This window comes from Shewanella sp. MR-4 (assembly GCF_000014685.1).
In the GTDB taxonomy this organism is placed as follows: Bacteria; Pseudomonadota; Gammaproteobacteria; order Enterobacterales; family Shewanellaceae; genus Shewanella.
On the sequence record NC_008321.1, the window covers coordinates 2,948,432 to 3,179,117 of the forward strand.

The window sequence follows — 230,686 nt, forward strand, 5'->3', positions numbered from 1 at the left end:
TCATCGGCCGCCTCGGTTAAATTGAGCGCACTTAACGAAGTTTGAAACTCTGCATACAAAGGCGAGCTTTTTAGCACAGCGACACGTTGTTGCTGCGCGCTGCACCACTCGATAAAGCTTTGACGCAGCATAGGTAAATCTAATAGCCACTCGCCGGGATAATCGACAATATCTAAATACAGCGTTGCGGTATCGGCAAACTTGGCTAGCAGCCCCTTCTGCGGCTGGTATTTGATGGCTAAGCGCAGCTCCGAAATCGTGCGGGTCGATGCTGGCCAAGTCGGAGGCGTCGAAGTAAGCGCTAACATTGCGCCCTGATAATCGAAGCTGGCAATTTCAAGATCCGGCTGCATTGCTCGCTTCACCCCGAGCAAACGTTGCTCACGGCTCACTTGCCACAGAGGTAAAGCATTCCCATGGCGGGAATGGGATACCTGAGAAGCCGCGCCACTATTGAGTAGTTGGTTGACTAATCCGGTAATAAATGCGGTTTTGCCCGCCCCCGATAACCCTGTTACCGCGAGTCGTAAATGCCTGTCAGCCGTTCTATGGAGCAGGGATTGGCTCTTCTGAGTTAATTTATGGAGCGAAAAGTCAAGCATTCCCATAAGGATGTCCCTAAATGTTGAATGAGGTTAACTATACACTGGAATTGACGGGAGATTAAGCAACAAGGGCGGACATGGCCGCCCTTTAGAGGGATTACAAGCTATTGATTTGTCTTTTTAAATCAAAGTTATCAGATGTAACATGGCGTTCAAGGTTTTGCAGTCTCACCTCTAGGCTTCTAAATTGCCTGCTCACATCGCTCAGCGCTTGTTTAGCAGGCTCTCCCGATTGCCAAGGTTTCTTCTTCACCTCGATGTCATCCCTAACAGTGCTATTTTGGGGTTTGATGTCGAGTATCACCCATAACGCAACATAGATGATAAACACGACGCCCGAACCACCTAATAGGAAGATAGAAACCGCAAGTACCCGCACTAACCATGTTTCAATTGCAAAGTATTCGGCTATCCCCGCACACACACCTGCGACTTTACCTGACTGGGGAATGCGATACAAAGTACGGCCACTAGTTCCTCTCATGTTTGCCCCTCCATTCAGGCGATTCTGAATCCAGAATGGCCTCTAAGGTTTCGATGCGTGCAGCCATCTTATCGGCTTTGGCAATCAAATCATTGAGCTGTGAAAACTCTTCCTCAGTGAGTCCCTGGCTCACTTGTCGCTTACTGCGATAATGAAGAACTAACCATATTGGCGCCACCACTATCATAAAGATGATAATCGGTGCCATGAGTATGTCCATATCCATAACTCACCTCTGAAATTGTTATTCTTTTGACTTAGTTGTAGCTTTGCCTTTCACTTTAGCCTTCAATGCTTCCAGTTCGGCATTCACTGAATCTTCGGCTTCCAGCGCGGCAAACTCATCGGCTAAGGTCTTTTTATTACCCAGATCGTAAGATTCAACCTGCGCTTCTAGCCCTTCGACACGGCGCTCATATTGTTCAAACTTGAGCATAGCGTTGTCGATTTTGCTTGAGTCTAACTGCTTCTTCACTTCTAAACGTGATGAGGCGGTTTGAGTGCGCAAAATAATGGTTTTTTGGCGCGCTTTTGCGTCTAACAGTTTTTCCTGCAGCAAACCCACTTCGTCTTTTAAACGTGCGATATGCTCATCCAGCACCGCCAACTCTTGGTTTAAGGTATCCACCAAACCTGCTGCTTTTTGTTTTTCAACTAAAGCCGCTTTGGCTAAATCTTCGCGGTCCTTTGAAAGGGCCAGTTCAGCTTTGTCTTGCCAATCCTGAACTTGTTCTTCAACACGGTTGATACGACGGATTAATTCTTTCTTTTCAGCTAATACTTTTGCTGAAGTAGAACGAACTTCTACCAGTGTATCTTCCATCTCTTGGATGATCAGACGAACCATTTTTTCAGGGTCTTCTGCTTTATCGAGTAATGCGCTGATATTAGAGTTAATGATATCGGCGAAACGAGAGAAAATTCCCATAATGCTATCCTCAAATTGATGTTGGTCTCGGTTAGAGTAATACACTTACTGTGCCAACTTTAATTTTATGTTTAAATTCATAAAGATAAACACATTATTAACTTTTTCTTTATTTTACGGCTCAAGCCACTTATTATCATTTTCACCAAAATTTAGCGCGAAAGACTAAAAAATATCGTGGATAATAAATTTCAGCAAGACAACCTCATCGGCCAATCAAACGCCCTACTCGAAGTCTTAGAGCATGTCTCACAGATAGCGCCGCTCTCAAAACCTGTGCTCATTATTGGCGAACGGGGAACGGGTAAGGAGCTCATTGCTGAACGTTTACATTATCTGTCTAAACGCTGGGATCAAAGTTTTATTAAGCTAAATTGTTCATCTTTGAGTGAAAACTTACTCGAGAGTGAGTTATTCGGTCATGAATCGGGCGCCTTTACTGGCGCAAAAGGCAAACACGAAGGCCGCTTTGAGCGAGCCGACGGTGGCACTCTCTTCCTCGATGAATTAGCTAACACCTCGGGGTTAATCCAAGAAAAACTGTTGCGGGTCATCGAATACGGTGAGTTTGAACGGGTCGGCGGCAGTAAAACCATTCAAGCGGATGTGCGCCTTATCTGCGCGGCCAACGAGGATTTACCCTCACTGGCCGACGCTGGTGAATTTAGGGCCGACTTGCTCGACCGTTTAGCATTCGATGTGATCACCTTACCGCCGCTGCGTTGCCGCCCCGAAGATATCATGACCTTAGCCGAATATTTTGCCGTAGGTATGGCGCGGCAACTTAAGCTGGAACTCTTCAGTGGCTTCAGTGCCAGCGCAGTCGTTCAGCTGATGAGTCATGACTGGCCGGGGAATATTCGTGAACTTAAAAACGTGGTCGAGCGCAGTGTGTATCGCAGCAGCGGTGAAAATCGTCCCATTGAGCAGATTATTCTCGATCCCTTTGCCTCACCCTATCGCCCCACCACTCGAGTGCGTACCCGCGAGCGTCAAGTCACAACACCTCAAGCGCAGCTTGTAAGTACATCCGTCGCGGCCCCGACAATCGACACCGAGGTTGCAGTTAATACTGAGGTTATGACAAATAATTTTAGTTTTCCCTTGGACTTTAAAGAGCAAACCGAACGTTATGAGATGGAGCTTATTCAACAAGCCTTATCGGCCAGTCAGTACAATCAAAAGAAAACCGCCGAAATCCTTGGTTTAAGCTATCACCAGCTGCGTGGCATCTTGAAAAAGTACAATTTGCTCGATAAAGCATAAGCAGATTGCCCACGGGCGAGATGCACTGCTAAAATAGCCGTTCATAGTCGATAAAATAATGATTTATAAATGAGTGTGCTAATAAGACGCCTGTGCCTATCAACTGCAGTTTTCTGCATGAGTGGGTTGTTGGTTGCATGTGGCCCCCAACGACTCCCTTCCGGTTTGGTCTATTGTTCCGAAGGGAATCCCGAGTCTTTTAATCCGCAGTTGGTGACCTCTGGCACCACCATCGACGCCACCTCACACCAAATTTATAGCCGCTTAGTGGACTATGATGCGATTTCAGGCCAGCTCGTGCCTGCGCTGGCCACCCGTTGGGCCGAGAGTGACGATGGTTTAAGCTATCGTTTCACTCTAAGGGAAAATGTTAAGTTTCAACATTCATCCCGTTTTACACCAAGCCGCGACTTTAACGCCGACGATGTGCTGTTTTCCTTCAATCGGATTATCGATAAGCATCACCCTTACCATGGCGTATCACGTACCGGTTATCCTTTTTTCCAAAGTATTGGATTTTCAGAACAAGTCAAAAGTGTCGAAAAAATCAATGACCATGAGGTCATCTTTCGTTTAGCACGCAAAGATGCGTCGTTTTTATCAAATCTAGCGACAGACTTTGCCGTCATCCTCTCTAGCGAATATGCCGATCAGCTACTTGCGCAGGGGCACCCTGAAAATCTTGATCATTTCGCCATAGGTACAGGGCCTTTTACCTTAGTGCATTACGCCAAAAACGAATATGTTCGCTATCGCCGCAATCCCGACTTTTGGGGCGAGCCCGCCAAAGTCGATATGCTGGTGTACGATATCACCCCAAAAAGCACTGTCAGACTGGCCAAACTTATCGCTGGTGATTGCAGCGTATCGGCCCTGCCCAAAGCGGGTGAGTTGCCCGTTATCAAGCAACATGAACAGCTGAGCATTGAGTCTCAACCCGGTCTTAACGTAGCCTTTTGGGCCTTTAACACACAAAAGCCCCCTTTAGATGATGTACGCGTGCGCCGCGCCCTCGCCTATGCCGTAGATAAGCAAAATATCTTACGGGCCGTGTATCAAAATACCGCCATAGAAGCCATAGGGGTGTTGCCGCCAGCGTCTTGGGCCTACGACAGCAATAAAAAACTGTTAGATTACAATCCACAAAAAGCGCGTGATTTGTTAAAAGAAGCGGGAATAAAACATCTCAGCATCGATATTTGGGCCATGCCCGTTGCCCGCGCTTACAACCCTAATGCGTTGAAAACCGCCGAGTTAATTCAATCTGACTTGGCCAATATCGGTGTTAAGGTCAATATCATCAGTTACGATTGGAGCGTCTTTAGCCAAAGATTGAGCCGGGATGAATATGACTCAGTCCTCATCGGCTGGAACGCCGATAACAGCGACCCCGATAACTTCTTCACGCCATTGCTGAGTTGCTCGGCGATGCAATCAAACAACAACCGCTCTCGCTGGTGCAATAAAGAGTTTGATGCCATTCTAGACAGAGCGAGGGAAGTCTCGACGCAGGCCGAGCGCAAGGAAATTTACCAAGAGGCCGAGGCCTTCTTAGCCGAGCAAGTGCCAATGTTGAGTCTGGCCCACGCCAAGCGAGTCGCACTCACTCGCAGCAATATCCATGATATGCAGTTAACCCCCTTTGGCGGCATCTCATTTGCCCGAACCAGCCAAGCTGAGCAGGAGACACACTGATGTTCAGATACCTGTTACGGCGCCTCAATCTGTTTCTTGCCACTTCGCTAGTGATGGTCGGCGTGTTGTTTTATGCAACTGGCTTGTTTCCGGTTGAACGCACCTTCGCCCTCACAGGGATCCATGCACCATCAGAGAGCCAACTGGTGCAAATTGAGCAGGACTATAAGTTAGATAGCAATAAAGCCATGCAGTTCATTGCTTATTTACAGCAAAGACTGAGCGGCAATTTGGGCGTCTCCGTCACCTCGCACCAAAGCGTGGCCGAAGAGTTAAGCTCTGTGCTACCGGCCTCCTTCGAACTAGCGGTGATGGCGGCCGTGATAGCCATTGGTTTAGGTGTGCCGCTTGGCGTGTTGGCCTCCCAGAGTCAACATAAACTCACCCAAAATACCATTATGGCGATTACCCTGACGGGCTATTCTGTTCCTGTATTCTGGTTAGGTTTGTATTTGTCACTCTGGTTTGGTGTCGACTTAGGCTGGCTGCCCATTTCAGGGCAACTCAATCTTTTATATGAGATAAAACCCGTTACAGGATTTATGTTGGTCGACATTTTACTGTCTGATTCGGAATATCGCATATCTGCCTTTAAAGATGCCTTATTGCATATCGTTCTGCCCGCCACCACACTTGCAGTGCTACCTTTTACCGTGGTCGTACGCAGCACTCGCTCGGCAATGATGAATGTGATGAACCAAACCTTTATCCGCGCCGCCGAAGCCAGAGGCATGCACACCAATACCATTATTTTGCGCCACGCCTTACCCAACGCGCTGATCCCAGTATTAAAGCACTTAGGGTTAATGCTCGGAGCATTTGCGAGCTATGCGATTGTTGTTGAAATGATTTTCTCTTGGCCGGGTGTGGGTTCTTGGTTGGTGTCGGGTATTTATCAGCGGGATTATACGGTTATCCAGGGCGGGATTTTAGCCGTAGCCTTGTTGATCATCTTTTTAAGTATTTTGATTGAAGTGCTGCATACCGTCTTCAATCCCTTGAGCAGAAAAGATCTTTATGCCTCCAATTAAAATTTATCAGGAAGATCAAATTGCCTCGCCGATGATGCGGGTCTGGCAGAATTTTTCGGCAAACCCCTTTGCCTTAGCGGGTCTGTGGACCATTGCTTTTCTGCTGCTGCTCACCCTGTTCGGACCAATGATTGCCCCCTTCTCCCCTGAGGCGCAGGATCCACGGGCATTACTGTTACCGCCCTCTTGGGACCCTTCGGGCACAGTGGCGCACTTTTTGGGGACCGACGATCTGGGTCGTGACATTTTTAGCCGCTTGCTGCATGGGGCACATTTAACCTTCGGCATGGCGCTGATGATTGTCGGTACTGCATTGTTTATGGGGTTCATCATCGGCTCGCTCTCCGGCATGATGCGTGGCTTAAAATCCAGTATTTTGGGGCACTTGCTCGATGCATTACTGTCTATCCCTTCACTATTAATGGCGATTTTAGTGGTTGCCGTCATGGGGCCAGGGCTTGAAAACGTCTTCTGGGCCGTGGGCATTGCCTTAACGCCACAGTTTGTACGCTCCATTCATCAATCGGTACATGAAGAGTTACAGAAAGAATATGTGACTGCGGCCCGTTTAGACGGTGCCAATTCGCTGCAGATTTTTTGGTATGTGATCATGCCAAACGTCTGGGAAGTGGTGATTATTCAAACCACGTTAGCTATTTCTGCCGCGATTTTAGATATTGCCGCCCTTGGCTTTTTAAGCCTTGGCGCCCAAGCTCCTAGTCCTGAATGGGGTGCAATGGTTGCCCAAGGTATGGATAATTTGTTGACCGCACCTTGGACTGTGACCATTCCAGGGCTGGCGATTCTTTTTAGTGTGCTCGCCATTAACTTGGTGGGCGATGGCTTGAGATCGGCGCTTGCGCCCATCAGAAACTAACCTATGCCATTACTCGACGTTAGAAACCTGACCATTGAGCTCGACACGCCCCACGGCAGAGTCCGCGCCCTTGAGAAAGTGAGTTTGACCCTGAACGCGGGGGAAATCCACGGTCTCGTGGGTGAATCAGGCTCAGGCCGCAGTCTGCTCGCTAGAGCCATTCTTGGGATCCCAGGCCCCAATTGGACCATTACCGCCGACCGCATGATGTGGGATGGTAATAATCTGATGGCCATGACCTCGAAGGAGCGCCGTAATCTGATGGGTTCAGATATGGCGATGATCTTCCAAGATCCGTCTGGTAGCCTTGACCCTTCGCAAACCGTGGGTAGTCAGCTGATGCAGGCCATGCCTAAGAATCCTAAGGCTTACTTTTGGCAAAAGCACAAACATGCCAAACAGACAGCGCAAAAATGGCTGCATAAGGTCGGGATTAAGAATCCGCAAAAGGTCATGTCCAGCTATGCTTGGGAGCTTTCGGAAGGCGAATGCCAAAAAGTGATGATCGCGATGGCAATTGCCAACCAACCGCGATTATTGATCGCCGACGAACCGACAAACTCGATGGAGCTGAGCACTCAGGCACAGATTTTCCGCCTACTATCACAGCTTAACCAGCTACAAAACGTGTCGATTTTAATCATCAGCCACGAGCTTGAAACGCTAGCACAATGGTGCGATCACCTATCCGTGCTCTATTGCGGCCAAGTGATGGAGTCAGGCCCAACGGAAGAACTGATCAATCAGCCCTATCATCCTTACACTAAGGCACTCTTGGATAATATGCCGGATTACTCGGGGATAGAGGCGCACAAGGCCATTATGCCGACCCTACCAGGCTCGGCCCCCGCCCTGCAGCATCTGCCCATTGGTTGTCGCCTAGGGCCAAGATGCCCTGAGGCACAAAAGAAATGCGTTAATCAGCCAAGTTTGAGTCATTTACGCGACCGCTACTTTGCCTGCCATTTCCCTTACCACGGTGAAACGACAAATGACGACCCCACTGCTTAAAGTTAACGATCTCTTTAAGAGGTACGATACCGGCTATAAAGGCTTTACTCGCCAATATAACGATGCCTTAGCACCGGTTTCATTTGAATTAAACCGCGGCGAAACCTTAGCTATCGTGGGTGAAGCGGGTTCAGGTAAGAGTACTTTAGCGCGTATTTTGGTAGGCGCAGAACCCCGCAGCGGCGGTGAAATTTACTTTGAGGGCGAGGCGCTGGACAGCCGCAATATTAAGCAGCGCTGCCGCCTTATTCGGATGATTTTCCAAGATCCCAATACCTCACTCAACCCAAGGCTCACCATTGGTCAATTACTGGATGAACCGCTGCGCTTTAACACTGAGTTATCCGCCAAGGAGCGTAATGGCCAAGTGATTGATACCTTGAGGAAGGTCGGTTTATTACCCGAGCATGCGGATTTTTATCCCCATATGATTTCCGAGGGGCAAAAACAGCGGGTTGCGGTGGCACGGGCACTGATGCTCAATCCGAAAATCATCATCGCCGACGAGGCTTTAACCGCCTTGGATCTCTCGGTACGCTCACAGATCCTTAATCTGCTGCTTAAACTGCAGAAGGACTTAGGCTTGTCCTATATCTTCGTGTCCCATAACCTGAATATTATTCGCCATGTCAGCGATAAAATTATGGTGTTACACAAAGGCGTGATGGTTGAGAAAGCCCCAACAGAACAGATATTTAATTCGCCTCAGCACGAATATACCCAAAGGCTGATTCAGGAGCAGAGCCTGTTTGTTCATAAGCGTTAAACTGCTCCAACCACTTAAATATTCAGGCGAATTGGCTAAAAATAGATGCCATTTAGCCGCCGAAGTATTTATCCTATTGGTCATTTTGATAGAAGAAGCTTAAACATGATTATCAAACCCAAAATTCGTGGATTCATTTGTACCACTACTCATCCCGTTGGTTGTGAAGCTAACGTTCAAGAACAAATTGCCTTAACCAAAGCGAAAGGCAAGATCGCCAACGGGCCGAAGAAAGTCCTCGTCGTTGGTTCATCCAGTGGTTATGGCCTGTCTTCACGCATTGCCGCCGCCTTTGGTAGCGATGCTGCAACCATTGGTGTGTTCTTCGAAAAGCCGGGTACTGAATCTAAACCCGGAACAGCAGGCTGGTATAACTCAGCTGCTTTCGACAAGTTTGCCAAAGCTGAAGGTTTGTACTCTAAGAGCATCAACTGTGATGCCTTCAGCCATGAAGCTAAGCAAAAAGTTATCGAGCTTATCAAGCAAGACTTAGGTCAAGTGGACATGGTGGTCTATTCATTAGCATCACCCGTGCGCAAACTGCCTGACTCTGGTGAGCTAGTGCGTTCTGCGCTAAAGCCAATCGGTGAAGTGTATACCGCGACCGCCGTAGATACGAACAAAGACTGCATTATCGAAGCCACCGTTGAGCCTGCCACTGAGCAAGAAATTGCCGATACTGTCACAGTGATGGGCGGTCAAGATTGGGAACTGTGGATTAACGCACTCGCCGAGGCTGGTGTATTAAGCGACAATTGCAAAACCGTTGCCTACAGCTATATCGGCACTGAGCTAACCTGGCCAATCTACTGGCACGGCGCATTAGGTCAAGCCAAGATGGACTTAGATCGCGCGGCTAAAGCCTTAAATGATAAGCTTGCAACCAAAGGTGGCAGCGCTAACGTCGCAGTGCTGAAGAGCGTTGTGACTCAAGCCAGCTCTGCCATCCCGGTGATGCCACTGTATATTGCGATGGTATTTAAGAAGATGCGCCAAGAAGGCCTGCACGAAGGCTGTATGGAGCAAATCTATCGCATGTTCAGTGAGCGTCTGTTCCGTGCCGATGGTGCAAAACCAGAGACTGACAGCAACAACCGTCTGCGTTTAGATGATTGGGAACTACGTGAAGATATCCAGCAGCACTGCCGTGATCTGTGGCCGCAAGTGACCACCGAAAACCTGTCAGAACTGACCGATTATCAAGAATATAAAGCCGAGTTTATCAAGCTATTTGGCTTTGGCATCGAAGGCATAGACTACGATGCCGATGTGAACCCATACGTTGAGTTCGATGTGATCGAGCTCTAATCAAGTAGTTGAATAATTTATGTAAAACGCCACCCTTGGGTGGCGTTTTTATTTGCTGCAAATCTAGCGCGATAGGCTAAACTAGCATGACTTCAACACTAACTAAGGATAAAGAATGAAGATCAGTGCACGTAATACCCTAAGTGGCAAAATTACCGCTATCGAAATTGGCTCAGTAAACAACGAAGTCACTATCGAACTGGCACCAGGCGTAGTGTTAACCTCAGTCGTCACAAAAGCTTCCTGTGAGCGTTTAAACTTAAAAGTGGGTGATTCAGCTTATGCACTCATTAAAGCCAGCAGTGTGATGATTGGTGTGGATGATTAAGCTGTTGAGCATGCCCTCACACCGCCGAGCAGATATGTAACCAGACAAACAAAAAGGCCAAGTGAACACTTGGCCTTTTCTATTAGATTCGCTAAACCTTTCTATTGCTTCGTAAAATAAGGGATAAGCAAGTTATCCCTTATCGCAATTAACCTTCAACAGGGTAATCGATTTTCGCATTCGCTTTGAGTGACTCAATCAGGCCGCGGTAATCTGCTTCGCTGTATTGTGCATTTAAGCGTTGTTTCAGTGCATTAACTAACTCATCGCTAACAGACTCAGCCGCGTTGACTTTATCCAGTGCGATTACAGCATAACCATTAGCTAACCCAACAGTGTCAACCACAGGCGTTGCACTTGGTGTTGGCATTTGGAAAGCTTTACCCACAATAGCAGCGTCAACGTCTTGTGCGCCACGGCCCAGTTTAGCCTTAGCGGTTAAGGTCACATCGGCAGCGCCCGCTTTGACTTGCGTCATCAGCTCTTGTGCTTTAGCACGAGCCGCTTCGTTTGCTTGGTCTTGCTTCAAGCGATCGCTAATGTCGGCCTTCACTTCTGCTAATGGCATAGTGCCTGCATCGTGATGTTCCTTCATACGGATAACCACTACATGGTTTGGCTCAAGTTCAAGCACTTCACTGTTTAGGCCTTGGCGCAGAACAGTGTCAGAGAATGCCGCTTTAACTACATCAGGCTTGTTCAATGCAGCAGGCACATCATCACGTGAGAACAGTGGCGTCGTCTTAATCTCAACGCCAACGACTTTAGCGGTTTCGGCTAAGGTATCAGGTACTTCGTAGCTAGTATCAGCCAGTTTGCTCTGCAAGCTATAGAATTGATCGACCGCTTTCTTCTCTTGTAGTTGAGCCACAATCTTCGCTTTCACATCTGCAAATGGCACTGTTGTTCCAGGTTGAACGTCTAACAGTTTGATGATGTGGAAACCAAAATCAGTTTTCACTACAGCAGAATGCTCGCCTTTTTTCAGGGCAAACAGCGCGGTGTCAAAACTTGGGTCCATTACACCAGGTTCAAACCAGTCTAATTTACCGCCCTGCTCCGCACTTAAGGTGTCTTCAGAATTGGCTTTGGCTAACTCAGCAAAATCAGCGCCGTTATCTAACTGCTTGGCTAAATCTTCGGCCTTGGCCTTAGCCGCCGCTTCATCGCTGCCTGGGCCAATCAGAATGTGCGCCGCTAAACGTTTCTCGTTAGACACATATTGGGTCTTGTGTTCATCGTAGTAAGCCTGAGCTTCTTCATCGGTCACTTTGCTATCTTTCGCAAAATCAGCCGAATTTAACTCTACATACTCTAAGCTCACCTTCTCAGGGCTCATAAATTGGCCTTGGTTGGTGTCATAGTAGTTTTTAACTTGCTCGTCAGTCACAGAGGCATTCGCGAGGAATGGTGCAGAATCCACCACTAAATAACGAATGTCACGAGTCTGACCTTGCAGCTCAGCTAATTGTTTAGCTTCACCAGGTAAAACAAATTCAGTGCCCACTAACGCCGCAGTTAACTGACGACGAGTCATATCAACTCGCATCATGCTTCTGAAGGTTTGTGGCTGATAGCCTAACTGACGCAAAATTGCCTGATAACGATCGTTATCGAATTTGCCATCGGTTTGGAAAGCGGGTTCAGATTTAATCGCCGCAATAATTTGCTCGTCAGACACTCGCAGCCCCATAGCGGCGGCAGCTTGGTCGATCAGCTTATCGGCGACTAAACGTTCGAGTACGCTCTGCTTTATGCTTTCTAGGTATCTTTCGTCGGCAGATAACGCAGCAAACATTTCGCCCAGTTGCTGTTCCATACGAGCGCGTTCGCTCTGATAGGCCTGCTCTAACTCGGCTTTAGTGATCTTGTCACCGTTGACTTCTGCGGCAGGGACGTCCGATTGTGAGCCTAAATAGCTACTAACGCCTGCAAATGCAAAAGATAAAATCACAAGTACGAGAATGCCTTTAGCAATCACGCCTTGCGAACCGTCGCGGATCTTTTCTAACATCAGATTTCTCGCTCGTTGCGATTAACAAAATAAAAAGGCGCATCAATTTGAGATGCGCCTTTCTGTAATTTATGGGGATTATTCAGACGCTACCACTGGTAAGTACTAAAACCCCGAGTAATGGTAGAAATAAACCTTCAAAATCCATTACTTTCAATTCGTAAAAAGCACTGTTTGAACAGTGCTTATCATTACGAACGCCTTACAAAGGCTACGATATCAAAAATTAATTGACAGCGTCTTTCAGAGCTTTACCAGCTTTGAATGCTGGAATTTTTGCTGCTGCGATTTTGATTTCTTCACCCGTTTGTGGGTTGCGACCAGTACGCTCAGCACGTTCACGCACTTCAAAAGTACCAAAACCAACAAGAGAAATTTTATCGCCTTCTTTCAGACCTTCGGTCACAGCTGCGATAAAAGAATCCAGTGCACGGCCAGCAGCGGCTTTAGAAATGTCAGCACCAGAAGCGATTTTCTCGATTAGTTCAGATTTGTTCATGTCATCCCCTTGAATGTAATTTTTTTGCGCCGCAACCAAATCCGTCTCTAGAGCGGTCTGCGGAGGCTTTTATAACAAGCTTGAATTCAAAGTTCAAGCTGAGTTCGAAAACCAAAGAAATAAAACTGGATACAGCTCAAAGCCAGTTGCGCCAAGGGCTTGGAGCAACTGGCTCTCCACAGACCTAGGCTACCACAGGTCTGCGCTTTGTTAAGCCCCTTTTTTCATTTTTTTTAGCGTGATAGCGCATTTTCTTGCGTTATGCCAAGTTTTTAACCACTTCGAAGCCTTCAACCGGTCTTTCCAGCGCCAGTTTTAACACTTCATCGATCCAACGCACGGGACGAATTTCCAAATCTGCAATCACATTGGCAGGAATTTCTTCCAGATCACGTTCGTTTTCTTTTGGAATTAATACCAATTTAATGCCACCACGGTGTGCCGCGAGCAGTTTTTCTTTTAAACCACCAATTGGTAACACTTCTCCGCGTAAGGTAATTTCCCCCGTCATCGCCACATCGGCGCGCACAGGGTTCCCCGTTAGGCTAGACACTAAAGCAGTGCACATTGCCGCGCCAGCAGATGGACCATCTTTTGGCGTCGCCCCTTCTGGCACGTGAACATGGATATCACGCTTCTCATAAAAGTCGCCGTTGATACCTAATTGTTCCGCACGGGCACGTACGACCGTCATCGCCGCTTGAATCGACTCTTGCATCACATCGCCAAGTGAGCCTGTATAGGTCAACTTGCCTTTGCCGGGTACTGATGTCGCTTCAATGGTGAGCAGATCGCCGCCCACTTCGGTCCACGCCAAACCAGTAACTTGACCGATTTGGTTGTTCGATTCCGCTTTGCCATAGTCAAAACGCTGCACACCGAGGAAAGACTTGAGATTGTCCGCGGTCACTGTGACTGACTTGATGGATTTATCCAGCAGGATCATTTTCACGACCTTGCGGCAAATCTTCGACAATTCGCGCTCGAGTGCACGCACACCGGCTTCACGGGTGTAGTAGCGAATAATGCCGACTATCGCACTATCTTCGATATGAATTTCGTTCGCTTTAAGACCGTTACGCTCGATTTGCTTGGTCAGTAAATGCTGCTTAGCAATATTGAGCTTCTCATCTTCGGTGTAACCCGACAGACGAATCACTTCCATGCGGTCCAGAAGCGGACCTGGAATATTCATCGAGTTCGAGGTCGCCACGAACATCACATCGGATAAGTCGTAGTCGACTTCGAGGTAATGGTCGTTAAAGGTCGCGTTTTGCTCAGGGTCAAGCACCTCTAACAGTGCTGACGCTGGGTCGCCACGCATATCCGAGCTCATTTTGTCGATTTCATCGAGCAGGAATAAGGGGTTTTTCACGCCCACTTTCGCCATCTTTTGAATGACTTTACCCGGCATTGAGCCAATGTAAGTACGGCGATGACCACGGATCTCCGCTTCATCACGCACACCGCCTAAGGCAACACGCACATACTTACGACCAGTTGCTTTCGCAATCGATTGACCTAATGAGGTTTTACCCACACCTGGTGGGCCGACTAAGCACAGGATAGGGCCCTTAAGTTGACGCACACGGCTCTGCACTGCCAAGTATTCCAGAATGCGGTCTTTGACCTTTTCCAGACCGTAGTGATCGGTATCCAGCACTTCTTGGGCTTTGGCTAAATCGCGTTTGATTTTAGAGCGTTGGCTCCAAGGCACTGAGGTCATCCAATCAACATAGCTGCGAACCACGGTCGCTTCTGCAGACATAGGTGACATCATGCGTAATTTATTCAGCTCGGCGACGGCTTTCTCTTTGGCATCGCTCGGCATGTTAGCTTCTTCAATCTTACGATTTAAGACTTCAAACTCGTCGTGGCCTTCGTCTAAGTCACCCAATTCTTTTTGGATGGCTTTCATCTGTTCGTTCAGATAATACTCACGCTGGCTCTTTTCCATCTGCTTTTTAACGCGGGTACGGATACGTTTCTCGACCTGTAGCAGGTCAATTTCCGACTCCATCATCGCCATTAAATATTCCAGACGCTCACCGATGTTAGTCATCTCAAGCACAGACTGTTTGTCTTCAAGCTTGAGTGGCATATGAGCCGCCATGGTATCGGCGAGGCGCGCCGCTTCATCGATGCCAGAAAGCGAGGTAAGCACTTCTGGTGGGATCTTCTTATTGAGCTTGATATAGCCTTCGAATTGGCCAATCGCGCTGCGAACCAAGACTTCCTCTTCTTTGTCTTCTAAAGGCTCAGACTCAAGGTACTCTGCCTTAGCCACAAAGAAATCTGCTTCCTGAGTGTAACGCGTAATACGGGCGCGGCGACCACCTTCGACCAGCACTTTGACCGTACCGTCAGGCAGTTTAAGGAGTTGCAGAATAGACGCTACAGTGCCCACTTCAAAGATATCGTCTTTGGTCGGCTCGTCTAACTCAGCGTCACGCTGAGCGACTAAAATAATTTGTTTATCCTGGGCCATTGCCGTTTCGAGACAACGAATCGATTTTTCTCGGCCAACGAACAACGGAATTACCATATGGGGATAGACCACCACATCTCTCAGTGGTAGCACGGGGAGTTCGATATGCGCTTCACGCTCTAAGGTCATAGTTCGATTCCGTTTAGATGAAAGGGATTAGTTATGGAGTATATTGGGGCGCTTTATTGGGTTTCAATGGTCAAAATAAAAAAAGGAGCCCGATGGACTCCTTGATTTTCAGATTATGAATAATCAGTACAATTATTGCTCGCCAGAGGCCGCTTGCGCGTCGTTACGCTCGTAAATCAGGATAGGTGCAGATTCACCATTCACCACAGATTCATCAACAACCGCCTTCACAACGCCCTCAATTGAAGGAATGTCGTACATAGTATCGAGTAAGATACCTTCTACGATTGAACGTAGACCACGGGCACCGGTTTTGCGCGACATGGCTTTATGTGCAATCGCTTTGAGCGCATCTTCGCGGAACTCTAGCTCAACCCCTTCCATCTCAAACAGCGCGTTGTATTGCTTAGTCAGCGCGTTTTTGGGCTCAGACAGAATTTGCACTAGGGCCTCTTCGTCCAGCTCGGTCAGCGTCGCTACAACGGGCAGACGACCGATAAACTCAGGGATCAAGCCATATTTGACTAAATCTTCGGGTTCGACTTGAGATAAGGTTTGCGAAATCGTTGCCTTATCTTTCTCGCCCTTAACCTGCGCACCGAAACCGATACCTGAACCTACGTGAGCACGCTGTTCAATCACCTTTTCAAGGCCAGCAAAAGCACCACCACAGATAAACAGGATCTTAGAGGTATCTACCTGTAAGAACTCTTGCTGTGGATGCTTACGACCGCCTTGAGGCGGAACCGCGGCAACCGTACCTTCGATAAGTTTCAGCAGCGCTTGCTGCACGCCTTCACCCGATACGTCACGGGTAATCGATGGGTTATCCGATTTACGGCTGATCTTGTCGATTTCGTCGATATAGACGATACCGCGCTGTGCCTTTTCAACATCGTAATCGCACTTTTGCAGCAGCTTTTGAATGATGTTTTCAACGTCTTCACCCACATAACCCGCTTCGGTTAAGGTAGTGGCGTCAGCCATAGTAAATGGGACATTCAATGAGCGCGCGAGTGTTTCAGCCAGCAGCGTCTTACCACTGCCCGTTGGACCAATCAGCAGAATGTTACTCTTGCCTAATTCCACGCCATCTTTAGGAGAAGAATTTCTCAGACGTTTATAGTGATTGTATACAGCGACAGACAGCACTTTCTTGGCTCTGTCCTGACCAATCACATAATCGTCTAAATGCGCACGCAACTCATGTGGCGTTGGCAATTTATCATTATCACGCTTAGGGGAGATTTCTTTAATCTCTTCACGAATGATGTCGTTGCATAATTCAACACATTCGTCGCATACGTATACTGATGGGCCTGCAATCAGTTTTCTGACTTCATGCTGGCTCTTACCGCAAAAAGAGCAGTACAGCAATTTACCGCTGTCACCATTATTTTTGTTGTCGCCCATTAATTACCTCATTTGCAGTCTGCTCTACTGCTTGTCTTAAACTTGCTAACCCTTTACTGGGCTTTGCTTAATAGAGCATAGCCCAGTCAAAAGTAAAAATCAGCCGCGTTTAGTCATCACTGCGTCAACTAAACCATATTCAACCGCTTGAGTCGCACTCATGAAGTTGTCGCGATCGGTATCACGTTCAATCAATTCGAGTGGCTGGCCAGTGTGCTCTGACAACATCAGGTTCAGTTTATGCTTGATGCCTAAAATCTCTTGGGCATGAATAGCGATATCAGAAGCCTGACCTTGGAATCCACCCAGTGGTTGGTGGATCATCACGCGTGAGTTAGGTAAGCAGAAACGCTTGCCCTTTTCACCACCGGCTAATAAAAACGCGCCCATGCTGGCCGCTTGACCAATACACACAGTGCTGACGTTTGGCTTAATAAATTGCATGGTATCGTAAATCGCCATACCTGCAGTGACTGAGCCACCGGGTGAGTTGATATATAAGAAGATATCTTTATCTGGGCTTTCTGATTCGAGGAATAGCAACTGCGCCACAATCAGATTCGCCATATGCTCTTCAACTTGACCCACTAAAAAGATAATCCGCTCTTTTAACAGACGAGAATAAATATCGAATGAGCGTTCACCCTTAGCCGTCTGTTCGATCACCATAGGCACTAAAGCACTTTGTATGTCTGACGCATTATGCATTATTCGTTTCCCTAAATAAAAATGGCTCGCATGAGGAGCCTCATACGAGCCATTATAAATGGCGAACTGCCAATCAAGTCAAGCTTAGCTTATGCGCGACCTGTAGCCTTGTTCATAAATTCTTCAAAAGCGACTTCTTTTTCGGTCACTTTAGCAGATTTAAGCAGTGCTTCAACAGCTTGCTCTTCAAGCGCAACGTTGCGCATGTTTTGCATCAGCTCTTTGTTGCTGTTGTAATACGCAACAACTTCACTTGGATCTTCGTATGCAGAAGCCATAGAAGCGATCAGAGCTTGTACTCGTTCATCTTCAGCTTTTAGCTCGTTAGTCTTGATGACTTCGCCTAATAACAGACCGATTTTCACGCGACGAGCCGCTTGCTCAGTGAATAATTCCGCTGGCAGTTCTGGCATGTTAGCCGTTTGACCGCCGAAACGTTGCATCGCTTGTTGACGCAGTACGTTAACTTCGCCATCGATCAGTGCTTTTGGCAGTTCGATGTCGTTGTTAGCTAACAGACCGTTGATCACTTGCTCTTTCACGTTAGCTTTTAACGCTTGCTCTAGTTCACGGTTCATGTTCTTACGGATTTCAGTTTTCAGCGCTTCTAAGCCGCCTTCGCTGATACCGAATAATGCAGCAAACTCATCGTTTACTTCTGGTAAGTTAGCCGCTAACACTTCAGTTAAAGTGATAGCAAACTTAGCCGCTTTACCTTTTAAGTTTTCAGCGTGATATTCTTCTGGGAAAGTCACGTCGATAACGAATTCTTCACCGGCTTTGTGACCTAAGATACCCGCTTCAAAACCTGGGATCATACGGCCGCTGCCTAATTGCAGTTCGAAATCGTCAGCTTTACCGCCTTCGAATTCAACACCGTCAACTGAACCAACAAAGTTCATTTTCACTTTGTCGCCGTCAGCCGCTTCACGCTCAACAGCTGCGAAAGTCGCGTGTTGCTTACGTAAGGTTTCGATCATGCTGTCTACGTCAGCATCGGTTACAGACGCTTTTGGTTGTTCTACTTCGATTGCATCTAAACCTTTCAGCTCAACTTCTGGGTAGATTTCGAAAGTCGCTACGAATTCGAATTTTTCACCGTCAGTCGCACCAGGTACGAAAGTGGGTGCGCCAGCTGGGTTTAATTTCTCAGCGATGATCGCTTCGATAAAATTACGTTGCATCACTTCACCAGTGATGTCTTGACGAATAGCTGCGCCATAACGCTTGTTGATTACAGTAACAGGCACTTTGCCAGGACGGAAACCTGGGATACGAGCACGCTTAGCTTCACGTTGTAAACTGTCTTTAACCAGTTTTTCAATTTGTTCAGCAGGAACAGAAATGGTCAGGCGACGCTCTAGGCCTTGGGTTGCTTCAACAGAAACTTGCATTGTTTTACCTCGAAATTTGTCTAACGTCCTTTGTAATAGTCGAGTCTTCAACTATTCAGGTATTCGTTTCTTGATCATTAAATTTGACTACAATGCCCACCACTATTGGCTTTCGGCACAGGTCGCTGTTAGTTGATATCTATCAAGACGCGACATTATAGCCACCGTTTTGTGCAGAGTCGAGCCTCTACGGCCGAATCTAGGGTATAAAAAAAGCGACCAGAGGTCGCTTTTTTTATTTTGTACTCAAAGTACTTAAAAATGGGGTGACTGATGGGGCTCGAACCCACGACAACCGGAATCACAATCCGGGACTCTACCAACTGAGCTACAATCACCACTGAAACTGGTACGCCCGGCAGGATTCGAACCTGCGACCATCCGCTTAGAAGGCGGATGCTCTATCCAACTGAGCTACGGGCGCATGGTTTACAGACTCTGCTGTATCCTAACCTAGGCGGGATAACTTTTCTTAATGAAGTCATCCGCTATTACCCGCTCAAACTACCTGAGTAATTTATGAGCCAATAATATTAATTTGGTCGGTGATAGAGGATTCGAACCTCTGACCCTCTGGTCCCAAACCAGATGCGCTACCGGACTGCGCTAATCACCGAGAATCATTGTTTTCAGAGCAAATGAGCACATCTGCTTGAGAACGGAGCGCATCTTAGCCCCTCACTTTGCACCCGTCAACGATTTTTTTAAGCATTCAAACTAGATGCTGAATTATCAGGCGAATACGCCTGTTTTTATCCATTTCGCCGCGGCTTTCACCATGACACACCCGCAACGCCCTGTTAAAATAGCCGCGATTGCCACTCTCTGTGTTAACGACAGTTTTCACCATCGCCCATATAAAGGATATCCTACACCCATGACAGCCCAAATAATCGACGGCAAGGCGATTGCTCAATCCATCCGCACACAACTTCGCGAAAAAGTAACCGCCCGCAAAGAGGCAGGACAACGCGTACCAGGTTTAGCCGTCATTCTCGTGGGAGCCGACCCCGCTTCTCAGGTTTATGTTGGTAGTAAACGTAAAGCCTGTGAAGAAGTGGGATTTATTTCTCGCTCTTACGATCTCGATACCAGTTATACCGAAGAAGCATTATTAGCCCTTATCGACGAACTCAATGATGATCCGACGATCGACGGTATCTTAGTGCAGCTCCCTCTACCTGCGCATATCGAAGACTCTAAAGTCATTGAGCGTATTCGCCCCGATAAAGATGTCGACGGTTTTCACCCTTATAACGTTGGCCGTTTAGCCCAGCGCATTCCCGTATTACGTTCATGTACCCCCATGGGGATCATGACCTTAATCAAATCAACGGGTGTTGATACCTATGGATTAGATGCCGTTGTGGTAGGCGCATCAAACATTGTCGGCCGCCCAATGACACTGGAGCTATTGCTTGCGGGCTGTACCACAACCACATGCCATCGCTTTACAAAAAATCTAGAACAAAAAATCCGTCAGGCAGATTTAGTGGTGGTTGCCGTGGGTAAACCTGGCTTTATCCCAGGTGAATGGATTAAACCGGGCGCCATTGTTATCGATGTGGGTATTAACCGCTTAGAAAACGGTACCTTAGTGGGCGACGTGCAATATGATGTTGCTGCGCAAAACGCCAGCTTTATCACCCCAGTCCCTGGTGGTGTTGGCCCTATGACGATTGCCAGCCTACTTGAAAATACCCTGTATGCGGCAGAGCAATATCACGACTAATGTGCTTCGCCATCTCGTAGATAATGGCTTAAGTTATGGCGTAAGTTATGGCGCAAATCGCAGCATTTAAACCTGCGATTTAGCCATCTCAGCTCAGTAGCCGGTAACGCAATAACATGAGCTTAATCAAACGCGTGAGACCAATAAAAAAACCTGCCATTGGCAGGTTTTTTATTATCGATACGAATCAAACTTAAGCGATGGGATTATTTATTACGCCAACCTATTTCTTACGCCAAGTAGTACCGCTTGGGCCATCTTCTAACACCACACCAAGCTCATTTAAACGATTACGCGCAACATCAGCCGCAGGCCAATCTTTTTCGACGCGGGCACGATTACGCTCAACGATCAGCGCTTCAATCTCTGCCACTTCATCATCGCTACCCTCGCCTTTAAAGAAGGCATCGGGCGCTTGGTGCAATAATCCCAATACATCGGCCAGTTGCTTCATGGCAACAGCCATAGCTGAAGCCTGCGCCATATCGGTGGTTTTCAAACGGTTGATCTCACGTACCATATCAAACAGCACTGAGTAGGCTTCTGGCGTATTAAAGTCATCGTCCATTGCCGCTTTAAACTTAGCGACAAACTCTTCGGCAGGTGCCGGCGCTACAGTCAGGTCAACATCTTTAATCGCAGTGTATAAACGCTCTAAGGCGGCACGCGCCTGCTTGAGGTTTTCTTCTGAATAGTTGATTTGGCTACGGTAGTGACCCGATAGCAGGAAGTAACGCACGGTTTCAGGATCGTAATGGCCTAATACATCACGAATAGTGAAGAAGTTACCTAAAGACTTTGACATCTTCTCGCGGTCAACCATCACCATGCCAGTGTGCATCCAGTAATTCACGTACGGCGTATCATGGGCGCAGCAAGACTGAGCAATTTCGTTCTCATGGTGAGGAAATTGTAAATCTGAACCGCCACCGTGAATATCGAAATGCAGGCCTAAGTGCTTGCTGTTCATTGCCGAACATTCGATATGCCAGCCTGGACGGCCCGGCCCCCATGGCGACTCCCATGTTGGCTCGCCCGGTTTAGACATTTTCCACAGCACGAAATCCATTGGATTTTGCTTGTTATCGTCAACCTCAACCCGTGCCCCCGCCTGTAATTGCTCCAGGTTCTGACCTGATAGACGGCCGTACTCAGGGAAAGAGGCCACACTGAACAGCACATCGCCATCGGCTGCCACATAGGCATGACCACGGGCCAGTAAACGCTCAACCATATCGATGATTTCGGTAATGTGCAGAGTGGCACGGGGCTCGAAATCGGGACGGATCATATTCAGCGCATCGAAATCCTTGTGCATTTCACCAATCAAGCGATCGGTTAATGTATTGCAATCTTCTTGGTTTTCGTTGGCGCGTTTGATGATTTTGTCATCAATATCGGTGATGTTACGTTGAAAATTCACTTCATAACCCGCGTAACGCAGGTAGCGAACGATCATATCGAAGGAAACAAAAGTACGCCCATGGCCAATATGACACAGATCGTATACGGTCACCCCGCATACATACATCCCAACTTTTCCGGGAGTAATTGGCTTAAATTCCTGTTTTTGGCGGGTAATACTATTGTAAATCTTCAACATCGGCATTCTCTTCAATGATAGATTCGAGTGTAAAATCAAGGAGTCAGTCTACCACGCTGACGAGGGTTTTGAATACTGCACTTTGCGTGCAATCCGAGATAAGTTAGAATCGCGCCACTATTTACTGAGAGTATGAAAACATGATCACATTACACACTAATTTTGGCGACATTAAACTGCAACTGAACGCCGAAAAAGCACCGCTGACCGTGGCAAACTTTATGAAATATGTTGACGAAGGTTTCTTCGACGGCACCATTTTCCACCGTGTAATTGACGGCTTTATGATCCAAGGCGGTGGCTTTACCGCTGAAATGAGCCAAAAACGTTGCCATGAGCCAGTGAAAAACGAAGCCAACAACGGTTTATCAAACCGTACTGGTACTATCGCGATGGCACGTACTTCTGATCCACACTCAGCGACGGCTCAGTTCTTCATCAACGTAAACGATAACACCTTCCTCGATTTCAAATCTGAAAGCATGCAAGGTTGGGGTTACTGCGTATTTGGTGAAGTCGTTGAAGGCATGGACATCGTTGAAAAAATCAAAGCTGTCAGCACTGGTAACCGTGGCATGCACCAAGATGTGCCATTAGAAGCGGTTGTGATTGAAAAAGTAAGTGCGGCCTAATTCCCTAGGATGCGGACCTTATTTATTGGCGATCTGCACTTAAGTGCCGATCGCCTCGATATCACCAAAGCCTTTAATCGTTTCCTCGATACAGAACTTGATGATGCCGATGCCCTCTACATTCTTGGGGATTTATTTGAGGTATGGGTCGGCGACGATTTGGCCGCGCCTTTTGCCCTCGAATTAGCACGCAGGCTCAAGCAAATCTCCCAAAGATTGCCCATCTACTTTATTCACGGTAATCGTGACTTTATGTTAGGCAAACAATTTACCGATGCTGCGGGTATGCAAATGTTGCCCGAAGTCACCTGCTTAGATCTCTATGGTGTTAGTACGGTTATCTTGCACGGCGATAGCTTGTGCACCTTAGATAAAGCCTACCAACGCTTTCGCAAACTACGCAGTTTTGCCTTCGCCCGTTGGCTTTATAGCTGTTTGCCGAAGAGAAAACGTCAAGCGATTGCCAATAAGATCCGCAGCAATAGTCAGAGCAGCAATCAACAAAAAAGCTATGTCATCATGGATGTGGAACCAAGTGCGGTGGATGCGTTATTTGCCCAGACCCACTGCAAACAGATGATCCACGGTCATACCCACAGACCCGCCATCCACAACTTCACTAATGGCTGCAAACGTATTGTGGTTGGTGATTGGTACGAGCAAGGCAGTGTGTTGGTGGTCAGCGCCGATGGCGTGGATTTAAAAAGCCTGCCCTTCGACGCCAGCTAAGCACCTATAGCGCCCTCACCATTAACACATCACGAACCGCTTAGGCCTCATACCTGAATATGATTGAGGCCGCTATTTGCATTGCCGCTAGGCAACTAAGGGTTGGCCACTGTGGAAATGAAACTCGTCATCGGGCGCCATAATTAATTCGGCCTCCCTCTCGCCAAAATAAGCGACTCTATCAGTTATATCTTCCGTTGAAACGAGCTGCGCCAGCTTAAGATAATCCTCAAAATGACGCGCCTCAGAGCGCAGTAAGGACACATAAAACTTACTTAACTCCGCATCCAAGTAAGGCGCTAATTTGGCAAAGCGCTCACAGGAGCGCGCCTCAATGTACGCACCCACAATCAACTTATCCCGCAGAATATCCTTCTCATGGGTGGTCACGTGGCTCATCATGCCCTTTGCGTAACGCCCCGCACGAATATTGCGATACGGAATGTGCCGTGCATGCATCAACTCCAACACTTGCTCAAAATGATGGAATTCTTCTTTTATCAAACGAATTAGTGGCGGAATAAGATCCCGAGCAAAAGCAAAATGCTGATTCGGCTGTAGATTGGCAACCAGCTCGTTCTTTTTAACATCGCGAGCCAAAAACTGCTCGATATCGCGATCCTTGTGATAAACAAATTCCTCATAGGGTTTTGCCCACGCCAATAGCGATTGCCCGCTGTCTTTATCTAATGCGTATCGCCTCAATAAGAACATCGCTGTCTGCGCCGCTTTTAGCTCACAATTACAATGGTCGATTAAGAGTTCATCTAACGAGATTGAGGCTCTTGCCAGATCAATCCAAGTTTGCGGCGTCTCACAACGAAGAAACGCATGAACAGGTGCCAATAATTGCTGCATGGGATCACTCAAAAATCATTAAAAAAATATCGTCATATTTTACGCGTAATTATCGACAAGCTATAGCTTTACACCGAGGGAAACTTGACGAGATGAACTTTTTGTTCAATAAATAATCTACACTTTAAGAACTGAGATCCTGATCACACCGTGTCTCAATTCGGAGTGTACGCAGTCGGGCGTTAAGGGATAGGAGAGCGTTTAACCCTGATTGTAGAGCTGTTATCAGCTCGTCTGACGTTTGGCGAGCCATCATCAATGCTGAACAAGGATAATTATAATGATATTGAATCACTTAATGGGGTTATACACTCATCCAAAACAAGAGTGGCACGCGATTGAGAAGAATCACGAGGCACTCAAAAGTAGCTTAAGTCACGTTATTCTCATTGCACTGATTCCAGCTGTCTGTAGCTTTATCGCCACTGCATATATTGGTTGGAATCCGGGAGCGGGGGATCCTATTTATCTCACTCCACAAAGCGCCATGTTTATGTCCGTCGGAATGTACTTCGGTCTGATTGCAGGTGTCTTTGCCCTAGCCTATTTAGCCTACTGGATGGCAAAAACCTTCGATGCCCAACCCACCTTCACGCAAGCCTTAGAGCTCGCATCCTACACCGCAACGCCTCTATTTATGGTCGGTTTAGCCGCACTCTATCCAGTACTCTGGTTCATTATGATTGTTGGACTCGTTGGCTTAGCCTACTCGGTCTATTTGCTATACGCAGGTGTGCCCATCATTATGAATATCCCTGAAGAGAAAGGCTTTATTTACGCCAGCTCTATGGTCACAGCCGGTTTAGTGCTCTTGGTCGGTTTAATGGCCACTAGCGTTATTCTCTGGAGTATTGGCTTTGGCCCTATGTATCAATAAGGTATTAATCCGCACTCAGGCGCAAATGACTTGAAATACTCATAGTGGTAAATAAATAGTGGCAAATAGACGTGTTGAAAACGAAAAGTTGTAAAAACAAAAGGCCCTTAGCTTGAAAACACTAAGGGCCTTTTTATTCTTTACTGCAGTTGACTGTTAGTCGCGACAGAGATTATCGCGGCTAGCGACCTGCTATTCAAACGAGTCACGCAGTGCAACCGTTAGGTTAAAGACTAAATGCTCGGCTGATGAGTCTTTATTGTCAGCACAGAAATAACCTTCACGCTCAAACTGATATGCTTTTTCCGCTGGCGCATTCACAAGACTGGCTTCAACTAAACCATTCACCACTTCAAGTGAGTTAGGGTTAAGCACTTCATCCACGGTCTCTGCTGCAGCAGGATTTGGATCCGTGAACAAGCGTTGGTATAAACGGAATTCAGCAGGTTTAGCCGTAGTCGCTTCAACCCAATGGATTACGCCTTTCACCTTGCGACCATCGGCAGGGTTTTTACCCAAGGTATCTGCATCGTAGCTACAGTAAACCGTGGTGATATTGCCGTCGCTGTCTTTGTCACAACGCTCAGCCTTAATCACATAAGCGTTACGCAGACGCACTTCTTTACCCATCACCAGACGTTTGTATTGCTTATTGGCTTCTTCTCTGAAGTCCGCCACATCGATATACAGTTCACGGCCAAAGGCGAGTTCACGTGTGCCCATGCTTTCATCACTTGGGTGAGAAGCCGCTTGAATCGTCTCGATTTGACCTTCTGGGTAGTTCTCAATCACGACTTTTAATGGCCGCAGTACGGCCATCGCACGTGGCGCATGTTCGTTGAGTTCTTCACGGATGCAGGCATCGAGCATCGCGGCTTCAATCATGTTTTCTTGCTTAGTGATACCAATACGTTGGCAAAACTCGCGGATAGATGCTGGGGTATAACCACGACGACGCAGGCCAGCAATCGTTGGCATACGTGGGTCATCCCATCCAGAAACTAACTTACGCGTCACTAAGTCATTTAATTTACGCTTAGACATCAGCGTATATTCAAGATTTAAGCGAGAAAACTCGTACTGACGAGTACGGTTCGGCGCTTGGAAATCATCTAAATTGTCGAGAACCCAATCGTAAAGACGGCGGTTGTCTTGGAACTCAAGCGTACATAACGAGTGAGTAATGTGCTCCAGCGCATCCGAAATACAGTGAGTGAAGTCGTACATTGGGTAAATGCACCACTTGTCACCCGTTTGATGATGGTGAGCGAAACGAATACGGTAAATCACCGGATCGCGCATACACATGAAAGGCGATGCCATATCGATTTTGGCACGCAATGCACACTCACCTTCTTTGAATTCACCCTTACGCATTTTTTCGAATAATTGCAGGTTTTCTTCAACAGGAGTATCGCGATACGGGCTGTTTTTGCCCGGCTCTTTTAAGGTGCCACGGTATTCACGGGTTTCATCGGCATTGAGGAAACACACATAGGCTAAGCCTTTGTTGATTAACTCAACCGCATATTGATGTAATTGGTCGAAATAGTTAGAGGAATAACGGACTTCACCATCCCATTGGAACCCCAACCAACGCACATCCGCCTGAATCGAATTCACATAATCGATGTCTTCTTTTTCAGGATTGGTATCATCAAAACGTAAATTACATAGGCCTTGGTAATCGCGCGCAATGCCGAAGTTCAAACAGATGGACTTAGCATGACCTATATGCAGATAACCATTTGGCTCGGGAGGAAAACGCGTCTGCACACGAGTGTGCTTACCGCTTTTCAGGTCCTCATCAATGATATTACGGATAAAGTTACTCGGACGTACTTCAGTGTCCACATGACTCATGGAATTCCTCTTTGCGAACAATGGCAATTTTAACAAAACCCGCATGATCCTACAGATCTCGGCCAGTTACAATGCCCAGTATAAAAAACTATGGTTTATGGCATGGATAGTAAAACAATAAAAGCAGCCATGAAAGCTGCTTTTACCTTTGTCATCACTAAGCTGACATTTATTACTCTACGATTACTCGGTAATAATCCTAATGCCAGGGATGATCTGTTGGGTTCTGCGCCCTTTACGTTTAAGCCACAGATAGAACACCACAAGAGCAACGAGGAAGAAACCAATCCACAGACTCGATTGCACCGGATGCGCGCTAAAGGTCGCCGCTTGGTAAGCAATGGTCGCACTGCCGTAGGCCAGTGAGAATGTCCAAGTTGCCGCAAAGGTTGCCCAGCGGCTGCCAAACTCATGTACCAAGGCACCCATAGCAGCAACACACGGCGTATAGAGTAAGATAAACAGCAGATAAGAGAACGCAGCCACCGTAGTGGTAAAGCCTGACTGTAACGCACTAAAGGTTGACGTTGCTACACCTTGCGCCTCTGCGGCAACGTCGGTGCTGGACACATCACCCACAGATAGCTTAAGCGGATCTTCCAAATCTAAACCGAACAAGTTTGCAGGGATAGTCGCTAGTGCTTCGCTGAAACTATCCGCTAATGGCGTTAATTCTGCATCTTCATGGGCAACATTGGTATATAAGCTATTCAGCGTACCGACGACCGCTTCTTTAGCGAAAATACCCGTGATAATACCCACAGTCGCTGGCCAGTTATCTTGCTCAATCCCCATTGGTGCAAAGATGGGTGTCACTTTTTGGCTTGCCACACTCAAAAGTGAGGCTTGGCTATCTTCATGGCCAAAAGTACCGTCGACCCCAATCGCATTGATAAAGTTAAGCAGAGTTACCACAAGGACGATGGTTTTACCCGCACCAAGAATAAAGCTCTTCGTCCGCTTACCAGTACGCACCATCACGGCTTTAAATTTAGGCATTTCATAGCTTGGCAGCTCCATCACCACCGCACTGCTTGTGCCTGGTAATAAGGTGCTACGCAGTAATAACCCTGTACCAATCGCCGCAAAAATCCCAATCACGTACAGTAAAAACACCAGGTTTTGACCAGAGTCAGGGAAGAACGCCGCCGCAAATAACGCATACACAGGTAAACGTGCACCGCAGGACATAAAAGGCGCCATCATACCTGTCACGATACGCTCACGCTCACTGCCTAAAGTACGTGTTGCCATAATCGCTGGCACCGAACAACCAAAGCCAACAATCATAGGCACGAACGCTTTACCCGGTAGGCCTATACGGCGCATTAAGCCATCCACCACGAAGGCCGCGCGGGCCATATAGCCTGAGCTTTCAAGGATAGATAAACCGAGAAATAGCGCTGCGATAACCGGAATAAAAGTAGAAACGGTTTGAATACCTTGACCGACACCACCCGCGAGAATCGTCACCAACCATGCTGGCGCGCCCATATTGCCAAGGAATGCACCAAAATGATCGACCAGTAATGCCCCGACAAACACGTCGAAGAAATCGATAAACGCACTACCGATGTTAATGCTGAACATAAACATCAGATACATGACAAATAAGAACACCGGAATGCCAAGCACGGGATGTAAGACTAATTTATCGAGTTTATCGCTCAGCGTGAGGAAACCATCGGTCTTAACGGAACCTTGGAACACACGCTCAACAAAGTTAAAACGCGTCGTAGCGACCATCACTTCGATGTCATGCCCTTGCTGTGCAATTTGCTCGGTGCAAGTGCTGACTTCATCCTGTAGCTCGGCATTTTTGCAGCTGCCACAACCAGAACCGTTACCCAGCATCGCTAAAGCGCGGCCACGGCTTAAGTTGGGGTCTTTACTGCAAAGGAGTTGCACGCCCGCTTCAATTTGCTCGTCGTAATCGAGTAGCAGAGGCGCTTCGGATACGCGGCCTTGGAGTAAGTCCAAAACCTGCGCTTGCACTTTAGCCACATCGGCGGGATCGCGAGAGCACACGCCAATGACAGGGCAACCTAACTCTTGGCTCATTTTCTTTAAATCGACACGGATCCCACGCTTAATCGCCGCATCGATTTTATTCAATACCACCACCATAGGGATCGACAGCTCACGTAGTTGTGCCGTCAGATAGAGGTGGCGCTCGATATTGGTCGCATCGACTAAGTTGATGATGCCATCGACACGTTGTTCGGCGAGGTATTGCTGAGCAATCTGCTCATCGAGGGAACAATCACAACTATTACCCGCGGGGAGTAAATCGTAAATACCGGGTAAGTCGGTTAAGTAAACGTCGGCGCCATTAAGGGTAAAATGACCGGTTTTTTTCTCAACGGTCACACCGGACCAGTTGCCCACTTGCTGATTCGCGCCGGTTAGCGCGTTAAAGAGTGTTGATTTTCCCGCGTTTGGGTTACCAACAGTGACGCAATGAAACTGCTTAGTCATTCGCCTTTTCCACCTCTATGATGTCTGCCAGGTCTCTGCGCATACAAAGCTTACTGCCACGAATATCCAACTCTAAACCAGAGCCCATTGGCGCTCTGCGGATCAACGAAAATCGTGTATTTGGGGTGATGCCCATGGATAATAATTTACGCTTCACTGTCTGCGGCAGATCTAAACGCCCGATTTCAGAAATAATGCCACGGTCACCGGGACTGAGTTCGCTTAACTTCATTACCTATTTCACCTTGTAACAGCTTCAGCTTGAAAAACTGCGCCCATTGTAACTGAGCGATGGCTCTAATAACTTTACCTAGATCAAGCTTTATGACTGGTAACGATAATAGTTTTCAATTGTGTTGAGTATTATGTGACAAAAATCTCAATGAATAAACGCCTGACCAAAAATAAAAATCCCCATAAAGGCTCATCACTCTTCGCAAGTTAGAGTAAAAGTCAATGAGCTGTAAACGAGTGCCCCACAAACCAAAGTGAGAACAAGATCACACTTTGTTATTTATCACTAACAAAATCATCCTTCTTTACTGTCAATGACCATAAAAATGTTACGCGATTGTCGCAAATTTGTTCTAGTATTAATCAGCTAAATTAGTGATGTCGAAAGCTTGAAAAATAACAAATAAAACGCACTCGGGAATAGATGAACATGGATATTGGGTTAAAGTTCAAAAGCATAACTCAGGTTATGCTTGTTGTGATGTTATCGATACTCAGCCTTTCAACGTTAGCGACACCTTGGGATGACAAGCCGCCCGAGGAGGTCGTCGCGACTTTGGACAAAAAATTTGCCGAAGGTAAGTACTCGGCCAAAGGGGCTGACACTTGCCTGATGTGCCATAAGAAAAGTGCCACTGTGATGGCCATTTTTGATGGTGTACATGGTAATCCTAATGTCAACGATTCCCCCATGGCCGACTTACAGTGTGAGGCTTGCCACGGCCCACTCGGTAATCATAACAAGGGTGGCAAAGAGCCGATGATCACCTTCGGCCAGAATTCCCCCGTTCCCGCGCAAAAACAAAACAGTGTCTGCATGAGTTGCCATAACGACGATCAACGCATCGCGTGGAAAGGCAATCACCATGACAATGCAGATATCCCCTGTAGTAGCTGCCACCAAGTACACGTAGCAAAAGACCCTATCAGCGACAAAGCCAACGAAGTGGCGATTTGTACCCAATGCCATACCCAGCAAAAAGCGGATATGCACAAACGCTCATCCCATCCATTGCAATGGCAACAAATGGTCTGTAGCGATTGCCACAATCCCCATGGCAGTTTAAATGATGCCAGTCTGAAGCAAATGAGCGTCAACGAAAACTGTTACAGCTGCCACGCCGAAAAACGCGGCCCCAAATTGTGGGAACATGCGCCAGTCACCGATAATTGCGCGAACTGCCATAACCCCCACGGCAGCGTCAACGAATCCATGCTTATCAGCAAACCGCCACAGTTATGCCAACAGTGCCACGCCTCCGATGGCCACAGCAGTAATGCTTACTTTGGTAATCAAACCAATGCCTTCACCTCGGGTAATTCCTGTATGAATTGCCATGGACAAGTGCATGGTTCAAACCATCCATCCGGCAAGTTGCTCCAGAGATAACAAGGGAATGATCATGCAAATAATGAACATATCGACTCCTAAAGCTTGTTTCTCACTCACATTACTGGCTTGGGCGATTAGTGGCGTACTCAGCACAGCCCATGCTGAAGGGTATGAAATCCAAAAAGCAAATCGCAGTGGCGTAAAAAGTGAGGCATGGAGCTGTAAGCAATGCCAGCCCAAAACAGGGCGCCAAGGCAACGTCAGCGCCACCCTCGCCTACAATGACGGTGAAGATAGCCGTTTTGGTAATCGCACTGGCACGGATAAAGATGGCATGGTCGGTGCCGTGGGCGCCGATATGCAATATCAGGCAGAGAGTGGTTACCAAACCCGGCTAGAAGCCGATAAATTGGGATTTGACACAGGTTCAGCCAAGCTCACCACAGGCCAACCCGGACACTATCAAATCCAATTGGGTTATAAAGGTCTCGCCAATTATCAATACAATCAGCTAAAGAGCCCTTATCTCACCGATAACGATAAGATGCTATTGCCTGATAATTGGGTAGAGGGAGCAACGACCCAATCCATGCCATTACTGCAATCGAGTTTAATCGAACAGGACTTAAGCATTACGCGGGATAGATTCAACCTCGGCGGTTACTATGCAGGCCATATCTCATCGAGCAGCCGCTACAAAGCCTCGGTAAACTATCAGCATGAAAACCGCAGTGGCACGAAAAAAACCAGCGCAAATATTCTCACTAACAGTGTGATGTTGGCGCAGCCAATCGATGACAGCACAGATGAAATCGATGCCAGAGTCTATTTTGGCGGCGCAGGCTGGCAAGCGGGCATAAACAGCCAGATAAGCCAATACAAGAATGATCATCAGGCACTACTATGGCAATCGGCCTATACGCCCACATTTGGTGCGGCCTACTTTGGACAAAATGCTGTCGACCCAGATAACAAGGCCTATCGGATCGCAGCCGAGGCCAGTGGTGGCCAAAATGGCCATAACATCCTTATGCACGCGGGTATCAGCAAAATGTCGCAGGATGAGGCTTTTCTTCCCGCGACCATTAATGGCCCCTCCCCTGTACTGCCAACTGATAATCTGGATGCCCAAGTGGACATCCTAGATATGGTGCTTAAGTATTCAGGACGCATCACACAGGATTTGAGTGTTCAAGCCAGTTATAACTATCAAGACAGGGAAAACAAAACAGCTCAACTGGATTTCCCACAGGTCGTGACCGACAGCTTTCATCAAGGCACAGAACAAAATCGCCTCTACGATAAACGCAGCAAACAATTCGACCTTAAAGGTAAATACCGTCTAACGCCTTCAGCCTATGCTGAGGCGGGATATAGTCGTGATGAAGTTATCTATTCTGAACTAGACAGGCAATCCGTTGACGAATCGGGACTGTTTGCCAAACTCAGCTACCGTTATTCGCCCGCTTGGTCAGCTTGGTTAAAAGGAGAAGCATTAGACCGCAATGGCAGTGAATACAATCCTGTGACCAGCACCCAAAGTCCGAGTAATCCTTGGTTGCGTAAATCCTACCTCGCGGACAGAAAACGTCAAAAAGTCACCCTACACACGGATTATCAAAGTGATATAGGTCTGTCTGTAGGGGCGAGTTTACACAGCATCGACGATGACTATGACCACACATTAGTCGGACTCACCCAAGTGTCTTACCTCGGCTACGACGTATCAGCACAGTATCTGATTAGCGACAACCTAAGTTTTAATGCTTATCTCAACCAAGACTGGCGCGATTCAGACCAAGCGGGAAGCAATCGTTTCTCAACGCCGGATTGGTATAGCACATCGGAAGAAAAATCGACCCTGATTGGTGCAGGCCTCGCATATCAAAATCTGCTGGATAATCGCTTAGATCTTGGTTTGGACTACAGCTACTCCGATGGTCAAAGTGATACCGAAGTCACCTACGGTATTAACAGTCCCTACGGTGACTATTACAGTCGCAAGCACAATATTAACGCCTACGCCAAATATAAGCTGGCCGACAGTATGTCGTTACGCTTCGATTGGTTGTTCGAGAAATATCAAGATGCAAACTGGCAAAACCAAAACACCACTTGGGACACTGTCCCCAACGTGCTCAGTTTTGGCGATATCAGCCACGACTACAATGCTCATTACTTAGGTTTGACCTTAAGCTACCAAATGTAACTTAGGCACTGACAGCGTATTCCAAGGATAGAAATATGAACAAGTTTGCAAGATTTAGCACACAACTCAGTCTGTTGCTGGCCTTAACCACCCTTCTGACCGCCTGCGGTGGTAGCGATGGTAACGATGGCGATCCTGGCGAGCCTGGTAAACCACCGGCGATGACGATCACTAGCCTAAACATCATGGTCGATAAAGTCGCCGTGACCGACGGCATCGCCCAAGTCGATTATCAGGTGAGTAACCAAGACGATGAAGCCGTAGTCGGTATTCCCTCGGCCACCTTCATTGCGGCGCAATTACTGCCTCAGGGCGCGACAGGTGCGGGCAATAGCAGTGAGTGGCAACATTTCACCTCTGAAACGTGCGCCGCTTCTTGCCCAGGCACATTTGTCGACTATAAAAACGGCCATTACAGCTATCGTTTCAGTGCCACATTTAACGGCATGAATGGTGTGAGCTTCCTTAACGATGCGACCCAACGAGTCGTCATTAAACTCGGCGGAGATGCATTAGCCGATGGCACTGCGCTCCCCATTACCAATCAACACTACGATTGGCAAACCTCGGGTAATACCCTAGCCTACAGCCGTAACTTAATCACTATTGAAACCTGTAATAGCTGTCACAGTAATTTGGCGTTCCATGGTGGCCGTTACAACCAAGTTGAAACCTGCGTAACTTGTCATAACAGTAAAAAAGTCAGTGATCCTGCGGATATTTTCCCGCAAATGATCCACAGCAAGCACTTAGCGGGTTTCCCTCAATCCATCAGTAATTGCCAGACTTGCCACGTTGATAATCCTGATTTAGCCGAAGCTCAAAACTGGCATAGAGTCCCCACCATGGAAGCCTGTGGTGCCTGCCATACCCAAATTAACTTCCCTGCGGGCCAAGGCCATCCTGCGCAAGCAGATAACAGCAATTGCGTTGCCTGCCATAATGCCGATTGGACCGCCAGCGTACACGGTAATGAAGGTCAAACAGCCGCGTTAGCCCAGTTTAGTCCTAGCATCAGTAGCGCAAGTATGGATGCCAATGGCACAGTGACAGTTGCCGTGACGCTGAGCAATCCATCCACCGGTACTGTATACAGTGATAGCGCAGATAAGCTCAAATTTATCAGCGATCTAAGGGTCTATGCTAACTGGGGAACTAGTTTCGATTACAGTACCCGCTCCGCGCGCTCTATTCGTCTCCCCGAGTCCACACCAGTCTCTGGCAACAACGGCACTTACACTTATACCATTTCGGGTCTCACGGTTCCGGCAGGAACTGAAGCGGACCATGGCGGCTTAGCGATTCAAGGCCGAGTTTGCGCCAAAGATAAAGTATTAGTGGATTGCAGCACTGAACTTGCCGAAGTTCTGGTTATCAAGGCAAGCCATAGTTACTTTGATATGTCAGCCTTAAGTACCACCGGCAGACGCGAAGTCATTAGCAATGCCAACTGTGCTAGCTGCCACGGCGATCAACAACTGAATATTCATGGCGCCCGTAATGATTTAGCGGGCCAATGCCAGCTTTGCCACAACCCGAATATGCAGGCCGATGCCACAGCGGTAAATCCCTCCATTACCTCCTTTGACTTTAAGCAGTTAATCCATGGGATCCATACCAGCCAATTTGCCGGTTTTGAAGACCTCAACTACCCAGGCAAAATCGGTAATTGTGCTCAATGCCATATCAAAGATGCTGCAGGAGTTTCAACGGTTGCCCTCCCCTTAAACGCGGCGGTTCAACCACTTGCACTGAACAACGGTACCTTTACCAGCCCAATAGCTGCGGTGTGCAGTAACTGTCACTCAAGTGATGCCACACACAACCATATGATGCAGCAAGGTGCAGTATTTGCGGGAACAAAAGCAGATGCCACCGCGGGCACTGAAACCTGTGCTTTCTGCCACGGACAAGGCGCTGTCGCCGACGTTTTAAAAGTGCACCCTATTAAATAACCCTATGATGCAGGCCGAAAAGGCCTGCAACTGCAAATATAAAAGGAACTCATACTATGCAGTCATCTACCCCTAAAGAAATAGTCAGATCTCAATCACATTACCCGCTTAAAGTGACTGATAAATACCAATGACTTAGTTAGCCTTACAGGTGGGATCTAATTCCACACATTAAATGCGGTTAATGAGATTTATTCTTATTTGCTAAGCGCTTAATGATGATTAAAACTATTGCAGGGAAATATCATGATGAAACGGTTCAATTTCAATACCGCAACAAAAGCGATGTTGGGTGCCGGTTTACTTTCACTTCTTCTCACTGGTTGTGGTGGCAGTGATGGTAAAGATGGTGAAGACGGTAAACCAGGCGTTGTTGGTGTTAATATCGACTCAACCTCAACGTTAAAAGCGAAATTCACAAATGCCACTGTTGATGCTGGTAAAGTCACCGTTGATTTTACATTGGAAAATGCCAATGGTGTGGCCGTACTCGGCTTAACGAAAGATCACGATTTACGATTCGGTATTGCTCAGCTCACCCATGTGACTGAAGCAACGGACGATCCAGCTAAACCAGCGGATCGCGGCTATCAATGGCAAGCCTATATCAATGCCAAAACTGAACCTGGTGCTATTCCATCGGGCGTCGATAACCTTAAACCTTCTACTCAATATAAAGCTAACGTTGAAGCGGCAAGTAAATGCGACACATGCTTAGTTGACCACGGTGACGGTAGCTATAGCTACACCTATCAGGCCAACATTGCCAATGTAACTGAGCCACTCACAGTCACTTACAGTGCCGACGCGACTCAACGCGCCACAATGGAGCTTAAGCTACCACAACTTGCAGCAAATGCGCATTTTGATTGGCAACCTTCGACTGGTAAAACTGAAGGCATCCAAACTCGCAATGTCGTTTCTATTCAAGCCTGTTACACCTGTCACCAACCAGAAAGCTTAAAGCTGCATGGTGGTCGTCGTATTGATCTTGAAAACTGTGCCTCTTGCCATACTGCAACTTCTGGCGACTCAGAATCAGGCAATAGCATAGAATTTAGTTATATGATCCATGCTATCCACAAAGGAGCTGAGCGTCATACCTTCGATGAGACAGGCGCTGAAGTTCCAGCACCTTACAAGATTATTGATTACCGTGGTGCATTACACGACTACGGCAAAGTAACTTTCCCATTAAAACCTGCCGCGGACTGTTCAGCATGTCACGTTGAAGGTGCGGGAGCGCCTGCGAATGCCGACCTATTCAAAGCCGATTTAAGCAATCAAGCTTGTATTGGTTGTCACACCGAAAAACCATCTTCTCACCACAGCAGCACTAATTGTATGTCTTGCCACAATGCCACCGAGCCTTACGGCGGTACTGGCAGCGCGGCTAAGCGCCATGGTGACGTACTGAAAGCCTATTCTGATACTCAAGCAATGGGCATCAAGTTCAGCAATGTGGGTGTGAATGACACAGGTAAGATTACCTTTGATGTTCAAGTCGTTGATAAAGATGGCAACGCTATCGATAAAACATTTGTAAACCAAAGTTCACGTGTAGTTGTGGCATGGGATTCTGATAAAGATTACCCAAGCTATGCAGATGCCTCCTACAGCAACCGTCGTATCGCGCTGAGCGAAGGCACCTACAATGAAGCAACCAAAACCTATTCCATAACTGGCACTAAGTTCAATCTGCCAGCGGATGTTAACGGTAAAACCTTTGAACTCTGGTCAGCATTAGAAGTGTGTTTCAATAATGGTGGTTACGGTGTTGCCGAGGTAATTCTAACTAATTGTGCAGACGATACCGTACGTAAAGTGCCAGTGAAAGAAGCCCCTTACCACTTTGTCTGGAAAGACAATGGTGTAGATAGCGCAGCGTCTCCAGCTAGCCGTCGTCCTATTGTTGACACTTCAAATTGTCAAGGCTGTCACAATCAGCAAGTTCTGCATTACGATAACGGCGTGAACTGCCAGACTTGTCATACCCCAGACAAGGCGCTTAAAGAGACGGTTCGAAATTCAGGTAAGTTTGATCAAGCAACCAGCTTTGCTTGGAAAGCCCATGAAGCAGAAGGTCACTACCTGAAATATGCTGGCGTTCAATCAGGCACTGTTCTTAAGAGCGATTGTGCAACTTGCCACGTCGAAAAAAGCGGTGTCGTCACAGGTATTGAACTTGGCCGCGCTCCTGAGCGCACATGGATTTATCCAAACTCAACAACCTATGATAAAGCGGGTGTTTGGGTATCTTCAGATGCGGGAGCATGTTTAAGCTGTCACCAGAAGTATCTGTCTGATGCGGCTAAGTCTCACATTGAAGCTAACGGCGGTATCTTAGATGGTACCAGTTCAGCTGATGTTCAAACCCGTGCCTCTGAAAGCTGCGCAACTTGCCATACTCCAGCGCAATTAATGAAAGCACACGGTAACTAAATAAACCACCTCTTTAGCGATTAAAGAGACAGGACAAAAAGAGAGAGGTAACCCCTCTCTCTTTTTTATTTTTTATCTCACAATCCGCCGTTTTTTTGATCTAAATTTGTTTTTCCCCTGTGGTTTAACTACCTCTTTAGAAATAGAAAGATCCAAGTCACACATTAGCAAAGGCCTTGAAGATTTTAGGGGCATGTTAGGTTAGCCTTTCCTTGGGGAATTCTATTTCCAGCATCCACTTAAGTCGCCTTCGAGACCAAAGCACAGACAAAGAATCTGTCGGGCGAAGAAGACAAGCGCTTAAGTAATGCCAAACCTATGCAGGGAAAAAAATGATGAACGCACAAAAATCAAAAATCGCACTACTGCTCGCAGCAAGTGTTGTCACTGTGGCCTTAACCGGCTGTGGTGGAAGTGATGGTAACGATGGTAAACCCGGTGAACCCGGTGGAGAACCCGCTGGTTCCATCCACAAGTTAAACCTTGATATTACTAAAGTAAACTATGAAAATGGCTCACCTGTGGTCACTGTTTTCGCCACAAACGAAGACGACCTTCCAATTGTTGGTCTTACTAATTTAGAAATCAAAAAAGCACTGCAATTAATACCTCAAGGGGCGACTGGCCCTGGTAATAGTGCTAACTGGCAAGGGCTAGGCTCATCGAAAAACTATGTTGATAATAAAAACGGTAGTTATACCTTTAAATTCGACACATTCGATAGCAATAAGGTCTTTAATGCGCAATTAACGCAACGTTTTAACGTCGTGTCTGCAGCCGGAAAATTACCAGACGGAACTTCGGTCCCCGTAGCCGAAATGGTTGAAGATTTCGACGGCCAAGGTAATGCTCCTCTATACACTAAAAATATTGTCAGCCATGAAGTCTGTACAACTTGCCACGTGGAAGGCGAAAAGATTTATCACCAAGCGACTGAAGTCGAAACGTGTATTTCTTGCCATACGCAAGAATTTGCGGATGGTCGCGGTAAACCCCATGTCGCCTTTAGTCACTTAATTCATAATGTGCACAACGCCAACAAAGCGTGGGGCAAAAATAATAAAGTTCCAGAAGTTGCACAACATATAGTCCAAGATAATTGCCAAGTCTGTCACGTAGAATCTGACATGCTCACCGAGGCAAAAAACTGGTCACGTATTCCAACAATGGAAGTTTGCTCTAGCTGTCACGTAGACATCGATTTTGCTGCAGGCAAAGGCCACTCTCAGCAGTTAGATAACTCTAACTGTATCGCTTGTCACAACAGCAATTGGACTGCCGAGTTACACACAGGCAAAACCGCTGAGAAGAAAGCTGTTATGGCTCAGTTAGGTATGTCTGCAACGCTTGCGGGTCAAGAAGACAATACTGCGGTATTAACTGTGACTGTCTTTGACAAAGACGGTAATGCCATCGATGCAGCAAGCGTACAAGATAAGATCAAACGTTTAGAAACGATCACTAACGTCGGTCCTAACTTCCCGATCATGGGCTATAACCCAAGCCCAGTAACTGGCTACAAGAAAGTGGCTAAAGATCTGGTGAAAGATGGTGCACTGCAAGATGGTGTGACCTTAGTTGACGGTAAACTGGTATTTACTACTCCTGCACTGCCATTTGGTGCTGGCGATACTGATACCGCCTTTACCTTTATCGGTCTGGAAATGTGTAACACTGGCACCACGCTGACGGCTTGTACTGCAGATAGCACAACCACCAGCATGAAAGCCGACTTAGTCTTCGGTACTAAATCAAGTAATGCACCCAGCATGCGCCATGTGAACTCAGTGAACTTCAGCGCTTGTCAAAACTGTCACAGCGAAACCTTTGAAATCCATAAAGGTTACCATGCGGGCTTTGTGATGACTGAGCAGGTTTCACACTCGAAAGATGCCAGCGATAAACCTATTGTGGGTGTTGATGCCTGTGTGACTTGCCATACACCTGAGGGTGCTGGTTATTCAGGCACTGGTATGGCATTAGAAATCCGTGCGCATAAAACACATGCTGAAAAAGCCAATGGTCTTATTGGTGACAACTGTACCCAATGTCACAACGACTTCAACTTAGATGCATTTAAAGTCAAAGGTGCCATGGAGTTTAACAAAGGCAGCTACACCACCCCAATCACGGCAACTTGTACTTCATGCCACGCGCCAGAATCTATTGGCCACGGCTTAGAAAATATGGGCGCGATTGTGAACGGTGATTATACTCAAGCCAACCAAGCGGCACAGTCAGAAACCTGTTTCTACTGCCATACCCCAACAGTTGCAGATCACACTCAAGTGAAAATGTAATTTGCCCAAGCAGGGGGAGTTCGCTCCCCCTTTCTTGAATTTTGTTGGGACAAATTGGGAAGCCTATTATGAAGAACAGCCACAAAATGAAAAACCTACTGCCGGCATTGATGATGTCTGCAGTCATGGCATTTGCCATCGCACCGAGTGCTCACGCCTCCAAGTGGGATGAAAAAATGACGCCAGAGCAAGTCGAAGCGACCTTAGATAAGAAGTTTGCCGAAGGCAACTACTCACCTAAAGGTGCCGACTCTTGCTTGATGTGCCACAAGAAATCCGAAAAAGTGATGGACCTTTTCAAAGGCGTCCACGGCGCTATTGACTCCACTAAGAGCCCAATGGCTGGCCTACAATGTGAGGCTTGCCACGGACCTATGGGTCAACACAACAAGGGCGGCAACGAGCCGATGATCACTTTTGGTAAGCAATCGACCTTAAGTGCCGACAAGCAAAACAGCGTATGTATGAGCTGTCACCAAGACGATAAGCGTATGTCTTGGAATGGCGGTCACCATGACAATGCCGATGTTGCTTGTGCCTCGTGCCACCAAGTACACGTCGCGAAAGACCCAGTGTTATCTAAAAACACTGAGATGGACGTCTGTACAAGCTGCCACACTAAGCAAAAAGCGGATATGAATAAACGCTCAAGTCACCCACTCAAATGGGCACAAATGACCTGTAGCGACTGTCACAATCCCCATGGGAGCATGACAGATTCTGACCTGAACAAGCCAAGCATTAACGAAACTTGTTATTCCTGTCACGCCGAGAAGCGCGGCCCAAAACTCTGGGAGCATGCACCCGTCACTGAAAACTGTGTCACTTGTCATAATCCCCATGGCAGCGTGAACGATGCCATGCTGAAAACCCGTGCGCCGCAGCTGTGTCAGCAATGTCACGCCAGCGATGGCCACGCCAGCAATGCCTACTTAGGTAACACTGGTTTAGGTTCAAATGTCGGTGACAATGCCTTTACGGGTGGAAGAAGCTGCTTAAATTGCCATAGTCAGGTCCATGGTTCTAACCATCCATCTGGCAAGCTATTACAGCGCTAAGGAGACGAGAAGATGAAATTCAAACTCAATTTGATCACTCTAGCGTTATTAGCCAACACCAGCTTAGCCGTAGCTGCCGATGGTTATGGCCTCGCCAATGCCAATACCGACAAAGTGAAACTCTCAGCATGGAGCTGTAAAGGCTGCGTGGTTGAAACGGGCGTATCTGGCACTGTCGGTGTCGGCGTAGGTTACAATGGCGAAGAGGACATTCGCTCTGCCAATGCCTTTGGTTCTAAAAACGAAGTTGCGGGCAAGTTCGATGCAGACCTTGCTTACCGTGGTGAAAAAGGTTACCGCGCCAGTGTTGAAGCCTATCAACTGGGAATGGACGGCGGACGTTTAGATGTGAATGCGGGCAAACAAGGCCAGTACAATATCAATCTGAACTACCGCCAAATTGCCACCTACGATAGCAATAGTGCCCTCTCGCCCTATTCTGGTATCGGCGGCAATAACTTAACCTTGCCCGATAACTGGGTCACCGCAGGTTCGAGCAGCCAAATGCCACTGTTGATGGACAGCCTCAACAGCCTCGAGTTATCACTGAAACGTGAACGCGCAGGCCTTGGGTTCGAATATCAGGGTGAATCGCTGTGGAGCACCTATGTGAACTACATGCGTGAAGAAAAAACCGGTTTAAAACAAACCTCTGGTAGCTTCTTCAACCAATCTATGATGTTGGCAGAACCCGTGGATTACACCACTGACACCATAGAAGCGGGCGTGAAACTTAAAGGCGATCGTTGGTTCACAGCGCTCAGTTACAATGGTTCAATTTTCAAAAATGAATACAACCAGCTGAACTTTGACAGTGCCTTCAACCCCACCTTTGGTGCGCAAACGACTGGTGCCATTGCACTCGATCCCGATAACCAGTCACACACTGTGTCGCTGATGGGTCAGTATAACGACGGCAGTAACTCACTGTCTGGCCGTATTTTAACCGGACAAATGAGCCAAGATCAGTCACTGGTGACCTCTGGCTACGGTTATCAACTGCCAACGGATGCGGTAGACGCCAAAGTCGATCTGCTGGGCATGAACCTCAAAGTCGTGAGCAAGGTCAGCAACTCCCTTCGCTTGACGGGTAGTTACGATTATTACGATCGTGACAACAATACCCCAATCGAAGAGTGGACTCAGATCAGCATCAACAATGTCAGTGGTAAAGTGGCCTATAACACCCCTTACGATAACCGCACACAGCGCTTTAAAGTGGCGGCGGATTATCGTATTACCCACGGCATTAAGCTCGATGGTGGTTATGACTTCAAGCGTGACGAACGTGAGTATCAAGACCGTGAAAGCACAGATGAGAACACCGTTTGGGCCCGTTTGCGCGTCAATAGCTTCGACATGTGGGACATGTGGGTAAAAGGCAGTTACGGCAACCGTGACGGCTCACAATACCAAGCGTCTGAATGGACGTCTTCTGAAACCAACAGCCTGTTACGTAAGTACAACCTGGCTGACCGTGACAGAACCCAAATCGAAGCACGCATCACCCATACGCCACTCGAAAGCCTGACCATAGACTTCGGTGCCCGTTATGCGCTGGATGATTATACCGATACTGTGATTGGCTTAACTGAGTCAAAAGACACCAGTTACGATGCCAATATCAGCTATATGATCACCGCTGACTTACTGGCAACGGCCTTCTACAACCACCAAACCATAGAATCAGAACAAGCGGGTAGCAGCAATTACAGCACCCCAACCTGGACTGGCTTTATTGAAGACAAAGTGGATGTGGTTGGCGCAGGCATCAGCTACAACAATCTGCTGGAGAACAAGTTACGCCTAGGTCTGGATTACACTTACTCAGACTCCGACAGTAACACTCAAGTCAGACAAGGTATCACCGGCGACTATGGCGACTATTTTGCCAAAGTCCATAACATTAACTTATACGCTCAATATCAAGCGACCGAGAAACTCGCGCTACGCTTCGATTACAAAATTGAGAACTATAAGGACAATGACGCCGCTAACGATATCGCCGTTGATGGCATTTGGAACGTCGTAGGCTTTGGCAGCAACAGCCATGACTACACCGCACAAATGCTGATGCTGAGCATGAGTTACAAGCTCTAATCTGCGTTTATTGATAATCAAAAGCCCGCTCTGCGGGCTTTTTTATTACCAACTAACACTCACCGCGCTTTAGATACGGGTCCAGTCTATTCCAGCTACCAAAATCTTGAATAAGATCAGACTCTGAGGCAAAACTTACGCCGAAGGTGAGGTATTCCTTGAGTTTACTGGCACTTTAGCGGATGTTAATTCGGTGCGTTTACTATCATTGGATCTTAGATGTCGTCCTTCACTTGTTGCTTGTGGCGTTTGTGGCGTTTATCGCCTCTGCCCGCCTCGATAGGCTTAAGTTTGCTCGCTACCCCTGCCATGGCATTCGATTCCAGCGGTGGCACGGCGAGTTTATTTATCATCGTCGGACTGGGTGGATTTACCCTTATCAACGCATTGATGCAGGGGCTGTTCTTTTTTGCGGGTCAGTATCGTAATCCTCTCTTTGCCAAACGCCACGTGCTGACCGCACTGATAGTGCCTCTGCTCGCCTTTGCCTTAACCCTTTATGATCACCGTGCTTGGAGTGACTTTGCACTCAATCTCGGCATGATCATTGTCGGCGTTGGACTGGTTTTATTACCGCTGCAGTTACGCCAACTTAATCAGCCCAGCAACCAACACGCGAACTGGCTGCTCAGTCTTGGTGCCCTATTCGTCTTAGGCATCAGTTATCTACTGCCGCCCTGCGCCCTGTTTGCGATTATCTTGGGCCATATTGCATTAGCTTCCCATGCCGAGGCTCCGACTAAAGCCTTGGGCGCCAAGTTATTGAGTTACCTTGTATTAGTCGCCTCCTATGCGCTCTTTGGGTATTGGCTCTACCATCTATTGAGCAAACTTGGGGCTTGATGATGACAGACATGTCGCACCCAGCTATCGAGCCAAACGGCTCAGCCGAGCTCAGTATATTGCTCAAACAAATCCGCGCTTGCCAACTGTGTCAGGGCGAATTGCCCCTACCAGCAAAACCCATCTTACAAGCCAGTAGCCAAGCACGGATCTTAATCGCTGGCCAAGCCCCCGGCGTAAAAACCCACCATAAGGGCATCCCCTTCGACGATGCCAGTGGCGAGCGGCTGCGCGCTTGGCTTAATGTCAGTCGGGAACAATTTTATGACCCCGCACTGTTTGCCATAGTGCCGATGGGATTTTGTTTTCCGGGAACCATTGAACGCAATGGAAAAAAGCAGGGTGATAAACCGCCACGCCCCGAGTGCGCCGCAACTTGGCATGCGAAGTTATTGGCCTTGATGCCACAGATAGAATTAGTGCTGGTTCTTGGCCAATATGCCATTGATTACCATCTACCGCGCACACGGGCCATAGATACCACAGACGAAGCGTTAAGCTCTCAAGCGATAGTGGTATCCACTCCTCAAACGAACAAGAAGATCACAGTGACCCAAGCCATTGAGCAATGGTCGTTATATTGGCCTAGGCTGATGGTCATGCCCCACCCTAGCCCGCGCAACAATCTTTGGCTAAAACAGCATCCCGAGTTTGAGCGCGAACAGCTCCCCACACTTCAAGCGCGTATCGCAGGCCTGCTGGCAAGTTCTAAGCCTATGTAAACCCTAATCAAATCCCAATAAAAAGCCCCATTAAGGGGCTTTCGGAAACTAGAACTCAAAAACTGGAGCTTAGAAAGGTTTAGTCGAGCGACCTAAGCGTCCCTCAAAACACTGCACGGCTCTCAATATCATTGGCAACTCACGCCCACCACGGCAAATGCCGCAGCCACATCCGCCACAGGATAGGCAGAACCATTGGCACTCGCCGCCTGCTGCACGCCACAGGCCGCTTGGTTAAAGGTCGAGGTTGGTGTCCAATACAGCTGGTTCGCTAACACAAACACATCGAACGCCTTGCGAGTATTCCAACCATTCTTGGTAGCCAGAGTGTAAAAAGCTTTGTTAAACACCCCTGAGGAATAATGCACATCCATGGAACTAGTGTAATTGGCAGCATTGTCGATTGAGCGGCCATCCTTAGGCGGATTATCCATATAACGCAGTGCACCACTGCCTTTAACTATGTCGTAGCCCACTTTCCAGTCGTTACTGCCACGCATGTAGAACTCGGCCGCCTCACCGGCAATATCCGAAAACGCTTCATTGATACCGCCGGACTGGCCGCTGTAATTTAAGCCCGAGTTCTGCTCGGTAAAGCCGTGGCTCACTTCATGGGCGGAAACGTCCAAACTCACGAGGGGATAGAAGTAACTCGCACCATCACCGAAGGACATAGCCGAGCCGTCCCAGAAGGCATTTTCATAGTTACGGCCATAATGCACCCGCATCTCCAACTGGAAACTTAATGGTTTGGTGTTATACCATTCCTTATACATATTAAAAATAACACCACCGAAATAGTGGGCATCATTTAAAGGCGAATAAGCACCATTGACCATCTGATAAGTATTCTCGGGACAAGTAAAGGTGAACACAGAACCTCGACGAGTCGAGTTCGCCATGTTCACGGTTTTCACATTGGCGTTGGTCATAGTACATGTACCATTAGACTCACTCACCTTAAGTTTACCGTAAGCATCGCCGTAGTAGTAACCACCGATTTTGGTATTGCCGCCAGGACCCGTTGCATCAAAAGGAGTGCTGCTACCACCTGAACCGCCTCCACCACCGCCGGGTTTACCCACGTTATTCTTGGCGGTCATGATCTCATTCCAGTGCTCAAGCACCTCGCCGGTTTGCGCATCGACAAAACCTGTCGGCCGAGATAACGCATCGGTTTGATCGCTTAAGTAAGACACCCGATACACTAACCTCGGGTTATCCTCGGTCATCAAGATCACCAGTTGCACATCCTTTTTACCGGTTGCCGCCGAACCTGGATATAACCGATTCAACGCCGCAATCGCCTGCCCTTGAGAAATCCCTGCCGCTACCGAAAAATCATCCGCAATTTGTGCCACATCCCCCATGGCACTTTGTTCTGTATCATCCGTGCTCACAACCAGATGATGGCCATACACCAGCACACCATCGAAATACTGCAACGCTTTCGTTTTGCTTTGACCTTTATTGAGCGTTACCGTTTTGACCTCTTTAAAGCTGTGTTTTTGGCTCAACCCTGCCGCTGCCGAGAGGGATTGCCCGTGATTAACGTTGAACTCAGCGGCCTGCGCCTGAAGGCTTGCCGCAACGCACATACTGAGTACAGAAGGTAAGAGATAGACTTTCATCGTGATATCCTTCGCCCTGTCCACAAAGGGACAAATGACACTTAAGGGAACAAAATACCGCCATAACCTTTCCCCAACTCAATTGTTAAAAATAGGTTAACAAGAGTTAGGTTCAATTCTCAGTATAGAAGATAAAAAAACACCTGCCCTTTTCTGTCGTTTGCCTTTACCCTTATGGCGTCGCCGTTTAGGCGAACCTCTGTATCAATCCTTTGAAAATTAAGGTGAGTTATGTACGTTTTGGATCAACACATCGCTAAACAAATTGTGAGTCGCACCATGAAAATCATTGGGCACAATATCAATGTGATGAATGGTCAGGGCGTGATCTTAGGTTCCGGCGATCCCAAACGTATTGGCTCGACCCACGAGGGTGCGCTGCTCGCTATCGCCCAAAACCGCAATGTGGAACTGAGTGAAGAAGTGGCCTCTGGTTTACATGGTGTCAAACCCGGCATCAACTTACCCTTGCATTATCAAGGGCAAATTATTGGTGTGATTGGTATTACTGGCGATCCAGCCGAGTTAACCCACTACGGTGAGCTGCTAAAAATGACCGCCGAAATGATTGTCGAACAAGCCAACCAGCAGGATCAGCTGCAGTGGGAAAATCGTCAGCGTGAAGAATTTATTTTGCAGTTGATTAAGGCGCAAACCGATGACGATGAGCAATTGCATCGCTGGGCCAAGCAACTCGACATCGATATCAATTTGCCGCGAGTGGCCGCCATAATTGAAGTCAGTGAAAAACAATCCACGCCAACCCAGCAAAAATCCGCTGCGTTTACTTCATTAGCTCAGAGCGAGCAAAGCGCGGACGAGCGTAATCCCAGAGTCAGCGAAATCCTCAAGCAAGTGCTGCATTTACTGCAAAATCCCGATCGCGGCAACTTAATTGCCATGACCTCGATGTCGCAACTGGTGATCTTAAAACCGGCCTTTTTGGATGGTAAACAGTGGGATCCTGAGCTTGAAAACCAGCGTATCGATAAACTGCTGCAGCGTTTACCGGCGCAGATGGATTTAAATTTTAAAATCGCTCTTGGACATTTTTTCCCTGAAAAAGGCGGCATTGCACGCTCCTACCAAACCGCGCAGGAAACCTTGAACTTAGGCAAGCAGCTTAACCCCGAGGGCACTAAATACCTGTTTGAAGACTACTCCTTGCAAGTGCTGTTATCTGGGCTCAAGCATGATTGGCGTGGTCAAGCGCTGGCCAGCCCCTACCAACAATTAGCCAAGGCCGATAAAAATGGTCAGCTACGCAAAACCCTAGCCGCCTATATCACTCACTTTGGTGATGCACAGCAATGCGCCAATGCGCTGTTTATTCACCGAAATACCCTAAGATATCGGTTAGATAAAATTCAGCAACTCACCAAGAGTGACATCCATTCCCTCCACGGATTGTTAAGCCTTTATCTTGGCCAGTTGATAGATACCTCAAATTACCGACTCGAGTAGTGCCCCATATCACCGCTAGCCTAAAACTCAACATCAGCAAGCGTTAACTCAATGAATAAATTGAAATTAGCCAAGATATTTCATTCATACAAGCTCAGGCATAATCCAGCAGTCTTGGCTTAGTTTTGCCGTCCTCTGGCCAGATATTCACAAAATGAGTGAAAGATAATTTCGCCTCGTCCTTTCCTATCAATGCACAAGACACCCATACGGTTAAATTGTTAAGGAAGGAAATCCATGCAGCTATATCATGCCAAACTCAGCTCACTCGCCACTGCGTGCCTAATGGTCGGCTCAGTGTTTGTCGCCCCACTTGCCAGCGCGGCGGAGCGTACCATTCCAGAGTTAGTGGATGCAGTAAACGGTACGCCAGATGCGGCGAGTCGCGAGGCGGGTAAAAAAGTTAAACTGCGTAATCATACAAAAGGGTTTTGTACCTCGGGTTACTTTGCCCCCAATCCCCAATTGCACGATTCACTCAACATTCCCTTTTTTAATCAAAATCCCATCAAAGTGACCGCTCGTTTTTCCCTCGGCGGCACTAACCCTAAGTTGTCCGATAAAACCCCGGGGCGCTTTATGTCATTAAAAATCGATGGCGAGCGGGAAAACCTCAACTTTGTGACCACCAATGTGCCGATGTTTTTTGCCAGTAACCTAGAGGACTTTTATCTGTTCCAAACCAAGAGCAAGCAAGGCGCCGAAGGTAAGCAATGGCTTATCGATAATAAGCCCGACGCCAAAGCCTTTTTCGACTATCTCAAACAATTGCCGCCGAGTCCGAGTTTTGCCAATAGCCAGTACTTTGGGGTGAACAGTTTTCTGTTTACCGACAAGCAAAATAACAGCATTGCGGGTAAATGGATTTTTGAACCCGTAGCGGGCACGCAAGCCCTTACCCAGCAAGCGTTGGCACAGCTCAATGATGACTTTCTCAAGCCTGAGTTGCTCAATAGAATTCAGTCTCAACCTGCCAAGTGGGATCTGTATATTCAGTTAGCGGAACAAGGCGATGAGATTAATAACCCGACAGTGCTTTGGCCCGAAAACCGTCCGCGCATTCTCGTCGGGCAAGTGGTGATTGATGGCAAGCGCGACAGCGATCCTCAAGTGCAACAATGTGATAGAAGCATCTTTAACCCTCTGCTCCTGCCCAAAGGCATAGCAGCGTCGGACGACCCCATCCTCAATGCCCGCACCGCGGCATATGTCGAGTCCTTTATCCGTCGTCAATAAGCGCTACTCGCGGCTCGCGTTGCTTCAACAATATTCTTAGCATTACATTCGAATTCACGGCCCTTATTTTGTGCACACGCACAAAATAAGGGCCAGTTCTGCCCGTAATTCCGTCGATTTACCCAAAGCTATTCAATTGACAGTGTTCAATAATAGGCTGACCTTAAAGCAGCTTTTATTTGGACTTGGGATCAAATAAAGGCTGCGCCCTACAAAAACAGCCAAAACCACTTAAGAACTTCAGCCAAGACTGAACGGGAAAACATATGAACTTAGTGCTCATCCTCATTGGCGTGATTGCATTTATTGTTATCGCGACCTCAAAATTTAAGCTCCATCCGTTTTTAACCTTAATTCTGGCCGCCTTTATCGCCGCCTTCGCCTACGGTTTACCGAGTGGCGATATTGCCAAAACCATCACCACAGGCTTTGGTAATATCCTCGGCTATATCGGTCTGGTGATCGTGTTAGGTACCATTATCGGTATCATCCTCGAAAAGAGCGGCGCCGCCATTACCATGGCGGACGTGGTGATCAAAGTCTTGGGTAAACGCTTCCCAACACTCACTATGTCCATCATCGGTTATTTAGTGTCGATTCCGGTGTTTTGTGACTCGGGTTTCGTCATTTTAAACTCGCTTAAACAATCCATGGCCAACCGCATGAAGGTCTCGAGCGTGTCCATGAGCGTGGCGTTAGCCACAGGTCTGTATGCCACTCACACCTTTGTACCGCCAACACCAGGCCCTATCGCCGCGGCAGGTAACTTAGGGCTAGAGTCCAACTTAGGCCTAGTGATTGGTGTCGGCTTATTTGTTGCTGCCGTTGCCGCACTTGCGGGGATGTTATGGGCGAACCGTTTTGCCAGTGTTGAACCCGATGGCGAAGGCGCAGAAGAACTAAAAGCTCAGGCAGCTGATTTTGAAGCCTTAAAACAAAGCTATGGCACACTCCCTAGCCCATTAAAGGCCTTTGCACCGATTTTTGTGCCTATCCTGTTAATTTGCTTAGGCTCTATCGCCAACTTCCCGTCTGCACCACTGGGCAAAGAAGGCCTATTCAGCCTGTTAGTCTTCCTTGGCCAACCCGTTAACGCCCTGCTTATCGGTCTGTTCCTGTCACTGCTGCTATTGAAAAGCGATAACAAGATTGCCGAATTTAGCGAACGTATCAGCCAAGGTTTAGTTGCAGCTGCACCGATTATTTTGATCACCGGTGCCGGTGGTGCCTTCGGTGCAGTGTTAAAAGCCACACCTATCGGCGACTACCTAGGTAGCTCACTGTCGGCGCTAGGGGTGGGTATTTTTATGCCCTTTATCGTCGCCGCCGCACTGAAATCGGCGCAAGGTTCATCCACCGTCGCCCTAGTGGCAACCTCGGCCTTAGTCGCGCCTATGCTGGGCGATATTGGTCTTGGCAGTGATATGGGCCGAGTGTTAACCGTAATGGCGATTGGTGCCGGCGCCATGACAGTCTCCCACGCCAACGACAGCTTCTTCTGGGTCGTGACTCAATTTAGCCGCATGAGCGTTAAACAAGCCTATAAAGCACAAACCATGGCGACCCTTATCCAAGGCGTTACCGCAATGCTGACCGTGTATGTACTAAGCTTAGTGCTGCTCTAAGCCGCACTTTTCTCATCCTTGGGCGCATCCGTGCGCCCAAAAAGCTGTAGGATTTTGAATGAAGATAGTTATCGCCCCCGATTCCTTTAAAGAGAGCTTAAGCGCACTTGATGTGGCTAATGCGATCGAACAAGGCTTAACACAAGTGATCCCAGACTGTGAGATTGTCAAAATCCCCGTCGCCGATGGCGGCGAAGGCACTGTGCAATCTATGGTCGATGCCACTGGCGGCAGCATTGTCAATTTAGAGGTCATGGGGCCACTCGGCCATAAAGTCAAAGCCCATTACGGCATTTTAGGCCAGCAAGCCAAAGGCACGATTGCGGTGATTGAAATGGCCTCCGCCTCGGGTTTACACCATGTACCAAGGGATCAGCGTAACCCGCTGCTCACCACCAGTTATGGTACGGGCGAGCTGATTTGTGATGCGCTCAATCGCGGGATAAAACACATTATTTTAGGCTTGGGCGGCAGTGCAACCAACGATGGCGGCGCAGGTATGGCCCAAGCGCTGGATATTTTACTGCTAGATAAACAAGGTAAAACCTTAAGTGCAGGTGGCGCTGCGCTCTCTCAACTTGCCAGTATCGATATAAGCCACGCCCATCCACTACTGAAAGAATGTACCTTTGAAGTGGCCTGCGATGTCGATAATCCGCTGTGTGGCGAGCGTGGCGCTTCTGCCATATTCGGCCCGCAAAAAGGCGCAACACCCGAGATGGTGAGTACCTTAGACGCAGCACTAAGTCACTATGCCGATGTGATTGCCCAAAGCGGCGTCACCGATCACCGTAACCAAGCTGGCGCGGGCGCAGCAGGCGGAATGGGACTTGGCGTGATGGCCTTTTTAGGCGCCGAGCTTAAACCCGGTGTTGAGATTGTGATGCAAACAGTGGGACTGGCAGACAAAATTCGCGGCGCGGATCTTGTCATCACCGGCGAAGGCCGAATCGATGGCCAGACCATATTTGGCAAAACCCCGATGGGCGTATTAAAGCAAGCGCAGCTGCAAAATATTCCGACTATCGGGATTGCGGGTTGCCTTGGCGACAATGCTAATGCCGTACTCGAGCAAGGTATGGCGGCGATTTTTCCCATCATTCCACACTTAAGTCCACTGGACGATGTGCTGGCGAACGCCAAAACGAATCTGACCAATACCGCCCGTAATATTGGCGCCGTCTTGATGCTGGGCAAGCGCTAACTTTACCTTAGCGTACTGATAGCGTTTAGATAGCCTAACAACACACACCCAAGGCGCTATTCATAGCGCCTTTGTTTATTCTATGACCCAAGCACAGACTTAGGCGGTGTTTTAGTGCTTGATGCCTAAAAGGCCTTGCAGTAAAGTGAGCTCCCTTTTTGGTAATCCGTAAACGGGTTTAAGCGCCATGTATTTGGTTATACTCTTAATCACCTTTGCGGTTTCACTATAAGAATTAATAGACGGCAAGCCCCATGACCCAAAAACTCCCTCGCCAAGCCACCGCGTCTGAAGACAGTTTGATGCGAATTTTCACTGTGCCCGAAGATGCGGAATCCACCTTAAGCATTATCGAGCAGAAGCTTTCCGAGGACTTAGCGGGCTTTTTGGGTGACAGCATTGCCGCGCTAGAAAAGCCGCTTTCCGAAATCGAAACCGATTTTCAAGCCTTTGAAATTCCAAGCCAGCCGCGTTTTGTCTCCGACTACACCGACGAAATCATGCAAAACCTCGTGGCGCATTCGGTGCATACGGCGGCCCCCAGTTTTATCGGCCATATGACCTCGGCACTGCCCTATTTCGTGTTGCCACTGTCGAAAATGATGGTGGGGCTGAATCAAAACTTGGTCAAAATCGAAACCTCCAAAGCCTTTACGCCGCTTGAGCGCCAAGTGCTCGGCATGATGCACCATTTGATTTACGCTCAAAACGATGATTTTTATCGTAATTGGATGCACAGCGCCAACCATTCCCTCGGCGCATTTTGCTCCGGCGGCACTGTGGCTAACATCACCGCCCTGTGGATTGCCCGCAACCAATTACTCAAGGCCGATGGCGACTTTAAAGGCGTGACCCGCGAAGGCTTAATCAAGGCGCTGCGCCACTATGGCTTCGATGATTTAGCGATTCTGGTCTCCGAGCGCGGCCACTACTCCTTAGGTAAGGCCGTCGATCTGCTCGGTATCGGTCGCGACAATATCATCAGCATCCCTACCGATGGCAATAACAAAGTCGACGTTGCCAAAATGCGCGAAGTCGCCGCCGAACTGGCAAATAAACGCATTAAAGTCATGGCGATTGTTGGGGTGGCTGGCACCACCGAGACGGGCAATATCGACCCTCTGCGCGAACTTGCCGCCTTAGCAAGTGAGCTAAACTGCCACTTCCATGTGGATGCGGCTTGGGGCGGCGCAAGCTTATTATCCAATAAATACCGTCACTTACTCGATGGTATTGAACTCGCTGATTCAGTCACCATCGATGCCCATAAGCAAATGTATGTCCCCATGGGCGCGGGCATGGTGTTATTTAAAAATCCTGAGTTTGCCCATGCGATTGCCCACCACGCCGAATATATTCTGCGCCGAGGTTCCAAGGATTTAGGCAGCCAAACGCTCGAAGGCTCACGCCCCGGCATGGCGATGTTAGTGCACGCCTGTTTGCAGATTATCGGCCGCGATGGTTACGAAATCCTGATCAATAACAGCCTTGAAAAAGCGCGTTATTTTGCCGAGCAAATCGACGCACACCCGGACTTTGAACTAGTCACCGCACCAGAGCTGTGCCTGCTCACCTATCGTTATGTGCCTTCGAATGTGCAGGCGGCCATGCAACTGGCGATTGAACAAGGCGATAAGACCAAACTCGCTCGCTATAATGAGCTGCTCGATGGTCTAACCCAATTTATTCAAAAACACCAACGCGAACAGGGTAAATCCTTTGTCTCGCGCACCCGAATTCAACCCGCGCGCTACTTTAGACAACCCACAGTGGTGTTTCGCGTGGTATTAGCTAATCCGTTGACTAGCCATGAGATCCTTAATCAAGTGCTTATCGAGCAAGGTGAAATTGCCGCATTAGATAAAGAGTTTTTACCTGCGCTATTAGCCATGGTCAATGAATAGCGAGTGATTTAGCGTAAGCTTTAAATCTCATTTAAATACAGAGTGTTAATCAAAAACAGCCGCAAATATTTGCGGCTGTTTTGGTTTGCAGAGCTGGGATGAAGGAAGGTTAAGTTAAAACCAAGCAATTCTGATCTCGTTGCGGATACGCCGAATTCCATTGCTTCCGTGACACGCCGTAAAGCCATCCATGGCGGCTCTGCGATGATATCCATATCATCGAAGGTCACGTCCACAATCGAATTCGGCTTAGCAAATCTCGGTGTAATCTGCGGCATTAAGAAGACAAATAGCGCTATTAAACAGCTGCGATGTTGAGCACATTAGGGATCTGGAAACCAAGGGGTGGAATCCAGATTTTGCTCAAAAAAACAAACCTACCTATATAAATCAATACATTAAGGAAGTATGCTGAGTTGTCAGGACATAAGGTCGCTAAATCTGCTTCATTTTTATCGAGTTCTAAGTAGTCGGCACTTGTGCTCTAGTTCTGGCTCTTTCTTGTTCTCGAATTTGTTCCTCGATTACTTCTTGAATCTCTTGGTACAACTGTATATCAACACCTTCAGCAACCTCTAGAGTAATTGCCAAGCTATACTGAACAGGCTCTATAATCTTAGCCGCGTTTTCCTTGCAGTTAACTTTTATCTCAAGCATTCGGTCTTCAGTGATAACCGCTAGCTCCTCACCTTCAAAAACCTCATGCTGTAATGTCCCCCGACGAACCTGCATCCAATCAGCGGAGCATGAGCTCCTAGAAGTAAGATGCTTGTTGTCTCCTTCCACCGTGAACCATAATGCACTATCTCTGTACTTCATGTGAGTTGGACAAGGTTTAGCAAACCAAGATAATGTAACTGTCAGGCGACGCCAAATATCTGCACCACCGAGACCTTCAGGGATAGGTAGTTTGTATACATGAGCTTCATCATTATCTAAGCTGCCATAACCAAGAATAGTAGCTCTAGTATCTAGGCAGAACTTAGCCCTATTTACATCAGGTTTTCCATAACCAATGTTTCTTGTAATAACATTTTTTAGTGACGTAGCATCAGGGTTCCCTAAGCAGTTTGAGATTCGATCATACATTGCTCCCCATGACGCTCCGTGGGTGATAAGAGATTTAAGAAGGAGCGGCGAATACTGTTCGAACTCACCAACTTTATTGCTCTCTTCAAACAAGTTTTCAAGAACATCGCAAACTTCTGCGCAACCTCTTGATATCAGAGCTGCAGAGTTACTTGTTCCCCGAATATAAACTCGATGATTAAATGCTGATGCATGTGGATGAGCGACTTTTTGCCCTGGGGCAGCATAGTTGCTTACAGCAGTTAAATTTGAGTGGCCGATAGCTTCATTGTAAAGCATTCGACCACCTGGCATAGAGATATCAGGCTTAACAGATCTTGCATAACCGTTACCTTGACCAGAATAGGCTGCAGGCATTTCTTCACTATATATATTGTAAAGCCCTACACGCAGCACAGGGGATGACTCATCAGAGTGAAGAGAGCCGACTGTTATTGCATTTACACTCTCTGCAGGCGATAAGAGCTTTCTAGCCCAAGTGTCATTCTGTACTGCTTTAAAGAACTCAACAGCTTTTACATCTTCAGTGAACTGATGGAATGTACTTCCCAATTGTTGAACAGTCACTGCTTTCGGATGGTTCCCTGCGCTTACTACGAACAACACATTATATTTAGAGCTCAACCAATCAAGCAGTCGAGCAAAAGGACTCATTTTGCCATCAAAGTGGATATTGGGATCGCCGATTGAAAGATTAATAACTTTTATGGATGGTGCCACAGGCAATTCAGCTCCATCACCTTCAAAAATACGCTTAACAGCTCTATGAATTATATCCAGTGGAAGCTCATCGTCCGGCAAAGCTTCTGCATTATTAAAGGTATGTGGATCAGGCTTCATCACTGGCCTTACATATAAAGGAGTAGATAGCTTACTTCCACCATCAGTAAGGTCTCCATTAACTATAAGGGAAGCCATTGCGGTACCATGCACCCGATTTTGAGCAGGATAGCCCGCCTCAAAATTGTCTGGGTCATCAATTATTAAGCTACCACGCAGATCAGAATGGTTAGAAAGAGGTAATCCATCAAACAGAGCTACTCGAGGAGCTCTTTCAAACTCTGGAGGAGTTAAGTCATGAGCACTATCCGTTTCTTCCCCGACTGCAACTGACTCATCATTATTCCATAGAGGCTCCACAGACATTTGTCCCAGCGGTCGGAACAGCATGATTTGATCGCAGCGCACAAGTGAAACTTCGTCTTGATTTAGAATTAGGTCTACTTGACGTGCTGGCAACTCTATCAGCAGAGATTGATAGTGGATATCGGGAAGACAGCAAGCCGAAATAATTTGCCCGCCCAACGCTTGAGTTAATTGAGATATCCTCTCTTCTGCAATATTTCGCTTGCTTTCATTCGTTCTAAACCATAATTCTGCTTCAAATCGAACTGGCTGGTCGGGTTCGAACTCTAAGCGTTCTTGCCAATATTCAAGAATACCTGTATTTCTGAGTCTATCTTGAGTATCCCAATAACGAATGTCTTTTAGTAGACGGAATAAATCTCTGAACTTTGCCCAACCTCGCATGAACTGCATGTTCGGGTTTTGACCGTAGTTACGCCAAAGAGACAAAAGCTCATTAATCGCTCGTCTATCTGATAGCATCAGTATGACTTGACCATTCAGAGGTTTAGCTCTGTCGCTCCCTGCACTGTAAAAATCATCGTCAGGTTCTAGTCCTCTCAGCTCATGCTCACCGAGCCACTCCAGACCTTCGATCTTTTTTATAGCTTTAAAAAAATCAGACACACTACCATATGTTTCAATAACTACGGAGTATTCAGGATCGACTCCGGGGGAATCTCGTTGAACTTCAACTCGGCGATTTTCTAATGCTAATTCTAAGCGTGAAAACTTAGGACCTAACCTTTGAGCTTGGCGAGTAACGGATGGATGATTTGGAGTCCCTCCTCCACCATTTCGACTTGATGGGCTAGACGTATCAGGAGCAGGAAATAGAAGTAAGGGACGGCGGCTCATTAATTAATCCTCTTTAGTTGGAGGACAGAGTCCTCTCAGACCATGTTTTTAAAGCCGATGATATGATAGAACGCATTTGTGAACTAGGTTGAGTAAGCACATACTTGCGAAGTATCACTCTGCCAAACTCTTCTATTTCAGCAAAGTTAGAGCCATAAAGCCTTTTAGATAAAGTCTCATAAGCATATTCCAAAGAGATATCATGTCTTTTCTCAAACGCTTTAAACCATGACTCTATTTGAGACCGAGTTGGTTGAGGAACTTCTAATCTCAATTGAAAACGACGCCATACAGCTCTATCAAGTAACTCAGAGTGGTTTGTTGCAGCCATAACAATAACATGGCTAGGAAGGGAATCAACCTGCATCAACAAAGAGCTAACTACACGTTTGATTTCACCTGTTTCATGCGTATCCCCACGCTCTTTACCTAAAGTTTCAAATTCATCAAACAACAATACACAACGCCGTGTAGCTGCGTAGTCGATTACTTTTTTAAGCCTAGAAGCGGTCTCACCAAGGTAAGAGCCAATGATCCCCTCATAACGAACAACCAGTAAAGGAACCATCATTGACTCTGCAAGAGCCTCAGCAAGAGATGTTTTACCATTACCAGGAGGGCCGACTAAAAGAACTCGGTTTCTAGGCTCTAAGCTGTAGGAACGTAATAAATCAACTCTAGACTGCTCTTCAACCAATTCATTTAAAGATTCCTTGACCGAGTCTGGCAGTATAAGGTCTTCGAATCGAAGTTTAGGTGAAATCTCATCAACGAGAGATGATACACGATTATCTTTAGCGGTAGGCGTATCTACTGTAGAGTTAGATGTGCTGAGCTTTACCAACTCTTGTTCTAACCTATCCGCTATAACGTGATGTCTTTTTTGCCTTTCATCAGCTATCAGAGACTCTACAACTCTCTTAAATTGTATCTTATCTCCCATAGCCCCAGCTCTTACTAAGCTGATGATTTTATCTGACTTTGCCATTTACAGCTCACTCCACACAATCATTTTATACACAAACTCCAACTAAATACTTGATTATGAATGGAGCAGCTAGGAGTGTATGGCGTACATATTCAACCTCAAAAATTTTCATGAATGAATTAAAAACACATGGCGATATTAACACACAAAAAACCTAAATAGTGATGAATCTAATTGACTATATTCGTAGTTATTGTTTAACAAGACACCCATTGTTAACTTCTTGAAATGCCTTAATTGTTGATAACAAACCATCTGCCATACCAACGGCTTAGCGGGATTCGGGTGCAGGGGTGAAACCCCATGACCTCGCTGTTGGTTTTTACACCACGACAGAGTAATCTAGCAAAAATCAACAATGGGGTGTTCTATGGACAGAAAATCATTATTGCTAGTGACACTTATCCTGCCTTTTTCGGCCAATGCCGCCGTATACCAATGTGCCGATGGGAAATATCAGGCCGATCCCTGTGATGAAAATAGCCAACCCGTAGATCTCAGCGGCGTCGGTAGCGTGGTTAAAGGCCCTGATATTGCCCATGCAAACGCTGTTACTCACTCGGATAAAAAACAAGAAATAACCGATTTTATTGATAAACAACGCATTAGCCGTGAAATCACTAAACTAGAGAACGACCGAAAACTCATTATCGACCAAAGGGATAAACGTATTGTCGAGCTGAGAAACGATAGAAGTTACGCCAATAACAATCTTGCCGGAGCAACTTGGGAGCAAAGCTTAGCGCAAGAAATGTCGGCTGTGGCGCAGCAAGCAGATACACAGGTTGCGTCTATCGATAGGCAGATAGAACAATTACGACTCAAGTTAAAGTAGAACAAACACAACCACTCACACTTTCCCATTCGTAAATACACAAGAACAAATACAAAATAACCAATGCAAAGGAGTTGCGATGAAATACTATTTATCGATGTTGCTCACCCTCTGTTGTCTGCTGAGTTCCTCCGCAAATGCGAGCCAAACTTGTGATGCTGAGTGCCAATTACCGCAAATTCACGCCTACTTTAAAGCCTTAGATAAGGTCAGCCAATCGGGTTCTAGCGAACAAGATGTCGATGATTTTCTGGGATTACTGCATCCGAAGGTGAATTATATCCACCTAGAATACGGTGCTAATTTTGATAGGGGCAGTTGGCGTAGCGCCTTTATCCGCAATATTGCTCGCGGCGCCTATCAACAACCAAAGGAGCAGCGGGTATTAAATTACATTGTGGGTAAGAACCATGTCGCCGTCGAATACGCCCACGGCAGCATTCAACCCGATGGACAATGGCAACAAGAGCAGCCCCTACTTGTCTTATTTGGCTTTACCGATGGCAAAATATCCCTTGTAAAAGAGCTCTGGTAAGGCTTGTGCGATAAAAAGGGGAAACCGATACAGGCTTAGGGTTGAAAGTATCGATTAAACCATTGGATAAATGTTTTAAGACACCTCACATGACAAGGAATGGCGATGTATTTTATTGCGGCTTTTGGCCTATTGATGCTGTTATTCAGCCTTGTTATGGTCGTCAGGCCTGCGGCGTTCGCTAACGGTATCATTGCATTTAGCGAGCAGCCCTACTTCCATATTGTTGAAGTCGTCAGCCGAATTATTGCGGGTGTGATTTTTATCCAATATTACGCCGACACCCGATTTCCACAGCTCATTCTTGCGATAGGCATTGTCTTACTCTGTGTGGGAATAGGCTTGGCATGCACACCGCCAAGTCAGCATCGTAAATTTGCCCTATGGTCAGCCCAAGCGTTTAAAAATCAATTCCGCTTAATCGGTGTTGTTTCCGTCCCGCTGTCTTTGCTACTGATTTATGCTGCTGGCGTTGCCTAAAACTCATTGATAATCCAACTCTTAGCCATTAAATAATCAGGGAGACAAACATGCCGACGCATTCTCCATCCCAACTGGGACCTAACCCGAATGACAAATCCCCCTTAAAAGGATTTCCTCAGGTGGGGTTTCATTAGCCGTGACACTATTATCGTCGGCGATTACACCTATTACGATGACCCTGCAGGGCCCGAAAGATTTTAGTCAAATGTGCTTTATCACTTTGACTTTATTGGCGATAAGCTGATTATTGGTAAATTTTGTGCCATTGCACGGGACGTTAAGTTCATTATGAATGGCGCCAATCATCAGGTATCGGGCTTTTCCACTTATCCCTTTTATATCTTCGGCAATGGCTGGGAGAAGGCAACACCTAAGCCCGAGGATTTACCCTTTAAGGGCGACACCCGCATTGGCCATGATGTGTGGATAGGCTATAACGCCACCATTATGCCCGGCGTCAACGTCGGCCACGGCGCCATTATCGCCAGCCAATCCGTGGTCACTAAGGATGTGCCGCCCTATGCCATCGTCGGCGGTAACCCTGCGACTGTGATTAAGTTGCGATTCGAGCCCGAGGTAATACACAAGCTACTCACCATTGCGTGGTGGGATTGGCCGATTGAGAAAATCAGCGAGCATCTACCTGCCATTGTGGGCGCCGATCTTAGCCAATTAGCCCGCTTAGCGGATGAAATACACACGCAGCCGTAACCGTTGACGGCAGAAAGCGGTGCCCAAAACTTCCCCGAAAACACGGCAAAGCGCAATTTTGTACAAAAGTGTCGAGGCGTTCTGGGTTACTATCTGGCAAAACAAGCATTAAACGCCTTGGTCTTGATAAACGCACTCACCCATTCATCCAGTCGATAAAGGAGGCCGAATGAACACTGAACATGCGGCCTACCACATCGCCAATGAACTTGGGGGGCTTGAGCTACTTAACGCCCACTACCATAAGCAAAATTTTAGTCGCCATACCCACGAAGGTTACACGGTTGGCGTGATTGAAACGGGCGCTCAGCGTTTTTATCGCACCGGTGGCAACCATGTGGCGCCAAAGCACAGCATTATTCTTGTCAATGCCGACGAAGTACATAATGGCTGTAGCGCCACCGAGGACGGCTGGTCCTATCGTGCTATGTACCCCGTCCCCGCCCAATTTGCCAATATCACCCAAGAGTTCACTTCAGCTCGCGGCGCGCCCTATTTCCCACAACCCGTAGTACAGGATCCCGAGCTTGCCGAATTGCTGCGCCTCACCTTTAGCACCTTAGATACCTCGGACAATCGCCTACTGCGCGAAAGTCTGGTCTATTCGAGCCTGACGCAACTTATGGCGCGCCATGGCCGTAATTATCCCAGTGAAAACTTGGGGGCAAACGCTAAGCCTGCATTAGCCTTGGTGAAATCCTTTATTGACGATCATCCCGCGGCCGATATCTCCCTCGAAGAGTTGGCCACACTCGCGGGATTAAGCCCCTATTATTTGCTCAGACAATTCCAACGTTGTTATGGTCTGCCGCCCCACGCCTATCAAACTCAGGCCAGAGTCAGACTGGCAAAACAGAAAATCGGCCAAGGGATCAAGCTGCTAGATGTCGCCATGGAGTGCGGTTTTCATGATCAGAGCCATTTAAACCGCCATTTTAAAAAGACTGTCGGGCTCACCCCAGGGCAATTTGCCAAGGGGATCGGCCGCAATATTATCCAAGCTTAAGCCCTGATTTTACGTTAGCCTTAACCCCTTATATTCTTTTTATCCCAGCGTTGTGAGGAGCCAGAGTGTCAGAGCCGTATATTGTCCACACCCATTCATCCAGTAAGACCAAGGCCTTTTTCAAGGGCACACTCGCCATGTTGCCACTCACCATTGCCGTTGTACCTTGGGGGATCCTCGCAGGCTCATTCGCGATTGAGGTCGGACTAACACCAATAGAAAGTCAGGCCATGTCAGCGATTATTTTTGCAGGTGCCGCGCAATTGGTCGCGCTCGGCATGGTTAAGGCGGGGATTGGTCTGTGGAGCATTTTAATCACTACCTTGCTGATCACCTCGCGTCACTTGCTGTACGCCATGGCGATGCGCAGCCAAATCAGCCCCTTACCACTCAAATGGCGCCTCACTCTGGGCTTTTTATTGACCGATGAACTCTTTGCCATCGCCAACCAAGGCAAGCTGCATAAATTCGATCCTTGGTACGCCTTGGGCGGCGGCCTAAGTTTTTACCTCGGTTGGAACCTCGCCACCCTCCTCGGCATTATCGCGGGCAATGCTATCGATAACTTAGGCAAATTAGGGCTCGACTTTGCCATTGCCGCGACCTTTATTGCGCTTGTAGTCCCGACGGTGAAAAAACCATCAATCCTAGTCTGTGTACTGGTATCGCTCACCTTAGCTGTGGTGTGCGCCGTGCTGGATATTCAGGCGGGACTGTTAATTGCCGCCCTATCGGGGATGAGTGCTGGCGTGCTCTATGCCAAACTCACGGGCGAGGATAAGCCAGCCCCCCAAAATGACACGACTGCCACCCAAGCTGAGGAAACACTATGATCTGGTTAATGATTTTTTCAATGGCGGCGGTGGTATTTATCAGTCGGCATTTACTGCTCGAGCCAAAACTGCCGCTAAGGCTGAGTAAAAATACCCAGACCTTTTTGAGTTATTCGGCGCCCGCCGTACTCACGGCCATCTTTGCACCTATCGTATTTGTGCAGGAGGGAAAACTCGATTTAAGCTTAGATAACAGCTACTTGATATGCGCTGTGGTCGCAACAGTATTAGCATTTGTCACGCGTAATACCCTATTGACCACAGTGCTGAGCATGGGACTTTTCTTTGCTATTCATTAACCATAGCAGTGCTAGAGGCCACTTTGGCCGTTAACTTATGGCCCCAAATGGCGTAGTAAAAAATTAAGCCGTAGCAAGGTAACAGTAAGAAATACGCCATTTGGCTGTCACCTTGGCTATGGGCGATGTAACCATAGAGCAGTGGCAGAATCGCACCGCCCGCAATCCCCATGATCAGTAGCGCCGATGCCGTGGCCGTTAAGCGCCCGAGTCCTTCAAGGGCTAATGGCCACACCGCAGGCCATACCAAGGCGTTTGCCAACCCAAGCAGGGCTAAGTAAAGCACGGGATCGGGCACGGGTAAGACGCCTAACCAACCGAGTAACAGCTCAGATAAACCTTGGCTTTGACTGTCGCTGAGCAAGACCCCAAGGGTAAATAACAAGCCCGCGACGGCCGAACCCACTAATGCCGTTTGCTGGCTGATCCATCTTGGGATCAGCACGATTCCGAGCACATAGCCAAGTACCATAAATCCCATGGTGTAGGAGGTCATCATGCCAAAGTGGGCAACCCCGAGTCCTTGACTAAATAGTCCTATGCTATCACCGGCAATCACCTCGGCACCCACATAACAGAAGAGTGTTAGTGCCCCTAAGATCACCTGCGGAAACTGTAAAATAGCCTTCCAATCGGCTTGAGTACGCTCGACTCGCTCACCTAATTCGGGCTCTGGCAGCGGTGAAAACCACACAAAGGCCATCAATCCCAGTAGTACAAACATCATCATTAAATAGGGTTGTACTAAACGATTGGCTAATTCCGTTAACGCCAATTCGCGCTGCGCTTCGGACAGGCTGGCCAATGCCGTTTCACTGTAAGGTTCCATGCCCGTTAAAATCCAGGCAGTAAAGATAATTGGCACAATAAAGCCCGCGCCCTTATTCACAATCCCCATTAAACTTATCCGCATTGCCGCACTTTCCCGTGGGCCAATACAGACAATGTAAGGATTGGCGGCCGTTTGCAGCAAGGTTAAGCCCGTGCCCAACACAAATAACGCCAAGAGGAAGGTCGCAAAATGGCCGACCAAAGCCGCCACAATAAACAAGCCCGCGCCTGCCGCCATGATCCCTAAACCTAAGGTCATGCCCATCTTATAGCCAAGACGCGTGAGGATGGATGAGGTCGGTAGCGCCATCACAAAATAAGCAATGTAAAACACAAAGGTGACTAAATAGGCTTCAAACTCATTCAACTGACAGGCAATTTTTAAAAATGGGATCAAGGCACCATTGAGCCAAGTCACAAAGCCAAAGACAAAAAATAAAATCCCTATCAATAACATAGGAATAAAACTGCCCTGCGGTGAGGCCGTGGCTTGGGTACTGTCGGACGTGAATTTCATCGTTTCACCTTATTGTTATTTTGCTTGTTGAATGGGCAATGAGTTGAGTACTTATCTCCCCAACTAATGCCACTTTAATTATTGTTTTAATTGATATATCGATAACTTACGCAAACCGAGCCTACTCGGCTTGATACAGCAACTCACCCGCAATCCAGACCGCTAAGACCCTGTGCTCGTCATCGAGCCAGACCCAATCTGCCTGCTTACCTTCGGCTATATCCCCCAATTGCGGCCGCTGAATAAAGTCGGCGGGCGTGCGCGTCGCCATCTGCACTGCGTTGCTAAGGCCAAGATTGAGTTCGGTGGCGGCATAACGCACCGCGCTTGCCATATCCAGCACTGAGCCCGCTAAGGAGCCATGCAGATCCCTCAGCGTCATTCCTTCACGAACCACTTTACCATCGAAGAATTGAAATTCCGTTTGCTCGCTCCCTAAGGGCGACATGGCATCGGTAACCAACATCAGGTGCTCAGTTCCCTTTGCTCGCCAGGCCGCCAGCGCCGAGATGGGATGCACATGTTGACCATCGAGAATAATCCCGCAGTAAGTGCTTTCACTGGCCAATGCCGCGCCCACCATTCCCGGTTCGCGGGAAGTCAATGCCGACATGCCGTTGTAGAGGTGGGTAAAACCCGATGCACCAGCCTCAATGGCCTTAAGGACGGTATCGCCTTGGGCATTCGAATGCCCAAGGCTGACAATGGCGCCGGAGGCAACGAGGCGTTTGATTTGTTCAGGGGTGACTGATTCTGGCGCTAGGGTGATGAGCCTAACACCGAGATCTTGCCTTAAGTAAAGCTGCCACTCGCGCTCAGTGATGCTGCGTAAATGTGCGGGAGGGTGGCAACCGCGTTTTGCGACCGACAGATGCGGGCCTTCAAAATGGATACCGATAATCCCAGGAACTTGGCAAACCATAGCTTCGGCCACCGCATCGGCCGCCGCCTGCATCACCTCAATATCGTCGGTGATCACCGTAGGTAACATGGCCGTAGTGCCAAACTGGCGATGGGCCTGCATCATCAGCCTTAAGGTTTCCAGCGTCGGTGCATGATTGAACATCACGCCTCCGCCACCATTGACTTGAGTGTCGATAAATCCCGCCACTAGCGTGCCAGAGGTCAATCGGTAATGTGGTTTATCCGCTGTCCACTCTGCCGATATTGAGGTTTTAAGGCCGCGAATAATGCCATCCGACACTTCAATCGTGCAGTGCTCAGCAAGTTTGCCTTGAGTTAGCACCTTAGCACCGTCGACTATCAGCTTAAAATCCGTATTAGGCTTCATAGCTTATCCCCGCATCGAGCCCGTGGCCGAGCAAGGCCGCGCCGCGCACGCCACTGGCCGAACCAAAGTCGGCCAATTTAAATTGCGGCAATGTCACACCATCAAAAAGATGCGCCTTGGTCGCTTGGGGTAAGGCAGCGAGAATTTCTTCCACCTCGGATAACCCGCCGCCCAACACGATAATATCCGGGTCCATCGCCAGCACTAATGAAGCCATTAAGCTTCCGAGAATATCCATATAAGTCTCAAAGGTTTTGATGGCGAGCGGGTCGTTTTGCCGCAGTGCACTCAGCCATGCAAAGGTATCGGCCGTTTGCCCCGCGATATCTTGGTAGAGTCTGCCAAGCCCAGTGCCTGACACATAGGTCTCGGCGCAGCCCTCAAGCCCACAGCCACAGGTATAGAGCGGCAGTTGATGTCGACGGGCAACATAGGCGCTCACGGCTTGATGGCCAAACTCTCCGGCGAGTCGATTTGCACCGAGATACAATTTGCCATCAATACATAAACCACCGCCAGTGCCCGTGCCGAGAATCATCCCCAGTACGCGGGAGTGTCCCCTGCCCACCCCAAGTACCGCTTCTGAGAGGGCAAAACAGCGGCAATCATTACCGATAGCCACGGTTCGATTGAGCAACTTAGCAAGATCATGGGCAACACGGCGTTGATTAAGGCAAGGCACATTACTCGAAATCACAGTCCCGTCGGCTTTCACCACCCCGGGCAGCGCAATCCCAACAGTACCGCGCTCACCACATTGCTGATCCGCCTTTTCGATTTGCTCGGCAAGCGTTGCCATAAAGGCACTGTAATCCTGCCTAGGAGTACTTAAACGCCACTTATCCTGTAGCGCTAATTGAGTATCAAAAATCGCTAACTCAATCTTTGTTCCACCTATATCTAAACCGTAATACATGCCCTTGCCCTTATTTATATTTATTTTACAAAGGGATATACATTGACACCCTGCACAACTCGATTGACTTGCCCCGTAGGACAAGGATTATCCGGCGATACTTTAAGTTGAATCGCTTTATAGATGGCTAGGATTTGACACCACAAAATAAAAGGTAATCCCAACCAGACTTCGTTAAGCCCGCGGCTGCCAGTTAACAATTCTTCGGAGAGCGTCAACACTGATAATGCTTGATTATCTCGCTTAAGCTCTTGAATTAAATCGTTATCATATTGGCGAGTATAGGGAGCCGATGACACCATCACTAGCACTTGCGTATAACTATCGACTAAAGATTTTGGCCCGTGGCGAAACCCGAGCGGACTCTCATAGGCACTTACCACTTGCCCTGCGGTGAGTTCAAGGTACTTAAGCGCCGCCTCTTGGGCGATGGCTTTAAGTGGCCCGCCTCCGAGGAACACGACCCGCTTGCTAGGCTGCTCGGATTGCAGACGAATTTCAGCTAAGCGCTCAGTTAAGATGTGCTCGGCCATCTCGATGCATTGCGCTAGCGCCTGAGGGTTTGGCGCAAAAATCAACAAGGTTGCCAAGTACATACAGGTAAAGCTGCTGGTCATGGCAAAACTCACGTCGTGGGTTTCATCGGGCAACTTATACAAGTAACAATGGGATTTGTCGGCGCAATAGTTGGCGAGCTTTCCCTGACCATTACAGGTGATCGCCAGATGGTAACAATCATCGACCAATTGCTCCGCCAGTTCGACCGCCGCCATACTCTCGGGGCTGTTTCCCGAGCGGCCATAGGAAATCAGCAGTGTGGGAATATTGCCTCGCAGATACAGCTCTGGGTGACTCACGATATCCGTGGTGCTGATGGCTTCCACTTGTTGGGTTGCCAAAGGTAAATGCTGCTGAATATGGGCCGCGAGCACATCACCTATATAGGCCGACGTCCCTGCCCCAGTGAGGATAATCCTTAACTGCGGCTTTGCCAGAATCGGCGTTAACCAAGCTGCAATTGTGCGATTATCACTGTGCTGCTCGCTCACTTTGCGCCACATTTTCGGCTGCTGGCTGATTTCCTTCGCCGTCCAAAAGGCGCCATATTGGGTTAATTGCTCTGCACTCAATAACAGGTTGCTATCTTCATGTTCGAATGGAGAAAGAGGACTGGTTAACATCAAAATATCATCCCTTTAAAGGTGATTGCATCACAGGAAGCTGGCAGGCATTGGCGTAATCGGCCAATACTTCGGTAATTTTATGCAGTACGAGTTCACGGGCCGTGGGCTTAAGTTCCCCTGCCAAGACCGCCGTATACTGGTTCGGTAAATACTGGCTGATCAGCGGCAGAGGAATGCTCTGGGCTAAGTTGCTCAATAGCTGCTCGACCTTGTTTTGCAGGCTCGGCCAGTAGTAACGCACTCGATCACTAAAGCTAAAGCCCAGTTGCCACTTCAATGCCTCGTTGTCGGCATAAAACCCTTGCCAATACTTAGGGTTATCTCGCATCAACTCAAAACAGCTTTGGCGTAAATCCGAGCATTGCTCGGGCTGGCACAGCACATTTTCGATATGGGACAGGGCAAACAAGGCCTCCCGCAGAGCAAAGGTAAGCTGTGGGCCCACTTTTAAAATCGCGAAATGCTGCTGCACTAAGGCCTGATATCCCATGCTGAGCTGATAATCGGTCGAATGCGCCTCAAACACTAATCTGGGATAACTGCGAATGAACTCACTTTGGGCATGGGTTGCCTCGGGTTCGAACAAATGCACTTGGCTGTTATCAAACTCCACCCCAGGCTGAACCACAACCGCAATCACCTTTTGCCACACCTCCTCTCCCAGCCCTGCCGCAGTAAAGGCATCGCGGTGGCAATTTAAGGTATGTTCAATGGCACTGACAGGCGTGACCGCAAGTTCGGCCTCCATCTCACTCACACCGCCGGGCGCGGGCACTTCGGTGCCTATCACATAACAGAGCGCTTGCTCGGGCGCACGATGGGCTTCGGCCACCGCACAGAGCCGCGCCGCACGCGCCGCGATAAGTTCATCCGCTAAGGGAAGCACATCACCGCCACAAGCCATGCTGGTGTCGAGGTGGATTTTGGTAAATCCCGCCTTAACATATTCGGCGATAAGGTTTTCCGCCAATTGCATCGCCTCTTCGGCGGCTTGCTGGCACCAAACGACGGGGCCTAAGTGGTCGCCGCCAAAGAGTAATTGTGAAGGTTCAAGGCCAAGTTCAATGGCCATTTGAGTGACGAAGTCGATGAAATCCTGTGGTTTCATCCCGGTATAACCGCCAAACTGATTCACTTGGTTGGCGGTCGCCTCGATAAGTAAGGGCGTGCCATTCGCCTTTGCCTGCAATAGCGCCGCCTGTAACACCAAGGGCTGGGCCGAGCAGACGGCAAAAATGCCCGCCTGCTGACCTGCTTTATTGGCGTCAATGATAGTTTGAATCACTGACATAGCGCTTACCCCACAATGCCGAGGGGTTTCGCGGTTTGCCAGACACCACGGGTAAAGTCTGGGAAGTCCTTGGAGTTACCCCGGTCACCGACTGAGGCCACCGACAAGGGGAATACCGCCGACCATGCCGCGCCGTCGTACACATCCTGATCCAGTGCCTCGCCATTGCGTAGGCAGTAAATCATCCGCCAGCACATCAAGAAGTCCATGCCACCGTGGCCGCCATTCTCCTCCGCCTCTTTGCCCATACGGGTCCACAGAGGATGGTCATATTTGGCGTACCATGAATCCATGTTTTCATCCCACTCGTGATAACTGCCAGAGCCACCGTTTTCCAGCGCGATACGATTAGGGAAGCCACCAAACACGCCGTTTGTCCCTTGGATCAGGTTATGGCGGCTATAAGGACGAGGCGTGGTCGTATCATGCTGCACCATGATGCTGCGGCCCTTCACAGTCTTGATCAGACTGGTATTCATATCGCCACCGATATATTTCAACTGGTTACGCTGATGATCCGCTGGGAACTCACGTTTGGCATAGGCGGCGCGGCCTAAGGAAGGAGAGCTCACAGAGGTTAAATAGTCTAAACGGTCGCCACGGTTGATATTCATATACTGGGCGACAGGGCCTAAACCATGGGTTGGATAGAGGTTGCCGTTGTATTTAGCATGGTAAGCCGTACGCCAAGAGCCTGTTTTACGGTCGATTTCCTTCATCTGCCAGCGCAGTTCGTGGATGTAGGCCGCTTCACCGTGGAGCAGTTCACCAAACAGGCCTTGGCGCACCATGTTGAGCACCATCAACTCATCACGGCCGTAACAGACGTTTTCCATCATCATGCAGTTACGCTGGGTCAGTTCGGCGGTATCCACCAGATCCCACAGCTCTTCAATCGTGCCCGCCATCGGGACTTCGACGAAGGCATGCTTGCCCGCTAACATGGCTTCTTTCGCCATGGGGTGATGCCAGGCCCATGGTGTGGCAATCACGACGATATCCACATCATCACGGTTTAACAGATCGCGGTACGCATGGTCTCCCTTGCTAAAATAGGCAGGTTTATCACGCCCATATTCGTTAATAGCTTTTTCAGCGCGGGCCAGCACTAAGGTATCGGTATCACAGATGGCGGTAATGCGGGCACCTTCAATACGGCTGAAATGATGCACAAACCCAATGCCGCGCTCACCCACCCCGATTAACCCTACTCTAACCTCATCCATCTTGGGCACGACCAGCCCCATCACAGATTTACCCGCAGCCTTAGGTGTTGTGCCTGTAGCACGTTCACTGCTGGCACAGGCCGCAAGGGCCGTTGCCGCAGCGGTTACCATAGAAGCCTTTAAAAACGAACGACGATCAAAACCCGACATAGTAATTCCCCGTTATAAATTAGCTTTCTCAATGAGGTGTAATTGCACACCTTGTTTAGTTAATTCATCAACATAGCGCTCTGGGATCCCGGTATCTGTCACTAGGCGCGTAATACGGCGACTGCTGCAAATAACGTGGAATGCTTGTTGATCAAACTTTGATGAGTCAGTCACAACGATAATTTCACTCGCTATCTCACACATCATTCGGTTGAGGCTGGCCTCTTTTTCAAAGTGAGTGGTTAATCCCACCCGCAAATCGAAACCATCTACCCCTAAAATCAACTTGTTAAAGTTGTAATCCCGCAGGCTGTTCTCGGCGATATTGCCGTAGAACGACAGGGATTTTTTACGTAACAGCCCGCCGGTTAACATCACCTCCACTTCGTCAGCCTTAGCCAATTCGGTGGCGATATTCAGGCCATTGGTCATCACGATCAGATCCTTATGCTCCATCAGGTTCGCCGCCACCTGTTGGGTGGTCGTCCCCGAGTCGAGCAATAAGCGATCGCCGTTTTGCACCAAGGCCGCCGCGGCCTTACCTAACTCTTGCTTTAAGGCCGAATGGCAACTGCCCTTCTCCTTCAGTGATAACTCCCGGATCAACTCGCTGTTGACCATAGCGCCGCCCCGGGAGCGCACCAGTAACTGCTTTTGATCCAACATGGCTAAATCGCTGCGGATCGTGACTTCAGATACCCCAAAGTGTTCTGCGAGTTCGGCAACAGAGACCTTTCCCTGTAACTGTGTCATTCGCACAATTTCCTGCTGCCTTTCTATCGTGTTCAAAGTACTCACAAGCTTCTCCATTCTTTCGATTAACTATCGATTGAAAGGTAACACGTCGAGAACAACTTTCAAACACTTTCGAAACCACTTTTCGCCATCACAAAAACAAATAACAAAATTAACAATAACTTACGAAGTTTTAGCTCAAGTTTTTACCATAAGTTGATTTTCATCATGCATGAATGTGAAACTTTTTGAAAGTATTTTTACATTTTTTTATTGATCGATTACAGAATTTAACGCTATAAATAAGACTTCGAAAGGTTTGCGCAGTTTCTTTCGCTTTCGAAATTGTATTAAAAGACACGGCAACGACCGTGCATCACACTCATGCGGGGATACTATGAAACTCTTAACCACCAAGCCTGCCGCGATTGCCCTAGCCATCGCAGCGGCTCTGACAGCAACTCACAGCGCTGCCAATGAAATACCAGCAGAGCAACAAACCGAAACGAAAGAGCAAGTTCAACCGAAGGACACTGCGCAAACCCAGGATGCTGAAGTCGAACGCATTCAGGTAACAGGGATCAGAAACAGTATTAAGGAAGGGATGTTCCTAAAGCAGAATGCCGTGAGCGTAGTCGACCTTGTGGTCGCCGATGACATTGGTAAATTTCCAGATGAAAACTTAGCCGAGGCGCTACAGCGCATTCCTGGGGTGACCATTACCCGTAACGGCGGCGAAGGACAAAATATTCTGGTTCGCGGCCTTGGCGATGGTTATAACGTCACCACCCTCAATGGCCGTAAATTGGCCTCAGAAAATGCAGGCCGAGACTTTAACTTCGACACCATCGCCTCGGAGCTGGTAAACGTGCTGGCGGTGTATAAATCACCCGAAGCCAGACTGACCGAAGGTGGCATTGGCGCTATCGTCGATATCCAAACCCGTAAACCGCTGGATTTAGAAGGCCGTACCATTCAAGCCTCCGCCAAGGGGATTTACGAGTCCCGTACCGAGGATATTCACCCCCACGCCTCACTGATCATCGGTGATAAGACGGATGACGATAGTTTTGGTGCGCTGGTCTCGGCGGTATATTCCCGTAAAACCCTGCGGGCAGACACCTATTCGGCCGAAGGCTTCTTCGATGAAGATGAAGGCTGGGGCGTCGACAGCGCCGGGGTGCCGGTCGATACCAACAATAACGGCGTGATCGACCCAGGTGAGATTTATGCCTCTAAGATCCCAAGCTATATGTATTTTGCGAACGCCCAAGACGTGCGTGAACGCGTAGGTGGCACGCTCGCTCTGCAATGGCGCCCATTGGATAATCTCGACATTAACTTCGACGGTCTCTATTCACGCTACAACACCGATGGCCATAAATACCAAATCGGCTTCGTGAACTACGACGAAGAATGGACGCCGGGCACACCGCTATTTACCGACGCCATATTTGACGATCAGGGCCGTGTGGTGAGCATGAACCAAACGGGTGACAACACTATGGTTGAATTGCTCAACCTCAGTACCCCAAGAAAAACCGATACCTACCAAATGGGTCTGAAGGCCGACTGGTATGTTATGCCCAATTGGTCGATTACCGCCGATGTCGCCTACTCCGCCGCGCAAAATGCCAATAATGGCGATAACCGCTTCGTGGTTGCCCGTGGCTTTGTCGATGGCATCGACATCGATTACACCCGTGGCAATATGCTGCCCGATGTGGTGATTAGCCCAGGTCTGAGTGCCGATCAAAAATACGGCGCCCACTACAGCCGTAACAGTGGCGTCGATGTGGACGATAAAATTACCGACATCAAACTGAACAGCCAATACATTCCCGATGAAGGCATCATCAGCAAGGTCGATTTTGGCGTCAATTATGTCAAGCAAGTGAAAAAGCAGACCGAATTTGCCTCATCCAATTCCAGCCAATTTAGCCGTGGTGGTTATTACCTGACACGCGATGGTTATACCTTCGATAACAGCACTGTCTTTACTCAGGGCGAATTTGAACTGTTCCAAATTCCTTCGAGCGTATTTGTGCCCGCCAACTTCGATAACTTCCTCGATGGTGAAAACAGCATCTCCCCAGAGCCTTGGCCAAGCTTCGACTATGACAAACTGCTTGAATACTACCGCAGCATTAACCAAGAAGCGGCGGATAAGAGCATTGTCGCTAGCCTCAATAAGGCTGGCAGCTATGAAGTCACAGAAGCAGTGACCTCCGCCTATGTGCAGGTGAATATTGAAGAGGAAATTTTCGATCTGCCGTATATGTTGAACTTAGGCCTCAGAGCGAGCCAGACTAAAGTCACCTCCGACGGTTATGCCTACGATTTGGCTAAGGTTGAGTTAGACAGTGCCGGCCAACCCACCAACAATGATTGGAAAAACGTTGTTCAAACCAGTTACGACGATAGCTATACCAATGTGTTACCGAGCATGAACTTTAAGCTCAATCTGCAGGATGATTTGCTGCTACGAGTCTCCGCCGCTGAAGTGTTAAGCCGCCCATCACTCTATGCGCTGCGAGTGTGGGCTGCACCGAGTTTCACGACCCGTGAGAATGGCTTACCGACATTGACACGCGGTAACCCAAGCGTCGCCCCCGAAAAGGCGCGCCAAGGAGATATCTCCCTCGAATGGTATTTCCACGAGAGTAGCTCACTGAGCGGTGCCATTTTTATCAAAGACATTGAATCCTTTATCACCGACGACAAAGGGCCTCAAATGGTTGAGGGGACAGAATATTATGTTACTCAGCCCGTATCGGGTAAGTACGGCGCCAAAGTGCAAGGGGTGGAAGCCGCATGGCAGCAATCCCTCGACGAATACCTGCCAGAACCCTTTAATGGTTTAGGTTTCCAGCTGAACTACACCTATGTGGACAGCAGCTATGATGATCCCGAAATCGATGCGAAAGGCTTACCCTTTAAGGGCATGTCGAAAAACTCTTACAACGCCGTCCTTTACTATGAGCAATACGGTCTGCAGGCCAGGGTTGCCTATAACTGGCGCAGTAAGTTCCTGGTCGATCCCGAAGCTTGGGGTGGTCCAGCTTGGATCCAAGATTACGGTCAGCTCGATGCTAGCGCGAGTTATGACATTTTTGAAAATGTGTCGATTTTCGCCGAGGCTTCTAACCTGACCAATAACCGCTATTCGGGTTATGTGAAGTATGAGGACCAAGTGAATTACCTAGAACGTTTTGGCACCCAAATCGCCCTCGGGATCCGCGGCAGTTTCTAATAAAAATTCATAAAGTTAATCACCATAAAGCCACTCTATAAGTGGCTTTATTTTTCGGCTTCACGCTCGCGCATCTGGGCGTCCATCAGACAAATATAATCCTCTAACTCCTGCCCCGGCGTCGGTTCAAAATGTCGGTTAAGCCTTAACAATCCGGTGATACGATCGACCCGAAAGTTGCGAAAATCTTGGCGTAATTCACACCAAGTCAGCAAGGTCCAAGTGCCGCGCCAAAAATAGATGGCGAGCGGCCGCACTTCGCGCTCGGTCAGGGCTTTATTAACATCTTGATAGAAGAGTTTGACGTACTCACGGCGTTGGGCCGCATTACGCAGCGGGTCGAGAAACTGAAACTCGTTGGAATCTAAATAAAAATCCGGTGAAAACATCAAGGATTGATAAGCTTGCAAACGCTTAGGTAGCACGGCTTCCACTTTTATCATCGCCTGACGCGCCGCACTGCCAAGCTCTTTGCCACCCCATGTTTGCACCATACGCATGCCAACTTGAATCGCTTCTAATTCGGCCTCGTTAAACATCAGTGGCGGCACATTCACTTCGTGGCGCAACAGATAGCCCACACCCGCCTCCCCTTCAATGGGAATTCCGCTCAAACATAAATCCTGCACATCGCGGTACACGGTGCGGGTCGAGACTTCTAAACGATCCGCCAGTTCTTGGGCGGTCGTTAATCGTCGATGTTTAAGAATTTGCACTATTTGAAATAGGCGGTCGGCACGGCGCATGGACAGTAATCACACCTCAAATTGGCTTTGCTGCGAAAGTTTAGGGATCTTAACCGCTAAAGCTTACCCGCCCAAGCGATACTGTATTGGCAAAGTGTTATGGATCCGGCCTACACGATCCCGATATAAATCTCGACCTTATCGGCGCTTCGATAGACCTCAAAGTCCGTTTGATAATCACGCTGATGCGGACAATCAGGTGCACTAAAGTAGCGCCAAATCTGTCCCCAAAGATCAACCACACAGTGGGGCATTTCCCCTTGTGCACTGAACTTAAGGTAGTTTCCTTCTCGTAGCTGTAATGCCGTAAAAGGGCCGGTCTCGCTGACAGACTCAACGCTTTTCCCCACTAAAACCGAATAATCTCCCGTCATATCCGATTCATAGTCGTAGTAAACCCCATACATGGGAGAATCGAGCATCGCCGTGAGTTGTGATGATTCAAAGAATGTCTGCCAAAGCGCTGCAATCTTGCCGCCCTCACCCGCCATTTCGCTGCTATTGTTGGTGCGCGTACTCAGTCCAAGCATAGGTTGAGCCGCCATAAAAACCTGTTCCATTATCCTTTACCTTCATCACTGAAATTTGCTGTTACTTGTTTAAGGCTATCGCGGGACGTTATTGCATATCGCTCTTATCCGCAGAACTGACTGTATCCACTCGAATTAAAGATCGGCGTAAACATCAGTACCAAGAGCCGTGCCAAGGCACGACTCTGCAGCGGTTACATTACTGATTTTGCGACCAGAGGCCGACCTTGTTGCCTTCGCTATCCACGAACAGGGCGATGTAGCCACAACCGCCGTCTTTGATAGGCGTCACAGGCAATAGCATAGTCACATTGGCGGCCACGAGTTTATCCACTAAAGGTTGCAATTGTGCACTGAAATGCAGGTATACAGTGCTACCTTCCATCGACGGTTTGCTCATGCTGCATTTAACGAGGCCAATGCTGGCTGCACCTTCCTCCTCTGTTACGAGCGTCGCGTATTGCATGTCTTCCATATCGTCACGTTTAAATTCAACGCCGAAATGTTGTTGATAAAAAGCGATGGCACGATCCATATCACTGACAGGAATTTCACCCCAGACTAACGGTGCAATTGATAACATTTTCACTTTCTCCTTGTTGAAAAATGCCGATGATTCATCATGTTATAAATGTGATTCACCAGCGGACGACAACAAGAATAAAACAAGGCTACTGACAACATCATGTCAGTAGCCTTTGAGTGAAGCTGATTTTATTGAGTGCGCTAAAAGCGCTTATTTAGGTAGGCTCGCCTGATGGGCTGAAATAAACGCCTCCATCGCCTGAGTTGCCCGAGCTTGGGCGCTGGCCAAGGTGTCTTGCGCCGTCATAGGCTCGACCACCTCGTAATAGCACTTGATTTTTGGCTCAGTGCCCGATGGCCGTACTATCACCCGCGCGCCATTGGCTAAGCGATAGGTTAATACGTCACTGGCGGGCAGATTGATTTTCTCGACCTTGCCATCGGCAAAACGGCGCTCTAACGCCTTGAGATCATCGGTCGACACCACGGCATGTTCACCAATTGCCAGCGGCGGATGTTCACGCAGATAGGCGCCGATATTAGGCGTGTCGGGTTTTAAGGCAATGCTAACTTGAGCATTGAGATGGAAACCCTGCTCGCGGTATATCTGTTCGAGTCTATCCCAAATGCTTTGCCCTTTGGCGGCAAGCTCGGCGGTTAATTGGGCGAAGGCGACTAATGCCGATAGGCCGTCCTTATCCCACACCATGTTACCGACGGTGTAACCCAGCGCCTCTTCGTAGGCAAACAGGAATTGATTATCAGGCTGAGTCTGCGCAATCCCCACATTCATCAGCCATTTAAAACCGGTGAGCGTGGTATAACTTTCAACGCCAAAGCCTTTGGCGATTTTAGATAATAGACTGGAGGACACAATGGTGGTGCCCACCAGACGTTGGTCTTTCGCGGCATGGCTTAACAGATAATGGCCAAAGAGCACGCCCACTTGGTCGCCCGTTAGCATTTGATACTCGCCATCATCCTTACGTACAGCAACCGCGAATCTGTCGGCATCGGGGTCATTGGCGCAGGCAAGCATAGCACCATGCTTTTTCGCTTCGGCGATGACTAAGTCCATCGCACCTTTTTCTTCCGGATTCGGGAAATTAACCGTTGGGAAATCGCCATCAGGTTCGCGCTGCGCCGCCACCGAATACACTTGGGTAAAACCCGCATCCTTGAGCACGGTTTCAGCCATTTCTGCGCCCACTCCGTGCATCGCGGTATAGGCAAGACTGACTTTTTCAGGCGCGGTGTTATTTTGCAGCACATTGGCGTGCATCACGCCGCGGCGATAGGTTTCGTAATAATCGTCCTGCAACCAGATAAGCTTGCCCTGTTTGGTCGCCTCCACCTGATCCATAAACGGAATTGCTTGGGTTGCCGCCAGCTCAATTTGAGCGGCGATACCTGAGTCATGGGGCGGGATAATCTGCGCGCCGTTTTCCCAATACACTTTGTAGCCATTGTATTGTGGCGGGTTATGGCTGGCGGTCACCACAATACCGGCGGCGGCATTAAAATGCTTAACCCCAAAGGCCACCAGCGGCGTTGGTGCCACTTTGGCGGTGAGGCGCACTTTAATCCCCATCGCGGTGAGCACACTGGCGGTATCATGGGCGAAAGTGCGTGAATCGTGACGGCCATCGTATCCAATCACGACTCCGCGCTCGGCAGCATCTTTAATTTGTTCAAGTAGATAGGTACCAAGCCCTGCAGACGTTTGGCGGATAACCAAGCGATTCATGCCCATAGGACCTGCGCCCACTACACCGCGTAATCCGGCGGTTCCAAATTCTAAACGTCCCGCAAAACGTGCCTCGAGTTCGGTGTCATTTCCGGCGTCGATTAAGGCTTGCAGTTGTGCCTGAGTGCGGGGATCTGGGTCATTTTCGAGCCAATGCTTAACCTGTAATTGCAAATGGGTATTCATAGGGGGCCTCAGTGAAAATCATTTTCAATCACCTTAGGAAAATCCATGCCGAAGAACAAGCGAATTTGCACTTTTCGCGGCGGATTTAAGTGTAAAGAGGGAGAGTGTAACTAACTTAGGAGAGATGAAGTAACGCAAAAAAGCGGATTTGTTAACCCTGTTAATCCCCATGCAACAGCCTGCGCAACAGGATTCTGTGGCGCGTTGAAATGACTCACCAATTCAGGCCCAATTGCACTGATACAAGCCAAGGATTGCCGTCTTAACGTAGCAAATTAATCGACACTACGTTAGAAAACAGCTCCTTTTCAGAGTCCTGCTCCAATTGATTGCGCCAAGGTTTGTCACATACCCGTACAAGATAATAAGTATCCCGCCCAGTGTCAGTCACAAAAGCAATGCCAAAACGCATCAACTCGTAATGAATATCATGGACAAATACCAATGAAAAATTTTGGCGCCCGGTCAGCTGATTGATATCTTCTCGGGTTAAACTCACGCCCTTTTCCACACCCTCGAAGCGTTTCATTAACCAATGAGCGAATTCCTTCGCACTCACCATAGACATGATCTTTCTCCTCGTAGTACGAACCTCGGCGACAACGGCCTGGCTCGCTATCAGCTATTCGCTTATTTGTATTGATGGCGTGGCGCAATGGCCAAGATCTCTGAATGAGCCCAACAGTTACTCCATTCAGGGAGATAATGAGCTAAGCCACAAAGTTGATGATGCTAATAATTTATTGTTATTAGTACAATTTGATGAAAACAGACGTTTTATTTCTGACTCGATGCAGTGCAAGGCAAAGCATTACTCAGGTAGAAAAAAGCCCGAGCCAAACATCTGTCTATACGAAAAATAGAACAGTTTGCACACTTTTACCAAACCGAAAAACCGTAAATGGAAATTATTTCATCGGCAGATGACGCAGAGAAGGCGCCACACAGATAAGGGATAACCAAAGGAAAACTGGCGCCCTAGGCGCCAGTTTTATCTATAAAAACATTAATCTGCTTTCTGCTCGCGCGTCTTCCACAGGGAGAATAGAACTCCCGCCAGCAAGAGGCCGAAGGTGACGCCAAGGGATAAGGCCGTAGGGATCTTAAAGTCCACAATACCTTCATGATTAAAGTACACCAGTCCGACTTTCACGCCGATAAACACCAACACGACCGACAGTGCGTACTTGAGATACTCGAAACGGTGCACCATAGCAGCTAGGGCAAAATACAATGCCCTCAGGCCTAAAATCGCAAAGATGTTAGAGGTATAGACGATAAAGGGATCTTGAGTGATCGCAAAAATCGCAGGGATACTGTCCACCGCAAACACCAGATCCGCGGTTTCGACTAAGATCAACGCCAAGAACAGAGGTGTTGCCCACCAACCTTTACTGAGCTGATGCTCCTCTCCCCTTACCCAAAACTTCTCTTTATGTAGGCTTGGGGTAAAGCGCATTTTAGAGCGTAACCACTTGTAAAACTTATTATCTTGGATATCACCATGCTCATCATCGGAGAAGAGCATCTTAATACCCGTGAAAATCAAAAACAGGCCGAATAACACCAACACGCCTTGGTATTGCGCCACCAGCGCCGCGCCTAAGCCAATCATAATCGCCCGTAGCACGATAACGCCCATGATCCCCCAGAATAACACCCGGTGTTGATACAACCGGGGAATGCCTAAGCTACTGAAAATAAGCGCGATAACGAAGACGTTATCCATAGATAAGGATTTTTCGATAAGGTAACCCGTGAGGTATTCCATCCCCGCGGTCGAGCCCTTGTACCACCATAACCAAGCGCCGAACAACAGCCCCATACAGATATAAAAGGCCGATAATTTAAGGCTCTCTGCCACGGTAATTTCATGTTGCTCTTTGTGTAGCACACCTAAGTCGAAGGCTAACAATGCCAGCACAAAGCCAAAAAACATTAACCAAACCCATATCGGGTAACCCACAAATAGCGTGGTTAAAAACTCCATAACACTCCCTAAAATCTAAAAATACCGAGTTTTCTCGGCCTCATCGCCACGTTCGATCTTAGTACTTGGCGATACCAAAAACAGTGAAACAGGGTAAAAACCTTAAAATGTCAGATTAAAATTTGTTTAAACCCATACTCATCAGCCAAAACAACTCGTTACACTAGACTCTACCATCAGAGCATTTGTCGTACTCACATCAGATTTAAGCCTAGTACTAACACTCACGGGTTCACGGAGTAAAATAATCGCGTGAGCTCATCACTATTCACGCCTTAACTAGCACCAATCGACAGTATTTTTCGCTAAGACGATAAAAAGCGAGCTGTTTCAGCGCACTGTGTAACACTTGAGCATTAAGCGAAAATGAAAAAGTTCGCGGGCAAGAATGGCCGTTTGAAATAGCGTAAATGACGAGTGTGACCGCTCACCACCAAGGATAAAAAGGAGATTCGATGAGAAGTGAAAAACTATTCGCGACCGAGCAGACGACGCGCGACTAATACCACAAAATGTAGTAACAACAGGCCACTAAAGGCTAAGCAGAAAAACAGTAAGGCGATGGAGTTGACCTCTCGAGGAGTGTCACTGTAGAGATACCACCACAAAGGCCAACCGATAAGCGACAGCAGCGTCAACTGCCACATGCAGCGTTTGCAGCGGCCAATCTTTTGCCGAAATATTGAAGTATTACAATCGTCGCACGCCATTAACGCTCTAACCCATTAGATTACCGTGACGGCATAAGATAACACGAAGCAGACTCAACCCCCGCTAAATAAAGCACTAGAGCGATGCCTTAAGACGCTTCATCCCCTCTTCTATCGACACTAGGGCGTGATAGCCAAAGTCCCGTTTTGCTGCACTGATATCGAAATAATGGCTACAGGAAAGCTGTTTAGCGACAAAGCGCGTCATTATCGGCTCTTCTTGCTTTTTCAGCAGCCGATACGCCGTTTCTAACACTGTGCCCACCACATAGGCCAGCGTCTGTGGCACTCGCTTAGTTACAGGCGCAAGTCCATCGCAGGCTAAGATGAGGTTCAGCATCTTGGCCATAGTCACAGGCTCGTCGTTACTGACAAAATAGGCTTTTCCTTGGCACTTTGGCGAGACTTGGCAAAGCTCCACGGCAGCCAGAATATGGGCATAGGCGGCGTTATCGATATAAATGGTATCGACCAGTTTATCCTCGCGCCCCACCAGCTTGAGTTTACCCAAACGACCACGGGCGAGCACCCGTGGCACCAAATGCGGATCATTCGGCCCCCAGATTAAATGCGGCCGCAGGGCGACTGTCTTTAACGCAAACGCCGACGTTGTTGTCGATGCTTGATTAGCATCGAGCATCATTTTCTCGGCGATGGCCTTGGAATGGGCATAATAATTTAAAAAGCGGCTGGCGTAGGGCGTTGACTCATCGATACCCGATTCATCCTCGCCCGCAAAGGTCACGCTTGGAGTGCTGGTATAGACTAATTTACCAATTTTAAGCGCCTTACAAGCGGCAATCACATTGGCGGCGCCCTTCACATTGGGGCAAAAATAGCTGTCTCTATCGCCCCAGACACCCGCCTTTGACGCCACATGAAATACGATATCACAGCCCTGCATCGCCTGTTTAACTTGCTCTGGATTGACTAAATCCCCCTGCACCATAGTCACGCCAAGGGCTTCAAGCTCAGGGTAATGGCAGCGGGCAAAGCCTGTGACCTTAATACCGGCTGCGATTAAACGCTGACAAATCGCCTTCCCCAAAAATCCGCCCGCGCCAGTGACAAAGGCATGGCTGATCTTAGTCGCTAAGGCATTAAGCGCGACTTGCTCACGCGGCTCAAAGCCTGCTTGGACGAGATTATCGCAGCGGCCAGTTTGCGTCGCATCGGTTTGGAGAAGAGAAAAATTGTCGGTCATATCGCGATTCCGTGACAGTGAGTGTCATCTTAGTATTAAATTCAATGATTGAGTGCAACAACGCACAACTCGCGGCAAAGCATACCGCGAAAGAACGGCCTAAATATCGACCCTATTTAAGTTAAAAATTGGCTAAATTGAAATCAGCCTTTGGTTTGCGATTGCGCCCAAACGGCTAATTTTTCTCTAAATATTTTGGCATTATGGCGCACATCCACGGGGAAATCGGGATGAATAAGAAAACGCCTTATCCCCTGAGTTTGGCTATACTGCTCGGCAATCGCCAGCAAATCCTGATAGAGCTGCGCGCTCTTATTGCACACCAAGGATTGATCAAGCTCGATGCAGATGAGTGGTTCAATCTCACTCGCGCCATCTTTTCCCTTCACTTTGATCCCCACTAACGCCGAGCGCTTCACATTCGGATGGGTATTAAAAATACGCTCACAGGGAATGGAATAATAACGTTTAATACACTGCCCGCCTTGGGTGGCATCGACTCTATGGGCTTTGCGACCACACATCCACAACCGGCCACTGTCGTCCAGATAGCCAAGATCGCCCATTCTGTGCCTAAAGGTTTGCTGCTCGCGGTCCCAGATTTTGGCCGCCGTCGTTGCCGTTTCGCGGCGATAATAGGACTGGCTCACCATAGGGCCTGTGACCACTATTTCGCCAATTCCCCCCGCGTTAAGGCGCAGGCCATTATCCCACTCAGGAATATCAGCTTCAGTGATGGCGATAATCTCGATACTGACGCCATCGATGGCGCGGCCGACACAAATCCCACCGCCATTGTCCGTGGTTTGAGTCGTGGTAAATAGCTCATCGCTGGCGATCATGCTGATAGGTAAGGATTCGGTGGCGCCGTAGGAATTGAGTACAGGCACGCCGTCACTGAGCATTTTGCTAAAACGGGCAATCGAGGCAATGGTCGCGGGCGCCCCTGCGGAAATCACGCGTTTCACACTGCTGAGTTTGTGCTGCTTTTTCGACTCTGTTTGCTCACCGGCGCGGCCTAAACGCTCAAGCAAGGCTGGATTAACAAAGATATTGCTGCATTGGTATTTCTCAATGGCGGCAAATAAAAATTCAGGATTGGCCGTGATCGGTTTGCTGGCATCCATCTCAGGTACAATCGATGCCATACCGAGCGCCGGACCAAAGAGGGAAAATAGCGGGAATGTTGCTAAATCACGCTCGCCGTGTGCAATGCCATAATCCTGCTTTAGCGCCTGAATTTGCGCCTCAAACATGCCGTGACTATAGACAACGCCCTTTGGCGTTCCCGTGCTGCCGCTGGTAAAAAGAATCGCCGCCATCTCGTCATGCCTAAGCAGCGCCATCGGGTACTCGGCCTGTTCCGGCAATTTAGCCACAGATGTCTTAGCTGTAGATGACTTAGCTGCTGATGACTTTTTTGAAAACGAGAGTATCGTCGCTAAACTTGGCGCGCCCGTGAGTAAGCGCGATAGCGTGCCAGCAAGCCCGCTGGGATTGCCATCCACATTGATAAGATGCTGCACGCTGCCCTTACCCCAGCCTAATAAGCGTCTGGCGATATGGGCTTTAGGGATACCGATAAACGCATCGGGCGCAGCTTCAATAAAACATTGCTTAAGGTTTTTAATCCCCATGCCCGGGTCAACCAGCACGGGAATAATCCCCGCCTTGAACAAGGCGAAAGTTAACGCAAAAAAATCCAGACTCGGGGTGACCATCAGCACCGCCTTCATCCCCCGCCTCAGCCCATGGGCACTGAGCGCGAAGGCGATGGCATCGCTTTGTTTATCGAGGCTAATAAAGTCGAGTTCTTGGTAAGTCAGATTGGCAAGGGATTTACCCTTGCCCTGTTGCACCGCAACCGCGAGATGATGGGGAATGTGATGGGCGGCCTGCTTTAAATGCCGACAAATATTGGCATCGCTTGCTCGCTCGACGCTAGATGTCCCATGGCCAAGCTGCGCATCCTCCACCCTAACCATTAATGTGCGGCCTGTGGCGCTTGAGTTTCTACCTCAGGCTCTGTGACCGACTCCGTTTCAACCTGCTGCACTTCAGGCTCTGGCGTTTGCGCCTCAGCCATAAAGTGTTTGATATGGGTAATCACCTCATCGCTCGCATCTTCGAGGATATAGTGACCACAATCGGCAAATTCATGCACCTGTGCATGGGGCATATGTTCGCGCCATTTGGCTAAAAAGTGCTTATCGAACACAAAGTCCTGTAAACCCCAGCAAATCAGTGTCGGCACCTTGGCAAACTTTGGCAGACTGGCGGCAATATCCGACACCAGTTGATAGTTTCTGTCACCCGGTTTTAACGGAATATCCTGCACAAAGCGCAGGGTCGAAATCCGATTTGCCCATGAGTTAAACGGCGCGACATAGGCCTCACGGATGTACTTGGACATCGGCTGGCGCTTCACCCCAACGTAGGAGGCAATCGATGAAAAGGCATTAAAACCACGCACTAACACTGTGCCGAGTAGCGTATTGCGACAGATCCACAGCGCCAGCGGTAAAGGCTTAGTATCGGGTAAATGGAAGGCGCCAGTATTTAAAATCACCAGACGTTTAATTCGCTCAGGATAACGCGCCGCGTAGCCCATACCGATCATGCCGCCCCAGTCGTGAACGACTAAGGTAATGTTTTCGTTTACCTTTAGACTGTCGAGCAACGCCTCTAAATCATCGATGCGATTCTTAAGGGTGTAATCGTAACCGCTATCATCCGGCTTATCCGACAGGCCACAACCAATATGATCGGGCACGATGCACTGGTGAGTATCCTTAAGGGCACTCACTAAATTCCGGTAATAAAAACTCCAGCTTGGATTACCGTGCACCATGACCACAGGCTCACCTTGGCCTTCATTGATGTAATGCAGCTTGTTGCCATTACGGCTAAGAAAATGACGTTTAAACGGCAACAGAGTGTCTAACATGACGCTTCCTATCTTTTGTTCTAATTGTTTTTGTATTGGCGGAAGGTTGCGGCTCATTTGCCTTAACCTAAGCTCATCGCTAAACCAATAAGCATAAAAAATGCCCTAGCAAACCTTGCTATCAAGCGTCGGCTAAGGCAGATAACAATCTTGGAAAACTACCACTTAATACCCAGCATCATGCAGTTTAAGCCACTGCCGATGCCTAAAAAGCTCACCTGATCCCCTGGCCGTAAAAAGCCTTGATCGTGTGCCATGGCCGCAGTGACGGGTAAAGAGACTGTGCCCATATTGCCAAGCAGTTGATATGTTGGAAATTCTTTTTCAGGCGGGATATTTAACGCACTCAAGACCTGTTTACGGTTTGAGGCACCAACCTGATGGCAGATCACTTTATCGACCTGCTCGACCAGCCAATTACGCTGGGTCAGGAAATGCTCCCACGTATGTTTCGCCAGCTCGACCCCTTCTTTGAGCAAGGTCACCGCATCGGTACGCATAAACTCACGGTAAATATTGTGCCCCACTTCCTGCAAGCCCCACTGACACAGTTGATGGTGCTGCGGCGCAGATAAATGGGAGGCGCCAAGTAGCTGATGCTTACGCACATTCGTCAGCGGCAAACTGCCATCGGTCAGGATCACCGCCACCGCGCCAGAGCCGCCGGTTAAGGTCGCCAGCGACTGAGCAAAATTCTGCATGGTCGGATCGGCCAGCATATTATCAATGGTCACATCGACAATATCCCGCGCCGATTCGCAGGACACCACCATGCCCGCCTTAATTTGGCCAAGCTCGATACGGTTGGCAATGTCTAAAATGCCCGATAACACCCCAAGACAGGCATTGCTGATATCGTAAATCGCCGTGTCCTTCGACACACCTAATGCCGCCGCAATCCGGCAGGCGGTGGCGGGTTCGTGCTGGTCGCGACAAACGCCGGTATACACCACAGCGCCCAGTTCGGCGACTTCTATTCCCGTTTCTGCAATCGCCTTTTGCGCCGCTTTAATCGCTCCATCGGATAATTGATGCCCTTTAGGCCACCAACGGCGTTCGGTAATGCCCGTTAATGCCGCAAGTTGCCCCATAGGAATGCGAAACTTTTGATATAGAGGCGCGAGGCGAGATTCTAGCTCGCTACTGGAAACCACCACAGGTGCCAGTTCATAGGCAAGGCTATTAATAAATACGCGGGAATATTTCATGAAACTGTTTTATTCGCTCACTAAGATCACTGATCTTTTAGGTCAGTTTTTAGTTGTTATTTGTCATTAAGGCGACATTTGAACAAGAAAAGCCCGATGATTCAATAAAAAACCATCTTTCGTCTTAGACTTGTCTCACAGGGTTTATAAACCCTTGTGACGATCATGCCGCCTATCCGTTAATTCAAAATGAACTAATAAAGAAATACTTCATAAAAAACAGGCAAGTATGACCTCATCATTCAGATTATTTTTCAATCGCTCAATTTTTGCGCCAAAATCAGCGCATTTCGCGGCGTCACGCTGGTTGCACAAAATTCCCTCAGGCTTGCCCGATAACCGTTTTCCTGCAAAAAACAGCAACGATCGAGAATTAACCACAGCTCCAGCGCACGGCGGAACAAATGCGCGGCCAAATCGATGCGCCGGGTTAATCTTTGTCGCTGTTTACCAATCTCAAGCCAAGCAGCAAAATCACAATCTGCGGCTAAGGTAACCGTCTTTTGCGCCGCCGCCCAGTCACAAAACTCGGCAAACTCGCCGCTCAGCTGGCTTTGCTTTATGGCGGGCAAAGGTAAATAAGCATCTATGCCACGGCAATTTCGTTGCAGCGCATCAAAACCCAGCCGCCAGGCGATTTCCTGATGTCGCAGCGCCTGTTGTTTCGGATTTGCGATCACGCTCTGTTGTAAGGGCAACTGCAAGTCATGGCGACTTAAACGCAGCGCGCTGTGTTTGGCGAGTGTCGATAAGCCTTGATATTGATTAGCCTGAATTAAATGGTAGCAGCAAGGTGAAATCGCCAGTGCCTGTGTGCCCGCCGCTGCGGCCAATTGCAGTAAACGCACATGCAAATCGCCACAGGCATGCAGCGCCACCGCCTGTTGCGGAGCGCAAAAAGGATTAGTTTGATGAGCGGAATTGTCGCTAGTTTTATCGTTGATAGCGAAGGCGTCGGCGCAGATAAACCGCTGCGATAACTGCCATTTATCGGCAAAGGCTTGGCCCTCTTCACAGAGCATCGCCTGCCACTCGAGGCTTAACACATCCACACCACGTGCTTTGGCAATCAAACGGCCCAAGTGCCCTTTGCCCGCACACCACTCGAGCACGGGTAATCCCGCATCGGGCAAATGCTGCACAAAGGCAGTGATCTGCTCCCACTTACGGCCTTTTATATGGGCGCTAAAGTGAGCCAGCTCGGTAAGATCAATACAAGGTGAAGTAGCTGTTTCAATATCGTCAGAGCTAATGTCAGAGCTAATATCAAAGCCTATATCTGAATCAATATCTGAGCTATGCGAAAGTTCGGCAAAGGACAATGTGAGTAAAGACAGATCCCAGTCGTATCCTAACGCGGCAAGATCCTGCAGGAGTGCGGGAGATAAGGCATCGACTAACGCCGATTGCTCGGCATCCAAAGTATCGAGCACGGCATCATCGAGTTCCCACAAGACTTTTGCTAGGGTCGGGAATTGTTGCTGCCACGGCAGTGTTTTTGCCTCAAAAGCGAGTACTTGCCATAGGGCGCGGCTCTGCTCAAGTAACTTATCCAATTGGATAAAGTGCGCCTTGAGCGGCTGCTGACTCTCGAGCATATGATTGTCGTGCTTAATTACCATGCTGAATTTGCTTTACTCTGATGTTTTCCATTTGCCTATCTTATTGCAAAGGCCTCTTTACAGAGCCTTAAAAACAGCGCCGTTATGAAGCTACTGTTTTGAAGTGCTCTGTCGTAATTAAGCCTTTACGAATATCAAGGCGCATTTCATCGTATTATCGCTGCCCAAGGCGCTTAAAGCTGCTACTATCGCCGCTGCTTTTGTCAGCTTGCTGATACCTGCTAGCAATCCATAAGTGTGTATACGCTAAACAAGCCATCTAAAGAGAAGAGTTTTAGAGGAAAAATATGCTCTCCCCCTGCGTCGCCCGCTGCGGCTTAAATGATGAAGATTATTGCATGGGCTGTTTTCGCCATATCGATGAGATTGTCGCTTGGCGCGATAGCAGCGATGCAGAACACGCCGCGATTATCGCGCAACTTCCCGCCCGCAAAGCCCATTTCGAAGGCGACGAAAATCAACAAGTGTTAAGCCGCGCTAAATGGCTGGAAGCCGAGGCGCGACTTGCGAAAAAAGCCTGAAAATTTCAGGCCTTTTACTTTTATCGTTACTTTTTCATCATCGCCTTTAAATCGGCAAAGGGATTATAGGTCGCCGCCGCTTGCTTGGTTTCGGTAGTGTTGCCGTAACGGATCAATTCTTCGAAACGTGAATGTTCATTATCGTGGCAATAAAGGCACAATAATTCCCAATTCGAGCCGTCTGATGGGTTGTTGTCGTGGTTGTGGTCTCTATGGTGAACCGTCAACTCGCTTAAGTTTTTTGAGGTAAATTCACGAGTACAGCGGCCACAGATCCAAGGATACAATTTAAGCGCCTGTTCGCGGTAACCACCCTCACGTTTAGCGCGGTATTCCCGCTCTTGGGCTAAGACTTGATCTAACTTACTCTGGCCTGGATTTGCTGACATGCTCACACCTAACTCATTACCCCTAAAAAAGTGCCCCAAGGATAATCCGAGTTATTCCTTGGGGCAATATTTCTGAACGCAAAGCGTTTAGGTTACATGTCCTTGGTCGGCATTGGACAAGTGCAAATAGTGCAGGTATTTCTCGTATTGGGTAACCACGTCAGCCAATAGCTGCTCTTCGGTATAGCCCATCACATCATAGTGTTGGCCGCCCTGCTCTAAGTACACTTCGGCGCGATAGTACCAATTGTTGCCCTGCTCTAACTCTTCACCAACCGGATTGACGATTTCAAAACAGCGCATCCGCACACCGTATACGAAGGGTTGATAGGCTTCGTTGCTGATCACCAATCGCACTTTGCCGTCGAGATACTCGAGATCCGCCGTCAGGCCCTTGGTCATAAATTGCTGACACACCTTAGATAACGCCGGTGTCGCGACATTATTGAGGAAAATTCGCGCCTCATCTTCGGTAGGATGGGACACTAAGACTTCGATACGCTCCTCCCAACTGATATTGGTCTTAGCGTATTGCACACTGGTGGTATGCATCTGCACACTGTTGATCTTAAGCCAATCGTCTTTCAGCGCCTTATACAGCCCCAAACACATCAGCAGCATCACACATAAAAATGGCATGGCACTGGCAATGGCCGCAGTTTGTAAGGCCTGTAAGCCGCCGGCAAGCAGCAGCACCGAGGCCACTACCCCTTGTAATAGTGCCCAAAACACCCGTTGCCAGACGGGCGCATTGTTATCGCCTCCCGAGGTTAGGTTGTCGATTACAAGCGATCCAGAATCCGATGAGGTAACAAAAAAGGTGACCACTAAACAAATCCCAATCCCCGACAGGAGATGCGGGAACGGCATATGTTCAAAAAACACAAACAAGGCCACGGGCACATTGGTATTCACTGCATCGCTCAGGTAGGTCGCGCCTTGATTCATAATGGCGTCGATAGCCGAGTTACCAAATACCGTCATCCACAAAAAGGTCAGCGCCGAGGGCACAAATAAAATGCCGACTAAAAACTCCCGTATGGTGCGGCCACGACTCACCCGCGCAATAAAGGTGCCGACAAAAGGTGACCAGGAGATCCACCAACCCCAGTAGAGTAGCGTCCAACCGCCCAGCCAGTCTTCCTTATGCTGATAGGCGTACAGATTAAAGGTTTTATTAACAATATCACTCAGATAACTACCGGTATTTTGTACGAAGGCTTGCAGCAACATCACGGTTGGGCCAAGAATTAACACAATCAGCAGCAGAATAAGAGCTAAACCTAAGTTAAGCTCACTTAAGCGCTTCACCCCTTTATCTAGGCCCGAAAATACTGACAGAGTCGCGAGTAGGGTAATGCCAATAATCAGCGATACTTGCACTGTGGTGTTATTCGGCAGTTGCTCGAATAAATAGCTTAAGCCCGAGTTAACCTGCAACACCCCAAACCCTAGGGAGGTCGCCACCCCGAACATAGTCCCCAATACCGCAAAGGTATCGACGCAGTGGCCAATCGGGCCATGGATGCGCTCACCGATTAAGGGATAGAGTGCGCTGCGGGGCAAGAGCGGCAACTTATGCCGATAGGCAAAATAGGCCAAACTCAGGGCAACCACCCCGTAAATCGCCCACGCATGTATGCCCCAATGGAAGAAAGTGATCTTCATGGCCTCTTTGGCGGCGGCCAAGGTCTCAGGCGTTGCATCGGGCGGCGCCAAGTAATGCATCACGGGTTCGGCGACGCCAAAGAACATCAACCCAATCCCCATCCCCGCCGAAAACAGCATGGAAATCCAGCTCTTATAGCTATAGTCGGGTACCGCATGGTCGGGGCCGAGCTTAATATCACCAAAGCGGCTGACCATGACAAAGATGATAAAAATTAGAAAAATCGCCACGCCAAGGATATATAACCAACCCGCCTTTGCTTCTAACCACGACTGCATGGATTTAAAAAAGTGATTGGCCTCTGTCGGCCAAATGGCGCAGATCATCACCATTAATGTGATAAAAAAGACCGACGAATAAAAAACCGGTGGATTTATACTCGACTTAATAGACATAAAACTCCCTAGTATTAGGCAATTCCTATTGAAATCCCTTCAATTTTGAAGAGATAGCTCAATAATAGATAACTCTTGCCTCAGCAGTATGTGATCAGGATGAAATATGCACAAATAATCCATGACAAGGGCTCGCGTCCGGCAATTCCTTGTGATGTCATACTCGTGTTAATAACGACGCCCACCTTACCCTGTTTACTCGACAGCAACATCGGCAAACAATTGACTCGATAAAAGGCTAAACCGCTGTTGTGCAATATCATTTCGAAACCCGTTGCCATCTCAAAGACAGCGAGCATCGACACCATGCGATGAGATCGCAGTGGTTCAACCTCAATGGCGCATAATGCATGTAAACGGTTCGATATCCGCGTGTTACCGAGTGTGAGGAATGCAAGGCCGATTGATTAGTAACAGATAGCGAGTTAGGCAGATAACGAATCGCTACTAAAAGATAGCGACTGTTGATAGCAATATTAGCTATGTACCGACGCAACCTTGCTTAAGCCCTACTGAAGCGCGTTCGAACAGAGACCACAAACTGTCGAAATAACGCTCAATATAGACACAGATAATGCTAAATAGCTCGCGCTAAATCAGCATAAAAAATGGCGACTTGTTAAGTCGCCACAAAATTGTATCACAAAAATGCTTGTATTTGATGCAAAAAACCAAAACCAACTTATTCGGCTTTGGTTTTTACCGTTGCCGCACTCGGCGTTTGCGAGATCCCCGCCGTTAAATTGAAGCGCATCGCCTCTTCAAAAGACCAATCCACTAAAATCAAATCTTCACGTTTGACTAGGCTAGTCACCCCCGCCATTTGGTAACTGAGTTGGAATAACACAGGCACCCAATCCCCTTCGGGTAAGGCATCGAGCAATGGTTGCGGCGGTGTATCCGTCATAATAAAGCCCACCACAAACCCGCCATTGGCCTGTTTAACCAACACGGTTTGCTGAGTATTGGGTTTACCCTCACGATTCATTAAGGAAGCAATATCACGAATACTGCCATAGACGGATTTAAACAGCGGAAAACGCATCAGCTGACGTTCAATCCAGCCATAGAGCCACACAATAGGACTTACCGAAAACAACAAGCCCACCGCAAACACTATGGCCACGACTAAGATAAAGCCCGCGCCGACGAAATGTTGGTTAATCCCTACCAACTCTAAAATAAAAATCCCTAAACCATCTAACGATACAAACAATGACCAAAATAACCACAGGCTTAAAGCCATCGGCAGCAGGTTCATCAAGCCACGGGCTAAGGTTTTCTTCATTACAATCTCATCAAATCCAATGGGATAAAAAAAGGCATAAATTATTTACGCTAAAAAGCGCGTTAAATGCTACCACAGAGTCACTTTTGCACCAGCACTTGATGTAAGGTAAGGCGCAGAGAACACCAAACCGCTACGACATCGAGGGAAAGAATATGCGCGTGACCCGCCTAGACCATTTAGTGTTAACCGTGAAAGATATCGAGGCCAGCGTCGACTTTTATCAACGCGTGTTAGGGATGAAAAAGTCCGTATTTGGTCAGGGCCGTATCGCCTTAAGCTTTGGCGATCAAAAAATCAATCTTCACCAAGCAGGTGCCGAATTTGAACCTAAGGCAAACCTTGCCACTCCCGGCAGCGCCGATCTCTGCTTTGTGGTCAGCCACAATATCGAAGAAGTAATCAACCACTTAAACACCCTTGAAGTTGAGATTATTGAAGGCCCAGTACTGCGCACCGGCGCGACAGGCCGCATCAACTCAGTCTATATCCGCGACCCCGATTTGAATCTATTGGAATTATCCGAATATCTACCCGCCTGCGCGCTATAACCCCAACGCGCTCAAATGTCGGTGTACCTTGGCAGGCGGACGAACAAAACTGGACACCCATCTTTAATGGCGAGGTAGTTAAGCTCAGGCTATGCTTGGCTAAGCATTGAACAAGGAGGTTTGTATGCCGCGCCCTCGCAGAATCCAAATCAGTCTTGAAGACACTCCCTATTATCACTGTTGTAGCCGCGTGGTGCGCCGTGCATTTTTATGTGGCGATGATGCCTATTCGGGGAAAAACTATGACCATCGCAGAGCTTGGGTTGAGTCATTATTGTTTGAACTTGAAGCGGTTTTTGCTATTGATGTAGCTGCTTATGCTGTGATGCCCAATCATCTGCATCTAGTGTTACGGGTCGATATTGACAGTGCCAATCGCTGGAGTGACCGCGAAGTGCTTGAACAATGGCATAAGTTGTTTAAAGGCGATGAACTAACGCAAAAGTTCGCTAAAGGAGCATTGGTCGAGGCCCATGAGGTCAACAGGTTAAAGCATTCAATCGCCATTTACCGCAGTCGATTATGTGATATTTCATGGTTTATGCGCTGCCTTAATGAACCGATAGCTAGGCAAGCAAATCAAGAAGATAACTGTACAGGTCGTTTCTGGGAAGGTCGGTTTAAATCCCAGGCCTTACTGGATGAAGCTGCGGTATTAGCCTGTATGACTTATGTGGATTTAAATCCTATCAGAGCCCAACTGGCTGATACGCCAGAACAATCCGACCATACCAGCATTCAGCTACGTATTCGGGCTGCATTAAAAGGTGAGCAGCCTAGCAATCTCCTGCCTTTTATTGGCAACGAGCACGATAACCAACCCAATGGCATTGCGTTTTCCTTAACAGATTACCTCGAATTGGTGGATGATACGGGCCGAATTATTCGTAATGATAAACGTGGAAGCATCAGTGAGAATAGCACCAAGTTACTGACTAGATTAAATATCCCACATGACAATTGGCTCAAACTGACCACCGAATTTGGCAAGCTATTTCATGGTCCAGTGGGCACATTGCAAGCACTGACCGATTACTGCGAACATCTCGAAAAGCGACGACGGCACTTTGCGGCAAGCTGCCAGCACTTTCACAGCAACTAACAACATAAATTATCACTTCGAAAGCAATCCTTACCTAGCACTCCCCAAACACTATGGGACGATATCGCTCGACTGAAATACACCATTTTTGAAGGAATTAGCGCAATTTATTCTCTTAAATGTAGTCCCTGTGACTATTAATGGTCCTTATTTAAGCCATTTTAACTCGGGAAAGTTGTAGACAAACCGAAAGTGCATTATGTTGTTGATTTAAAATGGGTGGCCGGATTTATTTTTTAGGTAGGCATTCAGAACCTGAGGTATTTGAAGTTTCATTTACAAGCTTTATAAATGGTCTACATAATGGTTCAATTTCTTGTAAAGCAATTCCGCAAGAATGGGCCGGTGGCAATATTAGCTTTGTGCCGTATACCCCCTAAAAGCCATCGCACTACTCTACCTGACGCCATTCCATGGACAGAGAACTAGACTGTACTTAAAATAAACACCTCAAGCTTTAATAGCGCGCTAGTTTTAAGCTCCTACTATGCTTTATTTAAGCATTAAACAAGGAGGTTTATATGCCGCGCGCTCACCGCCCTCTGATAAGTTTTGAACAGCTCACTTTATATCCGATGATTAGCCTAGCGATGAGGCTCAAGTAATGACTAGCATTGCGCTGGCGAATCTTCTGTCCAATGACTCAAATAATCATCGGCGTGATAAAGAAACAATGATTGCTGTTTCATCCTCTGTATAAAACTATGCGAATAGATAACCGCTCAGCACACTATTATCGTTAACTCGCTAATGTCTCCATCCTCGCATGCATTTTTTGTGCTGCCACATTTTGTGCCGCGAGATAATCCAGTTTTAGCTGCTTGATAATGCTAGTGATGAGGACCAGCTCCTGCTGTAACAATGGGATCTTTGACATATCCTGTGTGGGCAAGTTGATGTCCACATTATCAAATAAATTACCAAAATAGCTCGCCATAATAAGCACTGTATTATTTTTAAACTCGATGCTTATCCCTGAACCTCGTGCGGTTTTCCGGAATAATTGCTCCAACTCAACCAATCGTTCCATCACTGCGGGTGACAATAAATAACGCGCATAATGTTGATCGTGTGAATACACTTCAAACATGGCCTCAAAGGTGACACTTTCTAGTTTAACTCTGGGTTGCTTGATGCCTGAAATGGCATTCCCCAGGGAACCATAGTCTTGGCTAACAATGGTGTGAGATTCAAAATGAAAGGGCATAGTGATAATCACCACCCCACCCTTAAATTGAATTTTATCCGACTTGCTTCCACGGGATTTTAAGGTTAACTCGCAAAACTCGAAGCTAACATCTTCTACCTTGCCGCGAATATGGTCTTCAGCTTCTTTCTTGCTAAAACTGGGCATAAGTTCAAAATCAGCCACGGCATCCAGATTGACACAGGAATCGGGGCTATATTGGTAATCCCCTAATTTATCGAGTAAAACAGGTAAAATTTTATTCTTATAATGGCGCTTAAATTGTATTTCAGGCAACTGAACCCACATCAAGATGCCTGCGAGAACAATCAAGCTCAGAATGCTTGGGTCACTATTTGAGGCTAACGACATCAAATCAACAACCAGCGCAGGCAAGCACAGGAGCCAGCCTAACCGCTTGGCCCATTTCTTCCGAGAAAGTTTCGTTTCAAGTTTTTCAATTCGATAAGCTTCTAGCGGCTCGAGTAGTTGCAACAGTGCCGCTTTCGCCTCTTCTGATATCGGCGGTAATTCGGGTCGAGGGAAATCTGCGGGTAAATTCGCTTCCACTATATGATTGCGAATACTTTTCAGGGCTTCGAACCCCTGCTTTAAAGAATACAACAATTGGCTCATCTACTTATCCCTGTAATCGCCGATACAGCGCCCATTCCATTGTGCTGTTTCTACTCTCGAGTGTCGGTTAACGCCGAGATTAACCTATAGCGAGTGTCAGATTAAACAAAGGGTTATTTATTGTAAATAACAAATTTCAAACAACGATTTTATGCAAAAAGATAAACTTGCTAATTGGTAACCCCTCTTATAGGTCAGAGGCGTAAACCAAACTTATTGTCTGACTTACAGTTCACTTTATCCCCCCAAAGAAACACAAAAAAACGCTCTGCGGTTAGGCAGAGCGTTTGTGGATAAAGCCCTGTGATAAAAGGCGTTTAGTCCTTTAAATCCTTTTCCATATCTTCGTAGGAAGTATGGCGAACGTCTTTACCTTTCACGTAGTAAATAATGTATTCGCAGATATTTTTACAACGATCGCCTACACGTTCAACCGCACGGGCTGCCCAGAGTACGTCTAATACATCGGGGATTGAGCGTGGATCTTCCATCATGTAGGTCATTAATTGACGGATAATGCCTTCATATTCACGGTCGAGCTTGGCATCTTCTTTATGAAGTTCCAGCGCCGAATCGGCATCCATACGGGCTAAGGCATCGAGCGTTGCGTGCAGCATACGAATCGCATGGCGGCCCATATTTTCAATGCTGACTAATAACGGTTGCTGATTATTCAAACGCTTATCTAATGCAGCCTTGGCAATACGCACACAGGCGTCACCGATACGCTCAAGATCGGCAATCGATTTTGAAATCGCGATGATCAGACGTAAGTCGCTCGCCGCCGGTTGGCGTTTAGCGATAATGCGGGTGCATTCTTCGTCAATCGAGACTTCCATGCCATTCACTTTGTGATCGCCGGTGATCACCTTTTGCGCTAATTCGGCATCTAAGGTGCTTAAGGCGTCGATGGCTTGCTCTAACTGACGCTCAACCAAGCCACCCATGGCGAGTACACGGTTACGGATATCATCTAACTCGGCGTTAAATTGCCCAGAGATATGTTTGTTTAAATTCATATTTTCCATTTGGCCAACCTTTTACTCAACTGTATCAACGCCTAGATGGAGTTTGCAATGTTTAACTCTGTTCTAGGCGGTGGCTTATTTCGTTTATCGCTTATCACTCACATCACCACTGCCAAAGGCAAGGTGATTAACCGTAACGGCCGGTAATGTAATCTTCGGTCTTACGTTTTTTCGGTGTGGTGAAAATGGTGTTGGTATCGGCGTATTCCACCAATTCGCCCATATACATAAAGGCTGTTTGATCCGACACCCGCGCCGCCTGTTGCATGTTGTGGGTAACGATAACCACTGTGTACTTAGTCTTAAGCTCAGTGATCAGCTCTTCGATGGTTAAGGTTGAAATCGGGTCGAGGGCCGAAGTGGGTTCGTCGAGCAGTAATACCTCTGGCTCGATGGCAATCGCACGGGCAATCACCAGACGTTGCTGCTGACCACCGGATAAGCCAAAGGCGTTATCGTGCAGACGGTCTTTCACTTCATCCCAAATCGCCGCGCCGCGTAGCGAACGCTCGGCCGCTTCGTCGAGTTCACGACGGTTGTTAATGCCCTGCAGACGCAGACCATAAACCACGTTTTCGTAAATCGACTTAGGGAATGGGTTAGGACGCTGGAACACCATACCTACGTTGCGGCGCAGGGCGGCAACGTCGATTTTTTTGTCATAAATATTTTGACCGTGCAGCAAAATCTCGCCGTCGATATGGCAGTTATCGACCAGATCGTTCATGCGGTTAATGCAGCGCAATAAGGTGGATTTACCACAACCGCTGGGGCCGATAAACGCCGTAACTTGCTTCTTCGGGATCTTCATCGACACATTAAACAGCGCTTGCTTGTCGCCATAGCGCAGGTCTAAGTTGCGGATCTCCAGTGCGGTATCGTTCTGGCTCAAGTTTGCTAAGTCAAAGTTGTTGGTTTTCATGGCTGTCGAATCTATAGAAATCATATTCAGTCCTAATACTTTCAGGATAATCGCTGATTAATGCTCAAGCGAACGATATTTTTCACGTAAGTGGTTACGCACACTAATCGCGGTTAAGTTCAGTGCCACAATCACTGTTACCAGCAAGAAGGAGGTGGCGTATACCAGAGGACGTGCCGCTTCAACGTTAGGACTCTGGAAGCCCACATCATAAATATGGAACCCTAAGTGCATGAATTTACGTTCTAAATGCACGAACGGGAAGTTTAAGTCCAGTGGCAATGTCGGTGCTAATTTCACTACACCCACCAGCATTAACGGTGCAACCTCACCCGCAGCGCGAGCCACGGCTAAAATCAGACCCGTCATGATCGCAGGGCTTGCCATGGGGATCACAATCCGCCATAGGGTTTCGGCCTTGGTTGCGCCCAGTGCCAAACTGCCTTGACGCACCGCGCTAGGAATACGGCTTAAGCCTTCTTCGGTCGATACAATCACCACTGGCAAGGTCAGAATCGCTAATGTCAGCGCCGACCAAATCACCCCTGGTGAACCAAAGGTTGGTGACGGTAAGGCTTCGGCGTAAAACAGTTGGTCAATCGAGCCACCCATCATGTATACGAAGAACCCTAAACCAAACACCCCGTACACAATCGATGGCACACCCGCTAAGTTGATCACCGCAATGCGGATCATCTTAGTGATTGGGCCTTTTTTGGCATATTCATGTAAGTAGATCGCAGCAATCACCCCGAATGGCGTCACGATAATCGCCATCAACAGCACCATAAACACGGTACCGAAAATTGCAGGGAACACGCCGCCCTCGGTGTTGGCTTCGCGTGGGTCGTCGCTGACAAAGCGGCCAAGCCCGACAAACCATTTGCCGATTTTACCCATCAAGCCTAAGTGGTTGACGTAGGTGACATCGAGAACCGAATCCAGCTTAAGTTCAACCTCAACACCACGCATATCGCGAACGATAACAGAGTCGCGAGCCGCTTCATCACGCAGGGCAAACAGCTCTTTTTCAAGCACATGGTATTCTTTTTGGAGCGCTTCCTTCGCGGCCGCTAACTCCAGCTTACGGCTATCGGTCAGCTCACCATCTAACTCGTAACGACGCTCTTTTAAACGCAGTTTCTCGATGTTGTAGTTAATCGCACCAATATCTTGTTTTTGCAGTGATAACGCTTTGTCAGACAAAGCAACGGCACGGTCGATATGCTCCATTAAAGAGGATTCAAGCGCATCGTTTTTCAGCTCTAAGCGTTTACCGTTTTCAATCACGGCCACTGGGTAGCCATAAAAGTTACCGTTTTTAGCACGCTCAAGCATGGCCACATCGGCAGGCTCGCTACGGCTGATAATGTCTGTTGCTAAAATCCAGCGGAAATCTAAGCCCACAAACTCACGGTTACCGGTTTTCACTAAGTAACGTGTCACAAACTCACCGGGTGGCTGTTTAAACACATGGCCCGCGGCGGTTAAGCGTTCGGTCGGCACTTCTTCCCTATCGTAAATCTCACCGATTAAGGTTGAACGTGCACCAGTGTTATCTTCGAGTTCCCATTGATAAATCGTTGCAGGCCAAAAGTAGCTTAATCCGCGCCATGCAATGAGCAGTAACAGGCCTAATACTGCAATCAAACTGATGCTCACCGCGCCACCTGTCATCCAAATCCATGGCGAGCCTGATTTTACCCACTTACCCATTGCACAAACCTCTCAAGGTCATTGGCGAAATAGTATTTAGTATCATTATCTTATTTCCATTACAGCGAGCTATAGCGGTCACGTAGACGCTGTCTTACCACTTCGGCAATCGTGTTAAAGAAGAAGGTAAATACGAACAGAACGAAGGCCGCGAGGAACAGCACTCGATAGTGCGAGCTGCCAATTGCCGACTCTGGCATTTCCACCGCGATGTTAGCCGCCAGCGTACGCATACCTTCAAATACGCTCCATTCCATGATGGCGGTGTTACCCGTTGCCATCAGTACGATCATGGTTTCACCCACAGCGCGGCCAAGACCCATCATGACCGCAGAGAAAATCCCTGGACTTGCGGTCAACAGCACGACACGTGTCAGGGTTTGCCAAGGCGTCGCGCCCAGCGCCAAACTGCCGTTAGATAAATGGCGTGGCACAGAGAAAATCGCGTCTTCGGCAATCGAGAAAATCGTTGGAATAACCGCAAAGCCCATGGCGATACCCACTACCAGCGCGTTACGTTGGTCGAAGGTGATGCCTAATTCGTTAGTGATAAATTGACGAGTGTTACCATCAAACAGCGCCACTTCGATCATCGGGCTGATGGCAAAGGAGAACCAACCCACAAAGCAGATAACCGGAATGAGCATCAGCTCTTGATAGACTTCAGGCAGACGTTGTTTCCAAGTACCGGGTAATTTGCTCCAAGAGTACGCCGACACCAGAATCGCCGTTGGCAGCAGGATCAGCAGTATTAGGATGCCCGGTAGATGTTCTTCAATCAGCGGTGCTAACCAAAGTCCGGCGAGGAAACCTAAGATAACCGTCGGTAAGGCTTCCATGATTTCAATCGTTGGCTTAACGATGCCGCGCACCTTTGGCGACATAAAGTAAGCAGTATAGATGGCGCCCGCAATCGCTAATGGTACGGCAAACAGCATGGCGTAGAATGCCGCCTTCATGGTGCCGTAGGCCAATGGCATTAAGCTGAGTTTGGCTTCAAAGTCATCGCTACCCGAGGTGGATTGCCACACAAACTTAGGCTCAGGGTAACCTTCGTACCACACCTTATTCCACAGCGCGCTCCAAGACACTTCTGGGTGCGAGTTTTCTACGTGGAAGATATTCAGTTGCTTGTTCGCTTCAACCACTAAGCCGTTAGAACGTGGGCTAAAGCCCATCACGCCTGGGTTTTTAAGGTCAAACTTTTCATCAAACAGTTCGCGCTCACTGGTGGTATACAGGAGTGATAACTCACCCTCTGGGCTCACCACGGCAAAACTTTTACGGTAGAACTCAGAGGCAATCGAGGCCACTGGCGCTAAGTCGGTAAACTCACGGATCTCTTTGTATAAACGGCCTTTTGGACCATTCACTTGGAAGTACTGGGTTACCACACCTGAGTCGTAGCTCACCAGAATCGAGCTGGCACCGGCAAGTAAGGCAATGTTGTTAACCTTAGACTTTTCCTTTTCCGCATCAATCACCTGCATTAAATCCAGGCTCTCAACATCACGGATATTGTAGATAAACACCTTGTTGCCCATTTGCAGCATCAATTGGCGTTGATCCGGCGTCATCAATTGGTGTGCAACTTTTTTAGGTGCATCGGGCAGTAGTGCGCCCGTGGTCGTCCATTCCACCTCTTCGGTCATCATGTTTTCTTGACCTTCGAGACGGCTTAAACGCCAAGCACCATTGTCATCTTGGTAGGCGAAGCTGATTTTATCGTTGCTGTAGCTAAAGGCTAAATGATGGATAGCGCTGCCCGATTCATCGATAGTGATCGGCGCTTCACCCGCGCTGTAACGCAGTTTTGGGGTAATAAGGCGCTTGTTGTTAGGGTAACTTAAGCCAAACTCAATCCCTACGATTAAGGCTTGACCGTTACTTAACCCCAGTGCGAAGCGTTGCTCACTCGGCGCGGCAATCGCGGCGCTGGTTACGCTCACACCCGCAGGTAATGGCGGTGTAAAACTGGAGAGTAAACTGCCATCGGCAACAGTGTAGAAATCCACTTGGCCATCGGCGGCCACGCGATACATAACCTCATTTTGCTCGTCGGCACCGACCATCAGAGTCGCGACTTCAGCATGTTGATAACTCACGCTTTTTACGGGAGTCACATCCGCGCTGTCGAAAATGGGTTTAATCACGTACAGCAAATAGAAGAAGATCAACAATAAGGCGACAAACACCATAGTGCCGCCAATCGTGACCCCAATTTGAGCCGCTTTATCCTTAAATGCCCTGCGACTTGAACGTCCGCCTTTCAGCATACTTTGCGGCGCAGAACCAGGTTGAATGACCTGACTTTCCATTAAGAACCTCTATTATTAAAGCCTGTGAGTTTTTTCGCTAGGAATTGCGAAATGCTATGCTTACACTGTTTGAGCATAAACTGAGCAATAACAACACCCTTCATTCTAAGTGCGTTGAATTATATGACGCAAAGATGACAGTTGTGTTACACCCGATTTTAAAACAGGTGCCTTTTACAAAAAATAGGAGTCAGTCGCCATGCTACGATATTTAATCACGCTTCAAGCACCTGATAGAAAAGGATTAGTCGAGCAAATCGCCCATGCCGTGAGTCGCCATGGCGGCAACTGGTTAGACTCAGAGTTGCGCCATATCGACGGGATCTTTGCCGCCATATTGTTACTCGAGGTGCCTTCCCTGAAAATGGATGAGCTGATTGAAGCCTTGGAATGTATCGACGGCCTCACCCTCACCTATTCAAAAACCTCGGTCGCCCTCAAACCCGTTAAGCGGCTCACCTACAGCCTAGTGTCCTACGACAGACCCGGATTAGTGCTGGATATTTCCAATCGCATCACCGCCCTAGGTATCAATATCGAACAGTTTAGCAGCCAGTTTGAGACCGCTGGCCATACTGGTATCGCCTTGTTTCGCGCCACCATTGGCTTAGGTTTAACTGACCTAGCCCAAGAGGAACAACTGGTGCAGTCCCTCTACTCCCTCGGTGATGACTTAGTGCTGGATAAACTCAGCCGTTAACCCTCAACCCCTTCAATAAAAAACGCCGCGGGCACTCCCAGCGGCGTTTTTTATGGTGAGTTAACTGACTTTCTGGTGCCGAGACTTAATCAAATAGCGCAGCGGCACTTGGGAAATCAACATCCCCAGCAGCATCAAGCCGCACCCAAACAAGGCGCGCAGTCCTAAGCTTTCACCAAGGAACAGAATACCGCCGATGGCCGCAAACACGGTTTCTAAACTCAAAATAATCGCCGCGTGCGCAGGATGAGCATGCTTTTGCGCCAGCACCTGTAAAGTGTAGGCAATACCCACTGAAATCAGCCCCGCGTAGGCCAGTGAGCCCCAAGCTGCAATCACCTTATCGACTGTCGTGACCTCAATGGCCGCCGACACAAGTAGGCTTAACACGCCGCACACCAAAAACTGCATCATGGCGAGTAACACAGGCGAAATTCGCTTGGCAAAATGATCCACCGCCAAAATATGCATCGCCCAAAACAGTGCGCCAATCAATTGCAGCGTATCACCATAACCGAGGTGAAAGCCGTCTTTAATGCTTAAAAAATACAGCCCCACCACGGCGATACCACAGCCCACCCAGGTATTGGCGCCGGTAGCATGTTTCAGGGCTAAGCCCAATATCGGCACTAACACGATATAAAGCCCAGTGATAAAGCCCGCGTTAGCGGCCGTGGTATAAAGCAGTCCCACCTGTTGTAGCGATGCGCCAGCAAATAACAGTCCGCCCACCGCAACACAGCCAATGGCAAAATCTTTGGGTGTACCGAGATGAATTTTGCCTTGCCGAGCCAAGTACCACACCAGAGGAACGAGTGACACAGTACCAATTAAGAAACGTAGCCCGTTGAATGCAAACGGCGATAAATGCTCCATCCCTAAGGTTTGGGCGACAAAACCAAAGCCCCAGATAGCGGCGGCGAGCAGGAGTAAAAAATTGGCAGGCAAGATACAGTCTCTATGATTCAAAAGGATGACAAGATTACCCAGATGCTGGGCGCTTGTCCAAATATGTTGCGATACTGTTAGCTTTTACGCCACGCCCTACTGGCGAGTCTTGCCTTGTAGGCTGTTGGCCTGACTCAAGATTTCATTTAAAACACTGAGTCGGATTGCTTTGCCAACTGCACTGCTTTGTTGGAAGCATCAATCGCCAGAGCGGTTTGACCATCAAGATCGTAGGCAGTTGCTAAGCTATCCCAGAGCACCTCAGACATAGGAAACACCTTTGTCCCCTCCTGTAAAATCTCCACTCCCCACGCCGTTTTTTGCTCATAGCTGGCCTTGAGACCATAGACATTGTACTGCTGTGCAGAAAGCGGAAACTCATAGCCAAAGACCGCCGTTTGCTGGTGATATAACTGCTTTAACGCCTTTAGCGGCATCACCGCGACTTCGGGCACCGCATTCCAGCCTGCAAACAGCGTCTTTAATGCCTCTACATTGCCGATAAGCGGGGTACTGTCATGGGTTTCTTCAGGGAATCGTTTATCAAACCATCGCAACATTTGGGCTGAAGGAGGCTTCACTGACGGGCTGCTACCCAAGGTATTTTGCAATTGGGTGATTTGGGCAGCAAAGGCGCTGGCCATCTCGTTGGGTTCACTGGCGATACTCAAAAACCAACGCATGGGTTTTGTCCGTTTGGCAACAGCTAACTTAGCGGACTCGTGTACGAGCCAATTATTGTCCCACCAAAGGCTTGGGCTAATTGATATCGCCGCATTAAACCGACTATCGGGCGTCAGAGCCACATAACTGCTGAATAGCCCAGCCAAAGAGTGCCCGGACAGAATGTGGTAATCGGCCATGCGATATTTCTGGCTCAAGCTGCTGAGTAGTTCTGTTTCTAAAAACTGCCTGTAATTCTCTGCTCCGCCACTTCGGTCTTTGAACTGTTCTAATGGGGTCGGCGTAAACGACTTTAAGCGATTATTCGAGCTGACACCCACCACGATCAGTTCGGGGACGATGGCATAACCACTTAAAAAACCGACATTCGCGGCAATATGCTCAAATTGTGTCGAGCCATCCAAGACAACTAAAACGGGATAACGAAAATCGCTGGAATGACCATAGGTTTCGGGGAGTCTGATTTGTAAGTTAATGTCATCATTCAATATTTCAGAATGGATCTGCATTTTGTCTGTCTGTGCCATCACCTGCATCGACAGGAAAAAATCAGTCCTAATACCATCCGCATCGTTAACCTCCTTGAATAATGGCAGCTAAGTTACTGGTTTTTATCAATACAATCAATTCATTAACATAATTACGCCTCCAGAAAGCCCTGATTAGCCACGTATGGCAGTCAGGCTCTCAATCGAGAATTCCTATCTAAACTCGGCGGGATAATCTTGTATACTGCACACCACGCAATGACGAATGCATAAGTGCGCTGGATGTCTTACCAAACCCAGTGACACCATAAAAAACTAGGAACACCTATGTTAGGAACGCTAAAAAAGCTGCGCGCACACTTAGATGAGGCGCAACAAGTACAGTATCAACTGGTTGTTGGCGACGAGTTGCTGCCACTGAATCCCTTAATTGGCAAGCCGCTGACCCTGACCCACACGGGTAACATCTTCTGCTGTAACTGCGGTAAAAAGACCAAAAAGAGCTATTCGCAAGGCCATTGCTTTGTGTGTATGCAAAAGCTCGCCAGTTGCGATATGTGCATTATGAAGCCCGAAACCTGTCACTTTGACCAAGGTACTTGCCGCGAGCCAGAGTGGGCACAAAGCCATTGTTTTGTGCCGCATTATGTTTATCTATCCAATACTTCAGGTATCAAAGTCGGTATCACTCGCCACACGCAATTGCCTACTCGCTGGATAGATCAAGGCGCGACTCAAGGTTTACCGATTTTTAAAGTGTCGACACGACAACTCTCGGGTCTAGTGGAAGTGGAGTTAGCCAAACTCATCAACGATAAAACCCACTGGCAAACCATGCTTAAGGGCCACGCCGACGATATCGATTTAACTGCTAAGGCGGCGGAACTGATCCCGCAAATTGAGGCTAAGTTGCACGAAATCGGCATGCAAAAAGGCGATTACAGTATCGAACGTTTAGATGAAACGATTCAGTCGATTCACTATCCCATCGACACCTTTCCGAAGAAGATCACTTCCCACAACTTCGATAAAAATGAGGTGGTAAGCGGGATTTTACAGGGGATTAAAGGTCAGTATCTGATCTTCGATACCGGCGTGATTAACATTCGTAAATTCACGGCCTATGAGGTCAGCGTAGGGTTAACTGACTAAGATCAGGTAAAACTCTCGTCAATTGAGTGTGTTGAGCGCCGCTATGGCAGTCAGCACACTCATTGCTCTTATTGCAAACCCGTGAGATGAGCCAAGTGAAGCGGCTAAATAGCTTGATTTGGCATAGAAGCGTTGTGCAAAGCTTAAGAGCCCCACGCAACGCTCGCCATTCTTGGATAAGCCTGAGGTAGATGAGATTGAAGCAATCGAACTGAGGCTTTGCCCTAACCAGGCTGCGCCGTCATATAAACAAGTTCCCAGATATGTCCATCGGGATCTTCAAAGGCATGACCGTACATAAATCCTTGATCCTGCGCTTGACGATAGGCTTTGCCGCCATGTTGCTCTGCGAGCTTGACCAAGTGATCGACACGCTCTCGACTGTCGCAGTCTAGGCAATTGAGCACTTCTGTCGTGGTGCGGGCATCGGCAATAGCCTTATCGGTAAAACCAGCGAAAAAAGGCTTCGCCAGCAGCATCACATAAATATTGTCGGCAATCACCACGCAAGCAGCCTGCTCATTGCTGTATTGCTCATTGATACCAAATCCTAGGCCAGCGTAAAAAGCCCGAGATTGTTGAACACTTTCAACCGCTAAATTAACAAAGATACTTTGTGCCATCATAACCTCCCTTTATAAATCCTCTGCGGACGTCACATCCTGTCCTGTAAAAATACCTGTAACTGTAAATAGCTTAGAGAACAGTCTAGTCAATCATTACGGCATCCTAAACCTATGTTCCCACAAGAGCATAAGGCGAGTATCTTACTCGCCTTATGGGGATACCTTATGACAGTGATCTTAAGATTTCAGCCTTAAGTCTGTCAGTTTATAAGAGTCAGTTTGGAACCGAGCTGGGATAACCGCACTATTGCACCGCATGGGTGACGGGCAGCGATAACAGCATTTCATCGATTAAACCATCGAAGCGGGCCTTAACTTCGTCCATATCTTTAATGTTGGCAAAGCCTTGGGCAAGGACTCGCCAGACCATTTCGGTGGGTTGGCCTGCGACTCCCGTCGGCTTAAAAAAGCTAATCAGCACTGAGCCTTTATCGTACTTTTTAGGGTCAACACCTTGATTCGACAACCCAGGCACTAGGCCTGCGGCGGCGAGTATCTGCTCATCCGACATTTGTGTGCCCATGGCAACGCCAAACCCCACTTGAAAGTCAGCAAGCTGCGGATCTTCGACCCAGCGATAACCTTTTGTCAGCAGTACTTTTTTCAGCGTATCTTGCATATGCTGCTGCACTTGCTGCTTATCGAGCCTGCGGTCAACAAAGATCTTCTGTAGGGTGGGATGCCAGGTATAGGTCATGGCACTCGGCGGTAATTGACTCAAATCCCCCGAAGTCACAATCGTGGTTCGCAGCGCCTGCGAATCATCCACACTCACACAGGCCGTCAGCGCGGCCAAACTGATGGTTAATAGCGTCAATAAACGCCCAATGGTTTGTGATAAATACATGCTCTTTCCTTTATTGCGATTTTTACAGCTTAAGGATAGTTGCTATTTCTCAGACTGAAAGTCGATATGCATCATTGTGTTAAATCATGGTCATCGACAAGGATTGCGGCAAAATAGCAGCAAGGCACTCAACTCCGGCCAATGCGTTATGATTTGTTACTTTATAAAGCCCGCAGGGCGTATAGGCGCGGCCCAATTTACCCGCTAGAATGCCTCGCCTAGCGTCTGTACCGACTCGTGCCACTAGGCGACAAATTCAGTCACAATCACAATGCCAAAAACGACAACAAAAGGTGTGAAATAGATCTATGGAGTTAATACTCGCTATCGCGTTGTTTGCCTTCTCATCGGGGATCACCCCAGGGCCTAACAACATTATGTTGATGACCTCGGGGGTCAACTTTGGCGTTAAACGTAGTATTCCGCATCTGATGGGGATTAGCCTTGGATTTCCTACTATGATCCTCGCCATCGGCCTAGGCTTAAGCGCCCTATTTCAAGCCTATCCGATTATCCACCAAGTGATTAAAGTGATTGGGATTGTGTATCTCCTGTACCTATCGTGGCTAATTGCCAACAGCAGTAGCAAGATGGAGGGCAAGAGCATCGCTAAACCCTTTAGCTTTTTGCAAGCCGCAGCATTTCAATGGGTTAACCCCAAAGGCTGGATTATGGCCGTGGGCGCGATTGCCACTTTTACCTCGGTGCAACAGGATCTCACACCGCAAGTAGTTACTATCGCCACAGTGTTTTTATGTGTGGCCTTTCCCTGCGCCGTGGTATGGCTTGGGTTTGGTGTGGCGCTTAAACGTATTTTGAAAAACGAGCGCCAGCAGAAGATCTTTAATATCACTATGGCCATCTTGCTTGTGGCGTCTATCATCCCTATGATCGCCCCCTAATTTTGGCCGTAAGAGTTAAGCACTAGCATGAATGAGATAGATCTGATCATTGAACAAACCGATAACTGGGTGAAAAAAGTGATCATGAAATACAATATTTGCCCCTTCGCCAGACGTGAGGTCGAGCGCGGCAGTATTCGCTATCTCGTTGTTGAACAAACCAAAGTCAAGCTAGTGCTTAAAGCCTTGATTGAAGAATGCCAATATCTAGATGCCCATCCCGAAGCCGAAACCACGCTGTTTATTCTGCCGCGGGGTTTTGAGGGCTTTTACACTTACCTCGATCTCGTCGATATGGCGAACGACGCCTTATTCGACAACGACTATGAAGGCGTGTATCAACTCGCGCATTTTCATCCCGACTATTGCTTCGAGGATGAACCACAGGATTCTGCGGCCAATTTTACCAACCGCGCCCCCTACCCAACCCTGCATATAATTCGCGAGGCCAGTATGGAGTTAGCCCTTGCTAACTACAACGACCCCGAATCGATTCCCGAGCGCAATATTCAATTTTGTGAGCGTAAAGGCAGCGAATTTTTTATTAAATTACTCGCAGAGTGCATGGGGAAATAGCTTTTATTTCAAAGCTATAAACTCAACAACGTCTAAGCATAGGCTTTGGGAAAGACGCGCCGCTTTACACCCAATTACAGGATTTGTGCGCTCCATTTCTCATTGCCATAGCGACGATTCTTATAGCTATCGATACGTCATTCATCGGCCTTTTTAAGGACGATAAACAGATACTCATCTTCGAAGTGAGTGTTGGTTTTGATATAGATTTCGGCTCTGCGCTTATGTTTGAAGTTAACGAGCAGCCCAAGGGGATAATTGCAGCCATTAAACTTTGAAGGAAAGCCAAAGGAATGGTGCATTTTACCACCGTAAACACGGGGCTTATCGGTACAAAACGTATCGAATAAGGGGGAGATTTGTTCATTGAGCAGTGCAAACCAGTCGGTTCGCTCTGTATAGTGAAACTCAGTTTCGGGTAGAGCCTTTCTTAAGGCGTCTTCCTCTGCTTGCAGTTTGGCATAGAGATTATTTTCGATCTCATTCCAGCTTTGGCTGAAAGATAACACACGCTGTGTTAAATACGCTTTTAATTCAATGTCATCCATATCGATTATCACGTCCCCTCCTTGGGGTACAGGCGACGACACTATAATCAAACGGCCAGTTCATCACAAGCCTTGGCTCTAGATATCACCGAACAAAATACTAATTAAAATTCAAAAACTTAAATTATTTTACGCAGAAAATATTCCTCTAAATTTCGCTGCGTTTTCCTCTCCAATAATTGTCATTCTTTGTTTACAGCTCAAAATGTTTACAAATTGCTACTTTTGTTATTTATTTGTTAAATACAAATTCCTGTGTTAGGTTGAAATCGCCTAAGTCAGCAGACGCCCGTCTGTCCATAGGAGCGCAAGTAGATGCTCCGTGTCGCTTAGGTCTTACAACCTTGATAACAAATGGAGCAAGCACAATGAAATTAACCAAAATCGCGAGTGCCGTTATTGCCTTATCTGTGGGCGTTATTGCCCAAGCCCATGCCGACGATAATCGTTATGTCATCCAAGTAGAAGCGGGTCATGCAGGCATTGTGAAGGCACTGGCTAAAAAATTAGGTGCTGAAATCAATCTTGAAGGGGATGAATTTATTGCAGCGACTTTTACCGGTAAAGATCTCGCCCAAGTAAAAGGCCTGCTAAACAATCCACATATCACCCTGATTGAAGAAGACGTTCGCCGTCATCCTATGGCGTTGTATAACGACGATGCGGGCAATCCAATGACCCAGCAAGTCACGCCGTATGCGGTATATCAATCCCATGCCAACGAAGTGACCTTTAACCCAAATGCGGGCATGAAGGTGTGTATTATTGACTCTGGTTTAGATAGCTCAAACCCTGACTTTAACTGGAACAACATCACTGGCGACAGCGACCCAGGCACGGGTAACTGGTTCCAAAATGGTGGCCCACACGGCACTCACGTAGCGGGTACTATTGGTGCGGCAGACAACAATATCGGTGTAGTCGGTATGGCGCCAGGCGTACCTATGCACATCGTAAAAGTATTCAACGCATCGGGCTGGGGTTACTCCTCTGACTTAGCCTATGCAGCCAACAAATGTAGCAATGCTGGCGCTAAGATCATCAGCATGAGTTTAGGTGGCGGCGCAGCTAACAATACTGAAAAGAATGCCTTCGACGCCTTTACTGCGGCGGGTGGTTTAGTGGTCGCGGCAGCGGGTAACGACGGTAACTCAGTGCGCTCTTATCCAGCAGGTTATCCATCTGTCATGATGATCGGTGCTAACGATGCCAACAATAACATTGCCGACTTCTCCCAATACCCAAGCTGCGTGAGCGGTCGTGGTAAAAAAGCCGTCAACGATGATGGCATCTGTGTTGAAGTTACCGCCGGTGGTGTCGATACCCTTTCAACCTACCCAGCAGGCATGGCAACGGCGTCAACCTTAACTGCCGATGGCGCGACAGTTGCGTCATCAGCGATGGAAAACCCAGGTTCAGCCACAGGCAATACCTACTTTATGGGCACGGCTCAAGCCGTGGATTCTGGCGCGAACGGTAAGATTTGCGTAATCGATCGCGGCGTGATTTCCTTCCACGATAAAGTACTTAACTGTGAAAACTCAGGCGGTGTCGGCGCAATCGTTATCAACAACGTCGCGGGCATGCTCTACGGCACTTTGGGTGATACCAACGCCACCACCATTCCTGCAGTTGGCGCAGCTTTCGAAGATAGAGCGAGCCTAATCGCTGCACAAAACGCAACGGTTTCAATCGATTCGGTTGACTACGGCTTTATGAGCGGTACTTCAATGGCGACACCAGCAGTATCGGGTATGGCGGCACTGGTATGGTCTAACCATTCACAATGTACTGGTACACAAATCCGTAAGGCACTCAAAGCGACAGCGATGGATGCGGGCACTGTGGGCAAGGATAACTACTTCGGTTATGGTATCGTCAACGCGAAAGCGGCCGATGCTTACCTCACCACCTATGGCTGCTCTGGCAAATAGTATTTAGCCAAGATAATCAGCCAAGGTAATCCCAATAAAAAACCAGCACTTGTGCTGGTTTTTTATTATCGACAAGGTTTACTTAAACCAACCTTTGATACTGCTCAGCAGTGAGCGGCTGTAAAAAGGCGCGCTCTTGGCTTGGCAAAATGTAACAATAGGCTCGACGCTGTCGCCATGTAAATGGTGCACCTTAATGGGCCAGCTGTCCTGCCCCAGTTGACGCTCGAGCGACTTCACATCGCCACGAATACGATTAAAATCCGCTGAGTTTTCAGCGGGTAACTGGATCACTAGACTTAAGGCGTGGTCCGACGTACTTCGTATAAAATCCAAGCGTGACGATTCCAACAGATAGGCCTTCTCGACGGCTTTATAGTTCGACAGCAACGCTTTGAGCTGGGCGAAATGGGGATACTCATGGGGCTCGATATTGCCAAATAGCGAGAGCGCGCCCCTGTGCTCCACCAACTCAAGCTGTGATGACAGCATCAAGCGTACTTCGTGTGCATCCAAGGATTTCGACATATTGCTGTTAGGATTCAGCGCCATATCGCTCCCCGATTGCAGCAACACTTGGAACAGCGTCTCGGCATCGAGCGTCATCACCCCATGGTGCGCAGTGCCTTCGCTCTTCATCAATTCGATGGCCTTATCGACGGCGGTTTGAGATGTGAAAATCGGCGTAAAAGGATGATCACTGCCATCCTCGAGGGGGACATACCACTGGGTGATGCCGATAGCCATCGCACCCTCACCCGCCTCGGGCGCCTCAGTGCTACTCTCACTCAAGATAAACAGGGTTGATTGGCTAAGCTTTTGATAAAACTCGGCCGCATACAGATTGTCTTGGAGGGCCTTCACAAAAATTTGTTCGAGTGGGGTTGTCGCTTCTAGGGTGTACAACATTGGCAAACTTCCTGTTATTAAGCGGCTCAGTCCTTTACTATCAAAGAGTTAAAAATAATTTTTAGCCATTCGATTCACACTGACCAGATTAAATCGCATGGGCATGGTAAAACATTGAGGGCGTCGAATCGAGCAAAACATCCCACAATTGGAATTAAAGCAGGCACTTAGTACTGTACCGAGCCTGCGCAGTCGCAAACTCGGCACTCACTGACTCGGCAATTAGGGACAAGGCAAGGATTGATTAGAGGCTTAATCCCCACACCTCGAAGGCATCGCGGCAAAGCTGCTCACGAAAATCCGGATGGGCGATGTTGATCAGCGCCTGCGCCCGCTCGCGCAAGGAGCGGCCACGCAGGTTCGCCGCGCCATACTCGGTCACTATGTAATGCACATGGGCACGCGTCGTCACAACCCCTGCACCTGGCGATAACACAGGAGCAATGCGGGAAATCTTGCCGCCCGAGGCGGTACTTGGCAAGGCAATCACTGAGCGGCCACCTTCGGAGAGCCCTGCGCCGCGAATAAAGTCCATCTGCCCGCCAACACCCGAATAAATCTTAGTGCCTATCGAATCGGCGCAGACTTGGCCAGAAAGATCGACCTGCAATGCCGAGTTAATCGCCATCACATTGGGGTTTTTACGAATGATGGCAGTATCGTTCACCTGCTCGATATCCATAAAGATAACAGCAGGATTATCATCCACATAGTCGTATAACTTCTGGCTACCTAAGGCGAAACCTGTGACCAGTTTTCCGGGGTAAAAACGTTTCTTGCTGTTGTTAATCACACCCTTTTCGACCAACTGCAAAATCCCGTCAGAAAATAGCTCGGTATGCACGCCTAAGTCTTTATGCTCGGTCAGGCAAGAAAGTACCGCATCGGGAATCGCGCCAATGCCCATCTGCAAACAATCACCATCGCGCACTAATTCGGCCACATTTTTACCTATCGCCAAACTCACGGCATCGCCGGTGGCAAAGGCATGAATGGGTAAACTGGCGCTCTGTTCATACACGGCGGCGAAACGGTCGATATGAATAAAACCATCGCCGTGGGTGCGTGGCATTTGCGGGTTGATATGGGCGATAATTTTACCCGCCACTTGGCAGGCGGCTAAGGTGGCCTCCACCGAAATCCCTAAGGAACACATGCCGTGTTTGTCGGGCGGCGACACTTGGATAATCGCGGTATCGATTTTTTGCTCGCCGCTGCGGAACAGTTTAGGCACTTCCGAGAGGAAAATCGGCACATAGTCGGCGTCACCGCTTTGTAATAACGGCCGAGTCGGCACTCCACCAAAGAAACAACGATGGCGCAAATGACCACGCAAATCGGGATGACTTAAGGATTCGGCGCCTTCGGTATGTAGCTGTAATAAGGTGAGATTTTCAAGGGTGAGCGCATGTTTTGCCAGCGCATCCAATAAGACTCTGGGGGTCGCCCCCATGGAATGGGTCCACAGAGTTTCGCCACTTTGAATGAGCGATACCGCTTCGAGGGCACTTTGACACACAATCGCAGGCATACTGAATTCCTTCGCTAAACTGATCCCCATCCCTTTGCGCATCTTGTGGCGAGGATGCGCCACACGCTTCGCGTCTCCACTCCCCCAAGGGATCCACAAAGCCAATACCGCAAAGGAACATTTTATTAGCAGCAGTGTAAGCGAGTTCTAAAGTAACTAACATCCATTTCAACGACTTAGTCCGATTCTTTACCAATACTTTGCGTTAAGTCAAAACTCACGCCCAAAGCGAGAGCCGTTAATCCAAACGTTTGGAGAATCGCAGGCTTGCCACCAGCAGCCCTAGACAGGTAAAGCCAATCATCCACAGCGCATCAAATTGCAAGTCACTCACCTCGGCATCCCTCAGCACAATCGCGCGGGACATACGCATAAAGTGCGTCGCGGGTAACGCCTCGGCAATCCACTGCGCCGCCACGGGCATGGCCTCGTAGGGAAACATAAAGCCCGACAACAGAATCGACGGCAGCAGGATAAACACCGTCATCTGCATCGACTGTAACTGGGTTTTCGCTATGGTCGAAATCACTAGGCCTAAGGTCAAACTGGCGCAGATAAACAGCATGGCCGCCAGCGCAATCGAGTCCAAACCGCCGCGGATCGGCACGGCAAACAGTAAATGTCCGGCGGTGAGAATAATGGCCAATTGCACAAAGCCCACTAATACATAAGGGGTGATTTTCCCAAGCATTAGCTCGAGTGGCCTCACCGGCGTGGTGATTAAAAACTCCATATTGCCCTGCTCACGCTCGCGCACAATCGCGGCCGAGGTAAACATCACCATGGTCATAGTCAAAATGACCCCCAAGAGGCCGGGGACGATATTCACCACAGAACGCTGCTCAGGGTTAAAATACTGCACCACCTCAAAACTGGGGGGATTCGATTTGACCGCCCTGCCCGCAATTTCATCCAGTGGCATTTGCCTTAAACTGCGAATGGTGGAGGCGACCACAGTATCCGAGCCATCTACCAACCATTGCCCCACAGGCTCGGCAAAATAGGCCTGCCCCGCAAAGGCGGGATGTCGCACTAAACGCTCGTCGAGATCGGCGCCTAAATACAGCACGGCTTTCACTTCGCCCCGAGTGATGGCCGCATCCGCCTCGGCGGCACTCAAATACCGATGTTTAAAATCAACGACTTGAGTCGCTTCTACCGCCTTGACCAAGGCGAGGCTATAGGCGGAATCGCTTAAGTTCACTAAACCTGCGGGCAAATGGCGCGCATCGGTGTTGATGGCATAGCCAAACAGCATCAACTGCACTAAGGGGATCATCACTATCATGCCGAAGGTCATGCGATCCCGCGATAGCTGCCTGAGTTCTTTGACGACCACGGCCCAAATTCTACGTAGCATCTTGAGCCTCCACTGTCGTGGCCTGACTGCCGTTTGGCGGTGTTAGCTGGGCACGTCCGCCCGTGCAAGTGACAAACACATCCTCAAGGCTTGGACGCACCTCGGTCAGCGCCCGCCCCGCAACCCTTGGGCTTAACCAAGCCAGCGGATCTGCAATCGAACTTTGCACCAATACCCGTAAACGACTGCCAATCTGCGCCGCCGATAACACATTGGCGTCGCTGATAAGCGACTGTTTAAGCTTACGTAAATCCTCCCCCGACACTTCAATGACCCGCGCACCCATGGCCGCCATGAGTTGTTGCGGCGAGCCGTCGGCGCGTTTTATCCCGCGCTCTAAAATCGCGAGACCATGGCAACGCTCGGCCTCATCCATATAGTGGGTCGAGACTAAAATCGTGGTGCCTTGGGCACAGAGGTCGAACAGCCGTTCCCAAAACTCGCGGCGATTTTCAGGGTCTACCGCCGACGTCGGCTCATCGAGAAATAACAGCTCGGGGTGATGTAAGGTCGCGGCGGCTAAGGCTAAACGCTGCTTTTGCCCGCCACTCATGGAGCCCGCCATTTGCTTCTCGCGCCCCGCCAAATCGTAAAGGCTTAATAGCTCGGCCAAACGCGCCTTGGTTTGGCGACGATTCAGCCCATAAATTTGTGCCACAAACTCAAGGTTTTCCCGCACCGACAAATTGTCGTAGAGGGAGAATTTTTGCGTCATATAGCCAATGCGGCGGCGCAGTTTTTCCTCGGCGCCGGGCAAGGTTTCGCCCAGCACCCGAATATCCCCCGAGGTTGGACTCAGCAGTCCAGTTAACATCCGAATAGAGGTCGATTTACCGCAACCATTGGGGCCTAAAAATCCATAAATCGTGCCCTTAGGGATAGCTAAATCGAGATCTTCGACCGCATTGATGCCACCGAAGGCGCGGGTCATGCCGCGGGTTTCGATAGCAAACTCAGTAGCCGCGTTTGATGTTTCTGCCGCTGATGTCCCAGCGACGGATATCCCTGCTGAAGCCTGTTGAGCACTCATGGCAGCAGTACCTCAAGGGCCATTCCCGTGGGTAAATCCTCTCCCTCTGGCGCAATATCGATATCGGTGAGATACATCAGTCGTGCCCTATCACGTTCATTTAACGCATAAAAAGGGGTGTAAGCCGGTTGACTGCGAATATTACGCACAGTGCCTGCAATAGGCTGGGTGCGGCCATCGACAAGGATCTTCACTTGGTTCCCCGCCTTGACCCTATCGAGCCAAGTTGCTGGCAGATATACCCGCACATAGGGATGCTCAATTGCCAATAAACCAATGAGTTGACTACCTGCGGCCACCCTGTCGCCCACCCGCCAAGGTAAGGTATCCACCACTGCGGGTTTCGCCGCTACTAGGCTTAAATCCTTGAGAGCTTTTTGCTCCTGCGCCACGCCAGCCATGGCCGCCTCGACTGCGGCTCTGGCTTGCTCGAGTTGCTCACTACGGGTACCGTTTTGCAGCAGTCTTAGGCTCTGCTCGGCTTCGGCCTGCTTGGCAAGGCTGGTATCACGCGCTGCGCGCGCCGCATCTAAGTCCGCTTGGCTGAGCACCTTAGTCTTAAATAGCTGTTGCGTACGCTCAAAATTCTGCCGCGCCTCTTTCACGCTGGCATTGGCGCCATCAAGGGCCGCGCGGGCTTTATCTATGTCTTCCGAGCGAGCCCCCGTCACGGCTTCCTCCAGCTTGGCCTGCGCCTGTTTAAGCTCGGCCTGACGCTGGCCAAGGCGCGCCTGAGCGGCTGTACTATCCAGCTCGAGTAATACTTCTCCCGCCTGCACTTGCTGGCCTTCAACTACATTAATTCGATTAATCAGCTCCCCCACAGGCGCGGTGAGGGTTAACCTGTCACGCTCGACGGTGCCCAGCACGCGGGGCGATTCATCGCCGCAGGCCGTCAATTGCAGTAACAGCGCCGCGCCCAATAGACTCGCCAGCAGCTTGCCCCATCCTCGGGAAGAAGGTTGCCGCGTCTTAACTGACCTAACTGTTAACCTATTGGTTAAAATCATAATTCACTCCTAGGTTCACGCATCACCCCCTGCGTAAATACCTGCATATTGTGCAGCGCTAACCGTTGTAAATCCGTGCCACTGGTACTAAAGAGGCCAAACTGACGCATTAATACCGGAGGCGCGATCAGCGGAAACACCATCAAACTGACAAAACTGAGGCGCACAAAATTCGGATCTAGCCCCTCCTTGAGAATGCCTGCGCTAACAAATGAGGCTTCGAGCCATTGGCGCGAGAGGGACAGCATTTGCTCAAACACAGACAGCATGATCCGATAGGCTTCGGTGCCATCACTCTCCTGCAGCACACGGACAATCAATCGCGGTAATCCGGGGTTGGGCGCCATCACCCGATAATAGGTTTGCATTAAATCGCCCACATTATTAGGCGCTTGCGCCGTGGACACTTCTCGTAAACGGGTAATTACAGGCTCGAGGGTTTCGCGCACCATCTGCTCAAACAGCCCAGCCTTAGAACCAAAGTAATAACGGATAAGCGCCGCATCCACCTCGGCTACTCGGGCAATTTCACGGGTCGACACTGTGGGATAGCTGCGTTCACTAAAGAGGCTGACGGCGGCGGTGATCAGCCGTTGGCGCGCATCTGAGTTACCCTTAGGGCGGCCTGCCGCCTGAGAGGTGTCGGCATGGGTAGCAAATGGAACCACCCCACGGGGGCGGCTGGGAATAAGCGACATAACCAGCTCCAGCAGAATTCATCTATTGATGAATATACTGAAAAGCTGCTGGAAAAGGCAGCAGTTAAATTCCTCATTTTGATTCAAATTGAGGAATTTAACCTAAAAGGCTTAAGGTAGAGGTTTCAGCCGCTTAAGCCACTTTTACCTCTCACTGAACGGCTTAAACGCAGGAATTGAGTTTAAGCTTAAGGCTCAGGCTTGAAGGCTGATATTTTAGCCTACAGCTTACGCCCCTTTAACGATGGCGCTTAAACGTGCGATAAATTGCTGCACAGCTTCAAGGGTATCGAAACTAAACGCCAATCCGTAGTGGGTTTCGTTAAGGCTCTTATGTAAGCGCTTGGGAAAACGCGTCATTTCCGCATTGTGGTAATAGTCATACTTGGCATGTACGCCCGCTAAGGTGGCTAACTCGCTGGAAAACACCTCAAAGGCCGGGCGAATAATCAGCTGCGCGGTTTTGCCCTCCATATGCAGATAAAATGCTTCCTTGGTTTCCGGCAACATATATTCGGTAATGCTCTTCACCGAAAAATTGCTGCGACAATTTAGCTCGGTTAAACAGCGGCTCATTTCCTGTTGTGTAATAGCCAAAAGTGCCTCCTGAAAGTGTAAACATCTTGATATACAGAACAATAAACTGATTAGCCTATCAGTGTTAATAAAAATAATTTCCCACAGCTTTGGATAAATTTAAACAGCTTAATACGCCATGCGTTTTATTAGCGTTTACTGATCAAGTAATTAGCGTGTTCCTCCCCCCTATTAAAACACAGTCAAAAGATTGTCGCCATGTCATTAAATTGTATGGTGAATTTTTGCTTGCCAGCAGAAAATGTTGCAACTAGGTTAATAACCCTGAGTGGAAGTCGGGCCAGTTTAACCCCCGATGCTAAAGCCTAGTAATGATGTGTTTTCGGCTTCCATTCCCAAGGTTTCGCCGTATTGATTAAACCTGACAAACGCTTGCCATGCCGAACGCTGCAACTTAACGCCATTCACCCGACACTCAATGGCCGTTAGCAATGGACTGCAAGGCCGTGCTCAATCACTAAGAGATGAGAAACACCCATGAAGATAAAAAACACCTTAATGCTCTTGGGTCTGTTAGCTGTCAGCCCCGCGGTATTTGCTGCAACAGGTATCGCCTTTGTCCACGGAACGGGGCACCAAACCAATGCGTTAGCCGACTATTGGACGTCGGAGTTTGTTAACTCGGTGCGCCAAGGGATCCCCGTTCCCAATAATTACACTGTCATCAACTGTGACTTCGACCAATATATGTGGGAAGAAACGGCCGCAGGCTGTCTTGCCACTCAGCTCAATAGCTTTATTCAAGCGAAGAATATTGATGATTTAATCCTGCTCACCCACTCCAATGGCGGCAATGTGGTGCGCTGGATTTTATCCAACCCCACCTGGGACAGCCGTTATCCAGCGGTGATCAAAGCCACCTCCAGAGTCATCGCCCTCGCCCCCTCGAGTGGCGGCACGCCGCTGGCCGATGCGGTCAATCAAGGCAATGTGTTCGAAACCAGCCTAGGTTGGCTCTTAGGTTATGGCAGCAATGCGGTCAAACAGCAGCAAGTCGGCTGGATGGCAAACTACAACAACACTTGGCTCTATGGCACCTCGGGTCGGCCAAGTTTAGGTAAACCCTTCGAGGTGGTTGTCGGTTCGGATGTGGATTCTGCCATTTGGGACAGCGACAGCTACTGCGCTGGCTATCAATATCAGGTCGCCCTCGAAACCACCCAAAACTGGCTCGATAGCTGCTCCGACGGCTTCTTAAATTGCAGCTCGCAAAAAGCCGCAGGCACAGTCTGGTTTACCGATAAACAAAAGACCCGAGGCCAAGAACCGTTAAGCCATCAGCAGAGTCGCCGTGCCTGCTTTAACTTAGACACGCTGATCCGCAACCATATTTAAGGAGCCTAACATGCAACCTTTTACACTCCGCACCTTAAGCAAAATGGTCAGCCTCGTTATCTTAGGTAGCCTGCTCGGTGCCTGTCAGGATGAGGCGCCCGCGCCAGAGCCACAAAAAGAAGCCAGCCCAATGTATGCCAAGGGCTTAACCTTAGCCGCGCCGACACAGAGCGACCTTGTCGATACTAATATCGCCTCGCCAACCCTCGCGCCGATTAATACCAGTACCGATTACGTCAGCTTTATCACCCCGCTCTACGGCGAATACCAAGCCAGTCAGCCCATGCTTGAGCAGGCAAGCCAGAGTGATGAGTATTGGCTTAATGTCACCGGCGCCGATCTAAATGCTGGCGTGCAGCTCAATTTGAGCCAAGCGGGCAGCTTAGTGCGGATTGCGCCCCGCGGCGATGTCAGCACAGGCGCCTTAATGCATGCCGATGTCGTTTCCCCCGAGCGGGTGCAAATTAAGCGGATAGGCCAAACGCCGCAGGGGAAAAACGCCAGCCCACAAGCCACGGAATCCTTGGTTAAATCGCTGGTGAGCGCCGACGCCTTAGCCAGCGCAGGCTTAGCCGATGACTCCAGTGCCCTGCAAATGTCTGAAAAGGCCACGGCCGGAGAATATCGCCTGCAAGTCAGCCAGCCCTTAGTCGCTAAGGCCAACTATCTGGTCAACGTGAAGGAAAAAGGTTCGCCCTATCAACTGAGTATCAAGGCGCCCGGCGCAATTGCGGCCGATGCCCAAACGGTTGGGGTAAAACTCGCCTTAAGCCAAAGCGATAATCAATTTGCGCCTCAAGCCAAACTCAAGCAAGCCGATGGCACAGAGCAAGCGCTGGCCATGGTGAAACAGGGGGATGAATGGCAGGCTTTAGTGCCCGCAGACTTACCCCTTGCCAGCAGCAATGCGGGGCTGAGTGAAATCGAAGTCACAGTCCAGACTCAGGTCGATGGCCGCCCAGTACAGCGCACGGTGAAAACCGCGTTTAAGTCCTATGTAAACTCGGCCAGCATCAAACCCGAAGTGCTAACCGTTTGGGATAAAGGCGTACCGAATCAAGTCAACTTTGAGCTCGATATCGCTGAAGCGGGACGCTTTGGTTTGAGTGGCGTGCTAACGGGCACCAATGCCGAGGGTCAAAAAGTGGCGATTATGCGCACCCAAGCGGCGACTTGGTTAACGCCCGAATCCCCCAAACTCAAGCTGATGTTTGACCCAACGCTCATCCAAGCATCGGGCCTGCAACCGCCCTTTGAACTCAACGAGCTAGAGCTGCAAGACCAAGGGCAAATGGCGCGATTAAGTTTTCAGGCCAACGCACTGGTGCTTACTCGCTAACTCAATTGAACCTAATCCCCACCCTTTTCTCCCTTCGCAACCGCTTTGAGTGCCCACCTTGGGCACTCTTTTTTTTTGAGCACTGTCGCGAACCAGCCACAAGCACCAAAACTTAATAACAAAGGTTGCCGCGCTATAGCTCAAACTCACAATTCTGTGACAAACAGAGTGCCAAACTACGCAATATCATCACAATGACGATATAAAATTTACATTGATTACCTAGGGTTATTCCTTTTAAATAACAAAGGGTCTAGGCATAATGTCAATGTTTTGACGTCATGCGAAATGATGACGCTCAATGTACAAAACGCGCTAACAATAAAAATAACAGCGACTCGCGGCTCCCTATTTCCCGCCTGAGTCGATGCTCAAGCAATGGAAATCCTATGAGTGACAGCACATTTTTTTTGGGTGAATGGCAAGTTAATCCCAGCGCCAACAGCCTGCTTCTGGGTAAACAAGTTAAACAGCTTGAGCCTAAGGCGATGGATGTGTTGTTATTTCTCTGCCAAAACGCCGGTGAAGTGGTCAGCAGCGACGAGATTGTTAGCCATTGCTGGCCGGGAGTCGACACAGGTGATAATCCACTGCACAAAATTATCAACCAGTTACGTCGCGCACTTGGCGATAGTGCCACCGAATCCCGTTACATTGAGACCATTCGCAAACGCGGTTATCGCACCTTAGCCGAGGTGCGTTTTCCCGTCGGCCATGAGGCCAGCGCCACGCCACAAACCTGGCAAGGTGGCTCACCGTTTCCGGGCTTGCAAGCCTACAGCGCCAACTATGCCGACGTGTTCTTCGGCCGCAGCGAACAAATTAGCACGCTGCTGAATCGCATTAGCCAACAAATCCAATTTGGCCGCGCTTTCTGCTTAATTTTAGGCCCCAGTGGTAGCGGTAAATCCTCCTTAATTAATGCTGGTGTATTGCCTAACCTCATGGCCGCCAATGGCTTTAATGGCGTCGGCGTTGTGGCCTATAGCAGCCTCGATTTTGCCGATGTCAGCAAGGGACAACTGCTTACCGATCTAGCCAGTACCATGCTCGACTGGGAACTAAACGACACCCCAGTCTTTGAGGGAATGAGCGCCGATACGCTTGCCGCCAAGCTTGAGCAAGATCCGCAAAGCATTATCGATATATGCAAACAAAGTCTTAAAAATCAGACCTATGCTACGCCACGCTTTGCCTTATTTATCGACCGATTAGAAGTCTTATTATCATCGCCGCTGTTTAGCGATGCCGAGCGCAGCGCCTTTATCGAGCTATTAGAGCGCCTTGCCACTTCCCATGCGGTGTTGATTTTAAGTGCCTGTCGCAATGACTTTTATCCGTTGCTGGTCAATTACCCCAGCCTGATGGCAGGCAAAGCGCGCGGCGCCCATTTCGACTTAGCACCGCCCACTCGCACCGAGCTGCTGCAGATGATCCGCCTGCCAGCCGTTGCCGCCAATTTATCTTGGGAAATCGATAGCGACACCGCCATGCCGCTCGATGAAATGCTCTGTAGCGATGCCGCCAGCAACCCTGATGCGCTGCCTATGTTGCAATACACCTTGCAGGCGCTGTATTTACAACGCAGTGACGATGACAAACTATTGGTCTCTGTGTATCGCACCTTGGGCGGTATCGAAGGCGCTATAGGTAAAAATGCCGAGCAGGCCATCTCCCATTTAACCGAGGCCGAAAAAGCCAGTCTGCCGCGGATTTTGTCCCTGTTAGTCACCCTGCGTGAGGATGAAAAATCCATCACCAGCCGCACCGCCCGCTGGTCACAGTTGCAAAGCGCGGCCGAAACCGCCCTAGTGCAAGCCATGGTCGATAGCCGCTTATTTGTGTCCCATCTGCAAAATGGTGAACCCTGTTTTAGCATCGCCCACGAAGCCCTGCTGCGCCGCTGGCCAAGGGCGACGGCGTGGATCAGCGAACATAACGACAGCCTTAGCATTAAGAGCCGACTACAGCATTTATCCCAGCGCTGGCTAAGCGAAGACAAACACAGCGCCTACTTATTGGCCGAGGGTAAACCCTTAAAAGAGGCTCAAAGCCTTAAGCAAAACCCCTTGTTTGACTTAGACGAGCGGGAAACCGACTTTATTGCCGCCTCCAGCAAACGCGCCACTATGCTGCGTTGGACGAGGCGCATCACAGTCGCCCTGCTGTGCGTACTCACCTTAACCTCAGTCATTATGAGCGTTCGCAGTATCGAAGCCGAGAAGCTGGCCCAGCAAAAACGCCTCGCCGCCGAAGATCTGCTCGGGTTTATGGTGGGTGACTTCGCCGATAAGATGCGCGGCATCGGCCGGATGGACTTACTCGACGGGATCAGCAATAAGGCATTGGAATATTTCACGGATTTCTCCAGCCAAGACGATGAGAAGTACTTAAGTTTCGACGCCCGCTTCCAGCATGGGCAGACCTTAGAGGCCATGGGCGAAGTCGCCTATTCACGCAATAAAATCGATGAAGCCCGCAGCGCCCTACTCGCCGCGCAGGAAAAAATGCTGCCGCTGCTCGAATTGCAGCCAGACAACTTAGCCCTGCTAAAAACCTTAGGTGCCAATGCCTTTTGGTTGGGTCAGCTTAAATATGATGTGAGTGATTGGGCTGCTGCACGTCCTTTTTGGGAACAATATTTACTATACAGTCAAACAATGTATGTCATTGCGCCAGAAGATAAAGATGCGCTAATGGAGCTGTCCTATGCCCATAACTCGCTGGGTTCTGTATCAATGAACCAGCAAGAATTTGCTAAAGCACAGCAAGATTTTGAAGAATCATTACAATTAAAATTATTGGCGCTCAAAAATGTCCCTGAAGATAGCCAACTGATTGCCGATGTTGCCGATACACGTTCTTGGTTAGCGAGTGCATTAACCTCCCTTGGCAATCTCGATACTGCAATCAAGCTCCAAGAAGAAACTCAAAATCAATTACTCAACTATCTAAAACCAAATGATGCCTATATGCGAGATAGATTAGCTAGTACTCTAGGCAGATTAGCTGAATTACTTGAGTACAAAGGCAATTTTGAATCTGCACTTGAAAAATTGTTACAGGCCCAAAACTTCACAGAAAAATCTCTGCTTTTAGACGCTGATAATGAAGTCTGGAAAAGAGATTTGTTCTATATTCGGACAAGAATATTATTTTTAAATAGTTTTATTAACAATCCAAGAGTAAAAGAGACTTCTCAGTCACTTTTAGATTTTTTTGACTCCAACTTTAAATCAATGGACAAACAAAGAAGAGATTACCTATACGCCAACGCATTATTCTCTGTTGCCACATATGAAATTAAAAATAATTCACCTCTCGGCTATGACAGCCTAAAAAAATCAAATACTATCTTCTCTGAGCTAGTAAAAAATGCCCCACAAGAAAGAAAATACATCATTGGTTTCGCAAGAACTAATATGGCAATAGTTGAAGCTAGGATGACAGTAGACAACAAAGAAGAGTATTTAACACTTTGCAAAGAGACCCAAAAAATATTGCAACCATTAATAGAAAAAGATAAGAATCCCGAAATAACCATGCCTTACTTAGACTCAAAGAACTGTCAAGAAAGATAATCTTAACTCCAGAATATAATCAGTAACTGTACTTTAAAGAGGAAAATGAAATGACTACAACACAAGGCTTATCTCAGTTTATTAAAGTGAATGTCACTTTAGAAAATGGCGAACCTGTATTTATTTACACCGATGCCAGCGGTCACCAATGCCCTGGTGATGTCACCATCACTCAAGCTGGTACTGTAACTTACCTACTCAATGACCAAACCGGTAAAGGGCTAAAATTTGTCGGTGTAGGTTTTGTCACCCCATTCGACGAAATCGTCGATGCAGTCACCATCAGCAGCGATGGTATGTTAGTGCAACTTGTTGACCTCGATAGAACCCCTGGTACCACTAAGTTCCAATTTGTATTGAGTAATACAACAAATACCTTATTAGTATTAAGCCCAGATCCGCAAGTTATTAACAAGCCAAATCTATAATTAGAGCGGGACTGCTAAGCAGTCCCCTTTTTTCCCCTTCCACACTCCCTCTGCTTGCCACAGCCAAACGCCTGAGTGTCAATTCCCCCCCTTTTAACCAATTCTTCTTTACAAATTTGCGCATTTTTTCACCTTTACACGGCATTAATCGCGCCGAATCGACGTGAAGATTGCCTTAAATCATTCGGAAGTTAATTTTTTATTCATTTATAAACAACAGGTTAAACCAGAAGGTAAGCAGAAGGTATCTTTTCTTCCACCAGAATAAAGTCATCCTCAGAAAAGCGCCTAGCGCAGATGATTAAAGCTCACGGAGAAAGATAACAATGACAAACTCACCGAAACTGGCTCGCCAACAACCCGCCTTATCCATTGTCGATGATGCTGCATTGCCCGCAACTCAACCTGCAAAGAGTGCCGAGTTACCGCTGAACTTTTTCGAGCATTCTTCCCTCGAGACCATTGAGCTCTTTATTCAACATTTAACTGAAGCCGTGATCTTAGTGAATGCCAATGGCTTTATCCGTTCGTGCAATCAGCGCAGTGCCGAGCTACTCGATTGCCCGCAGGCGACTTTAAAGGGCCAAGACTGGCGCAATTTTTTGACTGAACATCATCAAGCGCGCTATGACAATCTCCTGAGCCACGATGTGCAATTAGGTACCAACTGCGGTCAACCCGTGCAGCACCCAGCGCAGGAAACTACGCTGATCTGCGCCTCTGGCAAGGCCAAAGATGTGGAGTTGTCTATCTCTTATATTCCCAGCCATGAACCTGTGTTTGTGATGGTAATGCACGATTTAACTCAGCATAAGGCGGAAAACCAAAAGCTGCGCAAGTTGGCCGCCACCGACTCCCTCACCCAACTGGCGAACCGTCGCTATTTTGATGAAATGCTGCAACAACACTGGGAAGAATGCACCGCCAAACTGCGCCCTATCAGCGTAGTCATTATCGATGTGGATTATTTTAAGGTGTTTAATGATCAGTTTGGTCATATCCAAGGTGATGAATGTCTTAGAAAAATTGCCAAAGTGATCGCCACTATTGTGCCTATCGACATCGGTCTTGCTGCCCGTTATGGCGGCGAAGAATTTGCGCTGATCCTGCCTAATCACAATGCCAAAATGGCGCTGACCATAGCGCAAAAAATCCAGCAAGGGATTAATAACATTCGCTTTACCGACCAAGGGCTCAGGGATTATGTCTCGGTAAGCGCTAGCCAAGGGATTGCCAGTGAAGTCAATGGCCAGTTCCGTACCTCACTCGCCATGGTGTGCGCCGCCGATACCGCGCTTTACCGCGCCAAGGCCGATGGTCGTGACCGGATAAACGCCTCGCTGTAGGTCGTAGCGATTGCAGCTTAAGCAATTGTCAGGAATGAAATTAAACAAGGATGTTGCCGATGAAAACGCCGAATAAAAACCATAGCACTTCGGATACGTTAATCAACACTGTGGCTCAAGCACAGAGCCAAGAGACAACCGCCTCGATGAATTCACTTTCCTTAACGCCATTGCCCCTCAGTCACACGCTCGATGTATTTACCTTTCAGGCGTGGGTGAAAACCCTGCAGGGCGGGACGGTATTTCAATATTGCGACCAAGCCAATTATCCCAGCTTTATCGTACAAGTTACGCCACTCGGCCATATTGAGATTCGAGTTAATAGCCAGTTATTACAGATTGACACTATTTCCACCTTAGGCGGCTTAAATGATGGTTATTGGCATTTATTATCCATTACCTATCAATACCATGAATTAAGCTGTTTTATCGACGGTGATGAAATCCATTTACAGCAGCATTCAATCCCCTTAACGGATGAGGCCAAATTAAAAGCTGCCACGCAAACCATGAATGCTTTTGATGGTGAAGTTGTTAATATTAATTTGATTGAAACCTGTTTAACCGAAGCCGAAATTTTAGATTGTTATTTACATCCACACCAACAAGCGGCGCTGATTGACAGTAATTTATATATTTATCCTAAAAAACATGCAAAGCATGAACTCCACTTAATGCCAACTCAATTGGCAAGACAGGAAGTCATGCTCATTATTTTTAATGACACCGAATATAGTTTTAATAAGCAGAACTTAAACAGCAACCACTTTAATAAGCAGCTACCCAGTATTATTCCTGCCCATGAACGCTGTGCTTATATGATTGAATCCAGCAGTGATAACTGGCCACATTTTATTTATAAGGCGAATTATCAAGCTAAAGAGAGTGCCGATATCAAACTGAGCTTCGATATTTTAAAATCCCTCACGCCCCATCGCTCGCACATTGATTTACAACTGAGCAATGAACTGGAATTTGATTGCTTTATTAGCCAGTCGACCTCGAGCCGATTAACGGCCGAGATCCGCATCAGTGAAAATGTGGTCACCCGACAAGCTAAGCATTTTATGCGCTTTATTAACGAAGTGCGCAGCCATATTGCCAGCGACCATATCATTACCGATGGCCAGTATTATGCTGAGCAGGATTTTTGGGTGAGCACGGGACAACAGATGTTGGCCTACGAAAAAGCCTGCCAACTGTTTAATCGCCGCTTGCAAAAAAAGCCTCTTGCCATCATCAAATGCCGCAGCAGCCAAGAGGTAAAACTGGTCTATAAAACGGCGGTCGATTATCACCTTGCCATTAGCGTGCGCTCCAGCGGCCATGATCACGAAGGGGAAAGTGGCGAGACCAATAGCATAGTGATCGACTTATCCTCGATGAACAGCATCGAGCTCGATCCCATCAGTGGCATTGTCGCCATTGGGCCAGGTTGTACCATGCAGGCCTTAACCCACTTTCTCGCCCAAAAGGGCTTAATGCTGCCCCACAGCACCAGCGCCTCCCATGCCTTAGCGGGTTTTATTATGGGCGGCGGTTGGGGACCTTGGTGCCGCAAATACGGCATGTGCTGCGAAAGCTTAGTGCAGGCGGAAATCGTGTTGGGCATAGGTGAAACCCAAGTGGTCTCGGCGGCCAATAAGCCCGAACTCCTCTGGGCGCTCAAGGGCGGCGGTGGCCTAAGCTACGGTATTGTCACCCGTTTTTTTGTGCAAACCTTTGCCCTGCCCCCAAGCCTGTTGAAATTTGAGCTGGAGTGGAACCCGTATCAGAAGGACAGCCAACAACTGCAAGAAACCACCCCGACCTTAAGATTATTGGAGCGTTGGGAGCAGATTATTCTGGCCGATAATTTGCCTTGTTTGCTCGGAACTAACCTTAAAATTCAAGCCAAACCCGCCCTGCTGCAAGGAGGAAAACCGCCATTAAACATTGTGACGCAGGCGCCCCAAGAGGCTAAACATAACTGCATCATGTATGGCTATTGGGAGGGCAATCCTGCAAGCCTTGCGCACTTTATTAAGGCCCAGTTTAGTGAGGTCGGTTTAAAACCTAACCGAGTGCAAATGGCGGCCATGGGCGGCTTAACTCAATCCTATGGCGATGAATTGATGGAGAGCTGGAACCGCGAAGCGATTCAGGATTTACAACCCGTCTTAAACCATAGATTGGCTGAACTGCTTAATGATAAGGACATACAACTCTATAAAAATCAGCGGCAACATTCACAGGATCTACTCAGACCCGCGCCCCATAGGGTGACATCACGCTTGGCCCATGCACAGGGGCTAAAACAGGGGCATATTGCGCTTATCGACAGCCTCACCTCACCCCAACTGATTGATGGCAATCGGCAATTAGGCTTGTTTACCTATGTCACCCTAAGCGCAATTGCTGGGGATTTTTATCGCACGCTCAGTGAAGTACAAAAAAGCCAGAGCGCCTTCCCCTACAAGGAGCAGGCCTACATTATTCAGTATCAAGCATGGTGGAATAGTGAACTCCAAGAGCAAGCCTTAATGCAGGTGAACTCTGTGTATCCCCGAGTGAATAAGGCGCTCGACTGGATAGACACCTGCCGCGATGCCAGCATTGCCAATAGCGCTGGCGCCTTTATTAGCTTTAAGGACAATACCATTCCGACTGCACGCTACTTTGGGCAAAATTACCAAATGTTGCAGCAGGTTAAGGCCAGTTATTGCCAAGACCCCTTAAATCATTTTCGCTCGCGTAAGTCGATTGTGTAGCTGAGGATTGATGGCTTGCTAGCGCAGTCAACCCATCAATCTCGGCTTGTGTCGGGCGGTCTGCTTCTTTATCACACCGCGCCAACACAGCGTTCGCAATAGCACTCGCCTAGGCGGCATTTTTAAGGCAAACTCAGCTCCCCTCGTCGTTGAATTATTTGCATTAAAGGTGATACATGACACCGCCACCCGCACTGGCCATAGTGCTTGCCCTGCTGGCCGCGAGCCTAATGGGCACCATTGGCGTATTCGCCCGTTTTGCCGCCCTGCCCGCCGAACATATTACCTTTTACCGCCTACTACTCGGTGCGCTGTTTTTAATGGTCTATATGCTGTTAACGGGTAAGGGACGGCAAATTCGCCATAAACCAAGCAAGCGCACCTTGATAAATGGCGCTATGTTGGCGGGATTTATGGCTTTTTATATCGAGGCGATTGAATATACCCAAATGGCAACGGTGATCATGATTATCTATCTCGCCCCTGTGCTGGCGTCACTCTTTGCCCATTTTGTGTTTCACGAGAGGCTTAAGCGATCCAGCATCGCCAGTGTGGTGCTCGCCTTGCTAGGCTTTATGCTGATGCTGCCCGTGACCTCGAGTCAGTCATTCTACGACAATGAAATCATGGGATATTTTTATGCCCTGCTCGCATTGCTGACCTATTGCGGTTTTATCTTAATCAACCGGAAACCGAGTGCCGCTTCGCCCTATCAAAGCACCTTAGTCCAGCTCAGTGTCGGCGCCCTCTGCTTACTGCCCTTAGTGTTAACGACGCCCTTAGTGCCAAGTCTGAATCAATTTGCTTGGGTGCTGGCGATTGGCTTCTTTCCGGGATTTTTAGCCATTCTGTTTGCGGTAAAGGCCCTCGCGCAGCTGCCTTCGGTCACCTATGGCACCCTCTCCTACGTCGAACCTGTAGTAGTGGTCGCACTCGCTTGGTGGTTATTTGATGAGGCGCTCACAACGCAGCAAATGCTGGGAGTGGCGCTGATTATGTTGGCGGGTATGGCACAGGGCTACTTAAGCCTGCGCCACTCGGCCAGCAAAACCTTGAAGGATTGCCCGACTTAAGCGTACAGTTAAACGCACAATTAACCATATGGCTAATAATGGGCACTCGGGTTTAACAGGAGTCTTAAGTGAAAAAACTACTCTTACTTATCAGTGTATTAGTGCTATCGGGTTGTTTGGGCATGCCACGCAATGTCGAACCCGTTAAGGATTTTCAGCTAGAGCGTTACTTGGGCAAATGGTATGAAATTGCGAGGCTCGACCATTCCTTCGAGCGCGGATTAACCCAAGTGACCGCCGAATACAGCCTTAAAGCCGATGGCGGGGTGAAGGTCATTAATCGGGGTTATTCTGCCGATACCCAGCAATGGAAAGAGGCCGAGGGTAAGGCCTATTTTGTCAATGGCGACGAGGAAGCCTATTTAAAGGTCTCCTTCTTCGGGCCATTTTATGGCTCCTATGTGGTCTTTGGGCTCGACCAGCAAGATTACCAATACGCCTTTATCTCTGGGCCGGATACGGATTATTTATGGCTATTGGCAAGAACCCCGACCGTATCCCCAGAGGTGATGAAGCAATTTGTCGAGATGGCAAGCGCCCGCGGCTTTGATACCAACAGCTTGATTTATGTCGAGCAAAAAGCTGAAGTTAAGCCATAACCGCTCATCCAAGCGCAAACACTCTAGGCCAATACTCAAGCTAAAAGCCAGCAATAAAAACGCCGCTAATAAGCGGCGTTTTTGTTTCTGAACACTTAAGGCAAAACCAGTGATTAACCTTCGATGCCCTTGCTCACGAGGAACTCATCGTAGGTGCCCTTGAAGTCATTCACGCCGTTCGGGGTGATTTCAAGGATACGGTTGGCCAGTGACGATACGAATGCGCGGTCGTGACTCACAAACAACAAGGTACCTTCGTATTTTTCCAGCGCGTTGTTTAATGATTCGATCGATTCCATATCCATGTGGTTGGTTGGTTCGTCGAGCATCAGGATATTTGGCTTTTGCATGATGAGCTTACCAAATAACATACGACCCTTTTCACCACCCGACAGCACTTTGACTGACTTTTTGATGTCGTCGGCGCTAAACAGCATACGGCCTAAAATACCGCGTACCGCTTGGTCGTCATCCTCTGGTTTACGCCATTGGCTCATCCACTCGAAGAGGGTCATATCGTTTTCGAAATCTGACTCATGGTCCTGCGCGTAGTAACCGATGTTGCTGTTTTCAGACCATTGGATCAGACCTTCATCCTGAGGAATATCATGGATTAAGGTACGCAGTAAGGTCGTTTTACCCACGCCGTTCTCACCGAGGATGGCGATACGCTCACCTACTTCAACGATAAGGTTTAAGTCTTTAAACAGCGGCGTGTCGTAACCTTTGGCTAAGTTTTCAACCACTAATGCGTTACGGAACAGTTTCTTTTCCTGATCGAAACGAATGAATGGGTTAACGCGGCTAGAGGCTTTAACTTCTTCCAGCTTGATCTTATCGATTTGACGCGCGCGCGAAGTCGCTTGTTTTGCCTTAGAAGCGTTTGCAGAGAAGCGCGCCACGAAGGTTTGCAGCTCAGAGATTTGCGCTTTCTTCTTGGCGTTGTCGGCCAGCAGGCGCTCACGGGCCTGAGAGGCCGCTTGCATATATTCGTCGTAGTTACCTGGGTAAACGCGCAGTTCACCGTAGTCTAAGTCTGCCATATGGGTACAGACTGAGTTTAAGAAGTAACGGTCGTGCGAAATGATGATCATGGTGCTATCGCGTTGGTTCAGTACGTCCTGTAACCAGCGGATAGTGTCGATGTCCAAGTTGTTGGTGGGTTCGTCGAGCAGCAGTACGTCTGGGTCAGAGAACAGCGCCTGCGCCAATAACACCCGCAGTTTTAAACCTGGCGCGATTTCAGACATCAGACCGAAATGGCTTTCGATACCAATACCCACACCGAGCAACAGCTCACCAGCACGAGATTCGGCGGTGTAACCGTCCATTTCGGCAAATTCCATCTCAAGGTTTGCCACGGCAATGCCGTCTTCTTCGCTCATTTCTGGCAGAGAATAAATACGGTCACGCTCTTGCTTCACCTTCCACAGTTCACGGTGGCCCATGATCACTGTGTCGATGAGGGTGAATTCCTCATAACCGAATTGGTTCTGGCTTAACTTCCCCAGACGCTCGTTGACGTCTAAGGATACGTTACCGCTGCTCGGCTCTAGATCACCGCAAAGGATCTTCATGAAGGTTGATTTACCGCAGCCGTTCGCACCGATAAGACCGTAACGGTTACCGCCGCCGAATTTAACTGAGATGTTTTCAAACAGTGGCTTAGAGCCAAACTGCATGGTGATATTCGCTGTAGTGATCAAAATGAACTTCCAAATCGAGTTAGGTTGGCCGGACGTCTGGCAAGGCAACTAAGTATAACCCTATTTGCGAAAGCCAAGCTGTCTAACCTGAGGGGGTAAAAATAAACGTGGCACTATAGCAGTTTGGGCTAAATTATCAACTAAAAAGGCCTACTTAGCCGCGAATCGTCAAGCAAAATAACGGGCTATAACGCTTATTTTAGTGCTGGTATTAACCTAAGCTAACGGCTTATTTCAGCAACATTTTTACCGGATGATTCAAGCTAATGGAATGGGATGACAGCAGGATGAATCCGCAAAGTAATTCGCGAGTCGAATGTAAGGTTTGTGCTTGAGTTTGGGCAGGCATTTAGGCTGAGGCGGATATTTATGTTCAAACAATACAGCCCGCAAAATGCGGGCTGGATTGGGAGTGCTTACTCACTGTATCTCGATTTAGTGAGGCAAAGTATTATCACTCATGCGAGCGCAAGCGTTATAACTTTTGCTGTCTTAATCGATTCGCATTGGTGACCACAGTTAGGGATGACAGCGCCATCGCCGCCCCGGCAATCACAGGGCTTAACAGCATACCCGTGAGCGGATACAAGACGCCCGCCGCCACAGGAATACCTAAACTGTTGTAGATAAAGGCCCCAAACAGGTTCTGTTTAATATTGCGAATGGTCGCGCGGGAAAGTGCCAATAAGTTAGCAATCACTATCAGCTGATGGGACAGCAGAGTCATATCCGCGCTTTCGATCGCCACCTCTGTGCCCGTTCCCATGGCGATCCCCACATCGGCGCTCATCAGGGCGGGCGCATCGTTGATACCGTCCCCCACCATAGCAACCACATGGCCTTGCTGTTGTAAGGCTTTAATATGCTGCAGCTTTTGCTCGGGCAATACGCCCGCAATCACTTCCTCTATGCCCACTTGAGCGGCTACCGCCTGCGCCGTTTGCGGATTATCTCCGGTCAGCAGCACCACACGAATCCCCTGTGAACGGATGGCGCTGATCGCGTCTTTGGCGTCGGCCTTGATCGGATCGGCAATGGCGATAGTGGCCACTAACTTGCCCGCCTTGGCGACATAAATCGCCGTCTTGCCCTGTTTGGCAAATTGCGCGGCGGCTTCTACCGCAAAGCCTGAGTGGCTGCCTGTCACGCCCTTCTCTGACTGCACATCAAATGCCGCCATTAAGGCTTGATTGCCCACTAAAAAGTCGGCGCCATCAACTCGCCCTTCGATGCCCTGACCTTGATGATTGGTAAAAATCTCGGTCACGGGCAATGGAATCGAGGCTTGCTTAACATAACTAACCATTGCGCTGGCCAGCGGATGCTCCGAATGCTGCTCAAGACTGGCGATAGCGCCAAGCAGTGCGCGCTTGTCTTCATCACTGAGTGCTTGGTCATTAGGAGCTTGGTCATTACCTTCAATCCAATGGATATCAGTCACTTGGGGTTTACCCTGAGTCACTGTGCCGGTTTTATCCAGCACCACGCAATCGACCTTGCTGGCGCTTTGCAGTGCCTCACCATTTTTAACCAAGATGCCCATTTGAGCGGCGCGGCCAACGGACACCATGATAGACATAGGTGTCGCTAAGCCTAAGGCGCAGGGACAGGCGATGATCAGCACGCTGGTAAGCACCACAAGCGCATGGCTGAGCGCGGGTTCTGGCCCTACAAAATACCAAATCGCCGCCGCGAGTAAGGCGATGACCACGACCGTTGGCACAAATACCGCCGAAATTTTATCGGCCAGACGACCAATCGGCATTTTAGAGGTTTGCGCCTCCTGCACCAGTGCAATAATTTTGGCAAGGCGTGTATCCTGCTGCCCCGCGGTCACCCGATAGACTAAACTACCGTTACCATTGACTGTCCCCGCACTGAGATTATCGCCAACATGCTTAGGTACGGGAATAGGTTCACCCGTCAGCATGGCCTCATCGAGTAATGACTGGCCGGACTCCACCACGCCATCGAGTGCGACCCTGTCACCGGGGCGAAGTCTGAGTTTATCCCCCAATTTAAGCTTATCGATTTCCACCTCTTCATCGCCATTGTCGCCAATACGGATTGCGGTAGAAGATTGCAGACCGAGTAAGCGCTGCACCGCTTCGCTGGTCTTGCCCCGAGCTTTCAGCTCGAGGGCGTGACCTAAGTTAATCAAGCCTAAGATCATCACGCTCGCCTCAAAGTACACGTGGCGAGTGTCTATTGGGAACGCACTCGGGATAAGCACCACCAGCATGGAATAGAGCCATGCCGTACTGGTGCCTAACACGATTAAAGTATCCATATTGGTGGTTTTGGCTTTAAGCGCACGCCACATTCCCTGATAGAAATGGCGCCCGGTACCGACTAAAAGTGCTAGGGTGACTAAGCCCATAATGCCCCAGCCAAGCTGCATGTTAGGGCTATTAATCATCATTTCGCCGCCCAGTAATCCCCATAACATCATAGGGATACCGACAGCGAGCGCGGCGATGGCCTGACGCATCCGCAGGCGATACTCCGCCGCATCTTCGACCCGCTTTTCCTCAGCGGCTGCCTTTGCGTCCACAATCAACTGGGCAGGATAGCCCGCCTTATCCATCACTGCCAGCGCCGCATCGCTGCTCATCTTGCCATCCACAGTCACTTGCTTATCGGCGAGATTGATACGGGCACTCACATTCGGCTCGGCCGCGAAGGCCTTTTCAATTTTGGCCACACAGCCTGCACAATTCATGGTGGCGACATAGAGTTTTATCTGCGACATGGAAGATCCCTCACTTGAACTTAACCGCTATAGGATTAAGATAAAGTCTCCCATCACGGGAGAGTCAAGGGTGTTTTTGTGGCAAGTATCACACTTGTCTGCACGAGTGTTTAGGTAATCGAAAACGGATTACACAATCGAGGTCAGTATGAAAATTGGTGAAGTCGCGAAACACACAGGGTTAAGCGTAAAAAGCATACGTTATTACCACGATATCGGCCTTGTCTGCGGCGAGCGTAACGAGGCGGGATACAGGGTGTATCGCCAGCAAGATATTGAATCGCTTAAATTTGTGCACCAGTGCCGCGACTTAGGTTTTAGTCTTGAGGATTGCAAACTCCTGCTTGGCCTTCGCAATAACGATAGCCGCAATGCCGAAGATGTGAAGCAACTCACCCGCAACCATTTGGCCTATGTTGAGGAGCAAATCAGCAAGTTACAAAATCTTCGTAGCCAATTACAGCAGATGGTCAGCGAGTGCCAAGGCGGCGAGCAACCCCACTGCGCGATTATCGATAGCCTTAATCACCAGCATTAACACGCTGCCATAAAAAAGCCTGCTTAGATGCAGGCTTGTTAAACGAGTCTTTTTAAAGCTAGTGCTTTAGCGCCATCGCATTATCTAGGGTTAATTTGGGCAGTTTACCCGCAGGGGTAAACTTAAACACTTGGCCATAGAAGGCTAACTCGGTCTCTAACCCCGCGGCTTTATGCTCAGGTGTGCGCCCCTCGTCGGAATCATCACCATAATCGATATAGGCCGTCGGTACGCCTTTGGCTTTCAGCGCATCATAAATTTGCCGCGACTGCGCCGTCGGCACTATCTTGTTTCTCAAACCTTGGAAAATCAGCAAGGGTTCATTTAAACCATTTAAGTGATTGAGTGGCGATAACTCGCGATAACGTTGTTTCAGCTCTGGATAGGGGCCAATAAGCTGATCTAAATAGCCCGACTCAAACTTATGGGTGCCCTTAGCGAGCTGTTCAAAATCACTGATCCCCTCATAGCTCACCCCCGCCTGAAACACATCGTAAAACGCTAGGGAGGACATGGCGGTTAAGCCGCCAGCACTGATCCCGCGGATCGCCAGTTTTTTCGCATCGACCCAGCCCTTAGTCACTAAATACTTGGCCGCATTGACCGCATCTTCCACATCGCTTTCCCCCCATTTGCCATATAAGCTCTGGCGGTAGGCGCGGCCAAAGCCACTGCTACCACGAAAGTTTAAATCCAGCACCGCAAACCCACGGCTGGTCCAAAACTGGATTTCACTGCGATAGGCAAGGGAAGCGCGCGCCGTCGGCCCGCCATGTAACATCACGATAAGCGGCGGCCTTGTATCATGGGGCGCAATGTAATTGGGATTCACCGGACCATAAAAATAACCGTAAGCCTGCTGATTTTTGCCCGTATTGAAGGCGATATTTCTCGCCCGCGACACATAGTTAGGGTCAAGATTCGGCAGCGCTGGCGCATAGACTAACTCAGTGCCACGGCCGACAACCCGATAAATACCCTTCTCTGGCGTCGCCTTAGCGCCGACAAAATAAACCCCATCTTCGCCCTTCACCACCTGAGTAATCTCAGCAAAATCAACGGCAAGGGATTCGGTCAATCCCGAATCTAAGTGCATACGCAGCAATGCCGCCTGATTACCTTCAACATAGCTGGCAATCAAGGTCGAGGCATTTTCAAAGGCATAGTTATGATTGCCTAAGCGCCAATCGGGCACGGCAAACTCGGCATTTTTACTCAGTACCGGCTTTAAGGTTTCTTTTGGGGTGACGCGGTAAATATTCCACCAGTTACTGAGATCGGACACCACATATAAGTTGCCGTCGGGGCCGAATAAGGGCTGAGTCACCGAAGAATCCTTGGGCGTATTCACCTTACGAATATTTTTTAACTGGCCTTTGCGGTCAAGATCCCCAAGCCAGAGCACGCTGTTATCCCAAGGCATATAGGGATGTTCCCAGGTGATCCACGCCAATTGCGTGTTATCGGGGGAAATCGTGGGAGAGGAAATAAAGTCATGGCCACTGACAAAGGTATCGCCTTCACCAGCAAAGTTAAGATTGATGGTCACTAAGCTGGCTTTAGGTTCGCCGCCCTGACGGTGGTCTTCACGCACACAAATAATCCGCGAGCCCTTAGGGTACGCCACGCAATCGGCATGGCGGGTACCATTGGGGGTTAAGGGCAATGGCGGCTGATTCGGGGCGAAACGGTAAAACAGCTGATCCTGTAGTTTAGTGGCAAATAGGCTCTGGCCTATGCCCAAAAATGCCGCGCCACCATACTCATGCACGGTAGATTTGACATTAAAATCAGGGGGAACGACTTCAGTCACTTTACCAACGCCATCGAGGCGCTTAATGCCGACTTTGCCCTGTGCGCTGCCACTGGATTCAGCAAAATAAATCGCATTGCCGACGCTTTGCAGCTCAGCAATATCATCGGCCCGTTCAAACACCTCGGCTGCAGACAGAGGTGATTGCCAGCTGCCATAGGGGGCAACTTTTATATCGCCGTTTTCCTTGGCACTTGAATCTTGTGTATCCGTACGCTCACACCCACCAAGCAGTAAAACTGCACTCAGCAGATATGGTAAATAGCGTCCTAACCCCATTGTATTCCCCAAGTTTGCCAACTGAACAAACCGAAATATGCAACTGCCCTTTTCGGGCTATTTTTTCACTTTTTTGATAAACCACTTAAGCACATTGGCCTGCTGCACTTGCGTGAGGCCAAAGTAAATACAAATCCAAGGCGATAGCAGAAAAAACCACGGGATCACCGCAACCGAACGACCAGTGAAGAGAAGAAAAAAGAAGCCGCCGTAGATCACTATCACACCTAAGACACCGACTATCAGCATCATGCGTTTAGTGATTTTTTCAAGCCAAAGGGCCTTATCCTGCCATGACATTCAGATAATCAACTCCATCACTATAATGTCAACCCTATTTGTAAAGTTATGTAAAAAAAGTGGAGTGCGATTGTTGAAGGATAGCCAGTAAATGTCAACTCCGATCCACCGCACCCTTAAGCCTAAATCACGCCCCACACACAAATCTTTACCAAATAAAAAACCGAGCAAAAGCTCGGTTTTGTTTAATTTCAATAAGATACCATATTACAGACGGATACCGCCATCGACTTCGAAGACACGACCATTTACATAATCGTTTTCAATGATAAAGCGTACGGTAGAAGCTATCTCCTCCGCTTGGCCTAAACGGCCAACGGGCACAAGCTTCTCTAAACGCTCAAGGGCTTCTGGCTTCATTGCCGCAGTCATTTCAGTGGCAATCACCCCTGGTGCTACCGCAGCGCTACGGATATTGTAGCGGGCTAACTCTTTTGCCCAGCCCACAGACATCGCCGCCACACCCGCTTTAGAAGCCGCGTAGTTAGATTGGCCTACGTTACCCGCCTTGGCGAGGCTAGAAATGTTCACAATCACCCCAGCTTGACCCGATTCGATCATCGCCGCAGCCGCCTCACGGCCACAGAGGAAGGTGCCAGTGAGGTTAACATTGATCACAGATTGGAATTGATCGAATGACATACGGTCAGTCACTTTGCCGTCTTTAGCTTTGATTAACATGCCATCGCGCAGGATGCCAGCGTTATTGACTAATACGTTGATTTTGCCGAAATCTTCTAATATGTAGGCAAAACCTGCGACCACATCTTCTTCGTCGGTAATATCTAACGCATAACCTTGGACTTCGGTGGCTGAGCCTAAATCGGCACAGGCGCGCTCGAGTTTTTCTTGATCCACATCGATCAGCGCCAACTTAGCACCCGCCTGCGCAAAATTGTGCGCCATCGCTAAGCCTAAACCACCCGCGCCGCCAGTGATGACGACAACCTTATCTTTTAAATCCATCTGGTTATCCCTTGTTTATCTATTTTTTAAGTGGTGCAAATTGTTCAAAAATACTGGAGAAGTCTCGGCGACCATTGCCTTGTCTTGCATGATTCACATACAAGCTGCGCGCGAGTGAGCCCATTGGCGTGCTCGAATTGCTCAATAATGCAGCTTCCTGGGAGAGGCCGAGATCTTTTACCATCAAATCTACCATAAAGCCGCCCTGATAGTCCTTAGAAGAAGGCACATTCTCCATCACGCCTGGGCAAGGATTGTACTTCTCTAACGTCCAGTTACCGCCGCTACTGACCTTCATAATGTCCGACAGCACTTTAGGGTCGAGACCATGGTCAATCCCCATTTGTAGCGCCTCAGAAGTGCCGACCATCAACACAGATAACAGCATGTTGTTGCAGATTTTAGCGACCTGACCCGCACCGGCGCCGCCCGCATGGAAGATATTCTTGCCCATGGCATTGAGAACGGGTTGCGCGCGCTCAAAGGCGATGTCCGAACCACCACAGATAAAGGTCAAGGTGCCTGCCGCCGCGCCCGCCGTACCGCCCGATACTGGCGCATCGATAAACTCGATACCGCTCTTGGCCGCTTCGGCTGCCACCAACTGAGCACTTTGGGCGTCAATGGTCGAGCAATCAATCAGCAAGGTATCGCCAGCGACTACGTCGAGTAGCCCCTTCTCACTAGCATTACCTAAGTACAAGTTTCGAACATGCTTACCCGCAGGCAGCATAGTGATCACCACATTGGCCCCCGCCGCCGCGCCGCATGCCGTGCTCGACACTAAAGCGCCTTGGTCGGCCAAGGCTTGCATGGCGGCTGGCACTAAGTCGAAGACACGTACCGTCATGCCCGCTTTTAATAAATTGGCCGCCATTGGGCCGCCCATATTACCTAAACCGATAAATGCTACTGTACTCATGCCATCACTCCTGTGTTCTGGTGTCTTTATTATTCCAGATAGTTGTTATTCCAGACAAAAATGGCAGGCAAAGCATTCGCTTTGCCTGCCATCGATTGGCTTAGCTTAATTGGCTTAAGGGATGATCTCCCCAAGGTGAGGTCAATATGTCCTCGATAACGCTGTTTGGCACGGATTGCACATCGGCAAACTGCCACTTTGGCTGTCTGTCTTTGTCAATCAAGAGTGCACGCACCCCTTCGCAGAAATCGCCTTTGGCGCAAACATTAACGCTGACGGTTAATTCCCATTTAAAACATTGTGCGAGGCTGAGTTTGGTGCCGAGTTGGGTTTGGATATACGCCAAATGCCAACTGATAGGACTGCCCGCCAACATGGTCGTGCAGGCTTTATTTAACCAGGCTTCTTCGGTGCTTAAGGTTGACATCCGGCTGACGATATCCGTCAAGCTGCCTGCCATCAGTCGGTCGATCATCTCTTGGCTCTCGGCCAGTAAACTATCGCCCTTAGGGATGTCCACTTGGTTCGACAGTTCGTTGATCATCGAGTCGAGTCTTTGATGATTCAGCGCTGGCGTATCGCTCCAATCGAGGGTCGCCATGGCATCGAACATCAGCTCTTTATCGTCACGATTCAGATAATGATCGGCAAGGCCAACGTAACAGGCATCGGCGGCGTTCATTTGATAGGCCGTTAGCCCTAAAAACAGCCCCATTTTGCCCGGCATACGGTTGAGGAAATAGCTGCCGCCCACATCGGGATAAAGCCCAATGGTGACTTCGGGCATAGCGATACGGGAGGTTTCAGTCACGACTCTATGACTCGCGCCCGCCATCAGGCCCAGACCGCCGCCCATCACTATGCCATCACCCCATACCAGCACAGGTTTGCCATAGGTATGCAGTAGATAATCGAGACGATATTCTTCTTCGAAGAATACTTTAGCGACCTCAGTCACTTGTCCCTTAGCAGCAACAGACGCGTGATATAACGCGCGCACATCGCCACCCGCACAGAACGCCTTTTCTCCGCTGCCATCGAGTACCACACAGGCGATTAACGGATCTTTTTTCCACAAATTGAGCTGCACCGTCATGGCTCGAACCATATCGAGATCCAAGGCGTTGAGAGCTTTTTCAACATTGAGCGTCACCACCCCAACTAATTTACCCGAGGCGGTGGCTAAGGTTTGAAAAACAACATTTTGTGTGGTGGACGTGTGTGCAGCCTTATCTACTAAATTTGTCATTAGCGGTTCTTCCAATCAGCTTTACGTTTTTCCAAAAACGCGTTCACGCCTTCGGCCTGATCTTCAGTATCGAACAATCCGACAAACAGTTCACGCTCTATCGGTAAGGCTTGGCTGCGCGGCATTTGACGCCCTGCTTGGATAAGTGTCTTACAGGCAGTTACGCTGCTTGGGCTTTGATTCGCCACTTTGGCGGCCAGTGCAATCGCCGCATTTAAGGCTTCACCCGTTTCAACCACTTCCTCGACTAAACGCAAATTCAGCGCTTGGGCGGCATTCACCCGCTCACCGCAGAGGATCATCCGTTTCGCCCAACCTTCGCCCACTAAAGCGGTCAGGTTTTGGGTACCGCCCGCACAGGGCAGCAGGCCAACGGTAGCCTCAGGCAGCGCCATCACGGCTTGGGTTTCGGCGATACGAATATCACAGGCCAGCGCGACTTCTAAGCCGCCACCCATGGCATAGCCGTTAATGGCGGCAATCGACACGCCGCGGAACTGGCTTAAGGTTTCAAATGCTTCGCCAAAGTGTTTTGCCATGCTCGCCGCATTGCCCTTATCACCATCGCTAAACAGTTTTAAATCGGCACCTGCGGAGAAAAACTTGTTGCCCTCGCCTGTTAACACCAGCGCGTAAATGTCCTTGTTGGCATTAAGCTCCAGCACTTTGGCCTTGAGCGCCTGCAAACTCTGGGCGGTCCAAGTGTTGGCCGGCGGATTATTCATCGTCAGAATTGCCGTGTGGCCTTCGATACGCTCAACTAAATATTCCATCTGTTTCGGCTCCCTTATATTTCCAATCGGTTATCGCCAAATCCTACAGTCCCATCAGGGCAGCTTAGAGGATTTGTCCGGCATTTTCGTCGAGTAAACGACGGGCGATAATGAGGCGCATAATCTCGTTAGTGCCCTCTAAAATCTGATGTACACGCACATCACGGAAGTGACGCTCTAAGGGGTACTCCCTGATATAACCATATCCACCATGAATTTGCAGCGCGGCATCACAAACTTGGAAGCCCACATCGGTGGCAAAACGCTTCGCCATCGCGCAATAGGCGGTAGCTTCTGGGTCGCCACTGTCGAGTTTAAAGGCGGCCAAACGCACCATTTGCCGCGCAGCCACTAATTCGGTCGCCATATCGGCAAGCTTAAATTGCAATGCTTGGAAGGCTGCCAGCGGTTTACCAAATTGCTGACGCTCATTCATGTACTGAGTTGCACGCTCTAAAGCCGCCTGCGCCGTACCGACAGAGCAAGTGGCGATATTGATGCGGCCACCGTCTAAGCCTTTCATCGCAAAGGTAAAGCCTTGGCCTTCTTCGCCGAGCAGGTTCGCAACGGGTACACGCACGTTATCGAAGGTAACTAAGCGCGTCGGCTGCGCGTTCCAGCCCATCTTATCTTCGGCCTTGCCATAGATAATGCCCTCACTGTCGGCAGGGATAGCAATCGCCGAAATACCCTTTGGCCCGGGTTGACCCGTGCGGCACATTACGACTAAAAGCTCAGTTGAACCTGCGCCCGAGATAAACATCTTAGAGCCAGAGACCACGTATTCATCACCTTCACGCACCGCTTTGGTTTGCAGTGAAGCCGCATCCGAGCCCGCACCGGGCTCAGTTAAGCAATAAGAGGCGAGCATTTGGCCCGTGGTCAAAGGCTCTGACCAAGCTTGACGCAGTGTCTCAGTGCCCCAAGTGGTGACCATCCAAGTGGCCATATTGTGAATTGTCAGCATGGCGGTGGTGGCAGTACAGCCTTTCGATAGCTCTTCGAAAATAATCGAGGCATCTAAGCGCGACAGCCCCATACCGCCTTCCAACTCGGGGGAATACAGGGAGCAGAAACCCAGCTCACCGGCTTTTTGGATCACATCCTTAGGGAAATGATGTTCTTCGTCCCATTTGGCAGCAAAGGGGGCGAGTTCATCCGCCGCAAACTGGCGAGCCAGCTCGGCAAATTGGCGTTGGTCTTCGTTGAAATTAAAATCCATTTGGCTCTCCTATGACTCTTTGGCCATTTCTTTTCGTCAATATCTTTTGCGTAATACACAGTGAATTTATCGGCAGGCTTATCATCAATGGGCGCCAACTGGCGCCACGTTTAGACTAAAAAACCTGCTGTTTCACAATGCGTTGAAACTATTTTTAAAACCGCTTAGCGCAAGTTAATGCTCATATTGGGACCTGCGGCCACGGCAATGTCCGACTCGAACCAGCGAGAGGTAATGGTCTTAGTTTCAGTGTAGAAACGTACCGCTTGCTTACCGTAAGCGTGTTGGTCGCCATAGAAACTGCCCTTCCAACCCGTGAACGAGAAGAAAGGTAATGGCACAGGGATAGGCACGTTGATACCGACTTGGCCAACTTCGATTTCGTGTTGATATTTACGGGCGGCGGCGCCGCTTGCGGTAAAGATAGAGGTACCATTGCCGTAAGGGCTGGCGTTAACCAGTTCGATGGCATCTTCTAATGAATCGGACTCCATACAGCAAAGCACAGGGCCGAAGATTTCTTCTTTGTAGATGCTCATATCGGTCGTGACCTTAGTGAACATGGTCGGTCCTACCCAGTTACCCGACTCGAAACCTGCCACGCTAAAATCGCTGCCATCGAGTAAACACTCTGCGCCTTCTTCCTTACCTTGGGCGATAAGTTTGAGCACGCGTGCTTTAGCGGCTGGGCTAATCAGCGGGCCGTAACCGGCTTCTTTATCGTCCCATAAACCTGGGCGAACCTTCGCCAGCGCTTCTTTAAGCTCTGGGATCCACTCTTTAGCCGCGCCGACAAATACCGCGACCGAAATCGCCATACAGCGTTGACCCGCCGCGCCAACCGATGCGCCCACTAGGTTGTTGATGACTTGCTGCTTATTCGCATCAGGCATGATCACGCAGTGGTTTTTCGCACCAGCAAAGGCTTGCACGCGTTTTAAGTTATCGGTACCGGTTTTGTAGATGTATTGACCTACAGCCACAGAGCCGACGAAGGAAATGGCTTTCACCGCAGGGTCTGCCAGCAGGATATCGACCGCCGTCTTATCGCCATGTACCAGCTGTAATACGCCCTTTGGCGCGCCCGCTTCGACAAACAGCTCAACTAAGCGCTGCGGCGTCATTGGGTCTTGCTCTGATGGCTTAAGGATAAAAGTGTTACCGCAGGCAATCGCCAGAGGGAACATCCACAGAGGGATCATTGCTGGGAAGTTAAACGGCGTGATGCCCGCACACACACCCAGAGGCTGAGTGTAGCTGTAGGTATCGATTGAACGCGCGACGTTCTCAACGGTTTCGCCCATCAATAATGAGGCAATGTTGCAGGCATGTTCTGCCACTTCAATTCCGCGCCACACATCGCCCTTGGCATCTTCAAAGGTTTTGCCAGTTTCTTTGGCAAGGATAGTCGCCAGTTCGTCGTGGTGTTCTTTTAACAAGTGTTGGTAGCGCAACATGACACGGGCACGCTCAGATACTGGCACTTCTTTCCACGTCTTAAAAGCCGCCTTGGCACTGGCAATAGCCGCGTGCACTTCATCGGCCGTAGCGCTATTGATAAGGGCGATTGGCTCGTTATTGGCGGGATTGGTCACTACGATTTGTGATGTTCCTGTGCCTGTGGTGAATTCGCCATCGATGTAATGCTTAACTTGTGTGGTCATGTTGCAATCCTTTTCCTTGTTTAGGGTGGAGCTGGCGGTGCGATATTATGGGTATCCTCGAAGGGATGTTTGCCCTTGCCAGCTCAGTCTTGGTCTTGTTGATTGTTTTGCCGTTATTCGCGATTAAGCCTTTGATTAAACTTCGATAGCCATAGCAGTCGCTTCACCACCACCGATACAAAGTGAGGCTACGCCACGCTTAAGCCCACGGGCTTTAAGTGCATGGATTAAGGTCACCAGTAAACGTGCGCCCGAGCAACCGATAGGATGACCTAAGGCGCAGGCGCCACCGTTCACGTTCACTTTTGCCATGTCTAAACCTAATTCAGAAACGGCTAGCATAGTCACCATGGCAAAGGCTTCGTTGATTTCGAACAGATCAACTTCATCCTTTGACCAGCCCACATTGCTCAGCAGTTTTGCCATAGCGCCAACGGGCGCCGTGGTAAAGAGTGATGGCTCCTGGGCATGGGTAGTGTGGCCCTTGATAGTGGCGAGCACAGTTAAGCCTAACTGCTCGGCATTCGCGCGGGTGGTTAGCATTAGCGCCGCCGCACCATCTGAAATTGAGCTTGAGTTTGCCGCAGTAATAGTGCCGTCTTTAGCAAAAGCTGGACGCAGGGTTGGGATTTTTTCAGGACGGGCATTACCTGGCTGCTCATCGGTATCGATAGTCACATCACCACGGCGATCGCTTACCGTGACAGGCACAATCTCCGCCTTGAAGGCACCAGAGTTAATGGCCGCGTTGGCTTTTTCCAGTGAGCTTAAGGCAAAGGCATCCATTTGCTCGCGGGTTAGGCCGTATTCATCGGCGGTTTTCTGGGCGAATGTGCCCATGGCGCCGCCGGTGTAGGCATCTTCTAAACCATCGAGGAACATATGATCTAATACCTTGCCATGGCCCATACGCATGCCTGAGCGCGCTTTATCTAGCAAGTAAGGGGCTTGGCTCATGCTTTCCATACCGCCAGCAACCACCAACTTAGCACTGCCCGCCTTCAATAAATCATGGGCGAGCATCACGGTTTTCATCCCAGAGCCACAGACTTTGTTCACTGTGGTTGCACCCACAGACAGAGGTAAACCTGCACCTAAAGTCGCCTGACGCGCTGGCGCTTGACCCAGACCCGCTGGCAATACGCAGCCCATTAACACTTCATCGACCTTGTCAGGCGCAACTTGGGTATCAGTGAGCAGGGCTTTGATGGCGGTGGCCGCTAAGCTCGGAGACGTTACACCAGACAAACTGCCTTGAAAGCCACCCATTGGGGTGCGTTTAGCGGCAACAATAACGATCTCTTGGTTAAATTGTTCAGTACTCATGGGGACTCCAAGCTAAATGTGCCATAGCGGTAACACTCGCCAGTGGCGGATAAATAGTGACATTGAAACCACTCTGACGTTTACGCGAACGTAAAGCAAGTATTCCTTGGTCTAATGTGTCGATAAAATCCCACAAAAATTGTCAGTCAGGATTTACAGTCAAGGGGACGAAATGTTGAAGTGACGTGGTGAAATGAAATTTGCAAAAATCACAAGTTGATTAGCTTGTGGCCAAAAGCTGAGTTATAAAAGAGGCTTATAACGCGAGAGAAAGGTAAATCAGGACTTGGAAGCTAAGATTGAACGCTTGTGATGCAATCAACCGAATGATTAAGCCAGCCAATGATTCTGTCAGTAAAACAACATGGCAATAGCCACTTGATAAGACGTGTGGCATTGGTTGCCAATGCCACACGGTTAAAACGAGCATCTCAATAAGTGCCAAGCCAAGAAGAAAGCTATTGCGACTCCCACGGCGTCATCGCTGTCATATCACTCAGATCGTAAGGCGTTAATTGGTACACATAATAGTTGAGCCAGTTGCTGACTAACAAACTGCCATGGCTGTGCCAACGGGCAATAGCATCGGCCTGGGGGTCGTCATTACGATAATAGTTTTGCGGCACATTTGGGTTTAATCCCTGCGCCAAATCCCGATGATATTCATCGTTTAAGGTAGATTTTTGGTATTCGGGGTGACCCATCACAAACAGGTTGCGATTATTGCGACTGAGGACTAAGTAGGCCCCTGCCTCATCGGATTCTGCCAGCACTTGTAGCTCAGGGTGTTGTTTAAGTTCCTCGATATCCATCTCAGCAAAGCGGGAATGCGGCGCAAAGAACTCATCATCGAATCCGCGCAGCAGCGGGAAATGTTGGCAAGTACGGCGATGCACAAACACCCCTGAACGCTTTTGCTGCAGGATTTTCCGATTCAAACCGTAGAGATGGTAAAGCCCGGCATGAGCAGCCCAGCAGAGGAATAATACCGACGTCACATGTTGCTGTGACCAATCGATAATCTCGCGGATATGATCCCAGTAAGTGACCTCTTCGAAATCGATTTGCCCAAGGGGCGCGCCCGTGATGATCAGGCCGTCGTAGTTTTTATGACGCACGTCCTCAAAATCACGGTAGAAGGTGTTCATATGATCGATTGAGGTGTGCTTTGACTCTTTATCGTGAATACGCAGTAAATCCACATCCACCTGCAAAGGCGTGTTACCTAATAGGCGTAGAAGCTGGGTTTCTGTCTCGATTTTATTGGGCATCAGATTCAGGATCAGCACCTTCATCGGTCTGATATCCTGATTGGCAGCCCGGGTCTCGGACATTACGAAAATATTTTCAGATTCTAAAATCCCTGCAGCAGGCAGATGATCTGGAATTTTAACTGGCATACCGCGCCTCTTCTATTCAACAATCAAAGGTTCCGGCGCGCGTATGCCACTCATCAAAGAGCAAACAAATTAGCGACCGACTTTCTCAAGCAGTATCTTCATAGGCTCTGTCGAATTGAGGTCGACATGATAGGCTTGAGTATTAATAAACAATAACTTATCACCGAGCATTATCCTTGCCCCAATGGCATAGGTATGCCCCGCTTCAAACTGATCACGCCCCATCGAAAAACTAAACGGCGTTGGGGTTTTCGCTCCTTGGGAAACGCGCTCTGCCATAACTACGGCGGGCACATCCATCTTAGAGACATCAAGCAACTGCACAATCAACTTGGCATCGACGGGCAATGCGATACGCTCGCGGTACATGGCCTCACCTTTAATCTCGACAATCGCATTAGGTGTGGCACAACCTGAAATCACCGTGGTGGCGGCGAGTAACACAATAGCCGCTAATTTTTGCCATGCAGATGTCAGTCCGCTAATCCTTAACCCTTGTCTCATTTCATTTCTCCTAATCATACATAAAGACTTCTGGATGTCTATACGCCTAAGCTATAAATCTTGTCATGCTGGGCATATCTTCCTATGATAAGCCACCATTTCGTTGTCGAAAAATTTATGACCCAAGCAACTGCGATAATTGTGGGCGCTAGCTCACATTTAAGCCGCGAACTTGCCAAACAATTGGCCGATCAGCAGGTTGAATTAGCCCTTTTTGCCCAAGATGTCGAATCACTCCGCGAATTTGCCTCGACCCTGCCCACTAAAGTTCAGGTCTTTTCACTGCAAATTGAACAGCCAAGCGTCATCATCAAGCAACTCGAAAGCGTCTGGCACGACTTAGGGGGCGCCCACTTAGTCTTAGTGAATACCGGACTCAATAGCTACGATCCTGAGCTGCCATGGCTGCCTGAACAGGACATTATCGATGTCAATGTGCGAGGCTTTGCCGCTATCTGCAATACGGCATTTAGATTATTTCGCGAACAGGGTTATGGCCAGCTTGCTGCCATCAACTCGATTGCCGGTCTGCGCGGCGGCCCAAGTGTGGCTTATCATGCCTCTAAAGCCTTTGCGCAAAATTATTTAGAAGGCTTAAGCATGCATGCCCAGCGGCTTAAGTTGCCCATTACCATTACCGATATCCAACTCGGTTTACTGGATAAGGCCGCCATGCAACAAAGTAGGCTGTGGCTTGCTCCACTCCCACAAGTGGCGGCACAGATCATCAAGGCCATGCAACAGGGTAAACGCCGTGTCTATGTAACCAAGCGTTGGCGCTTAGTGGCTTGGCTGACGAAATTGCTGCCGGAGTTTATCTACAACACTCGCCACTGGAAGCCGAAAAAGGCTAAAAAGTAGTGTTATTCCGCGTTTAGGTTTATAAACTGCGAAAAACAAAAAAGGAGCCACAGGCTCCTTTTTGTTACTTTAAAATCAGATAATTAGAAAGTGTAGCCAACGCTGACCATATAAACCCATGGGTTAATATCGGTATCGATAACCACTGTATCACCCGCTAATTTAAACTTCACATCGCTGCTAATTTGCGCATACCACACAGAGGCGTTCACTAACCAGTTTTTGTTCACTTGGTAATCTAAACCCACTTGCGCCGCTAAACCCCAAGAGGTGCTCATGCTTAAGTCAGTTAATGCACCATCTAAGTCGTTGGTGAATTCATTGTCGAAGAAGTTAGTGTAGTTCACACCAACACCCACATATGGACGTAATTTGGATTGAGCATCACCGAAATAATACTGTGCAACTAAGGTTGGTGGTAAGTGCTTAGTTTCTGCAATTTTACCCACACCTTTTAAAGAAACATCGTGGCTAAAAGGTGTTGCAGCTAATAACTCTACACCGAAGTTATCGGTCAACATGTAGCCAAAGTTCAAGCCCAGTTGAGTGTTATTGCTGATTTGAAACTCACCAAACGTAGCAACAGGATCACTAGATTCACTTGGCGCGACAACCACAGCACCAGCACGAACAATAATATCGCCCGCTTGATGGGCAGAAACAGAAGCAGAGAAACCAGCGGCTAACAAGGTGGCAGCGATCAGTGTAGAAACAGTAGTTTTATTCATCATCATACTCCATATGTACAACATAGGTTTTTGTTTTAAATTACATCCTTAACAATTGACGCCTACACTGCCAGATAAATTCGTTTACCTTATTGATCCAAATCAAGGTTAGGTGGTGATACTTATTTTGAGGTATGAGTCATGGGATCCGCGTCACGCTATCTAAACATTTATTGATAATGCCAGTTCATTTTTTGTGACTTGTCGCATTCATTAGCCACAACTAAATACCTCCACAAGGAGTAATTGCACTATCGCGTCGCTTACAAAATGTTTACATCGGTTTTAAGAAAAACTCAGCTCATTGAGGTACAAGCAGGCATAAAAATAGGGAGGAATAAACTAGACACAGATTTCAGTCATGACAGGAGTCATCACATTCAAACTCGTTTATCTGGTGAGCTTGATATAGGTTTGAGTCACTAACGGGTGAAGGAGTCTGACGTTAACGATTGATGCACTTACTCGGCCAAAGTCAGCCTCGGATATTGCGAAAGCCAACCCTTTGCGGCAAGGCGCTGCTCAAATACCGCCAACGCACGCTTGGGATTATGGGTTAACTGCAAGGCAAATAATGAGGTTAAACCGAAGGGAGCGATAAGCTGTAAGCTCTCGATGACGGAAGTGGGTGTGTTAGGAATTGGCGCAAGATACACGGCGACGGCAGTTTCCTGTTCTGGCCAATAGCACATTGCATCCTGTGTCGATTGATAGGGGTTGTCGTGATTTTTAAGATGCATGCGCGCCTGATTTTTTACCGACCAAGGTAACTCTGGCGCCAGTGTTTGCAGGTATGCTTCTATCGCCCTATCCCGCTCGGGACGAGTATCCAAGGGGCAATAGTAAATCAGATCGATATCGTTTAACGGACGCTGCTGAATATCGTGCAATTTGTCCCACACCAGATTACGGACAAACCCCGCCGCCAAGCACCACTGCGGCAAGCGATGCACTTGGGCGCATTGCTGCGCCAATGTAAGCGCCCTCATCCGATGCTTATCTTGGCTTAGCCAAGTGCGTAATACTGCAGCTAATTCCGTTTCAGTCATGCCTAAAATCCGCGGCTATCTTGGCTAGCACATAAGAATGGCCAATCACTGGCCGTCGATTCATGCGATTTCATCATCGTGACTAGGTTTCGTTATTAGAAATAGTGTGCATAACCACTTGATGATATTGAGCTTACTTTGCCAATACTGGCACTTTTTACTGATAACCACCTTAGCAACGCCATCGCTATGATAAGACTCATAAAATGAGTCTTATCATCCAGGTTAATATGTCGACAAGCTTAACCTTATCTTGGACAAATTATGCTCACAGCAAAATGACTTAAACCGCGTCGGCTTGGCGCTCTGGTGCCGCATCCGCAAAGGCTGGCAACAGATTACACTCAGCCCATACCCGCATGATATTGGGGTACGGCGTTAAATCCACATTAAAACGCTGGGCGTTGTAAACCTGCGGCACTAAACACAGATCCGCCAGCGTCACTTTGTCACCAAAACAATAACGGCCACTATGGCGCGCAAGTTGGGTTTCTAGCGCCGCAAACCCACTCGCCACCCAATGGTGATACCAAGCGGTTTTAGCTTCTTCGGCGACGTTCAGCTTCTGAGTTAAATACTGCAATACCCGCAGGTTATTGAGTGGATGAATTTCACAGGCGATGGTTAATGCCATGGCACGCACATGGGCACGTTCAAGCGCCGATGCAGGCAGTAGCGGCGTCTTTGGATGAAGCTCGTCCAGATACTCGATAATGGCGAGGGATTGAGATAAGGCATCACCATCCTGCTCATCATCGACCACTAAGGTCGGCACCAGCTCCTGCGGGTTTAGGGCGATATAATCCGCCTTGTGCTGCTCGCCACCATCACGCACTAAATGCACCGACAGCTGCTCGGCGCTCACGCCTTTAAGATTGAGGGCAATACGCACACGATAGGCGGCGCTAGAGCGCCAATAACCGTATAGTTTCATCTCACTCTGTCCTTATGTCATCCTGAAAAAAACGGGGCTAAAAGCCCCGTCAATATTATCTGTCACTGTGTAAACACAAAAGCCTTACGCCTTGTACTCAACCACTTTTTGATCGATAGAGCCAAAAATAGAGGCGCCGTTATCATCGAGCATTTCGATGCGCACAGTGTCGCCAAAACGCATAAACGGCGTGCTGGCTTTGCCGTCGGCGATCACTTCGAGCATACGTTTCTCGGCCAAACAGCTTGAGCCGGCACTGCGGTCATAGTTAGAAATCGTACCCGAACCGATAATCGCGCCCGCGCCTAATGGACGGGTTTTAGCAACATGAGAAACTAACTGACTGAAGTTAAAGGTCATATCCACGCCCGCATTCGGGCGACCGAATAGTTTGCCATTTAAATGGGTGATAAGCGGTAAATGCACCTTTGAATCTTCCCAGCGGTGGCCTAATTCATCTGGCGTGATGGCGACAGGTGAGAAGCTGCTCGAAGGTTTGGATTGGAAGAAACCGAAACCTTTCGCCAGCTCTGCGGGGATCAGGTTACGCAGAGATACGTCGTTCACTAACATCAACAGCTTAATGTGTGACGTAGCATTTTCAACACTCACGCCCATAGGCACATCATCGGTGATCACGGCGATTTCCGATTCGAAATCGATACCCCAGTCTTCGCTCGCCAGCGAGATATCCGCCTTTGGCGCGATAAAGCTGTCAGAGCCGCCTTGGTAAAATAGCGGATCGGTCCAGAAGGTTTCTGGCATTTCAGCGCCGCGCGCCTTACGGACTAATTCCACATGGTTAACATAGGCGCTACCATCGGCCCACTGGTACGCACGTGGCAAAGGTGATAAACATTTGGCTTCATCGAAGGCTTGTGCGTTTGGTAATTTGCCTTCGTTCAGCGCATCATACAATTCTTGCAATTGTGGCTTGAGCAGATCCCAACCATCGAGTAATTGTTGCATCGTATGGGCAATCGCGGGTACGGCAACCGTTTGAGTAAGATCGCGGCTCACTAACATCAGCTGGCCATCACGGCGACCATTGTTATAACTGGCAAGTTTCATATCTGCTCCTGTGCTTCTACGGCTCGGCGTACTGCGCTTTTTATCTATTTATGGTTAGCCGATACGTTCAGCTAACGGGAATGGGTGACAACGAGTGCGGGCAATCTAGCCTTTTTAGACTCGGCGTTAGGGTTTGCTGCGCGTAGAAATACCCGAAGCGACGGCGGATTCCTATAGCGTGAGCAAAATCACATTTCACCCTATTATTTCACATTTTGTAAACTAATCATTACGTTTCATCCCCTGTTGCCGCTGGTCACTATTTCGCAGAACGATATGGTGAAAAAGCAGGCAACAAAGTGGAACGATACTGTTACATCCTAAGCTTAAAGCAAGATTACTTTGGCTTGGCTATCTTGTATTCCCTGAGTTTGTTGGCGATGGCCGTGTGGGACACCCCTAATTTTTTCGCCAATTGGCGAGTACTGGGGTAAGCCGGATATAAGCGGCGCAGCAAGCTGGCCTCAAACTGTTTCATCGCATCATCGAGATTGCCTTCGAAGGCATTATCGAAATAGCCAAAACCTTCGGCGTACGATGGCAACTTAAGTTGCTCAACGGTCAACTCGCCCGAGCCATCCCACATAGATACCGCCCTAAAGACCGCATTCTTAAGCTGACGCACGTTACCCGGCCAGGCATAGGTTAAGAGATGGTCGCGGCATTGGGCCGAAATTCGTCTCACTGGACTCGAGAGTTGCTGACTGTAGTGCTCGAGGAACATCTCCGTCAGCGGAATGATATCGACTTTGCGCTCGCGCAGTGATGGAATATGATAGCTAAGCACATGGATGCGATAGTACAAATCTTCCCTAAACTCACCGGTTTGACACAGCTCGGCTAAGTTTTTCTGGGTCGAGCAGATGATCCGCACATCGGCGCGAACTTCTTCGTCGCCTCCAATGCGTCTAAAGGTGCCATCCTGTAATAACCGCAGCAATTTAACCTGCGCCGCCTTAGACATTTCGGCCACTTCATCGAGGAACACAGTGCCGCCCTTCGCTTCTTCAAAAAAGCCGCGCTTAATCACTTTGCCCTGGCTGACGTAGCCAAAGAGTTCCTCTTCGGCGGCGCTATCGGGCAGTGCCGCACAGTTAATAGCGATAAAAGGTTTTTCGCGGCGCATGCTGGCATCATGGCTGGCTCGAGCCATTAGCTCTTTGCCCGTGCCAGTCTCGCCAGTGATTAATAGCGGCGCGTCGAGCTGCGCCATACGGCGAGCTTGTTTCAGCACTTCTTTCATCTTGTCACTGCTGGCTAATACATTTTCAAAGCCCGCGGTTTGATTTTGCAATGCATTGAATTGTTTACCGACCCGCGCCGGCGATTTAAGCGATACTACTGCGCCCACGAGGATGGTCTTATCATCCTCATCGGGTAAGTAAATCGGTAACATTTCGGCCAGATATTCGTTTTGGCCGATATTGACCCGCGCCGCCTGCGGCAACACTTGGCTCTCACTGAGCCAGCGGCTGAAGTTGAACCCTTGCACCCAATGGTTTAAGGACTCATCGAGCACTTCGTGCTCCCCCATGCCCATATTGAGTAGCGCCGACTCGTTGACGATACGAATGCGCGCCTTCACGTCGATGGAGAACACTGAGTCAGGGAGGGTTTTAAGTAGGGTTTTTAAGGCGTAGTGTTCCTGCTCCGAAGGCATAAACGACACAGTTCGCACATCGTGAACACTCTCCACTTTGCGGATCTGCGGCATCAAGGCACTTAAGGTTTCAAAACTAATTTCGGCAAATTGCAGGTAGAGAAAGCCCTGGTTACTGGCATCGATGGCGATGAGATTAATGCCATAACGTTCTAACACGACTAAGATGTCTTTCGCTAAACCCACGCGATCTTGACAGCTAACTTCCAAGCGCATAATGACTGATATTCCCTATTTTGATTCGAATTTTGGGATAAACCGTGCAGAGCTATTATCTCGAGGTTAATGCCCTAAGGCTTAGCCTCGTAAGACATTCGTTTGACGGAACCTCTATAGTTTACGCAAACGTAAAAGGCAGGATAAATAGCTGGGCGTGTATACGTTAGAAGGTTACGCTCAAAGTGGCAAGTCTAGTTTACAGCGTATTTGTAACAGGAAGAAAAACTCAGCGTCAAAATTTAATTAAGACGCTGATTTAAATGTTTAATTTTTTAATCTAACAACTGGTCGGTCTTGGCAGCCATGATAAAGTCATTCTTATGCAGGCCCTTGATTGAGTGTGACCACCAAGTCACAGTCACCTTGCCCCACTCGGTTAAAATACCTGGGTGATGGAATTCTTCTTCGGCCAGATCCGCTAACTTATTGGTAAACGCCATCGCTAACTTAAAGTTTTTAAACTTGTAAACCCGTTCCAATTGCATGATACCATCACGCACTTGCACGCCCCAATCGGGGATCATGCGGATAAGCTCGGCCAATTCTTCATCGGTCACCTTCGGCGCATCGGCTTGGCAAGCTTCACATTTCATTTGGGTTAACGCTGTCATACATACTCCTCTTGGCAACATTAGGGGATCAATCCGTTGCACTTATTACGCTTTATTCAATTCGTTTTTTAATGGTCAGCCATTAGCTGGCTTTCTTGGTCTTGGGCGGATATTTAGGGGAAAACAAGCCCAACTGACGCGCCTTAGCCACATAGGCCATGATGTCCATCTTGGCAATTTCATCCAACATATCAATATGTTCAATCACATAATAAATCGGCTGCATAATATCGATACGATAAGGCGTGCGCAGCACATCTAAGAGATCGAAGGGCTTACGCTCAGGCACTTGGCTTTCCATGGCATACAAGGTTTCGCCGGGAGAGCTTAAAATACCGCCGCCGTAGATACACAATTCGCCATCTTGAGGTTTGAGTAGGCCAAACTCGACGGTAAACCAATACAGGCGCGCTAAAAAGACGCGGTCTTCCTTGCTGGCATTTAAGCCCAATTGACCATAGATATGGGAGAAATGGGCGAAAGAAGGATTGGTCAGCAAGGGGCAATGGCCAAAGATCTCATGGAAAATATCCGGCTCTTGCAGGTAATCAAACTCTTCCTTGCGGCGGATAAAGGTCGCAACTGGAAATTCCTTATTTGCCAATAGCTCAAAGAAGCGGCCAAAGGAAATCAAAGCTGGTACGGCCGCGGTTTTCCATCCAGTAGTGGCCTGCAATACTTTGTCTATCTCTGCCAATTGTGGAATGCGATCCTTGGGCATAGCCAAGGCATCGAGTCCTTGAAGATATTCCTTACAGGCACGCCCCGGTAGGTTTACCGCTTGGCGAGCATACAATTGGCTCCAAATCTCATGTTCTTCCTGCGGGTAATGGATATACCCTGAATCATCTGCACTTCTCGCAACGTAGGGAGCGGTGTGCGCTATCTCTTTAGTCATAAAATTCACTTCATGGCTGACGCTAATGCCACCATAGTGATCTAAGCCTCGATTTTTGTTAACTCCCTCACAGTTTATTGTTTACACGATAATGTGACGCAAACGTAAAGTAAATATTACAAGTCGTTTAAAAGGCTTGGGCAATATGCATTCAAACGCATTAAGCGCGGTAGCCATCCTTGACAGTTGAGCGCAAAAATGACGACGATAGACTGATAATATGCAGAAAAACCGACAAATTTCGATGTTTACAAATGGCTTTTCTGCGTGGGTCATTTACAATATTGGCCAATAATCGCCTCTCCTTAATCTGAAGGTTCGCAATGAAACAACATCAAATTCGTAAAGCCGTTATTCCTGTCGCTGGACTTGGCACTCGTATGCTTCCTGCGACCAAAGCAATTCCTAAGGAAATGCTACCCGTTGTTGATAAACCATTGATCCAATACGTGGTTAGTGAAGCCATTGATGCTGGGATCAAAGAAATTGTCCTCGTGACCCACGCCAGTAAAAACTCTATCGAAAACCATTTCGACACCAGTTTTGAATTAGAAGCGCAATTAGAGCGCCGCGTGAAGCGTCAATTACTCGAAGCGGTTCAATCCATTTGCCCGAAAGACGTGACAGTGATCAGCGTGCGTCAATCCCAAGCGAAAGGTTTAGGCCACGCGATTTTATGTGCTAAATCCGTGGTAGGTGATGCGCCGTTTGCCGTATTGCTGCCGGATGTGATTATCGATGATGCCAGCTGCGACCTCAAAACCGACAACCTTGCCGCTATGGTCAATCTGTTTGATGAAACCCAAGTGGGTCAAATCATGGTTGAAGGCGTGCCACATCATCTAGTGAACCAATACGGTATTGCGGATGTGAATGGCCACGATCTGCAACCTGGTGAGTCTGAGCCATTGGTCGAACTCGTTGAAAAGCCACCGGTTGATGAAGCGCCATCTAACTTAGCTGTAGTGGGTCGTTACGTGCTACCTGCGGCAATTTGGCCACTACTAGCCAAAACTCCTGCTGGCGCGGGTGATGAAATCCAATTAACTGACGCGATTGCGATGTTAATGAAGCAAGAAACCGTAAACGCTTACTACATGCAAGGTAAGAGTCACGACTGCGGTAACAAGCAAGGTTATATGCGTGCTAACGTAGAATACGCCCTGCGCCACAGCGAAATCGGTGAAGATTTTGCCCACTATTTAAAGACAGTTGTAAAAGGAATTAAATAATGACGATTTTAGTGACCGGAGGCGCCGGTTATATAGGCACTCATACCGTCGTGGAATTACTCAATGCGGGGAGCGAAGTAATTGTGTTAGACAACCTGTCTAACTCAAGTATCGAAGCCCTTAACCGTGTCGAGCGCATTACCGGTAAAGCGGTCACCTTCTACCAAGGCGATATTCTCAATAAGGCCTTACTGCAGAAAGTCTTCAGCGACCATAACATTGATGCCGTTATCCACTTTGCTGGATTAAAGGCGGTTGGGGAGTCAGTCGCTAAGCCACTGAAATATTATGAGAATAACGTCACTGGCACCTTAATTCTTTGCCAAGTGATGGCAGAGTTTAAGGTGAAAAACCTCGTCTTTAGTTCTTCTGCTACTGTGTATGGCGATCCTGCCAGCCTACCGATTACCGAAGATTTTCCAACGGGTGCCACTAACCCATACGGTCAGTCTAAGTTGATGGTGGAACATATTCTGGCGGATTTACACCATAGCGATCCAAGCTGGAATATCGCCCGTTTACGTTACTTCAACCCCGTTGGCGCCCATGCCAGCGGTTTGATTGGCGAAGATCCTAACGATATTCCGAATAACTTGATGCCATTTATCGCCCAGGTAGCGGTCGGTAAACGCAAAGCGTTAAGTGTGTTTGGTAATGATTACCCAACCCACGATGGAACTGGCGTTCGCGACTATATCCATGTGGTGGATTTAGCCCTTGGACACCTCAAAGCCCTTGAAAAGCTCGCCACCAAACCAGGACTTGTCACCTATAACCTAGGCACAGGCCAAGGCTACAGTGTGCTCGATATGGTCAAAGCCTTCGAAAAGGCCTGTGGTAAATCGATTGCCTATCAAATTGCGCCGCGCCGTCCGGGCGATATTGCCGCCTGTTATGCAAACCCAGATCATGCTAAAACCGATCTGGGCTGGCAGGCGACCCATAGCCTTGAGGATATGGCTAACAGCAGTTGGCATTGGCAATCAACCAATCCAAATGGTTATAAAGGCTGATCACCTAAATGGCTTGTGGTAACTCCCAAGCCATTTTTCTTAACTATCAATAACGACTAAGTAAGTAAAACCTATGACAGAAAGCATCAATCACAGCCGCCGTAATCTCTTTAGTCGCCGCAAATCCTTGGCTATCAGACCGCCTTGGGTACGCGAAGGCATAGAATTTACCGATGTCTGTACGCGATGCTCAGCATGTATCACCGCCTGTGAGACTAAGATTATTTATAAAGGAGATGGCGGCTTTCCCGAAATCTCTTTCAAGGATAATGAATGTACCTTCTGCACTCAGTGCGCGACGGTCTGCCCAGAAGAAAAGCTGTTCGATTTGACCCAAACACCTTGGCAATACAAAGCGGTTATTCAAGATAACTGCCTAACCTTTCAAGGCATTTGGTGCCAGAGCTGTAAGGATGCCTGTGAGCCACGCGCCATTAGTTTCACCTTAAGCGTGGGTAAAGCTCCGATGCCGAAGATTGATGCAGATCTCTGCACGGCTTGCGGCGCCTGTGTCTCCCCCTGCCCCAGCCAAGCAATCAGTATTAAGTAGGCAAAATAGTGCCAAACCGAGCGCGTCACTGGGCTTCATCGCATATTTAGGTTACTATTTCACAGTCGTTGTCACCTCCACTCACCTAGGTTCTCCATCACCATGTTTGGCAAAAAATTCACCTTTACCCGAAGCGCTTCCCCCGCACTTAGCTTTATTGCCGAGGGAACTAAGCTTACGGGTAATATTGAATTTGCCGGCGATGTATTGATAGGCGGTGATGTGCAAGGTCAGATCCTGTCACAGGCCAACGTCATCGTTGAGCGAACGGGTAACCTCCACTGCGAGGTTAAATGCCGCGAGTTGATTATCGATGGCTATTTTAAGGGGCGTTTGATTTGCGAGCGCTTAGTCATTCAAGCCCATGGTATTGTCGATGGCGATGTGGCTTGTACCTCGATGCAGATCAGTGAAGGTGGCCAGTTTATCGGTTTAAGGATTAAAGAAGACCATCAGACAATCCATGCCCATAGCCTGCCATCAGCGGCTTCGAAAAGTGCATTAATGACACCTGTGACCAGCTTGTCACCCGAGAGTGCTAACGAGTAGCGCTATTGCCAAGCTCGAAGCTTAACGCACTTTATCCATTGGTTGGCTCGTCACCCTAAAGCGCTTTTACTTATAAGTGCCCAGATAACCTCACCCACCTATTCAACGCGTAATACAACAATCGTTAAGTAATTGTTAATTTGACGATTGAGATCACAGTTACGCCGTACGGCAACTGCTAACCTATCTGCAATTCATTTCGAGCATGATTTCTGCCACCTAATAAATTGTAATAATGTGCCTTGGCGGAACAATACAACATGGCCATTGCAGACAAAGACTCATCCCAAGGCGAGACCAAATGAGCAACCCATTACTAAAACAAATCTGCGAACTGGATGTCTTCACCTTATTGGTATTTAAAAGTATTTTTGATAACGGACATGCCAATAGTGCCGCCAAGGCGCTCAATGTATCTGCGCCTAAAATTAGCCGCTGTCTTAACGCGCTTCGCTTGACCTTTAACGATGAACTGTTTTATCGACGCCAGCAGGGGTTAAAACCCACTCCCCTCGCGGAAAGCTTATATGTCGCCATTTGCCAGTTTACCGATTCAGTGTATTACTTAGAGCAATCGGCACTGCAAATTCAAAATGCGGCAAGCCATGTCGAGCGTCCGCTACATATCGCCGCGAGTAATGGATTATTAAGCTTTTTAGCCCCCCAACTCTGTACACCCGAAGCAATTAGCGAACTCGGCCAAGTCAGGTTACACAAATGGCAGGAAAACACTCCTGAATTAATCCACGCAGGGGAATTAGACTTTGGGATCACCATAGAGCCGACAGATACGAAAGACTTGAATGTCTCCCGCTTAGGTTGTATTTCCAATGTGTATGTAGTGGCCTCCAGACTACATCCCCTTTGGGAAAGCCTGCAAGAAATCAGCTTAGAGCAAATCTGTCGTCATTCCTTTTTGTGCCTCGAGCTAAAAGGCTTTAATAGCCGTATTGATCCGCTAGAACTATTTTGCCAACGCCAAGGGCTGCTGCTGCCATCGATTGAAAGGGTGATCGATCGAGAAGAATGGTATGCCCACTTGCTGACCATGCAGAGCGTCGCCTTCTGCTCGAGTATCGATATGCATACGGTCAAGCATATGCCGGGGTTAAAATTGGCGCCGCTTCCGGTATCGGAGCAACACCGTCTTCATGAGACTATTATGCCACCGCAGTATTTTCTCGTTGAAAAGCCACGAAGCCACAGGCGCTATAGCCAAAACCAGTGCGAACTTGTAGTCAGCTCATTGTTAACAGCCCTAACAACCAACACTCGTGTCACTCAATAGCTCTCTTGAAGTGTTGCCCTCAAACAGTTGACACTTTCTTTGGTGTAAAAAGAAAGTGTCAAATGTTAAATTCCAGAATTTAAAGGACGTATCCTAACCGATACTGATTAATCTCTCTGGCGATTCCCTCCCTCTAAAACCGCACGATAAAACAACAAATATAAGTTTCAATAGTCTCCATTTTGAAAATTAATCGAAAATTAACTTCGTCAAACCACTCAAAACAAAAACAAAAATTTGTTACCCACCTCTTATTTTTAAGGGTGAATTCTAAATTTAGAAATACTTAATTTCACAATCTAGAATTGCCATTTTACTGTGTTAAATCACTGTTCACATATCGGATACAAACTTATAAATACCACTTTATAAGTAAGTGAATAGACCTATAGTAGAGTCACTGCACACGCAGTCTTATAGAAAGAAAAAGGGACGCGATGATGAAAAACTACAATAAATCTCTACTGGCACTAGCACTCACTAGTGCCATGTTTTTAACCGCCTGCGGGGACGGAGAAGACGGGCAAGATGGTGCGCCCGGAACACCAGGTACCCCTGGAACGCCCGGAACCCCTGGCACACCTGGTTTACCAGCGGGTTCTTTTGCTAAAACCGCAGAATCTATAACCGATCTGAAATTCACCCTCAGCCCAGCTGACATTAAAGTCACCAGCAGTGAAGGCTTTAGTGTTAAGTTCAGTTTAACCGGAAAGAGTTCAGGCAAAGATGTGCCCTTTATGGGACTCGATAAAATTGCACTTTACTCATTAACGGCAAATGAAAATACTTCAGGTACAGGTGCCCCTATCCAATGGCAAAACAATGCTATGGCAAACAATGCGGGCAGCTCATTAACTTGTACACTCAATGGCTTAAACGGTACTAAGAATGCGTGTACATTAACTGAAGATACTGAAAATCCAGGTAGTTACACCGCAACTTGGACCTATGATGGCGCAGCGCCAATCATCAATCCAAACGATAATCCAAATGCGGTACACAGAGTCTTCGTCCGCGCTTACAACATAGTCAACAGCGAAGGCGTGGCTTTATCTGATAAAGTGCTCTCAGTACCAGTTGATTTTATCCCTGCAACCGATGAGCTTGCCGCATCAGGCAAAGACACAGTATCCAGCGCTGCATGTAAAAACTGTCACGGTGAAGTGGACGGCCATATCGCTAAGATTGAAGCCCACCATAACTACCAAGACGTTAAAAACTGCGTAACCTGTCACAACCCAGAGCAAGTCCCAAGCGATGCGCAGCTCGCTGAAGGCTGGGTATTTGATTTCGCGCCGATGATCCACCGTATCCATGCTGGTGAACACAATGCGGACTACCTGTCTGGTGAAGCGAAAGAGTACTTCGGTGAAATTGGTTTCCCATCAGACTTGAAAGAATGTAAATCCTGTCACGATGGTGCACCTAGCTATAACACCAATATCTACGCTCAGGCTTGCGTGGGTTGTCATATCAATGTCAACTTCGCAACCGGTGAAAACCACTCAGAATTTGGTTTGGCTCAAGCCGATGATACTCAATGTAAATCCTGCCATGGCAGCGGTAGCTTAACGCCAGAAGCGGTTCACAGTGTTGGTAAACGTGCTGAATACGGCCCATTAATGACCGTCGACTTTACCAGTGCAACGCTGGGCACTTCAGCAACACTAGGTATGCAAACTCTGACATTGAAAGCCAATGTCACACTCAATGGCGCGCCTATTGCTGATGGTACTAGCCTGAAAACCTACAATGCCACCAGCAACCCAACAGGTATGTTTGCGGCAAACGGTCTGCTACTGGGTAATGTGGCGACAGATGGTACAGTGTACTCATGGCGCGATGTTAAGCCTTTAGCCATCAGCATGAAACTGGATAACGGTACTCTGTCAGGTGGTGTATTAACCTTCGTGAAAGATATTCCAGATGCACAAGCAACTGGCACTATCTACGTCGGTTCTGAAGCCAACTTCTGTGCGAAAGCGGGTAAAGCGGTGAGCTGTAATACCGACGGACTTGAATATGGCCCAACTAGCCCTGTAGGTAACATTTCTGCGGTTAAATTCTTCAACTTAAGCGGTGGCACTCCAGCCGTAGCTCGTATGAAGGATCCAGCACGGATTACCGTTGAAGAAGCAAAATGTAACGCTTGTCATGGCAGCTTAGACTATGCGAAAGGCTACAGACACGGGGTTTACACCTTCGATCAATGTATGCACTGTCACAACGATACCACTGGCGCTTCAGGTCATGGTCAAACTGGCTACAAAGGCGAAGATGGCAAGTTAGTCGTCACTCCTGAAGTGACCTTCAACAACAAAGATCTCTTCACCGTGGCTCACCGCTTCCACAGTGGTAACTTCGGTGTTGTAGAAGGCATCTTCCGCAATGCAGCTGGCGAACTAGAAGGTTATCCATCACCCGAAACCGCCTGTTCTGCCTGTCACAAAGATGGTGCAACCCTGTTCGCAACTGATGGTGGCTTAACTTCAGGCAAACGTGCTATCAAAGTGGGCAGTAACTACATTAGCCCAGTGGCTGAATCCTGCCGCACCTGTCACGCTCACTCAGATGCAGCAGCAGTGGCTCACTTTAGAAGTAACGGCGCGATTGTAGAAGCGGATGCTGCAACCGATCCTAACCTACCAGTAGAATCATGCGCGACCTGCCATGCTGAAGGTAAAACCTATGGCATAGATAAGGTACACGCAGAGGTAGCACACTAGTACTAGTACCTTTGGGTTGCCCCCCTGCACAACCCAAACTTCCTCTCTGCAACTTATTGGGGCTCCTTCGGAGCCCCTTTTTTATCGGTACTTTTAATGTGTTGTCACATCAATTTGAGTCACACTCTGCGCGATGCGTTGCCTTAACAGCTTAATAAACTCTCGAGGGTCACGGTCTAAGCTGTCGTGGGGAATATAGAGATGGTAGCCAAGGTGAGTATTGAGCATCACACAACGATGACCAAACATCGCCAACACGCCGCGGTAACGGTCTCCCTCGATAACGAGCGGGCTAAATTCGGCGCCAAGATAGGTTTCTAAGGTCGCCAAATCCTCTTGCTGTGAGGCTGCTGTCACCAATAACGGCCGCTGCTCAGTCAATAAACCCGCCGCAAGGCGCAATGAAATATTATCTAGGATAGGATTTAGCTGTTTGAGCTTAATGCCAATATAGGAAAGTTCAATGGTATCAACCCCCTGAGTGACTCGAGGAATATCTACCCGTTGAATGTTACTCCAGTTTATCGCGACTTTGCCGCGGCGATGAAAATAGGTCAGTCCCTGCGCATCCATGCTCAAGGTGGTCTCAGGTTCATACACCTTCGCCAAGCCCAATATCAACGCAATCGCACCTAAGCTGAAAAACACTAAACCCACGGCAAATAGCTCGGGAAATAGTACAAATAGGCCAAAACCTAAGACAAAGGCGCTGGCGCCCACAATCGTTAAGGTTAAACCATTACGTTTAGATAGTGGGCGAACCGAGACAACATCGGACTCTAGCGTCATATTTTTATTCCTGTTTAATCCAGAGCCATAAACGGCCTATGTATTCGTGTATCGCCCGTTGCGAAGCGAGCAAGTTATCCGCAGTCAAGCGCCAGTAGAAACCGTCTCTGGCCCTAAAATCCGTCGGTGCGGCGCTAGCCGTTAATCCTTGACCGCTAAAGATCGCCATCGACCTTGGCATATGGGAAGCCGAGGTAACTAATCGCACGGCTTGATTACCAAAGTGTTCTTTAAAATAATGCGCCTCTTCGATCGTGTCGCGCGGCAGAGGCAATTGAACGATACGTGATGCATCGACACCGAGTTCAACCGCCGCCTTGGCCATCACTTCGGCGTGGGGATGCTGCGTTAGCTCGCCCTCCCAACCACTGACCACTAAAGTGCAGTCTTGACCTAATTGGAGTTGCCTCAGTCCTTCCGTTAGCCGCGCTAAGGCGACCGCCGATAAAGATTGTACCGCCGTTGCACCTGGGATATCCGAGTGTGCTGACCCCAACACCATTACCACACAGGTACCCGCAATAGGCGTGGAATTAATGGGATATTGAGTCTCGAGCGGTTTAACGAGATAGTCGACACTCAATTGGCTGCTGAGCACTAGGAGCAGCGAAAACGCACCGCCTATGGCCCATTTGGCTAATCTAGGTTTGCGCCAAACCCAAAAAGATAGCAGTAATAACAACAGGATAAATGGAATAGGCATGATTGCCTGAGAGACAACTTTCTTAACCCAAAACATGCATTAGTGCCCAATGGTTCAAAGGAGGGCAATCATAACATCAAAAGAAAGCAAAACGCATCGCCAAGGCGATGCGTTGTCACGAGGGAAAACGTAACGTTACTGGGTTATTTTTCCCATAACCACGCGGCGCCGCGCACACCCGAAGAGCAGCCATAAAGGTTCTGTACGACAGGCGTTCGACACTCTCTTCCCACAACATAACGAGTTAATAATGCAGGTAATCTTGGATAAATCGCCTCAATATTAGACATGCCGCCGCCGAGGACAATCGCATCGGGGTCCAGCATATTAATCACATGGGCGAGTGAACGAGCGAGTCTATCCATGTAACGATCAAAGGCCGCGATGGCCATTTCATCCCCCGCATCGACTAAGGCCATGATCTCAGTGCCAGATTTCGCGGGCGCTGCTTGGACATTCACCGCACGGCTTAGGGCCTCGTTGTAATCGCGAACAAAGCCAGTGCCCGAAATAAAGGTTTCGATACAATCGGGATTACCGCAGAAACAGCGGGTAGTATTAAACTCCTCCTTGGTCATCCAAGGCAGCGGATTATGGCCCCACTCACCGCCAATGCCATTACCGCCCGCGTGGACTTTGCCGTTAATGGCCACACCCGCGCCGCAGCCCGTGCCAATGATCACCCCAAACACCACAGATTTTCCCGCAGCAGCACCATCGACGGCCTCAGATACCGCAAAACAGTTGGCATCGTTAGCAACCCGCACTTCGCGGCCAAGCAGCTCCCCTAAATTCACATCGAGGGGATGACCGTTGATCCAGGTCGAGTTGGCATTTTTGACTAATCCTGAATAAGGAGAGATGACTCCTGGGATCCCCACACCGACCGTGCCCTTTTCACCTAAGGTCGCTTCGGCCTCATTCACTAAATCGACGATGGCATTCAGGGTGCCCTGATAATCCCGAGGGGTATTGATACGCTTACGAAAAAGTTCATTACCTTCCTCACTTAAGGCGACGAGTTCTATTTTTGTGCCACCTAAATCGATGCCCATGCGTATCATGAATGACTTACTCCACTGTTATTCGACCAAGGCGTCAGTACAGACGCCCTTGGCATTGTTCGTTATTCTGCCCAGCCTGGCGCCGTGGCAATAAAATAAGGGTTTAATATGTCAGGTTTTTGATTGTAGGTTAAGGGTAAACCTGAGTCATAACACACCACTTTGCCGCCTGCACTTTCCAGCACAGCCTGCGCAGCTGCCGTGTCCCATTCGCTTGTAGGCCCTAATCTGGGATAGAGATCGGCCTTGCCCTCTGCCAACATACAAAACTTCAGCGAGCTTCCCACGCTTAACATCTCATGTTGACCGAAATCCTTTAAATATTCCGCCACATCAGGGCTTAAATGCGAACGACTGCCGACAACAATTGGCACTTCTCTTGGCGAGTTACAGCCCTGAAGCTCTCGCTCTTGCAGCCCATCCCGTCGCCAAGCGCCTAAGTGTTTGGCGCCAAAATAGACAGTATTGAGCACGGGCGCATAAACCACACCAGCAATAGCAACACCTTGATGGATAAGCGCAATATTGACGGTAAACTCACCATTTCGCTTAATAAATTCCTTAGTGCCATCCAAAGGGTCTATCAGCCAATAGGTCTGCCAGTGTTGACGTTCATCCCAGGCAATATCAGCTGCTTCTTCCGACATCACGGGAATGCCCGCAAATTGCTCGGTAAGCTGGGCTAAAATAACTTTGTGAGCCGCCAAATCGGCCGCCGTCACTGGGCTCGCATCACGCTTTTGCGTAACGGCAAAGTCCTCTTGGGCATAAATCGCCATGATGGCGTCGCCTGCCGCATGGGCAATCTTCACCACCCGCAGTAAATCGGCCTTCGAAAAATGCGCTGCCATCGCTGTATTATCTGTCACTTAGCCACCTGTATTCGATTTGCTTTTCGGCATTATGCCACTGGCAGCAATTGATAATTAAGAACAAATTCATCATACATCGAGCAAAATCGACTAAGGCACTGACAAATTCTGTCAGGCACAAGGCTTACGCCATGGGCATAAACATTAAATAAGTCGAGTCTAAGCCAAGCTGAATACGCTGAAAAGAGACATTGCCTAGGCTGCATTCGTATTCACAGCCTTGAAAACACTGCAAAGATGAGAAAGAAAACGGCGGAGTAAGATGAGGCCACTTGAAACTAACACTTGCCTTAGACCAAGACTAAGAGCTTCATCTACAACCACTTATGTTGAGAGATAACGCTTAATGAACTTGCGCGGCATAATCCTCAAGCATGGCCTTAAGCTGCCATCGCCAGTCACGCCACAGCTCGGGGCTATGGGTTAATGCTGTATTTTGCCCAGTTAAGCACTGGCGTACTCTACCGCTATTTAGCGCGCTGTAACTGGGTCTTGCTGCCAGTTTATTACCTTTCTCAAGCGCTTTTGCCGCATAACTTAGGCTATCTATGGCGCTAATCGGCACGGCTTTATCTAATAACTTCAGTGCCAAGGCTTGGCGCTGGATTTCGAGGGCAAATTCATACCAACTGCATTGCCCCTGCCCGGCATAATGGAATAATCCAGATCCGCAACCGACGTTTAACGGACTCGCTATCAACTGCCAAATAAGATGTGCGAGCGCATCTGTCCATGTTGGCGAACCTATTTGGTCGTTTATCACGGTAAGTGGCTGACCTTCTGGCATAGTAGCCATCAACCTCAACATGGTTTTCACAAAATTATGCCCATCGACACCGTAGAGCCATGCGGTGCGAATAACAATCGCCCGCTCAGCCAAGATGCACAGCACCGCTTGCTCCCCCGCGAGTTTACTCTGCCCATAGACAGATAAGGGCGCAGGCGTGGCGCTTTCGGTTAACCCGCGTTCAGTTAAGCCACTTTCAATTAAACGGCTATCGGTTAAGCCGTTCTGATTTAATGCCTGTACAGCAGCGCCCGCTGGCTCGCCACTAAATACGTAATCGCTAGAGATATGCACCAAACGCGCGCCCGTGAGCGCACATTCGCGTGCCAATAACTCAGGCCCTAGGCTATTGACACGATAAGCCTCTTCAGCCGCCGTTTCCGCCCTATCGACCGCATTATAGGCGGCGCAGTTGATCACCCAGTCAGGTTTAAAGCGGGCAAAGGCAGCGGCAACACTTTGTTTATCAGCGATATCTAACTGGGCATGGCTTAGCGCGTGCACACGAAAGACGCGGCCATCGAATCTATTTGCCGCCTTGGCAAGCACTCGTAATAAAGCCTTAGACAGTTGGCTATCTGCGCCAGTTAACAATACTGTTATTGTTGATTCTGGCTCGCCATTAGGCACATGCATCGCCTTGATATCCTTTTGCATTCTTAACGTCGGCGCCTCAAGCGATATCGTCGCTAAACAGCGGCATTAAATCGGCAACGCTTTTATGCCCCCGCTGAGCTAAGAAGTTAAGCAGCGCCATCGGCGAGCGGTTGAGTAGCTTATCCTTTGGATAATCAACCGCTTCAATAATACTTAAGGCACGATCAAACCCGCCAAGACTAAAAGCCACATGGGAATCTGAGCCCATCACTAAGGTGGCCCCCAATTCTTTTGCTGCTTTGGCAATCGCGGTGCAGTTAGCTTCGCTGCCCTTGCGAGAGACTTCAAAGGAGGAATTATTGATTTCAAGCGCCACCCCATATTCGGCAGCAGCTGCGGCTACAGCTTCAATATCAATGGGATAAGCAGGATTACCCGGGTGGGTAATAATATCGACCTTGCCACTTTTAATGGCGTTGATCATCGCCTCGGTATGGGTGGCCTTATCCGAAGGCGGAAATACCGGTTCATGGAACCCTGCCAACACAATATCGAGCTGCGACAAATAATCGCCAAAGTAATCGATTTCACCTTCGCGGTTTTTAATGTTCGCTTCGATGCCGCGTAAAATCCCCACGCCATCGACCATACGCGGAAGCACGCGTAAATTCACAAAATGCCAAAAATGCGGTGCATCCGCCATCGCCGGGCCATGGTCGGTAGTAGCAAACAGACGGATCCCCTTTTGCTTCGCCACCGCCAAATAATCGTGGATAGTGCTATAGGCATGGGTTGATGCCACGGTATGGGTATGGGTATCGACTGGGTACTGCATGGGTCACCTCTGTCTTGTACTATTGTGTTCTGACTATTGTGATCTGTATGCGTTAACCATTAGTCGGTTAACGTCCCTTAGGCTCAGCTAGTGGAATAGCGAGAGCAATTCATCTGCACTGCCTTGCCACGCGCCTTTGCCTTTTCCTTCGAGAATACTATCCGCTAAACCTTGCTTATGCTGCTGCATTTCTTGGATTTTCTCTTCGACCGTGCCTTCGGCAATCAGCTTGTAAACGAACACTGGATTTTCTTGGCCAATGCGGTGCGCCCTATCCGTCGCTTGCTTTTCTGCCGCCGGATTCCACCAAGGATCGTAGTGGATAACCGTATCCGCCGCAGTGAGATTAAGCCCTGTGCCCCCCGCCTTTAAGCTGATTAAAAATACCGGCGTATCGCCTTCTTGGAACTTATCAATTTGCCCCTGACGCAGCCGAGTTTGCCCCGTCAGTTTGCTGTAGTCGATGTCGAGGGATTGCAGCAATTCCTCAATTAATATCAACATACTGGTAAATTGGCTGAAGATTAAAATCTTGCGACCTTCCTGCACCATTTCCGGCAGGTTTTGGCTCAGCCAGTTTAACTTGGCATTATTTTTAACCTTTTGTGCCTGCTCGAGTTTGACTAATCGCGGATCGCAGCAGGCTTGGCGCAATTTGAGCAAGGCATCTAAAAACTCGATATGACTGCCCGCCACGCCTTGGCTTGCAAATAATTCTCGAATTTTTTTCTCCATACTCAGGCGAATACTTTCGTATAGATTACGCTGATCTTTCTCAAGCTCTAGGGTTTGGTAGATCTCGGTTTTAGGTGGCAGCTCAGTCACTACCTCGGCCTTGGTGCGCCTTAACACAAAGGGGGCGATGCGTTGACTCAACACCTTCGCCTGCTCGCCATCGCCATAACGCTCAATCCGATAGCGAAACGCCTTATTAAAATAGGCGGTTGTTCCCAAGAGTCCCGGTAAACAAAAATCCATCAATGACTTGAGTTCACCTAAATGATTCTCAAGGGGCGTGCCGGTAAGGCAGAGTCTAAACGGCGCTTGCAACGCCTTAATTTGCTGGCTCACTTTGGCTTGGGCGTTTTTAATCTGCTGCGCCTCATCGAGCACTATATGCTCAAACGGCTGAGTCTGGTAATAATCGTAATCCCGCACCATAAGGGGATAAGTTGTGACGACGACATCAAACTCGCTTAATCGCGATAACAGCGGCCCACGCTGGGCGCCATGGATCACCGCCAAACTTAACGACGGCGCAAACTTGGCCGCCTCCTTCGCCCAGTTCCCCACTAAACTGGTTGGGCAAATAATCAGGCTCGGCAATCTTGGCTGCCCTGCTGATTTAGCCTCCTGCTGCTTTAACAGAAACGCCAAGGTTTGAATGGTTTTTCCAAGCCCCATGTCGTCGGCTAAGATGCCGCCGAGTTGATATTCCTTTAAAAAACAAAGCCAATTTAGGCCTTGCTGCTGATAAGCCCGCAGCTGTGCATTCAGTCCTGTCGGCGCACTGACCGCAACCACACCATTAAATTCGGCTAACTTTGTTGCGAGCTGACGCACCCTTTCACCATTGAGCAGGCTAATCTCGCTTTCGGCTAACTCATTGAGTAAATGCGCACGGTACTTAGGTATGGCGATACTGTGGCCGCGATGCTGCTCAAACAACTCTTGAATAATGCTCATTAAAGGTTTGATAACACTGGCTTTAATTTTAAGCCATTCGCCAGAGGGGCTGGGTAGCAATAACTCAGCATCATCGGCGGGCTCGCCATGTTGTTTTAACCAAGTTGCCACCAGCGGCAACATAGGCAAGCGTTGACCATTGATATCGGCATGCAACGACAGGGAGAACCAGCCCTCTTGGCTGTCATCCAGCTCAACCGTTAACGGCGTATCGACCACCTTAAGGCTAAACTCTGGGGCCAATCGCACCTCTATGCCTTGAGTTTGTAATCTTGGGACTTCTTCATCGATAAACGCTAGCCATTCCCGAATCGCATCGGGCAAGTGACCTAAGCTCCAAAGGGAAGCCCCATTTGCAGCGCCCTCCAAGGAAAAGCGGCTAAAGCCAAGGGTTTGCAGCTTTGATACGGCTTGCAGCTCTTCTTCAAGCGCGCGGTTTATCTGATAGGTGGTGCCGCCTTGAGTCACTAGGGTTAATGCTTCTTTGGCGGCATTGCCACTTAAGACGAGATCTCCGTAGACAAACTCCAGCGCCAGATACGGCTGGGCGATGCGGGTCTCCGTTGCAGATGACAGAGCGCTGCCAGGTGGCATTGTGCCTGCGGGGACAACCTTAAGCGTCAAACGAAGCTGTAACTTATCTCTTAGCTCAACAAAATCAATCGCACTTGGCGGCGGCACAGTGCGCGCCGAAAAATGCTTGATCAGTCGATGGCTCACCAGTTCAACCTGGGTGCTCGGCACGGGCGGCATTTGGCTAAGTAGCCGCAGCTTATCGACGCTAATGTCGGTATCGATAAGGCCTATGTGAAAATAATCCAGTTCGATATAGTAAGGCGGCTCTGTCGGCACGAGTTCCCAGTTATCCCGCTCGGGCAAGACTAGGCGCATTTGCTTGTGCTCGCTGTCGATATCTTGCCAGAGAAATTGCGGTGTAATGGCCTCGCCCGCGGTTAATGCGAGGCGGCTCTCCTCCCAGAAGCAGCGCTCGGTGGCGAGCATTTTCTCAATCGCTACCGCCCCTAACTGCGCCTTAAGATACAGGCGCGAAGCGCCGTGGCGTCTGGTCGACATGATAAGATTTAAGATCAGCACATCCTCGGCGCCAATCCAAGCGGGCATATAATATTGCACGTCCGAGAGCGCAATCTTAGTGCCCTTGTTGTAACCACCCTTCTTGCCAAGCTTGCCGCGCCTAAGCTCGATAAACACCCCGTTATCGTCCTTTGAAAGGATATACAGCACCCTGTCATCGTAGAGGGATTCGACATCATTCACATTGGGATCATCGGCTTCATCGAGTAGGTGTAACCACTGGGCGATACGTTGGTCCTCAACGGTCTTATCCGTAAGCAGACTGTAGAGCACCGCGGCCATATGCTTGCAATTGCCGCTGGCGGGGCAGGAACAAAAGCCATTCATCACTAGCTTATGATTGACACTGACCAGACGAATATCCTGACGATAGGGCGTGGTTTCCGTGCCCGTGACTGTGCCTTCGATATGGCGAAAATCGGCATTGGCTTTCGCGCTTAACACCCTCCCCTGCATCACATAATCACGGGCGCGCATCAGTGTCGGCGGCGTGAATAAGGACTCAATAGCCGTTTGAGTCAATTGGATTGGCTCTTGGGGGGACAAGCGATTCATCTGCAAAACCTTGAAACTCAAAAATACCTCGACGGACAATAAACCATGATTGTCTAAGGCATTTATCAACGTGTAAGGGAGAATTGTATTGAAACCGAATGGGGAAAGCCAGAATAGGACTCACATACGAGAGCCGGATAACATACCCGCAGGGATCACCTGCGGGTCGTTAGCTCATGCAAACTTAGGCTTGGCTGCGTTTTTCGGCGATATAACGGTCCACTAATTTTTCTAGAATATCTAAGGGAACGGCACCATTTTTCAGCACTACATCGTGAAAATCCCGTAAATCGAATTTATCACCTAGGGCTTGTTTGGCTTTTTCCCGCAGCTCGAGAATTTTCATCATGCCCACCTTATAGGCCGTCGCTTGGCCAGGCATAACGATATAACGCTCGATTTCGGCGGTCACGTCGCGGTCGGACATACCGGTGTTTTGTTTCATATAGTCAATGGCTTGCTCACGGGTCCAGCGACTGTGGTGGATCCCCGTATCCACAACCAGACGCACGGCCCGAAACAGCTCCGCCTGTAAGCGACCGATATTGTCGAAGGGATCTTGCTGAAAACCGAGTTCCCAGGCTAAACGTTCAGAATAGAGTGCCCAACCTTCGATATAGGCCGTAAACGGCGCCATCTTGCGGATCAGCGGTTGTCCTTCCAACTCCATCGCCACCGCGATTTGGAAGTGATGCCCTGGGATGCCCTCATGGTAAGCCAAAGTACGCATGCCGTATTTAGGCGTGGCTTTGATGTCGAACAGGTTGGCGTAGAAACGTCCCGGACGACTACCGTCAATCGCCGGCTGCTGATAATAAGCGCCCGGTGCAGTTTTCTCTTTAAATTCAGGAATGCGCACCACTTCCATTCCCGCTTTCGGGCGAATACGGAAGGCATTGTCTAAGCCCGCATTCACTTCATCGAGGATTTTTTGGTAATCCACTAAGATCTGCGCTCGGCCCGCATCTGAGTCTTCATAATAGAATTTTGGATCGGCGGCCAGCGCTTCGATTGCCACCGAAAATCCTTGGCTGGTGTCGTATCCCTGTGCGGCCAAAATCGTCATGATTTCGTCCTGAATACGGCTCACCTCGGCTAATCCCTTAGCATGGATTTCATCGGCGCTGTAATTTGTGGTGGTAAAAAACTTCAGCAACTGCTCGTAGGCCACATCGCCATTCGGCAAAGCCCAATAACCATCGTCCGTGCCCGCTTTGGCTTGTAACGCCGTGAAATAATCGATAAAGAGTCGATATGCCGGTTTAACGTCGGACTCGATATTGGCTTTTGCCTGCGCGAGCAAACGCGCCTGTTCATCGGCACTGATTTGCGTGTCGGCGAGCTTAGTCTTAAAGGAGCTGTAGAGAATATTGTCTTCGACGGGCGCGTTGATGAAGTCATTCATCTCGGTTAGCACCCGCTCAATCACAAACTTAGGCGGAATAATGCCCTTAGCCTCTCGAAGCTTTAGTCCTTCTAAGGTTTGGCCAAATTTAGTCTTCACAGCAATTAAGCGTGATAGGTAGTTTTCCGCATCCTCAACCGAGTGAACTTGGTGCTGGGCCTGCATGAAGCTTGGATAACCATTTTGCACACCAAACAATTGATTCACCGGATAATTATGGTAGCGATAGGGTTCAGAGGCCAAGGCAAAATCCGCCAGATACAGGGCGATATCCTTAGATATACGCTGATTATCATCCAGATCGGTATCTTGGTAGCTGAGTAAAGTATCCCTTAAGGCGCGGACTTGGGTAAAGGTTTTATCCATGGCCGCGGGGCTATCATCGTCGAGCAAGGCATTGTGGCCTGTGATGCCAACGGATTCTAAAAATCCCAAAGAGGTCAAGGTCTCGGGACTTTCAAAGGCCATTTTCACCATGCTTCTATCTAAAAATGCACGGAAGAAAAAAGGCTTTTTCGCATACCATTCATGGGCGGCAAGCGCCCCGAGCAACAGCACTAAGGCAAGAGTGCCAAGTCCGATTCGTTTTAATACCGTTTTCAATATTCACGCTCCACTGGTCGTTATTCTCAACATCAATGGGACAATATCCCGAGAGCAAACAATATCACCACCAAAAATTAACAACAATTTAATAAAGTGACAAAAGATGACAATGAACCAATTCCCCCGCTAGATGATTAAAACCAATTTTATTGCCACACAGGGTTGGGCTAATAAATTATTTTCACCTAGGACTTCCGGAGGGAACCACCTGCTATCCTCATGAATACGTACAATAAAAATATTTATTTTTTTCAATAACTTTTCTTTGACTGCCAAATGTAAATGCCCTTATTAAAAATAAAGCTATACAAAAAGTCAGTGTATGCTATTCTGCGTCCTGGCCTGTGAGTCAGACCTATTTATAAGCAATATTATGTTTTTGAAAACCTTCGCTGCACCCTGTAATTTGTTTGCTGTCATGAAGCTTTCCACTCATAACTTATCATCAATGTAAATAATTCTATTTCTGGCTAAACTCCCGCATTGTTGCGAATTATTTTTTGATAGAAATTTGGAGACATTCATGTCTAAAACTACTGGTATAGTAAAATGGTTTAACGAAGACAAAGGTTTTGGTTTTATTTCCCCTGATAACGGTGGCGCTGACGCATTCGTTCACTTCCGCGCAATCGTATCTGAAGGCTTTAAAACTTTAGCCGAAGGCCAAAAGGTTTCTTACGAAGTCGAACAAGGTCAAAAAGGTCCTCAAGCTGCGAACGTTGTTGTTCTGTAATTAAACTCCCGTAAGGGATTAATTAACAACAAGTTTACATACAAAAATGCCGACTCAGTGTCGGCATTTTTTATTGGTGTCTTTTGGGAATTCTCGTTTTTTTACCTAGTCGTAAACTCTACTAGGGCGTGTTGATGTTTCGAGATTAAATTTTGTTCGTTCTGGCAAGCACGTGCTCGCGAAACGAGGAATGATGTGTAGTTATTCTACTCAAATGACGAGTGACAAAGAGCAAGGGCTTGCCAGACGAACCCTTCGGGCAGCATTTGGCTGGCTTTTTTGCTGCGTTATCGTCCGTTTATGTAGAATAACTACACTGCACGGACTTTGCCTTGCATAAAAGCCAGCCACATTGCTGCAAAAATAACCCTGAAACGTCAACACGCCCTAGCCATGTAATAATTTCGCTTCCGCTTTTTCTAATCTTCTTGGCTTACCCACAATCAGCAATATATCCCCTGCACGAAATATCCAATCCGATGCGGGATGTTCAATTTCCTGACCGCTACGTCGAATTGCCCTCAACTCTACCCTTAACAGTTCCCAATCGATATCCGCCACTTGCTTACCCACTGCATCGGCACCGCGGTGTAACAACACGGCGTGCAGCGACTCTAAGGTAAAGTCGGTTTCGGTTCCCGAAAAGAAACCGTGTAAAAATTGGTAATGATTGCGCCGCTCAGACTCTAGCCGCTTTAGGATCCGCGCCAGCGGCACACCACATTGATGCAGCACCTGCGAGACCAACATCAAACTGCCCTCTAATGATTCGGGGATCACCTGATTCGCCCCCGCTTTTTGCAGCATATCTAACTCGCTATCATCACGGGTCCTGACCAAGATTTTAGCGTCGGGTGCCAACTGCTTACACAGGGGTAAAGCTTCTTCTAAACTGCGGGTCTCACAGAAGGTGATAACGATCATTTTGGCATGTTTAATCCCCACCTGTTTGAGGATCGCCCGCTTGCACACATCGCCAAAATAAATCGGCTCTCCCGCGCGGCGCGCCTCAGACACCCTAGTGGGGTCAAGATCGAGCACTAAATAGGGCACGGCTTCTGTCTTTAAAAACCGAGCTATGGTTTGCCCAACGCGGCCGTAACCTAAAATCAGCACCAGATCATGATCATCGGTAACAATCGGCACCACTTCATCCACATGCCCAGACTGGCGGATCCCCAATAGCCACTTGGCAATGTCCACACTGTGGCGCACCAACCAAGGGGCAATACTCATAGACAATACCGCAACCATCACCAACATAGTGCTGGTCTCGTTACTCAATAGTCCATAACTCACGGCAAGGGCTAACACCACAAAACTGAATTCACCGACCTGCGCCAGACTCAAGGCCGTGCTGATGGCAATCCGGAAAGGCTCTCCGACCAATCGCAATAAGCCATGGATAATCAGTGCCTTGCCAACGACTACCGCCAGCAGAATAAGTAAAATCTGCCACCAAAATTGAATAACGAGTGCGAAATCCAGCATCATGCCGATGGAGATAAAAAACAGCCCCATGAGTAAATCGCGAAACGGCCGAATATCCGCCTCAAGCTGGCGGCGGTACTGGCTCTCGCCAAGTAGCATTCCTGCCATAAAGGCCCCTAGCGCCATAGACAAGCCTAACCACTGAGTAAAAGCCCCCGTAACTAAAGCCACCACCAGCGTCGAGAGTACAAAGAGTTCATTTGAGCGCGATCTTGCCACCTCATCAAATAGCCGAGGTAAGGCCCATTTGCCTAAGGCCATCAATAAGAAAAAAGCCAGAATCCCCTTTAGCAGCGCCAAGGCGATTGCCGCTAGCATTAAGGGTTCGTCATTCTGCCCGAGTAATGGCAGTAAGATCAGCAGAGGTACAACGGCTAAATCCTGAAATAACAACACACTGACCGACAACTCGCCATGACGGCGCCTTAGCCAGCCCTGCTCATTGAGCAGTTTCAGCACTATGGCCGTGGAGGAAAGTGCAATCGCCGCGCCGATAACCAGAGATTCAATCCAATTCTGGCCACAAGCCAACGCAACCAACATAGTCAACACTGTGGTCACTAGCACCTGCGCGCTGCCTAACCCAAATACGGTTCTGCGCATCGCCCACAGGCGAGGCACCGAAAACTCGAGTCCTAAGGTAAACATCAACAGCACGACCCCAAGCTCGGCGACAGACTGCATTTGTTGCTGGGTAAACCAGTGAAAACCGCTCGGACCACTGAGCACACCCGTCAATAAATACGCCAAAATTGCTGGCAAACCGATACGTCGTAGCAACGCAATCGCGATGATCGCAATCACCAGCATCAGCAGTATTTGGATCAAGAAACCATGCTCCATCGGTGAGGTAACTCCTGTCAAATTACTGGCGTGTCAAAAAATGGGAATGCGCTTTAAGCTTAACTGAGTGACATACAAAGACAAATTTTATTAATAAACAACACGGCACATATATTGCTTAACTAAGGTTATAGTTTTTATCGCCATTTCATTTGCTGGGGTAAACATAATGGACTTTGGCTTAGCGACAACCTTGTATCCAGACGATTATAACTACCAAACAGAGGCATATAGTCCAGCATCCACGCCACTGGATTTAGTTCAAGTGATCCAGCAACTTCACGCTAGCTTAGATCCGCGGACAGTCTTTGCCTGCTACGGCAAAGTGCTGGGGCAACATTTGCCTATTCAAGGAGTACGCCTGCAAGCAGAGCAATATAAATTAAGCTGGGGCAAACGCTATGGGATCAGTCTTAAACGGCAGCTCATTTGCAGTGGCACTCCACTCACTCTGCAGTATCAACTACTGACGCCGCTGACGCCATCACAAACACTCATCTTGCAAGAGATTGAGCCCTTGTTGCTACAGCCATTATTAAATGCCATGCAATATCAAGAAATGTCGATGCAGGCAATGTTCGATTCCCTAACGGGTTTAGGCAATCGTCACTATTACAGCCAAAGCTTGAAAAACGCAGTCGCCAGAGCCCACAGAAAACAAGGCGCCGTTTCGCTTATCGTATTGGATTTAGACAATTTTAAGCAACTTAACGATAAATATGGCCACAAATGCGGTGATTATATTTTGAAGGAATTCGGTGAGATTATCCGCAGCAGTATACGCAGTACGGATCAAGCCTTCCGCATTGGTGGCGACGAGTTTGTGGTAATAGTGCAAGGTAACATTCATGCGGCAGGATTACTGTGCGAGCGTATTGTCACGGCGACCAATACCCATGCGAGCTTCCATCAATTTGGCGTCAGCAGCAGTCTCGGGGCGGCTGAGGCGAGCGACACCATGGAAGCCGAACAACTCTATGAGCAAGCGGATAAAACCTTGTATCAAGCCAAAGCCTCTGGCCGTAATTGCTACAAGTTAAGCCCAACCCAACTATCTTAATCGAGCATGGATGCTATTCACTTGCGATAAAGCATGGCAAATAGACTTTGCTATCCGATTGCATGCCCATCAAACTTAAGCCCGACATCATCCCCTTGGGCACAAAATGGCTTTTCGACCCAAAGCCCCAGCACCATCACTAAACGCTCGTTATAGAACAAGAACCCCACATCGGCACGTAACCATGGCGGCACAGCGCATTCTTGCCAGAGTTTTTTAAGCTCACGGCCCTTATCACGAAAATGCGGCTGACAGCGAAATTGCCCCGGCAACTGATAACGCAGGCTCACCACCTCATCCGCATTGGGTAAACGCAGCCGAGGGCCAGTTGTAGCCAAGGTAAATGGCGCAATCTTGTCTTCAACCATTGTTGATGCTTGAGTCAGTAAAGCCTGAATATCATGATGCAGTTTACGCGCTGTGATTCGCGGCGCGGCGGATACAGTGCTTACCGTATCCAGATAAAGCATCCCAGCGAAGCGGCGCAGCACACAGTCACCAATTTGGATCTGCACTTTGGCATCCTCTTTTGCTCCCATTAACTGCTGCAGAATTTGCTGCAGCTGCACATAGGAAGGCAATGCAAAGCCTTGGGATTCGATAAAACCCCGCAGCAGTAATCCTTGCCATTCGCTGGTTTGCGTAGAGAGCGCATCAAGCTTAAGCACGGTTTGCTGGGTAAAGGACGCCTCGGTTAACAGCTTAGGTAAACGCTCACTCACCTCGGCATCCACTATGGCCTGCTGCTCGGCGCAGAGCTGGGCGCTGCGGCTTGCGGTAGTGGCAATACTGGGCCAACGCGCTTTTAGGCGTGGGATAATCTCGAGGCGTAAAAAGTTACGATCGTATTTATCGTCTTGATTACTTTCATCTTCGATATGCACTAACTGCCGCGTTTGAGCGAAAACTTCAATCTGCTCACGGCTAATATCGAGCAAGGGCCGAGCCTGCAAGCAAGTCCCCTTCTCGCCGAGAGAGAGCATTTGGATTTGCCCCATGGCGGCTAATCCTTTGGGGCCCTGACCGCGTTTGAGGGCGAGGAGAATCGTCTCGAGTTGATCGTCTTCATGGTGGGCGGTCAGCAGCACATCCTGAGGCTTAAGGTGCTGTAATATCGCCTGATAACGCATTCTTCGCGCCTCGGCTTCAACACTCACTCTCGGCCCTAGGGTCAGTTGCACCCGCTCGACTGTGATAGGCAAACCGTAACTGGCGGCGCGAGTTTGGCAGTGCTTGGCCCAAGCATCGGCATTAGGGCTCAAGCCATGGTGCACATAAATCAATTGATAATGTAACTCGGGGTGATGTTTGGCGAATTCACTCAAACCGTAGGCGAGCACTTCGGAATCGACGCCGCCACTGTAAGCGAGGACTAACTTGCTCCCCGTTTGCAGAGGTAAGCTCGCTAAAAATCGCGCTATATGGGCACAAAGATCCACCGCCACCATTGCTCTCACCCTATAAAATCCATCACTCGCAGATGCTCAATTATCCCTAGCTAACCCCAAGCCTTTGTCAGGTTATCGATTAGGGGAACAAGATCCGCACCTTATTTGGCCCCAAGAGGCTCTCAAGGGCAAACACCAATTCATCGCTGGGGTTGACTCGCCAATGTTCCGCCAACCTAAATTGGCCCTTGGCCTGCGCTTGACTGTAGTTAATCACCACGGGCACGGCACCGTTGCGCCACGGGCTTATCGATTGCTCGATACTTTCGAGCACGCTTGGATTTAACTGCGATGCGTCTAAATCGATTTCTAAGGCGCTGGCAAAGTGGCTGCGCGCCTCGCTGATATCGATAATATTGCGCGCCGTCATGCGGTTGCCACCGGCAAAATCATCGAAGCTGACTTCACCTTCGCAGATCAGGATCCTGTCCTTCTCGAGCAGATAGTTAAACTTCTCAAAGGCTTCGGTAAAGAGCATCACCTCGAGGCGCGCACTCTTGTCATCTAGCGTCAACAGGCCCATTTTCGAGCCACGTTTAGTGAGCATCACCCGGGTTGCAACCACAAGGCCTGCCGCCTTCACGGTTTTGCCGCGATCGGTTGGATGCACGTCCTTTAAGCGCCCAGAGGTGTAATGCTTAAGCTCTTTAAGATATTGATTAATCGGGTGACCGGTTAAATATAGACCTAAGGTCTCGCGCTCCCCTTCGAGCCAAATTTTATCGGGCCACGGAGTGCATTCGACAAACTGTTGCTTACTGTCCTCAGGGTCGCTATTGAGCAGACCAAACATATCATGCTGGCCGATGGCCTCGGCCTTAGCATGCTGATCGGCGGCGCTTATCGCCTCGGGCAAGGTGGCCATCATAGAGGCGCGGTGCGGCCCAAGTGCATCTAAGGCGCCAGCACAGATAAGCTTTTCAATCACCCGCTTGTTGAGTTTTTTAAGATCGATACGGGCGCAAAAGTCGAATAAATCTTTAAAGGGGCCGTCCTTACGCGCCTCAAGAATGGACTCAACCGGCCCCTCACCCACACCTTTGATGGCACCGATGCCGTAAACGATGCGTAGATCGTCATCGACGGTAAACTTAAACAGACCTTTGTTCACATCCGGCGGAATAATGGTGAGTCCCATGCGCTCACATTCATCCACTAGGGTGACGATTTTGTCTGTGTTGTCCATATCGGCAGACATTACCGCCGCCATAAACTGCGACGGGAAGTGAGTCTTGAGCCACAGGGTTTGATAGGACACGAGCGCGTACGCAGCGGAGTGGGATTTGTTAAAGCCGTAGCCCGCAAACTTTTCCACTAAGTCGAAGATCTTCATCGCCAACTCGCCGTCGACGCCGTTCTTAATCGCCCCTTCTTTAAAGGTACCGCGCTGTTTGGCCATCTCCTCAGGCTTTTTCTTACCCATAGCGCGGCGCAGCATGTCCGCGCCACCTAAGGTATAACCCGATAGCACCTGCGCAATCTGCATCACCTGCTCTTGGTACAAAATAATGCCGTAGGTGGGCGACAACAGCTCCTTCAAGGATTCATGCTGGTATTGAGAATCAGGGTAAGACACCTCTTCACGACCATGCTTACGCTCGATAAAGTTATCCACCATGCCCGATTGCAGAGGCCCCGGGCGGAACAGTGCCACGAGTGCGATCATATCTTCGAAGCAGTCAGGTTGCAGACGCTTAATCAAATCCTTCATACCACGAGATTCGAGCTGGAATACCGCGGTGGTTTCGTAGCGTTGCAGCAAGCGGAACGAAGCTGGGTCGTCTAGGGGAATCGCCTCAATCCGCACCGGTGGACGGCCATTTTTAACCTCCACCTTGTTGATCATCTCCAGCGCCCAGTCGACGATGGTCAGGGTTCTTAACCCTAAGAAGTCGAATTTGACTAAGCCGGCGGTTTCCACGTCGTTCTTATCAAACTGGGTTACCGGGTTTTTACCTTCGGCGTCGCAGTAAAGCGGCGAGAAGTCGGTGATCTTGGTGGGCGCAATAACCACGCCCCCTGCATGCTTACCGGCGTTACGGGTCACCCCCTCGAGTTTACGGCACATGTCGATAAGATCTTTCACATCCTCATCGGCATCGTAGGACTCCTGCAGCGCAGGCTCCACTTCAAAGGCCTTGGCGAGTGTCATGCCTGGCTCTGGCGGAATAAGCTTAGAAATGCGGTCCACAAAGCCATAGGGATGGCCGAGCACACGACCCACGTCGCGGATAACCGCCTTGGCCGCCATGGTACCGAAGGTAATGATCTGCGATACCGCCTCACGGCCGTAGAGCTCGGCCACGTGGTCAATGACCTCATCACGCCTATCCATACAGAAGTCGACGTCGAAGTCGGGCATAGATACCCGCTCTGGGTTGAGGAATCGTTCGAACAGCAGGTCGAATTCTAAGGGGTCTAAGTCGGTAATCTTAAGGGCATAGGCCACAAGGGAACCCGCGCCCGAACCACGACCGGGACCAACGGGAATGCCGTTATCCTTACCCCACTGAATAAACTCCATCACGATAAGGAAGTAACCGGGGAAGCCCATCTGGTTGATAACTTTTAGCTCCACATCGAGACGCTCGTCATATTCGCCGCGGCGCTCGGCGCGCACTTGTGGATCGGGGAATAAGAACTCTAAGCGTTCTTCGAGCCCCTTCTTAGAGCAATCAACCAGATAATCCTCAATCGACATATCGCCAGTGGGGAAGTTCGGTAAGAAGTATTCGTATAAGCGAATGGTAACGTTGCAGCGTTTGGCAATTTCAACGGTATTTTCGAGCGCGGCGGGAATGTCGGCAAATAGCTCGCACATTTCCTCTTCGCTGCGAAGATATTGCTGCTCACTGTATTTTTTAGGACGACGGGGATCGGCAAGCGTAAAACCATCGTGAATCGCAACGCGGATCTCATGGGCCTCGAAGTCTTCGGGTTTTAAAAATACCACCTGATTGGTGGCGACCACGGGAATGCCCTTTTCCTGCGCGAGCCCCACCGCCATATGCAGGTAACGTTCCTCATCGGTGCGCCCCGTGCGCAATAATTCGAGGTAATAACGCCCTTCAAAATGTTGCTGATAAAACTCGCATAAGGACTCGACTTGAGTATTGTTGCCCTTAAGCAGCGCCTTACCCACGTCCCCTTCTTTCCCACCAGACAGCAATAAAATGCCTTCGTTGTAGGTGACAAGCCACTCTTGGTCAATCACCACCCGCCCAGCCACATGGCCCCGTAGATAGGCTTGGCTGATGATTTGGGTGAGATTTTGATAGCCATCATTATTCATCGCAATAATGGTTAAGGCACAAAACTCGTCATCAAACCCCGGCACTTGCATCCAAAAGTCCGCGCCAATAATCGGCTTAATCCCCGCACCATGGCAACCACCATAAAACTTGACCAGACCGCAGAGGTTGTTTTGATCCGTTAAGGCCACCGCAGCCATACCCTTAGCCTCAACTTGGGCGAGGATGGGTTTGACCTTAGCCACACCATCGGACATAGAGAAGTCACTGTGGACACGAAGATGCACAAAACGAGGATCGGACATAATTAGAATTATCTTTGAATAGCAGGTTAACAATCACTAAAAAAGCAGACTAGCAAAGTCACAGCCCTGGGGCTAGTGACTTCGCTCTCAAGCTGAAATGAAAACACCCAATCGGTGTTAACGCTCCAGTAATGCCTTGACGGGTTTGAAACTTTTACGATATTGGTCGAACACGCCGTGCTCGGCGATGGCATCAAAATGCGCCTTAGTCGGATAGCCCTTATGCTTAGCAAATCCATACTGGGGATAAGCTGCATCGAGAGCATCCATCTCCCGGTCTCGGGTGACTTTAGCAATAATCGACGCAGCACTGATACTCGCAATCAGGCCATCACCTTTGACTATGCTATGACTGGTCAAAGACAGCCCTTGGTGCGTAAACGCCGGACTGCGATTACCATCGACTAAAACTAACTCGGGCGTACGAGCAAGCCCTGCAACCGCGCGCTGCATCGCCAGCATAGTGGCATGGAGGATATTCAGCTCATCGATTTCCGAAGGTGTTGCCCGCCCCACATGATAGCTTAAGGCTTTTTCACAAATCTCATCGAACAAGGCCTCGCGGCGCTTCTCGGTAAGCTTTTTAGAGTCATTTAAGCCAGCAATGGGACGATTGGGATCGAGGATCACCGCAGCGGTGACCACATCACCCACCAGAGGGCCACGGCCGACTTCATCCACGCCCGCCACTAAACCTGCTGAGAAGATGGCCATATCGGCGTCGGTCAACGTCTTAAATACCGCCATTAGTTCACATCCTTAGCATCGACCAGTGCTAACACCGCCTCAGCCGCTTTTTGGCTGGCATCGCAGCGCAGCATTTGGTGCAAACGCTCAAACTCAGCTTTGATTGGCGCAAAGTCGCGGTTCAGCTCAACGCCAACCGCAGCGGCAATCTTCTCTGGCGTGCAATCATGCTGAATAAGCTCGGGCACCACGTCTCGCCCCGCTAAAAGATTCGGCAGGGAGAAACGGTTCACTTGCATCATGGTTTTCGCAATCTGATAGGTCAGCGGACTCACTCGATACGCCACCACCATTGGACGCTTGATCAGCATAGCTTCTAAGGTTGCCGTACCCGACGCCAGTAAAATGCCATCGGCAGCAGCCATCACTTCGCGTGATTTGCCTTCCACCATGTGGATTTCCAGATCCGGCGCATGCGCTTTTAATGCCTGCTCAAACTGCTCACGGCGCTTTTGATTCACTAAAGGCGTCACAAAGCGAATATCGGGAAATTGCTGCTTGATAAGCAGCGCCGCCTTCACGAAAGGCTCGGCCAATTGTTTTAATTCGCCGCCGCGTGAGCCGGGTAAAATCGCGAGGTATTCGGCATCAGGATCGAGCTCAAGCAACTGACGGGCGCTCGCCTTATCACTCTCTAACGGAATATCGTCAGCCAAGGTATGGCCGACAAAGGTACAAGGCACCTGATGCTTATCGTAAAAGGCCTTTTCAAAGGGTAATAACGACAGCACCATATTGGTGGCCTTAGCGATTTTAAAAATACGCTTAGGACGCCATGCCCATACCGAAGGGCTCACGTAGTGAACGGTTTTAATCCCCTGCGCCTTTAACTTAAGCTCAAGACCGATATTAAAATCCGGTGCATCGATCCCGATAAAGCAATCGGGCTTAAGTTCGGTGATGGACTTAATCAGGGATGAGCGCACATGGAGTAAGCGTGGCAGGCGTGATAGCACTTCGACTATCCCCATCACGGCTAATTCCTCCATCGCGAACAGGGATTCGAAGCCTAGGGCTTCCATTCGAGGTCCACCAATACCGACAAAACGGGCGTTGGGGTGTGTTTTTTGCAGTGCGGCCATTAAACCTGCACCTAAAATATCGCCGGAGAGTTCTCCGGCGACCATTGCAAACACTAATTGAGATTTTTTGCTCATAAACCAATCATATCTGACAAGTGAATGGCACCGCAGCGCATCTCTGCCATGGCATTGTCTAAAGCAGAATATTACGAGCAGTGCCTATGAATGGCATAGTGTAGAGTCTAAGACTCTTAACGAATAATGCCGCGACCCGATGATTTAACAAACTCAATGAACGACTTAACTTGCTCATCGTTCTGCGCATCTTCGGCAAGCGCTTCAATCGCTTCATCAACAGTTAAACTGCTGCGATATAAGGTTTTATAGGCACGACGTACCGCTAATTGGCTCTCCTTAGAGAAACCACGGCGCTTCATACCTTCGCTGTTTAAGCCACGAGGAATGGCAGGTTGTCCCGCCGCCATCACAAAGGGTGGCACATCCTGTAGCAATAACGAGCAACCTGCGGTAAAGGCGTGGGCACCGATATGCACAAACTGGTGAACGCCAGTCATACCACCGAGAATCGCCCAGTCACCCACATGCACATGGCCTGCGATAGACGCATTGTTGGCCATAATCACGTTATTACCGACCACACAGTCATGGGCGATATGCACGTAGTTCATAAACAGGTTGTTAGAGCCGATACGGGTTTCGCTATTATCTTGAACCGTACCACGGTGAATGGTCACATGCTCGCGAATAATATTGTTATCGCCAATAATGAGTCGAGTCGGCTCGCCAGCATATTTCTTGTCTTGGCATTCCTCACCCACAGAGGCGAATTGGAAAATACGGTTGCCTTTACCGATAATGGTTGGGCCCTTCACCACTACGTGGGAGCTTAACCAACAATCGTCGCCAATCTCGACACCCGCGCCCACATAACTCCATGGACCTATAGTGACGTTTTTACCAATTTTTGCATCGGGATGCACAAACGCTAATGTATCTATCACTGATTAATCTCTCTGCGGGCACACATGATTTCAGCGGAACAAACCACTTCACCATCCACTTTGGCCTCACCATAGAAAACGCCAATTCCGCGGCGCTCTTTAATCATTTTGACGTCAAAATGGATTTGATCGCCAGGCTCAACCACACGTCTAAAACGCGCGTTATCGATACCGGCAAAATAGTACAACACACCAGGAGGTGGTACATCGTCACTCATGGTCTTAAATGCGAGCAGACCAGTGGCCTGTGCCATAGCTTCTAAAATCAGCACGCCAGGCATCACAGGCTGAACAGGGAAATGTCCCTGGAAAAAGGGTTCATTAATCGTCACGTTTTTAATCGCATGGAGACTCTCACCTGGGGTGTAATCCAAAACGCGATCGATTAATAAAAATGGATATCTATGGGGCAGATACTTAAGGATCTCCGTAATATCCATAGTGTTCATTTGATTTGACACGAACCTAGTTCCTCAAAATTGCCTTAGGGCAATTACTCTGGTGTATTTGAATTCTTTTCCAACGTCTTCACGCGTTGGAACAGTTCATCCAATTGACGGAAGCGAACTGTATTTTTACGCCATACTTTGTTTTCCATTGCGACTGTCGCAGAAGAATACAAACCAGGCTCACGCATATTGCCAGTAACATTTGTCGCGCCAGAAAGATGGACACCATCAGCAATAGTTAAATGGCCAGCAATCGCGCAATTACCACCAATAATACAATGTTTACCAATAGTAACACTGCCAGCAAGTGTGGTGCTGCCAGCAATCGCGGTATTTTCACCAATGATATCGTTATGGGCAACCTGCACTTGGTTGTCGATGATCACACCATTGTGGATCTCAGTATGACCCAAGGCGCCGCGATCGATAGTTGAGCTAGCACCGATTTCGACTCGGTCACCAATGCGCACACCACCAGTTTGCGGGATCTTAATCCACTGTCCGCGCTCATTAGCGTAACCAAAACCGTCGGAACCAATAATCGCGCCGGAATGGATAATACAATCTTGGCCTAAATGGACGTTGTGATACAGGGTCACATTGGCCCACAGGCGGGTATTTGAACCTATAATGCAGTCTTGACCAATCACAGTGCCCGCACCAATCTGGACGTTTTCACCGAGGATCACATTGGCGCCGATCACCGCATTAGCACCGATAGCCACCCCTTCACCTAACAGGGCGGAAGGATCGATTTGTGCCGAAGGATGGATACCTATGGCCGCCTTAGGCGTGGTATCTAACAACTGTGCCACACGGGCAAACCCTACATAGGGATCTTTTACTACTAACGCAGTGCCAGAATAGTCCTGCGCATCTTTAGCCGACAATAACACCGCACTCGCTTGAGTTAACTCAAGCTGAGCACGGTATTTGCTGTTGGCTAAAAAAGAGATTTGTCCCGCTGTGGCATGTTCAAGTGTCGCAACGCTGTTGATCACTAACGTTTCATCGCCTTGGACAACGCCGTCTAATAACAGGCTTAGCTCTTTTAAAGTCACACTTTTCATCAATTACTTGCCTTTGCTTAAGGCTTCAACCACTTTGCCACTGATGTCAGCATTTGGCTTAACATAAATGACGGCACCGCGCTGTAAAACTAAATCGTATTTTTCTTTTTCAGCGATAGTGTTAATGGCTTTTTGAACCTTAACTAACAGTTTGTTTTGCTCTTCACCTTGGCGACGACGTAAGTCTTCATCCAAAGCTTTACCTTTTAGCTGATATTCAGATTTTAACGCTTCCATTTTACGAACCAGCTCAGTTTTTTGCGTGTCATTCATTAGCGCGCCGTCACGTTGCTGCTTCTCCATCAGAGAGCGCATTTCTTCTTGCATTTTCTGAACTTCAGCCATGCGATCACCAAACTCTGATTTCAGAGATTGGGAGATTTGCTCACGTTGAGGTAACTGTTCAAACACAGCGCCCATATCAACAACAGCAATATTTTCTGCCTGCGCCGCTAAAGGTGCACCTAATAAAGCCAACGTCACCAGGGCACGGTTTACCATCTTGTTCAAAATAGACTCCTTGTTACCTTTGTTATATTCAGCAAAACCTGCCGAGTGTATGCCTTTTAAAAAGTTTTGCCAATATTGAACGAGAAGATCTCTGTTTGATCGCCTTCGTATTCTTTAATCGGCCATGCCAAGCTGAATACCATTGGGCCCATAGGAGACAGCCACTGTAAGCTTAACCCCCAAGACGCTCTGATACGGCCAGGATCACTGTAGTCCTGCAACTTATCAAACTCTTCCGCAGGCAGGGTTTGATACTTAGCAAAATCAAACTCAGTATCCCACACGTTACCCGCATCGACGAAGAAACTGGTACGTACAGAGTTAGCGTAAGCCTCATCCAAGAATGGCGTTGGTACAATCAACTCCATACTGGCAGTTGCAATCGCGTTACCACCGATAGAACGACCTGAACTGACCTGAATACTGTTTGGATCGCCCGGTAAGCTACAACCGTCACCCGATGGATCCGGCGCACAAGGCTCACTACCACGGAAGAGGTAGAATGAACGTGGACCGACCGAGTTAGACTTAAAGCCACGCAGTGAGGTACTCCCGCCCGAGTAATAGTTTTCCCAGAATGGCAGGATTTGGTCATTATCGTTGAATTGACCATAGCCGTTGCCATAACCTAAACGACCGCGCGCTAATAGCACAAAACTGTGGCTGCGGTTGATGGGGAAATAATAGTTAGTATCGAAGTCAGTCTTAAAGTACTGCAGATCCGAGCCCGGTACTGTCATCTTACCGCTTAAACGCTGTGACGAACCGTCCGTTGGGAAGGTGCCACGGTTTAGCGTGCTGCGGTACCAACCTAAGCTCAGCTCAAAGTTATCGAAGCTTAAATCGGCATTTGGATCATCGTCACGGTAGATATTGTAGAAACGCAGCGCCTGCTCGTAGGCAGAGATTTCTGAAATCGTGTTATGACGATAGCCAATACCACCGTTGATACGGTTATATTCGTTAATCGGGAAACCTGAATTCAATGCCACGCCGTAGGAACTGTTCTTATAGCGTTCAAGGTTCGCTTCATTCGCATCGAACTCGTTCCAATAAACGCTACCACCTAAGCTCACACCATCTTTGGTCCAATATGGATCGGTGTAAGATAAGTTAACGTTCTTAGAGTACTTGTTAGTGCTTAAACTCACGCCCGCTTGGTTACCCGTACCGAGGAAGTTATTTTGCTGCACACCAAACTGCAGACTTAAGCCCGATTCAGTACCATAACCCACACCGGCGTTAAATGAGCCCGATGGCTGCTCTTTAACCTTCACGGCCACATCGACTAAATCGTCGGTACCTGGCACTTGAATGGTTTCGGTATCAACGGTCTCGAAGAAGCCTAAACGGTTTAGACGAGCTTTAGATTGCTCAACCTGCGCCGAGTTTAACCAAGCACCTTCCATCTGACGCAGTTCGCGGCGCATCACTTCATCTTTAGTGACAGTGTTACCGGTGAAGTTAACCGAACGCACATACACACGTTTACCCGGTTTGATATTGATGTTTAAGGTGACTTCCTTAGTCTTATCATCAATTTCAGGGTAGGTTTTCACTTCAGGGTAAGCGTAACCGAAACGGCCTAAATATTTACTGTACATCTCTTCGGTGAAGGTCACATCACCGCCGTTGTACATATCGCCCGCCTTAATTGGCAGAATCGATCTCATTAACTCTTCGCGGCCCATTAAGTCGCCGGTGAGGTTAACGTCTTTAACCTTGTACTTCTCACCTTCGTTGACGTTGATGGTGATATACAAACCTTTACGGTCAGGCGTCATCGCCACTTGCGTCGAGGTGACTTCAAAGCGGATATAACCCTTGTTGTGATAATAGGTTTTAATGGTTTCAAGATCGGCTTGCAGCTTTTGCTTCTGATAGCGACGCTCACCGAACAGATCCCACCAAGCCACGTAGTCTTTGAGTTCTAACATGCCGATAAGCTCAGCATCGGTGAACTCTTTGTTGCCAACCACGTTAATTTGGCGAATTTCAGCAGCTAAACCTTCAGTAAACTTAAATTTTAATTCGACACGGTTACGGGGTAAGTTAATCACCTGCGCTTCAACTTTCGCACCGTATTTACCTACACCGTAGTAGAAGTCTTGTAATCCCTTCTCGATGCCTGTCAGCATAGTACGGTCTAAGGACTCGCCGACTTTCACGCCTGAGCCATCCAGACTTTCCTGTAACTGCTCATCTTTAATGTCTTTGTTGCCTTCAAAAGTCACGGCGCTGATCGTTGGCCGCTCAGTGACTTTGACAATCAATACGCCACCATCACGACTAACAGTGATATTTTCAAAGTTAGTCGATGCATACAGGCTTTTAATGGCTTGCTGAATCTTTAACTGGTCAACAGTGTCACCCACTTTCACTGGTAAGCTTAACAAGGCAGCACCCAGTGCGACTCGCTGCAAACCTTCAACTTGGATGTCGGTCACTTCAAAGGGTTGGAAAGTATCCGCCAACACAGTCCCTGAAAACGACGCACCGACGAATAACATCGAGGCAAAAAGTTTATTCAATCTCATAGAGCACTTCTAATTATTAGTCTGTCCTTGCTCAGAGTCGGGCAAAGTCATTGAAGAGCGCGATGCTCATCAACATCAGCAGCAATGCTGCCCCAAATCTGAATCCTATTTCCTGTACCTTTTCAGACACAGGTTTACCAGTGATTACCTCAACGAAGTAATACAGCAGGTGTCCTCCATCGAGCACAGGCAATGGCAGCAGGTTAATGATGCCTAAATTGACACTGATAAGCGCGAGGAAACCGAGAAAGTAAACCAAGCCATAGTTTGCACTATTGCCCGCACCCTGTGCGATTGAGATAGGTCCACTTAAGTTTTTCACTGACACATCGCCAGTAAATAATTTGCCAATCATCTTAAAGCTCACGGCCACAAGTTGCCATGTTTTATCAACCGCGATAGCGAAAGAATCGATTGGACCATATTCGAGTTGTAGGCGCATATTCTCAGGCCATTGCGCCTGAGTCGGGCTCACCCCAAGCACGCCCACTTCTTTGCCATCGCTATTTTTAACACCAGAGGGTGTGACTGAGATGGCAAACTGCTCGCCAGCTCTGCGCACAGTTAACTCCACTGGCACATTGGCAGAATGTTGAATAATGTCAACAAAAGCTTGCCAATCGGTGTAATTTTCGCCATTGATAGCAACCAAAGTATCACCGATTTTAAGCTCACTCTTAGCCGCAGCACTGCCTTCACTGATGAGCGCAATTTGTGGCTCAATTGCGGGGCGATACACGCCTAACCCAAGCGCAGTAATCGGCGACTCTTTTTCTGGGTCGAAGCGCCACTCGCGGGTATCAAGGGTATAAGTACGGGCCGAGGTGTCTAAGCCCTGCAAGCCATTTAACGGCGCAAGTGAGACGGTTAAACTGTCATCGCCGATATGGCCAACTAGCGCTAAATTCACTTCTTCCCAATTACGTACTGGTTGACCTGAAATCGCCGTCACTTGCATCGGCTCAGTCACTTGGATTTGCGCCGCCGCTGTGCCAGGTGTGGTTGAGGTAATCACTGGCTTGAGCGATGGCACGCCAATTAAATACATTAAATACAGTGCGATAATTGCAAAGATAAAGTTTGCAATCGGACCTGCGGCCACAATCGCAATCCGTTGCCATACACTTTTACGGTTAAAGGCTTGATCCTTTAACTCATCGGGTACGTCTTCTACTCGCTCATCGAGCATTTTGACATAGCCGCCTAACGGGATCATGGCGACCACATACTCAGTGCCATCCTGGCCGACTCTGCGCCAAATCGCCTTACCAAAACCAATTGAGAAACGTTCAACTTTCACGCCACAGCGGCGTGCAACATAGAAATGGCCGTATTCGTGGGCGGTGATAAGCAGCCCAAGCGCGACGATAAACGAACCTAAGTTCCACAAAAAATCTAACATTCCACTCCTTATGTCATCGTCAAATTCGCTTATTCCTCATAAAATGGGGATTAAGCCAATTTCGCTAACTGTTCGCGGGCATATATCCGCGTTTGCGCATCGAGGGCAATAATATCATCGATGCTGGTCATTGCCCGTTTAGGCACTGATGATAAACACGCTTCATTCACCTTAGCGATATGGGTAAAACCAATCTGCCCCTGTAAAAATGCCTCAACGGCAATCTCATTGGCGGCATTGAGCACAGTTGTGGCCTCTTGGCCTTGGGCGCAAGCGGCAATCGCTAATGCCAAACAGGGAAAGCGATTAAAGTCTGGTTCACAAAAGCTTAACTGTCCGACTTTGAAAAAATCCAAAGGTTCAACGCCAGAGCTAATTCTTTGTGGATAGGACATACAATGCGCAATCGGCGTACGCATATCCGGGTTACCCATTTGCGCGATAACACTGCCATCACGGTATTGCACCATCGAATGGATAACACTCTGCGGATGGATAACCACCTTTAATTGGTCGTTCTGAGTATTAAACAGCCAGCGCGCTTCGATAAACTCCAAACCTTTATTCATCATAGTGGCGGAGTCGACTGAAATTTTCGGCCCCATCGACCAGTTTGGATGTTTACAGGCCTGCGCAGGTGTCATCGCAGCAAGACTTGCAAGCTCAGCCGTCAAAAAGGGACCACCAGAGCCTGTCAGCAAAATATGGGAAATGCCCGATGCGGCTAAATCACAGCGGCCTAAATTGGCCTGCACCTCTTCGGGTAAACATTGGAAAATCGCATTGTGCTCACTGTCAACGGGCAGCAAAGTGGCGCCAGAGGCTTTGGTGGCCTCAATAAAGAGTTCACCTGACATCACCAAGGCCTCTTTATTGGCAAGCAATACTCGCTTACCCGCCTTGACGGCGGCTAAGGTTGGCACAAGCCCCGCTGCGCCGACGATAGCGGCCATCACAGTATCCACTTCAGTGGCTGTGACTAAGGCGATGAGTTCATCCTCACCGCTACTGACTTGGATATTAAGCTCAGGGGGAAGCTTGGCTTGTAGCGCTAATGCGGCCTGACTATCGACCATATGGGCGACTTGTGGGCGATGGGTTATACACAGGGCGAGCATCTTATCGACACTCGCATTCGCCACTAAAGCGTAAACACGATAGGCATCGGGATTAGCCGAAATTACACTTAAAGTGCTGGCACCAATCGACCCAGTTGCGCCCAAAATCACCATATTTTGCATAGCGTTACATCCAAAATGCAATGTAGATTAAGGTAAACACCGGCAAGGCCGCAGTGAGGCTGTCGATGCGATCGAGCACGCCACCATGCCCAGGCAGAATCGTGCCAGAGTCTTTGATGCAGGCGGCCCGCTTAAACATACTCTCCGATAAATCGCCGAGCGCCGAAATCAGTGCCACGAAAATGGTAACCGCGACTACTAACCCTAATTCCTGCTCAGGCGAAATATACATCACGCCAGCGACAACAATCAGTGTTGTCATCAGGCCGCCCAATAAACCCTCTAGAGTTTTAGCAGGGCTCACCGCTGGCATCAGCTTGGTCTTGCCGACCGCTTTGCCGACAAAATACGCGCCCGAATCGGCCGCCCAGACAATCAGCATCACCAGTAGTACCAATGATGCGCCATAGTAAGGCGATATTTGCGAACTAATGGATTTGAGTGCAATCAGCGCCACAAAACACGGCACTAAGGTGAGTTGTCCAAACATGGACTTCAGCATCGGGTTCTTTTGCCAGAGTTTGGCGCTTTTAGGGTAAGTCACCACCAACAGCAGTGACACTATCCACCAGAATGCGCCGATGGCAATCACGGCAAGATAGATAGGATGAATTTGTCCCCTGAGCCAAATGGTGTCGGCGGGAACAATTAAATTCAACGCGATAAGTAAAATACCGACGGTGCAAGTAAAACTCCATTGAGTCACATCACATTGACTATCGATGATCCTGCCCCACTCCTTAGCGGCGATCAGAAACACGGCCACTAAGGCCCAAGCAAAGTACTCTACGGGGAGTAAAAAGATCGCTCCCAAAACTAATGGAATTAACCAAATTGCTGTTATTATACGTTGTTTTAGCAAAAAAAATCCCTCATGACGTTTTACAATGCGCGCATCTCATCAATTTGACTTCCGGTCAAACCAAAACGGCGCTGGCGACTGGCAAAAGTAGCAATCGCTTCATGAAAAGCCTGTTCATCGAAATCAGGCCAAAGGGTGTCCATAAACACCAATTCAGCATAGGCAGCCTGCCAGAGCACAAAATTGCTGATCCGGTAATCCCCACCCGTACGGATCATTAAATCAACTTCACTCTGATTTTGCATGCACAAATGTTCACTCAAGGCTTCTTCGGTGAACTGACTGCTGGTCATTTCGCCATTTTCCACCTTTTCAGCTAACTTTTGAGCTGCTTGCAGTATGTCCCAACGGCCACCGTAATTGGCCGCTACATTCAATATCAATCCACTGTTGCCTGCGGTTTTTTCTTCTGCGGCACGAATTTGTTTTTGTAAACGCGCAGAAAAACGGCTGATATCGCCGATGATATTTAATCGGACTTGGTTTTTATCGAGTAACTTAATTTCCCGTTGTAACACGGTAAAAAACAATTCCATCAGCAAGCTGACTTCTTTATCGGGTCTACGCCAATTCTCGCTGGAAAACGCAAATAGCGTCAGCGATTGTATCCCTAACTGACTGGCCGCACTCACCGCACGTCTCACCGCCTTTACGCCGGCTTTATGCCCCATAACTCGTGGTTTGCCCTGGGTTTGGGCCCAACGTCCATTACCATCCATAATAATCGCAACATGTTTAGGTAATGACTGTTTTACGAGTTCAGGTAATACCTCAGGTAAGCTTGTCTGAGCACAAGCATCCTGCTCAGTCGACCTAGATTGCGGATCAAATTCCACTGTGGATGACATCTATTACAACCCTTTAAAATAGACAAACGCCGTGTAGTATACCCCTACACGGCGTAGCAACTCTAGCTTATAGCGCCTGAGATTAGACTTCCATCAACTCAATTTCTTTGGCAGCTAAGATCTCATCGACCTTCTTAATGTGAGCATCGGTGAACTTTTGCACTTCGTCTTCAAAGCGGCGAACATCGTCTTCAGTACATTCTTTGGCTTTTTCGAGCTTCTTCACATCAGAAATGGCGTCACGACGTACGTTACGAATCGCCACACGGCCGCCTTCGGCTTCTGCACGTACCACTTTGATGAAGTCTTTACGACGCTCTTCCGTCAGTGCTGGTAATGGAATACGTAAGGTAGCACCCGCTGACATTGGATTTAAGCCAAGGTCTGAGCTCATGATCGCTTTCTCAACCGCTTGGATTGCACTACGGTCAAACACAGTTACCGACAGAGTACGCGCATCTTCGATGCCCACGTTAGCCACTTGGTTAAGCGGTGTCATAGTGCCGTAGTAAGACACTTGGATAGAGTCCAGTAAGCTTGGGTGTGCACGACCAGTACGTACTTTCGCCATTTGGTTCTTAGTCGCTTCTACGCATTTACCCATGCGTTCTTGAGCATCTTTTTTAATATCTGCAATCACGTTAAATGTCCTTCTTGGTCATTAAATAACTTATTTCGCTCTGATCATTGTGCCTTCTTCTTCACCCATGACCACGCGGCGCAGTGCACCTGGTTTGTTCATGTTGAATACTAGGATTGGCATGTCATGATCACGCGCCATCGTAAAGGCTGCTAAGTCCATTACTTTTAATTCTTTGTCCAGTACTTCAGTGTACGATAATTCATCGTACTTCACTGCTTCTGGATTTTTCATCGGGTCGTCAGAATAAACGCCGTCAACTTTAGTGCCTTTTAGCACGACTTCTGCTTCGATTTCAATGCCGCGTAAGCAAGCCGCAGAATCGGTAGTGCAGAATGGGTTACCAGTACCCGCAGCAAAAATCACTACACGCCCTGATTTTAATAAGCTGATAGCCTCAGCCCAATTGTAGTCGTCACATACCCCTTTTAACGGGATTGCCGACATCAGACGAGCATTAACATAGGCACGGTGCAGGGCATCACGCATGGCCAAGCCGTTCATAACCGTTGCCAGCATACCCATGTGATCGCCCACCACACGGTTCATGCCAGCTTTTGCTAGGCCTTCACCGCGAAATAGATTACCACCACCAATGACCACACCCACCTGAATGCCTAACTCTACCAGCTCTTTCACTTCTTGAGCCATGCGATCTAACACTTTAGGATCGATGCCGAAGCCTTCGTCGCCCATCAGTGCTTCGCCACTTAATTTTAGAAGAATGCGTCTAAATGCAGGTTTTGGATTGGTGCTCATATTTTTTTGTCCTGGTCATAACAAGACCGCAGCCATTGCTGCGGTCTTGGGGGTATTTAGCGTTGGCGATTAAGCCTTTTTAGAAGCAGCGATTTGAGCAGCAACTTCAGCTGCGAAATCTTCTTCTTTCTTCTCAATACCTTCACCCACTTCTAAACGAATGAAGTTAGTGACTTTAGCGCCTTTCTCTTTCAAGAATTCGCCAACAGTTTTCTTTGGTTCCATGATGTAAGCTTGACCAGTCAGAGAGATCTCACCGGTGAACTTCTTCATACGACCAACAACCATTTTCTCTGCGATTTCAGCAGGCTTGCCTTCATTCATAGAGATTTCGATTTGCAGAGCTTGTTCACGAGCAACTACGTCTGCTGGAACGTCTTCTGGGTTAACGTATTCTGGCTTAGAAGCAGCAACGTGCATTGCTAAGTGCTTCAGAGTTTCCTCATCCGCTTCACCAGTTACTACAACACCAATACGCTCACCGTGACGGTAAGAAGCTAATTGAGTGCCGTCGATGTACTCAACGCGACGAACGTTGATGTTTTCACCGATTTTAGCAACCAGAGCAACACGGGCTTCTTCGAATTGGGCTTTTAAGTCTTCTAAAGACACTTTAGACGCTGCAGCAACGTCTAAAACAGCGTTAGCAAAACCTAAGAAGTTCGCATCTTTAGCAACGAAGTCAGTTTGGCAGTTTACTTCTAACAGTACTGCGAAACCTTCACCGTTTTTGATCAGGATAGTACCGTCAGCAGCGATGTTACCTGCTTTCTTAGCAGCTTTAGCAGCACCAGACTTACGCATGTTGTCAATTGCTAACTCCATGTCGCCGTTGGTTTCTTCTAACGCTTTTTTACAATCCATCATGCCTGCGCCAGTACGCTCGCGCAGTTCTTTAACTTGGGCAGCAGAAATTGCCATTGTTAAATCCTCTCTAAAAATTCGACTAATTTGCAGATATAAAACAGGGGCCGAATGGCCCCTGTTAACCAATCAAAATCTTGGTTAATAAGGGTGATGAAACTCATCCCGCCTTATTATTATTCGGCTTCTACGAAACCGTCTTGCTCAGCTTGAACAGCTAAATCCTGACCACGGCCAGCGTTAGCAGCTGCAGCAACAGAAGTAGTGTACAGGCGAATAGCGCGCATTGCGTCGTCGTTACCAGGAACGATGTAGTTAACACCGTCTGGAGCAGAGTTAGTATCAACAACTGCAACAACAGGGATACCCAGGTTGTTAGCTTCTTTAATAGCGATATGCTCGTGGTCAGCGCCGATAACGAATAATACGTCTGGCAGGCCGCCCATGTTCTTAATACCGCCTAAAGATTTTTCCAGCTTTTCAAGCTCACGAGTACGCATCAGCGCTTCTTTCTTGGTCAGCTTGTCGAAAGTACCGTCTACTGATTGGCTTTCCAGTTCTTTCAGACGCTTGATTGACTGACGAACGGTTTTCCAGTTAGTCAGCATACCGCCTAACCAGCGGTGATCAACATAGTACTGATCGCAAGAGATAGCAGCTTCTTTGATCGCTTCGCCAGCAGCACGTTTAGTACCAACGAATAATACTTTACCTTTCTTTGAAGCAACGTTGCTGATGAAAGCCAGCGCTTCATTGAACATTGGCACAGTATGCTCAAGGTTGATGATGTGAACGCCGTTGCGAGCACCGAAAATGAATGGCTTCATTTTTGGGTTCCAGTAACGGGTTTGGTGACCGAAGTGGACACCGGCCTGGAGCATATCGCGCATTGAAACTGTAGTCATTTCTATTACCTTAAAATTTAGGGGGTTAGACCTCCACGCATCCCATGTCTTCGACCCCGCAGTTAACAGCTGAGGGCACCCCGAAGAATGTGTCGACACGTGTGTGATTTAGTATTTAGATAAATTGCCATGTATAATGGCCGCCATCTTTAGTTTTGCTATCGCCCAAAAGCAGATAAAGCTGCGCTTGGGAAATTCATCAAGACTTAAACATAACGGCGCGCTTTATACCATAAATAGCCCTAAAGCACAAATTTTTGCATCGGGTGGATGCCGCCAATAGACATCGAAGACACAAGAGAAAACGCAATGAGTATAGTCATTAAGACAGCAGAAGAAATCGAGAAAATGCGTGCAGCAGGTAAACTGGCGGCACAGGTATTAGAAATGATCGCCCCTTATGTAAAGGCTGGCGTGAGCACTAATGAATTAAACGATATCTGCGCCAAATATACCGAAGAGCAAGGCGCTATTTCTGCCCCGCTCAACTACCATGGTTTTCCTAAGTCGATTTGTACTTCGTTAAACAACGTTATTTGCCATGGTATTCCGAGCGACCGCGTTCTCAAGGATGGCGATATTCTCAATATCGATATCACAGTCATTAAAGACGGTTACCACGGCGACACCTCTAAAATGTTCTTAATCGGTGAAGTGAGTCCTAAGGACAAGCGCCTATGCCGTATCGCCCAAGAGAGCCTATACCTTGCCATTCGCAAAGTTCGCCCGGGGTTAAAACTGGGTGAAATCGGCAATACTATCGAAAAATTCATCAAAGCCAGCAAAACAGGTCTTGAGAAATATTCCATCGTGCAAGATTATTGTGGTCACGGTATTGGTGCCGGTTTCCATGAAGAGCCGCAAGTCATGCACTACCGTAATGGCGATAACACCATTTTACGCCCTGGCATGTGTTTTACCATTGAGCCGATGATCAACGCCGGTCGCCACACCACAGTGTTAGACCGTGACGATAAGTGGACTGTCACCACCTCCGATGGTAAAAACTCTGCCCAATGGGAACATACATTATTAGTGACCGAAACCGGTGTAGAAGTCCTGACTCTACGTGATGAGGAAGACTTCCCGCGTATCATTAATCACTAAGCGACATACTTAGTACGTTAGGACTCAGAGGATTACTGAACACCTAACTCATCCAAACAAGGGACTCGATGAATACAGCTCTGCTAGCTAAACAATCATTAATCGAACAGAATCAAACGCTTTTAGCAAGATTCAAGGCCAAAACCCCGATTGAAGAGCTAGTGACGCAGCGCTGTCAGTTCGTCGATTCCCTCGTCAAACAGGCCTGGCAACAGCACGGTCTGGACCAATATCCTATCGCCCTGATAGCCGTTGGCGGCTATGGTCGCGGCGAGTTACATCCGCACTCGGATGTCGATTTATTATTCCTGTTCGAAGGTGAGTTATCGCAGGCGGCTGAAACCGCACTGAGCGAATTTATCGCCTTTTTATGGGACGCCAGCCTTGAAATTGGCCACAGTGTTCGCACCCTCAGCGATACCTTAAATCTGGGTCGAGAAGACATTACCATCGCCACTAACCTGCTCGAGGCTCGGCTACTCTCAGGCCCAGAATCCCTGTTTGATCAACTCTATGACGCCATCCGCCAGAGCGACTTTTGGACGTCGAGCCAGTTCTTTATCGCCAAACGAGATGAACAAACGGCCCGCCATGCCAAGGCGAGCGCCTTCGATCTTGAGCCCAACATCAAAAGCTGCCCCGGCGGCCTGCGGGACATTCAAACCATCGCCTGGGTTGCCATGCGCCACTTTGGCGCCTCACGCCTAGAAGAACTGGTTCAATACGAATTTTTAGAACCCGCCGAGTTAGAAGAGCTGCTCGAGTGTCAGCATTTTCTGTGGAAGCTGCGCTTTGCCCTGCATATGGCGGTCGGGCGCGATGAAAATCGCCTACTGTTCGATGTTCAGCGCCAAGTGGCCGAGCTGATGGGTTATGAAGACGCCACTCAACTTGCCGTTGAGCAGATGATGAAACGCTACTATCGCACGGTGCGACGGGTGATGGAGCTGAACGAAATGCTGCTGCAACTGTTTAAGCGGGCGACTCTTGGCCAAACCAAGGCCTTAGAAATTCAAGCGATTGACAATAACTATCAACGCCGCGGTGCCTTTATCGAGGTCCTAAGGGACGATTTATTCGATAGTGGCGAAGAAATTGTACGCCTCTTTGTCCATGTCGCTAAAAACTCCAATATTAAAGGCATTTATGCGCCGACACTGAGGTCGCTAAGGCGCGCACGCCGGGCGCAGCTGCAACCCTTGCAGGAAAATCCGCAGTGCCGCCAAGCCTTTATGGAAATATTAAAGCATCCTCGTGGCATCGCGGCCTTATCGCTGATGCATAAACACGGGGTGCTGTCGGCCTATTTGCCCGCATGGCGCAATATTGAAGGCCAAATGCAATTTGACCTGTTCCATGCCTATACGGTGGATGAACACACCCACAGATTGCTGCTCAACATCGAGCGCTTCTCACAGCCGGAGCAGAAGGAAGAGTTTCCTTTAGGCTCAGTGCTGATCAATCAGTTACCGAAAAAAGGTTTGTTGGTACTTGGCGCAATTTTCCATGATATCGCCAAGGGACGCGGCGGCGATCACAGCAAGCTTGGCTCAAGCGATGCCCTCGCCTTCTGTAAGCTCCATGGCTTAAACGACCACGATGGCCGCTTAGTCGCTTGGCTGGTCGAAAATCACTTAGTGATGTCGGTAACCGCTCAGCGCCGCGATATTTCCGATCCCGATGTGGTGGCCGACTTTGCCAGCAAAGTGCGCGATGCGGTGCATTTAAGTTATTTATATTGCTTAACCGTCGCCGATATCTGCGCCACCAACGAGAAGACCTGGAACAACTGGAAAGGCTCACTGCTGCGTGACTTATATTTTTCCACCCAAAGGGTGCTGGCACGGGGGAAAGAAAAACCCGTCGATATCCGCGCGCGGGTACGGGAATATCAAGCCAAGGCCAAGAAAGACCTGCTTCGCCGTGGCGTGAAAGAAAAAGATTTAGATACCCTCTGGCAACGCTTTAAGGCCGACTACTTTTTGCGCCACCAGCCAAATCAGGTTGCTTGGCATGCCGAAGCTATCCTTAAGCATAAACAGTTGGATGAGCCGCTGGTGCTGGTGTCCAAACACACGACACGCGGCGGCACTGAACTTTTTGTCTACTGTCAGGACAGGCCTAAGCTGTTCGCTACCGTGATGGCGGTGCTCGATAATAAAAACATCAACGTCCACGACGCTAACATTATGACGTCGAAGGATAATTACGCTCTAGACACCTTCGTTATCCTCGAGCAAGACGGCGCCCCCGTGAGCCAACTCTCACGCATTCAAAGTATCCGTAAGGCCCTTGAAAAGGCGCTTGCAAGCGATAACCCTAAGCTGCCGCGCTTTAGAAAGCTGTCACGCAAGATGAAACCTTTTAATGTTCCCACTCAGGTGAGTTTCCTTGAGAGTAACCGTCATGGTACAAGTATGATGGAACTCATCGCCTTGGATACGCCGGGATTATTAGCTAAAGTGGGCGATATTTTTTATCGCTGCAACACGACCTTGCTGGCCGCCAAAATCACCACCATTGGCGAGCGAGCCGAAGACTTTTTTATTTTGCAAACCAATGATGGCTTGCAACTCAATGAAACCCAAGAGAACACGCTCAAGGAAGCCTTGATTAGCGCGCTGAGCGCCATCAACACAGAGTCAACCAATTAACCAAAACGGGAGAAGTAAATGGAGGCTTTACGCCAACGTATTGAGGCCGCATTTGAAGCGCGTGCCGACATCACACCAAGCACTGTTGACGCAAGCGTGCGTAACGATGTGCAAAATGTCATCAATATGCTCGATAAAGGTGAACTGCGCGTCGCCGAGAAAATCGATGGCCAATGGCATGTACATCAATGGTTGAAGAAGGCGGTATTACTGTCATTCCGTATTTTCGATAACGCCGTTATCGATGGTGCCGAAACCAAATATTTCGATAAAGTACCGTTAAAGTTCGCCGAGTATGACGAGGCCCGCTTTAAAGCCGAAGCTATCCGTGTGGTGCCATCGGCAACCGTACGTAAAGGCTCTTTTATCGGTAAAAACACTGTGTTAATGCCTTCTTACGTGAACCTTGGCGCCTACGTTGACGAAGGCACTATGGTTGACACTTGGGCAACCGTTGGCTCATGTGCGCAAATCGGTAAGAACGTGCACTTATCTGGTGGTGTGGGCATCGGTGGCGTACTCGAGCCGCTGCAAGCGGGTCCGACCATTATTGAAGATAACTGCTTTATCGGCGCACGCTCTGAGATTGTCGAAGGCGTTGTCGTTGAAGAAGGCTCTGTGATTTCAATGGGCGTTTATATCGGCCAAAGTACCCGTATTTATGACCGTGAAACGGGCGAAATCCACTATGGTCGCGTTCCAGCTGGCTCTGTTGTGGTATCGGGTAACCTGCCATCGGCTTGCGGTAAATACAGCCTATACGCTGCAATTATCGTTAAGAAAGTGGATGCGAAAACCCGCGGTAAAGTGGGGATCAACGAACTGTTACGTATCGTCGATTAAGCCATATTCACGCTGTAAACAATCAAAAATGCCAAGCTAATGCTTGGCATTTTTTATGGTAAAAACACACGCCAAAGGGTTCAAAGACACATCAAGTTACACCGAGACACACTCTGTTCCCAACCCCACATTTAGATACACTTCAGCGGCCAAATCCCTCTGCAAGGCCGGTAAAAACAGACTTTACTCAAAGGGTCTACTCACCCGTCAAGGAGCTAAAGATGAAAGCAACATTGGTAAAATTGGGCGGTGCAGCCCTACTCTGCACTATAGGAATAGGCTCAAACGCTTTTGCCGCCATGGATCCACAGTTAGAAAATACTTTAGTGGCGGTTTGTAAGGCTGGGGCCAGTAATAATCTGATCTCATTTAGCAACACTATGCAGGAATACCGCATCAACCAAGCTCGGGTATTCCCTCGTTTGGTCTGTAACGGCGAAAGCTTCCATCAGTTCGCCCTCAGCCAAGGCGCCGACAAAACCGCTAAACGTATTGGCCGTTATGTACAAGGTACTGTCACCATCAAAGATATCGCCCAAAATTCAATGGATGAGGTGTATGCCGTTAATTTTTAATTTGAACGTCACGGTAAGATTAGGCGTCAATTTGACGCCTTTTTATTGCTGTCAATTTATGGGATGAACGATTAATGACGATTTGGAGCACATGCGGCAGATAGCTTGGGTTCAGTTCATCCAACCAATGCTGATAAATCCCATAAAAGCGATTAAATCAACCGCTCCGCCTCTTGGCGGTCCTTATTTGCCATGGCGATGGTTCGCCAACCAATCACACCTATCGCATGCTGAGCTTTATTCACCACGACCAAAAACTCAGTATCCATTTGGTTAAGTAGCTGCAAGGCATCTTCAGAGGTGGCGACATCGCTAATCAAAGGTACTGAGTGCTCCATAATTTGATGGGCTTTTTTACGCAGGAATGCCCTGTCGTGTTCCCGCTCCGCCGCAGTGCCAATCAAGGGGCTAAGCCAATAATCGACAAGGCGCTGAGTGATCACTCCGATAATTTTATGACTCTCATCGAGCACTACCGCCACCTTGGCGTGGGCCGCGGTTAATAAACGTTTGATATCGGCAAGCTCATGGTCGAGTGTCACTGACACCACAGGATCCAATACCGCAGCGCCGACATGGTCACTGATACTCAGCTCGCGATTGATTAAAATCTCTAAGCAAGTATCGACAATTTTCGCGTCAAACAAGCTACCTCGGCCCGCTTTTAATACCTCAGTCATTTTAGCCAACCCCATCGAGGGGCGATAAGGACGATGGGACAAGATAGAGTCAGCCACATCGGCCACGGCAATGATCTTGGCCTCATAAAGGATCGCTTTATCCTTCAAGCCTAAGGGATAACCCGAGCCATCGAGCCGCTCGTGATGCTGCAAAATCATCTGCTTAATCGGCCAAGGGAATTCCACATCGGCAACAATTTCGGCCCCATGCAACGGATGGGTTTGGATTAATGCGTACTCTTCTTTGGATAATTTGGAGGGTTTAGTCAAAATCTGCGACGGGATCGCAAGCTTACCAATATCGTGCACCAGCGCACCGATTTTAAGCCCTTCTAATCGCTGCGGTTCAAGCCCGAGTTTTTCACCAATCAAATAGCTTAACTGGGCAACCGATTTTTGATGCCCCGCGGTATAGGCATCTTTTAACTCAAGCGCCTCCGAAATTGCGCTGATTAACTGGGTCAAGGATTGGGATAACTGCTCCTTTTGCGCTTTGATGATTTTTGACTGGCGCGACACCGCCCGCAGACTGCGGGGAAGCTCAATCGAATGCCATAAAATACTCGCAAAAGTCAGGAGTGAACGGGCATCATTGCGGCTATAGGGTTCGTCTCGCCCCAGCACACACACTATCCCCACCAAGCGGTTATGAAAAACAATCGGCACAGCAAGATAGCGCTCACCCAGTAATAGGCGGTCAAACAACAAATTATCGGGTCGATTATCCGCTAACGTATTCTCAATAATGGGTTTGTAGTCTTTAGCACATTCCTGCCACAGCTGGCTTTCCAGCTCAGAGGCTTGAGTGTTTTCTTCTACAAATTCGGCCTGATTGACCTTGGGCGCAGGATAGTCCGAACGGGCCACTAAGGTGAGGGATTTGGATTTATCATTATGCAGCAAGATAAAACCGTAGTGGCTGTTCATTAATGCAATCGCCTTAGCCACAGCGACCTTAAACACTTGTTCCTGTGGAGATTGGATCACGTCATCAATATGTTGCAGCCAGGCATCGCTCGCTTGAATCGCTTGGCGATAATCAGAATGCAGCCCATTGAGCGGCCATTCTTCGAAATTGATTTCAGAGAGGATGAGTTGCCAGCCCTGCTCAGGAATAGCGTACAGGCCAAAGTGCACCCGTATTCCCTGATTATCCCGCAGCACCAGTCCAATATAATCATCGGTGCGTTTCAGAATATCGCGGCAAAGTTCGGCATTAAATTCAGAGAATAACTGACAAATTGGCTGATGGATGATTTGTGCCGCCGAGCGTTGGCACCTTTGATAAAATGCTCTGCTCATGCACTGCACCCGAAACTGACTATCTAGCCGAGCCCAAGACAGAGGCAAATCCTCGGGCAAGTCTTTAATTTCAATAATGAGGCTACGGCTCATAGACATCAAACACCCCTTCCATGATTAATCTACTGGTCGAACAACAGGCTCAAATCAGCCACTTGAAGTTCAACTCAGGGTGCAATATTAAGGTGATTACACCTTAATATTGCAATTAACCATACTGATGGCAAGCCCAAAGCAGTGTGTTAATCCTAAAGTCTTAATCGGCAAGTCCGCAGCTATATTTCAAGTTCATACAAAAAAGTTAGCCTTAAAAAACAATGGTTTTATTACCGTAAACCACCACTTGCTCATTCAGCACGAGCTGTAACGCTTTGCTGAGGACACTTTTTTCGACATCGCGCCCCGCTTTGGCCATTTCAAGCGCACTGTAACTATGATCGACGGGGATCACGTCCTGCTTAATGATTGGCCCTTCATCGAGGCAATTATTCACAAAATGCGCAGTCGCGCCGATGATCTTTACCCCTCGCTCCCAGGCTTGGCGGTAAGGTGCAGCCCCAATAAAGGCAGGCAAGAAAGAGTGATGAATATTGATGATACGGTTTGGATATTCGGCGACAAAATCAGGTGTCAGCACCCGCATATATTTGGCGAGCACCAGATAATCGGGCGCATATTGCGACACGGCGGTCAATAACGCCTGCTCATGTTGAATTCTGTCGAGCCCTTCATGACTGACAAGGTGAAAAGGAATATCAAATTTTTCAACCAATTCCCTTAACACATCATGGTTACCCACTACGGCTGCAATCTCAACATTCAAGCCGCCATAGTAGGCCTTCATCAGCAGATCGCCCAAACAATGGGCCTCTTTGGTGACTAATACGACGATGCGCTTCTTGCCCGCGCTGACCAAGGTCATATGATTTTGGGCGGGTAACACCTCACGCAGATCCTGCAGTAATTGCTCGCTGTTAAAGTGCCCCTCAAGCTCTGTACGCATAAAAAATCGCCCCTGAGCATTATCCACAAATTCACTGTTTTTGATGATATTAAGCTGATGATTAAAACAAACACTGGTGATTTTGGCGATAAGCCCTTGGGCATCGGCGCAATCTGTCATCAGGATTTTACGTGCTAAGGCGGGTTGTGCGTTCGATACTACTTCATGCTGTGACTGCAAAATCTGATCTCCTTTATGGTCCCTCATTCGAGTGTGCCATAGCCAATCCACTCATACAGCATGAAAAGCTTATTTTTTGTGATAAAAAGTGAATTTATTGTGAGTTAACTTTATTAAACACAATAAATCAGCGATTAATTTCAAGAAGATGTAATATTAACGCCGGGTATCTAAATAGCGCTGTAAGACTTTGCGTAGGGTTTCGGCTTTGGTGCCATACACCACTTGCACGCCTTTGCCCATCACAATCACGCCCTTAGCACCCAGCTGGCTGAGCCGCACTTTATTGACGAGCTCAGGGCTGTGCACACTCAAGCGTAACCGGGTAAGACAAGCATTAAGCTCAACAATATTCTCACGACCGCCCAATGCCGCAATGATGGCCCTTAAACTCTCTTTGGCACCATGGGGTTCATCGGGTTCGAGTCGTCCTGGCGTCTTTAAATTAAATGCCAGAATACTGCCCCTAAACAGCAGGTAATAAATCACCGCCGTCAGCGGCCCTAAGAATGCAAACCAACCCGTATTGCGCGAGAGGGAAAACAGCAGCGTGAAATCCACCAGCCCATGAGAGAACACAATACTGTGGTGAATATCGAGCATGATGCAGACAAAATATGCCAGCCCCGACAACAACACATGGATAAGAAACAGGATAGGTGCCACAAACATAAAGGCGAACTCAATTGGCTCAGTGACTCCGGTCAGCCAACTGGCCGCCGCCGCGGAAAGCATAATACCCGCGACCCGATTACGCTCTGAGGGATCGGCGCAGCGCCAAATGGCCAGCGCCACCGCGGGGAGTCCCCACATTTTAATCAAATAACCGCCAGCTAAATTCCCCGCCTGCGGATCGCCGGCTAAATAGCGCGCCACTTCACCCCGAACCACTTCAGCGTTCTGTAACTGGTATTGGCCAACTTCTAAATAGAAAGGCGCATTCCAGATATGATGCAAACCGAGGGGAATGAGTAAACGTTCGAGCGCACCATAGACCCCAAAGGCAATGGCCGGCTTTTGGTAAACCGCCCAGTCGGACACACGCTCGATGAGCAGAGATAACGGCGGCCACACATGGGCAAGGATATAACCTAAGCCCATAGCCAACGGAATGATCAATAAAGAAGCACTACGTCGCCCCTCAAAAAAGGAGAAAATCGCCGGCAGGCGAATATATTGGCTCCAGCGCACGGCAAAGCAAGTCACGCCACCTATTAACATGCCGCCAGCAATGCCTGTGTCTAAGGTTTCCATGCCGAGTAGTAATTGGGTTGGCAGTTGGTAGAGATCCGCTAACGCGGCTAAGGTGGCCGTCATCACCCCATAACCAAATACGGCAGTAAAAGCGGCGATACCTTGATCGCGGCAAAACCCTATCGCCACCGCCACCGCAAACAAAATGGGCATGATGGCGAAAATCAGTTTGCCAACCGCCAGCATTAGTACGGTTAGCACCTCGGGCATAAAAGGGATTGGACTCACGGTTAAGCCCAGCATCACACCCGCGGCCGGTAAAATCGCAATCGGGATTAACAGCGCCTGACTTAGGCGCTGGGCAAATTTAAACCACTGCTGAGTAACGAAATGACCTAAGCGGCGCGTTCGGATTTGACGATTTGATTCCAGCTTTCCAGCCATTTTATCGCTTCGACCTCGGGTTCCATGGTTTCACAGGCATCAATTTCAAGACGCGCCACAACGGGTTTGGCGCCTAGCTCGCTGAGCAATTCATCTACCGATTTACCCGCACCACAAAAGGTATCGTAACTCGAATCGCCGAGTGCTATCACACTGTATTTCAGCTCAGGCAGATAAGGCGCTGTCTCCTTAAGATGATAGTACCAAGGCTGAATATCGTCGGGTAAATCCCCTTGCCCAGTGGTCGAAGTCACGACCACTAACAACTCATCCTGTGGCGGCGTAAATTGACTAATTTCGTTCGGTTGCCACAATTTGGCGTCATAACCGAGTTCTGTTAGCGCTTTTTCTAAGGTTTCGGCGGTAAATTGTGCGCTACCATACACAGTGCCAAAAACCAGATTAACTTTTTTCATGATATACTCCGTGCCACATGCGTAAACGCAACTTAGCTGAAGTTACTTTATTGTGAGGCTTTAGGGCAAGCAACAAGGTAAAAATTTTATAAATCAAGTTATTGAGCATGGGGAAGCGAACTGATGCGACAGAGCAATAGGCAAAAACACCTCAAGCACCAACATAAAACCACCCAAATTAGACGCAAACATTACTTTCACGCCGCCCAGCAAAATCTGCAATTCCCGCTAACCGTTCCGGCGGAATACTCGACCTTAGCCAGCTTGATATCCAGTCTCAAACCAACCAGTAGTTAAGACCGCCGAATGTTGCGATGAATTGCATGCCACTAAGCAGATAGCTAAGATGCAAGCTTAAGTGAGCACTCGCCTTCGGCTAGGAGTCGCCTCGAGCAAACACTCGCCTTTAGTGACTAAACAAGCATTGCCTTAAACGGTCGTCGTTTGCCCTGCAATCAACACACTTGGCTCTCGACAAAGCGCGGCATCGTCCCAGCCCAATCCTGCAAACACGGTTTCCCATTCTGGCTCAAGCTCGGTTTCAATACTTAAGCGCTCAAGTGTCACCGGGTGAGTGAAGGTTAACTTCTTCGCAATCAGCCACAATCGATTGATATCGAAATGCGCGCGGAAAAACGCATTTTGTTTCCCATCGCCGTGGGTGGTATCGCCAATAATCGGATGACGTAAATGCGCCATATGGCGTCTGAGTTGGTGCTTACGCCCCGTTTTGGGACTCAGTTTAACTAACGCGAAGCGGCTGGTAGCATAACGCCCCGACGGATAAGGAATTTCGGTATTTAACAGCGGCTCATATTGAGTCACAGCATCCTGCGCGGCTTTATCTTGATTGGCAAACTTGTCAGCCACCTCATCCAATTCGACTTTAAGCGCATAATCCAAAATGCCACTCTCGTGCATATTGCCACGTACCAGTGCCAAATATTGTTTTTCAATACTGTGGTTGGCAAATTGCTCGCAAAGGGCGTTGGCCACCTCACTGCTTTTGGCAAATAACAACACACCCGAGGTGGGTCTATCTAAACGGTGAACCGGAAACACATGGCAACCAACCAAGTCCCGAGTCAGCTGCATCGCAAAAAAGCGCTCACGCCGCGCTAAGTAGCTTCGATGAACCAATAACCCCGCGGGTTTGTGGATAGCCACCAAGTGCTCGTCTTGATACAAAACACGCAGCTCTGGCGCAAGCTCTGACTGCTCGTCGCTCTCGCTTGGGTTGTATTTATCCTCTGGCATATCCAGCCAATCATCATCTAGGTTCATTTAACAACATATCCAATTCATTCAAGACACCGATTAAAGGCGCTAACGCCGCTTGTTCGGACCACACATGTTCCGCCATCGGGGCTATCGCAATTTTGCTTGGCAAAGGTTGCCCCGCATCGATAAGGGCTTGCATGCGCGGAATAAAGATAAACTGCAACCATTGCTCTAACGACATCAGATCGCAGGCAAAAGGCGCCATACTGGCCATGGCTTCATCACTGGGCGCACTGGTAGACCAAAGCCCGGCACTTTGTAGCTCGTGGGCAATTTGGGCTAGTTTGGTTTGAGTTTGGCTGTAAAGCATCGATATAAGGTCCATTAAGCCACAGTCATTCGACAATTAAGCAATGCGACTGAGGCGATAAAAGTGTGGCAATCATACCATCGCGCACAACTTCCCCCTATAATGTCGCCAATTTATTGAGCCTTTTTGATTGATATGGCAGCCAAATGACTGAAATTACCACGCTTAGCCAATTTTTAACGACAGCCAAAACCCAATTCCAAGTCTATGAATTAGGACGAAGAGTGCAGCACATCGATATGCTGGCCTTCCATCAAATCGAATCATTAGTCACGCCCTACCCTTACCCCATTCAAGGGCATGCCCAATTTGCCATCGTGTTTTGGAATGAGAGCCAACAGCACTTTATTTGGTTCCTAAAGCTACCGTTAGACGAACAAGGACTGCTCTCGCCTGCGCCGCGCTCACAGTTTATTGAAATGGTATTAACGGCACTGGGGCAAGATCCGACTCAGCCATTAACCGATGAACAGCAGGATCGCCTCGCTAACAATCCGTTTAGCTTTAAGCCAAGCCAAGAAAAACTGGCGGTATTTAACGCCTTAGTGCGTAAACAATTAGGTTTAAGCGCTTCAATTCAATATGAATTTGCAGTGCAATATCTCTCGGGACAAATTGCCCCGAGTGAATGGCAGCATATTGGCCTGCAAGGTTTGAGCGACGTGTGTGTTCGCCTTGGCGAGTTAGATCACGAGCAGCAACTCCTTGTCAGTTTTGACAATAGTGCGATTGAAGTACAAATTGCCCTGTGCCAATGTCTCGAACATCTGCATTTAACAGAAGCGCTCGCCAATAAGCTTTACGATAAGTTTGTGACGGCTCCTCCCGAATACCAAGCCTATTACTTGCGCGCACTCGCCTCCCATACCGAATTGAGTCAGCGAGCCCTCGCCCATCTTCAACAAAGCGAGCGCTTAGAGGCCAATGAACTTATCAGCATCGCGGGCCGAAACTGGACCGTATTAAAGCAAGAGCTGAGTCGCAGTATTTACCTGGAAGCACTGGCACGACAACCCCAAGCCTTTTTTAATCAGATCTTTGCTGATATTGTGGCGATTCCCAGTTTGCGTAACCACTTATTGGGGGAGCTCAGAAACCCCAATCGGAGTGTTCAACTATCACAGGCCATTGGCGGCTTGTTTAAGGCTACAAGTAAATGATGTCAGATCTGCTGTTAATTATTGCGCTAGTTGTGGTTGCGGCCTTTTTTTGGCAATTACGTCAAATGGCAGAATTGAGCCGTATTTTTGCTGAAAAAGAATGTTGCCGACAGAAAGTACAGCTCTTAGCCATCGCAATGGAAACGGCTCGCCCCAGCCTTGGCGGCACGACAGGGATCTGTTGGAAGGCAAAATACCTATTCGAGTTCAGCACCGATGGCATCAATCAATACCGCGGTCATATTTGGATGCTAGGGAAAAAAGTGCAAAAGATTGAATGGCCTATTTTCCCAGAGCCAGAATGGCAAGAAGCACCAATGGCCAAAGGCAAGTTTGGTGGTTGCGGCAGTCAAAGTAGCTGTAGCTCGGGCAAATGCCATTAAGCGATTACAGTGAACCTTTAGATAAAGCTGGACTGAATAGATAACGCCGAGCCGTATAGAGAACACTAAGCCATAACTCGGCTCTAATCCGCAATTAGCTTTATCTGTGTGAATATCAAAAAGAAAGGGCGTGGTCTAAGACCACGCCCTTCTGTTCTCTGTTAAGCTATCCCGCTATTTTCGTGCTCCCTGCACCATCCATGCGTCAACTTGCGTCCTGCATCATCCCTGTTCAATCCGTGATATTTCCCTGTACTAACGTACTTCCCTATCTCTTGGCGTTCCTTTTACCAAGCTTGCTCTTTCCTGAGCGGTTCCAGCATCATCCGTGAAATAGGTTCAGTAGCATCCTTTCTATTGCACTCCATGTGCCATTGCAATCCTGTGCAATTAGGCTATCTATCCCTGATAGTCTTTCCTTCCGTGGTTCGCATCGCTTTCATCCTGAAAGTCTCTCCTTACAACTCCATGAGTGTTTATTCCTTAAACACTGTTCAGTCATCCTGACTGCTAACTCCCTGTTCGCTGTAGTTCCGTCTACAAATGAATTCTACGACAGCTATGGCAGCTCGGCTTTCGCAAAAGATAAAAATGTAAGCCGCAATATTAAGTTCATAATGGAAAATAATTCTTAACATATTGATTAGACATATATTACCTAAAATTAGGTAGTCATTGTCAGTCAAAAAACTTACAAATCACTTACAGCCTTGTGAGATATATCTCACAAGAAGTCGGGCAATTTATGCCATTTAAAAACACAAACATTGATTTATCCTGAGACGCTTAAACACAGAAAAGGAAATAGCGACTGCATAAAAGAGTAAAAATCGTCCGCTATATTTTATTTTCAGATATACCGCACGTAAAAGTGGACATTATGACGTACCGTAAAAAAAGACGTAGGAGAATAGAAAAAAGAAAGGGGCGCACTATGTGCACCCCATTTATCCTCTGCAAGCCATCCTGCTTGATTGTGCTCCCTGCACCTTCCTTGCGATCGTTTGCTCCCTGCAAGCGTCCTTTAATCCCTTTATTTCCCTGTGCAGTAAAGTCTCCACTACACTCAATCCTTTGACCCGAATATCCTATTTCGGCTCCTGTCACATCCAGTGACTCATCCCAATCGCGTCCTGCTGAATCCTTTCCTAACCTTAGTACAAGCTGTTCACCCTTATACCTATCCTTTCACTCGATACTTCCTGCATCCAGTAACGCTTAATCCTTAAGCTTGTCCTTTTCATCCTGAAACCTGCTATCCCAGCAGATACAACGTCCTCTATCATCCATGAGAAAGCAGCCTTGCTTTTCCTTAGCCTATCCTAGGCAGATGACAGTTTTCCTACTGTCAGTGGTTCAAATCCAAGAACCTGAATTCGTCGCTTCTTGCGTCCCTCTCGCCTGTATTGCAATCCTTGCTGTCCATTTGCTTTGGCGATGAGTTAATTCTACGTGGTTCTCGCTATTTTTGTTTCGGTTAAAGAACACACACTAGCGCACTTTTCATACAACCAAGCTTTATTAAAACATAACACCATGATTTTAAAAACAGTTTAAAAGCTGTGATTACAAAACAGTCAGTAAGAAAACATTTTATCCTACAGCCTTTGTAAGCGATCTCTCACACGGGTATCAGCTTCTCACTGGTCAGGGACATTTAGCACTTCAACTTACCGGTGAGAATTTGTGCAAACATCACCCAATCACCCATCAAACTGTACAAGGGATATTGGAATGTCGCGGGGCGATTATGCTCAAACACAAAGTGTCCCACCCAAGCAAAACCATATCCCACTAGGGGGATAAACAGTAAAAGCCAACCATTTGCGAAAAGCAGCGCAGCGACGAATAACAGGAGCACCAAAAAACTGCCTATAAAGTGTAATCGCCTGCAGCTTAAGTCTTGGTGCTGTGAGAGGTAAAAAGGGTAAAACTCAGCGAAGGAGCGGTAAGGTTCATTCATCTTGTTGGCCCGTGTAAAAAAGTAATTGTCCGGCCACATTGCCTATACTCAATTCTCCGAGGGAGACAAAATCATGTTGCATAAATAACTGGCTATGGGCTTCTTGAGTAGTAAAGACCCCAATCCCCTCAAGTTCGGGCTGCTCATCGCACCAACTTACTACGGCTTGCACAAGTTGATGACCTAACCCCTTTCCCTGCTCATTGGGCGCAAGGGCGATAAATTGTAGGATCCCGCAGTGCTCGCTCGGCAGCAGCTCGACGATGCTCGATTCTTTCTTCATCATCGCCTGAGTCGATTGCCAGCCCGTACCGAGCAACATCTTGAGTCGCCAGTGCCAATAGCGGCCCTCCCCGAGGGGCACTTCCTGAGTGACCACACAGGCAACACCGACTAAGCGCGTTTGGTCAAATAACCCGATTAAGGCTTGCTTCTCCTGCCAGAGCGCATTCAACTCTTCACGGATTGCGGCACGTAATTTTTGTTCGTAGGCGAATTTGTCTGAAGTGGATAAAGCATCCACAAAGAAAGGGTCGTCATGATAGGCGTTGTAGAGAATCGAAGCGGCGAGGCGTAAATCTTCAGCGGTGAGATAAACTGCACGGCACTCATCCAAGGTATTATTGTCCATTATTAGAATTCCTTGATTTAGATCACACTCTTAGGAGTAATTATCACTGTATCAAGGAAACAAAAAAGTGCAAATTTTAATCATAGATTGCATTTTTCAGTGAGTTGCATACCCTAAATAAAGGCACACACAGAGGATGCGAGCATGGATACAACGCCAGTCGATTTGAGTCACCTATTTGAACAGTTGGGATTAGCCAATCAAGCTCAAGCCATAGGGCAGTTTATTGCGACCCATCAACTTCCCCCTGAGACACACTTAACCGAAGCGCCATTTTGGACGCAGGCACAAAAGAGTTTTCTGACCGAGGCATTAGAAGCCGATGCCCAATGGACCGAACTTATCGAGCAGCTCGATGTGCAATTAAGAAAGCCCTAATGGCTTAGGGCTGACACTGAATCACTTATGACGAGTTGCGTTGAGTCGTTAAATCTTGCTGTAGGCGGTGTCACCCCAACCGACTAGCACACTATTACTTAAGACGATTGGCGTGCATTCGTCCTTAGTGGTTTTGCCATCGCTATGGGTATGCTGGGTGCGATAAAAGAGTACCAACACTTCTTTATCGGCTTGGCCATCTTTCTGCTGCAGATAAGATTCGCTGAAGTCCGAGGCGCCCATCAGGGTCATCACTTGGTCTTTACTCATGCCAAGGCTGAGCTTAGTCAGATTATTGCGGTTTTTGTCCTGTGTTTTTTCCCAAGATTCGTTGCTATCCCACTTAGATTCACTGTCGCCGACATTGACCACACAACCGCTAAGACCTAAGCTTGCTAACCCTAAAAACGTGACCGCGATGAGTTTGCGATTAATATTTGCGTTCATATTATGACTTCCTGTGTACTTGTTATAAAAATGCTTTAAAAGCAAAATCAATGCCAAACGGCAATACATTGATTTATAAGAACTAAAATAACCACATCACAGTAAGTTAGTGAAAAACACGATATAGATTAAGGAATTTCACTTATTATGAGTCCGATTGACCAAGTGTTAGCAGCAGCGTGCGCACTCGAGGCCAGTGGTAAAACCCCAAGCCTTGCCCTGATAAAAAGCCGCGTCGGTAACAAAATCCCCATGCCGCTGTTAATCCAAGGATTACAGCAGTTTAAATCGATACCCAAAGCCGAGCGTGAGCGTTTAGCGGCCCAATCACAGCCCGTGGTTGAAGAGACACATACCGCCGAAGCTTCGCCACTCACAGTCGCCACACTGGCGCAACAGTTAGCCCAGTTACAACAGGGCATTGAGCAAGCCCTCGCGTTAAAAAACAACGAGATCATGCAACTCAAAAATGAACTTATCGAGCTGAAACAACGTGTCGGTCAACTCGAATCCCAAGGAAAATCCGCTTAATGTTTGTCACCGAATTGCGCTTTGAATGCTTTGCCGATACCACCATCAGTGCGGCAGAACGTGCCATCAATCAATTACTCGAAGCCTACCGCGCTAATGGCCAAATCCTCGGCCGCGAATTTGCCGTGGCCTTTAATGAGGGCGAATTTCGAGTACGCCTACTCACGCCTGAAAAAAACAGTTTGAATCATCGTTATCACAGCCCTTGGGTGAAAAAAGCGCTGGCGGAATTAACCGAGGCTAAGCTACTGGCGCCACGCGAAAAATTTATCGGTCAGGATATTAATTCTGAGGTGAGTAATACTGAGCCCCCCAGCTGGCAGCTGCTCTACACTAGCTATGTGCATATGTGCTCGCCCCTGCGAAGTGGCGATAACCTATTGCCCATTCCGCTGTACCAAATCCCAGCCACCTTTAATGGTGATCATAAACGGGTTATCCGCTGGCAAACCGAGTGGCAAGCCTGTGATGAGTTACAAATGGCGGCCGCCACTAAGGCAGAATTTGCCGCGCTGGAAGAATTATCCAGCCCAAACAGTGATTTATTTAGGAGAGGTTGGGATTTACGCGGCCGAATCGAATACCTGACCAAAATCCCTACTTACTATTATTTGTATCGCGTTGGGGGACAGGATCTGCAATCCGAGTTAGCTCGCCCCTGCCCACGCTGTGGCAGTCACGACTGGAAACTCGATGAGCCACTATTAGATATGTTCCACTTTCGCTGCGAACCTTGCCGCATAGTGTCTAATTTGTCTTGGGATCATCAATAACATCCCGTACTGAAGCGCAAACTCGGCAGGCAAAATAGTCGAGTTTGCCAAACAGGTTTGCAAGAGGCTTTTTCAAGAGACCTTTGCAACATTTCCCCGCGTTTAACGCTTACCTATCAGGTTGTGCCACATACGTTTAAAGCTGGCAAAAATCCCCGGATGTTCGAGCGCTGGCATAGGCAATTCTTCATGTTTCACAGGCGGCGCGATACGTGGCGATAAGGACTCAATAAATTCAGCTACACTCGGCGCCAATTGGGCAGAAGGTAGCTCTCCGGGGATTTCAACCCACACACTTCCATTGGCATTATCAACGGTTAGCATCTTATCGCCCTCATCGAGCAAACCAATAAACCAAGTTGCCGGTTGCTTGAGCTTTTGCTTCATCATTAAGTGGCCGATGATATTTTGTTGCAGGGCATCAAAATCCGCCTCGTTCCATACCTGCAGCAATTCGCCCGTGCCCCACGGTGAATCAAACAACACGGGCGCCGCAAAATATTCACCATAAAAGTGATTGATATCCCGCCACAATGTTAGCTCAAGCGCATGTTCAACATTCGCAAAACTGCCGAGCTGTTCACGCTTAACGGGGAGCCAAGACACCGCCTCATCGGATGATTCATCAAACTCACCTTGAATACACAAAGATGGCTCGCCCTGCGGGTAATATCGCGGTAATTCGCCTAAAGTTGATAGGTAAGACTGATGATAGTTTTGCAAAAATTTATCGAGAGCAGGCAGACAAGACACTTAAGCACAATCCAATTTCGGGTATAATGTGCGCCTATTTTGACATGGAAACAGTATTGATGACACACAATCACGATCCCTATAGTGATGCAAAAGAGCTTGCCGGCCTAACCTTAGGTAAAGCCACGGATTACCAAGCCGAGTATGATGCGTCGCTGCTGCAAGGGGTTCCTCGCTCACTTAACCGTAACGCTATCAACCTCACTGCGGAAAGTTTGCCTTTCCACGGAGCCGATATCTGGACGGCCTATGAGTTGTCATGGCTAAACGCCAAGGGTAAACCTATGGTGGCTATTGCCGACATTCAGCTAAGCCATGAAAGCCAAAATCTGATCGAGTCAAAATCCTTCAAACTGTATTTAAACAGTTTTAACCAAACCAAGTTCGACAATATCGATGCCGTGCAAAAAACCTTAGTGCAGGATCTGAGTGAATGCGCCCAAGGCCAAGTCACAGTGAAGATTATTGAGCCTAAGAGTTTTGGTATTCAACGCGTCGTCGAACTGCCTGGCACTTGCATTGACGATCTGGATATCGAAGTCAGCGACTATGACTTTAACCCGGATTATCTTGAAAACAGCACAGATGACAAACAGATTGTTGCCGAGACACTCAATTCTAATCTGTTGAAATCAAACTGCTTAATCACCTCTCAGCCGGACTGGGGCAGTGTGATGATCCGTTATCAAGGGCCTAAAATCGATCGCGAAAAATTACTGCGCTATTTGATTTCGTTCCGCCAGCATAACGAGTTCCACGAGCAGTGTGTCGAGCGGATTTTTGTCGATTTAAAACATTACTGCCACTGCACTAAGTTAACCGTTTACGCCCGCTATACCCGTCGCGGCGGCCTAGACATTAACCCTTACCGCAGTGATTTTGAGCACCCAGGCGAGAGCCACCGCTTAGCAAGACAGTAATCAACTTGCAGCAAAAAGCCCTGAGTAATCAGGGCTTTTTTATTGTCTGTTGTAAGCTATTCAACCAAGCTCACAACTTAAACTGTACCTGCACTTAGCCCAAATTCGCCCTAAAAATCTCTTGCACTTGGCTCAACGTGGCATTGTTTGGCAGGCTGAAATACAAGTAACCATCGCCACGGAATGCGCGGTCAAGCTCAAGCAACACATGGGTTTGCTCGGCATCGCACACCAGAGAAACCTCAATCTCACGCAAACGATTAAAGCCCATATTGCGCGGCTTAAACTCTAGCTCTTGGTAACAACCCGATGTGGAACGAAAGGCGCGTGTATTGAGGAAACCTTGCTCCACATCGGCTTTAACTAACACAAAACCAAGGCCGTCCATCGCCTTTAACACATGCTCGGCAATCGCCGTTGGCATAATAACCAGCGCATCGATATCGCTAGGGTCGAGCGCGGTATCTATGTCCACTCCCGTTTGTAACCATACCTGGGATTGATTATTGCGCACTGGGAGCTGAGTAAAAGGGGTTTCGGGGTGCAATTTACCTGAAAACGGGATCTCGCGAATTTCACCCGCTTGAATTTCAAAGGACTCAGTTAAGCGCCAGCTCGCCAAGCGATGGTTCTTAAAATAGTCGCCGTTATCGCTACTCACTTTCACCTTAGTCATTAGGGCTAAGTCGAGGCCGGAGATCTGCTGCGGCACATTACCGCCTTTAACGATGATAGTGGCACTAAAGATTTGACCTGGCAGCAGTCGATTATCAATTAATTGGGTATCGACCGTCGCACCACCGATACCGACAGAGGCCAGCAATTTTTTAAACATGGTATTTCCTTATGTTGCTAAGGCTGCACGATAAGCAGCCTTAATACAGCGGTTATTCAATTAATGAGCAGATTTGCACTCGAGCAATAATTGCTGGAAATGCGCGCCTAAATCCTGCTGAGCAAATTGTTCACTGGCGAGTGCCATTTGCTTAAGGCTTTGCATGGCTTGCTCAACGCCCTGCTGCTCAATCAAACTTTTGGCATAGGCCGCCGCATCCGCGCCCTTTTGTAACAGGCTTGCGACTTGATCGAAGCTCACCTCTTGCTCCATCACCTTCTGTAAATCGCCAAGTAATTCGGCCACCTTAGCTGACTCCACTAAGGCGCCTTCGACGCTCACTAATTTACCGAGGGGATCTTGGCTGAGTTTTTCGGCCACACAGGCAGACACAGTACCCGCCGCCGCACTTTGCGCGACCACATCGAGCCCGCGGCTGCGGATTTGCTCAACCACTTGTTGTAGTTGGGGATCTTGAGCAAGCCATGCCTGCTCTAATTGCTGTTTTTCATCGCCACCAAAGTAGCCACAGCCACCGAGCAGTAGCAAAGTGGTGGTCGATAAAAGGCATTTGAATTTCATGATTAACAACCTTGTCAGTGAGTTCTCTGGCGTGACTATAGCGAGCTAGGTTTAATCCAAAATGAAATATGAACGGAGGAATAACAAAGTCAGTTGGAGGGACAAGGCACTGAGTTAAAAGCAGTAATGCTAAGCGCTAATTCCAAAAACTAATTCTAAGCACTAATGCTAAGCACTCGTTGAAAGTGCTTTGAAAGGTTTGCGTAAAGCAGTAATTCAAGAACGAAGGCTGCCTAAGCCTAAGTGCGAAAGCCGTACTAGCACGCCGCCAGTAATGCAGTGATACTGGTCAGCTGCATCGAAATAGTCACCCTCTCCAACCTGTCATCCTGCACTAAGCTGTCACCATCAACCAAGCTGAGCCCAAAACGATATTCCTCATCAAGTCGGCCAAAATAACTCTGCCAATGCTGGGCATGGGAGCTTGTGGCATCCTGTGCAGTTTCAGGTTCAATCAGCAGCCTAATATCGGAATAAAGTGGAATACGCGATGGGAGTTGAAGATAAGAACAGGGCTTAGCTTGGCTCGGTAAAGCAAAGTTCTCTTGCAGCTTGAGTTCAACCCAGTTAGGGGTGTCGACAGCTTGCAGCGCGCCATCATCAACCGCCAGCAAACTGTTTGGTGCTAAGTCAAAGGCAAAGGATTTCAGCGACTGCGCCAGGCCCAAACCCGTTGCCTTGATGTAGGATTCCTTGAGTGCCCAAAGGTCAAAAAAGCGCTGCCGCTGCGCATCCTCGCCATCAAGGGCTAATAAGCCTTCGGCTTCAATCGGGGAGAAATAATGATTAAGGATCGGGTAAATATGAGTGCTGGCGCGGGCACGCTCTATATCTACACCCAAACCTAAACGGGGCTGCGCTGTGTTAGCGGTTTCTCCCTTGTCATCGTCTTGCGCTAAGGCAATCAATAACCAGTCGCCACTGTGGCTCAAGTTAAACTCAATGCCAGTACTCAGAAACTGCTCATGGTTAAGACTGGGTTTGCCCTTTGCCCCATACTCAAAACACCAATCTTGGGGGGCAATCTGTCGTTGGGAGGAGCAAGGTGAGGTTCCACCGCGAGATTGCAGTCCTTGAGATAAGACGCAGCGCAGCGCCGCTCGCACCAATAAGCCGTTCATTTGCGCCTTGGGCGCCCGGTAACGCGCCACTTTAGCGCGCTCGTCCTCAGTCAAGAGCGCCATACACGCATTCGTGCTGGCCGTATCCATTTCGGTTAATGGTATAAAAAAAAGCTCAATATTCATTAATTTATCCCAACAACACTTGAGTTTAACGGCTGCCCTATTCTACTCAGTTCTACTCGCCTGACGAGCAGTATCTTAATTTGGTTTCTAATCTTATGAATTTAAATGATTATTTAAACATAGACCCTGTGCTACACAGGAGTTTGGCTCCTTTGAGCAGTGTCATTTGAACATTAAAAAATCATTTCAAGTCCCATATGATTGTATCGAGCCGAAACCTCAGGTAATCTGCATCACCATTGTGCGTAACAAAACACATAGCTCACGGGTTTTAAGCCTAGATTAAGCATGAGTCCACACTCCGCTTTGGCAGGCAAGTTTAAGCAGTCCCGATAGATTATGTTGGATGAAAATAATAAAGATGGGACAGCACTAACAACATGAGTTCTCGAAAAGTGGGTACTCAAGCCGCGGATCATGCTCAGGCTGATAAGCCAAGCTCGGAGCACAAATCCGCCCCCAAAACGGCAAGGCACCGCAATGCCACAACCACGCCGGAGATGCGACACTTTATTCAGCAATCTAAATTGAGTGTGAGTCAGCTCGCCAAAATTTTAAATATTACCGAAGCCACAGTGCGTAAATGGCGCAAGCGCGAGTCAGTGAACGACAGCCCGAATACGCCGCATCACCTCAATACCACCCTCACTCCGATGGAAGAATACGTGGTGGTGGGACTGAGATATCAGCTTAAACTGCCGTTAGACAGGCTGCTCAAGGCCACTCAAACCTTTATCAACCCCAACGTGTCCCGCTCGGGGTTGGCTCGCTGCCTTAAGCGTTATGGGGTTTCGCGCCTCGATGAGTTTGATCAAGAGCTTGTGCCTAAACAGTATTTTAATCAATTACCTATAAGCCAAGGCAGCGATGTTCAGACCTACACGGTCAACTCCGAAACCTTGGCCAAGGCCCTTGCCCTGCCAAGCACAGATGGCGATACCGTAGTACAAGTGGTGTCCCTCACCCTGCCGCCGCAATTGACCGAGGCCGAACCTAAATCGGTACTCCTTGGCATAGATAGCAAGGCAGATTGGATTTATATCGATATTTATCAAGACAGTAACACCCAAGCGGCCAATCGGTACATTGCCTATGTGCTGAAGGATGGGCCGTTTCATCTGCGTAAATTGCTGGTACGCAACTACCACACTTTTTTAGCCCGCTTTCCTGGCGTACAAACCCCAAAAGCCATCGCTAAATCCCTTAATAAGGCAACGGCCAAACGCTTTGCCAGTGGAGACTCGTTATGAGCCATACCCCTTCACAGCCTCAATTATCAACCGATGAAAAAGCCGATAAGAGACTGAATAAACGCTTAAAAGATATGCCGATTGCCATCGTTGGCATGGCGAGTATCTTTGCTAACTCCCGCTATTTGAATAAGTTTTGGGATTTAATTTGCGACAAAATTGATGCCATTACCGACGTGCCCGAATCCCACTGGTCGATTGATGACTATTACGATGCGGATAAGTCCAAGGCCGATAAGAGCTACTGCAAACGCGGTGGTTTTATGCCAGAGGTGGACTTCAATCCGATGGAGTTTGGTCTGCCGCCCAATATTTTGGAACTCACCGACAGTTCGCAGTTACTCTCACTGGTCGTCGCCAAGGAAGTCCTACAGGATGCCAATTTGCCAGACGATTACGACCGTGACCGTATCGGCATCACACTCGGGATTGGCGGCGGTCAAAAACTAAGCCATAGCCTCAATGCACGCCTGCAATATCCAGTGCTGAAAAAAGTATTTAAAAGCAGTGGCCTAAGCGATGAAGATAGCGAACTGCTGATCAAAAAATTCCAAGATCAATATGTCCACTGGGAAGAAAACTCTTTCCCCGGCTCCCTTGGTAACGTGATTGCCGGACGCATCGCCAACCGTTTCGATTTAGGGGGAATGAACTGCGTCGTCGATGCCGCCTGCGCAGGCTCGCTTGCCGCCATGCGTATGGCGCTGACCGAACTGACCGAAGGTCGCAGCGACATGATGATTACCGGCGGTGTCTGTACCGACAACTCACCCTACATGTATATGAGTTTCTCAAAGACGCCAGCCTTTACCACCAACGAACAGATTCAACCCTTCGATATCGACTCTAAGGGCATGATGATTGGCGAAGGGATTGGCATGGTCGCCTTAAAACGCCTCGACGATGCCGAGCGCGATGGCGACCGTATCTACGCGGTAATCAAAGGCGTTGGCGCATCATCGGACGGTAAATTTAAGAGCATTTATGCGCCGCGCCCCGAAGGCCAAGCCAAGGCATTAGAGCGCGCCTATGATGACGCTGGCTTTGCGCCGCACACAGTTGGCTTGATTGAAGCCCACGGCACAGGCACAGCAGCAGGTGATGTAGCCGAATTCAATGGCTTAACCTCAGTATTCTCGAAGGATAATGAGCAGTTACAGCATATCGCCTTAGGCTCAGTTAAATCTCAGGTCGGTCATACTAAGTCCACCGCGGGCACGGCGGGTGTGATTAAGGCTGCATTGGCGCTGCACCATAAAGTCTTGCCGCCAACAATTAACGTCAGTCAGCCTAACCCTAAATTAAACATTGCCCGCTCGCCCTTTTATCTCAATACCGAGGCGCGCCCTTGGATCCAACGCAGTGACGATACGCCGCGCCGCGCAGGGATCAGCTCCTTCGGTTTTGGGGGCACTAACTTCCATTTAGTGCTCGAAGAATATCACCCAGAGCACGCGCGCGATGACGCCTATCGCCAGCGCAGCGTGGCGCAAAGCTGGCTGTTTGCCGCCGCCGACAAAACCACGTTGCTTGGCGAGTTAAAAACCGCGCTACAGCAAGCAACTGCGGCCAAAGCAGAACTTTCTGATGCCCATTTTGTTGCCTTTGCAAAAGCCTACGCCCTGCGTGAACTAGCACCGCAATCGGCCCGTCTTGGCTTTATTGCCAAGGACTATGCTCAGTTACAGACTCTGTTAACCCAAGCGATAGCGCAGCTAGAATCCAATAGCGCAGAGAGCTGGCAGTTACCCTCAGGGATAAGTTTTCGCGCCCAAGCGCTAGTCAAGGATAACAACAAGGTTGCAGCCTTATTTGCCGGCCAAGGCTCGCAATACCTGAATATGGGACTGGAAATTGCCAACAACTTCCCCGAGCTTCGTCGCCATATCCACGCCAGCGATAAAGTGTTTAGCGACCGTGGTGAAGCGACGCTTTCAAGCGTGCTGTACCCAATCCCCGCCTTCGATGATGAATCGAGAAAAGCACAGGAAAGTGCGTTAACTAATACCCTTTATGCCCAAAGCGCTATCGGCGCGATCTCTATGGCGCAGTACGCCCTGTTGACTCAGGCGGGTTTCGCCCCAGATATGCTCGCAGGTCATAGCTTTGGTGAACTCTCGGCTCTGTGCGCCGCAGGCGTTATCTCTATGGATGACTACATCAAGCTGGCCTTTGAACGTGGACAGGCAATGGCGCAGTCACCTCAGGATGCCGACTCCAGTCGTGATGCTGGCGTCATGTATGCCGTCATTCTTAAGCAAAAACAAGATATTGAGGCTATCAACGATTGCCTAGCGCAGTTTGATGGCGTCAAGATTGCCAACTACAACTCACCGACTCAGCTGGTGATTGCAGGCGCTACCACAGCGACACAACAGGCCGCTAAGGCCATTGGTGAGTTAGGCTTTAAGGCGATAGCCCTGCCCGTTTCTGGCGCCTTCCACACGCCATTGGTTGCCCATGCGCAAAAGCCTTTTAGCGAAGCCATCGATAAGGCTCAATTCAACACGCCAAAGATTGCCCTGTATGCCAATGGCACAGGCGAGCTACACCCTAGCGATGCCAATGCCATCAAAGCCGCCTTTAAAGATCATATGCTGCAATCGGTGCACTTTAGCGAGCAGCTAGAGGCCATGTATGCCGCTGGCGCACGGGTGTTTGTCGAGTTCGGCCCGAAAAACATTCTGCAAAAGTTGACAGAAAATACCTTAGCCGCGCAGTTAAACGAGCTTTGCCTTATCAGCATTAACCCGAACCCTAAAGCTGATTCCGACAGCCAACTGCGCAGCGCTGCGGTGCAACTGGCGGTTGCGGGGGTACCACTAGGGGAAATCGACCCTTATCAAGCCGAATTGATTGCGCCAGCAACGCCTTCGGCCATGAATATCAAGCTCAACGCGACCAACTACATCAGCCCAGCGACCCGCAACAAAATGGTCGATTCGCTGCAATCGGGCAAAATAACCAGCCAAGTGCAGTATGTGGATCGCCTCGTTGAGAAAGTGGTTGAAAAAGTCGTTGAAAAACCAGTGATTGTCGAAAAAATTCTAGAAAAGGTTGTCGAAGTGGAAAAGCCAGTGGCACAAAATAACAATAATATTCAACAGCAAACGCCTGCACAGCCAGCCAGCTTTACCACTGGACAGGCGAATCAAGATGCCCTGAGCGCCTTTTTTTCCGCCCAAACCCAGGCCGCGCAATTACATCAACAATTTTTAGCGATCCCGCAGCAGTACGGCGATACCGTCAGTGCCCTGATGGCTGAGCAAGCCAAAATGGCAAGCCTTGGCATCGCCATTCCTGAGAGCCTGCAACGTTCGATGGAGCTGTTCCACCAGCATCAGACACAAACCCTAAAGAGCCATGCTGAATTTATGCAATTGCAGACCAGCAGCAGCCAAGCGGCATTAGCCCTGCTCGGCCAAATGCCAGCGCCTCAGGTTCAAGTCCCCATTCAAACGGCACCAGTGGCGGTTGCACCAGTGGCAGTTACAGCGGCAAAGCCTGTCGTTCCAGCACAGGCACCTGTGGTTCAAGCGTTAGTTACAGAGCCCAAAGCGACTATTGCGCCTGTGAGTGAGCCCCAAGTTCCGCAACCCCAAGTTCAGCAACCTCAAGTAACACAATCACAAGTCGCACAACCACAAGTACAAACTGTGGCGGCAGCAACTCGCGCGCTTTCCGAAAAGTCAGTCGTGCAGCAAATCGAGACAGCCATGCTGGCAGTGGTTGCCGATAAAACAGGCTATCCCGTGGAAATGTTAGAACTTAGCATGGATATGGAAGCCGACCTTGGTATCGATTCCATCAAGCGCGTGGAAATTCTAGGTACAGTACAGGACGAGTTACCTAACCTGCCAGAACTGAGCCCAGAGGATTTAGCCGAGTGTCGCACCCTAGGGGAAATTGTGACGCTGTTTAGCCAAGCAGCTCCTGTAACAGCTGCGGCCTCAGTTAGCCATGCGACACAAAATGCAGTACCTGTTACAGTAAGTCATGCGACACAAAGTGCAGTCGCTGTAAGTGCGGCGGTTTCTAATGATGAAATTGAACGCACTATGATGGCGGTGGTAGCCGACAAGACAGGCTATCCCGTGGAAATGCTGGAACTCAGTATGGATATGGAAGCCGATCTTGGTATCGATTCCATTAAGCGCGTGGAAATTCTAGGCACGGTACAAGATGAATTACCGAACCTGCCAGAACTCAGCCCTGAAGATCTCGCCGAGTGTCGCACCCTAGGGGAAATTGTCGCGCTCTTTAGCCAAGCGGCTCCTGTACCCGCTTCTGCCACAGTTAGCCATGCGACACAAAATGCAGTAGTCGCAAGTGCAGTAGCTGCTGGTGCGGCGGTTTCTAATGATGAAATTGAGCGCACTATGATGGCGGTGGTGGCCGACAAGACCGGCTATCCCGTGGAAATGCTGGAACTCAGTATGGATATGGAAGCCGACCTTGGTATTGACTCTATTAAGCGCGTAGAAATCCTAGGTACAGTGCAGGATGAATTACCGAACCTGCCAGAACTGAGCCCAGAAGATTTAGCCGAGTGTCGCACCCTTGGAGAAATTGTGGCGCTCTTTAGCCAAGCGGCTCCTATAGTATCGACAGCCGTAACAGCTGCAGCCTCAGTGAGCCATGCGACACAAAATGCAGTACTCGCAAGTGCAGTAGCTACAAGTGCGGCGGTTTCTAATGATGAAATTGAGCGCACTATGATGGCGGTGGTAGCCGACAAGACTGGCTATCCCGTGGAAATGCTGGAACTGAGCATGGATATGGAAGCTGACCTTGGTATCGATTCTATCAAGCGCGTCGAAATTCTAGGCACGGTACAGGACGAGTTACCGAACCTGCCAGAACTGAGCCCAGAGGATTTAACCGAGTGCCGCACCCTAGGGGAAATCGTGACGCTCTTTAGCCAAGCAGCTCCTGTAACAGCTGCAGCCTCCGTTAGCCATACAACACAAAGAGCAGTTGCTGCAAGCGCAGCGCTATCTAATGGCGAGATTGAACGCACTATGATGGCGGTGGTGGCCGACAAGACCGGCTATCCCGTGGAAATGCTGGAACTGAGCATGGATATGGAAGCCGACCTTGGTATCGATTCTATCAAGCGTGTGGAAATTTTAGGCACAGTACAAGATCAACTGCCAAACCTGCCAGAACTCAGCCCAGAGGATTTAGCCGAGTGTCGCACCTTGGGTGAGATTGTCGCCCTCTATGCTGGTTCGCAACCATCAAGTGAGGCGCCACAGCAAAACCATGCTGCACCAATTCAAGAGATTCAAGAGGCAACTACTGAAACCGTCGAGGAAACCATCGACCTGCCGCCCCATAGTGAGGTGATGCTAAAAAAGTTGCCAGCGGCGGCTGAGTTAGCGCGCATCATAGCAACTAGCGATGTTCAACTGACGGCAAACAGTTACGTCGTTATCGGCGACGATGGCCACAACGCGGGGGTGATTGCCGAAAAGCTTCACGCCCAAGGCGTTAAGGTCGCGGTTGTACGCTCACCGAAAACGGTTGTGACCAGCGCATCGCCACTCGATAGCCATATTGCCAGCTTCACGCTGGAGGCGATTGATGATGAAAGCATTTGTGAGGTCATCAATCAGATTGAAGCGCTTGGCCAAATCGCTGGTTTTATTCATCTGCAGCCACAACATAAGTCCGATGTGGATAAAGGTGCTGGCTTAGTGCTGGCAGACGACGCCAAAGCCTTGGTCGAGCAAGCCTTCTTGTTCGCCAAACACTTACAACCGCTGTTAACTGAGCGCGACCACTGCCGCTTTGTCACCGTCAGCCGTATCGACGGTGGCTTTGGCTATATCGGCATGGACGAGTCGGCTGGCGCTGTTATTAGCCTGAGTGAACTCAACCAAGCGGCGCTCTCTGGACTCACGAAAACCTTAAATCACGAATGGCCGGGAGTGGTTTGCCGCGCGCTGGATATCGCGCCAAACTTGGACGCTAAAACGGTCGCCAATGCGGTAGTGCAGGAATACTACCTCCAAGATGCGCCAGTCGAAGTCGGTATTGATAGCGAGCTTGAGCGCACCACCTTAGTTGCGGGCAATGCCGTGCTTCGCCGCAGTGGCGCGTCTCTCTCGTCTGCGGACAAAATCCTCGTCACAGGCGGCGCTAAGGGCGTCACCTTCGAGTGCGCCTTAAGTTTAGCGAAACGCTGCAAGGCACATTTTATCCTCGCGGGTCGCAGCGCCCATCAAGGGATCCCCGCTTGGGCTCAGGGTAAAAATCGCAACGAGCTGAAAGCCGCTGCCATTGCACATTTGCAAAGCCTGGGTGATAAACCCACACCAAAACAAGTGGATGCCTTAGTTTGGCCAGTACAAAGCAGCCTTGAAATCAGCCATGCCTTACAGGCCTTTGAAGCGGTTGGCGCCAGCGCCGAATACTTAAGCCTAGATGTTAACGATCCTGACGCCATTGCCAGCACTATTGCGCCTATCAGCGCCCTATCCCCCATCACGGGGATTATCCACGGCGCGGGCGTACTTGCCGATAAACATATTCAAGACAAAACCTTAAGCGAACTTGAACGCGTTTATGGCACTAAGGTGACCGGACTTAACAATCTGCTGTCAACGCTGGATCTTAGCCAGTTAACGCTCATCGCCCTGTTCTCTTCTGCGGCGGGTTTTTACGGCAATACAGGCCAGAGCGACTACGCCATGTCTAACGACATTCTCAACAAGGCCGCGCTGCAACTCGCGCAGCAATTGCCGCAAGCCAAGGTGATGAGCTTTGACTGGGGGCCTTGGGATGGCGGCATGGTCAATCCTGCGCTGAAAAAGATGTTTATCGACCGTGGGGTCTATGTCATTCCACTCAAAGCCGGTGCCGAGTTATTTGCCAGCCAATTATTGAGTGATACGGGAGCGCAGCTGTTGGTCGGAACCGATATGCAGGGCAATACCGCTAATACTGTTGAAGCTGCATCAGCAAAAAAGCCTGAAGCGGATCTAACCACGGCGTTAGATCCGCAGCCTATGGCCCAAACGGTGCCGCAAAGTATTCGCGTCATGCGCAGCCTCGATCCTAAGCGCATGAGCTTTATTGAGGATCATTGCATCAACGGTCATGCGGTGTTGCCAACGGTATGCGCCATCGATTGGATGCGTGAGGCCGCCAAGGCCCATTTAGGTAAGGCGGTGAGTGTCAGCGATTATCGACTACTCAAGGGAATTATCTTCGATGAGGTACTACTTGCCCGCGATGCGCCTATTGAGCTCGAACTAATGCTCACGCCGCTTGCCGACGCTACACAGCAATCGACTGAGGCCTTAACCGCGCTGATAAGCTTTGAAGGTCGCCCGCAGTATCAGGCAGTGTTAGTGGCGCAGACGGATGATACGGCAGACGTGCAGCGTTTCGAGGTTGACGAGTTACATTCTCTGATGCAGGAGATGGCACAGCAACCCGCTATCGCGAACCGTGAGTCGCTCTACAGCGATGGCACCCTGTTCCATGGCCCAAGACTGCAAGGTATAAGCGAAGTGCTCGCCTTTGATGATCAGCAGCTTATCGCTAAGGTAGCACTGCCAACGGTGGCCTTAGATGACTGCGGTGAGTTTGCGCCAAATCTTGAGAATAAAGGCACACAACCCTTTGCCGAAGATCTGTTATTGCAGGCCATGCTCGTGTGGGCGCGCCTTAAATATCAAGCGGCAAGCTTACCCTGTGCCATTGGTGAGTTTGTGTCCTATTCGCCCTTAGGTTTTGGCGAGAAGGCGGTATTAGTGCTGGATGTACTCAAGCATTCATCCCGAACACTTGAAGCCAATATTGCGCTTTATCATCAAGATGGCCGATTAAGCTGCGAGATGAAACGGGCCAAGGTTACGGTCAGTAAGACGCTCAACCAAGCGTTTTTGGCCAATAAACCTCAGCAACAAACGCAAGAGCAGGCAGTCGCCCAAAGCTCGGCCGAGGTAAGTGTTAAGTGACACTCGACCCAAGCGCGCATGCCGCATTAAGCAATGCGGCATTAAACAGTCCGCATCCCAATGCCAAGCCACTGCGAATAGCCGTATGGCTTGGTGATGGGTGGATGCAGAGTGTGCTTAACCATGCACCAACCGATGTCAGTAAGCTGCAGCAGTTGATGGCTTGTCGAATTCAGCTCAATGTTGAAGATAAGCCACTGATTAATGAGCCAGCTGATGAGCCAACACTGGTCGTCTTGCTCACAGAGCAGCTCGCCCATATTGCGCAAAAACAACTTGTTGAAATTCGCTTTGAATATCAGCAGCAAGCCCGTAGCTTGTATCTGCTTGATGGGCTGATGGCAGCGCAGTTACACCTGCATGCCGAGGCTTATATTTCAGCATTAGCGCAAATCCAAGCTGAAACAGCCGAAGAAACAAATACTATCAATGCAAATACAGTCGAGCGCTGCGTAAACAGCGCTTTTAGCTTGGCGAAACGCGATTGTGCTCAGGCGGTTAATGGCTACGCGCAGGCAGGCAATCTTGCCAGTCAGTTGAATGTATTATCTCAAGCGGTTGAGGCGTTAAGTCATCGCAGCCTTAAAGGCATTGAACCAATGCTTGATGCGACTGATGCAGCACAACTGGCAGAACGACTCGCTGAACTGCGCGCTGAAAAGCCCGTAATAAGCGCCCAGAACGGCTATTGGTTTACTAAGCCTAATCAGGCAAGGGTATTAAGCCTAAATCTCATCGGTAAAGTCCCTAAAACTCAAACAGCCCAAAGCCTTATCTTGACCCAAGGCACTCGGCTTATCGCTCAGCCG

189 protein-coding genes, 3 tRNA genes and 1 pseudogene (2 of these 193 cut by a window edge) are annotated in these 230,686 nt (G+C 48.7%); 73 read left to right on the top strand and 120 right to left on the bottom strand.

All coding sequences use genetic code 11. The features are described from left to right. The 4 genes from SHEWMR4_RS13030 to pspA all read right to left on the bottom strand — a co-directional run. On the bottom strand, nucleotides 1-608 hold the 5' portion of the coding sequence (locus SHEWMR4_RS13030) for a YcjX family protein (protein ID WP_011623233.1). It extends 853 nt beyond the left edge of the window; only the first 608 of its 1,461 coding nucleotides appear in the window; the start codon lies at nucleotides 606-608; its stop codon lies off the left edge, out of view. Nucleotides 609-702: 94 nt separating this feature from the next. Next, nucleotides 703-1,089, bottom strand: coding sequence for an envelope stress response membrane protein PspC (pspC, locus tag SHEWMR4_RS13035; RefSeq protein WP_011623234.1), 387 nt, complete (start codon nucleotides 1,087-1,089; stop codon nucleotides 703-705). Beyond that, nucleotides 1,076-1,315, bottom strand: a complete 240-nt coding sequence (gene pspB / locus SHEWMR4_RS13040) for an envelope stress response membrane protein PspB (RefSeq protein WP_011071929.1) — start codon at nucleotides 1,313-1,315, stop codon at nucleotides 1,076-1,078. Before pspB ends, pspC begins: the two co-directional genes overlap by 14 nt. Nucleotides 1,316-1,333: 18 nt before the next feature. Further along, complete coding sequence (gene pspA / locus SHEWMR4_RS13045; protein ID WP_011623236.1) at nucleotides 1,334-2,017, bottom strand: phage shock protein PspA; 684 nt, start codon at nucleotides 2,015-2,017, stop codon at nucleotides 1,334-1,336. Between the two features lie 177 nt (nucleotides 2,018-2,194). Here pspA and pspF point away from each other — a divergent pair, with 177 nt between their 5' ends. The 8 genes from pspF (at nucleotide 2,195) to SHEWMR4_RS13085 (ending at nucleotide 10,299) form a co-directional block, all read left to right on the top strand. Next, a complete protein-coding gene (gene pspF / locus SHEWMR4_RS13050; RefSeq protein ID WP_011623237.1) occupies nucleotides 2,195-3,283 on the top strand; it encodes a phage shock protein operon transcriptional activator in 1,089 nt (362 codons plus the stop codon). 69 nt (nucleotides 3,284-3,352) lie between these two features. Further along, nucleotides 3,353-4,978 (top strand): ABC transporter substrate-binding protein SapA, encoded by a 1,626-nt coding sequence (gene sapA / locus SHEWMR4_RS13055; RefSeq protein WP_011623238.1) that lies wholly within the window; start codon nucleotides 3,353-3,355, stop codon nucleotides 4,976-4,978. After that, complete coding sequence (locus tag SHEWMR4_RS13060; protein ID WP_011623239.1) at nucleotides 4,978-6,009, top strand: ABC transporter permease; 1,032 nt, start codon at nucleotides 4,978-4,980, stop codon at nucleotides 6,007-6,009. Before sapA ends, SHEWMR4_RS13060 begins: the two co-directional genes overlap by 1 nt. Then, nucleotides 5,996-6,886, top strand: coding sequence for an ABC transporter permease subunit (locus tag SHEWMR4_RS13065; protein ID WP_011623240.1), 891 nt, complete (start codon nucleotides 5,996-5,998; stop codon nucleotides 6,884-6,886). The genes SHEWMR4_RS13060 and SHEWMR4_RS13065 overlap by 14 nt, the downstream gene beginning before the upstream one ends. A 3-nt stretch (nucleotides 6,887-6,889) precedes the next feature. Next, a complete protein-coding gene (locus SHEWMR4_RS13070; protein WP_011623241.1) occupies nucleotides 6,890-7,897 on the top strand; it encodes an oligopeptide/dipeptide ABC transporter ATP-binding protein in 1,008 nt (335 codons plus the stop codon). Further along, complete coding sequence (locus SHEWMR4_RS13075; RefSeq protein ID WP_011623242.1) at nucleotides 7,878-8,663, top strand: ATP-binding cassette domain-containing protein; 786 nt, start codon at nucleotides 7,878-7,880, stop codon at nucleotides 8,661-8,663. Before SHEWMR4_RS13070 ends, SHEWMR4_RS13075 begins: the two co-directional genes overlap by 20 nt. A 105-nt stretch (nucleotides 8,664-8,768) precedes the next feature. Further along, nucleotides 8,769-9,971, top strand: coding sequence for an enoyl-ACP reductase FabV (gene fabV, locus SHEWMR4_RS13080; RefSeq protein WP_011623243.1), 1,203 nt, complete (start codon nucleotides 8,769-8,771; stop codon nucleotides 9,969-9,971). A gap of 115 nt (nucleotides 9,972-10,086) precedes the next feature. Beyond that, nucleotides 10,087-10,299 carry a TOBE domain-containing protein gene (locus SHEWMR4_RS13085; protein WP_011071920.1) on the top strand — a complete coding sequence of 71 codons (213 nt, stop codon included), beginning with the start codon at nucleotides 10,087-10,089 and terminating at the stop codon, nucleotides 10,297-10,299. A 148-nt stretch (nucleotides 10,300-10,447) separates the two neighbouring features. Here the strand turns inward: SHEWMR4_RS13085 and SHEWMR4_RS13090 are convergent, their stop codons facing one another. The 9 genes from SHEWMR4_RS13090 to SHEWMR4_RS13130 all read right to left on the bottom strand — a co-directional run bounded on the left by SHEWMR4_RS13090 (nucleotide 10,448) and on the right by SHEWMR4_RS13130 (nucleotide 19,560). Next, complete coding sequence (locus SHEWMR4_RS13090) at nucleotides 10,448-12,313, bottom strand: SurA N-terminal domain-containing protein (RefSeq protein WP_011623244.1); 1,866 nt, start codon at nucleotides 12,311-12,313, stop codon at nucleotides 10,448-10,450. A 226-nt stretch (nucleotides 12,314-12,539) separates the two neighbouring features. Continuing rightward, the gene (gene hupB, locus SHEWMR4_RS13095) at nucleotides 12,540-12,812 is read right to left on the bottom strand and encodes a nucleoid-associated protein HU-beta (protein ID WP_006081127.1); all 273 of its coding nucleotides are present in this window, start codon (nucleotides 12,810-12,812) and stop codon (nucleotides 12,540-12,542) included. A gap of 259 nt (nucleotides 12,813-13,071) precedes the next feature. Then, entirely contained in the window at nucleotides 13,072-15,429 is a 2,358-nt protein-coding gene (gene lon, locus SHEWMR4_RS13100; RefSeq protein WP_011623245.1) for an endopeptidase La, read from the bottom strand. Nucleotides 15,430-15,561: 132 nt separating this feature from the next. After that, entirely contained in the window at nucleotides 15,562-16,842 is a 1,281-nt protein-coding gene (gene clpX, locus SHEWMR4_RS13105) for an ATP-dependent protease ATP-binding subunit ClpX (protein ID WP_011623246.1), read from the bottom strand. A 99-nt stretch (nucleotides 16,843-16,941) separates the two neighbouring features. Then, the gene (clpP, locus tag SHEWMR4_RS13110; RefSeq protein ID WP_011623247.1) at nucleotides 16,942-17,550 is read right to left on the bottom strand and encodes an ATP-dependent Clp endopeptidase proteolytic subunit ClpP; all 609 of its coding nucleotides are present in this window, start codon (nucleotides 17,548-17,550) and stop codon (nucleotides 16,942-16,944) included. A gap of 89 nt (nucleotides 17,551-17,639) precedes the next feature. Next, entirely contained in the window at nucleotides 17,640-18,944 is a 1,305-nt protein-coding gene (gene tig, locus SHEWMR4_RS13115; RefSeq protein WP_011623248.1) for a trigger factor, read from the bottom strand. Between the two features lie 262 nt (nucleotides 18,945-19,206). Then, nucleotides 19,207-19,282, bottom strand: a tRNA-His gene (locus tag SHEWMR4_RS13120). Nucleotides 19,283-19,291: 9 nt separating this feature from the next. After that, nucleotides 19,292-19,368: transfer RNA gene (locus tag SHEWMR4_RS13125), tRNA-Arg, on the bottom strand. 115 nt (nucleotides 19,369-19,483) lie between these two features. Further along, nucleotides 19,484-19,560, bottom strand: a tRNA-Pro gene (locus SHEWMR4_RS13130). A gap of 261 nt (nucleotides 19,561-19,821) precedes the next feature. Here SHEWMR4_RS13130 and folD point away from each other — a divergent pair. Next, on the top strand, nucleotides 19,822-20,676 hold the full coding sequence (gene folD, locus SHEWMR4_RS13135) for a bifunctional methylenetetrahydrofolate dehydrogenase/methenyltetrahydrofolate cyclohydrolase FolD (RefSeq protein ID WP_011623249.1): 855 nt from the start codon (nucleotides 19,822-19,824) through the stop codon (nucleotides 20,674-20,676). Nucleotides 20,677-20,899: 223 nt separating this feature from the next. Here the strand turns inward: folD and cysS are convergent, their stop codons facing one another. Further along, nucleotides 20,900-22,279, bottom strand: coding sequence for a cysteine--tRNA ligase (cysS, locus tag SHEWMR4_RS13140; protein ID WP_041408802.1), 1,380 nt, complete (start codon nucleotides 22,277-22,279; stop codon nucleotides 20,900-20,902). Between the two features lie 140 nt (nucleotides 22,280-22,419). Here cysS and SHEWMR4_RS13145 point away from each other — a divergent pair, with 140 nt between their 5' ends. Beyond that, nucleotides 22,420-22,911, top strand: a complete 492-nt coding sequence (locus SHEWMR4_RS13145) for a peptidylprolyl isomerase (RefSeq protein WP_011623251.1) — start codon at nucleotides 22,420-22,422, stop codon at nucleotides 22,909-22,911. A gap of 9 nt (nucleotides 22,912-22,920) precedes the next feature. Then, nucleotides 22,921-23,640: a UDP-2,3-diacylglucosamine diphosphatase gene (locus SHEWMR4_RS13150; RefSeq protein WP_011623252.1), complete on the top strand. Its 720-nt coding sequence runs from the start codon at nucleotides 22,921-22,923 to the stop codon at nucleotides 23,638-23,640. Between the two features lie 87 nt (nucleotides 23,641-23,727). On the opposite strand, the gene miaE is transcribed toward SHEWMR4_RS13150, so the two are convergent. Beyond that, nucleotides 23,728-24,498 carry a tRNA isopentenyl-2-thiomethyl-A-37 hydroxylase MiaE gene (gene miaE, locus SHEWMR4_RS13155; RefSeq protein WP_011623253.1) on the bottom strand — a complete coding sequence of 257 codons (771 nt, stop codon included), beginning with the start codon at nucleotides 24,496-24,498 and terminating at the stop codon, nucleotides 23,728-23,730. Between the two features lie 280 nt (nucleotides 24,499-24,778). Between miaE and SHEWMR4_RS13160 the strand changes: the two genes are divergently transcribed. Continuing rightward, entirely contained in the window at nucleotides 24,779-25,375 is a 597-nt protein-coding gene (locus SHEWMR4_RS13160; protein ID WP_011623254.1) for a Yip1 family protein, read from the top strand. Between the two features lie 192 nt (nucleotides 25,376-25,567). Here SHEWMR4_RS13160 and glnS read toward each other — a convergent pair whose 3' ends face one another. From glnS to SHEWMR4_RS13175, 3 genes are all read right to left on the bottom strand, one after another. Next, nucleotides 25,568-27,238: a glutamine--tRNA ligase gene (glnS, locus tag SHEWMR4_RS13165; protein WP_011623255.1), complete on the bottom strand. Its 1,671-nt coding sequence runs from the start codon at nucleotides 27,236-27,238 to the stop codon at nucleotides 25,568-25,570. Nucleotides 27,239-27,421: 183 nt separating this feature from the next. Further along, nucleotides 27,422-29,716: a Fe(2+) transporter permease subunit FeoB gene (feoB, locus tag SHEWMR4_RS13170; RefSeq protein WP_011623256.1), complete on the bottom strand. Its 2,295-nt coding sequence runs from the start codon at nucleotides 29,714-29,716 to the stop codon at nucleotides 27,422-27,424. Beyond that, a complete protein-coding gene (locus SHEWMR4_RS13175; RefSeq protein WP_011623257.1) occupies nucleotides 29,709-29,948 on the bottom strand; it encodes a FeoA family protein in 240 nt (79 codons plus the stop codon). The genes feoB and SHEWMR4_RS13175 overlap by 8 nt, the downstream gene beginning before the upstream one ends. Before the next feature lie 426 nt (nucleotides 29,949-30,374). Here SHEWMR4_RS13175 and SHEWMR4_RS13180 point away from each other — a divergent pair, with 426 nt between their 5' ends. The 9 genes from SHEWMR4_RS13180 to SHEWMR4_RS13220 all read left to right on the top strand — a co-directional run bounded on the left by SHEWMR4_RS13180 (nucleotide 30,375) and on the right by SHEWMR4_RS13220 (nucleotide 44,912). Continuing rightward, the gene (locus SHEWMR4_RS13180) at nucleotides 30,375-31,340 is read left to right on the top strand and encodes a DmsE family decaheme c-type cytochrome (protein ID WP_011623258.1); all 966 of its coding nucleotides are present in this window, start codon (nucleotides 30,375-30,377) and stop codon (nucleotides 31,338-31,340) included. 13 nt (nucleotides 31,341-31,353) lie between these two features. After that, the gene (locus SHEWMR4_RS13185) at nucleotides 31,354-33,492 is read left to right on the top strand and encodes an MtrB/PioB family decaheme-associated outer membrane protein (protein ID WP_011623259.1); all 2,139 of its coding nucleotides are present in this window, start codon (nucleotides 31,354-31,356) and stop codon (nucleotides 33,490-33,492) included. 35 nt (nucleotides 33,493-33,527) lie between these two features. Then, complete coding sequence (locus tag SHEWMR4_RS13190) at nucleotides 33,528-35,447, top strand: OmcA/MtrC family decaheme c-type cytochrome (protein WP_011623260.1); 1,920 nt, start codon at nucleotides 33,528-33,530, stop codon at nucleotides 35,445-35,447. A gap of 246 nt (nucleotides 35,448-35,693) precedes the next feature. Further along, nucleotides 35,694-37,889 carry an OmcA/MtrC family decaheme c-type cytochrome gene (locus SHEWMR4_RS13195; protein WP_011623261.1) on the top strand — a complete coding sequence of 732 codons (2,196 nt, stop codon included), beginning with the start codon at nucleotides 35,694-35,696 and terminating at the stop codon, nucleotides 37,887-37,889. A gap of 332 nt (nucleotides 37,890-38,221) precedes the next feature. Further along, nucleotides 38,222-40,189: an OmcA/MtrC family decaheme c-type cytochrome gene (locus SHEWMR4_RS13200; RefSeq protein WP_011623262.1), complete on the top strand. Its 1,968-nt coding sequence runs from the start codon at nucleotides 38,222-38,224 to the stop codon at nucleotides 40,187-40,189. Nucleotides 40,190-40,257: 68 nt separating this feature from the next. Further along, on the top strand, nucleotides 40,258-41,247 hold the full coding sequence (gene mtrA / locus SHEWMR4_RS13205) for a decaheme c-type cytochrome MtrA (protein ID WP_011623263.1): 990 nt from the start codon (nucleotides 40,258-40,260) through the stop codon (nucleotides 41,245-41,247). A 12-nt stretch (nucleotides 41,248-41,259) separates the two neighbouring features. Further along, on the top strand, nucleotides 41,260-43,347 hold the full coding sequence (locus SHEWMR4_RS13210; RefSeq protein ID WP_011623264.1) for an MtrB/PioB family decaheme-associated outer membrane protein: 2,088 nt from the start codon (nucleotides 41,260-41,262) through the stop codon (nucleotides 43,345-43,347). A 219-nt stretch (nucleotides 43,348-43,566) separates the two neighbouring features. Beyond that, complete coding sequence (locus SHEWMR4_RS13215; protein ID WP_011623265.1) at nucleotides 43,567-44,190, top strand: hypothetical protein; 624 nt, start codon at nucleotides 43,567-43,569, stop codon at nucleotides 44,188-44,190. Beyond that, nucleotides 44,190-44,912, top strand: coding sequence for a uracil-DNA glycosylase family protein (locus SHEWMR4_RS13220; RefSeq protein ID WP_011623266.1), 723 nt, complete (start codon nucleotides 44,190-44,192; stop codon nucleotides 44,910-44,912). Before SHEWMR4_RS13215 ends, SHEWMR4_RS13220 begins: the two co-directional genes overlap by 1 nt. A 128-nt stretch (nucleotides 44,913-45,040) precedes the next feature. Here the strand turns inward: SHEWMR4_RS13220 and SHEWMR4_RS13225 are convergent, their stop codons facing one another. Then, a complete protein-coding gene (locus SHEWMR4_RS13225) occupies nucleotides 45,041-46,543 on the bottom strand; it encodes a M4 family metallopeptidase (RefSeq protein ID WP_011623267.1) in 1,503 nt (500 codons plus the stop codon). A 231-nt stretch (nucleotides 46,544-46,774) separates the two neighbouring features. Here SHEWMR4_RS13225 and SHEWMR4_RS13230 point away from each other — a divergent pair, with 231 nt between their 5' ends. The 5 genes from SHEWMR4_RS13230 to panP all read left to right on the top strand — a co-directional run bounded on the left by SHEWMR4_RS13230 (nucleotide 46,775) and on the right by panP (nucleotide 53,976). Next, nucleotides 46,775-48,007: a sugar diacid recognition domain-containing protein gene (locus SHEWMR4_RS13230; RefSeq protein ID WP_011623268.1), complete on the top strand. Its 1,233-nt coding sequence runs from the start codon at nucleotides 46,775-46,777 to the stop codon at nucleotides 48,005-48,007. 237 nt (nucleotides 48,008-48,244) lie between these two features. Then, nucleotides 48,245-49,243, top strand: coding sequence for a catalase family peroxidase (locus SHEWMR4_RS13235; RefSeq protein ID WP_011623269.1), 999 nt, complete (start codon nucleotides 48,245-48,247; stop codon nucleotides 49,241-49,243). A 266-nt stretch (nucleotides 49,244-49,509) separates the two neighbouring features. Next, a complete protein-coding gene (locus SHEWMR4_RS13240) occupies nucleotides 49,510-50,868 on the top strand; it encodes a GntP family permease (protein ID WP_011623270.1) in 1,359 nt (452 codons plus the stop codon). Nucleotides 50,869-50,926: 58 nt separating this feature from the next. Continuing rightward, nucleotides 50,927-52,072, top strand: a complete 1,146-nt coding sequence (locus tag SHEWMR4_RS13245) for a glycerate kinase (RefSeq protein ID WP_011623271.1) — start codon at nucleotides 50,927-50,929, stop codon at nucleotides 52,070-52,072. A gap of 254 nt (nucleotides 52,073-52,326) precedes the next feature. Further along, entirely contained in the window at nucleotides 52,327-53,976 is a 1,650-nt protein-coding gene (panP, locus tag SHEWMR4_RS13250; protein WP_011623272.1) for a pyridoxal-dependent aspartate 1-decarboxylase PanP, read from the top strand. A gap of 20 nt (nucleotides 53,977-53,996) precedes the next feature. Here panP and SHEWMR4_RS13255 read toward each other — a convergent pair whose 3' ends face one another. The 3 genes from SHEWMR4_RS13255 to SHEWMR4_RS13265 form a co-directional block, all read right to left on the bottom strand. Further along, on the bottom strand, nucleotides 53,997-54,254 hold the full coding sequence (locus tag SHEWMR4_RS13255; protein ID WP_041408804.1) for a hypothetical protein: 258 nt from the start codon (nucleotides 54,252-54,254) through the stop codon (nucleotides 53,997-53,999). Between the two features lie 184 nt (nucleotides 54,255-54,438). Beyond that, nucleotides 54,439-57,048, bottom strand: a complete 2,610-nt coding sequence (locus SHEWMR4_RS13260; RefSeq protein ID WP_011623273.1) for a S8 family peptidase — start codon at nucleotides 57,046-57,048, stop codon at nucleotides 54,439-54,441. Nucleotides 57,049-57,061: 13 nt separating this feature from the next. Beyond that, nucleotides 57,062-58,036, bottom strand: a complete 975-nt coding sequence (locus SHEWMR4_RS13265) for an AAA family ATPase (protein ID WP_011623274.1) — start codon at nucleotides 58,034-58,036, stop codon at nucleotides 57,062-57,064. A 370-nt stretch (nucleotides 58,037-58,406) separates the two neighbouring features. Here SHEWMR4_RS13265 and SHEWMR4_RS13270 point away from each other — a divergent pair, with 370 nt between their 5' ends. The 7 genes and pseudogenes from SHEWMR4_RS13270 to SHEWMR4_RS13300 all read left to right on the top strand — a co-directional run bounded on the left by SHEWMR4_RS13270 (nucleotide 58,407) and on the right by SHEWMR4_RS13300 (nucleotide 62,738). Then, nucleotides 58,407-58,871: a hypothetical protein gene (locus SHEWMR4_RS13270; protein ID WP_011623275.1), complete on the top strand. Its 465-nt coding sequence runs from the start codon at nucleotides 58,407-58,409 to the stop codon at nucleotides 58,869-58,871. A gap of 79 nt (nucleotides 58,872-58,950) precedes the next feature. Further along, entirely contained in the window at nucleotides 58,951-59,406 is a 456-nt protein-coding gene (locus SHEWMR4_RS13275) for a hypothetical protein (RefSeq protein WP_011623276.1), read from the top strand. 105 nt (nucleotides 59,407-59,511) lie between these two features. Then, nucleotides 59,512-59,886 (top strand): hypothetical protein, encoded by a 375-nt coding sequence (locus tag SHEWMR4_RS13280; RefSeq protein WP_041408805.1) that lies wholly within the window; start codon nucleotides 59,512-59,514, stop codon nucleotides 59,884-59,886. Nucleotides 59,887-59,936: 50 nt separating this feature from the next. After that, nucleotides 59,937-60,600, top strand: a pseudogene (locus tag SHEWMR4_RS13285) (CatB-related O-acetyltransferase). A gap of 169 nt (nucleotides 60,601-60,769) precedes the next feature. Beyond that, nucleotides 60,770-61,606: an AraC family transcriptional regulator gene (locus tag SHEWMR4_RS13290; RefSeq protein WP_011623279.1), complete on the top strand. Its 837-nt coding sequence runs from the start codon at nucleotides 60,770-60,772 to the stop codon at nucleotides 61,604-61,606. 137 nt (nucleotides 61,607-61,743) lie between these two features. Then, the gene (locus tag SHEWMR4_RS13295; RefSeq protein ID WP_227499256.1) at nucleotides 61,744-62,439 is read left to right on the top strand and encodes an AzlC family ABC transporter permease; all 696 of its coding nucleotides are present in this window, start codon (nucleotides 61,744-61,746) and stop codon (nucleotides 62,437-62,439) included. After that, nucleotides 62,436-62,738: an AzlD domain-containing protein gene (locus tag SHEWMR4_RS13300; protein WP_011623281.1), complete on the top strand. Its 303-nt coding sequence runs from the start codon at nucleotides 62,436-62,438 to the stop codon at nucleotides 62,736-62,738. The genes SHEWMR4_RS13295 and SHEWMR4_RS13300 overlap by 4 nt, the downstream gene beginning before the upstream one ends. Here the strand turns inward: SHEWMR4_RS13300 and SHEWMR4_RS13305 are convergent. The 7 genes from SHEWMR4_RS13305 to agaR all read right to left on the bottom strand — a co-directional run bounded on the left by SHEWMR4_RS13305 (nucleotide 62,728) and on the right by agaR (nucleotide 70,954). Beyond that, nucleotides 62,728-64,086 carry a sugar MFS transporter gene (locus SHEWMR4_RS13305; protein WP_011623282.1) on the bottom strand — a complete coding sequence of 453 codons (1,359 nt, stop codon included), beginning with the start codon at nucleotides 64,084-64,086 and terminating at the stop codon, nucleotides 62,728-62,730. The genes SHEWMR4_RS13300 and SHEWMR4_RS13305 overlap by 11 nt on opposite strands. Before the next feature lie 121 nt (nucleotides 64,087-64,207). Beyond that, nucleotides 64,208-65,377, bottom strand: a complete 1,170-nt coding sequence (gene nagA / locus SHEWMR4_RS13310) for an N-acetylglucosamine-6-phosphate deacetylase (RefSeq protein WP_011623283.1) — start codon at nucleotides 65,375-65,377, stop codon at nucleotides 64,208-64,210. Further along, nucleotides 65,367-66,293, bottom strand: coding sequence for an N-acetylgalactosamine kinase AgaK (gene agaK / locus SHEWMR4_RS13315; RefSeq protein ID WP_011623284.1), 927 nt, complete (start codon nucleotides 66,291-66,293; stop codon nucleotides 65,367-65,369). Before agaK ends, nagA begins: the two co-directional genes overlap by 11 nt. Nucleotides 66,294-66,313: 20 nt before the next feature. After that, nucleotides 66,314-67,474: a D-galactosamine-6-phosphate deaminase AgaS gene (agaS, locus tag SHEWMR4_RS13320; protein WP_011623285.1), complete on the bottom strand. Its 1,161-nt coding sequence runs from the start codon at nucleotides 67,472-67,474 to the stop codon at nucleotides 66,314-66,316. Nucleotides 67,475-67,481: 7 nt separating this feature from the next. Next, a complete protein-coding gene (locus tag SHEWMR4_RS13325; RefSeq protein WP_011623286.1) occupies nucleotides 67,482-68,768 on the bottom strand; it encodes a class II D-tagatose-bisphosphate aldolase, non-catalytic subunit in 1,287 nt (428 codons plus the stop codon). 5 nt (nucleotides 68,769-68,773) lie between these two features. Then, nucleotides 68,774-70,144, bottom strand: a complete 1,371-nt coding sequence (locus SHEWMR4_RS13330; protein ID WP_011623287.1) for a Gfo/Idh/MocA family protein — start codon at nucleotides 70,142-70,144, stop codon at nucleotides 68,774-68,776. Between the two features lie 12 nt (nucleotides 70,145-70,156). Beyond that, complete coding sequence (agaR, locus tag SHEWMR4_RS13335; RefSeq protein ID WP_041408806.1) at nucleotides 70,157-70,954, bottom strand: transcriptional repressor AgaR; 798 nt, start codon at nucleotides 70,952-70,954, stop codon at nucleotides 70,157-70,159. Nucleotides 70,955-71,276: 322 nt separating this feature from the next. On the opposite strand from agaR, the gene SHEWMR4_RS13340 reads away from it, so the two are divergent. After that, nucleotides 71,277-74,132, top strand: a complete 2,856-nt coding sequence (locus tag SHEWMR4_RS13340) for a TonB-dependent receptor (RefSeq protein WP_011623289.1) — start codon at nucleotides 71,277-71,279, stop codon at nucleotides 74,130-74,132. A gap of 47 nt (nucleotides 74,133-74,179) precedes the next feature. On the opposite strand, the gene SHEWMR4_RS13345 is transcribed toward SHEWMR4_RS13340, so the two are convergent. The 12 genes from SHEWMR4_RS13345 to SHEWMR4_RS13405 all read right to left on the bottom strand — a co-directional run bounded on the left by SHEWMR4_RS13345 (nucleotide 74,180) and on the right by SHEWMR4_RS13405 (nucleotide 87,547). Beyond that, nucleotides 74,180-74,878, bottom strand: a complete 699-nt coding sequence (locus tag SHEWMR4_RS13345) for a helix-turn-helix transcriptional regulator (protein ID WP_011623290.1) — start codon at nucleotides 74,876-74,878, stop codon at nucleotides 74,180-74,182. Between the two features lie 110 nt (nucleotides 74,879-74,988). Next, nucleotides 74,989-75,438: a GyrI-like domain-containing protein gene (locus SHEWMR4_RS13350; protein WP_011623291.1), complete on the bottom strand. Its 450-nt coding sequence runs from the start codon at nucleotides 75,436-75,438 to the stop codon at nucleotides 74,989-74,991. 169 nt (nucleotides 75,439-75,607) lie between these two features. Next, nucleotides 75,608-75,991 carry a VOC family protein gene (locus tag SHEWMR4_RS13355; protein ID WP_011623292.1) on the bottom strand — a complete coding sequence of 128 codons (384 nt, stop codon included), beginning with the start codon at nucleotides 75,989-75,991 and terminating at the stop codon, nucleotides 75,608-75,610. Nucleotides 75,992-76,144: 153 nt separating this feature from the next. Continuing rightward, complete coding sequence (locus SHEWMR4_RS13360; protein WP_011623293.1) at nucleotides 76,145-77,866, bottom strand: phospho-sugar mutase; 1,722 nt, start codon at nucleotides 77,864-77,866, stop codon at nucleotides 76,145-76,147. A gap of 262 nt (nucleotides 77,867-78,128) precedes the next feature. After that, complete coding sequence (locus tag SHEWMR4_RS13365) at nucleotides 78,129-78,434, bottom strand: hypothetical protein (RefSeq protein WP_011623294.1); 306 nt, start codon at nucleotides 78,432-78,434, stop codon at nucleotides 78,129-78,131. Nucleotides 78,435-78,872: 438 nt separating this feature from the next. Continuing rightward, the gene (locus SHEWMR4_RS13375; protein WP_011623295.1) at nucleotides 78,873-79,856 is read right to left on the bottom strand and encodes a TerC family protein; all 984 of its coding nucleotides are present in this window, start codon (nucleotides 79,854-79,856) and stop codon (nucleotides 78,873-78,875) included. A 470-nt stretch (nucleotides 79,857-80,326) separates the two neighbouring features. Then, entirely contained in the window at nucleotides 80,327-80,566 is a 240-nt protein-coding gene (locus SHEWMR4_RS13380; RefSeq protein ID WP_011623296.1) for a DUF3624 domain-containing protein, read from the bottom strand. 76 nt (nucleotides 80,567-80,642) lie between these two features. Further along, nucleotides 80,643-81,770, bottom strand: a complete 1,128-nt coding sequence (oleD, locus tag SHEWMR4_RS13385) for a 2-alkyl-3-oxoalkanoate reductase (RefSeq protein WP_011623297.1) — start codon at nucleotides 81,768-81,770, stop codon at nucleotides 80,643-80,645. A gap of 143 nt (nucleotides 81,771-81,913) precedes the next feature. Then, entirely contained in the window at nucleotides 81,914-83,755 is a 1,842-nt protein-coding gene (gene oleC, locus SHEWMR4_RS13390; RefSeq protein ID WP_011623298.1) for an olefin beta-lactone synthetase, read from the bottom strand. Next, nucleotides 83,755-84,717, bottom strand: coding sequence for an alpha/beta fold hydrolase (locus SHEWMR4_RS13395; RefSeq protein ID WP_041408808.1), 963 nt, complete (start codon nucleotides 84,715-84,717; stop codon nucleotides 83,755-83,757). Before SHEWMR4_RS13395 ends, oleC begins: the two co-directional genes overlap by 1 nt. 158 nt (nucleotides 84,718-84,875) lie before the next feature. Further along, on the bottom strand, nucleotides 84,876-85,925 hold the full coding sequence (locus SHEWMR4_RS13400; RefSeq protein WP_011623300.1) for a 3-oxoacyl-ACP synthase III: 1,050 nt from the start codon (nucleotides 85,923-85,925) through the stop codon (nucleotides 84,876-84,878). A gap of 254 nt (nucleotides 85,926-86,179) precedes the next feature. Next, complete coding sequence (locus tag SHEWMR4_RS13405; RefSeq protein ID WP_011623301.1) at nucleotides 86,180-87,547, bottom strand: methyltransferase; 1,368 nt, start codon at nucleotides 87,545-87,547, stop codon at nucleotides 86,180-86,182. A gap of 287 nt (nucleotides 87,548-87,834) precedes the next feature. Between SHEWMR4_RS13405 and SHEWMR4_RS13410 the strand changes: the two genes are divergently transcribed. Next, nucleotides 87,835-88,068 (top strand): DUF1289 domain-containing protein, encoded by a 234-nt coding sequence (locus SHEWMR4_RS13410; protein ID WP_011623302.1) that lies wholly within the window; start codon nucleotides 87,835-87,837, stop codon nucleotides 88,066-88,068. Between the two features lie 26 nt (nucleotides 88,069-88,094). On the opposite strand, the gene SHEWMR4_RS13415 is transcribed toward SHEWMR4_RS13410, so the two are convergent. The 3 genes from SHEWMR4_RS13415 to SHEWMR4_RS13430 all read right to left on the bottom strand — a co-directional run bounded on the left by SHEWMR4_RS13415 (nucleotide 88,095) and on the right by SHEWMR4_RS13430 (nucleotide 91,809). Beyond that, nucleotides 88,095-88,457, bottom strand: coding sequence for a YajD family HNH nuclease (locus tag SHEWMR4_RS13415; protein WP_011623303.1), 363 nt, complete (start codon nucleotides 88,455-88,457; stop codon nucleotides 88,095-88,097). Between the two features lie 87 nt (nucleotides 88,458-88,544). After that, nucleotides 88,545-90,521, bottom strand: a complete 1,977-nt coding sequence (locus tag SHEWMR4_RS13420; RefSeq protein WP_011623304.1) for a BCCT family transporter — start codon at nucleotides 90,519-90,521, stop codon at nucleotides 88,545-88,547. Nucleotides 90,522-91,203: 682 nt separating this feature from the next. After that, on the bottom strand, nucleotides 91,204-91,809 hold the full coding sequence (locus SHEWMR4_RS13430; RefSeq protein WP_011623305.1) for a DUF502 domain-containing protein: 606 nt from the start codon (nucleotides 91,807-91,809) through the stop codon (nucleotides 91,204-91,206). A 155-nt stretch (nucleotides 91,810-91,964) separates the two neighbouring features. Between SHEWMR4_RS13430 and SHEWMR4_RS13435 the strand changes: the two genes are divergently transcribed. Further along, nucleotides 91,965-92,360, top strand: coding sequence for a VOC family protein (locus tag SHEWMR4_RS13435; RefSeq protein ID WP_011623306.1), 396 nt, complete (start codon nucleotides 91,965-91,967; stop codon nucleotides 92,358-92,360). 124 nt (nucleotides 92,361-92,484) lie between these two features. Then, nucleotides 92,485-93,462: a transposase gene (locus SHEWMR4_RS13440; protein WP_011623307.1), complete on the top strand. Its 978-nt coding sequence runs from the start codon at nucleotides 92,485-92,487 to the stop codon at nucleotides 93,460-93,462. A 739-nt stretch (nucleotides 93,463-94,201) separates the two neighbouring features. Here SHEWMR4_RS13440 and SHEWMR4_RS13445 read toward each other — a convergent pair. The 5 genes from SHEWMR4_RS13445 to SHEWMR4_RS13465 all read right to left on the bottom strand — a co-directional run bounded on the left by SHEWMR4_RS13445 (nucleotide 94,202) and on the right by SHEWMR4_RS13465 (nucleotide 101,268). Beyond that, nucleotides 94,202-95,284, bottom strand: coding sequence for a DUF3137 domain-containing protein (locus SHEWMR4_RS13445; protein ID WP_011623308.1), 1,083 nt, complete (start codon nucleotides 95,282-95,284; stop codon nucleotides 94,202-94,204). A gap of 317 nt (nucleotides 95,285-95,601) precedes the next feature. Further along, entirely contained in the window at nucleotides 95,602-96,312 is a 711-nt protein-coding gene (gene phoU, locus SHEWMR4_RS13450; RefSeq protein ID WP_011623309.1) for a phosphate signaling complex protein PhoU, read from the bottom strand. A gap of 127 nt (nucleotides 96,313-96,439) precedes the next feature. Beyond that, on the bottom strand, nucleotides 96,440-97,258 hold the full coding sequence (gene pstB / locus SHEWMR4_RS13455; RefSeq protein ID WP_011623310.1) for a phosphate ABC transporter ATP-binding protein PstB: 819 nt from the start codon (nucleotides 97,256-97,258) through the stop codon (nucleotides 96,440-96,442). Nucleotides 97,259-97,291: 33 nt separating this feature from the next. Beyond that, nucleotides 97,292-98,950, bottom strand: a complete 1,659-nt coding sequence (gene pstA, locus SHEWMR4_RS13460; RefSeq protein ID WP_011623311.1) for a phosphate ABC transporter permease PstA — start codon at nucleotides 98,948-98,950, stop codon at nucleotides 97,292-97,294. A 59-nt stretch (nucleotides 98,951-99,009) separates the two neighbouring features. Then, nucleotides 99,010-101,268 (bottom strand): ABC transporter permease subunit, encoded by a 2,259-nt coding sequence (locus tag SHEWMR4_RS13465; RefSeq protein WP_011623312.1) that lies wholly within the window; start codon nucleotides 101,266-101,268, stop codon nucleotides 99,010-99,012. Nucleotides 101,269-101,467: 199 nt separating this feature from the next. On the opposite strand from SHEWMR4_RS13465, the gene SHEWMR4_RS13470 reads away from it, so the two are divergent. Next, nucleotides 101,468-101,968, top strand: coding sequence for a glycine cleavage system protein R (locus SHEWMR4_RS13470; protein ID WP_011623313.1), 501 nt, complete (start codon nucleotides 101,468-101,470; stop codon nucleotides 101,966-101,968). Between the two features lie 60 nt (nucleotides 101,969-102,028). Here SHEWMR4_RS13470 and SHEWMR4_RS13475 read toward each other — a convergent pair whose 3' ends face one another. Together SHEWMR4_RS13475 and SHEWMR4_RS13480 are read right to left on the bottom strand one after the other, a co-directional pair. After that, entirely contained in the window at nucleotides 102,029-102,916 is an 888-nt protein-coding gene (locus SHEWMR4_RS13475) for a DMT family transporter (protein WP_041408810.1), read from the bottom strand. A 146-nt stretch (nucleotides 102,917-103,062) separates the two neighbouring features. Continuing rightward, nucleotides 103,063-104,127, bottom strand: coding sequence for an alpha/beta hydrolase (locus SHEWMR4_RS13480; protein ID WP_227499202.1), 1,065 nt, complete (start codon nucleotides 104,125-104,127; stop codon nucleotides 103,063-103,065). A gap of 288 nt (nucleotides 104,128-104,415) precedes the next feature. On the opposite strand from SHEWMR4_RS13480, the gene SHEWMR4_RS13485 reads away from it, so the two are divergent. Continuing rightward, on the top strand, nucleotides 104,416-105,240 hold the full coding sequence (locus tag SHEWMR4_RS13485; protein ID WP_011623316.1) for a DUF2797 domain-containing protein: 825 nt from the start codon (nucleotides 104,416-104,418) through the stop codon (nucleotides 105,238-105,240). 224 nt (nucleotides 105,241-105,464) lie between these two features. Here the strand turns inward: SHEWMR4_RS13485 and SHEWMR4_RS13490 are convergent, their stop codons facing one another. Both SHEWMR4_RS13490 and SHEWMR4_RS13495 read right to left on the bottom strand, forming a co-directional pair. Beyond that, nucleotides 105,465-105,863 carry a VOC family protein gene (locus SHEWMR4_RS13490; RefSeq protein ID WP_011623317.1) on the bottom strand — a complete coding sequence of 133 codons (399 nt, stop codon included), beginning with the start codon at nucleotides 105,861-105,863 and terminating at the stop codon, nucleotides 105,465-105,467. A gap of 247 nt (nucleotides 105,864-106,110) precedes the next feature. After that, nucleotides 106,111-106,713, bottom strand: a complete 603-nt coding sequence (locus SHEWMR4_RS13495; RefSeq protein WP_011623318.1) for a DUF4136 domain-containing protein — start codon at nucleotides 106,711-106,713, stop codon at nucleotides 106,111-106,113. A 308-nt stretch (nucleotides 106,714-107,021) separates the two neighbouring features. On the opposite strand from SHEWMR4_RS13495, the gene SHEWMR4_RS13500 reads away from it, so the two are divergent. Further along, nucleotides 107,022-107,615, top strand: coding sequence for a LysE family translocator (locus SHEWMR4_RS13500; RefSeq protein WP_011623319.1), 594 nt, complete (start codon nucleotides 107,022-107,024; stop codon nucleotides 107,613-107,615). Between the two features lie 27 nt (nucleotides 107,616-107,642). Further along, on the top strand, nucleotides 107,643-108,191 hold the full coding sequence (locus tag SHEWMR4_RS13505) for a DUF1415 domain-containing protein (protein WP_011623320.1): 549 nt from the start codon (nucleotides 107,643-107,645) through the stop codon (nucleotides 108,189-108,191). 137 nt (nucleotides 108,192-108,328) lie between these two features. Here SHEWMR4_RS13505 and SHEWMR4_RS13510 read toward each other — a convergent pair whose 3' ends face one another. Beyond that, nucleotides 108,329-108,751, bottom strand: coding sequence for a hypothetical protein (locus tag SHEWMR4_RS13510; protein WP_011623321.1), 423 nt, complete (start codon nucleotides 108,749-108,751; stop codon nucleotides 108,329-108,331). Nucleotides 108,752-109,107: 356 nt separating this feature from the next. Here SHEWMR4_RS13510 and SHEWMR4_RS13515 point away from each other — a divergent pair, with 356 nt between their 5' ends. Then, nucleotides 109,108-110,673 (top strand): S8 family serine peptidase, encoded by a 1,566-nt coding sequence (locus SHEWMR4_RS13515; RefSeq protein ID WP_011623322.1) that lies wholly within the window; start codon nucleotides 109,108-109,110, stop codon nucleotides 110,671-110,673. A gap of 78 nt (nucleotides 110,674-110,751) precedes the next feature. On the opposite strand, the gene SHEWMR4_RS13520 is transcribed toward SHEWMR4_RS13515, so the two are convergent. From SHEWMR4_RS13520 to SHEWMR4_RS13550, 7 genes are all read right to left on the bottom strand, one after another. Beyond that, nucleotides 110,752-111,582 (bottom strand): SseB family protein, encoded by an 831-nt coding sequence (locus tag SHEWMR4_RS13520; RefSeq protein ID WP_011623323.1) that lies wholly within the window; start codon nucleotides 111,580-111,582, stop codon nucleotides 110,752-110,754. 244 nt (nucleotides 111,583-111,826) lie between these two features. Further along, nucleotides 111,827-113,113, bottom strand: coding sequence for an acetyl-CoA hydrolase/transferase family protein (locus SHEWMR4_RS13525; protein ID WP_041408811.1), 1,287 nt, complete (start codon nucleotides 113,111-113,113; stop codon nucleotides 111,827-111,829). Nucleotides 113,114-113,351: 238 nt separating this feature from the next. After that, on the bottom strand, nucleotides 113,352-114,473 hold the full coding sequence (locus SHEWMR4_RS13530; protein WP_011623325.1) for an ABC transporter permease: 1,122 nt from the start codon (nucleotides 114,471-114,473) through the stop codon (nucleotides 113,352-113,354). Beyond that, nucleotides 114,463-115,404, bottom strand: a complete 942-nt coding sequence (locus SHEWMR4_RS13535) for an ATP-binding cassette domain-containing protein (protein ID WP_049764547.1) — start codon at nucleotides 115,402-115,404, stop codon at nucleotides 114,463-114,465. Before SHEWMR4_RS13535 ends, SHEWMR4_RS13530 begins: the two co-directional genes overlap by 11 nt. Nucleotides 115,405-115,499: 95 nt before the next feature. Then, nucleotides 115,500-116,513 (bottom strand): HlyD family secretion protein, encoded by a 1,014-nt coding sequence (locus SHEWMR4_RS13540; RefSeq protein WP_011623327.1) that lies wholly within the window; start codon nucleotides 116,511-116,513, stop codon nucleotides 115,500-115,502. Continuing rightward, nucleotides 116,510-117,211, bottom strand: a complete 702-nt coding sequence (locus SHEWMR4_RS13545) for a TetR/AcrR family transcriptional regulator (RefSeq protein ID WP_011623328.1) — start codon at nucleotides 117,209-117,211, stop codon at nucleotides 116,510-116,512. The genes SHEWMR4_RS13540 and SHEWMR4_RS13545 overlap by 4 nt, the downstream gene beginning before the upstream one ends. A 228-nt stretch (nucleotides 117,212-117,439) precedes the next feature. Continuing rightward, complete coding sequence (locus SHEWMR4_RS13550) at nucleotides 117,440-117,787, bottom strand: hypothetical protein (protein ID WP_011623329.1); 348 nt, start codon at nucleotides 117,785-117,787, stop codon at nucleotides 117,440-117,442. A 498-nt stretch (nucleotides 117,788-118,285) separates the two neighbouring features. On the opposite strand from SHEWMR4_RS13550, the gene SHEWMR4_RS13555 reads away from it, so the two are divergent. The 8 genes from SHEWMR4_RS13555 to SHEWMR4_RS13590 all read left to right on the top strand — a co-directional run bounded on the left by SHEWMR4_RS13555 (nucleotide 118,286) and on the right by SHEWMR4_RS13590 (nucleotide 130,259). After that, nucleotides 118,286-119,143, top strand: a complete 858-nt coding sequence (locus SHEWMR4_RS13555; RefSeq protein WP_011623330.1) for a hypothetical protein — start codon at nucleotides 118,286-118,288, stop codon at nucleotides 119,141-119,143. Between the two features lie 10 nt (nucleotides 119,144-119,153). After that, on the top strand, nucleotides 119,154-120,482 hold the full coding sequence (locus SHEWMR4_RS13560; RefSeq protein WP_011623331.1) for a DUF4785 domain-containing protein: 1,329 nt from the start codon (nucleotides 119,154-119,156) through the stop codon (nucleotides 120,480-120,482). A 389-nt stretch (nucleotides 120,483-120,871) separates the two neighbouring features. Then, nucleotides 120,872-124,063, top strand: coding sequence for a winged helix-turn-helix domain-containing protein (locus tag SHEWMR4_RS13565; protein ID WP_011623332.1), 3,192 nt, complete (start codon nucleotides 120,872-120,874; stop codon nucleotides 124,061-124,063). Between the two features lie 50 nt (nucleotides 124,064-124,113). Next, entirely contained in the window at nucleotides 124,114-124,491 is a 378-nt protein-coding gene (locus tag SHEWMR4_RS13570; protein ID WP_011623333.1) for a DP-EP family protein, read from the top strand. Nucleotides 124,492-124,817: 326 nt separating this feature from the next. Continuing rightward, nucleotides 124,818-125,837: a diguanylate cyclase gene (locus tag SHEWMR4_RS13575; protein ID WP_011623334.1), complete on the top strand. Its 1,020-nt coding sequence runs from the start codon at nucleotides 124,818-124,820 to the stop codon at nucleotides 125,835-125,837. A gap of 59 nt (nucleotides 125,838-125,896) precedes the next feature. Beyond that, nucleotides 125,897-128,587, top strand: coding sequence for an FAD-binding protein (locus tag SHEWMR4_RS13580; RefSeq protein ID WP_011623335.1), 2,691 nt, complete (start codon nucleotides 125,897-125,899; stop codon nucleotides 128,585-128,587). Nucleotides 128,588-128,763: 176 nt separating this feature from the next. Further along, complete coding sequence (locus tag SHEWMR4_RS13585) at nucleotides 128,764-129,660, top strand: DMT family transporter (protein WP_011623336.1); 897 nt, start codon at nucleotides 128,764-128,766, stop codon at nucleotides 129,658-129,660. 68 nt (nucleotides 129,661-129,728) lie between these two features. Continuing rightward, the gene (locus SHEWMR4_RS13590; RefSeq protein WP_011623337.1) at nucleotides 129,729-130,259 is read left to right on the top strand and encodes a lipocalin family protein; all 531 of its coding nucleotides are present in this window, start codon (nucleotides 129,729-129,731) and stop codon (nucleotides 130,257-130,259) included. Between the two features lie 113 nt (nucleotides 130,260-130,372). On the opposite strand, the gene SHEWMR4_RS13595 is transcribed toward SHEWMR4_RS13590, so the two are convergent. Both SHEWMR4_RS13595 and SHEWMR4_RS13600 read right to left on the bottom strand, forming a co-directional pair. Then, nucleotides 130,373-131,965, bottom strand: a complete 1,593-nt coding sequence (locus SHEWMR4_RS13595) for an ABC-F family ATPase (protein ID WP_083757913.1) — start codon at nucleotides 131,963-131,965, stop codon at nucleotides 130,373-130,375. Between the two features lie 475 nt (nucleotides 131,966-132,440). Further along, nucleotides 132,441-134,717 (bottom strand): heavy metal translocating P-type ATPase, encoded by a 2,277-nt coding sequence (locus SHEWMR4_RS13600; RefSeq protein WP_011623339.1) that lies wholly within the window; start codon nucleotides 134,715-134,717, stop codon nucleotides 132,441-132,443. Between the two features lie 148 nt (nucleotides 134,718-134,865). On the opposite strand from SHEWMR4_RS13600, the gene SHEWMR4_RS13605 reads away from it, so the two are divergent. Then, the gene (locus SHEWMR4_RS13605) at nucleotides 134,866-135,255 is read left to right on the top strand and encodes a Cu(I)-responsive transcriptional regulator (RefSeq protein WP_011623340.1); all 390 of its coding nucleotides are present in this window, start codon (nucleotides 134,866-134,868) and stop codon (nucleotides 135,253-135,255) included. Between the two features lie 58 nt (nucleotides 135,256-135,313). Here SHEWMR4_RS13605 and SHEWMR4_RS13610 read toward each other — a convergent pair whose 3' ends face one another. The 11 genes from SHEWMR4_RS13610 to SHEWMR4_RS13665 form a co-directional block, all read right to left on the bottom strand. After that, nucleotides 135,314-137,347, bottom strand: a complete 2,034-nt coding sequence (locus SHEWMR4_RS13610) for an alpha/beta hydrolase family protein (protein ID WP_011623341.1) — start codon at nucleotides 137,345-137,347, stop codon at nucleotides 135,314-135,316. A gap of 57 nt (nucleotides 137,348-137,404) precedes the next feature. After that, the gene (locus SHEWMR4_RS13615) at nucleotides 137,405-137,647 is read right to left on the bottom strand and encodes a hypothetical protein (protein WP_011623342.1); all 243 of its coding nucleotides are present in this window, start codon (nucleotides 137,645-137,647) and stop codon (nucleotides 137,405-137,407) included. A gap of 207 nt (nucleotides 137,648-137,854) precedes the next feature. Further along, entirely contained in the window at nucleotides 137,855-138,613 is a 759-nt protein-coding gene (locus SHEWMR4_RS13625) for an SDR family oxidoreductase (protein ID WP_011623343.1), read from the bottom strand. A 19-nt stretch (nucleotides 138,614-138,632) separates the two neighbouring features. Next, the gene (mmsB, locus tag SHEWMR4_RS13630; RefSeq protein ID WP_011623344.1) at nucleotides 138,633-139,535 is read right to left on the bottom strand and encodes a 3-hydroxyisobutyrate dehydrogenase; all 903 of its coding nucleotides are present in this window, start codon (nucleotides 139,533-139,535) and stop codon (nucleotides 138,633-138,635) included. Between the two features lie 100 nt (nucleotides 139,536-139,635). After that, entirely contained in the window at nucleotides 139,636-140,784 is a 1,149-nt protein-coding gene (locus SHEWMR4_RS13635; RefSeq protein WP_011623345.1) for an enoyl-CoA hydratase/isomerase family protein, read from the bottom strand. Beyond that, nucleotides 140,784-141,557 carry an enoyl-CoA hydratase gene (locus tag SHEWMR4_RS13640; RefSeq protein WP_011623346.1) on the bottom strand — a complete coding sequence of 258 codons (774 nt, stop codon included), beginning with the start codon at nucleotides 141,555-141,557 and terminating at the stop codon, nucleotides 140,784-140,786. The genes SHEWMR4_RS13635 and SHEWMR4_RS13640 overlap by 1 nt, the downstream gene beginning before the upstream one ends. 64 nt (nucleotides 141,558-141,621) lie before the next feature. After that, nucleotides 141,622-142,779, bottom strand: coding sequence for an acyl-CoA dehydrogenase family protein (locus SHEWMR4_RS13645; protein ID WP_011623347.1), 1,158 nt, complete (start codon nucleotides 142,777-142,779; stop codon nucleotides 141,622-141,624). 164 nt (nucleotides 142,780-142,943) lie between these two features. After that, the gene (locus SHEWMR4_RS13650) at nucleotides 142,944-144,443 is read right to left on the bottom strand and encodes a CoA-acylating methylmalonate-semialdehyde dehydrogenase (RefSeq protein WP_011623348.1); all 1,500 of its coding nucleotides are present in this window, start codon (nucleotides 144,441-144,443) and stop codon (nucleotides 142,944-142,946) included. Nucleotides 144,444-144,578: 135 nt separating this feature from the next. Beyond that, complete coding sequence (locus SHEWMR4_RS13655; RefSeq protein ID WP_011623349.1) at nucleotides 144,579-145,769, bottom strand: thiolase family protein; 1,191 nt, start codon at nucleotides 145,767-145,769, stop codon at nucleotides 144,579-144,581. A 458-nt stretch (nucleotides 145,770-146,227) separates the two neighbouring features. After that, entirely contained in the window at nucleotides 146,228-147,169 is a 942-nt protein-coding gene (gene metA / locus SHEWMR4_RS13660) for a homoserine O-acetyltransferase MetA (protein WP_011623350.1), read from the bottom strand. A gap of 69 nt (nucleotides 147,170-147,238) precedes the next feature. Continuing rightward, the gene (locus SHEWMR4_RS13665; protein ID WP_011623351.1) at nucleotides 147,239-147,673 is read right to left on the bottom strand and encodes a YbaY family lipoprotein; all 435 of its coding nucleotides are present in this window, start codon (nucleotides 147,671-147,673) and stop codon (nucleotides 147,239-147,241) included. Between the two features lie 117 nt (nucleotides 147,674-147,790). Between SHEWMR4_RS13665 and SHEWMR4_RS13670 the strand changes: the two genes are divergently transcribed. Beyond that, a complete protein-coding gene (locus tag SHEWMR4_RS13670) occupies nucleotides 147,791-148,534 on the top strand; it encodes an SDR family NAD(P)-dependent oxidoreductase (protein ID WP_041409093.1) in 744 nt (247 codons plus the stop codon). 83 nt (nucleotides 148,535-148,617) lie between these two features. Here SHEWMR4_RS13670 and ompW read toward each other — a convergent pair whose 3' ends face one another. From ompW to phhA, 7 genes are all read right to left on the bottom strand, one after another. Then, a complete protein-coding gene (ompW, locus tag SHEWMR4_RS13675; RefSeq protein ID WP_011623353.1) occupies nucleotides 148,618-149,265 on the bottom strand; it encodes an outer membrane protein OmpW in 648 nt (215 codons plus the stop codon). Between the two features lie 458 nt (nucleotides 149,266-149,723). Continuing rightward, nucleotides 149,724-150,311 carry a nucleotidyltransferase family protein gene (locus tag SHEWMR4_RS13680; protein WP_011623354.1) on the bottom strand — a complete coding sequence of 196 codons (588 nt, stop codon included), beginning with the start codon at nucleotides 150,309-150,311 and terminating at the stop codon, nucleotides 149,724-149,726. A gap of 283 nt (nucleotides 150,312-150,594) precedes the next feature. Further along, nucleotides 150,595-151,245, bottom strand: a complete 651-nt coding sequence (gene maiA / locus SHEWMR4_RS13685; RefSeq protein ID WP_011623355.1) for a maleylacetoacetate isomerase — start codon at nucleotides 151,243-151,245, stop codon at nucleotides 150,595-150,597. Between the two features lie 84 nt (nucleotides 151,246-151,329). Further along, nucleotides 151,330-152,316 (bottom strand): fumarylacetoacetate hydrolase family protein, encoded by a 987-nt coding sequence (locus SHEWMR4_RS13690; RefSeq protein ID WP_011623356.1) that lies wholly within the window; start codon nucleotides 152,314-152,316, stop codon nucleotides 151,330-151,332. Nucleotides 152,317-152,653: 337 nt separating this feature from the next. Then, nucleotides 152,654-154,192: a transcriptional regulator TyrR gene (gene tyrR, locus SHEWMR4_RS13695; RefSeq protein WP_011623357.1), complete on the bottom strand. Its 1,539-nt coding sequence runs from the start codon at nucleotides 154,190-154,192 to the stop codon at nucleotides 152,654-152,656. A gap of 275 nt (nucleotides 154,193-154,467) precedes the next feature. Then, nucleotides 154,468-154,806, bottom strand: a complete 339-nt coding sequence (locus tag SHEWMR4_RS13700; RefSeq protein WP_011623358.1) for a 4a-hydroxytetrahydrobiopterin dehydratase — start codon at nucleotides 154,804-154,806, stop codon at nucleotides 154,468-154,470. An 82-nt stretch (nucleotides 154,807-154,888) separates the two neighbouring features. Then, nucleotides 154,889-155,704, bottom strand: a complete 816-nt coding sequence (gene phhA / locus SHEWMR4_RS13705; protein WP_011623359.1) for a phenylalanine 4-monooxygenase — start codon at nucleotides 155,702-155,704, stop codon at nucleotides 154,889-154,891. 323 nt (nucleotides 155,705-156,027) lie between these two features. On the opposite strand from phhA, the gene galU reads away from it, so the two are divergent. The 6 genes from galU to SHEWMR4_RS13735 all read left to right on the top strand — a co-directional run bounded on the left by galU (nucleotide 156,028) and on the right by SHEWMR4_RS13735 (nucleotide 163,062). After that, nucleotides 156,028-156,936 carry a UTP--glucose-1-phosphate uridylyltransferase GalU gene (gene galU / locus SHEWMR4_RS13710; protein WP_011623360.1) on the top strand — a complete coding sequence of 303 codons (909 nt, stop codon included), beginning with the start codon at nucleotides 156,028-156,030 and terminating at the stop codon, nucleotides 156,934-156,936. Further along, nucleotides 156,936-157,949 carry a UDP-glucose 4-epimerase GalE gene (gene galE, locus SHEWMR4_RS13715; protein ID WP_011623361.1) on the top strand — a complete coding sequence of 338 codons (1,014 nt, stop codon included), beginning with the start codon at nucleotides 156,936-156,938 and terminating at the stop codon, nucleotides 157,947-157,949. The genes galU and galE overlap by 1 nt, the downstream gene beginning before the upstream one ends. Nucleotides 157,950-158,022: 73 nt before the next feature. Then, nucleotides 158,023-158,499 carry a ferredoxin-type protein NapF gene (gene napF, locus SHEWMR4_RS13720; protein WP_011623362.1) on the top strand — a complete coding sequence of 159 codons (477 nt, stop codon included), beginning with the start codon at nucleotides 158,023-158,025 and terminating at the stop codon, nucleotides 158,497-158,499. 102 nt (nucleotides 158,500-158,601) lie between these two features. Further along, nucleotides 158,602-159,048, top strand: coding sequence for a bactofilin family protein (locus SHEWMR4_RS13725; protein WP_011623363.1), 447 nt, complete (start codon nucleotides 158,602-158,604; stop codon nucleotides 159,046-159,048). A 301-nt stretch (nucleotides 159,049-159,349) separates the two neighbouring features. Continuing rightward, entirely contained in the window at nucleotides 159,350-160,336 is a 987-nt protein-coding gene (locus SHEWMR4_RS13730; RefSeq protein WP_041408814.1) for a LysR family transcriptional regulator, read from the top strand. 437 nt (nucleotides 160,337-160,773) lie between these two features. Continuing rightward, a complete protein-coding gene (locus SHEWMR4_RS13735) occupies nucleotides 160,774-163,062 on the top strand; it encodes an OmcA/MtrC family decaheme c-type cytochrome (RefSeq protein ID WP_011623365.1) in 2,289 nt (762 codons plus the stop codon). Nucleotides 163,063-163,155: 93 nt separating this feature from the next. Here SHEWMR4_RS13735 and SHEWMR4_RS13740 read toward each other — a convergent pair whose 3' ends face one another. The 8 genes from SHEWMR4_RS13740 to SHEWMR4_RS13775 all read right to left on the bottom strand — a co-directional run bounded on the left by SHEWMR4_RS13740 (nucleotide 163,156) and on the right by SHEWMR4_RS13775 (nucleotide 174,053). Continuing rightward, nucleotides 163,156-163,851, bottom strand: a complete 696-nt coding sequence (locus SHEWMR4_RS13740; RefSeq protein WP_011623366.1) for a DUF2982 domain-containing protein — start codon at nucleotides 163,849-163,851, stop codon at nucleotides 163,156-163,158. 4 nt (nucleotides 163,852-163,855) lie between these two features. Beyond that, entirely contained in the window at nucleotides 163,856-164,590 is a 735-nt protein-coding gene (locus tag SHEWMR4_RS13745; protein WP_011623367.1) for a YdcF family protein, read from the bottom strand. Nucleotides 164,591-164,697: 107 nt separating this feature from the next. Next, entirely contained in the window at nucleotides 164,698-165,618 is a 921-nt protein-coding gene (gene mak / locus SHEWMR4_RS13750; protein ID WP_011623368.1) for a fructokinase, read from the bottom strand. A gap of 62 nt (nucleotides 165,619-165,680) precedes the next feature. Then, nucleotides 165,681-166,487: a 3'(2'),5'-bisphosphate nucleotidase CysQ gene (gene cysQ, locus SHEWMR4_RS13755; protein WP_011623369.1), complete on the bottom strand. Its 807-nt coding sequence runs from the start codon at nucleotides 166,485-166,487 to the stop codon at nucleotides 165,681-165,683. 346 nt (nucleotides 166,488-166,833) lie between these two features. Beyond that, on the bottom strand, nucleotides 166,834-167,913 hold the full coding sequence (rfbD, locus tag SHEWMR4_RS13760; RefSeq protein WP_011623370.1) for a dTDP-4-dehydrorhamnose reductase: 1,080 nt from the start codon (nucleotides 167,911-167,913) through the stop codon (nucleotides 166,834-166,836). A 37-nt stretch (nucleotides 167,914-167,950) separates the two neighbouring features. After that, a complete protein-coding gene (locus SHEWMR4_RS13765; protein WP_011623371.1) occupies nucleotides 167,951-168,709 on the bottom strand; it encodes a phosphatase in 759 nt (252 codons plus the stop codon). A gap of 87 nt (nucleotides 168,710-168,796) precedes the next feature. Continuing rightward, nucleotides 168,797-172,045, bottom strand: coding sequence for an SNF2-related protein (locus tag SHEWMR4_RS13770; protein ID WP_011623372.1), 3,249 nt, complete (start codon nucleotides 172,043-172,045; stop codon nucleotides 168,797-168,799). A gap of 184 nt (nucleotides 172,046-172,229) precedes the next feature. Continuing rightward, nucleotides 172,230-174,053: a DUF885 domain-containing protein gene (locus SHEWMR4_RS13775; protein ID WP_011623373.1), complete on the bottom strand. Its 1,824-nt coding sequence runs from the start codon at nucleotides 174,051-174,053 to the stop codon at nucleotides 172,230-172,232. A 526-nt stretch (nucleotides 174,054-174,579) separates the two neighbouring features. Between SHEWMR4_RS13775 and SHEWMR4_RS13780 the strand changes: the two genes are divergently transcribed. After that, complete coding sequence (locus SHEWMR4_RS13780) at nucleotides 174,580-174,789, top strand: cold-shock protein (protein ID WP_011623374.1); 210 nt, start codon at nucleotides 174,580-174,582, stop codon at nucleotides 174,787-174,789. 387 nt (nucleotides 174,790-175,176) lie between these two features. On the opposite strand, the gene SHEWMR4_RS13785 is transcribed toward SHEWMR4_RS13780, so the two are convergent. After that, nucleotides 175,177-177,123: a monovalent cation:proton antiporter family protein gene (locus SHEWMR4_RS13785; RefSeq protein ID WP_011623375.1), complete on the bottom strand. Its 1,947-nt coding sequence runs from the start codon at nucleotides 177,121-177,123 to the stop codon at nucleotides 175,177-175,179. A gap of 169 nt (nucleotides 177,124-177,292) precedes the next feature. Between SHEWMR4_RS13785 and SHEWMR4_RS13790 the strand changes: the two genes are divergently transcribed. After that, a complete protein-coding gene (locus SHEWMR4_RS13790; protein WP_011623376.1) occupies nucleotides 177,293-178,183 on the top strand; it encodes a GGDEF domain-containing protein in 891 nt (296 codons plus the stop codon). Between the two features lie 50 nt (nucleotides 178,184-178,233). Here the strand turns inward: SHEWMR4_RS13790 and tilS are convergent, their stop codons facing one another. From tilS to rpsB, 17 genes are all read right to left on the bottom strand, one after another. Beyond that, entirely contained in the window at nucleotides 178,234-179,631 is a 1,398-nt protein-coding gene (gene tilS / locus SHEWMR4_RS13795; RefSeq protein ID WP_011623377.1) for a tRNA lysidine(34) synthetase TilS, read from the bottom strand. A 79-nt stretch (nucleotides 179,632-179,710) separates the two neighbouring features. After that, the gene (dnaE, locus tag SHEWMR4_RS13800; RefSeq protein ID WP_011623378.1) at nucleotides 179,711-183,187 is read right to left on the bottom strand and encodes a DNA polymerase III subunit alpha; all 3,477 of its coding nucleotides are present in this window, start codon (nucleotides 183,185-183,187) and stop codon (nucleotides 179,711-179,713) included. Nucleotides 183,188-183,304: 117 nt separating this feature from the next. Beyond that, complete coding sequence (gene rnhB / locus SHEWMR4_RS13805) at nucleotides 183,305-183,934, bottom strand: ribonuclease HII (protein ID WP_011623379.1); 630 nt, start codon at nucleotides 183,932-183,934, stop codon at nucleotides 183,305-183,307. Next, a complete protein-coding gene (lpxB, locus tag SHEWMR4_RS13810; protein WP_011623380.1) occupies nucleotides 183,934-185,091 on the bottom strand; it encodes a lipid-A-disaccharide synthase in 1,158 nt (385 codons plus the stop codon). The genes rnhB and lpxB overlap by 1 nt, the downstream gene beginning before the upstream one ends. 116 nt (nucleotides 185,092-185,207) lie before the next feature. Continuing rightward, entirely contained in the window at nucleotides 185,208-185,978 is a 771-nt protein-coding gene (gene lpxA / locus SHEWMR4_RS13815) for an acyl-ACP--UDP-N-acetylglucosamine O-acyltransferase (protein ID WP_011623381.1), read from the bottom strand. Further along, a complete protein-coding gene (gene fabZ / locus SHEWMR4_RS13820) occupies nucleotides 185,975-186,439 on the bottom strand; it encodes a 3-hydroxyacyl-ACP dehydratase FabZ (RefSeq protein WP_011623382.1) in 465 nt (154 codons plus the stop codon). Before fabZ ends, lpxA begins: the two co-directional genes overlap by 4 nt. 32 nt (nucleotides 186,440-186,471) lie before the next feature. Then, a complete protein-coding gene (gene lpxD / locus SHEWMR4_RS13825; protein ID WP_011623383.1) occupies nucleotides 186,472-187,497 on the bottom strand; it encodes a UDP-3-O-(3-hydroxymyristoyl)glucosamine N-acyltransferase in 1,026 nt (341 codons plus the stop codon). A gap of 3 nt (nucleotides 187,498-187,500) precedes the next feature. Further along, entirely contained in the window at nucleotides 187,501-187,998 is a 498-nt protein-coding gene (locus SHEWMR4_RS13830; RefSeq protein ID WP_011623384.1) for an OmpH family outer membrane protein, read from the bottom strand. 65 nt (nucleotides 187,999-188,063) lie between these two features. Continuing rightward, nucleotides 188,064-190,544, bottom strand: coding sequence for an outer membrane protein assembly factor BamA (gene bamA / locus SHEWMR4_RS13835; protein ID WP_011623385.1), 2,481 nt, complete (start codon nucleotides 190,542-190,544; stop codon nucleotides 188,064-188,066). A gap of 31 nt (nucleotides 190,545-190,575) precedes the next feature. Further along, complete coding sequence (gene rseP / locus SHEWMR4_RS13840; protein ID WP_011623386.1) at nucleotides 190,576-191,946, bottom strand: sigma E protease regulator RseP; 1,371 nt, start codon at nucleotides 191,944-191,946, stop codon at nucleotides 190,576-190,578. A gap of 50 nt (nucleotides 191,947-191,996) precedes the next feature. Further along, the gene (gene ispC / locus SHEWMR4_RS13845) at nucleotides 191,997-193,187 is read right to left on the bottom strand and encodes a 1-deoxy-D-xylulose-5-phosphate reductoisomerase (RefSeq protein WP_011623387.1); all 1,191 of its coding nucleotides are present in this window, start codon (nucleotides 193,185-193,187) and stop codon (nucleotides 191,997-191,999) included. Between the two features lie 4 nt (nucleotides 193,188-193,191). After that, nucleotides 193,192-194,049 carry a phosphatidate cytidylyltransferase gene (locus SHEWMR4_RS13850; protein WP_011623388.1) on the bottom strand — a complete coding sequence of 286 codons (858 nt, stop codon included), beginning with the start codon at nucleotides 194,047-194,049 and terminating at the stop codon, nucleotides 193,192-193,194. Nucleotides 194,050-194,069: 20 nt separating this feature from the next. Continuing rightward, the gene (gene uppS, locus SHEWMR4_RS13855; RefSeq protein ID WP_011623389.1) at nucleotides 194,070-194,897 is read right to left on the bottom strand and encodes a polyprenyl diphosphate synthase; all 828 of its coding nucleotides are present in this window, start codon (nucleotides 194,895-194,897) and stop codon (nucleotides 194,070-194,072) included. 82 nt (nucleotides 194,898-194,979) lie between these two features. Beyond that, nucleotides 194,980-195,537 carry a ribosome recycling factor gene (gene frr, locus SHEWMR4_RS13860; protein WP_011623390.1) on the bottom strand — a complete coding sequence of 186 codons (558 nt, stop codon included), beginning with the start codon at nucleotides 195,535-195,537 and terminating at the stop codon, nucleotides 194,980-194,982. 30 nt (nucleotides 195,538-195,567) lie between these two features. Continuing rightward, nucleotides 195,568-196,296 carry a UMP kinase gene (pyrH, locus tag SHEWMR4_RS13865; RefSeq protein ID WP_011623391.1) on the bottom strand — a complete coding sequence of 243 codons (729 nt, stop codon included), beginning with the start codon at nucleotides 196,294-196,296 and terminating at the stop codon, nucleotides 195,568-195,570. Between the two features lie 69 nt (nucleotides 196,297-196,365). Then, on the bottom strand, nucleotides 196,366-197,217 hold the full coding sequence (gene tsf, locus SHEWMR4_RS13870; protein ID WP_011623392.1) for a translation elongation factor Ts: 852 nt from the start codon (nucleotides 197,215-197,217) through the stop codon (nucleotides 196,366-196,368). 119 nt (nucleotides 197,218-197,336) lie between these two features. Further along, entirely contained in the window at nucleotides 197,337-198,065 is a 729-nt protein-coding gene (rpsB, locus tag SHEWMR4_RS13875; RefSeq protein WP_011071784.1) for a 30S ribosomal protein S2, read from the bottom strand. A gap of 309 nt (nucleotides 198,066-198,374) precedes the next feature. On the opposite strand from rpsB, the gene map reads away from it, so the two are divergent. The 4 genes from map (at nucleotide 198,375) to SHEWMR4_RS13895 (ending at nucleotide 203,244) form a co-directional block, all read left to right on the top strand. Further along, nucleotides 198,375-199,172 carry a type I methionyl aminopeptidase gene (map, locus tag SHEWMR4_RS13880; protein ID WP_041408815.1) on the top strand — a complete coding sequence of 266 codons (798 nt, stop codon included), beginning with the start codon at nucleotides 198,375-198,377 and terminating at the stop codon, nucleotides 199,170-199,172. 68 nt (nucleotides 199,173-199,240) lie between these two features. Beyond that, the gene (gene glnD, locus SHEWMR4_RS13885; protein WP_011623394.1) at nucleotides 199,241-201,826 is read left to right on the top strand and encodes a bifunctional uridylyltransferase/uridylyl-removing protein GlnD; all 2,586 of its coding nucleotides are present in this window, start codon (nucleotides 199,241-199,243) and stop codon (nucleotides 201,824-201,826) included. An 18-nt stretch (nucleotides 201,827-201,844) separates the two neighbouring features. Then, nucleotides 201,845-202,669, top strand: a complete 825-nt coding sequence (gene dapD, locus SHEWMR4_RS13890; protein ID WP_011623395.1) for a 2,3,4,5-tetrahydropyridine-2,6-dicarboxylate N-succinyltransferase — start codon at nucleotides 201,845-201,847, stop codon at nucleotides 202,667-202,669. 221 nt (nucleotides 202,670-202,890) lie between these two features. After that, a complete protein-coding gene (locus tag SHEWMR4_RS13895) occupies nucleotides 202,891-203,244 on the top strand; it encodes a DUF3718 domain-containing protein (protein ID WP_011623396.1) in 354 nt (117 codons plus the stop codon). 152 nt (nucleotides 203,245-203,396) lie between these two features. On the opposite strand, the gene SHEWMR4_RS13900 is transcribed toward SHEWMR4_RS13895, so the two are convergent. The 6 genes from SHEWMR4_RS13900 to SHEWMR4_RS13930 form a co-directional block, all read right to left on the bottom strand. Further along, nucleotides 203,397-205,325 carry an HD domain-containing phosphohydrolase gene (locus tag SHEWMR4_RS13900; protein ID WP_011623397.1) on the bottom strand — a complete coding sequence of 643 codons (1,929 nt, stop codon included), beginning with the start codon at nucleotides 205,323-205,325 and terminating at the stop codon, nucleotides 203,397-203,399. Between the two features lie 208 nt (nucleotides 205,326-205,533). Further along, entirely contained in the window at nucleotides 205,534-206,349 is an 816-nt protein-coding gene (purU, locus tag SHEWMR4_RS13905; RefSeq protein ID WP_041409100.1) for a formyltetrahydrofolate deformylase, read from the bottom strand. Between the two features lie 216 nt (nucleotides 206,350-206,565). Next, nucleotides 206,566-208,047, bottom strand: a complete 1,482-nt coding sequence (locus SHEWMR4_RS13910; protein ID WP_011623399.1) for a PTS transporter subunit EIIC — start codon at nucleotides 208,045-208,047, stop codon at nucleotides 206,566-206,568. Beyond that, nucleotides 207,999-208,463 carry a flavodoxin gene (locus tag SHEWMR4_RS13915; protein ID WP_011623400.1) on the bottom strand — a complete coding sequence of 155 codons (465 nt, stop codon included), beginning with the start codon at nucleotides 208,461-208,463 and terminating at the stop codon, nucleotides 207,999-208,001. The genes SHEWMR4_RS13910 and SHEWMR4_RS13915 overlap by 49 nt, the downstream gene beginning before the upstream one ends. 429 nt (nucleotides 208,464-208,892) lie before the next feature. Beyond that, nucleotides 208,893-209,747, bottom strand: a complete 855-nt coding sequence (truC, locus tag SHEWMR4_RS13925; protein ID WP_011623401.1) for a tRNA pseudouridine(65) synthase TruC — start codon at nucleotides 209,745-209,747, stop codon at nucleotides 208,893-208,895. Then, nucleotides 209,734-210,054 (bottom strand): YqcC family protein, encoded by a 321-nt coding sequence (locus SHEWMR4_RS13930; protein ID WP_041408817.1) that lies wholly within the window; start codon nucleotides 210,052-210,054, stop codon nucleotides 209,734-209,736. Before SHEWMR4_RS13930 ends, truC begins: the two co-directional genes overlap by 14 nt. A gap of 146 nt (nucleotides 210,055-210,200) precedes the next feature. Between SHEWMR4_RS13930 and SHEWMR4_RS13935 the strand changes: the two genes are divergently transcribed. Further along, the gene (locus SHEWMR4_RS13935) at nucleotides 210,201-211,214 is read left to right on the top strand and encodes a DUF3549 family protein (protein ID WP_011623403.1); all 1,014 of its coding nucleotides are present in this window, start codon (nucleotides 210,201-210,203) and stop codon (nucleotides 211,212-211,214) included. Further along, nucleotides 211,211-211,597: a DUF3301 domain-containing protein gene (locus SHEWMR4_RS13940; RefSeq protein WP_011623404.1), complete on the top strand. Its 387-nt coding sequence runs from the start codon at nucleotides 211,211-211,213 to the stop codon at nucleotides 211,595-211,597. The genes SHEWMR4_RS13935 and SHEWMR4_RS13940 overlap by 4 nt, the downstream gene beginning before the upstream one ends. 1,657 nt (nucleotides 211,598-213,254) lie before the next feature. Here SHEWMR4_RS13940 and SHEWMR4_RS13950 read toward each other — a convergent pair. Beyond that, a complete protein-coding gene (locus SHEWMR4_RS13950) occupies nucleotides 213,255-213,560 on the bottom strand; it encodes a DUF962 domain-containing protein (protein ID WP_011623405.1) in 306 nt (101 codons plus the stop codon). After that, on the bottom strand, nucleotides 213,553-214,191 hold the full coding sequence (locus tag SHEWMR4_RS13955; protein WP_011623406.1) for a GNAT family N-acetyltransferase: 639 nt from the start codon (nucleotides 214,189-214,191) through the stop codon (nucleotides 213,553-213,555). The genes SHEWMR4_RS13950 and SHEWMR4_RS13955 overlap by 8 nt, the downstream gene beginning before the upstream one ends. 144 nt (nucleotides 214,192-214,335) lie before the next feature. Between SHEWMR4_RS13955 and SHEWMR4_RS13960 the strand changes: the two genes are divergently transcribed. Then, nucleotides 214,336-214,569: a DUF2789 domain-containing protein gene (locus tag SHEWMR4_RS13960; RefSeq protein WP_011623407.1), complete on the top strand. Its 234-nt coding sequence runs from the start codon at nucleotides 214,336-214,338 to the stop codon at nucleotides 214,567-214,569. Between the two features lie 48 nt (nucleotides 214,570-214,617). Here the strand turns inward: SHEWMR4_RS13960 and SHEWMR4_RS13965 are convergent, their stop codons facing one another. Beyond that, nucleotides 214,618-215,016 (bottom strand): DUF3192 domain-containing protein, encoded by a 399-nt coding sequence (locus tag SHEWMR4_RS13965; protein WP_011623408.1) that lies wholly within the window; start codon nucleotides 215,014-215,016, stop codon nucleotides 214,618-214,620. Between the two features lie 147 nt (nucleotides 215,017-215,163). On the opposite strand from SHEWMR4_RS13965, the gene SHEWMR4_RS13970 reads away from it, so the two are divergent. Together SHEWMR4_RS13970 and SHEWMR4_RS13975 are read left to right on the top strand one after the other, a co-directional pair. Next, nucleotides 215,164-215,547, top strand: a complete 384-nt coding sequence (locus tag SHEWMR4_RS13970) for a hypothetical protein (RefSeq protein ID WP_011623409.1) — start codon at nucleotides 215,164-215,166, stop codon at nucleotides 215,545-215,547. Continuing rightward, nucleotides 215,547-216,320 (top strand): Zn-ribbon-containing protein, encoded by a 774-nt coding sequence (locus SHEWMR4_RS13975; protein WP_011623410.1) that lies wholly within the window; start codon nucleotides 215,547-215,549, stop codon nucleotides 216,318-216,320. Before SHEWMR4_RS13970 ends, SHEWMR4_RS13975 begins: the two co-directional genes overlap by 1 nt. 102 nt (nucleotides 216,321-216,422) lie before the next feature. Here SHEWMR4_RS13975 and syd read toward each other — a convergent pair whose 3' ends face one another. After that, a complete protein-coding gene (gene syd / locus SHEWMR4_RS13980; protein WP_011623411.1) occupies nucleotides 216,423-217,073 on the bottom strand; it encodes a SecY-interacting protein in 651 nt (216 codons plus the stop codon). A gap of 59 nt (nucleotides 217,074-217,132) precedes the next feature. Here syd and queF point away from each other — a divergent pair, with 59 nt between their 5' ends. Beyond that, a complete protein-coding gene (gene queF, locus SHEWMR4_RS13985; RefSeq protein ID WP_011623412.1) occupies nucleotides 217,133-217,993 on the top strand; it encodes an NADPH-dependent 7-cyano-7-deazaguanine reductase QueF in 861 nt (286 codons plus the stop codon). A gap of 94 nt (nucleotides 217,994-218,087) precedes the next feature. Here queF and SHEWMR4_RS13990 read toward each other — a convergent pair whose 3' ends face one another. The 3 genes from SHEWMR4_RS13990 to SHEWMR4_RS14000 all read right to left on the bottom strand — a co-directional run bounded on the left by SHEWMR4_RS13990 (nucleotide 218,088) and on the right by SHEWMR4_RS14000 (nucleotide 220,657). Next, nucleotides 218,088-218,828: a sporulation protein gene (locus SHEWMR4_RS13990; RefSeq protein WP_011623413.1), complete on the bottom strand. Its 741-nt coding sequence runs from the start codon at nucleotides 218,826-218,828 to the stop codon at nucleotides 218,088-218,090. Between the two features lie 60 nt (nucleotides 218,829-218,888). Beyond that, nucleotides 218,889-219,410: a hypothetical protein gene (locus SHEWMR4_RS13995; protein ID WP_011623414.1), complete on the bottom strand. Its 522-nt coding sequence runs from the start codon at nucleotides 219,408-219,410 to the stop codon at nucleotides 218,889-218,891. A 257-nt stretch (nucleotides 219,411-219,667) separates the two neighbouring features. Continuing rightward, complete coding sequence (locus SHEWMR4_RS14000) at nucleotides 219,668-220,657, bottom strand: 4'-phosphopantetheinyl transferase family protein (RefSeq protein ID WP_011623415.1); 990 nt, start codon at nucleotides 220,655-220,657, stop codon at nucleotides 219,668-219,670. 380 nt (nucleotides 220,658-221,037) lie between these two features. On the opposite strand from SHEWMR4_RS14000, the gene SHEWMR4_RS14005 reads away from it, so the two are divergent. The 3 genes in view from SHEWMR4_RS14005 to SHEWMR4_RS14015 are tightly spaced (each overlapping or abutting the next) and all read left to right on the top strand, a layout consistent with a single transcriptional unit that may run on beyond the window. Next, complete coding sequence (locus SHEWMR4_RS14005) at nucleotides 221,038-221,907, top strand: helix-turn-helix domain-containing protein (RefSeq protein ID WP_011623416.1); 870 nt, start codon at nucleotides 221,038-221,040, stop codon at nucleotides 221,905-221,907. Further along, nucleotides 221,904-229,877 carry a type I polyketide synthase gene (locus tag SHEWMR4_RS14010; protein ID WP_011623417.1) on the top strand — a complete coding sequence of 2,658 codons (7,974 nt, stop codon included), beginning with the start codon at nucleotides 221,904-221,906 and terminating at the stop codon, nucleotides 229,875-229,877. Before SHEWMR4_RS14005 ends, SHEWMR4_RS14010 begins: the two co-directional genes overlap by 4 nt. Beyond that, nucleotides 229,874-230,686, top strand: partial view of a PfaB family protein gene (locus tag SHEWMR4_RS14015; protein WP_083757920.1) — the 5' portion only. 1,602 nt of this gene lie beyond the right edge of the window; the window shows 813 of its 2,415 coding nt (coding positions 1-813); its start codon is at nucleotides 229,874-229,876; its stop codon lies off the right edge, out of view. The genes SHEWMR4_RS14010 and SHEWMR4_RS14015 overlap by 4 nt, the downstream gene beginning before the upstream one ends.

Bases quoted from the DNA above. Each gene is read 5' to 3' on its own strand.
- pspC (WP_011623234.1), bottom strand. From the start codon at position 1,089: ATGAGAGGAACTAGTGGCCGTACTTTGTATCGCATTCCCCAGTCAGGT.
- pspB (WP_011071929.1), bottom strand. From the start codon at position 1,315: ATGGATATGGACATACTCATGGCACCGATTATCATCTTTATGATAGTG.
- pspA (WP_011623236.1), bottom strand. From the start codon at position 2,017: ATGGGAATTTTCTCTCGTTTCGCCGATATCATTAACTCTAATATCAGC.
- sapA (WP_011623238.1), top strand. From the start codon at position 3,353: ATGAGTGTGCTAATAAGACGCCTGTGCCTATCAACTGCAGTTTTCTGC.
- SHEWMR4_RS13060 (WP_011623239.1), top strand. From the start codon at position 4,978: ATGTTCAGATACCTGTTACGGCGCCTCAATCTGTTTCTTGCCACTTCG.
- SHEWMR4_RS13065 (WP_011623240.1), top strand. From the start codon at position 5,996: ATGCCTCCAATTAAAATTTATCAGGAAGATCAAATTGCCTCGCCGATG.
- SHEWMR4_RS13070 (WP_011623241.1), top strand. From the start codon at position 6,890: ATGCCATTACTCGACGTTAGAAACCTGACCATTGAGCTCGACACGCCC.
- SHEWMR4_RS13075 (WP_011623242.1), top strand. From the start codon at position 7,878: ATGACGACCCCACTGCTTAAAGTTAACGATCTCTTTAAGAGGTACGAT.
- fabV (WP_011623243.1), top strand. From the start codon at position 8,769: ATGATTATCAAACCCAAAATTCGTGGATTCATTTGTACCACTACTCAT.
- SHEWMR4_RS13085 (WP_011071920.1), top strand. From the start codon at position 10,087: ATGAAGATCAGTGCACGTAATACCCTAAGTGGCAAAATTACCGCTATC.
- SHEWMR4_RS13090 (WP_011623244.1), bottom strand. From the start codon at position 12,313: ATGTTAGAAAAGATCCGCGACGGTTCGCAAGGCGTGATTGCTAAAGGC.
- hupB (WP_006081127.1), bottom strand. From the start codon at position 12,812: ATGAACAAATCTGAACTAATCGAGAAAATCGCTTCTGGTGCTGACATT.
- lon (WP_011623245.1), bottom strand. From the start codon at position 15,429: ATGACCTTAGAGCGTGAAGCGCATATCGAACTCCCCGTGCTACCACTG.
- clpX (WP_011623246.1), bottom strand. From the start codon at position 16,842: ATGGGCGACAACAAAAATAATGGTGACAGCGGTAAATTGCTGTACTGC.
- clpP (WP_011623247.1), bottom strand. From the start codon at position 17,550: ATGCATAATGCGTCAGACATACAAAGTGCTTTAGTGCCTATGGTGATC.
- tig (WP_011623248.1), bottom strand. From the start codon at position 18,944: ATGCAAGTTTCTGTTGAAGCAACCCAAGGCCTAGAGCGTCGCCTGACC.
- folD (WP_011623249.1), top strand. From the start codon at position 19,822: ATGACAGCCCAAATAATCGACGGCAAGGCGATTGCTCAATCCATCCGC.
- cysS (WP_041408802.1), bottom strand. From the start codon at position 22,279: ATGTTGAAGATTTACAATAGTATTACCCGCCAAAAACAGGAATTTAAG.
- SHEWMR4_RS13145 (WP_011623251.1), top strand. From the start codon at position 22,420: ATGATCACATTACACACTAATTTTGGCGACATTAAACTGCAACTGAAC.
- SHEWMR4_RS13150 (WP_011623252.1), top strand. From the start codon at position 22,921: ATGCGGACCTTATTTATTGGCGATCTGCACTTAAGTGCCGATCGCCTC.
- miaE (WP_011623253.1), bottom strand. From the start codon at position 24,498: ATGCAGCAATTATTGGCACCTGTTCATGCGTTTCTTCGTTGTGAGACG.
- SHEWMR4_RS13160 (WP_011623254.1), top strand. From the start codon at position 24,779: ATGATATTGAATCACTTAATGGGGTTATACACTCATCCAAAACAAGAG.
- glnS (WP_011623255.1), bottom strand. From the start codon at position 27,238: ATGAGTCATGTGGACACTGAAGTACGTCCGAGTAACTTTATCCGTAAT.
- feoB (WP_011623256.1), bottom strand. From the start codon at position 29,716: ATGACTAAGCAGTTTCATTGCGTCACTGTTGGTAACCCAAACGCGGGA.
- SHEWMR4_RS13175 (WP_011623257.1), bottom strand. From the start codon at position 29,948: ATGAAGTTAAGCGAACTCAGTCCCGGTGACCGTGGCATTATTTCTGAA.
- SHEWMR4_RS13180 (WP_011623258.1), top strand. From the start codon at position 30,375: ATGAACATGGATATTGGGTTAAAGTTCAAAAGCATAACTCAGGTTATG.
- SHEWMR4_RS13185 (WP_011623259.1), top strand. From the start codon at position 31,354: ATGCAAATAATGAACATATCGACTCCTAAAGCTTGTTTCTCACTCACA.
- SHEWMR4_RS13190 (WP_011623260.1), top strand. From the start codon at position 33,528: ATGAACAAGTTTGCAAGATTTAGCACACAACTCAGTCTGTTGCTGGCC.
- SHEWMR4_RS13195 (WP_011623261.1), top strand. From the start codon at position 35,694: ATGATGAAACGGTTCAATTTCAATACCGCAACAAAAGCGATGTTGGGT.
- SHEWMR4_RS13200 (WP_011623262.1), top strand. From the start codon at position 38,222: ATGATGAACGCACAAAAATCAAAAATCGCACTACTGCTCGCAGCAAGT.
- mtrA (WP_011623263.1), top strand. From the start codon at position 40,258: ATGAAGAACAGCCACAAAATGAAAAACCTACTGCCGGCATTGATGATG.
- SHEWMR4_RS13210 (WP_011623264.1), top strand. From the start codon at position 41,260: ATGAAATTCAAACTCAATTTGATCACTCTAGCGTTATTAGCCAACACC.
- SHEWMR4_RS13215 (WP_011623265.1), top strand. From the start codon at position 43,567: ATGTCGTCCTTCACTTGTTGCTTGTGGCGTTTGTGGCGTTTATCGCCT.
- SHEWMR4_RS13220 (WP_011623266.1), top strand. From the start codon at position 44,190: ATGATGACAGACATGTCGCACCCAGCTATCGAGCCAAACGGCTCAGCC.
- SHEWMR4_RS13225 (WP_011623267.1), bottom strand. From the start codon at position 46,543: ATGAAAGTCTATCTCTTACCTTCTGTACTCAGTATGTGCGTTGCGGCA.
- SHEWMR4_RS13230 (WP_011623268.1), top strand. From the start codon at position 46,775: ATGTACGTTTTGGATCAACACATCGCTAAACAAATTGTGAGTCGCACC.
- SHEWMR4_RS13235 (WP_011623269.1), top strand. From the start codon at position 48,245: ATGCAGCTATATCATGCCAAACTCAGCTCACTCGCCACTGCGTGCCTA.
- SHEWMR4_RS13240 (WP_011623270.1), top strand. From the start codon at position 49,510: ATGAACTTAGTGCTCATCCTCATTGGCGTGATTGCATTTATTGTTATC.
- SHEWMR4_RS13245 (WP_011623271.1), top strand. From the start codon at position 50,927: ATGAAGATAGTTATCGCCCCCGATTCCTTTAAAGAGAGCTTAAGCGCA.
- panP (WP_011623272.1), top strand. From the start codon at position 52,327: ATGACCCAAAAACTCCCTCGCCAAGCCACCGCGTCTGAAGACAGTTTG.
- SHEWMR4_RS13255 (WP_041408804.1), bottom strand. From the start codon at position 54,254: ATGCCGCAGATTACACCGAGATTTGCTAAGCCGAATTCGATTGTGGAC.
- SHEWMR4_RS13260 (WP_011623273.1), bottom strand. From the start codon at position 57,048: ATGAGCCGCCGTCCCTTACTTCTATTTCCTGCTCCTGATACGTCTAGC.
- SHEWMR4_RS13265 (WP_011623274.1), bottom strand. From the start codon at position 58,036: ATGGCAAAGTCAGATAAAATCATCAGCTTAGTAAGAGCTGGGGCTATG.
- SHEWMR4_RS13270 (WP_011623275.1), top strand. From the start codon at position 58,407: ATGGACAGAAAATCATTATTGCTAGTGACACTTATCCTGCCTTTTTCG.
- SHEWMR4_RS13275 (WP_011623276.1), top strand. From the start codon at position 58,951: ATGAAATACTATTTATCGATGTTGCTCACCCTCTGTTGTCTGCTGAGT.
- SHEWMR4_RS13280 (WP_041408805.1), top strand. From the start codon at position 59,512: ATGTATTTTATTGCGGCTTTTGGCCTATTGATGCTGTTATTCAGCCTT.
- SHEWMR4_RS13290 (WP_011623279.1), top strand. From the start codon at position 60,770: ATGAACACTGAACATGCGGCCTACCACATCGCCAATGAACTTGGGGGG.
- SHEWMR4_RS13295 (WP_227499256.1), top strand. From the start codon at position 61,744: ATGTTGCCACTCACCATTGCCGTTGTACCTTGGGGGATCCTCGCAGGC.
- SHEWMR4_RS13300 (WP_011623281.1), top strand. From the start codon at position 62,436: ATGATCTGGTTAATGATTTTTTCAATGGCGGCGGTGGTATTTATCAGT.
- SHEWMR4_RS13305 (WP_011623282.1), bottom strand. From the start codon at position 64,086: ATGAAATTCACGTCCGACAGTACCCAAGCCACGGCCTCACCGCAGGGC.
- nagA (WP_011623283.1), bottom strand. From the start codon at position 65,377: ATGAAGCCTAATACGGATTTTAAGCTGATAGTCGACGGTGCTAAGGTG.
- agaK (WP_011623284.1), bottom strand. From the start codon at position 66,293: ATGTATTACGGTTTAGATATAGGTGGAACAAAGATTGAGTTAGCGATT.
- agaS (WP_011623285.1), bottom strand. From the start codon at position 67,474: ATGTTAACCAGTCCTCTTTCTCCATTCGAACATGAAGATAGCAACCTG.
- SHEWMR4_RS13325 (WP_011623286.1), bottom strand. From the start codon at position 68,768: ATGTCAGTGATTCAAACTATCATTGACGCCAATAAAGCAGGTCAGCAG.
- SHEWMR4_RS13330 (WP_011623287.1), bottom strand. From the start codon at position 70,144: ATGTCGGGTTTTGATCGTCGTTCGTTTTTAAAGGCTTCTATGGTAACC.
- agaR (WP_041408806.1), bottom strand. From the start codon at position 70,954: ATGGAGAAGCTTGTGAGTACTTTGAACACGATAGAAAGGCAGCAGGAA.
- SHEWMR4_RS13340 (WP_011623289.1), top strand. From the start codon at position 71,277: ATGAAACTCTTAACCACCAAGCCTGCCGCGATTGCCCTAGCCATCGCA.
- SHEWMR4_RS13345 (WP_011623290.1), bottom strand. From the start codon at position 74,878: ATGCGCCGTGCCGACCGCCTATTTCAAATAGTGCAAATTCTTAAACAT.
- SHEWMR4_RS13350 (WP_011623291.1), bottom strand. From the start codon at position 75,438: ATGGAACAGGTTTTTATGGCGGCTCAACCTATGCTTGGACTGAGTACG.
- SHEWMR4_RS13355 (WP_011623292.1), bottom strand. From the start codon at position 75,991: ATGTTATCAATTGCACCGTTAGTCTGGGGTGAAATTCCTGTCAGTGAT.
- SHEWMR4_RS13360 (WP_011623293.1), bottom strand. From the start codon at position 77,866: ATGAATACCCATTTGCAATTACAGGTTAAGCATTGGCTCGAAAATGAC.
- SHEWMR4_RS13365 (WP_011623294.1), bottom strand. From the start codon at position 78,434: ATGTCTATGGTGAGTGCGAAGGAATTCGCTCATTGGTTAATGAAACGC.
- SHEWMR4_RS13375 (WP_011623295.1), bottom strand. From the start codon at position 79,856: ATGGAGTTTTTAACCACGCTATTTGTGGGTTACCCGATATGGGTTTGG.
- SHEWMR4_RS13380 (WP_011623296.1), bottom strand. From the start codon at position 80,566: ATGGCGTGCGACGATTGTAATACTTCAATATTTCGGCAAAAGATTGGC.
- oleD (WP_011623297.1), bottom strand. From the start codon at position 81,770: ATGACCGACAATTTTTCTCTTCTCCAAACCGATGCGACGCAAACTGGC.
- oleC (WP_011623298.1), bottom strand. From the start codon at position 83,755: ATGGTTAGGGTGGAGGATGCGCAGCTTGGCCATGGGACATCTAGCGTC.
- SHEWMR4_RS13395 (WP_041408808.1), bottom strand. From the start codon at position 84,717: ATGTTAGACACTCTGTTGCCGTTTAAACGTCATTTTCTTAGCCGTAAT.
- SHEWMR4_RS13400 (WP_011623300.1), bottom strand. From the start codon at position 85,925: ATGAAATATTCCCGCGTATTTATTAATAGCCTTGCCTATGAACTGGCA.
- SHEWMR4_RS13405 (WP_011623301.1), bottom strand. From the start codon at position 87,547: ATGGTAATTAAGCACGACAATCATATGCTCGAGAGTCAGCAGCCGCTC.
- SHEWMR4_RS13410 (WP_011623302.1), top strand. From the start codon at position 87,835: ATGCTCTCCCCCTGCGTCGCCCGCTGCGGCTTAAATGATGAAGATTAT.
- SHEWMR4_RS13415 (WP_011623303.1), bottom strand. From the start codon at position 88,457: ATGTCAGCAAATCCAGGCCAGAGTAAGTTAGATCAAGTCTTAGCCCAA.
- SHEWMR4_RS13420 (WP_011623304.1), bottom strand. From the start codon at position 90,521: ATGTCTATTAAGTCGAGTATAAATCCACCGGTTTTTTATTCGTCGGTC.
- SHEWMR4_RS13430 (WP_011623305.1), bottom strand. From the start codon at position 91,809: ATGAAGAAAACCTTAGCCCGTGGCTTGATGAACCTGCTGCCGATGGCT.
- SHEWMR4_RS13435 (WP_011623306.1), top strand. From the start codon at position 91,965: ATGCGCGTGACCCGCCTAGACCATTTAGTGTTAACCGTGAAAGATATC.
- SHEWMR4_RS13440 (WP_011623307.1), top strand. From the start codon at position 92,485: ATGCCGCGCCCTCGCAGAATCCAAATCAGTCTTGAAGACACTCCCTAT.
- SHEWMR4_RS13445 (WP_011623308.1), bottom strand. From the start codon at position 95,284: ATGAGCCAATTGTTGTATTCTTTAAAGCAGGGGTTCGAAGCCCTGAAA.
- phoU (WP_011623309.1), bottom strand. From the start codon at position 96,312: ATGGAAAATATGAATTTAAACAAACATATCTCTGGGCAATTTAACGCC.
- pstB (WP_011623310.1), bottom strand. From the start codon at position 97,258: ATGATTTCTATAGATTCGACAGCCATGAAAACCAACAACTTTGACTTA.
- pstA (WP_011623311.1), bottom strand. From the start codon at position 98,950: ATGGGTAAGTGGGTAAAATCAGGCTCGCCATGGATTTGGATGACAGGT.
- SHEWMR4_RS13465 (WP_011623312.1), bottom strand. From the start codon at position 101,268: ATGGAAAGTCAGGTCATTCAACCTGGTTCTGCGCCGCAAAGTATGCTG.
- SHEWMR4_RS13470 (WP_011623313.1), top strand. From the start codon at position 101,468: ATGCTACGATATTTAATCACGCTTCAAGCACCTGATAGAAAAGGATTA.
- SHEWMR4_RS13480 (WP_227499202.1), bottom strand. From the start codon at position 104,127: ATGGCACAGACAGACAAAATGCAGATCCATTCTGAAATATTGAATGAT.
- SHEWMR4_RS13485 (WP_011623316.1), top strand. From the start codon at position 104,416: ATGTTAGGAACGCTAAAAAAGCTGCGCGCACACTTAGATGAGGCGCAA.
- SHEWMR4_RS13490 (WP_011623317.1), bottom strand. From the start codon at position 105,863: ATGGCACAAAGTATCTTTGTTAATTTAGCGGTTGAAAGTGTTCAACAA.
- SHEWMR4_RS13495 (WP_011623318.1), bottom strand. From the start codon at position 106,713: ATGTATTTATCACAAACCATTGGGCGTTTATTGACGCTATTAACCATC.
- SHEWMR4_RS13500 (WP_011623319.1), top strand. From the start codon at position 107,022: ATGGAGTTAATACTCGCTATCGCGTTGTTTGCCTTCTCATCGGGGATC.
- SHEWMR4_RS13505 (WP_011623320.1), top strand. From the start codon at position 107,643: ATGAATGAGATAGATCTGATCATTGAACAAACCGATAACTGGGTGAAA.
- SHEWMR4_RS13515 (WP_011623322.1), top strand. From the start codon at position 109,108: ATGAAATTAACCAAAATCGCGAGTGCCGTTATTGCCTTATCTGTGGGC.
- SHEWMR4_RS13520 (WP_011623323.1), bottom strand. From the start codon at position 111,582: ATGTTGTACACCCTAGAAGCGACAACCCCACTCGAACAAATTTTTGTG.
- SHEWMR4_RS13525 (WP_041408811.1), bottom strand. From the start codon at position 113,113: ATGCCTGCGATTGTGTGTCAAAGTGCCCTCGAAGCGGTATCGCTCATT.
- SHEWMR4_RS13530 (WP_011623325.1), bottom strand. From the start codon at position 114,473: ATGCTACGTAGAATTTGGGCCGTGGTCGTCAAAGAACTCAGGCAGCTA.
- SHEWMR4_RS13535 (WP_049764547.1), bottom strand. From the start codon at position 115,404: ATGACCCGCGCCTTCGGTGGCATCAATGCGGTCGAAGATCTCGATTTA.
- SHEWMR4_RS13540 (WP_011623327.1), bottom strand. From the start codon at position 116,513: ATGATTTTAACCAATAGGTTAACAGTTAGGTCAGTTAAGACGCGGCAA.
- SHEWMR4_RS13545 (WP_011623328.1), bottom strand. From the start codon at position 117,211: ATGTCGCTTATTCCCAGCCGCCCCCGTGGGGTGGTTCCATTTGCTACC.
- SHEWMR4_RS13550 (WP_011623329.1), bottom strand. From the start codon at position 117,787: ATGAGCCGCTGTTTAACCGAGCTAAATTGTCGCAGCAATTTTTCGGTG.
- SHEWMR4_RS13555 (WP_011623330.1), top strand. From the start codon at position 118,286: ATGAAGATAAAAAACACCTTAATGCTCTTGGGTCTGTTAGCTGTCAGC.
- SHEWMR4_RS13560 (WP_011623331.1), top strand. From the start codon at position 119,154: ATGCAACCTTTTACACTCCGCACCTTAAGCAAAATGGTCAGCCTCGTT.
- SHEWMR4_RS13565 (WP_011623332.1), top strand. From the start codon at position 120,872: ATGAGTGACAGCACATTTTTTTTGGGTGAATGGCAAGTTAATCCCAGC.
- SHEWMR4_RS13570 (WP_011623333.1), top strand. From the start codon at position 124,114: ATGACTACAACACAAGGCTTATCTCAGTTTATTAAAGTGAATGTCACT.
- SHEWMR4_RS13575 (WP_011623334.1), top strand. From the start codon at position 124,818: ATGACAAACTCACCGAAACTGGCTCGCCAACAACCCGCCTTATCCATT.
- SHEWMR4_RS13580 (WP_011623335.1), top strand. From the start codon at position 125,897: ATGAAAACGCCGAATAAAAACCATAGCACTTCGGATACGTTAATCAAC.
- SHEWMR4_RS13585 (WP_011623336.1), top strand. From the start codon at position 128,764: ATGACACCGCCACCCGCACTGGCCATAGTGCTTGCCCTGCTGGCCGCG.
- SHEWMR4_RS13600 (WP_011623339.1), bottom strand. From the start codon at position 134,717: ATGTCGCAGATAAAACTCTATGTCGCCACCATGAATTGTGCAGGCTGT.
- SHEWMR4_RS13605 (WP_011623340.1), top strand. From the start codon at position 134,866: ATGAAAATTGGTGAAGTCGCGAAACACACAGGGTTAAGCGTAAAAAGC.
- SHEWMR4_RS13610 (WP_011623341.1), bottom strand. From the start codon at position 137,347: ATGGGGTTAGGACGCTATTTACCATATCTGCTGAGTGCAGTTTTACTG.
- SHEWMR4_RS13615 (WP_011623342.1), bottom strand. From the start codon at position 137,647: ATGTCATGGCAGGATAAGGCCCTTTGGCTTGAAAAAATCACTAAACGC.
- SHEWMR4_RS13625 (WP_011623343.1), bottom strand. From the start codon at position 138,613: ATGGATTTAAAAGATAAGGTTGTCGTCATCACTGGCGGCGCGGGTGGT.
- mmsB (WP_011623344.1), bottom strand. From the start codon at position 139,535: ATGAGTACAGTAGCATTTATCGGTTTAGGTAATATGGGCGGCCCAATG.
- SHEWMR4_RS13635 (WP_011623345.1), bottom strand. From the start codon at position 140,784: ATGACAAATTTAGTAGATAAGGCTGCACACACGTCCACCACACAAAAT.
- SHEWMR4_RS13640 (WP_011623346.1), bottom strand. From the start codon at position 141,557: ATGGAATATTTAGTTGAGCGTATCGAAGGCCACACGGCAATTCTGACG.
- SHEWMR4_RS13645 (WP_011623347.1), bottom strand. From the start codon at position 142,779: ATGGATTTTAATTTCAACGAAGACCAACGCCAATTTGCCGAGCTGGCT.
- SHEWMR4_RS13650 (WP_011623348.1), bottom strand. From the start codon at position 144,443: ATGACCACACAAGTTAAGCATTACATCGATGGCGAATTCACCACAGGC.
- SHEWMR4_RS13655 (WP_011623349.1), bottom strand. From the start codon at position 145,769: ATGAGTACTGAACAATTTAACCAAGAGATCGTTATTGTTGCCGCTAAA.
- metA (WP_011623350.1), bottom strand. From the start codon at position 147,169: ATGCCAGTTAAAATTCCAGATCATCTGCCTGCTGCAGGGATTTTAGAA.
- SHEWMR4_RS13665 (WP_011623351.1), bottom strand. From the start codon at position 147,673: ATGAGACAAGGGTTAAGGATTAGCGGACTGACATCTGCATGGCAAAAA.
- SHEWMR4_RS13670 (WP_041409093.1), top strand. From the start codon at position 147,791: ATGACCCAAGCAACTGCGATAATTGTGGGCGCTAGCTCACATTTAAGC.
- ompW (WP_011623353.1), bottom strand. From the start codon at position 149,265: ATGATGAATAAAACTACTGTTTCTACACTGATCGCTGCCACCTTGTTA.
- SHEWMR4_RS13680 (WP_011623354.1), bottom strand. From the start codon at position 150,311: ATGACTGAAACGGAATTAGCTGCAGTATTACGCACTTGGCTAAGCCAA.
- maiA (WP_011623355.1), bottom strand. From the start codon at position 151,245: ATGAAACTATACGGTTATTGGCGCTCTAGCGCCGCCTATCGTGTGCGT.
- SHEWMR4_RS13690 (WP_011623356.1), bottom strand. From the start codon at position 152,316: ATGAAACTTGCCAGTTATAACAATGGTCGCCGTGATGGCCAGCTGATG.
- tyrR (WP_011623357.1), bottom strand. From the start codon at position 154,192: ATGCGCTTGGAAGTTAGCTGTCAAGATCGCGTGGGTTTAGCGAAAGAC.
- SHEWMR4_RS13700 (WP_011623358.1), bottom strand. From the start codon at position 154,806: ATGACAGCGTTAACCCAAATGAAATGTGAAGCTTGCCAAGCCGATGCG.
- phhA (WP_011623359.1), bottom strand. From the start codon at position 155,704: ATGACTAAAGAGATAGCGCACACCGCTCCCTACGTTGCGAGAAGTGCA.
- galU (WP_011623360.1), top strand. From the start codon at position 156,028: ATGAAACAACATCAAATTCGTAAAGCCGTTATTCCTGTCGCTGGACTT.
- galE (WP_011623361.1), top strand. From the start codon at position 156,936: ATGACGATTTTAGTGACCGGAGGCGCCGGTTATATAGGCACTCATACC.
- napF (WP_011623362.1), top strand. From the start codon at position 158,023: ATGACAGAAAGCATCAATCACAGCCGCCGTAATCTCTTTAGTCGCCGC.
- SHEWMR4_RS13725 (WP_011623363.1), top strand. From the start codon at position 158,602: ATGTTTGGCAAAAAATTCACCTTTACCCGAAGCGCTTCCCCCGCACTT.
- SHEWMR4_RS13730 (WP_041408814.1), top strand. From the start codon at position 159,350: ATGAGCAACCCATTACTAAAACAAATCTGCGAACTGGATGTCTTCACC.
- SHEWMR4_RS13735 (WP_011623365.1), top strand. From the start codon at position 160,774: ATGATGAAAAACTACAATAAATCTCTACTGGCACTAGCACTCACTAGT.
- SHEWMR4_RS13740 (WP_011623366.1), bottom strand. From the start codon at position 163,851: ATGACGCTAGAGTCCGATGTTGTCTCGGTTCGCCCACTATCTAAACGT.
- SHEWMR4_RS13745 (WP_011623367.1), bottom strand. From the start codon at position 164,590: ATGTTTTGGGTTAAGAAAGTTGTCTCTCAGGCAATCATGCCTATTCCA.
- mak (WP_011623368.1), bottom strand. From the start codon at position 165,618: ATGATACGCATGGGCATCGATTTAGGTGGCACAAAAATAGAACTCGTC.
- rfbD (WP_011623370.1), bottom strand. From the start codon at position 167,913: ATGCATGTGCCTAATGGCGAGCCAGAATCAACAATAACAGTATTGTTA.
- SHEWMR4_RS13765 (WP_011623371.1), bottom strand. From the start codon at position 168,709: ATGCAGTACCCAGTCGATACCCATACCCATACCGTGGCATCAACCCAT.
- SHEWMR4_RS13770 (WP_011623372.1), bottom strand. From the start codon at position 172,045: ATGAATCGCTTGTCCCCCCAAGAGCCAATCCAATTGACTCAAACGGCT.
- SHEWMR4_RS13780 (WP_011623374.1), top strand. From the start codon at position 174,580: ATGTCTAAAACTACTGGTATAGTAAAATGGTTTAACGAAGACAAAGGT.
- SHEWMR4_RS13785 (WP_011623375.1), bottom strand. From the start codon at position 177,123: ATGGAGCATGGTTTCTTGATCCAAATACTGCTGATGCTGGTGATTGCG.
- SHEWMR4_RS13790 (WP_011623376.1), top strand. From the start codon at position 177,293: ATGGACTTTGGCTTAGCGACAACCTTGTATCCAGACGATTATAACTAC.
- tilS (WP_011623377.1), bottom strand. From the start codon at position 179,631: ATGGTGGCGGTGGATCTTTGTGCCCATATAGCGCGATTTTTAGCGAGC.
- dnaE (WP_011623378.1), bottom strand. From the start codon at position 183,187: ATGTCCGATCCTCGTTTTGTGCATCTTCGTGTCCACAGTGACTTCTCT.
- rnhB (WP_011623379.1), bottom strand. From the start codon at position 183,934: ATGGCGGTATTTAAGACGTTGACCGACGCCGATATGGCCATCTTCTCA.
- lpxB (WP_011623380.1), bottom strand. From the start codon at position 185,091: ATGAGCAAAAAATCTCAATTAGTGTTTGCAATGGTCGCCGGAGAACTC.
- lpxD (WP_011623383.1), bottom strand. From the start codon at position 187,497: ATGAAAAGTGTGACTTTAAAAGAGCTAAGCCTGTTATTAGACGGCGTT.
- SHEWMR4_RS13830 (WP_011623384.1), bottom strand. From the start codon at position 187,998: ATGGTAAACCGTGCCCTGGTGACGTTGGCTTTATTAGGTGCACCTTTA.
- bamA (WP_011623385.1), bottom strand. From the start codon at position 190,544: ATGAGATTGAATAAACTTTTTGCCTCGATGTTATTCGTCGGTGCGTCG.
- rseP (WP_011623386.1), bottom strand. From the start codon at position 191,946: ATGTTAGATTTTTTGTGGAACTTAGGTTCGTTTATCGTCGCGCTTGGG.
- ispC (WP_011623387.1), bottom strand. From the start codon at position 193,187: ATGCAAAATATGGTGATTTTGGGCGCAACTGGGTCGATTGGTGCCAGC.
- uppS (WP_011623389.1), bottom strand. From the start codon at position 194,897: ATGTCATCCACAGTGGAATTTGATCCGCAATCTAGGTCGACTGAGCAG.
- pyrH (WP_011623391.1), bottom strand. From the start codon at position 196,296: ATGAGCACCAATCCAAAACCTGCATTTAGACGCATTCTTCTAAAATTA.
- tsf (WP_011623392.1), bottom strand. From the start codon at position 197,217: ATGGCAATTTCTGCTGCCCAAGTTAAAGAACTGCGCGAGCGTACTGGC.
- rpsB (WP_011071784.1), bottom strand. From the start codon at position 198,065: ATGACTACAGTTTCAATGCGCGATATGCTCCAGGCCGGTGTCCACTTC.
- map (WP_041408815.1), top strand. From the start codon at position 198,375: ATGAGTATAGTCATTAAGACAGCAGAAGAAATCGAGAAAATGCGTGCA.
- glnD (WP_011623394.1), top strand. From the start codon at position 199,241: ATGAATACAGCTCTGCTAGCTAAACAATCATTAATCGAACAGAATCAA.
- dapD (WP_011623395.1), top strand. From the start codon at position 201,845: ATGGAGGCTTTACGCCAACGTATTGAGGCCGCATTTGAAGCGCGTGCC.
- SHEWMR4_RS13895 (WP_011623396.1), top strand. From the start codon at position 202,891: ATGAAAGCAACATTGGTAAAATTGGGCGGTGCAGCCCTACTCTGCACT.
- SHEWMR4_RS13900 (WP_011623397.1), bottom strand. From the start codon at position 205,325: ATGTCTATGAGCCGTAGCCTCATTATTGAAATTAAAGACTTGCCCGAG.
- purU (WP_041409100.1), bottom strand. From the start codon at position 206,349: ATGACAGATTGCGCCGATGCCCAAGGGCTTATCGCCAAAATCACCAGT.
- SHEWMR4_RS13910 (WP_011623399.1), bottom strand. From the start codon at position 208,047: ATGGCTGGAAAGCTGGAATCAAATCGTCAAATCCGAACGCGCCGCTTA.
- SHEWMR4_RS13915 (WP_011623400.1), bottom strand. From the start codon at position 208,463: ATGAAAAAAGTTAATCTGGTTTTTGGCACTGTGTATGGTAGCGCACAA.
- truC (WP_011623401.1), bottom strand. From the start codon at position 209,747: ATGAACCTAGATGATGATTGGCTGGATATGCCAGAGGATAAATACAAC.
- SHEWMR4_RS13930 (WP_041408817.1), bottom strand. From the start codon at position 210,054: ATGCTTTACAGCCAAACTCAAACCAAACTAGCCCAAATTGCCCACGAG.
- SHEWMR4_RS13935 (WP_011623403.1), top strand. From the start codon at position 210,201: ATGACTGAAATTACCACGCTTAGCCAATTTTTAACGACAGCCAAAACC.
- SHEWMR4_RS13940 (WP_011623404.1), top strand. From the start codon at position 211,211: ATGATGTCAGATCTGCTGTTAATTATTGCGCTAGTTGTGGTTGCGGCC.
- SHEWMR4_RS13950 (WP_011623405.1), bottom strand. From the start codon at position 213,560: ATGAATGAACCTTACCGCTCCTTCGCTGAGTTTTACCCTTTTTACCTC.
- SHEWMR4_RS13955 (WP_011623406.1), bottom strand. From the start codon at position 214,191: ATGGACAATAATACCTTGGATGAGTGCCGTGCAGTTTATCTCACCGCT.
- SHEWMR4_RS13960 (WP_011623407.1), top strand. From the start codon at position 214,336: ATGGATACAACGCCAGTCGATTTGAGTCACCTATTTGAACAGTTGGGA.
- SHEWMR4_RS13965 (WP_011623408.1), bottom strand. From the start codon at position 215,016: ATGAACGCAAATATTAATCGCAAACTCATCGCGGTCACGTTTTTAGGG.
- SHEWMR4_RS13970 (WP_011623409.1), top strand. From the start codon at position 215,164: ATGAGTCCGATTGACCAAGTGTTAGCAGCAGCGTGCGCACTCGAGGCC.
- SHEWMR4_RS13975 (WP_011623410.1), top strand. From the start codon at position 215,547: ATGTTTGTCACCGAATTGCGCTTTGAATGCTTTGCCGATACCACCATC.
- queF (WP_011623412.1), top strand. From the start codon at position 217,133: ATGACACACAATCACGATCCCTATAGTGATGCAAAAGAGCTTGCCGGC.
- SHEWMR4_RS13990 (WP_011623413.1), bottom strand. From the start codon at position 218,828: ATGTTTAAAAAATTGCTGGCCTCTGTCGGTATCGGTGGTGCGACGGTC.
- SHEWMR4_RS13995 (WP_011623414.1), bottom strand. From the start codon at position 219,410: ATGAAATTCAAATGCCTTTTATCGACCACCACTTTGCTACTGCTCGGT.
- SHEWMR4_RS14000 (WP_011623415.1), bottom strand. From the start codon at position 220,657: ATGAATATTGAGCTTTTTTTTATACCATTAACCGAAATGGATACGGCC.
- SHEWMR4_RS14005 (WP_011623416.1), top strand. From the start codon at position 221,038: ATGAGTTCTCGAAAAGTGGGTACTCAAGCCGCGGATCATGCTCAGGCT.
- SHEWMR4_RS14010 (WP_011623417.1), top strand. From the start codon at position 221,904: ATGAGCCATACCCCTTCACAGCCTCAATTATCAACCGATGAAAAAGCC.